156 protein-coding genes, 1 tRNA gene, 2 pseudogenes and 2 riboswitches are annotated in these 186,008 nt (G+C 66.8%); of the genes and pseudogenes, 81 read left to right on the plus strand and 78 right to left on the minus strand.

The window, feature by feature from the left end:
* The first annotated feature begins 15 nt into the window (after positions 1 to 15).
* Positions 16 to 645 (plus strand): AmiS/UreI family transporter, encoded by a 630-nt coding sequence (locus MRBLMD1_RS17720; protein WP_275180670.1) that lies wholly within the window; start codon positions 16 to 18, stop codon positions 643 to 645.
* Here the strand turns inward: MRBLMD1_RS17720 and MRBLMD1_RS17725 are convergent.
* The 3 genes from MRBLMD1_RS17725 to MRBLMD1_RS17735 all read right to left on the minus strand — a co-directional run bounded on the left by MRBLMD1_RS17725 (position 638) and on the right by MRBLMD1_RS17735 (position 3,945).
* A complete protein-coding gene (locus MRBLMD1_RS17725; protein WP_364402013.1) occupies positions 638 to 2,113 on the minus strand; it encodes an APC family permease in 1,476 nt (491 codons plus the stop codon). The genes MRBLMD1_RS17720 and MRBLMD1_RS17725 overlap by 8 nt on opposite strands.
* 103 nt (positions 2,114 to 2,216) lie before the next feature.
* A complete protein-coding gene (locus MRBLMD1_RS17730) occupies positions 2,217 to 3,590 on the minus strand; it encodes a flavin monoamine oxidase family protein (RefSeq protein WP_364402016.1) in 1,374 nt (457 codons plus the stop codon).
* 10 nt (positions 3,591 to 3,600) lie between these two features.
* Entirely contained in the window at positions 3,601 to 3,945 is a 345-nt protein-coding gene (locus tag MRBLMD1_RS17735; RefSeq protein ID WP_159630254.1) for a cupin domain-containing protein, read from the minus strand.
* Positions 3,946 to 4,112: 167 nt separating this feature from the next.
* Between MRBLMD1_RS17735 and MRBLMD1_RS17740 the strand changes: the two genes are divergently transcribed.
* Positions 4,113 to 4,703, plus strand: coding sequence for a TetR/AcrR family transcriptional regulator (locus MRBLMD1_RS17740; RefSeq protein ID WP_307491817.1), 591 nt, complete (start codon positions 4,113 to 4,115; stop codon positions 4,701 to 4,703).
* 78 nt (positions 4,704 to 4,781) lie between these two features.
* Here the strand turns inward: MRBLMD1_RS17740 and purU are convergent, their stop codons facing one another.
* Genes purU through glyA form a run of 7 tightly spaced genes read right to left on the minus strand, consistent with a single transcriptional unit; the run spans position 4,782 to position 13,670 of the window.
* Positions 4,782 to 5,678: a formyltetrahydrofolate deformylase gene (purU, locus tag MRBLMD1_RS17745; protein WP_224023388.1), complete on the minus strand. Its 897-nt coding sequence runs from the start codon at positions 5,676 to 5,678 to the stop codon at positions 4,782 to 4,784.
* A 3-nt stretch (positions 5,679 to 5,681) separates the two neighbouring features.
* A complete protein-coding gene (locus MRBLMD1_RS17750; protein WP_275180659.1) occupies positions 5,682 to 7,097 on the minus strand; it encodes an L-serine ammonia-lyase in 1,416 nt (471 codons plus the stop codon).
* A complete protein-coding gene (locus MRBLMD1_RS17755; RefSeq protein ID WP_364402021.1) occupies positions 7,097 to 7,747 on the minus strand; it encodes a sarcosine oxidase subunit gamma in 651 nt (216 codons plus the stop codon). Before MRBLMD1_RS17755 ends, MRBLMD1_RS17750 begins: the two co-directional genes overlap by 1 nt.
* On the minus strand, positions 7,740 to 10,682 hold the full coding sequence (locus MRBLMD1_RS17760) for a 2Fe-2S iron-sulfur cluster-binding protein (protein ID WP_364402024.1): 2,943 nt from the start codon (positions 10,680 to 10,682) through the stop codon (positions 7,740 to 7,742). The genes MRBLMD1_RS17755 and MRBLMD1_RS17760 overlap by 8 nt, the downstream gene beginning before the upstream one ends.
* Positions 10,679 to 11,083, minus strand: a complete 405-nt coding sequence (locus MRBLMD1_RS17765; RefSeq protein ID WP_224023396.1) for a sarcosine oxidase subunit delta — start codon at positions 11,081 to 11,083, stop codon at positions 10,679 to 10,681. The genes MRBLMD1_RS17760 and MRBLMD1_RS17765 overlap by 4 nt, the downstream gene beginning before the upstream one ends.
* A 29-nt stretch (positions 11,084 to 11,112) precedes the next feature.
* Entirely contained in the window at positions 11,113 to 12,333 is a 1,221-nt protein-coding gene (locus tag MRBLMD1_RS17770) for a sarcosine oxidase subunit beta family protein (RefSeq protein ID WP_159630241.1), read from the minus strand.
* Positions 12,330 to 13,670, minus strand: coding sequence for a serine hydroxymethyltransferase (gene glyA, locus MRBLMD1_RS17775; protein ID WP_364402028.1), 1,341 nt, complete (start codon positions 13,668 to 13,670; stop codon positions 12,330 to 12,332). Before glyA ends, MRBLMD1_RS17770 begins: the two co-directional genes overlap by 4 nt.
* A 125-nt stretch (positions 13,671 to 13,795) precedes the next feature.
* Here glyA and MRBLMD1_RS17780 point away from each other — a divergent pair, with 125 nt between their 5' ends.
* Complete coding sequence (locus MRBLMD1_RS17780; RefSeq protein WP_159630237.1) at positions 13,796 to 14,464, plus strand: GntR family transcriptional regulator; 669 nt, start codon at positions 13,796 to 13,798, stop codon at positions 14,462 to 14,464.
* 19 nt (positions 14,465 to 14,483) lie between these two features.
* On the opposite strand, the gene MRBLMD1_RS17785 is transcribed toward MRBLMD1_RS17780, so the two are convergent.
* Positions 14,484 to 15,536: a tartrate dehydrogenase gene (locus MRBLMD1_RS17785; RefSeq protein WP_364402030.1), complete on the minus strand. Its 1,053-nt coding sequence runs from the start codon at positions 15,534 to 15,536 to the stop codon at positions 14,484 to 14,486.
* A gap of 41 nt (positions 15,537 to 15,577) precedes the next feature.
* On the minus strand, positions 15,578 to 16,810 hold the full coding sequence (locus MRBLMD1_RS17790) for an ROK family transcriptional regulator (RefSeq protein ID WP_364402032.1): 1,233 nt from the start codon (positions 16,808 to 16,810) through the stop codon (positions 15,578 to 15,580).
* 89 nt (positions 16,811 to 16,899) lie between these two features.
* Here MRBLMD1_RS17790 and MRBLMD1_RS17795 point away from each other — a divergent pair, with 89 nt between their 5' ends.
* The 6 genes from MRBLMD1_RS17795 (at position 16,900) to MRBLMD1_RS17820 (ending at position 23,924) form a co-directional block, all read left to right on the plus strand.
* A complete protein-coding gene (locus MRBLMD1_RS17795) occupies positions 16,900 to 18,177 on the plus strand; it encodes an ABC transporter substrate-binding protein (protein WP_364402035.1) in 1,278 nt (425 codons plus the stop codon).
* A 49-nt stretch (positions 18,178 to 18,226) separates the two neighbouring features.
* Positions 18,227 to 19,153: a carbohydrate ABC transporter permease gene (locus MRBLMD1_RS17800; protein WP_364402038.1), complete on the plus strand. Its 927-nt coding sequence runs from the start codon at positions 18,227 to 18,229 to the stop codon at positions 19,151 to 19,153.
* Positions 19,150 to 20,082 (plus strand): carbohydrate ABC transporter permease, encoded by a 933-nt coding sequence (locus MRBLMD1_RS17805; RefSeq protein ID WP_364402040.1) that lies wholly within the window; start codon positions 19,150 to 19,152, stop codon positions 20,080 to 20,082. Before MRBLMD1_RS17800 ends, MRBLMD1_RS17805 begins: the two co-directional genes overlap by 4 nt.
* Before the next feature lie 106 nt (positions 20,083 to 20,188).
* Positions 20,189 to 20,986, plus strand: a complete 798-nt coding sequence (ppgK, locus tag MRBLMD1_RS17810) for a polyphosphate--glucose phosphotransferase (protein WP_364402353.1) — start codon at positions 20,189 to 20,191, stop codon at positions 20,984 to 20,986.
* A gap of 69 nt (positions 20,987 to 21,055) precedes the next feature.
* Positions 21,056 to 22,969 carry an amylosucrase gene (locus MRBLMD1_RS17815; RefSeq protein ID WP_364402043.1) on the plus strand — a complete coding sequence of 638 codons (1,914 nt, stop codon included), beginning with the start codon at positions 21,056 to 21,058 and terminating at the stop codon, positions 22,967 to 22,969.
* A 100-nt stretch (positions 22,970 to 23,069) separates the two neighbouring features.
* Complete coding sequence (locus tag MRBLMD1_RS17820) at positions 23,070 to 23,924, plus strand: prephenate dehydratase (RefSeq protein WP_275180654.1); 855 nt, start codon at positions 23,070 to 23,072, stop codon at positions 23,922 to 23,924.
* Here MRBLMD1_RS17820 and MRBLMD1_RS17825 read toward each other — a convergent pair.
* Entirely contained in the window at positions 23,897 to 25,819 is a 1,923-nt protein-coding gene (locus tag MRBLMD1_RS17825; RefSeq protein WP_364402046.1) for an FAD-binding monooxygenase, read from the minus strand. The two genes, MRBLMD1_RS17820 and MRBLMD1_RS17825, sit on opposite strands and share 28 nt — an antisense overlap.
* Positions 25,820 to 26,050: 231 nt before the next feature.
* On the opposite strand from MRBLMD1_RS17825, the gene MRBLMD1_RS17830 reads away from it, so the two are divergent.
* The 8 genes from MRBLMD1_RS17830 (at position 26,051) to MRBLMD1_RS17865 (ending at position 35,580) form a co-directional block, all read left to right on the plus strand.
* Positions 26,051 to 27,517 (plus strand): fumarylacetoacetate hydrolase family protein, encoded by a 1,467-nt coding sequence (locus tag MRBLMD1_RS17830; RefSeq protein ID WP_364402356.1) that lies wholly within the window; start codon positions 26,051 to 26,053, stop codon positions 27,515 to 27,517.
* Positions 27,510 to 28,175, plus strand: coding sequence for a GntR family transcriptional regulator (locus MRBLMD1_RS17835; protein ID WP_364402049.1), 666 nt, complete (start codon positions 27,510 to 27,512; stop codon positions 28,173 to 28,175). Before MRBLMD1_RS17830 ends, MRBLMD1_RS17835 begins: the two co-directional genes overlap by 8 nt.
* An 11-nt stretch (positions 28,176 to 28,186) precedes the next feature.
* Entirely contained in the window at positions 28,187 to 29,698 is a 1,512-nt protein-coding gene (gene hpaE / locus MRBLMD1_RS17840) for a 5-carboxymethyl-2-hydroxymuconate semialdehyde dehydrogenase (RefSeq protein WP_364402052.1), read from the plus strand.
* 55 nt (positions 29,699 to 29,753) lie between these two features.
* Complete coding sequence (hpaD, locus tag MRBLMD1_RS17845) at positions 29,754 to 30,833, plus strand: 3,4-dihydroxyphenylacetate 2,3-dioxygenase (protein WP_364402054.1); 1,080 nt, start codon at positions 29,754 to 29,756, stop codon at positions 30,831 to 30,833.
* 2 nt (positions 30,834 to 30,835) lie between these two features.
* Complete coding sequence (gene hpaH / locus MRBLMD1_RS17850) at positions 30,836 to 31,621, plus strand: 2-oxo-hept-4-ene-1,7-dioate hydratase (protein ID WP_364402057.1); 786 nt, start codon at positions 30,836 to 30,838, stop codon at positions 31,619 to 31,621.
* Positions 31,606 to 32,409: an HpcH/HpaI aldolase family protein gene (locus tag MRBLMD1_RS17855; protein ID WP_364402060.1), complete on the plus strand. Its 804-nt coding sequence runs from the start codon at positions 31,606 to 31,608 to the stop codon at positions 32,407 to 32,409. Before hpaH ends, MRBLMD1_RS17855 begins: the two co-directional genes overlap by 16 nt.
* A gap of 23 nt (positions 32,410 to 32,432) precedes the next feature.
* The gene (locus MRBLMD1_RS17860) at positions 32,433 to 33,941 is read left to right on the plus strand and encodes an NAD-dependent succinate-semialdehyde dehydrogenase (protein WP_364402064.1); all 1,509 of its coding nucleotides are present in this window, start codon (positions 32,433 to 32,435) and stop codon (positions 33,939 to 33,941) included.
* Positions 33,942 to 34,170: 229 nt separating this feature from the next.
* The gene (locus MRBLMD1_RS17865) at positions 34,171 to 35,580 is read left to right on the plus strand and encodes an aldehyde dehydrogenase family protein (protein WP_364402067.1); all 1,410 of its coding nucleotides are present in this window, start codon (positions 34,171 to 34,173) and stop codon (positions 35,578 to 35,580) included.
* 72 nt (positions 35,581 to 35,652) lie between these two features.
* Here the strand turns inward: MRBLMD1_RS17865 and MRBLMD1_RS17870 are convergent, their stop codons facing one another.
* The 6 genes from MRBLMD1_RS17870 to MRBLMD1_RS17895 form a co-directional block, all read right to left on the minus strand.
* Positions 35,653 to 36,039, minus strand: a complete 387-nt coding sequence (locus MRBLMD1_RS17870; protein WP_224027230.1) for a hypothetical protein — start codon at positions 36,037 to 36,039, stop codon at positions 35,653 to 35,655.
* 205 nt (positions 36,040 to 36,244) lie between these two features.
* Positions 36,245 to 36,670 carry a heat shock protein transcriptional repressor HspR gene (locus MRBLMD1_RS17875; protein WP_141159097.1) on the minus strand — a complete coding sequence of 142 codons (426 nt, stop codon included), beginning with the start codon at positions 36,668 to 36,670 and terminating at the stop codon, positions 36,245 to 36,247.
* A gap of 15 nt (positions 36,671 to 36,685) precedes the next feature.
* The gene (locus MRBLMD1_RS17880; RefSeq protein ID WP_201302379.1) at positions 36,686 to 37,657 is read right to left on the minus strand and encodes a DnaJ C-terminal domain-containing protein; all 972 of its coding nucleotides are present in this window, start codon (positions 37,655 to 37,657) and stop codon (positions 36,686 to 36,688) included.
* Positions 37,658 to 37,831: 174 nt separating this feature from the next.
* Positions 37,832 to 38,533 carry a nucleotide exchange factor GrpE gene (locus tag MRBLMD1_RS17885; RefSeq protein WP_364402071.1) on the minus strand — a complete coding sequence of 234 codons (702 nt, stop codon included), beginning with the start codon at positions 38,531 to 38,533 and terminating at the stop codon, positions 37,832 to 37,834.
* Positions 38,534 to 38,536: 3 nt separating this feature from the next.
* Positions 38,537 to 40,405, minus strand: coding sequence for a molecular chaperone DnaK (dnaK, locus tag MRBLMD1_RS17890; RefSeq protein ID WP_364402074.1), 1,869 nt, complete (start codon positions 40,403 to 40,405; stop codon positions 38,537 to 38,539).
* A 174-nt stretch (positions 40,406 to 40,579) separates the two neighbouring features.
* A complete protein-coding gene (locus tag MRBLMD1_RS17895; protein WP_364402077.1) occupies positions 40,580 to 40,903 on the minus strand; it encodes an ArsR/SmtB family transcription factor in 324 nt (107 codons plus the stop codon).
* A gap of 97 nt (positions 40,904 to 41,000) precedes the next feature.
* Here MRBLMD1_RS17895 and MRBLMD1_RS17900 point away from each other — a divergent pair, with 97 nt between their 5' ends.
* Positions 41,001 to 42,248, plus strand: a complete 1,248-nt coding sequence (locus MRBLMD1_RS17900) for an MFS transporter (protein ID WP_364402080.1) — start codon at positions 41,001 to 41,003, stop codon at positions 42,246 to 42,248.
* Between the two features lie 18 nt (positions 42,249 to 42,266).
* Here MRBLMD1_RS17900 and MRBLMD1_RS17905 read toward each other — a convergent pair whose 3' ends face one another.
* Both MRBLMD1_RS17905 and MRBLMD1_RS17910 read right to left on the minus strand, forming a co-directional pair.
* Entirely contained in the window at positions 42,267 to 42,563 is a 297-nt protein-coding gene (locus MRBLMD1_RS17905; protein ID WP_159630210.1) for a hypothetical protein, read from the minus strand.
* A gap of 92 nt (positions 42,564 to 42,655) precedes the next feature.
* Positions 42,656 to 43,402, minus strand: coding sequence for a TetR/AcrR family transcriptional regulator (locus MRBLMD1_RS17910; RefSeq protein WP_364402084.1), 747 nt, complete (start codon positions 43,400 to 43,402; stop codon positions 42,656 to 42,658).
* Positions 43,403 to 43,535: 133 nt separating this feature from the next.
* Between MRBLMD1_RS17910 and MRBLMD1_RS17915 the strand changes: the two genes are divergently transcribed.
* Positions 43,536 to 44,456 carry an NAD-dependent epimerase/dehydratase family protein gene (locus MRBLMD1_RS17915; RefSeq protein ID WP_414703717.1) on the plus strand — a complete coding sequence of 307 codons (921 nt, stop codon included), beginning with the start codon at positions 43,536 to 43,538 and terminating at the stop codon, positions 44,454 to 44,456.
* Positions 44,457 to 44,474: 18 nt separating this feature from the next.
* Here MRBLMD1_RS17915 and MRBLMD1_RS17920 read toward each other — a convergent pair whose 3' ends face one another.
* A complete protein-coding gene (locus MRBLMD1_RS17920; RefSeq protein ID WP_364402090.1) occupies positions 44,475 to 46,676 on the minus strand; it encodes an MMPL family transporter in 2,202 nt (733 codons plus the stop codon).
* Positions 46,677 to 46,879: 203 nt separating this feature from the next.
* Here MRBLMD1_RS17920 and MRBLMD1_RS17925 point away from each other — a divergent pair, with 203 nt between their 5' ends.
* The 7 genes from MRBLMD1_RS17925 (at position 46,880) to MRBLMD1_RS17955 (ending at position 53,797) form a co-directional block, all read left to right on the plus strand.
* On the plus strand, positions 46,880 to 47,380 hold the full coding sequence (locus MRBLMD1_RS17925) for a MarR family winged helix-turn-helix transcriptional regulator (RefSeq protein WP_275180628.1): 501 nt from the start codon (positions 46,880 to 46,882) through the stop codon (positions 47,378 to 47,380).
* Between the two features lie 29 nt (positions 47,381 to 47,409).
* Positions 47,410 to 48,228, plus strand: coding sequence for a methyltransferase domain-containing protein (locus tag MRBLMD1_RS17930; protein WP_364402093.1), 819 nt, complete (start codon positions 47,410 to 47,412; stop codon positions 48,226 to 48,228).
* A gap of 81 nt (positions 48,229 to 48,309) precedes the next feature.
* Complete coding sequence (locus MRBLMD1_RS17935) at positions 48,310 to 48,933, plus strand: LysE family transporter (RefSeq protein ID WP_364402095.1); 624 nt, start codon at positions 48,310 to 48,312, stop codon at positions 48,931 to 48,933.
* Positions 48,934 to 49,072: 139 nt separating this feature from the next.
* Positions 49,073 to 49,606, plus strand: a complete 534-nt coding sequence (locus tag MRBLMD1_RS17940) for a low molecular weight protein-tyrosine-phosphatase (protein ID WP_159630198.1) — start codon at positions 49,073 to 49,075, stop codon at positions 49,604 to 49,606.
* A gap of 91 nt (positions 49,607 to 49,697) precedes the next feature.
* Entirely contained in the window at positions 49,698 to 50,249 is a 552-nt protein-coding gene (locus MRBLMD1_RS17945) for a DUF2231 domain-containing protein (RefSeq protein WP_364402098.1), read from the plus strand.
* Positions 50,250 to 50,282: 33 nt separating this feature from the next.
* Complete coding sequence (pabB, locus tag MRBLMD1_RS17950) at positions 50,283 to 52,388, plus strand: aminodeoxychorismate synthase component I (protein WP_364402101.1); 2,106 nt, start codon at positions 50,283 to 50,285, stop codon at positions 52,386 to 52,388.
* A gap of 143 nt (positions 52,389 to 52,531) precedes the next feature.
* Positions 52,532 to 53,797, plus strand: coding sequence for a multidrug effflux MFS transporter (locus MRBLMD1_RS17955; protein ID WP_364402104.1), 1,266 nt, complete (start codon positions 52,532 to 52,534; stop codon positions 53,795 to 53,797).
* 18 nt (positions 53,798 to 53,815) lie between these two features.
* On the opposite strand, the gene cls is transcribed toward MRBLMD1_RS17955, so the two are convergent.
* Positions 53,816 to 55,291 (minus strand): cardiolipin synthase, encoded by a 1,476-nt coding sequence (gene cls, locus MRBLMD1_RS17960; RefSeq protein ID WP_370871809.1) that lies wholly within the window; start codon positions 55,289 to 55,291, stop codon positions 53,816 to 53,818.
* A 94-nt stretch (positions 55,292 to 55,385) separates the two neighbouring features.
* Here cls and MRBLMD1_RS17965 point away from each other — a divergent pair, with 94 nt between their 5' ends.
* Together MRBLMD1_RS17965 and MRBLMD1_RS17970 are read left to right on the plus strand one after the other, a co-directional pair.
* Entirely contained in the window at positions 55,386 to 56,312 is a 927-nt protein-coding gene (locus MRBLMD1_RS17965) for an aminodeoxychorismate lyase (RefSeq protein ID WP_364402107.1), read from the plus strand.
* A gap of 59 nt (positions 56,313 to 56,371) precedes the next feature.
* Positions 56,372 to 56,836, plus strand: coding sequence for a pyridoxamine 5'-phosphate oxidase family protein (locus MRBLMD1_RS17970; protein ID WP_364402111.1), 465 nt, complete (start codon positions 56,372 to 56,374; stop codon positions 56,834 to 56,836).
* A 37-nt stretch (positions 56,837 to 56,873) separates the two neighbouring features.
* On the opposite strand, the gene MRBLMD1_RS17975 is transcribed toward MRBLMD1_RS17970, so the two are convergent.
* Positions 56,874 to 57,578: a TetR/AcrR family transcriptional regulator C-terminal domain-containing protein gene (locus MRBLMD1_RS17975; protein ID WP_159630186.1), complete on the minus strand. Its 705-nt coding sequence runs from the start codon at positions 57,576 to 57,578 to the stop codon at positions 56,874 to 56,876.
* A gap of 222 nt (positions 57,579 to 57,800) precedes the next feature.
* Here MRBLMD1_RS17975 and MRBLMD1_RS17980 point away from each other — a divergent pair, with 222 nt between their 5' ends.
* On the plus strand, positions 57,801 to 58,055 hold the full coding sequence (locus MRBLMD1_RS17980; RefSeq protein WP_275180617.1) for a hypothetical protein: 255 nt from the start codon (positions 57,801 to 57,803) through the stop codon (positions 58,053 to 58,055).
* A 139-nt stretch (positions 58,056 to 58,194) separates the two neighbouring features.
* On the opposite strand, the gene opgC is transcribed toward MRBLMD1_RS17980, so the two are convergent.
* Positions 58,195 to 60,663, minus strand: coding sequence for an OpgC domain-containing protein (gene opgC / locus MRBLMD1_RS17985; RefSeq protein ID WP_364402114.1), 2,469 nt, complete (start codon positions 60,661 to 60,663; stop codon positions 58,195 to 58,197).
* 168 nt (positions 60,664 to 60,831) lie between these two features.
* A riboswitch (SAM riboswitch) is annotated at positions 60,832 to 60,947 on the plus strand.
* A gap of 13 nt (positions 60,948 to 60,960) precedes the next feature.
* On the opposite strand from opgC, the gene MRBLMD1_RS17990 reads away from it, so the two are divergent.
* From MRBLMD1_RS17990 to MRBLMD1_RS18005, 4 genes are all read left to right on the plus strand, one after another.
* The gene (locus MRBLMD1_RS17990; RefSeq protein WP_224023471.1) at positions 60,961 to 61,236 is read left to right on the plus strand and encodes a DUF1737 domain-containing protein; all 276 of its coding nucleotides are present in this window, start codon (positions 60,961 to 60,963) and stop codon (positions 61,234 to 61,236) included.
* The gene (locus MRBLMD1_RS17995; RefSeq protein WP_159630178.1) at positions 61,233 to 61,643 is read left to right on the plus strand and encodes a rhodanese-like domain-containing protein; all 411 of its coding nucleotides are present in this window, start codon (positions 61,233 to 61,235) and stop codon (positions 61,641 to 61,643) included. The genes MRBLMD1_RS17990 and MRBLMD1_RS17995 overlap by 4 nt, the downstream gene beginning before the upstream one ends.
* The gene (locus MRBLMD1_RS18000; RefSeq protein WP_307491895.1) at positions 61,644 to 62,852 is read left to right on the plus strand and encodes an O-succinylhomoserine sulfhydrylase; all 1,209 of its coding nucleotides are present in this window, start codon (positions 61,644 to 61,646) and stop codon (positions 62,850 to 62,852) included.
* Positions 62,853 to 62,916: 64 nt separating this feature from the next.
* Complete coding sequence (locus MRBLMD1_RS18005; RefSeq protein ID WP_364402119.1) at positions 62,917 to 64,374, plus strand: HNH endonuclease signature motif containing protein; 1,458 nt, start codon at positions 62,917 to 62,919, stop codon at positions 64,372 to 64,374.
* Positions 64,375 to 64,460: 86 nt separating this feature from the next.
* Here the strand turns inward: MRBLMD1_RS18005 and MRBLMD1_RS18010 are convergent, their stop codons facing one another.
* The 5 genes from MRBLMD1_RS18010 to MRBLMD1_RS18030 all read right to left on the minus strand — a co-directional run bounded on the left by MRBLMD1_RS18010 (position 64,461) and on the right by MRBLMD1_RS18030 (position 70,377).
* Positions 64,461 to 65,687: a glutamate--cysteine ligase 2 gene (locus MRBLMD1_RS18010; protein ID WP_364402121.1), complete on the minus strand. Its 1,227-nt coding sequence runs from the start codon at positions 65,685 to 65,687 to the stop codon at positions 64,461 to 64,463.
* Positions 65,688 to 65,756: 69 nt separating this feature from the next.
* The gene (locus tag MRBLMD1_RS18015; RefSeq protein WP_364402124.1) at positions 65,757 to 67,280 is read right to left on the minus strand and encodes a UDP-N-acetylglucosamine 1-carboxyvinyltransferase; all 1,524 of its coding nucleotides are present in this window, start codon (positions 67,278 to 67,280) and stop codon (positions 65,757 to 65,759) included.
* A 129-nt stretch (positions 67,281 to 67,409) separates the two neighbouring features.
* Positions 67,410 to 68,210, minus strand: coding sequence for an energy-coupling factor transporter transmembrane component T family protein (locus MRBLMD1_RS18020; RefSeq protein ID WP_275180611.1), 801 nt, complete (start codon positions 68,208 to 68,210; stop codon positions 67,410 to 67,412).
* Entirely contained in the window at positions 68,207 to 69,754 is a 1,548-nt protein-coding gene (locus MRBLMD1_RS18025; RefSeq protein ID WP_364402127.1) for an ABC transporter ATP-binding protein, read from the minus strand. Before MRBLMD1_RS18025 ends, MRBLMD1_RS18020 begins: the two co-directional genes overlap by 4 nt.
* A complete protein-coding gene (locus tag MRBLMD1_RS18030) occupies positions 69,754 to 70,377 on the minus strand; it encodes an ECF transporter S component (protein ID WP_018769981.1) in 624 nt (207 codons plus the stop codon). Before MRBLMD1_RS18030 ends, MRBLMD1_RS18025 begins: the two co-directional genes overlap by 1 nt.
* Before the next feature lie 67 nt (positions 70,378 to 70,444).
* A riboswitch (TPP riboswitch) is annotated at positions 70,445 to 70,585 on the minus strand.
* Between the two features lie 86 nt (positions 70,586 to 70,671).
* On the opposite strand from MRBLMD1_RS18030, the gene MRBLMD1_RS18035 reads away from it, so the two are divergent.
* From MRBLMD1_RS18035 to MRBLMD1_RS18050, 4 genes are all read left to right on the plus strand, one after another.
* Entirely contained in the window at positions 70,672 to 71,214 is a 543-nt protein-coding gene (locus MRBLMD1_RS18035) for a heme-degrading domain-containing protein (protein ID WP_364402131.1), read from the plus strand.
* 188 nt (positions 71,215 to 71,402) lie between these two features.
* On the plus strand, positions 71,403 to 72,458 hold the full coding sequence (locus MRBLMD1_RS18040; protein ID WP_364402134.1) for an iron-containing redox enzyme family protein: 1,056 nt from the start codon (positions 71,403 to 71,405) through the stop codon (positions 72,456 to 72,458).
* The gene (locus MRBLMD1_RS18045) at positions 72,455 to 72,808 is read left to right on the plus strand and encodes a CDGSH iron-sulfur domain-containing protein (protein ID WP_364402137.1); all 354 of its coding nucleotides are present in this window, start codon (positions 72,455 to 72,457) and stop codon (positions 72,806 to 72,808) included. The genes MRBLMD1_RS18040 and MRBLMD1_RS18045 overlap by 4 nt, the downstream gene beginning before the upstream one ends.
* 97 nt (positions 72,809 to 72,905) lie before the next feature.
* Positions 72,906 to 73,169 carry a DUF4235 domain-containing protein gene (locus tag MRBLMD1_RS18050; RefSeq protein WP_159630162.1) on the plus strand — a complete coding sequence of 88 codons (264 nt, stop codon included), beginning with the start codon at positions 72,906 to 72,908 and terminating at the stop codon, positions 73,167 to 73,169.
* 22 nt (positions 73,170 to 73,191) lie between these two features.
* On the opposite strand, the gene mnhG is transcribed toward MRBLMD1_RS18050, so the two are convergent.
* Genes mnhG through MRBLMD1_RS18080 form a run of 6 tightly spaced genes read right to left on the minus strand, consistent with a single transcriptional unit; the run spans position 73,192 to position 79,737 of the window.
* Positions 73,192 to 73,596 carry a monovalent cation/H(+) antiporter subunit G gene (gene mnhG, locus MRBLMD1_RS18055; protein ID WP_224023489.1) on the minus strand — a complete coding sequence of 135 codons (405 nt, stop codon included), beginning with the start codon at positions 73,594 to 73,596 and terminating at the stop codon, positions 73,192 to 73,194.
* Positions 73,586 to 73,864, minus strand: a complete 279-nt coding sequence (locus MRBLMD1_RS18060) for a monovalent cation/H+ antiporter complex subunit F (protein ID WP_159630158.1) — start codon at positions 73,862 to 73,864, stop codon at positions 73,586 to 73,588. Before MRBLMD1_RS18060 ends, mnhG begins: the two co-directional genes overlap by 11 nt.
* Complete coding sequence (locus MRBLMD1_RS18065; protein ID WP_224023493.1) at positions 73,861 to 74,406, minus strand: Na+/H+ antiporter subunit E; 546 nt, start codon at positions 74,404 to 74,406, stop codon at positions 73,861 to 73,863. Before MRBLMD1_RS18065 ends, MRBLMD1_RS18060 begins: the two co-directional genes overlap by 4 nt.
* Positions 74,403 to 76,010, minus strand: coding sequence for a Na+/H+ antiporter subunit D (locus MRBLMD1_RS18070; RefSeq protein ID WP_364402143.1), 1,608 nt, complete (start codon positions 76,008 to 76,010; stop codon positions 74,403 to 74,405). Before MRBLMD1_RS18070 ends, MRBLMD1_RS18065 begins: the two co-directional genes overlap by 4 nt.
* The gene (locus MRBLMD1_RS18075; protein WP_224023497.1) at positions 76,007 to 76,612 is read right to left on the minus strand and encodes a Na(+)/H(+) antiporter subunit C; all 606 of its coding nucleotides are present in this window, start codon (positions 76,610 to 76,612) and stop codon (positions 76,007 to 76,009) included. The genes MRBLMD1_RS18070 and MRBLMD1_RS18075 overlap by 4 nt, the downstream gene beginning before the upstream one ends.
* A complete protein-coding gene (locus MRBLMD1_RS18080) occupies positions 76,609 to 79,737 on the minus strand; it encodes a Na+/H+ antiporter subunit A (protein WP_364402146.1) in 3,129 nt (1,042 codons plus the stop codon). Before MRBLMD1_RS18080 ends, MRBLMD1_RS18075 begins: the two co-directional genes overlap by 4 nt.
* 195 nt (positions 79,738 to 79,932) lie before the next feature.
* Here MRBLMD1_RS18080 and MRBLMD1_RS18085 point away from each other — a divergent pair, with 195 nt between their 5' ends.
* The 3 genes from MRBLMD1_RS18085 (at position 79,933) to MRBLMD1_RS18095 (ending at position 83,069) form a co-directional block, all read left to right on the plus strand.
* Positions 79,933 to 81,336 (plus strand): MFS transporter, encoded by a 1,404-nt coding sequence (locus MRBLMD1_RS18085; RefSeq protein ID WP_364402149.1) that lies wholly within the window; start codon positions 79,933 to 79,935, stop codon positions 81,334 to 81,336.
* 63 nt (positions 81,337 to 81,399) lie between these two features.
* Positions 81,400 to 81,882: a cation:proton antiporter regulatory subunit gene (locus MRBLMD1_RS18090; protein WP_159630146.1), complete on the plus strand. Its 483-nt coding sequence runs from the start codon at positions 81,400 to 81,402 to the stop codon at positions 81,880 to 81,882.
* Between the two features lie 5 nt (positions 81,883 to 81,887).
* Positions 81,888 to 83,069 (plus strand): cation:proton antiporter, encoded by a 1,182-nt coding sequence (locus MRBLMD1_RS18095; protein WP_364402152.1) that lies wholly within the window; start codon positions 81,888 to 81,890, stop codon positions 83,067 to 83,069.
* 46 nt (positions 83,070 to 83,115) lie between these two features.
* On the opposite strand, the gene dcd is transcribed toward MRBLMD1_RS18095, so the two are convergent.
* Positions 83,116 to 83,691: a dCTP deaminase gene (dcd, locus tag MRBLMD1_RS18100; protein ID WP_159630142.1), complete on the minus strand. Its 576-nt coding sequence runs from the start codon at positions 83,689 to 83,691 to the stop codon at positions 83,116 to 83,118.
* Positions 83,692 to 83,974: 283 nt separating this feature from the next.
* On the opposite strand from dcd, the gene MRBLMD1_RS18105 reads away from it, so the two are divergent.
* Positions 83,975 to 85,543 (plus strand): CAP domain-containing protein, encoded by a 1,569-nt coding sequence (locus MRBLMD1_RS18105; RefSeq protein WP_414703718.1) that lies wholly within the window; start codon positions 83,975 to 83,977, stop codon positions 85,541 to 85,543.
* Between the two features lie 12 nt (positions 85,544 to 85,555).
* Here the strand turns inward: MRBLMD1_RS18105 and MRBLMD1_RS18110 are convergent, their stop codons facing one another.
* A complete protein-coding gene (locus MRBLMD1_RS18110; protein WP_159635075.1) occupies positions 85,556 to 86,017 on the minus strand; it encodes an SRPBCC family protein in 462 nt (153 codons plus the stop codon).
* Between the two features lie 239 nt (positions 86,018 to 86,256).
* Between MRBLMD1_RS18110 and MRBLMD1_RS18115 the strand changes: the two genes are divergently transcribed.
* Together MRBLMD1_RS18115 and MRBLMD1_RS18120 are read left to right on the plus strand one after the other, a co-directional pair.
* Positions 86,257 to 86,330, plus strand: a tRNA-Gly gene (locus MRBLMD1_RS18115).
* 92 nt (positions 86,331 to 86,422) lie between these two features.
* Positions 86,423 to 86,563 (plus strand): hypothetical protein, encoded by a 141-nt coding sequence (locus MRBLMD1_RS18120; RefSeq protein ID WP_201302376.1) that lies wholly within the window; start codon positions 86,423 to 86,425, stop codon positions 86,561 to 86,563.
* 99 nt (positions 86,564 to 86,662) lie between these two features.
* On the opposite strand, the gene MRBLMD1_RS18125 is transcribed toward MRBLMD1_RS18120, so the two are convergent.
* Positions 86,663 to 88,042 carry an MFS transporter gene (locus MRBLMD1_RS18125; RefSeq protein WP_364402160.1) on the minus strand — a complete coding sequence of 460 codons (1,380 nt, stop codon included), beginning with the start codon at positions 88,040 to 88,042 and terminating at the stop codon, positions 86,663 to 86,665.
* Between the two features lie 141 nt (positions 88,043 to 88,183).
* On the opposite strand from MRBLMD1_RS18125, the gene MRBLMD1_RS18130 reads away from it, so the two are divergent.
* Together MRBLMD1_RS18130 and MRBLMD1_RS18135 are read left to right on the plus strand one after the other, a co-directional pair.
* A complete protein-coding gene (locus tag MRBLMD1_RS18130) occupies positions 88,184 to 89,038 on the plus strand; it encodes a LysR substrate-binding domain-containing protein (RefSeq protein ID WP_224023508.1) in 855 nt (284 codons plus the stop codon).
* Positions 89,039 to 89,206: 168 nt separating this feature from the next.
* Positions 89,207 to 89,521 (plus strand): hypothetical protein, encoded by a 315-nt coding sequence (locus tag MRBLMD1_RS18135; protein ID WP_159630136.1) that lies wholly within the window; start codon positions 89,207 to 89,209, stop codon positions 89,519 to 89,521.
* 76 nt (positions 89,522 to 89,597) lie between these two features.
* Here MRBLMD1_RS18135 and MRBLMD1_RS18140 read toward each other — a convergent pair whose 3' ends face one another.
* A complete protein-coding gene (locus tag MRBLMD1_RS18140; RefSeq protein ID WP_364402164.1) occupies positions 89,598 to 93,104 on the minus strand; it encodes a bifunctional proline dehydrogenase/L-glutamate gamma-semialdehyde dehydrogenase in 3,507 nt (1,168 codons plus the stop codon).
* A 326-nt stretch (positions 93,105 to 93,430) separates the two neighbouring features.
* Positions 93,431 to 94,894 (minus strand): amino acid permease, encoded by a 1,464-nt coding sequence (locus tag MRBLMD1_RS18145; protein WP_364402167.1) that lies wholly within the window; start codon positions 94,892 to 94,894, stop codon positions 93,431 to 93,433.
* 155 nt (positions 94,895 to 95,049) lie between these two features.
* Here MRBLMD1_RS18145 and MRBLMD1_RS18150 point away from each other — a divergent pair, with 155 nt between their 5' ends.
* The 5 genes from MRBLMD1_RS18150 (at position 95,050) to MRBLMD1_RS18170 (ending at position 99,833) form a co-directional block, all read left to right on the plus strand.
* Positions 95,050 to 95,964, plus strand: a complete 915-nt coding sequence (locus MRBLMD1_RS18150; protein ID WP_159630129.1) for a LysR substrate-binding domain-containing protein — start codon at positions 95,050 to 95,052, stop codon at positions 95,962 to 95,964.
* 166 nt (positions 95,965 to 96,130) lie between these two features.
* A complete protein-coding gene (panD, locus tag MRBLMD1_RS18155; protein ID WP_324643377.1) occupies positions 96,131 to 96,556 on the plus strand; it encodes an aspartate 1-decarboxylase in 426 nt (141 codons plus the stop codon).
* Positions 96,557 to 96,607: 51 nt separating this feature from the next.
* On the plus strand, positions 96,608 to 97,534 hold the full coding sequence (locus MRBLMD1_RS18160; RefSeq protein WP_307491940.1) for an AEC family transporter: 927 nt from the start codon (positions 96,608 to 96,610) through the stop codon (positions 97,532 to 97,534).
* A gap of 38 nt (positions 97,535 to 97,572) precedes the next feature.
* Positions 97,573 to 98,706 (plus strand): FAD-dependent oxidoreductase, encoded by a 1,134-nt coding sequence (locus MRBLMD1_RS18165; RefSeq protein ID WP_364402172.1) that lies wholly within the window; start codon positions 97,573 to 97,575, stop codon positions 98,704 to 98,706.
* 26 nt (positions 98,707 to 98,732) lie between these two features.
* Entirely contained in the window at positions 98,733 to 99,833 is a 1,101-nt protein-coding gene (locus MRBLMD1_RS18170; protein WP_364402175.1) for a D-TA family PLP-dependent enzyme, read from the plus strand.
* 23 nt (positions 99,834 to 99,856) lie between these two features.
* Here MRBLMD1_RS18170 and MRBLMD1_RS18175 read toward each other — a convergent pair whose 3' ends face one another.
* The 3 genes from MRBLMD1_RS18175 to MRBLMD1_RS18185 form a co-directional block, all read right to left on the minus strand.
* A complete protein-coding gene (locus MRBLMD1_RS18175) occupies positions 99,857 to 101,362 on the minus strand; it encodes an MFS transporter (protein WP_364402178.1) in 1,506 nt (501 codons plus the stop codon).
* A 66-nt stretch (positions 101,363 to 101,428) separates the two neighbouring features.
* Positions 101,429 to 104,059 (minus strand): trehalase-like domain-containing protein, encoded by a 2,631-nt coding sequence (locus MRBLMD1_RS18180; RefSeq protein ID WP_364402181.1) that lies wholly within the window; start codon positions 104,057 to 104,059, stop codon positions 101,429 to 101,431.
* A 206-nt stretch (positions 104,060 to 104,265) separates the two neighbouring features.
* Positions 104,266 to 105,258 (minus strand): LLM class flavin-dependent oxidoreductase, encoded by a 993-nt coding sequence (locus MRBLMD1_RS18185; RefSeq protein WP_307491951.1) that lies wholly within the window; start codon positions 105,256 to 105,258, stop codon positions 104,266 to 104,268.
* Between the two features lie 139 nt (positions 105,259 to 105,397).
* Between MRBLMD1_RS18185 and MRBLMD1_RS18190 the strand changes: the two genes are divergently transcribed.
* Together MRBLMD1_RS18190 and MRBLMD1_RS18195 are read left to right on the plus strand one after the other, a co-directional pair.
* A complete protein-coding gene (locus tag MRBLMD1_RS18190; RefSeq protein ID WP_364402184.1) occupies positions 105,398 to 106,270 on the plus strand; it encodes an aldo/keto reductase in 873 nt (290 codons plus the stop codon).
* A 46-nt stretch (positions 106,271 to 106,316) separates the two neighbouring features.
* Positions 106,317 to 107,015 carry a type 1 glutamine amidotransferase domain-containing protein gene (locus MRBLMD1_RS18195; protein WP_364402187.1) on the plus strand — a complete coding sequence of 233 codons (699 nt, stop codon included), beginning with the start codon at positions 106,317 to 106,319 and terminating at the stop codon, positions 107,013 to 107,015.
* 107 nt (positions 107,016 to 107,122) lie between these two features.
* Here the strand turns inward: MRBLMD1_RS18195 and MRBLMD1_RS18200 are convergent, their stop codons facing one another.
* The gene (locus MRBLMD1_RS18200; RefSeq protein ID WP_364402189.1) at positions 107,123 to 109,456 is read right to left on the minus strand and encodes a chromosome segregation ATPase; all 2,334 of its coding nucleotides are present in this window, start codon (positions 109,454 to 109,456) and stop codon (positions 107,123 to 107,125) included.
* 319 nt (positions 109,457 to 109,775) lie between these two features.
* Between MRBLMD1_RS18200 and MRBLMD1_RS18205 the strand changes: the two genes are divergently transcribed.
* Positions 109,776 to 110,753: an ABC transporter substrate-binding protein gene (locus MRBLMD1_RS18205; RefSeq protein ID WP_364402192.1), complete on the plus strand. Its 978-nt coding sequence runs from the start codon at positions 109,776 to 109,778 to the stop codon at positions 110,751 to 110,753.
* 76 nt (positions 110,754 to 110,829) lie between these two features.
* Here the strand turns inward: MRBLMD1_RS18205 and MRBLMD1_RS18210 are convergent, their stop codons facing one another.
* Complete coding sequence (locus tag MRBLMD1_RS18210) at positions 110,830 to 111,528, minus strand: maleylpyruvate isomerase family mycothiol-dependent enzyme (RefSeq protein WP_364402195.1); 699 nt, start codon at positions 111,526 to 111,528, stop codon at positions 110,830 to 110,832.
* 328 nt (positions 111,529 to 111,856) lie between these two features.
* Between MRBLMD1_RS18210 and MRBLMD1_RS18215 the strand changes: the two genes are divergently transcribed.
* From MRBLMD1_RS18215 to catC, 4 genes are all read left to right on the plus strand, one after another.
* On the plus strand, positions 111,857 to 113,230 hold the full coding sequence (locus MRBLMD1_RS18215) for an MFS transporter (RefSeq protein WP_224023531.1): 1,374 nt from the start codon (positions 111,857 to 111,859) through the stop codon (positions 113,228 to 113,230).
* A 75-nt stretch (positions 113,231 to 113,305) separates the two neighbouring features.
* Positions 113,306 to 114,226, plus strand: coding sequence for a LysR substrate-binding domain-containing protein (locus tag MRBLMD1_RS18220; protein WP_224023533.1), 921 nt, complete (start codon positions 113,306 to 113,308; stop codon positions 114,224 to 114,226).
* On the plus strand, positions 114,223 to 115,323 hold the full coding sequence (locus MRBLMD1_RS18225; protein WP_224023534.1) for a mandelate racemase/muconate lactonizing enzyme family protein: 1,101 nt from the start codon (positions 114,223 to 114,225) through the stop codon (positions 115,321 to 115,323). Before MRBLMD1_RS18220 ends, MRBLMD1_RS18225 begins: the two co-directional genes overlap by 4 nt.
* Before the next feature lie 28 nt (positions 115,324 to 115,351).
* Positions 115,352 to 115,630, plus strand: coding sequence for a muconolactone Delta-isomerase (gene catC, locus MRBLMD1_RS18230; RefSeq protein WP_275180556.1), 279 nt, complete (start codon positions 115,352 to 115,354; stop codon positions 115,628 to 115,630).
* Between the two features lie 29 nt (positions 115,631 to 115,659).
* Here catC and MRBLMD1_RS18235 read toward each other — a convergent pair whose 3' ends face one another.
* The 5 genes from MRBLMD1_RS18235 to benA form a co-directional block, all read right to left on the minus strand.
* Positions 115,660 to 118,491 (minus strand): AAA family ATPase, encoded by a 2,832-nt coding sequence (locus MRBLMD1_RS18235; RefSeq protein ID WP_364402200.1) that lies wholly within the window; start codon positions 118,489 to 118,491, stop codon positions 115,660 to 115,662.
* Between the two features lie 60 nt (positions 118,492 to 118,551).
* Positions 118,552 to 119,379 (minus strand): 1,6-dihydroxycyclohexa-2,4-diene-1-carboxylate dehydrogenase, encoded by an 828-nt coding sequence (locus MRBLMD1_RS18240; protein ID WP_364402203.1) that lies wholly within the window; start codon positions 119,377 to 119,379, stop codon positions 118,552 to 118,554.
* Complete coding sequence (benC, locus tag MRBLMD1_RS18245) at positions 119,379 to 120,950, minus strand: benzoate 1,2-dioxygenase electron transfer component BenC (protein ID WP_364402206.1); 1,572 nt, start codon at positions 120,948 to 120,950, stop codon at positions 119,379 to 119,381. Before benC ends, MRBLMD1_RS18240 begins: the two co-directional genes overlap by 1 nt.
* A gap of 124 nt (positions 120,951 to 121,074) precedes the next feature.
* Positions 121,075 to 121,611 carry a benzoate 1,2-dioxygenase small subunit gene (benB, locus tag MRBLMD1_RS18250; RefSeq protein ID WP_364402209.1) on the minus strand — a complete coding sequence of 179 codons (537 nt, stop codon included), beginning with the start codon at positions 121,609 to 121,611 and terminating at the stop codon, positions 121,075 to 121,077.
* A 35-nt stretch (positions 121,612 to 121,646) separates the two neighbouring features.
* A complete protein-coding gene (gene benA, locus MRBLMD1_RS18255) occupies positions 121,647 to 123,032 on the minus strand; it encodes a benzoate 1,2-dioxygenase large subunit (protein WP_364402212.1) in 1,386 nt (461 codons plus the stop codon).
* Positions 123,033 to 123,361: 329 nt separating this feature from the next.
* Here benA and catA point away from each other — a divergent pair, with 329 nt between their 5' ends.
* The 8 genes from catA to MRBLMD1_RS18295 all read left to right on the plus strand — a co-directional run bounded on the left by catA (position 123,362) and on the right by MRBLMD1_RS18295 (position 135,216).
* Positions 123,362 to 124,243, plus strand: coding sequence for a catechol 1,2-dioxygenase (catA, locus tag MRBLMD1_RS18260; RefSeq protein WP_364402215.1), 882 nt, complete (start codon positions 123,362 to 123,364; stop codon positions 124,241 to 124,243).
* Between the two features lie 91 nt (positions 124,244 to 124,334).
* Positions 124,335 to 125,618 (plus strand): benzoate/H(+) symporter BenE family transporter, encoded by a 1,284-nt coding sequence (locus MRBLMD1_RS18265; protein WP_159630087.1) that lies wholly within the window; start codon positions 124,335 to 124,337, stop codon positions 125,616 to 125,618.
* 382 nt (positions 125,619 to 126,000) lie between these two features.
* Positions 126,001 to 126,627 (plus strand): TetR/AcrR family transcriptional regulator, encoded by a 627-nt coding sequence (locus tag MRBLMD1_RS18270; protein ID WP_159630083.1) that lies wholly within the window; start codon positions 126,001 to 126,003, stop codon positions 126,625 to 126,627.
* A 100-nt stretch (positions 126,628 to 126,727) separates the two neighbouring features.
* On the plus strand, positions 126,728 to 128,266 hold the full coding sequence (locus MRBLMD1_RS18275) for an aldehyde dehydrogenase family protein (protein ID WP_364402219.1): 1,539 nt from the start codon (positions 126,728 to 126,730) through the stop codon (positions 128,264 to 128,266).
* Positions 128,267 to 129,907, plus strand: coding sequence for a GMC family oxidoreductase (locus tag MRBLMD1_RS18280; protein WP_364402222.1), 1,641 nt, complete (start codon positions 128,267 to 128,269; stop codon positions 129,905 to 129,907).
* 148 nt (positions 129,908 to 130,055) lie between these two features.
* Positions 130,056 to 131,630: an APC family permease gene (locus MRBLMD1_RS18285; protein WP_364402225.1), complete on the plus strand. Its 1,575-nt coding sequence runs from the start codon at positions 130,056 to 130,058 to the stop codon at positions 131,628 to 131,630.
* 149 nt (positions 131,631 to 131,779) lie between these two features.
* Complete coding sequence (locus tag MRBLMD1_RS18290; RefSeq protein ID WP_364402228.1) at positions 131,780 to 132,349, plus strand: hypothetical protein; 570 nt, start codon at positions 131,780 to 131,782, stop codon at positions 132,347 to 132,349.
* A complete protein-coding gene (locus tag MRBLMD1_RS18295; protein ID WP_364402230.1) occupies positions 132,346 to 135,216 on the plus strand; it encodes an ATP-binding cassette domain-containing protein in 2,871 nt (956 codons plus the stop codon). The genes MRBLMD1_RS18290 and MRBLMD1_RS18295 overlap by 4 nt, the downstream gene beginning before the upstream one ends.
* On the opposite strand, the gene metH is transcribed toward MRBLMD1_RS18295, so the two are convergent.
* Positions 135,206 to 138,850 (minus strand): methionine synthase, encoded by a 3,645-nt coding sequence (gene metH / locus MRBLMD1_RS18300; protein ID WP_364402233.1) that lies wholly within the window; start codon positions 138,848 to 138,850, stop codon positions 135,206 to 135,208. The genes MRBLMD1_RS18295 and metH overlap by 11 nt on opposite strands.
* A gap of 671 nt (positions 138,851 to 139,521) precedes the next feature.
* On the opposite strand from metH, the pseudogene MRBLMD1_RS18305 reads away from it, so the two are divergent.
* From MRBLMD1_RS18305 to MRBLMD1_RS18315, 3 genes and pseudogenes are all read left to right on the plus strand, one after another.
* A pseudogene (locus tag MRBLMD1_RS18305) lies at positions 139,522 to 139,716 on the plus strand (AAA family ATPase); the annotation flags it as partial.
* A 240-nt stretch (positions 139,717 to 139,956) separates the two neighbouring features.
* Positions 139,957 to 140,877: an AAA family ATPase gene (locus tag MRBLMD1_RS18310; RefSeq protein ID WP_364402360.1), complete on the plus strand. Its 921-nt coding sequence runs from the start codon at positions 139,957 to 139,959 to the stop codon at positions 140,875 to 140,877.
* Positions 140,870 to 141,580, plus strand: a complete 711-nt coding sequence (locus MRBLMD1_RS18315; RefSeq protein WP_364402236.1) for an HNH endonuclease — start codon at positions 140,870 to 140,872, stop codon at positions 141,578 to 141,580. The genes MRBLMD1_RS18310 and MRBLMD1_RS18315 overlap by 8 nt, the downstream gene beginning before the upstream one ends.
* A gap of 279 nt (positions 141,581 to 141,859) precedes the next feature.
* Here the strand turns inward: MRBLMD1_RS18315 and MRBLMD1_RS18320 are convergent.
* Together MRBLMD1_RS18320 and MRBLMD1_RS18325 are read right to left on the minus strand one after the other, a co-directional pair.
* A pseudogene (locus tag MRBLMD1_RS18320) lies at positions 141,860 to 142,249 on the minus strand (ABC transporter ATP-binding protein); the annotation flags it as partial.
* A gap of 28 nt (positions 142,250 to 142,277) precedes the next feature.
* The gene (locus MRBLMD1_RS18325; RefSeq protein WP_364402239.1) at positions 142,278 to 143,345 is read right to left on the minus strand and encodes an LLM class flavin-dependent oxidoreductase; all 1,068 of its coding nucleotides are present in this window, start codon (positions 143,343 to 143,345) and stop codon (positions 142,278 to 142,280) included.
* Between the two features lie 170 nt (positions 143,346 to 143,515).
* Here MRBLMD1_RS18325 and MRBLMD1_RS18330 point away from each other — a divergent pair, with 170 nt between their 5' ends.
* The gene (locus MRBLMD1_RS18330) at positions 143,516 to 144,460 is read left to right on the plus strand and encodes an alpha/beta fold hydrolase (protein WP_364402242.1); all 945 of its coding nucleotides are present in this window, start codon (positions 143,516 to 143,518) and stop codon (positions 144,458 to 144,460) included.
* An 80-nt stretch (positions 144,461 to 144,540) separates the two neighbouring features.
* On the opposite strand, the gene MRBLMD1_RS18335 is transcribed toward MRBLMD1_RS18330, so the two are convergent.
* From MRBLMD1_RS18335 to MRBLMD1_RS18360, 6 genes are all read right to left on the minus strand, one after another.
* Entirely contained in the window at positions 144,541 to 145,047 is a 507-nt protein-coding gene (locus MRBLMD1_RS18335; RefSeq protein ID WP_364402245.1) for a gluconokinase, read from the minus strand.
* Positions 145,047 to 145,358, minus strand: coding sequence for a putative quinol monooxygenase (locus tag MRBLMD1_RS18340; protein WP_364402247.1), 312 nt, complete (start codon positions 145,356 to 145,358; stop codon positions 145,047 to 145,049). Before MRBLMD1_RS18340 ends, MRBLMD1_RS18335 begins: the two co-directional genes overlap by 1 nt.
* Complete coding sequence (locus MRBLMD1_RS18345; protein WP_364402250.1) at positions 145,355 to 146,278, minus strand: NAD(P)-dependent oxidoreductase; 924 nt, start codon at positions 146,276 to 146,278, stop codon at positions 145,355 to 145,357. Before MRBLMD1_RS18345 ends, MRBLMD1_RS18340 begins: the two co-directional genes overlap by 4 nt.
* 3 nt (positions 146,279 to 146,281) lie before the next feature.
* The gene (locus MRBLMD1_RS18350) at positions 146,282 to 148,201 is read right to left on the minus strand and encodes a TRAP transporter large permease subunit (RefSeq protein ID WP_364402253.1); all 1,920 of its coding nucleotides are present in this window, start codon (positions 148,199 to 148,201) and stop codon (positions 146,282 to 146,284) included.
* A gap of 94 nt (positions 148,202 to 148,295) precedes the next feature.
* A complete protein-coding gene (locus MRBLMD1_RS18355; RefSeq protein WP_364402256.1) occupies positions 148,296 to 149,327 on the minus strand; it encodes a DctP family TRAP transporter solute-binding subunit in 1,032 nt (343 codons plus the stop codon).
* Positions 149,328 to 149,420: 93 nt separating this feature from the next.
* Positions 149,421 to 150,773, minus strand: coding sequence for an NAD(P)H-dependent oxidoreductase (locus tag MRBLMD1_RS18360; RefSeq protein ID WP_364402259.1), 1,353 nt, complete (start codon positions 150,771 to 150,773; stop codon positions 149,421 to 149,423).
* A gap of 237 nt (positions 150,774 to 151,010) precedes the next feature.
* On the opposite strand from MRBLMD1_RS18360, the gene MRBLMD1_RS18365 reads away from it, so the two are divergent.
* Entirely contained in the window at positions 151,011 to 152,045 is a 1,035-nt protein-coding gene (locus MRBLMD1_RS18365) for a LacI family DNA-binding transcriptional regulator (protein ID WP_364402261.1), read from the plus strand.
* Here the strand turns inward: MRBLMD1_RS18365 and MRBLMD1_RS18370 are convergent.
* The 5 genes from MRBLMD1_RS18370 to MRBLMD1_RS18390 all read right to left on the minus strand — a co-directional run bounded on the left by MRBLMD1_RS18370 (position 152,031) and on the right by MRBLMD1_RS18390 (position 156,739).
* A complete protein-coding gene (locus MRBLMD1_RS18370; protein ID WP_364402263.1) occupies positions 152,031 to 152,471 on the minus strand; it encodes a hypothetical protein in 441 nt (146 codons plus the stop codon). The genes MRBLMD1_RS18365 and MRBLMD1_RS18370 overlap by 15 nt on opposite strands.
* 94 nt (positions 152,472 to 152,565) lie before the next feature.
* Positions 152,566 to 153,480: an intradiol ring-cleavage dioxygenase gene (locus MRBLMD1_RS18375; RefSeq protein WP_364402266.1), complete on the minus strand. Its 915-nt coding sequence runs from the start codon at positions 153,478 to 153,480 to the stop codon at positions 152,566 to 152,568.
* 330 nt (positions 153,481 to 153,810) lie between these two features.
* Positions 153,811 to 154,446, minus strand: a complete 636-nt coding sequence (locus MRBLMD1_RS18380) for a GntR family transcriptional regulator (protein ID WP_364402269.1) — start codon at positions 154,444 to 154,446, stop codon at positions 153,811 to 153,813.
* A gap of 40 nt (positions 154,447 to 154,486) precedes the next feature.
* Entirely contained in the window at positions 154,487 to 155,950 is a 1,464-nt protein-coding gene (gene tcuA, locus MRBLMD1_RS18385; RefSeq protein ID WP_224023584.1) for an FAD-dependent tricarballylate dehydrogenase TcuA, read from the minus strand.
* 120 nt (positions 155,951 to 156,070) lie between these two features.
* On the minus strand, positions 156,071 to 156,739 hold the full coding sequence (locus MRBLMD1_RS18390) for a GntR family transcriptional regulator (RefSeq protein WP_224023586.1): 669 nt from the start codon (positions 156,737 to 156,739) through the stop codon (positions 156,071 to 156,073).
* A gap of 319 nt (positions 156,740 to 157,058) precedes the next feature.
* On the opposite strand from MRBLMD1_RS18390, the gene MRBLMD1_RS18395 reads away from it, so the two are divergent.
* The 5 genes from MRBLMD1_RS18395 (at position 157,059) to MRBLMD1_RS18415 (ending at position 163,261) form a co-directional block, all read left to right on the plus strand.
* Positions 157,059 to 158,150 carry a PrpF domain-containing protein gene (locus tag MRBLMD1_RS18395; protein ID WP_364402273.1) on the plus strand — a complete coding sequence of 364 codons (1,092 nt, stop codon included), beginning with the start codon at positions 157,059 to 157,061 and terminating at the stop codon, positions 158,148 to 158,150.
* 39 nt (positions 158,151 to 158,189) lie between these two features.
* Entirely contained in the window at positions 158,190 to 159,287 is a 1,098-nt protein-coding gene (locus MRBLMD1_RS18400) for an ABC transporter ATP-binding protein (protein ID WP_364402276.1), read from the plus strand.
* On the plus strand, positions 159,284 to 161,068 hold the full coding sequence (locus MRBLMD1_RS18405) for an ABC transporter permease (protein ID WP_364402279.1): 1,785 nt from the start codon (positions 159,284 to 159,286) through the stop codon (positions 161,066 to 161,068). Before MRBLMD1_RS18400 ends, MRBLMD1_RS18405 begins: the two co-directional genes overlap by 4 nt.
* Before the next feature lie 32 nt (positions 161,069 to 161,100).
* Complete coding sequence (locus MRBLMD1_RS18410) at positions 161,101 to 162,219, plus strand: ABC transporter substrate-binding protein (RefSeq protein ID WP_324643429.1); 1,119 nt, start codon at positions 161,101 to 161,103, stop codon at positions 162,217 to 162,219.
* 79 nt (positions 162,220 to 162,298) lie between these two features.
* Entirely contained in the window at positions 162,299 to 163,261 is a 963-nt protein-coding gene (locus MRBLMD1_RS18415; RefSeq protein ID WP_364402282.1) for a serine hydrolase domain-containing protein, read from the plus strand.
* Between the two features lie 41 nt (positions 163,262 to 163,302).
* On the opposite strand, the gene MRBLMD1_RS18420 is transcribed toward MRBLMD1_RS18415, so the two are convergent.
* Positions 163,303 to 164,208 (minus strand): LysR family transcriptional regulator, encoded by a 906-nt coding sequence (locus tag MRBLMD1_RS18420; RefSeq protein WP_159629931.1) that lies wholly within the window; start codon positions 164,206 to 164,208, stop codon positions 163,303 to 163,305.
* 128 nt (positions 164,209 to 164,336) lie between these two features.
* Here MRBLMD1_RS18420 and MRBLMD1_RS18425 point away from each other — a divergent pair, with 128 nt between their 5' ends.
* On the plus strand, positions 164,337 to 165,479 hold the full coding sequence (locus MRBLMD1_RS18425; protein ID WP_364402286.1) for a PrpF domain-containing protein: 1,143 nt from the start codon (positions 164,337 to 164,339) through the stop codon (positions 165,477 to 165,479).
* 55 nt (positions 165,480 to 165,534) lie between these two features.
* Positions 165,535 to 166,845 carry a C4-dicarboxylate transporter DctA gene (gene dctA, locus MRBLMD1_RS18430; RefSeq protein ID WP_224023600.1) on the plus strand — a complete coding sequence of 437 codons (1,311 nt, stop codon included), beginning with the start codon at positions 165,535 to 165,537 and terminating at the stop codon, positions 166,843 to 166,845.
* Between the two features lie 233 nt (positions 166,846 to 167,078).
* Here the strand turns inward: dctA and MRBLMD1_RS18435 are convergent, their stop codons facing one another.
* From MRBLMD1_RS18435 to MRBLMD1_RS18465, 7 genes are read right to left on the minus strand one after another with little or no spacing between them, the layout of a single operon-like run.
* Positions 167,079 to 167,225 carry a hypothetical protein gene (locus tag MRBLMD1_RS18435; protein WP_364402289.1) on the minus strand — a complete coding sequence of 49 codons (147 nt, stop codon included), beginning with the start codon at positions 167,223 to 167,225 and terminating at the stop codon, positions 167,079 to 167,081.
* Positions 167,225 to 168,613 carry an NtaA/DmoA family FMN-dependent monooxygenase gene (locus MRBLMD1_RS18440; protein WP_364402292.1) on the minus strand — a complete coding sequence of 463 codons (1,389 nt, stop codon included), beginning with the start codon at positions 168,611 to 168,613 and terminating at the stop codon, positions 167,225 to 167,227. Before MRBLMD1_RS18440 ends, MRBLMD1_RS18435 begins: the two co-directional genes overlap by 1 nt.
* A gap of 10 nt (positions 168,614 to 168,623) precedes the next feature.
* The gene (locus MRBLMD1_RS18445) at positions 168,624 to 169,682 is read right to left on the minus strand and encodes an LLM class flavin-dependent oxidoreductase (RefSeq protein ID WP_364402295.1); all 1,059 of its coding nucleotides are present in this window, start codon (positions 169,680 to 169,682) and stop codon (positions 168,624 to 168,626) included.
* Complete coding sequence (locus MRBLMD1_RS18450) at positions 169,679 to 170,515, minus strand: DUF1684 domain-containing protein (RefSeq protein WP_364402298.1); 837 nt, start codon at positions 170,513 to 170,515, stop codon at positions 169,679 to 169,681. Before MRBLMD1_RS18450 ends, MRBLMD1_RS18445 begins: the two co-directional genes overlap by 4 nt.
* Positions 170,512 to 171,573 carry a transporter substrate-binding domain-containing protein gene (locus MRBLMD1_RS18455; protein WP_364402301.1) on the minus strand — a complete coding sequence of 354 codons (1,062 nt, stop codon included), beginning with the start codon at positions 171,571 to 171,573 and terminating at the stop codon, positions 170,512 to 170,514. The genes MRBLMD1_RS18450 and MRBLMD1_RS18455 overlap by 4 nt, the downstream gene beginning before the upstream one ends.
* A 9-nt stretch (positions 171,574 to 171,582) precedes the next feature.
* Positions 171,583 to 172,407 carry an amino acid ABC transporter ATP-binding protein gene (locus MRBLMD1_RS18460; protein WP_364402304.1) on the minus strand — a complete coding sequence of 275 codons (825 nt, stop codon included), beginning with the start codon at positions 172,405 to 172,407 and terminating at the stop codon, positions 171,583 to 171,585.
* Positions 172,407 to 173,435: an amino acid ABC transporter permease gene (locus MRBLMD1_RS18465; RefSeq protein WP_364402306.1), complete on the minus strand. Its 1,029-nt coding sequence runs from the start codon at positions 173,433 to 173,435 to the stop codon at positions 172,407 to 172,409. The genes MRBLMD1_RS18460 and MRBLMD1_RS18465 overlap by 1 nt, the downstream gene beginning before the upstream one ends.
* Before the next feature lie 280 nt (positions 173,436 to 173,715).
* Between MRBLMD1_RS18465 and MRBLMD1_RS18470 the strand changes: the two genes are divergently transcribed.
* From MRBLMD1_RS18470 to MRBLMD1_RS18485, 4 genes are all read left to right on the plus strand, one after another.
* The gene (locus tag MRBLMD1_RS18470; protein WP_364402308.1) at positions 173,716 to 175,677 is read left to right on the plus strand and encodes an FAD/NAD(P)-binding protein; all 1,962 of its coding nucleotides are present in this window, start codon (positions 173,716 to 173,718) and stop codon (positions 175,675 to 175,677) included.
* 4 nt (positions 175,678 to 175,681) lie between these two features.
* Positions 175,682 to 176,233, plus strand: a complete 552-nt coding sequence (locus MRBLMD1_RS18475) for a GNAT family N-acetyltransferase (protein ID WP_364402310.1) — start codon at positions 175,682 to 175,684, stop codon at positions 176,231 to 176,233.
* A 48-nt stretch (positions 176,234 to 176,281) separates the two neighbouring features.
* Positions 176,282 to 178,078, plus strand: a complete 1,797-nt coding sequence (locus MRBLMD1_RS18480; RefSeq protein ID WP_364402313.1) for a helicase HerA-like domain-containing protein — start codon at positions 176,282 to 176,284, stop codon at positions 178,076 to 178,078.
* A 153-nt stretch (positions 178,079 to 178,231) separates the two neighbouring features.
* Entirely contained in the window at positions 178,232 to 179,224 is a 993-nt protein-coding gene (locus MRBLMD1_RS18485) for a hypothetical protein (protein ID WP_201302372.1), read from the plus strand.
* Between the two features lie 131 nt (positions 179,225 to 179,355).
* Here the strand turns inward: MRBLMD1_RS18485 and MRBLMD1_RS18490 are convergent, their stop codons facing one another.
* The 5 genes from MRBLMD1_RS18490 to MRBLMD1_RS18510 form a co-directional block, all read right to left on the minus strand.
* Positions 179,356 to 180,174: an endonuclease domain-containing protein gene (locus tag MRBLMD1_RS18490; RefSeq protein WP_364402316.1), complete on the minus strand. Its 819-nt coding sequence runs from the start codon at positions 180,172 to 180,174 to the stop codon at positions 179,356 to 179,358.
* A 219-nt stretch (positions 180,175 to 180,393) separates the two neighbouring features.
* Positions 180,394 to 182,412 (minus strand): NHL domain-containing thioredoxin family protein, encoded by a 2,019-nt coding sequence (locus tag MRBLMD1_RS18495; protein ID WP_364402319.1) that lies wholly within the window; start codon positions 182,410 to 182,412, stop codon positions 180,394 to 180,396.
* Positions 182,412 to 184,583, minus strand: a complete 2,172-nt coding sequence (locus MRBLMD1_RS18500; protein ID WP_364402322.1) for a cytochrome c oxidase assembly protein — start codon at positions 184,581 to 184,583, stop codon at positions 182,412 to 182,414. Before MRBLMD1_RS18500 ends, MRBLMD1_RS18495 begins: the two co-directional genes overlap by 1 nt.
* A 115-nt stretch (positions 184,584 to 184,698) precedes the next feature.
* Positions 184,699 to 184,983, minus strand: coding sequence for an HU family DNA-binding protein (locus MRBLMD1_RS18505; protein ID WP_011693739.1), 285 nt, complete (start codon positions 184,981 to 184,983; stop codon positions 184,699 to 184,701).
* Between the two features lie 286 nt (positions 184,984 to 185,269).
* Positions 185,270 to 186,008: IS481 family transposase (locus MRBLMD1_RS18510; protein WP_364402325.1), on the minus strand; the 739-nt coding region annotated here is incomplete at its 5' end.

Consider the following 186,008-nt stretch of genomic DNA (forward strand, 5'->3'; position numbering starts at 1 on the left):
ACCGGAGACGCGCTGATGCCCTTCATTTGCCTGCTTCTCTCCGGTGCCGCGCTGCTGGTCAATGGGCTGGCGACGCTGGGGCGTCTCCCCCGCCGCGACGCCGCCACCTTCAGCCTGCTGCTCGGCGGCACCCAGCTGGTGCTCGGCGTCGTCCATCTTTCCACCGGCAGTACCGGCACTGAACACCTCCTGACGGCCGCCGGCATGTTCCTGTTCGGGCTGACGTACGCCTATGCCGGGCTGGATGTTTTGTTGGCCCTGGGTTCGAAGGGCCTGGGCTGGTTCTGCGGCATGGTGGCGTTTTTCGGCTTGCTGCTGGCGGGCGCGTGGATCGGGACGGATCCGCTGCTCGCGGTGCTCTGGGTGTGCTGGTCAGTGCTGTGGGGGCTGTTGTTCGCCTCGGCCGCATTCGGCGCGGTGCGGTTGGAGCCGTTCACCGGCTGGGCCCTGGTCCTGGCCAGCCAGGTCACGGCAACCTTTCCGGCGTTCCTGGGCCTGTCCGGCGCGTGGCCCCGCAGCGACTGGGCGGCATGGCTGGCAGCCGCCTTCCTGGCCGGACTGTTTATTGCGGCACGCGTGCTGGCCCGGCGCGGACCTGCCAGTCCGCGCCGGGCCAGTGAAGGGGAAGCCGTGAGCGCTAGGTAAGCGCGTGTCCCAGGGTGGCGGCGTGGTGCCGGCGCTCGATGGCGGTTTCCACCAGCACCCCTGCCACGAAGACCACGGGGACCGCGGCGAGAAGGGCGATGGCTGTTTCCGCGCTGCCGCCGATCAGGGCCGTGAAATTGCTGACCACCAGGAACAGGACCCAGGCGAGCAGCACCGTTGCCAGGACGGGGGCGATCCGGGTCTGCCACAGCTGCGCCCCCGCACGTTCGCGGCGGAAGAAGCTGACCACCGCCACCGAGCACAGCATGTAGAGCACCAGCAGTGCCGCCACGGCCAGGCCGCTGAACCAGGAGAAGAGGGTCAGGACCGGGTCCAGGGCCAGGATGGCGAAGGGAAGCACCAGGACGACGGCGGTGGCGGTCTGGATCCAGGCGGCAAAGGCAGGGGCACGGTGCCGGTTGGTCCGGGCCAGCACGGCGGGCATGGAACCACGCAGGGCCAGCGAGTGCAGGTAGCGGTTGATGCCGTTATGGAAGGCGATGATGCCGGCGAGCAGCGAGGTGACCAGCAGGATGCCTGCCACCACGCCCGCCCATGGTCCGAACAGCTCCACCATGGGACCGAGCACGAAGGACGTGGCGTCGCCTGATTCGAGGGCTGCCCCGGCGGCGTCCATGACCTGGGACGGGCCGTAGTAGCTGACCAGCATCCAGGAGATGAAGGAGAAGAAGACTGAGATGACGCCCACGGACAGGTAGGTGGCCCGGGCCACCGTGCGGTGCGGGTCCTTGGCCTCGGCCGAATAGATGGCCGTGGATTCGAAACCGAACATGGAAGCCACGGCGAACATGATGGCTACGCCCGGCGCTCCGGCCCCAATGGCCTCGGGCGAGAAGGACGCGGCCACGCTGATGCCTTCCGGGCCGCCGCCGTGGAGCAGGACGGTGAAGCCGAACAGCAGCAGGATGGCCACCTCGAGGCCCACCAGCAGGGCCAGCACGCGCGCACCGAGTTCGATGTTCAGGGAGCCCAGCACCTGGACGCCGGCCATGGTGGCCAGGGCGAGCAGCCACCACGGAACCTCCAGCCCAATCGAGGCGAGCAGGCCCGAGAACGCCGCACCATAGAGCCCGTACATTGCGGCCTGGACGGTGTTGTAGGCCAGGAGGGCCAGCCAGGCGGCGCCGGCGCCGGTTTTCCTGCCGAACGCTGCAGTGACGTAGGCGTAGAAAGCGCCGTTGGCCTGGATTTTGCGGCTCATCGCCACAAATCCGACGGCGAAGATCACGATGACGATGCCCACGATCAGGTAGGCGCCGGGTGCGCCGGCACCGTTGCCGAGCGCTGCGGCCAGCGGCGAGGCGCCCACGATCCCGGTGAGGGGTGCCTGTGCCGACAGGACGAAGAAGAGGATGCCCAGGACGCCGACGCTGCCGGCGCGCAGTGCCGTTGAATGCTCCTTGGCCGGAGCGTCAGTGGTCCGGGGCTCGGAATTCGAAATACTCATTTGATCCTTCTTAACGGTCATGAGTTCGGGAAAATTGCTGTGGAATCCAGCTTGGCAGCGGGGCACCGAACCCCTTTGTCCACCAGCGACGAGTTGTTGTTTGTCAGCGCAGTGCAGGATTTTGCGGCACTGGTTCCTGGGCGGCCGGGCGGGCGGCGGAGCGGGGGCCAAGCAGCGACGCGGCGGCCTGCGCCGCTTCCATGCCGCTCTCAATGGCACCGTCGATGAAGCCGCCCCAGCCGTTGGCAATATCGGAGCCGGCAAAAAGGACGTTGCCGTGCCCGGACTGCATCGCGGCCAGGTGGTCGCCCAGGAAACCCGTCCGGTGCATCGGCCAGGTCTCTCCCGCCAGCGGGTCCGCCACCCAGTCATGGGTGGCCACGTCCAGCACGTCAACGCCGGGCACCAGCCGGGCCAGCTGCTCCTGGACTGCCGCTGCGTCTGACGCATCGATTCGTCTTGCGTCGGGGCCGAAGCCGACGACGATCGTGTCGCCGTCGAGCGTGTACTCCACCTGGAAGAAGTTCAACGGCCAGTCCGCCTTGCCCAACGCCACGAACGGCGCGTGCTCACCCCGCAGCCGGATCCACACCTTGACGCCCTTGGACACCTGTCCGCGCTTCGCGGCTTCCGTCTTGGCCGGCGGCAGCGGCGGCTGGAAGTCGATGGTTCCCAGGACGGGAAGGGGGACCGTGACAATGGCGGCCCTGGCGCTGATGGTCCGGCCGTCCGCGCTCCGCAGGGTGACGCTCCCGCCGTCGTCCGTCATGCCTGCGACAGTTAAGCCGTAGTCGACGGCGGCACGGGAGTCCTCAAGGATGGCCTCGGCGAGCGCGGCGGTTCCGCCCTGGATCTTGTACGTGGCGCAGGCTTCGAAGTTGACGGCCCAGTCACCGTTGGTCAGGGCCACCCAGCGGAGGGCCTGGGTCAGTGCCGCGTCCTCCAGGGGGCCGTTGAAGTTCAAGGTCCAGAAGGATTCGAGGATGGCCCGGGCGTCGCCGGCGGGAAACTGTTCCCGGATCCGGTCCTGCACGGAGATCTGGTCGATGCCCTTGAAGGCATCCGTCGCCAACGGCCTGAACGGTTCGGGGAAGTAGGTCCGGGACTCTTTGGTGAATTCGCCGTTGTGCCGGCCGATCACGTCAAGCAAGGCTCCGGGGTCGCCTTCCCGGCGGCCGCCGTCGGCCCACCAGAAAGCCCGCTGCGGCTCAGGGCTGGCGACGGTTCCGATGCCGTACCGCTTCAACTCCGCCCAAATGTACGGCTGGGTCCAGTGGACCCACGTGCCGCCGATCTCCAGGTCGCGGCCCAGCCGGTGGTCCAGCCAGGTCCGGCCGCCGATGCGGTCCCGCGCTTCAACGAGGCGGACCGCCAGCCCACGACGGGTGAGTTCGCGGGCGGCGGTGAGGCCGGCAAACCCGGCACCCACGATGACGACGTCCAGGTCCTGCTCCACGGCGCTGTTGTGCTGTGCCATCCCCGGACCCCTAGGAGTAGACGAAGAATTCGACGGTGGGGGCCAGCACAGCCCACCTGGTGCGGGCGCCCTTATTGAAGGAGGCGGCGCCGCCGGCGGTGAGGTCATAGCTGACGCCGCCCTCCACCTCGATCCGGAGGTGGCCTTCGATGATGTGGATGGTCTCATCGGCTTCCATGACGAGATTGAAGGGTTCGGGGGCTTCTGTGGGATTGACGTGCCAGTAGCCGCAGGCCAGCGCAGGCCTGTCACCTTCGCCGAAGCGGCGCACCCACTGTACTTTGCCGAGTTCGAAGGGCTCATTCCTGCCGGGGTCAAGGGAAGCGGACGCGGTGAAGGACGGGGTGGTGGTCATGGGTACTCCAGAGGGGAAGGCGCGGCAGGGGAACGGTCACGCCGCGGGATGTGTGAAATGGCGGCGGTCCTGTGACGGGCATCACCGCGTGGAAGCAATCTAAGCAATTGCTTAGTTTTAAGTCAAGGGCTGCTTTTTGCCTGGCGGCGGATGGCTAGAATCGGGCTATGACCGCTTCCGCCGCCCGCACCGCCACGCCCAAATATGGCAAGGGCCGCGAAGCCCTGCTTCGGGCGGCGGTGGATGTGGTGGCGCAGAAGGGCCTGCGCGGACTCACGTACCGTGCGGTGGCCGAGGCGGCGGGCGTCAACAACAGCCTGGTCGCCCACCATTTCGGGACCCGGGACGCCCTGATCGAGGCAGCGCTCCTGTGGTCCTCGGAGCAGTCCATCGGCGCGTCACGGCTGCGGGAAGCAGCCGAAAACGGCGGGACTTTCACGGAGGCGCTGCTGGAGCTGCTGCTTGAAGATCCGGGGCTGCAGGTGTTCCAGTACGAGATGATCCTCGAGGCCCGGCGCCGCCCGGAGCTGGCGGGACCGGTGGCCGCGCTGTATGAAAGCTATGTTGGTGCGCTGTCGGAGGGGCTTGAGGCTTTCGGCTTCCAGGGTGACGTCCGCGTGGTGGCCCGCTCGCTGTTCGCCGCGCTGGATGGACTGGTGCTGCAGTACCTGGCGGGCGTGGGGCGGGAGGAGATCGCTGCCGCCCTGGAGGAGGTGCACCAGGCGGTTCTCCTGCGGAGGGGAGCACAGAGCGGCTAGAAACCTCCGGGAACAACAAAGCGCGGCCGGCCACCCTGGGGGCAGTCGGCCGCGCTGACAGTATTCAGTTGGGTCGGCTTACCGGAGCACCACGGTGCGGTTGCCCTGCAGGATGACCCGGCCTTCGCAGTGCCACTTCACGGCGTTGGACAGGGCCTTGCATTCGGTGTCGCGGCCGGCGGCCACCAGGTCCTCGGGCCCGTAGGTGTGGTCCACGTCCACCACTTGCTGGGAGATGATGGGCCCTTCGTCCAGCTCGGCGTTGACGTAGTGCGCGGTCGCACCGACCGTCTTGACGCCGCGGGCGTAGGCCTGGTGGTACGGCTTGGCACCCTTGAAGCTGGGCAGGAACGAGTGGTGGATGTTGATGGCCCGGCCGTCCAGCTTGCGGGTCAGGTCGTCGCTGAGCACCTGCATGTAGCGGGCCAGCACCACCAGTTCGACGTCGAGCCCGTCCACGAGTGCCATCAGCGCGGCTTCCGCTGCGGGTTTGGTGTCGGCAGTGACCGGGATGTGGTGGAACGGGATGCCGTGCCACTGCACCAGTGCCTCGTGGTCCCGGTGGTTGGATACCACCGCAACGATTTCCACCGGCAGTTCTCCGATGCGGGCCCGGAACAGCAGGTCGTTGAGGCAGTGCCCGAACTTGGACACCATGATCAGCACCTTGCGCTTGGACCCGTGGCGTTCCAGCTGCCAGCGCATGCCGAATTTTTCGGCCACCGGGGCGAAGGAGGTCCGCATCTCCTCCAGCGTGGAATCGTCACCTTCGGAGACGAAGTGCACGCGCATGAAGAAGTGGCCTTCGGAGCGCTCACCGAACTGCTTGTTATCGATGATGTCGCAGCCGTGCTCCAGCAGGAACCCGGAGACGGCGTGCACAATGCCGGGCCCCTCGGGGCAGTCCAGGGTCAGGACGTGTTCCACGGTGGTGGGCGCTTTTGATGCGGGGATATGGGTTTCAGTAACAGTCATGGCTCAGCACTCGATCACATTCACGGCGAGGCCTCCTCGGGAGGTTTCCTTGTACTTGGTTTTCATGTCGGCTCCGGTGTCACGCATGGTCTTGATCGCCTTGTCCAGCGAGACCTTGTGGCTGCCGTCCCCGTGCAGGGCCAGCCGGGCCGCGTTGATCGCCTTCACGCTGGCGATCGCATTCCGCTCGATGCAAGGGATCTGCACCAGCCCGCCCACGGGATCGCAGGTCAGGCCCAGGTTGTGCTCGATCCCTACCTCGGCGGCGTTTTCCACCTGCGCCGGCGTTCCGCCAAGCACTTCGCAGAGCCCGGCCGCAGCCATCGAGCAGGCGGAGCCCACCTCGCCCTGGCAGCCCACTTCGGCGCCGGAGATGGAGGCGTTGGTTTTGAACAGGATTCCGACGGCGGCCGCCGCCAGCAGGAAGCGGACCACACCGTCGTCGTCGGCTCCCGGAACAAACTTCACGTAGTAGTGCAGGACGGCCGGCACGATGCCCGCGGCCCCGTTGGTGGGGGCGGTGACGATCCGGCCGCCGGCGGCGTTCTCCTCATTCACGGCCAGCGCGAAGAGGTTCACCCATTCCATCGCGAGCAGCGGGTCCGCCGGTGCCTGGACGGGCGACGGCGACGCTGCCGCGGCTTCGGCGGTGGCGGCCGAGGCCGTCAGGGTCCGGAACAGGGCGGGCGCCCGCCGGGTGACGTTCAGGCCGCCGGGCAGGATGCCTTCGGCGTTGCAGCCGTTCTCCACGCATTCGCGCATGACGGCCCACAGCCCCAGCAGCTGCTCGCGGAGTTCCGCTTCGCTGCGCCAGGTGAGCTCGTTGGCCAGCATGACGTCGGAGATGGACATGCCTTCGCGGCTGCAGATCTGCAGGAGTTCGTCGGCCGTGGAGAACGGGTAGGGCAGCACGGTGTCATCCGGCACCACCTTGTCCCCGCCTTCGGCATCGCCGTCCACTACGAAGCCGCCGCCGATCGAGTAGAAGCTCCGCTCGCTCAGGACGGCACCCGTGTGGTCCAGGGCCCGGAAGGTCATGCCGTTGGGGTGCGCGGGAAGGGACTTGCGCCGGTGGAGCACCACGTCCTCTTCCCAGTTGAAGTCCACCCGGTGCGCCCCGGCGATGTGGAGTTCGGCGTCCAGCGCGGCGGCTGCCACCTGGTCGTCGGCGGTGGTGGTGTCCACGGTTTCCGGGTCCAGGCCCTTGAGCCCCAGGACCACTGCCTTGTCCGAGCCGTGGCCGCGGCCGGTGGCGCCGAGGGAGCCGAACAGTTCGGTCTGGACCCGGGCGGTGGCGGCCAGCTGGCCGTCACCCTTGAGTCCGTCGGCGAACAGCTTGGCCGCCCGCATCGGGCCCACCGTGTGTGACGACGAGGGCCCGATGCCGACGGAAAAGAGGTCAAGGACGCTGAGCGCCATCAGGGGACCTCTGGCGAGGCGTACTCCCGCATGGCGTCCAGCAGCCACCGGCCCAGGAACTCGGCGAAGGAAGCGCGGGGGAAGATCCGGAAGGACTCGTCACCGGTCTTCCACAGGATGGCAGGGATGTTCGCGATTTCCGTGGAGAAGGCGGTGCCGGCCTTGAAGACCCGCGGGTGCAGGTCCAGCGAGCAGCCCTTTTCCAGGACGGCGCGGGCCCGGGGGCCCGTCAGTTCGAACGTGGTCCGGTTGGCGGACAGGTCCACCACCTGGCCCGCGTCGCCACCCAGCGCGTCCCGGAGCGCGGGGATGAGGTCCCCGCCCAGGGATTCGTGCGCCTCGGTGGGTGCAACCACCAGGTACTCGGCGGGGCCGAGCCACAGGACGGACACGTCGCCGTTTCCCGCCACGGCACCGGAGCCGGCGGGGAGGCCGCCGGTGACACCGGCCAGGCGCTCCGCCGCGGCGGATCCTGCGAGGGCCCGGAGGCCCACCATGGTCAGGAAGGGCACCTCGGAGATTTCAACGGTGCCGGCCAGGGAGCCGGCCGCGAACTCGTCCGCCAGCTGGCGCGCCGGGCTGACGCGGGCGGCGAGGTTCTTCTCGGCGTTGGTCTTGGCGGAGGTCGGGGATGCTGCTGTTTCAGCCATCTTTACGGGTCCCTTCAGAGTCAAAAAGCACTGTTTCTGCGACAACCACGTCCACCAGCTGGTCGCCGGCGGCTGCCACCAGCGTTTCGCCGATGCGGTTGCGTCCGTTCTTGATCAGGGCCAGGCCGAACGACCGGCCCAGCGCTGCGCTGTGGTAGCTGGAGGTGACGAACCCTTCCATCGGCACGGGGCCGTAGGCGGGGTTGGTGGAGCGTCCCTTCTCCACCAGCTGGGTGCCTTCCGGCAGGCGCAGCGTGCCGTCCACGGGAAGGACGCTGACCAGGTGCTTGCGGTCCTCACGCTGCGCGTCCGACCGGGTGTAGGAGCGCTTGCCGATGAAGTCCTTGGCCTTGGAAACGATCCACTCCATGCCCGCGTCCTGCGGGGTGACGGTGCCGTCGGTGTCCTGCCCGACGATCGGGTAGCCCTTTTCGGCGCGCAGCACGTGCATGGTTTCGGTGCCGTAGGGGGTGATGTTGAACTCGGCCCCGGCGGCGGCCACGGATTCCCAGGTGTTCAGCCCGTACCAGGCCGGGACGTTGATCTCGTAGGCAAGTTCACCGGAGAACGAAATCCGGCAGATCCGGGCGCGTACGCCGGAGGCGAGGGTGGTTTCGCGGAAGGTCATGAACGGGAAGGCTTCCGCGTCCAGGCCGCCGTTGGCAGCCAGTTCGGGCGCCACCTTGGCGATGACCTCACGGGACTTGGGCCCGACGACGGCGATGGTGCTCCACTGTTCGGTGACGGAGGTGCACTGCACGTCCAGTTCCGGCCACTCGGTCTGCAGCCATTCCTCCAGCCAGTCCAGTACCTTGGCGGCACCGCCGGTGGTGGTGGTCATGAAGTAGGTGTCGTCGTCCACGCGGAGGGTCACGCCGTCGTCGAAGATCATGCCGTCCGGGGTGCACATGACGCCGTAGCGTGCCGAGCCCGGGGCGAGCTTCTTGAACGCGTTGGTGTACATCCAGTTCAGGAACTCCCCCGCGTCCTTGCCGCGGATTTCGATCTTGCCCAGCGTGGTGGCGTCCATGAAGCCCACGGATTCGCGGACGGCGGCGCATTCGCGCAGCACGGCAGCGTCCATGTCCTCCCCGGCCTGCGGGTAATACCAGGGCCGCTTCCACTGTCCAACGTCCTCGAACAGCGCGCCCTTGGCCACGTGCCAGGGGTGGATGGACGTGACGCGGGCGGGGTCGAACAGTTCGCCGCGCTGGCGTCCGGCCAGTGCCGCGAAGGCCACCGGGGTGAAGGGGGCGCGGTAGGTGGTGGTGCCGATGTCTCCGATGCCGCGGGAGGCTTCGCCGGCGGTGCGCAGGGCCGCGGCGATGACGCCGATGGCGTTGACGCCGGAGGTCTTGCCCTGGTCGTTGGCCGTGCTGATGGAGGTGTACCGCTTGATGTGTTCCACCGAGCGCATGCCGGCACCGGTGGAGCGGAGGACGTCCGCCACGGACTGGTCGCGCTGGAAGTCCACGAAGTGGTGGTGCCAGTCATCCGGGGTGCCGTTCTCGCCCGGTACCAGCCACAGCTGGCGGGTGGGGGCGGAGGCCTTCGGGTCGCCGAACACGGAGGGTTCGACGGCGGATTCGAAGCCCGTGGCGATGGCCGCCCTGGCGCCGGCGGAGATGCCCTCCGCGACGCAGTCTTCGGTGGCGAAGGAGCCGCGGCCGGCGCCAATGGTCTGCTGGGCGGGGACCTCGGTGCTGGGCACGAAGGCTGCCAGCTCCTCGTCCCAGCGCAGCTTGCCCTGGCGCTGGGAGTGCAGGTGGACCAGCGGGCTCCAGCCGCCGGACACAGCCAGCAGGTCTGCCGCGATCTGCTCGACGCCGGAGGTGAGCTCGCCGTCGTCGTTAATGCTGCGGACGGTCACGCCGTCCAGCCGGCCGTCGGCACCGGCGGAGGTGTTGGCCACCGCGCTGCCGATCAGCACCCGGAGCCCGGATTCGACGGCGGCAGTCGCCGCTGCGGTCAGGGCCGGGCGGGCGTCCACCACGGCGGCGACCTTGACGCCTGCGGCGGCGAGGTCGGCGGCGACGGCGTAGGCGCTGTCATTGGTGGTGCTGATGACCACGCGCTTGCCGGCGGCCACGCCGTAGCGGTTCAGGTAGCTTCGCACGGCGGAGGCGAGCATGATGCCGGGGCGGTCGTTGTTCTCGAACACCAGGGGGCGTTCGTGGGCGCCCGGGGCGACGACCACCTGGCTGGCACGGATGTGCCAAATCCGCTGGCGGGACACCCCTGCGGCTGCGGGGCTGGTGAGGTGGTCGGTGCGGTTCTGGACGGCGATGACGTAGTTGGCGTCGTAGGCGCCGAACGCGGTGGTGCGGTTCAGGACAGTGGACTCAGCACCGGATACCAGCTCGGCTTCGACGTCGGCCACCCATTCCAGGGCGGGCTTTCCTTCGATGGTCTCGGCAAGGCCGGGAGCGGTGGAACCGGAGAGCAGCGAGCCGCCGAGTTCGGGCTGGTCATCGAGGAGCATGACCCTGGCGCCGGTGCGGACAGCCTCGCGGGCTGCGGCGAGCCCGGCGGGGCCGCCACCGATGACCAGGACGTCGGTGTGGACGTACTTCTTGTCGTATTCGGCGCGGTCGTCCTCCGGGTCCAGCTTGCCCAGGCCGTTGAGCAGGGTGGCCTGGAGTCCGTCCACCAGGGAAACGGTGGTGGCGGGGAGCATGGATTCGGCCACGTGGCCGGGGAAGCGGGCTTCCACGCGGACCAGGGCGTTGGCCTCCTCCACCCCGGCGGACATGATGCCGCGGGGGCGGTCCTCGTAGAGGGAGTTGCCGGCGGCGATGCGGCCGTTGGCCAGCAGCGCGGAGGCCAGGGTGTCACCGGGGTGGCCGGTGAACTCCTCGCCGTCCACGGTGAAGCGCCAGGAGATGGTGCGGTCGATGCGGCCGCCGGTAGCCAGGCGGGCGTTCTGGGAAGTCACTTGGTCGCTCCTTCCGGGGCGGTGGTGCTGAGGATGCTCGTGGTGGAGGTGCTGGGTGCGGCACTTCCCGTGGTGGTGCTGTCAGGGCCGGTGCTGGCGGTCCCGGTTTCGGGCGCGCCGTCCGGGGAGCGGTCAGGCCGCTTCGCCCCCATCGGGTAGATGGCCTTGATGTCGTAGCTCACGGTGTCGCGGAGCATGTTGAACCACTGGCGGCAGCCGGTGCTGTGGACCCAGCGCTCGGCGAAGATGCCTTTGGGGTTCTCGCGGTAGAAGAGGTAGCGGGACCACTCCGTGTCGCTCAGCTCGTTGGGGTTCTCGGGGTACGGGACGTGGGCCTGTCCCCCGTAGTGGAATTCGGTTTCGTCCCGCGGGCCGCAGTTGGGGCATGGGATCAGCAGCATGTGCGTTAGTCCTTTTCTGGTGGCGGCGGCTAGTGGGCCACGGCGGCGGCGCCGTGTTCGTCGATGAGGGCGCCGGTTTCGAAGCGTTCCAGCGAGAACGGCGCATTCAGCTTGTGCGGGGCGCCGGTGGCGATGGTGTGCGCGAAGGTCATGCCGGCAGCAGGGGTGCCCTTGAATCCGCCGGTTCCCCAGCCGCAGTTCACGAACATGTTCTCCACGGGAGTGGTGCCCACGATCGGCGAGGCGTCCAGGGTGGTGTCGACGATGCCGCCCCAGGTCCGGAGCACGTGGGCCCTGGCGAAGATGGGGAAGAGTTCGACGGCGGCCGCCATCTGCTGCTCGATCACGTGGAAGGAGCCGCGCTGGCCGTAGCCGTTGTAGGAGTCCACGCCGGCGCCCATGACCAGTTCGCCCTTGTGCGCCTGGGAGACGTAGACGTGCACGTGGTTGGACATAACTACTGTGGGGTGGACGGGCTCGTGCAGTTCGGAGACCAGGGCCTGCAGGGGGTGGGACTGGATGGGAAGCTGGAATCCGGCCATTTCGGCCAGGACCGAGCTGTGGCCTGCGGCGCAGAGGCCCACCTTTTCGGTGTTGATGGTGCCGCGGTTGGTCTTGACGCCCACCACGCGGTCACCGTCCTTGAGGAAGCCGGTCACCTCGCAGTTCTGGATGATGTCAACGCCCATTTCGTCGCACTTGCGGGCGAAGGCCCAGGCCACGTGGTCGTGCTTGGCGATGCCGGCGCGGGGCTGGTAGGTGGCGCCCATGACGGGGTAGCGGATGTTGTCGCGGATGTTCAGGATGGGGCAGAGTTCCTTGACCTGCTGCGGGTCCAGCCATTCGGCGTCCACGCCGTTGAGCTTGTTGGCACCGACGCGGCGCATGCTTTCGCGCACATCGCCCAGCGTGTGGGCGAGGTTCATGACTCCGCGCTGGCTGAAGAGGAAGTCGTACTCCAGTTCCTCGGGCAGGATTTCCCAGAGCTTGAGGGCCTGCTCATAGATGGCCGCGCTCTCGTCCCAGAGGTAGTTGGAGCGGATGATGGTGGTGTTGCGGGCCATGTTGCCACCGGCGAGCCAGCCCTTTTCGAGGACGGCGATGTTGGTCATCCCGTGGTTCTTGGCCAGGAAGTATGCGGTGGCCAGGCCGTGCCCGCCGCCGCCGACGATCACGGCGTCGTAGGAGGACTTGGGTTCCGGGTTCCGCCAGAGGAAGTCCGGGTGCTCCGGAAGGTGCTGGGTGCTCACTTGGCGGCTCCAATCAGGTCTGCCTCGATGCCGGCCAGGTTGGCGTCGGCGGAAAGGTGCGGGTAGAGGGGGAACTTGCCGGCCAGGGCCGTCACGCGTTCCCGGAGTTCGACGGCGGTGTCCCCGGGGAGGGTGCCCGTGCCGGCGGAGGCAATCAGCGCCGTCGCGATGATGTCGGCAACCTCGGTGAACTCGGCGGCGCCGAAGCCACGGGCGGCCAGGGCGGGGGTGCCGATCCGGAGGCCGGAGGAGACCATCGGCGGGCGGGGGTCGAAGGGGACGGCGTTGCGGTTGACCGTGATGCCGATCTGGTGGAGTGCGTCCTCACCCTGCTGGCCGTCCAGTTCGGAGTTGCGGAGGTCCACCAGGACCAGGTGGACGTCGGTGCCGCCGTTGACCACGGAAATGCCTGCGGCTGCGACGTCGTCCTGGAGGAGTCGCTCGGCCAGCAGCTTGGCGCCCTGCAGCACCCGCTCCTGGCGCTCCTTGAATTCGGGGGCGGCAGCGAGCTTGAACGCCACGGCCTTGGCTGCCACAACGTGCTCCAGCGGACCACCCTGCTGGCCCGGGAACACAGCGCTGTTGATCTTCTTGGCGTATTCCTCCTTGGCCAGGATGACGCCGCCTCGCGGACCGCCCAGGGTCTTGTGCGTGGTGGTGGTGACCACGTCCGCGTACGGGACGGGGTTGGGGTGCAGGCCGGCGGCGACGAGTCCGGCGAAGTGCGCCATGTCCACCATGAGGTAGGCGCCCACGAGGTCGGCGATGCGGCGGAATTCGGCGAAGTCCAGCTGGCGGGAGTAGGCGGACCAGCCGGCCACGATCAGCTTGGGCTTGTGTTCCAGGGCCAGGGCTTCCACCTCGGCCATATCGATCCGGAGGTCTTCCTCGCGGACGTGGTAGGGAACCACGTTGTAGAGCTTGCCGGAGAAGTTGATCTTCATGCCGTGCGTGAGGTGTCCGCCGTGCGCCAGGGAGAGCCCCAGGATGGTGTCGCCCGGGTTCAGCAGGGCGAACATAGCGGCGGCGTTGGCCTGCGCACCGGAGTGCGGCTGCACGTTGGCGAACTCGGCGCCGAAGAGTGCCTTCACGCGGTCGATGGCCAGCTGCTCGATGACGTCCACGTGCTCGCAGCCGCCGTAGTAGCGCTTGCCCGGGTATCCCTCGGCGTACTTGTTGGTGAGCACCGAGCCCTGGGCCTCCATGACGGAGGACGGAGCGAAATTCTCCGACGCAATCATTTCCAGGGTGGACTGCTGGCGGTGCAGTTCCTGTGCCACAGCGGCGGCGACGTCGGCGTCGACCGTGGCGAGCGAGGCGTTCAGTACGTCCTGCATTGTTCTCCTTCTGAGCCCTTCGGAGTTACTGACCTATAACTGATCTGTAACTGATATATTAGAACTGTCGTAATAGTATGTTCCAGATCACTTGGACGTCAATAGCACTCCTGGGAAGGCTCGAAATGAGCGTCACATTAGAGAACCACCTGGCCGGCGACGGGGACCTCTCACTCTCCGAACAGGCCTACCGGCACCTCCGCGACCGGCTCATCATGCTGGACATCCGGCCGGGCGAGGCAATCAACGACGGCAAACTGGCCGCCGAGCTCGGGATCGGCCGGACGCCGGTCCGGGAAGCCCTCAAGCGGCTGGAAAGTGACCACCTCGTGGTGTCCTATCCCCGCCGCGGAACGTTCGCCACCATCGTCGACATCACCGAACTCGCTGACGTTTCGGAGCTGCGCGAATCCTTGGAACCTTTGGCCGCACGCCGGGCCGCGAAGCTGGCAACGCCGGCGCTGCGGGCGGAAATCCGGGAAACCGCGGCCGCGATCTCCACCATGGGCGACGACGACGATCCCTACGACCTCATGCGGTACGACATCAAGGTCCACCGGCTGATCTACCGGGCCGCCGCGAACGCGCACCTCGAGGACGTCCTGATCCGTTACGACAACCTGGCCACGCGCATCTGGTGCATGGTGCTGGAAAAGGTACCGTCCGTCGCGTCCCACATTGCCGAGCACGTTGAGCTGCTGGAGGCAGTGGCCGACGGCGACGCGGACCGGGCGGGCAAGCTCGCCCTGGAGCACGTCACCAGTTTCGAGCAGGCCATCCGGAACGTGCTCTAGCCGTCGCGTCCAACCGCGGCTAGCCCAGCCGGGCCCGTACCTCCTGCGCGAATTCCAGCGTGGTGGCCGAGCCTCCCAGGTCCGGTGTGGCGATGCCGTCTGCCAGCGCCGACTCGAAAGCGCCGGTAAGGGACTGCGCGGCCGCCGCCTCGCCCAGATGGTCCAGCATCATGGCGGCAGCCCAGAGGGCGCCGACGGGGTTGGCGATGCCCTTGCCGGCGATGTCCGGGGCGGAACCGTGGACTGGCTCGAACATCGACGGGTGCCGGCGCTCGGGGTTCAGGTTGGCACTCGGGGCGATGCCGATGGAACCGGCCACTCCGGCCACGAGGTCGGACAGGATATCCCCGAACAGGTTGGATGCGACGATGGTGCGGACGCTGGTGGGCTTCATGACCAGCCGGGCCGCGAGCGCATCGATGAGCACCTTGTCCACCGTGACGCCGGGGAACTGTTCCACCGTCCGGGCCACCACTTCGTCCCAGAACGGCATGGTGTGGATGATGCCGTTGGATTTGGTGGCCGAGACCAGGATGCCGCCGCGTTTCGTTGCGGCCTCTGCCGCGTAGCGGGCCACCCTGCTGATGCCGGCTTTGGTGAAGACGCTCTCCTGGACGGCGAATTCAGCGTCCGTCCCCGCACCGAAGCGGCCGCCGATCTGCGAGTACTCGCCTTCAACGTTTTCCCGGACCACCACGATGTCCAGGTCCTCGAGGCCCGGCATCGCTCCCTTGACCCCAGGCAGCAGCTTCATGGGGCGAAGGTTGACGTACTGGTCGAACTCCCGGCGGATGGGAATCAGCAGTCCCCACAACGTCACGTCGTCGGGGACGTCGGGGGTGCCCACCGCTCCCAGGTAGATCCCGTCACCGCTGCCGAGCTGCTCGATGCCGTCAACGGGCATCATCCGGCCGGTTTTGACGTAGAGGTCGCTGTTCCAGTCACGGACACGCCAGTTGACGGTGAAGCCATGCAGCCCGGCCACAGCATCCACGCACCCCATGGCTACCTCGGTGACGTCCACGCCGATGCCATCACCGGGAATCGAATCGATGGTGTAGGTGCGGGTCATGTTTTTCCTGTCTTTCCGGCGTTCGTGGGTGTGGGTAAAGCCTAAGCCGGGGTCGGCGACGCCGAGGCTCCAGTACGGGCGGCACGCGGCAGAAATCCCGCCGGTTCGCTTTTGATCCTGATGAGCGCAGATTCGACGGCACCCTGGACTACTGCTTCGGCCCCGAGGGTACTCGCAACGATGCGCGGGAGCGGCAGTCCGGAGTCTGTGGGCAGCAAGCCGCGCGCGCGTTCCAGGACGGGCTCTATGGCACCGGAGATGCCGCCGGCAATGACGACCCGCTCAATATCGAGAAGGCTGGCGAGCGCCACCGTGATGCGGGCCAGCCGTTCACCCAGCCGCCCGATAATGTCCCGCGCAAACGGATCCCCCTCACGGGCCGCCCGGAACACATCCTCCGCACTGATGTCCCCCTCGGTTATCTGCCGCAGAGAGGTAGCGCCGCCGTAGGCATGCACTCCCGCACGCGCCCACGTCCGGGCCAGCGCTCCGAGCCCGTCGGAGCCTCCCTCGTCGGACACGAGCTTATTGTCGAAGACGTCCAGGAACCGCATCTCGCCGGCACCGCCCTGCCGCCCCCGCAGAAGGCGTCCATCGACGATGAGGCCGGCTCCAAAGCGCTCCCCCGACAGCAAGGTGGCCACATTGGCTGACGGCTCGTGTGCCTGTTCCGCAAGGGCAGCGAGGTTGGCGTCATTCTCCACCATCACCTCACCGGGAAGCCCGGCGGTGAATCCGGAATTCATCAACTGCCAGAACTCGCCGCCCGCGGGAGACATGCCGGCGGCGTCAACCGGCGCGGGAACCCCGACGACCGTCAGCAGGACGTCTCCGGCATCGCACCCTGCGTCCTCCAGCGTCCGGCCAATCAATTCGGCCGCAGCGGCAAGGCGTCCGGCCCGTCCCAGCATGTGTGAATCAATGCGCTGGCACCGCTTGCCGAGCTCACGTCCACGCAGGTCAGCAACGAGGGTTGTCAGGCGGCTCTCGCCGGCGTCCAGCCCCACCACTACGCCGGCAGCTTCCCGCAGCCGGTACCGGCGGGCCGGCCGGCCCTTGTTCGAGCGGCCGGCATCGCTTTCGTCGCCCACTTCTTCCAGCCAGCCCGCGTGGACAAGCCCGTCGCATACGCCGAGCACCGTGGCCCGGGTCAGGCCGGTGGCCGCCATTGCTTCACCCGCCGTGAACACCTGCTCCTGAAGGGCAAAGCGCAGCAGTGCTTCCGAGTTGATCTGCCGTAACAGTTGGGTCGAGCTCGCCGTAGTTCCGTCCACCCCTTGACGATATCCCCTGCGTCCCCCATCCTCGTATAGGACCTAAATATAATATCCAAATAAACTGTCTCAACCGCCCCCAGGAGCCGATGTTGCCACCTTTGTCGTCCGCAGGGACGCACGTTTCCCGACGTACTTTCCTTGCCGCTGCGGGAGGTGCGCTGGCTGCCTTTGGCCTGGCCGGCTGCGCCCCGGCGGGTACGCGGCCCACCATCACATTCCACCAGTCCAAGCCCGAAGCCGTTCCGTACTTCCGTGACCTGGCTGCGAAGTTCACCGGATCGCAGGACCAGTTCCGGGTGCTGCATGACATGGCCACGAATCTGTCTGCCAGCTTTGTCCGCAGCAGTCCCCCGGATCTTGGCTGCCTGAACTACAACCTGGAGATGGCGCGGTTCATGGAGCGCGGTGCGCTCTCCGATCTTTCCGATCTCCCCGAGGCGGCATCCATCCGGAATGACGTGCTGGACCTTACCAACTGGTACCCCAGCTACCCCGGCCGCACCAGCGTGATCCCCTACTCGGTCATGGCCGCGTCCGTCATCTACAACCGCCGGATCTTCCAGGAGCACGGCCTGGCCGTTCCCACCACCTGGGACGAGTTGATCGACGTGTGCGAACGGCTGAAGTCAGCCGGGGTCACTCCCATCTACGGCACTTTCCGGGATCCGTGGACCGTGGCGCAGGGCCTCTTCGATTACACGGTGGGCGGCATGGTGGACGTGCGCGCTTTCTACGCCAAGATGCACGGGATCGGCGAGGATGTGGGGCCGGACTCCGAGGTGTCATTCCAAAAGACCTTGCTGGAGCCGGTGCAGCGAATGGTCCAGCTGACCAAGTACGTCAATCCCGATGCGGCAAGCCGGGGCTACGGTGACGGCAACACCGCCATGGCGCAGGGCCAGGCGGCAATGTACTTCCAGGGCCCGTGGGCCTTCGGAGAAATCGAAAAGGCGGCCACCGGCCTGGACCTTGGCACCTTTCCCCTGCCAATGACCGCCGACCCCGCCGACCTCAAAGTCCGGGTGAACATCGACCTCTCACTATGGGTCCCCGAGGTCGCGAACGGAAAAGAAGGCGCGCGCGCCTTCCTCCAATACCTTCTGCAGCCGGAAATCCAGAACCCCTACAACGCCAAGTTCCTGGGATTCGGCACGGCCAAGGACGCTCCCCCTGTCACCGATCCGCGCATCGTCGAAATGCAGAAGTACTACGACGAAGGCCGCTTCTACATGGGCGCATCGCAATTCATCCCGAACACGATTCCCGCGGCCAACTACCTCCAGTCGATCATTGGTGGCGCCGATCCCGAAGCCACCCTGCGCCGGATGGACGCCGACTGGGCGCGCCTGGCTTTCCGGGCCTAGCCGCACTTCCGCCCCGACGCATGAAACGAGGATTCCCCCCATGTCATCAATGACCAGAACTTCCACCAGGGCGGCTCCGGCTCCCGCGGCGGCGCCGAAGGTGAAAAGTGCCCGGAAGAGCCGGGTTGACCCGCTTTATTACTTCTTTCTCTTCCCCTCGCTCGCAATCTTCACGCTCGCTGTCACGCTCCCCGCCGTGCTCGGCTTCGTCTACAGCTTCACCAATTCGGTCGGCTTCGGGGACTTCGAGTTCATCGGCATTCGGAATTTCATCGCGGTTTTCCGCGATGAAGGAGTCCTGGGTGCTTACGGATTCACCCTCGCCTTTTCGCTCCTGACCGTCATCGTCGTCAACATCCTGGCGTTCCTCCTGGCCCTGGGACTGACATCCCGGGTCCGTTTCCGGACGGCGCTGCGCACGGTGTTCGTGATCCCCATGGTGATCTCCGGCATCGTCATCGCCTTTGTCTTCCAGTACCTCTTCTCCAATTCGCTTCCACTGGCGGGCAGGAACCTGGGAATTGAGCCGCTGGCCACGAGCATCCTCGCCAACCCGGACCTTGCCTGGCTGGGGATCGTTTTCGTCACTGCCTGGCAGTCGATTCCAAGCGCCATGCTGATCTACATCGCGGGGCTCCTCACGGTCCCGCCGGAGGTCTATGAAGCCAGTTCCATCGACGGCGCGACCCCCTGGCACAACCTGCGGCACATCACGTTGCCGCTGGTTGCCGGGTACGCGGTGATCAACACGGTGCTTGGTTTCAAGAACTACCTCAACGCCTACGACATCATCGTGGGCCTCACCGACGGCGGCCCCGGGGTGTCCACCCGCAGCGTTGCCATGGCCATCTTCCGGGGCTTTGAAGGCGGCGACTACGCCTACCAGATGGCCAACGCGGTGATCTTCTTCCTCATCAGCATCACCATCGCACTCATACAGCTTCGCTTCACACGTGGCAAAGGAGGGATCGCATGACCAACGCGACCCGCACCACCCCCGCAGGACCGGCCAATGCAGGACCAGCCAACGCCGGAACAATCAACGCAGGACCAGCAAGCGCCGGGAAGGGACGGATCCGCAGCGGCCACGAACGCACCAACTGGACCGCCACCGTCATCCTCATCGTGTGCACGCTCGGTGTGCTCGTCCCGCTGTACGTAACGGTCAGCATGGCGTTCAAAACCACCGGGCAGGCCGTCGACGGCAACGCCTTCTCACTGCCGGCGCCCCTGAGCCTCGAAGGCTTCAGCCAGGCATGGACGCTGACGAACTTTCCCCGGGGCTTCGCGATATCCGTTTTCGTATCCGCCACGGCAGTCGTTGGCGAGATGGTCGTATCAGCGCTGGCCGCCTATGCCATAGTCCGCAACTGGGACCGCCGGATCTTCCGCTGGTCATTCTTTTACCTGCTCGCAGCCATGTTCATCCCGTTCCCCGTCGTGGCACTGCCGCAAATCCAACTGACGGGCATGGTGGGGCTGGACAATCCACTCGGCGTTGCGATCCTGCACATCGTTTTTGCCCTGGCCTTCAACACGATGCTGTTCACCGCGTTCCTGCGCTCCATCCCCCTGGAACTGGAGGAAAGCATGCGGATGGATGGCGCCGGGACGTGGCAGGTGTTTTGGCGGCTCATTTTCCCGCTGCTCGGACCAATGAGCGCAACAGTGGGGATCTTCGCCTTTATCGCGTCCTGGAATGACTTCATGATGCCCTCACTCATCATTTCCGACCCCGAACTGCAGACCATCCCCGTGCTGCAAAAGATCTTCCAGACGCAGTTCAGCAATAGCTACAACGTGGCCTTCGCTTCCTACCTGATGGCAATGGCGCCGGCCATCATCGTCTACCTCTTTACCCAGCGGTGGGTCATGTCCGGCCTCACCCAGGGCGCCGTTAAGTAAGGCCCCTCGCGCCACCTGCCCCCCCCCGGCATGACACCCACTGAACAACCTGAAGGAATGCATCGTGCCCATCACGGCGACCTCACACCCGGCGCCCGGCGCAGCCGTGGAATCCAGCACAACCGCGGATTTTCGCATCGGAATCGACGTCGGCGGGACCTGGATCAAGGGTGCCGTGGTCAACGTGGCCAACGGGAGGATGGGCAGCGGCGTCCACCGGCTCCCGACGCCGTCCGGCGGCAGGGTGCATGACGTCGCGGACACCGTTGCCCGGCTCATCGCGGATCTTGAGCTGGAAAGCCCGGGGACTGGTACCCGGGCAGTCGGGGTGGCTGTCCCCTCGATAGTCCATCGAGGGGTTGCCAGGTCGGCGGCCAACATGGACAGCAGCTGGGTCGGGCTTGATGTCCAGTCCTACCTGGAATCCCACCTGGGCCGGCCTGTAGGGGTCGTGAATGACGCCGATGCCGCCGGGGAAGCGGAAGCCCGCTACGGTGCCGGCGCAGCCACCCAGGGCGTCGTCCTGGTCCTGACCCTGGGAACAGGCATCGGATCGGCACTCATCGTGGACGGCAGGCTGGTGCCAAACTTCGAATTGGGCCACCTGGAAATCGGCGGCTTCAAGGCAGAATCCCGGGCCTCCGCCGTCGTCCGCGAAAACGAAGGCCTCGACTGGGTGGAGTACGCCGGCCGGCTGCAGCGGTACCTGGCCCATGTTGAGTTCCTGTTCTCGCCGGACCTCATCATCATCGGCGGGGGAATCTCGGCGTGCAGCCACGAATACCTGCCCCGCCTGTCACTGCGCACCCCGGTCATCCCGGCAAGGCTGGAAAACTCGGCGGGCGTGGTGGGCGCTGCCCTGCAGGCAACAGCTGCCGGCAAAGAGATCATCCAAAATACCTGAAGTGTGACGTGGAATACTTCAGTACAAATGCCGCCGGACGTCCCGGCGTCGGCCGGAAGGGGCAGTGGCATGCAGGGAACCGTTAACGAGGACGAAGAAGCGCGCCAGCATGTGCTGTCCGCGTTGGCACGGGAACGTGGCCTCGGCCTCGCAGCGGACCCGGACTTCGACCGGAGGATGGCCCGGCACTTTCCCACCCTCCGCAGCCTCTTCCATTCCCTGTACGGCGACCGGACGGACTGGCTGGAGCAGCTCTCCGCGCTGGTGGTGCAGAGCGCAGCCTCCTGGCAGGAACGCCCGCAGGAGCTGAAAACCCTGGACGCCGAACGGGAAGCGGACCCGGACTGGTTCCAGTCCAACCGGATGCTGGGCGGCGTCTGCTACGTGGACCGCTACGCCGAAAGCCTCGAAGGGGTCCGCGCCCGCATTCCGTACTTCAAGGAACTGGGCCTCACCTACCTGCACCTCATGCCTTTGTTCCTGGCGCCGGAACCACATTCGGATGGCGGGTATGCGGTCTCAAGCTACCGTGAGGTCAACCCAAGGCTGGGCACCATGGAGCAGCTGCGCTCCCTGGCAGCGGAACTGAGGGACAACGGCATCAGCCTGGTGGTGGACTTCATCTTCAACCACACCTCGGACGAGCACGACTGGGCCCGGAAGGCAGCCGCCGGGGACCCGGAATACAGCGGCTACTACTGGATCTTCCCGGACCGGACGCTCCCGGACGCCTTCGAGGCGGACGTGCGGGAGATCTTTCCCGAGAACCACCCCGGGTCCTTCATCCAGATGGCGGACGGCCGGTGGGTCTGGGCCACGTTCCACACCTACCAATGGGACCTGAACTACTCCAATCCCGACGTCTTCCGGGCCATGGCGGGCGAGATGCTGTTCCTGGCCAACCAGGGCGTGGACATCCTGCGCATGGACGCGGTGGCGTTCATCTGGAAGCAGCTGGGCACCCCCTGCGAGAACCTGCCGCAGGCGCACACGCTGCTGCGGGCGTTCAACGCGGTGTGCCGGCTGGCGGCGCCGGCCCTGCTGTTCAAGTCCGAGGCCATCGTGCACCCGGACGAGGTGGCGCTCTACATCGACCGCAGGGAATGCCAGCTCTCCTACAACCCGCTGCAGATGGCCCTCATCTGGGAATCGCTGGCCACCAGGGATGTCTCGCTCCTGGCCCAGGCACTGCACCGGCGGCACAACATCCCGCAGGGCACGGCGTGGGTGAACTACGTCCGCAGCCATGACGACATCGGCTGGACCTTCGCCGATGAGGACGCCGCCGAACTGGGCATCAACGGCTTCGACCACCGCCGCTTCCTGAACTCCTTCTACGTCAACCGTTTCCCGGGCAGCTTTGCCCGGGGCGTCCCGTTCCAGGACAACCCCAAGACCGGCGACTGCCGGATTTCAGGCACGACGGCGTCCCTGTGCGGCATGGAGGTGCACCCGGCTGAGGCGGTGGAACGGATCCTCCTGGCCCATTCGGTGCCCTTCAGCACCGGCGGCGTCCCGCTGCTGTACCTGGGCGACGAGGTGGGGCAGGTCAACGACTATGGGTACGCGTCCGAGCCCGGCCACGAGGAGGACAGCCGCTGGGTGCACCGCCCGCATTTCCCCGCGGAGCAGTACGCCCGCCGCCTGGACCCGGCCACGTCGGAAGGAGCCGTGTACGCCGGGCTGAAGCGGATGATCGAGGTCCGGACCAGCACCCCCGAACTGGCGGGGACCACGCTGATCGATTTCGGCACCAACAACCGCGCAGTGCTCGGCTACCAGCGGCCGGGCGCGACGGAGGACGATGCCACCATCCTGGCCCTGGCCAACTTCAGCGACTCCGCCCAGACCCTCCCGGCTGAAACGTTCGGCGGCTTCTCCCCTGCCGCCGTCGACCTTCTCTCCGAAGCAGCCATGCAGCTGGACGACGGCGTCACCCTCCTCCCCCGGCAATACCTCTGGCTGCGCGTCACGCCCCTCTAGCCCCAACTGGGTAGCGCGAAGTGTCGTTTTCGCGCCCCAAAGTGACACTTGGCGCTACTCAGTTGGGCGGGCGGGGGCGCCGCGTGAAACCATACGGATCATGGCCTCCAAGATTGCGTACCAGGGTGAGCCCGGCGCCAACTCCAATATCGCGTGTCAGCAGATGTTCCCGGACATGGAAAGCGTGCCGTGCGCCAGTTTTGAGGATGCCTTTGAGCTGGTGACCAGCGGCGAGGCGGAGCTGGCCATGATCCCCATCGAGAACTCGATCGCCGGCCGGGTGGCAGACATCCACATCCTGCTGCCGCAGTCCAACCTGCAGATCGTGGGCGAGTACTTCCTGCCCATCCATTTCGACCTGCTGGGCATCCCGGGCAGCACCATTGAAGGCGCCACGGAGGTCCACAGCCACATCCACGCACTGGGCCAGTGCCGGAAGCTGATCCGCGAGCACGGCCTCAAGCCCGTCATCGCCGGCGACACTGCCGGTTCGGCCAGGGAGGTGGCGGAATGGAACGATCCCCGCAAGCTCTCCCTCGCTCCCCCGCTGGCCGCCGACATCTACGGCCTGAAGGTCCTGGCCTCCCGGGTGGAGGACGACCCCTCCAACACCACCCGCTTCGTGGTCCTGGCCCGCGAAAAGGCACTGCCGGCCCGGGATGAACTTCCCGGACCGGCAGTCACCAGCTTTGTGTTCCGCGTGCGCAACGTCCCGTCCGCCCTGTACAAGGCACTGGGCGGCTTCGCCACCAACGGCGTGAACATGACCCGGCTGGAAAGCTACATGGTGGGCAACGAGTTCGCCGCCACCATGTTCATGGCTGACGTCGAAGGCCACCCCGAGGACCTGCCGCTGAAGCTGGCCCTCGAGGAACTGGACTTCTTCACCACCGAGGTGCGGATCCTCGGCGTGTACGCCGCGGCCGACTACCGGGCCGCGGCCGCAACCGCCTGACGCGGTGCCGCGGGGGCGGCCTTCAGCAGCGGCGTGAAGAACGCGCCCAGCTCCGCGGTTGCCGTCAGCGGCAGGACATTGGCCACGTACTGGTCCGGGCGGACCACCACCACAACGCCGCTGCGGTCCAGGCCGCGGAGGTCGAAAATGTCCGCCTTGGGATCCGTGGCGTACACCTTCTCGTAGTCGGTCAGCTTGAACGGGCCTACCAGCGGCTTGAAGACGGCGGGCACGGCATTGATGTCGACGGCGGTGTGCGGCTGCTGGTAGATGACCTTCAGGTCGAACCACGCGTCCGGGTCGGCGCCGGCAGGGGTGGCGGCCAGCGGGGACTCCGGCGAGGTCGCGAACCACTCTGCGAGCATGTCCGTTGCCGAGTTGGTGCCCGGCAGGGCGGGGTCCGCGAAGACGTAGATGCGCCAGCGGCCGTCGGCGGTGGCGTGGTGGCCCAGATGGAGGGGGTTGGTGTCCCCCACCCGGACCACGGGTGCCGACTTGAATCGTTTGCCAACGGGGAATCCGGTGGCCAGGTCCTGGTGGTCGGTGCTCCCAACGATCAGGGACGGCGTGTACTGCGTCATGAAGCCGGCAGGGAATTCGGCGGTCTGCACGTAGAAGTCCTCAAGGTCGGAAGGGTGTTCGAACTCCTCCGGCTTCTTGGCCATCATGGTGGACCATTCCTTGTCGAAGTCGATGAGGTTCTTCGCCACCACCTGGCGTTCCTCGGAGTACGTGGTGAGCAGGCTCTCCGGGCTGCGGCCCTCCAGGACATGCCCCAGCTTCCAGGCGATGTTGAAGCCGTCCTGCATGGAGACGTTCATCCCCTGGCCGGCCTTGGCGCTGTGGGTGTGGCAGGCGTCCCCGGTGATGAACACCCGCGGGGTGCGGGTGCCGCGCTCGGCCGGCAGGACGTCGTCGAACCTGTCCGTGAGCCGGTGGCCCACCTCGTAGACGCTATGCCACGCGACGTTCCGGACGTCCAGCGTGTAGGGGTGCAGGATCGCGTTGGCCTTGGCGATGATCTCCTCGATGGTGGTGTTGCGGACCGAGTGCTGGCTGTTCGGATCCACTTCGCCCAGGTCTACGTACATGCGGAACAGGTGGCCGCCCTCGCGCGGGATCAGCAGGATGCTGCCCTCGGCACCCTGGATGGCGCACTTGGTCCGGATGTCCGGGAAGTCGGTGACGGCCAGCGTGTCCATGACGCCCCAGGCGTGGTTGGCCTGGTCGCCGGCAAGGGTGCAGCCGATGGCCTGGCGCACCTTGCTGCGCGCACCATCCGCGCCCACCACATACTTGGCGCGGACAATCCGCTCCTGGCCTTCGTTGGGTCCGGCGGTGTGGCGGAGGGTCACGGTGACGGGGTAGTCGCCCTCGCCGGCCACCGTCAGGCCCTCGAAGTCGTAGCCGTAATCAGGCTTAAGGCGGGTGGGCGAGTTCGCGGCAAATTCCGCGAAGTAGTCCAGCACGCGGGCCTGGTTGACGATCAGGTGGGGGAACTCGCTGATGCCCATCTCGTCATCCACGGCCCGGGCAGTCCGGATGATGTTCGCATGGTTGGCGGGATCCGGCTTCCAGAACGCCATTTCGGTGATGCGGTACGCCTCGGCGATGATCCGCTCCGCGAAACCGAAGGCCTGGAACGTCTCCACGCTGCGCGCCTGGATGCCGTCGGCCTGCCCGATAGCGAGCCTGCCGGGGCGGCGTTCGATGATCCGGGTGGTCACGTTGGGGAACATGGACAGCTGGGCCGCGGCGAGCATGCCGGCAGGTCCGGTGCCCACGATGAGGACGTCCACTTCGTCAGGAAGTTCCTCGGGGCGGTTAAGGCCGACGCCGGCCGCCGGCTGGATTCGCGGGTCACCGGATACGTATCCGTGGTGGTGGAACTGCACGGGCTTTCCTCACTTCGTTGTGGATGACTATCGGGTGCGGTGTTCTATATCAGAACACATGATTCGATAATCGAAACTCTAAATCTGACTTCCACTGTACGCCCCATGTGATCCGGGCTACAAGTGCCATCGGGCAACTCGTCAAAAGCCCGGAAAACCAAGGGGTTGACGACCCGCACCGGATGGGTGATAGTGATCGTATACGATTTCGTACCTGATGAGGAGAAGGCTTTGGAGCAGGTCAACGGCGACACCCTGGCGGCAGCACGCAAGGTGATCGCAGTGCACATCAACTACCCCAGCCGGGCCGCCCAGCGCGGCCGTACCCCGGCCCAGCCGTCCTACTTCCTCAAGCCTTCCAGCTCTCTGGCCCTGGGCGGAAGCCCCGTTGAGCGGCCCGCCGGCTGCGAACTGCTCGGCTACGAGGGCGAGATCGCCCTGGTGATCGGCAAGGCCGCCCGCCGTGTTTCCATCGAGGACGCCTGGAACCACGTCGCGGCCGTCACCGCCAGCAACGACCTCGGCGTGTACGACCTCCGCTACGCGGACAAGGGCTCCAACCTCCGGTCCAAGGGCGGCGACGGGTTCACCCCCATGGGACCGGCACTGCTCCCGGCAGACGCCGTCGACCCCGCCAAACTGCGGATCCGCACCTGGCACAACGGGGTCCTGGTCCAGGACGACACCACCGGGGACCTGCTCTTCCCGTTCGCCCGGCTCGTCGCGGACCTCTCCCAGCTCCTCACGCTCGAGGAAGGCGACATCATCCTCACCGGCACGCCGGCCGGCGCCTCGGTCGCGAAGCCGGGCGACGTGCTGGAAGTGGAAGTGGAGACGGTGGACGGCCGCCTGTCCACCGGCCGGCTGGTCACCACCGTTGAGGAAGGCACGACGGCGTTCGCGGACTTTGGTGCCCGGCCCAAGGTCGATGACCTGCAGCGGGAGGAAGCCTACGGTTCCCGTGAAGCCGCGGGGCTTGCCGCCGTCGCGCCTGCCCTCACTCCGGAGCTGAAAGCCAAGCTGGAGTCCGTCGCCACCGCCACCCTGTCCTCCCAGATGCGCAAGCGCGGCCTTAACAACGTCAGCATCGACGGACTGCAGGCCACCCGCCCGGACCGCCGCGTGGTGGGACTGGCCCGCACCCTGCGCTACGTCCCCAACCGCGAGGACCTGTTCAAGACCCACGGCGGCGGCTTCAACGCCCAAAAGAAGGCCATCGACTCCGTGAACGAAGGCGAAATCCTGGTCATGGAAGCCCGCGGCGAAAAGGGAACCGGCACCGTGGGCGACATCCTGGCCCTCCGCGCCCAGGTCCGCGGCGCCGCTGCCATCATCACCGACGGCGGCGTCCGCGACTACTCCGCCGTGGCGGACCTGGAAATGCCCACCTACTTCGCCAATCCGCATCCGGCTGTGCTGGGCCGCCGCCACATCCCGTGGGACACGGACATCACCATCGCCTGCGGCGGCGCCACCGTCCAGCCCGGCGACATCATCGTGGCCGATTCCGACGGCATCCTGGTGATCCCGCCGGCCATCGCCGAAGAACTGGTGGCGGACTGCATCCAGCAGGAGAAGGAAGAAACCTTCATCTTCGAGATGGTCAAGCAGGGCAACAGCGTGGACGGCCTCTACCCCATGAACTCCGAATGGCAGGCCCGGTTCCAGGAGTGGGAAGCAGGAAACCACAATGACTGAGGCCACCATGGTTACCGGCAGCAAGTCCGAGCAGGCCTACCAGGCCGTCAAGGCCCGGATCGTCGAAGGCACCTACACCCCCGGCTACCGGCTGGTCCTCGGCTCTATCGCCAAGGACCTCGGGTTCAGCGTGGTCCCCGTCCGCGAAGCCATCCGCCGGCTCGAAGCCGAAGGCCTGGTGACCTTCGAACGCAACGTGGGCGCCACCGTGGCCGGCATCGACCCCACCGAGTACCTCTACACCATGCAGACCCTCAGCATCGTGGAAGGCGCAGCCACCGCGCTGTCCGCCCCGCTGATCGACCCCGCGGCCGTGGCCCGGGCCCGCGCCGTGAACGAAGAGATGCGCACGTGCCTGGACCACTTCGACCCCGTCCGGTTCACGCAGCTCAACCAGGACTTCCACAGCGTCCTGTTCGAGCACTGCCCCAATCCGCACATCCTGGACCTGGTGCACCGCGGCTGGAATCGGCTCGCAGCCATCCGGTCCTCCACGTTCCGCTTCGTCCCGGGCCGCGCCCGCGATTCCGTGGACGAGCACGAAAACCTGCTGAAGCTCATCGAAAACGGAGCCGACGCAGAGCAGATCGAAAAAGCCGCCCGGCTCCACCGCTCGGCAACCCTTGACGCATATCTCGCCCAAGCAAAGCACCAGTAAGGACTTCAACGATGACGACCTCAGTAGAAACCGCCAAGCACTACGTCCCTGAGGACCTGCCCACCCACATCCAGCACTACATCAACGGCCAATTCGTTGATTCCGTGGGCGGAAAGACCTTCGACGTCCTGGACCCGGTCTCCAACCGGAACTACGCCACCGCAGCCGCCGGCCAGAAGGAAGACATCGACCTCGCCGTCGCCGCAGCCCGCGAAGCGTTCGTGAATGGCCCCTGGCCGAAGATGAAACCGCGGGAGCGTGCCCGCGTCCTGAACAAGATCGCCGACGCCGTCGAAGCCCAGGAAGCACGCCTGGCAGAACTGGAAACCTTCGATACCGGCCTGCCGATCACCCAGGCCAAGGGCCAAGCCCTCCGCGCCGCCGAGAACTTCCGCTTCTTCGCGGACCTCATCGTTGCCCAGTTCGACGACGCCATGAAGGTCCCCGGCTCGCAGATCAACTACGTGAACCGCAAGCCGATCGGCGTGGCCGGCCTGATCACCCCGTGGAACACCCCGTTCATGCTCGAATCCTGGAAGCTGGCCCCGGCCCTGGCCACCGGCAACACCGTGGTCCTCAAGCCGGCCGAGTTCACCCCGCTCTCCGCTTCCCTGTGGGCCACCATCTTCAAGGACGCCGGCCTGCCCGATGGCGTCTTCAACCTGGTCAACGGCCTGGGCGAGGAAGCCGGCGACGCCCTGGTCAAGCACCCGGACGTCCCGCTGATCTCCTTCACCGGCGAGACCACCACCGGCCAGACGATCTTCCGCAACGCCGCCGCCAACCTCAAGGGCCTCTCCATGGAACTCGGCGGCAAGTCCCCCTGCGTCGTATTTGCCGACGCGGACCTGGACGCCGCCATCGATTCCGCCCTGTTCGGCGTCTTCTCCCTCAACGGCGAACGGTGCACCGCCGGCTCCCGCATCCTTGTTGAGCGCGCCATCTACGACGAATTCTGCGAAAAGTACGCCGCCCGGGCCAAGAACATCGTGGTCGGCGATCCCCACGATCCCAAGACCCAGGTGGGCGCCCTGGTCCACCCCGAGCACTACGAGAAGGTTGCCTCCTACGTGGAGATCGGCAAGTCCGAGGGCCGGCTCCTGGCCGGCGGCGGCCGCCCCGGCCACCTGCCCGAAGGCAACTACATCGCCCCCACGGTGTTTGCCGACGTCGCACCCGACGCCCGGATCTTCCAGGAGGAGATCTTCGGACCGGTCGTGGCCATCACCCCGTTCGAGAACGACGACGAGGCCCTCGCCCTGGCGAACAACACCAAGTACGGCCTGGCCGCCTACATCTGGACCCAGAACCTCACCCGGGCCCACAACTTCTCCCAGAACGTCGAGGCCGGCATGGTGTGGCTGAACAGCCACAACGTCCGCGACCTGCGCACCCCGTTCGGCGGCGTCAAGGCCTCGGGCCTGGGCCACGAGGGCGGCTACCGCTCCATCGACTTCTACACCGACCAGCAGGCCGTGCACATCACGCTCGGCACCGTCCACACCCCCAAATTCGGCGCCTAAGCCAGCCGGCCGCCGTCGTACTTTCCACGCCCCCTTTCAAAGAAGAGAGAATCCAATGACCAACTTCGTCCCCACCCCCACCGTCCCGGCACCGGACATCGTCCGCTGCGCCTACATGGAAATCGTGGTCACGGACCTCGCCAAGTCCCGCGAGTTCTACGTGGACGTCCTGGGCCTGCACGTCACCGAAGAAGACGAAAACAACATCTACCTGCGCTCCCTGGAGGAGTTCATCCACCACAACCTGGTGCTGCGCAAGGGACCGGTGGCCGCCGTCGCCGCTTTCGCCTACCGGGTGAAGTCCCCCGCCGAGGTGGACGCCGCAGAGGCCTACTACAAGGAACTCGGCTGCCGGGTGGAACGCCGCAAGGAAGGCTTCACCAAGGGCGTCGGCGACTCGGTCCGCGTGGAGGACCCGTTGGGCTTCCCTTACGAGTTCTTCTACGAGGTGGAGCACGTGGAACGCCTCACCCAGCGCTACGACCTCTACTCCGCCGGCGAGCTGGTCCGCCTTGACCACTTCAACCAGGTCACCCCGGACGTCCCCAAGGGCCGCAAGTACCTGGAGGATCTGGGCTTCCGCGTCTCCGAGGACATCAAGGATTCCGACGGCGTCACGTACGCCGCGTGGATGCACCGCAAGCAGACCGTGCACGACACCGCCCTCACCGGCGGCAACGGCCCGCGCATGCACCACGTCGCGTTCGCCACGCACGAGAAGCACAACATCATCCAGATCTGCGACAAGATGGGCGCCCTGCGCATCAGCGACCGGATCGAACGCGGCCCCGGCCGGCACGGCGTCTCCAACGCTTTCTACCTCTACATCCTGGACCCGGACGGGCACCGCATTGAGATCTACACCCAGGACTACTACACCGGCGACCCGGACAACCCCACCATCACCTGGGACGTCCACGACAACCAGCGCCGCGACTGGTGGGGCAACCCCGTGGTCCCGTCCTGGTACACCGAAGCCTCCCTGGTCCTGGACTTGGACGGCAACCCGCAGCCGGTCATCGTCCGCGAGGAAAAGTCGGAGATGGCCGTGACCGTGGGCGCCGACGGCTTCTCCTACACCCGCAAGCCGGAAGGTGAAGCCGCTGAGGGCTTCAAGCTGGGAGTCCAGGTCTAACCATGCTGGAGCCAAAGACGATTGAGGCCATCGCGGACGAGCTGGTGGAAGCCGGCCGGACCCGCACCCCTGTTCCCCGTTTGACGGCCCGCTACCCGGAAATGACGGTGGAGGACTCCTACGCCGTGCAGCAGCTGTGGCGCCGCCGCAACGAGGACGCCGGCCGGACCCTGGTGGGGCGCAAGATCGGCCTCACGTCAAAGGCCATGCAGGCCGCCACGGGCATCACCGAGCCGGACTACGGCGCCATCTTCGACGACATGGTGCTGGACACCGGCTGCTCCGTGGCGTGGGACAAGTACACGCACCCGCGGGTGGAGGTGGAGCTGGCGTTCGTCCTGAAGGACGGGCTGAAGGGCCCGGGCGTCACCATCTTCGATGTCCTGAAGGCCACCGACTACGTGGTTCCGGCCCTCGAAATCCTGGACTCCAGGATCGAGATGGAGGGCCGGACCATCGTGGACACCATCTCCGACAACGCCGCGATGGGCGCCATGGTGATCGGCGGCAACCCGGTCAAGCCGGACGCCGTGGACCTCCGTTGGGTCTCCGCCATCCTGTACAAGAACCAGACTGTGGAGGAAACCGGTGTGGCCGCCGGGGTCCTGGACCACCCTGCCAACGGGGTCCACTGGCTGGCCAACAAGATCGCCGCCCACGGCGACGCCCTGAAGGCCGGCGACATCATCCTGGCCGGGTCCTTTACCCGGCCCATGTGGGTCTACAAGGGCGATACCGTCCACGCCGACTATGGCCCCCTGGGGAGCGTGACATGCCGTTTCGAGTAGAGGACACCTTCCGGGACGCCTTGGCCCAGGCGGACCGCCCTCTCGCCGGGATGTGGGTCTGCTCCGGCAGCCCGCTGGTCGCCGAACTGTGCGCGGGATCGGGCCTGGACTGGCTGCTGGTGGACGCCGAACACAGCCCCAACGGGCTCGAGTCCATCCTCGCCCAGCTCCAGGCAATCCACGGCTACCCGGTCCACACCATGGTCCGGCCGCCGGTCAATGACACCGTGGTGATCAAGCAGTACCTGGACCTCGGCGTGCAGAACCTGCTGATCCCCATGGTCAACTCCGTGGCTGAAGCCGCGGCCGCGGTGGCCGCCACCCGCTACCCGCCCCAGGGCGTCCGCGGCGTGGGTTCGGCCCTGGCCCGTGCCGCCCGCTGGAACCGGGTCCCCGACTACCTCGCCCGCGCCAACGAGACCATCAGCGTCACCGTCCAGATCGAATCCACCGCCGCCGTGGCGGCGGTGAAGGACATCCTCAAGGTGGACGGCGTGGATGCTGTCTTCATCGGCCCGTCAGACCTCGCCGCCTCCATGGGCCTGCTGGGACAGCAGGAACACCCCGAGGTGCGCGCCGCCGTCGACCATTGCCTGTCAGCTGCCGCAGCGGCCGGGAAGCCCGCCGGGGTGAACGCCTTCCACCCGGACACCGCCAAGCACTACCTCGCGAACGGCGCCGGCTTCATCCTGGTGGGCGCCGACGTCGCCATCCTGGCCCGCGGCTCCGAAGCCCTCGCCGCAAAGTACATCAAACCCGCTGGCGGCGGCACCCCCGCCAGCTACTGACCTTCCCTTCCTAAGGACTTCCCATGACAGTTACTTCCGAGCTGCCCCCTGCCCTCACACCGGAGCGCGAAGCCACGCTCCTTGCCTCCGTGCCCACTGGTCTTTTGATCGATGGTGAGTGGGTGGACGCGTCCGACGGCGGCACGTTCGACGTGCACGATCCGGCCACCGGGGAGGTGCTCGCCACCCTCGCCTCCGCCACCAGCGCCGATGCAGTCGCGGCTTTGGACGCGGCCGACGCGGCCCAGGCGTCGTGGGCACGGACTGCGCCGCGGGTGCGGTCGGAGATCCTGCGCCGCGCCTTCGACCTGGTCACCGAACGGTCGGAGGACTTCGCCCTGCTGATGACCCTGGAGATGGGTAAACCCCTGGCCGAGGCCCGCGGGGAAGTGACCTACGGGGCGGAGTTCCTGCGCTGGTTCGCCGAGGAAACCGTCCGCGACTACGGCCGCTACCTCACCACGCCCGAGGGCAAGAACAAGATCCTGGTCCAGCACAAGCCCGTCGGACCCTGCCTGCTCATCACCCCCTGGAACTTCCCGCTCGCGATGGCCACCCGCAAGGTCGCCCCGGCCGTCGCCGCCGGCTGCACCATGGTCCTCAAACCCGCCAAACTCACCCCGCTCACGGCGCAGTACTTCGCGCAGACCATGCTCGACGCCAGCCTCCCCGCCGGAGTGCTAAATGTGGTTTCGTCCTCCTCTGCGTCCGGGATTTCCGGGCCGCTGCTCAAAGACTCCCGGCTCCGGAAGGTCTCCTTCACCGGCTCCACCCCGGTCGGCAAACGCCTCATGGCCGACGCCGCCCAGAACGTCCTCCGCACCTCCATGGAACTCGGCGGGAACGCCCCCTTCATCGTCTTCGAGGACGCCGACCTCGACGCCGCGGTCGACGGGGCGATGGCGGCGAAGATGCGGAACATGGGCGAGGCCTGCACCGCCGCCAACCGCTTCCTCGTCCACGAAACCGTGGCGCAGGAATTCACCCGCAAGTTCGCCGCCGCCATGGGCGCCCTGACCACCGGCCGCGGCACCGACCCGGACAGTAAAGTCGGTCCGCTGATCGACGCCGGCGCCCGCGACGACGTCCACACCCTGGTATCAGCGGCCGTGGAGGCCGGGGCGGTGGCCGTCACCGGCGGCGCGCCCGTGGACGGGCCCGGCTACTTCTACCAGCCCACCGTCCTGGCCAACGTGCCCAACAACGCCGCGATCCTGGGCCAGGAAATCTTCGGACCCGTCGCCCCCATCACCACCTTTAAAACCGAGCAAGAAGCCATCGAACTCGCCAATAACACCGAGTACGGCCTGGCTTCCTACCTCTACAGCAAGGACTTCAACCGGCTCCTCCACGTCGCCGAACAGATCGAGTTCGGCATGGTCGGGTTCAACGCCGGCGTCATCTCCAACGCCGCAGCACCCTTCGGCGGCGTCAAACAATCAGGCCTCGGCCGCGAAGGCGGCTCCGAAGGCATCGCCGAATACACCACCACCCAATACATCGGCATCGCCGACCCCTACGCGGCCCAATAGGACTGCCCAAACTGGCCCAGTTAACGATTGCGGGACTCCGGAAACCCGGGGTCCCGCCATCGTTAACCGTTCAAAAGTGGGCCAGCGTGACACACACCCGCCGGCGTTCGCTCCAGCACAACAGTCCTGCGCACAAAGACAAGAGCCTGGAGCAGGGTCCAGCCCACACTGGGAGTAACCCGCTACGCCGACCGGCTGGCGTCCTTGCCTACTCGAAGTGGAGTATCCCTTGGAAACCTATGATGCGCTTCTCGCGTCCATTGCCCCCGCCGCCGGCACCGGCCGGACCATCTTTGACCCTGCCACCGGTGAAGCCGTGGGCGAAGCCCCCATCCACGATCTCGACTACCTTGAAGGCGCCGTGTCCGCCGCCGTCGCCGCCCAGCCCACCTGGGCTGCCCTGGGCCACGACGCAAGGTCCGCCGCGCTCCTCAAAGCAGCCGACGCCGTCGAGCGCTCCGCCGAGGAACTCGCCCAACTGCTCTCCCGCGAGCAGGGCAAACCCCTCAACGGCCCCAACGCCCGCTTCGAAGTCGGCGCCTGCGTCGCGTGGCTCCGCGCCACCGCCGGCCTGCCGCTGGAGCCGGAAACCATCGTGGACGACGGCGAGACCCGAGCCGAGCTGCACTACCGGCCCATCGGCGTCGTCGGCGCGATCGGCCCCTGGAACTGGCCCATGATGATCGCCGTCTGGCAGCTCGCCCCCGCCCTGCGGATGGGCAACGCCGTGGTGGTCAAGCCCTCCGGCAACACCCCGCTCTCCGTCCTGGCCCTGGTCAGGGTCCTCAACGAGGAGCTCCCGGAGGGCATCTTGTCAGTGGTGTCCTGCGGCCGCGAGGTCGGCGCCCGCCTCACCGACCACCCGGCGATCGGCAAGATCATGTTCACCGGTTCCACCGCCGGCGGCCGCGCCATCATCAAGTCCTCCGCGGACACCGTCAAGCGGCTCACCCTGGAACTGGGCGGCAACGACGCCGGCATCGTCCTGCCGGACGCCGACCCCAAGGCCATCGCCCAGGACGTTTTCTGGGGTGCGTTCCTCAACACTGGCCAGACCTGCGCCGCGCTCAAGCGCCTCTACGTCCACGACAGCATCTACAACGCCGTGTGCGAAGAACTTGTAGCGGTTGCGAAGGCGATGCCAATGGGCAACGGTCTGGACGAGAACAACGTGCTGGGCCCGCTGCAGAACAAGGCCCAGTACGACGTCGTGGCGAACCTGGTCGAGGCAGCGAAGGCTTCGGGCGCACGCGTCCTGCTCGGCGGTAACCCGGACACTGACCAGCCCGGCTACTTTTACCCCACCACCCTCGTGGCGGACATCGACAACGACAACCCGCTGGTGGCAGAGGAACAGTTCGGCCCGGCCCTGCCGATCATCCGCTACAGCACCATCGATGAAGCAGTGGAGAAGGCAAACGGCCTCGATGTCGGACTCGGCGCCTCCGTCTGGTCCCCGGACCTGAAGGCCGCCCGCGAGGTCGCAGCCCGGATCCAGGCTGGAACGGTGTGGATCAACCGGCACGGCGCCGTTGACCCCCGCATCCCGTTCGGCGGAGCCAAGCAGTCCGGTTACGGCGTGGAGTTCGGCGTCGAAGGCCTCAAAGCGCTCGGCGTCCCCCAGGTCATCAACGGCTGATCGAGACTTCAACGGCGGGGGTCCCGCATGCAACCCGCATGCAGGACCCCGCTGTACTGTTTGCCGGTGTTGCTAGCCCATGGCCGGTGCGGTGGACGTCCGGCCGGCGAACTGCCGGCGGGCCCAGCGGGCGAGCTTCTTGCCCTTGCCCTTCCACCAGTTGTCCTCGTCCTTGTTGTGGTGGAAGCGGAAGACGATGGCCACCAGCACGAACATGCCCATCACCACATCGACCCAGGACGACCTCACCAGGGCGATGAAGACGGTCAGGGCGTTGGCCATGACCGAGGGAATGGCCAAGGTCCGGAAGACGGTGCTGGCCACGAAGCGCCGGTGTGACCTCGGGACGGACAACTCGCGGACCATGTCGAAGCAGACGCAGACCACCACGATGGTTTGGCCGATGGCCAGCAGGACCTGGCCCGGCATGGAGCCGCTGAAGGCAGCCACGGCTTCCATTCCCGGGCTCACGGCCGGGCCTTGCTGTTAAGAGCTTTGCTGAGAACTTCAAACACGGAAAACCCCCAGAACTTGCGGAACCATCGCCGCTGATCCGGCGATGGTTCCATTCAAGTTTCAGGGGGCTTTTCCGTCACGAGTAGTGGGTACTCTAATTTCGCGGAACGCCGGAAGGCGGTACCTGCCGGGCCCTGCTGGCCGGCTTCTACTGCCCGATGGCCCGCGGCCGCCAGACCACCATGGCCTGGGACCTCGGCCGGGGCCGCTGCCCCCGCGCCAGGCTCACCACGTCACCGGCGGCGCCGGCGGCGAAGATCCGTGAATCCACCGCCCGCGGACGGCGGCCCAGTTCCTCGGTGAGTTCCGAGATCCGGCTTTGCAGCGCGGCCACCTGGTTTTCGAGTTCCAGGATGCGCTTGATCCCCTCCAGCGACACACCCTCGTGGGACAGCCGCTGCACTTCGCGCAGCATGTTCACGTCACGCTGCGAGTAGCGCCGGGACTTGCCAGGGGCACGGCTGGGCTTGACGATGCCGAGCCTGTCGTACTGCCGCAGGGTCTGCGGGTGCATGTCCGCCAGTTCGGCAGCCACGGAGATCACGAAGATCGGCTGGTCAGCACTGATGTCCACGGCTCACCTCCGCTCCTAGAGCCGGGCCTTGGCTGCCAGGCCCTCACGGACATCCGCCGACGACGTGGCCTCGGCGAACGCCTTGACCGCAGCTTCGGCATCCTTGTTGAGATTCTTGGGAACCGCGACGTCGATGGTCACCAGGAGGTCGCCCGTGGCCTTGGACGTCTTCACGCCTTTGCCCTTGACCCGCAGGGTACGGCCCGACGGCGTGCCCGCCGGAACGCGCACCTTGACCTTCTCGCCGTCGATGGTGGGAACCTCGATGTCCGCTCCCAACGCAGCCTCCGGGAAGGTGACGGGTACGTGGATGCGGAGGTTGTCGCCGTCGCGCGTGTAAAAGGCGTGGGGCTGGACGGAAACGGACACCACCAGATCGCCGTTGCCGGCCGCACCGGGCTGGCCCTTGCCGCGGACACGGACCTTCTGCCCGTCCTTGATGCCTGCCGGGACACGGACGTCGATGACCTCCCCGCTGGGCTCGCGCAGGCCAATGGTGGTGCCGCGGATGGACCCGGCGAAGGAAATGCTGGTGGAGGCCGTACGGTCGGCACCCTTTTGCGGGGTGCGCTGGAAGCCGGGTGCGCCGCCGAAGCCGCCGAAGAGGTCAGCGAACTCGGGCGGGATCCCGCCGCCTGCGGGGTTGAATCCGCCCGCATGGCGTCCGGTGTTGCCGGTGAACAGGCCGCCGAACATGTCCTCGAACCCGCCGTTGCCGCCCGCGGCACCGCCCGGAGCAAAGCGGGCACCGCTGCCCATGGCCCGGATGGCGTCGTACTGCTGGCGTTCGTCGGGATCCGAGAGCACCGAATAAGCCTCGGAGATGTCCTTGAACTTCTTCTCGGAAGCAGCGTTCCCCGCATTCGTATCAGGGTGGTGCTGCCGCGCAAGCTTCCGGTAGGCCTTCTTGATATCGGCTTCGGAAGCGTCCTTGGCAACACCAAGGATCTTGTAAAAGTCCTTGTCCACCCAATCCTGGCTAGCCAATGGCGTTTCCTTTCAAAGTACAAAAGCGTAAGGCGAGATTACCGCTAAGCCGGAGCGGATGAGGGGGCCCGGGAGTGGCATCGGGCCTGCCGAAGCGTGGCGGCTTAGGTCCGCAGGACCAAGCCGCCACGCGTAGGGGCGGGGCCCCCTCATCCGCGGAGGCGTTGGGGTGAACTACGCAGGGACCGCGACGATGACCTGGGCTGCGCGGAGGACGCGTTCTCCTGATTTGTAGCCTGAGCGGAGGACCTGGCTGACGGTGTCAACCTCGATGTCCTCGCCAGGCTGCTGGATCAGGGCCTCGTGGATCGTGGGATCGAACTCCACGCCGGTCTCGTTGATGCGGACCAGGCCGTAGGTCTTCAGCGCGTTCTCCAGTTTGTTGGCGATCGCGGCGAAGGGACCATCGGTCAGGTCACCGTGCTGCCGGGCGGCGTCGACGTCGTCCAGGACCGGAAGCAGGGAGTTCAGGACGCCGATGACGGCCATTTCCCCTGCCACGGCGCGGTCGCGTTCAACCCGCTTGCGGTAGTTGACGTACTCAGCCTGGAGGCGGAGCAGGTCGTTGCGCAGTTCGGCTGCCTCGGCGTTGCCGGTGGACCCTGCCGGAGCCCCCTGGGCCACGGATTCCTCGGCCGGCACGTCCACGCCGTTGAGAATCTCCTCGGCCTGGGCCAGCGCGTCGCCGTCGGAATCCGCTACTCCGGCCTGGGCCCCGGCCCCGGGGGCGGACTGGCCGCCCTCGGGGTGCCGGGCCTGCCCGGTCACCGGGTCCACCTTGCGGTGGTCCCGGATGACCGGCTCCTGGCCGTTGCCCTGCGTGTTCTGCTGGCCGGCGGATGCGTTGTGCTCTTCCTCGTTACCGTGGTGCGGCATGGTTTACTTCTTCGCTTCGTCTTCGTCGATGATCTCGGCGTCGACGATGTCTTCGTCGGAGGAACCTGCCGAAGCTCCGGCGGCACCCTCAGCGCCGGGAGCGCCTGCGCCGTCCGGGGAACCTGCCTGGGAGTAGATGGCCTCGCCGAGCTTGGTCTGGGAAGCCTGCAGCTTCTCGAACGCGGTCTTCACGGCGGCATCGTCGGTGCCTTCGAGGGCCTTCTTGAGGCTGTCGACGTCGGCCTGGACCTCGGTCTTGACCTCTTCGGGCAGCTTGTCCGCGTTGTCGGCGATCAGCTTGTCCACGGAGTAGGCCAGCTGCTCGGCGGTGTTGCGGGTGTCGGTCGCCTCGCGGCGGGCCTTGTCCTCGGCTGCGTGCTCCTCGGCGTCACGGACCATGCGGTCGATGTCTTCCTTGGAGAGGCTGGAGCCGCCGGTGATGGTCATGGACTGTTCCTTGCCGGTGCCCTTGTCCTTCGCGGAGACGTGGACGATGCCGTTGGCGTCGATGTCGAAGGTGACCTCAACCTGGGGAACGCCGCGCGGCGCTGGCGCGATGCCGGTCAGCTCGAACGTGCCCAGCGGTTTGTTGTCCCGGGTGAACTCGCGCTCGCCCTGGAAGACCTGGATGGCCACGGACGGCTGGTTGTCGTCGGCCGTGGTGAAGGTCTCGGACCGCTTGGTGGGGATGGCGGTGTTGCGCTCGATCAGGTGCGTCATCACGCCACCCTTGGTCTCGATGCCGAGGGACAGCGGGGTGACGTCGATCAGGAGGACGTCCTTGCGCTCACCCTTCAGCACACCGGCCTGCAGGGCTGCGCCGACTGCCACGACCTCGTCCGGGTTGACGCCCTTGTTGGGCTCCTTGCCGCCGGCCAGTTCCTTCACCAGCTCGGACACGGCGGGCATACGGGTTGAACCGCCCACCAGCACGATGTGGTTGATGTCGGAAAGCTTGATGCCGGCTTCCTTGATGACGTCGTGGAACGGCTTCTTGGTGCGCTCCAGCAGGTCCTTGGTGAGGTCCTGGAACTTGGCGCGGGTCAGCTGCTCGTCCAGGTGGACCGGGCCGTCGGGGGTGACGGACAGGTACTGGAGGGAGACGTTGGTGCTGGACGAGGAGGAGAGTTCCTTCTTGGCCTGCTCGGCTGCTTCACGGAGGCGCTGCAGGGCGATCTTGTCCTTGGACAGGTCGATACCCTTGACCTTGAGCTGGTTCAGCAGGTAGTCAACGACGCGCTGGTCCCAGTCGTCGCCGCCCAGGCGGTTGTCACCGGCGGTGGCGCGGACCTGGATGGTGGAGAAGTTGTCTTCGTCCTTGCCGACTTCCAGCAGGGAGACGTCGAAGGTACCGCCACCGAGGTCGAAGACCAGGATGAGTTCGTCTTCCTTGCCCTTGTCCAGGCCGTAGGCCAGTGCTGCGGCGGTGGGCTCGTTGACGATGCGCAGGACGTTCAGGCCTGCGATCTCGCCGGCTTCCTTGGTGGCCTGGCGCTCGGCGTCGTTGAAGTAGGCCGGGACGGTGATGACGGCGTCGGTGACCTTTTCACCCAGGTAGGACTCGGCGTCGTTCTTCAGCTTCATGAGGATACGGGCGGAGATTTCCTGCGGGGTGTACTTCTTGCCGTCGATGTCCACCTTCCAGTCGGTGCCCATGTGGCGCTTGACCGAAGCGATGGTGCGCTCGATGTTGTTGACGGCCTGGCGCTTGGCGATCTCGCCAACCAGGACCTCTCCGGACTTGGAGAATGCAACGACCGACGGCGTGGTGCGGCCACCCTCGGCGTTGGCAATAACGGTGGGCTCGCCACCTTCGAGAACGGAGACGACGGAGTTGGTGGTTCCGAGGTCGATACCTACTGCACGTGACATGTGTTGCTTCCTTCTTTCCTTGGAAACTGGTTGGCGCCCTAAGCATTGAGCGTTCTGCACTCAACTCTACTCAGCCACCAAAGGATGTCAACACAAGTTGAGTGAACTACGCTCAACTTTGCTCAGGGCGTACAACAGCGCACGACGGCGGCACGCGCCGGCGGGGCGGAGGCGTCAGTCCGCGCCGGGCGCGTCCAGGACTGCGGCGAGCAATCCGGGGAACCGGGCATCAAGGTCCTCGGCGCGCAGGGTCAGCCTGCGGCCGCGCCCGTTGGCCTCGTTCCGGATGATGCCTGCCTCGCGGAGCACCTTCATCAGGTGGGACTTGGTGGACTTGGGCATCTCCGGATTGCCGAGGGTGCATTCGGCCATATCGAGGGGGCCGGCGCGGAGCTGGCGTGCGATTTCCAGCCGGTCGGGATCGCTCAGGGCGAAGAGCACACTGGGCAAGTTGAGGTCCGCGCGTTCGGGATGGGTGAGGTTCGCCGGTGTAGCCACGGTTCGACTTTAGTTGAACCATCGCGGACATGCCAGTAGTCTGAGATTTCGATTATTTTCGAACCAACCACACCCCCAATGCAGAAGGCGGCATGTTGTGACGTACCCACCCGCAGTCCGGCCCAGAGAGTCGCACCGGCGGCTGGGTTTCGTCCTCATCGCGGCTGCCACGGCAGCGATGATGGCCGGAGCCAGCGCGCCGTCCCCGTTCTACCCCACCCTGCAGGAGCAGTTGCACCTGCTGCCGGTGGCCACCACCGGGATCTTCGCCGTCTACGCCGTGGCCCTCCTGGCGGCCCTGCTGGTCTTCGGTTCCATCTCCGACCACCTCGGCCGCCGGCCGGTCATCAGCGTGGCATTCCTCCTGCTGGCCGGCAGCGTCGTGACCTTCCTGGCAGCCGATTCGCTGGCGATGCTGCTGGCGGCCCGCGTCCTCCAGGGGGTGGCCAGCGGCATCCTCCTCACCACGCTCTCCGCGGCCATCGCCGATCTGGAACCGGAGGATGACCCGGGCTCCAGCGCCGCCTGGAACACGGTGGCACCCCTGGGCGGCCTGGCCCTGGGCGCGCTGGCATCGGGCCTGCTGCTGGACCTCCTCGCGGAGCCCCGCGTGCTGGTGTTCGTCTCGCTCTCGGTCCTGTACGTGGTGTTCGCCGCACTGGTGTGGGCCTGCCCGGAAACCTCACCCCGCACGCCCGGGGCGGCGGCTTCACTCAAGCCGCACCTGACCCTGCCGCCGGCCGCACGCCGCGCATTCCTCACCGGCGCCCCGGCCGTTTTTGCCGGCTGGGCCACGGGCGGGCTGTACCTCTCCCTTGGCGCCGCGATCGTGCACACCACCTTCGGCATCCGGGAGCATCTGTGGCAGGGCATGGTAATCACCATCCTGGCGGGGACAGGAGCCGCGTCGGCGGCCTTCCTGCACCGCTTTGGAGCCCGCACCATCACCATTTTCGGCACCACGGCGCTGGCCGTGGGGACCGCACTGTCGCTGCTGGCCCTCGGCCTGGATTCGTTTGGCCTGTTCCTGGCCGCTGTGGTGGTGGCAGGCGCCGGTTTCGGCACTGCCTTCATGGGCGTCATCCGGTCCATCAGCCCCCTGGTGGAGGATCATGAACGCGCCGGGACTTTTGCCTCGCTCTTCGTCGTGGCCTACACAGCCTTCGGCGTTCCGGCGGTACTGGCAGGCCTGCTGGCCCCCATCCTGTCCCTCCCGGTCACCACCTACGCCTATGGCGGCCTGGTGACCGTCCTGGCTGCGGTGGCAGCTATCAGCCGCGCCCGCAGCAAGGACGCCCAACCCGCCAAGGAGGACGGCCTGGTAGCGGCGGACGCCGTCGCGTAAGGGGACCCCCGCGGGTGCCTACCGGCCGGAGTCGGGGCGCCCATGGAGCGGTCCGCGCTCCTCATCGGTCGCCTGGACCTGGCCGTCGGTGAGGCCCTCGCGGACGGCACGCTCCGTCCGGGCGCCTCCGGTGGTGCCGGCGTCGCCGTAGTCGCCTTCCTCGTATTCGCCATCCGAAACGTCCCGGTCGGGCTCGTTGAGGGTCCCGGCGTCGCCGTAATCCCCGTCGACATACTGGCCGCCTTCCCCCTCCAGGCCGGGTGCGCTGCTGCCCTTGCGGGGCTCCTCGGCTGCAACTTCAGGATTCTCAGTCATGGTGCATCTCTCCTTTGAGGCTCCGCGTCCGTCCGGGCGCACTGGCAGTCTATCGACGGGGCGGGCGCACCAACAGGCCTTGAACCGCCCCGTCAGGAGGACTGCGCCGGCAGGCCCGCGGTCCCCGCCAGGACGGCGAGGTGATGGTCGAAGAGTTCATGCGGCGCCCGGAAGGTGTCCGGCCCGTACTGGTTGAACACTTCGAAGCTGACGGCACCGAAAAGGGAGCTCCACACCAAAACGCCCCGCGCCACCAGCTCGTCCGGGATAGCCAGCCCGAATTCCCGGCGGATGGCCTCCAGGTCGGCGGCCAGCGTGGGCGGAAGCTGCGGGGATGGTCCCACAACCGCCAATTGCCCCGCCCGGGAGGCGGCGTCCAGGATGCCGATGAGGCTGATGATGACGCGCGTGCCGGGACCCGTGGTGCGTTCGGCCGGGGCGTTGTAGCCGGGAACCGGACTGCCGAACAGGAGCGCATAGCTGGCAGGCTCGCGCAGGGCCCACGTCCTGACGGCTCCGCCCAGGGCCAGGAACCGGCCAAGATGGTCACCCTCCGGGGCCGCCGCAACGGCCGCGTCCACCTCGTCCCCCAGTTCACCGAAGGCGTCGATAAGCAGCAAGGTGAGCAGCTCGTCCCGGCTCTCAACGTAGCGGTAGACGGCGGAGGACACCACTCCCAGATCCCTTGCCACGGCCCTCAGGGAGAGGGCGGCCGCACCGTCGGTGGCCAGGTGCTGCCGACCCAGCCGGACAATGTCCGCCACCGTCTGCGACCGCGCGCGCTGCCGGGGCGTCAGGAGCCGGGGCTGGTCAGCGGTTGATCCGCGGGCGTCATCCATGACCCCAGCATGCCATAAACGAGAGCGTGGGAAGCTAAAGAGAGCACTGCTCTTGACTTTGCCACCCTGTATGCGCATCCTTGTTTTCGAGAGCACTGCTCTCAACTACTGAAAGGGAGACAAAGTGCCTGACATATATGTGGTGACCGGGGCGGGACCGGTGGGGTGGACGGTAGCGGAACAATTGGCGGACCGGGGACGGCAGGTGCGCATCCTGACCCGGTCGGGCAGCGGACCGGACCACCCGCTCATCGAGCGCATCAGCGGGGACGCGAAGGACCCGGCGGTTCTTCGCACTGCCCTTGCCGGCGCCAAAGCCGTCTTCCACTGCATCCACGGCTCGGCATACACCGCGGCCGCGTGGCGGGCAGAGCTGCCTGCCGCCGAACAGGCAGTCCTCAGCGCCGCGCAGGAGGTGGGCGCCGTCGTCGTCTTCCCTGAAAGCCTCTATTCCTACAGCGAGGCGGACCGCGTGATCACTGAGGCCGGCCCGCGCAGGGCCACCGGAGGCAAGCGCGGTGTGCGGACGGACCTGCTGCAGGCGCGCGAGGCCTCGGCCACGCCCACGGTAAGCGTGGTGGCCGGCGACTTCTTTGGACCGCGCGTCCGGATGGCGCACGCCGGCGAGCGCATGGTGGCCCCGGTCCTTGCGGGAAAGAACGTCAGCGTGATGGGAAGCGCCCGCCAGCCGCACTCGTTCACCTACGTACCCGACCTGGCCGGCGCCATGATCGCGGCCGCGGACCAGCCGTCCGCCTGGAATGCCGTGTGGCATGCCCCGACGGGGCCGGCGCGCACGCAGAAGGAACTTGCAGCGGCCTTCGCTACGGCGGCGGGACGGCCCACCCCGAAGGTGCGCGTCCTTCCCGGCTGGACCATCCGGACGGCGGCACTGGTTTCAGCCGGCGCCCGCGAGCTGGCGGAGATGCTGTACCAGTTTGAGCGGCCCTTCGTCATGGACTCCGCAGCTTCCGAGGCAGCGCTTGGAGTCAGCCACACGCCGCTGGAAACGGCTGCTGCCGCCACCGTGGAATGGTGGCGGCAGCAGCGGTAGTCCGGCGGAACGCAGGGGCTAACGGGCGGGAACCTCTTCCCGGGGCTCGACGCCGGGCTCCCGCGGCTGCACGGCATCCCGGCCATCCGTCCGTCCAAGCTTGCTGGGCCACCAGATCTTCGGCCCGATGTCGTAGGCCAGGGCCGGCACCAGCAGCGAGCGCACCAGCACGGTATCGAGCAGGACGCCGAATGCCACGATGAAGGCCAGCTGCACCAGGAACATGATGGGGATGACGCCGAGGGCGGCGAAGGTCGCGGCCAGCACCACGCCGGCCGAGGTAATGACGCCGCCGGTCACCACCAGGCCACGCAGGATGCCGGGCCGGGTGCCGTGCTTAAGCGATTCCTCGCGGACCCGGCTCATCAGGAAGATGTTGTAGTCCACGCCCAGGGCCACCAGGAAGACGAAGCCGAACAGCGGAACGGTGGCGTCGGCTCCCGGGAAACCAAAGAGGTTGTTGAACACGAAGGCCGAGACTCCCAGTGCGGCCGCGTAGGAGAGCACCACGGAGAGCACCAGCAGGACCGGGGCCACGATGGAGCGCAGCAGCAGCATCAGGATGAAGAGGATGACCACCAGGACCACCGGGATGATGACCAGCAGGTCGCGCTGGGCGGTGGTGTTGGTATCCAGGGCGGTGGCAGTCACGCCACCCACCAGGGCGCCGGGATCAACGGCCTTCACCCCGGTGCGCAGGGCCTTGATGGTCTCCTCCGCTTCCAGCGAGTCCGCGGCGTTCTTCAGCGTGGCGTTGATGAGCACCTTCCCGTCCCGGACGTCCGGTCCGGTGGGAGCGCCCGGGGCTCCGGTGACGGGCACGCTGCCGCGGCCCAGCAGGTACGCCTCGCCCACGCCGTCGTCGGCTTTCACTTTGTCCAGCACCTCCGCGGCTTTGCCCTGGTCGGCAACCACGACGGCGGGGCTGCCGCTGCCGGCGTCGAAGTGGCGGGCCAGCGCATCCTGGCCGTCCACGGCGTTGGATGCGGTGAGGATGACGTCCGTCTGCGGCACGCCGTTGGCTTTCAGCTGGAACAGGCCGCCCGCGGCCACGAGGAGCAGGAGGACCGAGGCGACCCAGACGGTCCTTGGCCGCCGCGAGACGAGCGAGCCGGTCGCCCGCCACAGGCCCTTCTGGCCCTCCAGGCCGGTGACCAGTTCAGGTTCGCGTTCGTCAGCGGGGAGGAGCTTGGGACGGAAAGGCCAGAACGCGGCCCGGCCCAGCAGAGCCATCAGGGCAGGCAGCAGGGTCAGCGCAGCGAACAGGGCACAAAGGATGCCCGCGGCGGCCACCGGGCCCAGGGCCTTGTTGGAGTTCAGGTCGGAGAAGAGCAGGCACAGGAGCGCGATGATCACGGTGGCGCCGGAAGCCAGGATGGGCTCAAAGGACGCTTTCCAGGCGGTCAGGACGGCGGCCGTGCGGTTGGTGGTGTGGGTAAGGGCCTCGCGGAAGCGGGCCACGAAGAGCAGGGCGTAGTCCGTGGCGGCACCGATCACCAGGATGGAAAGGATGCCCTGGCTCTGCCCGTTGAGCTGGATCCAGCCGGCCTTGGCCATGCCGAACACCAGCAGGATGGCCGCGCAGAGCGCGAACACCGAGGTGAGCAGGACCATGACGGGCAGCAGCAGGGACCGATAGACGACCAGGAGGATCACGAACACGGCGGACAAAGCCACAAGCAGGAGGATGCCGTCAATGCCGCCGAACGCTGCGGTGAGGTCCGCCGCGAGGCCGGCCGGGCCGGTCACGAAGGTCCGGGCACCGTCCGGCGCCGCCTCTTCCACCGCGGCCCGGAGTTCCTTGACCGCGTCCTTCAGTTCCGCAGAGGATCCGATGGGGACCACGAACTGGACGGCCTTGGCGTCCTTGGACGGAATCGGGCCAATCACCGTGCTGCCCAGCTTGAGGCTCTCCAGGCCGGACTTCAGGGTGGCCAGTCCGCCCAGCTGCTGCGGCGTGAAGGCCTGGTCCTGCTCGATGACGACGATGCCGGGAACCTCATCGGAGTCCCGGAACTTCGCCTGCCAGTCCTGGGCCTCGGTGGCCTCGGCGTTGGCAGGAAGGAAGGATGCCTGGTCATTGGAGGAGACCTCTTCCAGGCGGCCAAAGGTGGGACCGCCTACCCCGGCCAGCCCCAGCCAGGTCAGCACCAGGACAACGGGGACCAGCCAGCGCAGCCAGAACGGAACGCGTTCCCTGCCAACTTTTGAGCGTTTCATGATGCCTTCCATGGTGAGCGTGGGGAGTAGTATTTGTTCCAGCATAGATTATCTCCATAACAGAGATAAGTGCCAGTCAAGCTTTTTCGGGATCGGCCCCCTGCCCGACAGCTGCGACAGCCGGGGATGCCCGGCGCTGGAGTAATATCCGTCAGGACGCCGGCGCAGGAAATGGGCCGTGAACAAAGACAAGGGAGGTGGAGATGGCAGAGACGAACACTCCCCAGCCATCCCCCTTCGAGCAGGCGGGGCCGCAGTTCGGCCATCCGCTGCTCCGGATCCTCCAGGAGTTCACCATCGAGGCGAACCGGTACGTGGATGCCGCCGGGGACCGCAAGGACATGCACCGCACGGACATGAACGCACTCGCCGTGATCATGCGCCACACCGCCAGGGGCAACGTGGTGACGCCCGGGCTGCTGCGGAAAGAACTGAACCTTAGCTCCCCCGCCACCACGGCACTGATCGACAGGCTGGACAACTCCGGGCACGTGGTCAGGGAGCGGCACAGCACTGACCGGCGGCAGGTCCAGCTGAAGATGACCCCCAAGGCCTTCCAGGAGGGCGGCGCCATCTTCGCCCCGCTGGCGCAGCACATGGGCAGTGCCATGGCCGGGTTCACGGAAGAGGAACTGGATACCGTCACCCGCTTCATGACGGCGATGATCGACGCCACCGTGGCGGCAAGGACAGAATCCGGGTAGCTCCCGCTCCCAAGGGGTAGCGTTTGGTTATGAGCGACCAGCAGCCTGAAGACGACGTCTACACGCATGGCCACCACGAGTCCGTAGTCCGCGCCCACGCCGCCAGGACTGCCGAAAATTCGGCCGCGTTCGTCCTCCCCTACCTCACACCGGGATCCACCCTGCTCGACGTCGGGTGCGGGCCGGGCACCATCACCTGCGACTTCGCAGCCCTGGTCAACCCCGGCAAGGTCACCGGCCTGGACCGCTCGCCGGACATCGTGGCACAGGCCCAGGCACTCGCCGTCGAGCGGGAAGTGCCCAACATCGAATTCGTGGCAGGCAACATCTACGACCTGGACTTCGCCGACGAAACGTTCGACGTCGTCCACGCCCACCAGGTGCTCCAGCACCTGACCGACCCCGTCGAGGCACTGCGCGAGATGCGCCGCGTCGCCAAGCCCGGCGGCATCGTGGCCGTCCGGGACGCAGACTTCCACGGCATGAGCTGGTACCCGGAGATCCCGGAGTTGGACGAGTGGATGGACCTTTACCAGCAGATTGCCCGGCGCAACGGAGCAGAGCCCGACGCCGGGCGGCGGCTGGTCAGCTGGGCCCAGTCTGCGGGATTCACCGACGTCGCCCCCACCAGCAGCAACTGGCTTTACGCCACGGCGCAGCAGCGCCGCTGGCAGGCACGTGTCTGGGGTGAGCGGGTGCTGCATTCCGCCTTCGCCGAGCAGGCACTGGAGTACGGATTCGCCAACGCGGCCGACCTCGCCCGGATCTCGGCGGGCTGGCACCGCTGGGGCTCCACGGACGACGGCTGGTTCCTGATCCCCAACGGTGAGGTCATCGCGCGGGCCTAGGTTGCGGTGTCCGCCCAGCCCTGGCCCACTGTCCCCGGCGGCTGACGGAAAGACGGGCTTTTGGCCCCGTAAGATTGTGTAGTGCAATTTTCCCTGTGGCTGGCCCTTGCGGGTGCCGGCGCCCTGATCAGCTTCACCCCGGGCGCCGGGGCCATCAACACCATGAGCAACTCGCTGAATGCAGGGTTCCGTCGGTCAATGTGGGGAATTTTGGGCCAGCAGGCGGCGCTGGTGGTGCACGTCCTGATTGTCGCCCTCGGCGTAGGCGTGCTGGTGGCCAGCTCACCCGTTGCCTTCAACGTCATCCGCTACGCGGGCGCGGCCTACCTGGTGTACCTGGGCATCCGCCAGTTCCTCAGCAAGCCAGCGGTGGCCCAGGAGCAGGCCGCCACCCTCCGGAACGAACCCGCCTGGTCCATCTTCAGGCGCGGCTTCTGGGTCAACCTGCTGAACCCGAAGGCCATCGTGTTCTTCCTTGCCTTCACCCCCCAGTTCATCCGCCCGGAACAGCCCTTGTTCACCCAGTACGCCGTGCTGACGGCCACCATTGTGGTCATCGATATTTTGGTGATGTGGTTCTTCTTTGCCGCCGCCGCCAGGTCATTCCAGCGCTTAACCAGCACGGAACGGGGCCAACTGGTCCTCAGCAGGGTGTTCGGCGCCCTGTTCGTGGGGGTGGGTATCCTGCTGGCCCTGATCCACTGACGGGACTGGTTCATGACAGGGCTTTCCGCCACAGGTGCAGGTACCCTTTTCACGCGGAGTAATGCTTCTTTACAAGCCCGTAAAACTTTGTGAACAGGCGGCTAGCCAAAGGTGATGGGAAGCGCGCATGCTTAGTTCCATGACCTCAACGTCGAGCGCATACCGCGTCATCACTGTCTGCACGGGCAACATTTGCCGGTCCCCCATGGCCGAGCTCATGCTCCAGGCAGCGCTCGAACGCGAGGGCCTGGACGGGCTGGTGGAAGTGGATTCCGCGGGCACCACCGGGTACGAGGCCGGCCGGCCCATCGATCCCCGCGCCGCACGCCGCCTCGCAGTGACGCAACTGGCATCGGAACACCACGTGGCCCGGGAGTGGGAGCCGGAGTGGTTCCGCGAGCGCGACCTGATCCTGGCCCTGGACATTGACCACTACGCGTGGCTTAGCGAAGCCGCCCCGGACCAGGAGTCCCTGGACAAGATCCGGATGCTCCGCAGCTTCGATCCCGCCATGGCCGGGCGGGACCGGCTGGAGCAGGGCATCGAGGACCCCTGGTACGGCGGGCATGCGGATTTCGACGCCGTCTGGCACCAGATCCACACGGCGCTGCCGGGCCTGGTCCAGCACATCAGGGCAGCGGTCCTGCAGAACACGCAGCTCCAGCCGCACTAGCAGTGTCCGGGCGCGACAGCAGTGTCCGGGCGCGATAGCGGGGCAGGAAAACATGGTGCAATCCGGCAGCAGCTGGAGTATTTTGTGCTGCATGCACGCCGCACCCAGCACCGGCAGGTACACCCGTCTCCTTGGCAGCCTTGAGGAGGCGAAACCCCTGGACGCTGCGGTCAAGGCCGCAGAACCGCTGGCGTCGCGCCTCATGGCGCAGCCCAACGTCCGCAGCCTGGTCCGTGGCGACACCACGGGCATTCCGCTGCACACCATCCTTACCGACGCACCCTTTGGCGCCTGGTGGTCGGCGGTTTTCCTGGATTTCTTTGACGACCAGGCTTCCCGCCGCTCCGCCCAGCGGCTGGTGGCCCTCGGCGTCATCACCGCCGTTCCCACCGCGCTGTCCGGCTGGGCAACCTGGTCCGGCAAGGACCGCGGCCTGAAGCGCGTGGGGATTGTGCACGCCGCCGCCAACGCCGCAGCCACCCTGGTGTACCTCGCCTCCTGGCGGGCCCGGTCCCGCGGAAACCACCGGCTGGGCGTGCGGCTGGCGCGGGCGGGGGCCGTCCTGCTGCTGGTAAGCGGGTTCCTGGGCGCCCACCTCAGCAGCGGCCGCCATGCCTCACGGCACGGTGTCATACATGGATGAAAGCGGCCAACGGAAAACGGTACGCTCTAGTCCATGATCCCAGCCCCCGTCATCGTCGCCGTCGACGGGCGCTCCGGCGCAGGAAAGACAACGCTCGCCGTCGAACTCGCGGCCCGGCTCCGCGTCCACCACAAGGTGTCCCTGTTCCATCTTGAGGACATCTACCCGGGGTGGGATGGGCTGGCGGCAGGCGTGGAGCGCTATGTCAGCACGGTCCTCGCGCCGCTGAGCCGTGGCGAGGCGGCCACCTGGACCAGCTGGGACTGGGAGAACCATTACGACGGCGAGTCCCGGGTCACGCTGCCCGCGGAGATCGTCATCGTGGAGGGAGTGGGGGCCGCCGCCGAGGCAGCCCGGCCCATGCTTGGCGCCGTCATCTGGGCCGAGTCTCCGGACGACGTCCGCCGGACGCGGGCTCTGGGCCGCGACGGCGAAACCTTTGAGCCGTACTGGGACCAGTGGGCCGCCCAGGAAGAAGAGTGGCTGGGCCGCGACAACGTCCCCGCCCACGCAGACCTTCGCGTCCAGAACCTCGCTGACGGATCAGCCCCGGCGGACCTCCTGAAGCTCCTCCCCTGCCTGCCGGCCCTGGCGCCTGTCCTGGCCCCGGAACTGTCCGCACGACGCGGACTTCGGCTCCATGCCGAGCGCCTGGACGCCCTCCCGGACGCACCGGCACTGTTCCAGTCGCTGTACGGACGGTCGGCCAATGCCGTCTGGCTCGATTCCTCCAACGCTGACGCCGTCCCGGGCAGCGCCGGAGAAGACAGCGCAGACCCGGCGGCCCGGACTGCTGCGGAGCGCAGCAGGTTCAGCATCATGGCGGACGACGCCGGCACCTTCGGACAGTTCGTGACGCACCGTTCGGGAGTGAGCCTGATCAGCACGGGCTCCTCCACTGCCAGGGTCCCCGGCCCCTTCTTCCGCTGGCTGGACACCGTCTGGGGCCGCCGGGCCGTACGCACCCCGGACGGCTATCCCTGCGATTTCACCCTGGGCTGGCTCGGCTGCCTGGGCTACGAGCTGAAGCGCGAAACGGGCGGCAGTGACCTGTCCGCGCCCACCCCGGACGCTGCCCTGATCTTCGCCGGCCGGGCCGTGGTCCTGGACCATGCCGAAGGCGCCGCCTGGCTCCTGGCCCTTGACGCCCCCGACGCCGGCGAGTGGCTGGCGCAGGCCAGGGCAGCAGTGGAAGCCGCCGGCGGCGGCGCACGGCCGCCGGCGGATGGCCCGGCAGCGCAGGCCGGCGGCAGCACCGGCGTCGCGCCTTCCACAGCGCCGGCCTTCCGCAGCCGGGACACGGGTGCGCGGTACCGGGAGAAGATCACCGCCGCCCAGCACCAGATCGCCCAGGGAAACACGTATGAGGTTTGCCTGACCACCACGCTCGAAGCCAGGGTGCAGGCAGCGTCGCTGGATGCGTGGACCACCTACCTGGCGCTGCGCCGGAGGAACCCGGCCCCGTTCGCCAGCTACCTCCGGCTGGGAAACCTTGCCGTGGCCAGTACCTCGCCCGAGCGGTTCCTGAGGATCGCGTCCGACGGCGGCATGCGCGCCGAACCGATCAAGGGCACCCGGCGCCGGGCTGCGGACCCGCAGGAGGACAGCCGGCTGCGCGCGGACCTGGCCACATCCCTGAAGGACAGGGCCGAGAACATCATGATCGTGGACCTGCTGCGCAACGACCTCAGCCATTTCGCGGAGCCCGGTTCCGTGACGGTCAGCCGGCTCTGCGCGATCGAGAGCTATGCCACGGTCCACCAGATGGTCAGCACCATTGACGCCCGCCTCCTCCCGGGCGCACCGCGGGCCGAGGCAGTCGCTGCGTGCTTCCCTGCGGGCTCCATGACCGGCGCCCCCAAGATCAGCACCATGGCCATCCTGGACCACCTGGAGGCAGGTCCGCGCGGACTGTACTCGGGGGCCATCGGCTACTTCTCACTCAACGCGGCGGCCGACCTCGCCGTCGCCATCAGGACACTGGTGATCAGCACGGCCGGCGACGGGACGGCTGAACTCTCGCTCGGCGTCGGCGGTGCCATCACCTCGGACTCCGTCCCGGACGACGAATACGACGAAATACGCACCAAGGCCTACGGGGTCCTCTCCACCCTTGGCGCCGCATTCCCCGGCGACTGACGCCATCGGCTCCCTGGGGCATCCACTCCGCGGACGCCCGTTTAGGAAGACGCCCCCGGGGGTACGCCCCTGACCTAGCTGAACCGCCCAAGCCAGGCGGCGGACCCATCCCTGGGTGCTTCCACACAAGTTAGGTATGCCGCGTGACGGAACCGTCCCCTCCCCAGACCAGCAAGGCACCGCGCAGCGTCAAGTACGTTCTCATGCTTGGCGCCCTGGCCGCGCTCCCCGCCCTCACCACGGACATGTACCTGCCCTCACTGCCCGCCGTCGAGGCCGACCTCCACACCACCCAGACCGCTGTCCAGCTGACGTTGTCCGGAACCCTGGTGGGCGGCGGAATCGGGCAACTGGTGATCGGTCCGTTCTCGGACCGGTTCGGCCGGCGGCTTCCGCTGCTCATCGGCATCTCGCTGCACGTAGCCATCTCGCTGCTGTGTTCCCTGACGCCCAACATCGAAACGCTGACAGGGCTGCGCGTCCTGCAGGGCTTCTTCAACGCCGCCGCTGCCGTGGTGGCACTCGCGGTGATCCGCGACCGCTTCGTCGGCTCCGACGCCGCCCAGCTGCTGTCGCGGCTGATGCTGGTCATCGGCGTGGCTCCGCTCCTGGCCCCCACCGTTGGCCAGGGCATCGCCGGGCTCTGGAACTGGCGCGCCGTCTTCTATGCACTGGCACTCATCGGGCTGGTCCTGGTGGCAATTGTCTGGAAGTTCATGCCGGAAACGCTGCCGGGGGACAGCCGGAGCCCGGGCCACCCCCGGCACGTGGCGGGCGCCTACTGGGTGCTGCTGCGGGACAGGCACTTCATGGCGCTGGCCGTCATCCCCGGACTGGGGCTGGCCCTGATCATGAGTTACGTGGTGGGTTCGCCCTTCGTCTTCCAGAACGAATACGGCCTCACCGCCCAGCAGTTCGCCCTCGTCTTCGCCCTCAACGGCGCCGCACTTGTCCTCTCGGCCCAGCTCAACGCCGCCCTGGTCCGGAAGTTCCCGCCCGTCCGCATCCTGCGCACCGCCCTCCTGGTCCAGTTGAGCCTGGCCCTGGTGCTGCTCGGTGTGGTGGCCACGGGTGCCGGCGGCGCGGCCGGCCTGGTGGCCGGCCTGTGGCTGGTCCTGTCAGCCCAGGGCATGATCCCGGCGAACGCCTCCGTGCTCGCGCTGCACAACTACGGCCACATGGCGGGAACGGCGGCGGCTGTCATCGGGGCCCTGCAGTCCGGGGTCGCCGGACTGGTGAGCCCCCTGGTTGGGCTCCTGGGCGGGAATTCCCTGTCGATGGCCAGCGTCATGATCGGCAGCTGCACCGTGGCGGTGCTGGTGCTTGCCCTGGGAACCCCCGCCTACCGCAACGGCGGCTGGCCCGAGCACGCCGGGCACGACGACGGGCAGCGGGTCAGTGCCGACTAACTGCCTACGGGACGGCGCTTACTGGACAGTGGCCGTCAGCCGGGCCACGTTGTCCACGTACCGGGCGGCGAGCGGCCGGTTGAGCCAGTCCGCGAGCTTGAGCTCGTGGGAGATGTCCCGGTAGGTATCCTCCACTGCCCGCATCTTGTTCACGATGTCCTCACCCAGCAGCATCACTGACACCTCCAGGTTCAGCGAGAAGGACCGCATGTCCATGTTGCTGGACCCCAGGACCGCTACCTCGTCATCGATGGTGAAGTGCTTGGCATGCAGCACGAACGGGGCTTTATAGAGGTAGATCCGTACCCCGGCTTCGAGGAGTGCCTCGTAATAGGACCGCTGGGCGTGGTGGACCAGGAACTGGTCCCCCTTCTCCGAGACGAACAGTTCAACATCCACGCCGCGCTGGGCCGCGGTGGTGATGGCGTAGAGCAGCGAGTCGTCCGGCACGAAGTAGGGGCTGCAGATGGAGATCCGGTGCTGGGCCGAATAGATGAGGGTGTTGAAGAGCCGGAGGTTGTTCTCCGTAATGAACCCCGGACCGCTGGGAACCACCTGGGCCGTGACGGTGCCGGGTTCCGGGTTCGCCGGGAGCTGCAGCTGGTGTTCCAGCGACTCGTCAGTCTCGCTCAGCCAGTCGGTGGCGAAGACGACGTTCAGGGTGGTCACGATGGGGCCGCGCAGGCACGCCATCAGTTCCACCCATTCACGGCCGGCCTTGCGGTGCCGCGGGTTGTTGTAGGAGGGCTCGATCAGGTTCTGCGAACCCGTGAAGGCGATCTCGCCGTCGATCACCATGATCTTGCGGTGGTTCCGCAGGTCAGGGCGGCGCCACTGTCCGTGGATGGGCAGGAGCGGCAGCATCCGCTTCCACTGGATCTTGCCCGCGCGGAGGCGGTTGAGCAGCTTCCGGTACCCCTTGATGCGCAGCGTCCCGATGTGGTCGAACAGGAGCCGCACCTCCACGCCCCGTTCGGCGGCTTCCTCCATGGCGGTGAGCAGGTCGTTGGTGACGTGGTCCGAACTCATGATGTAGAACTCGGCGTTGACGAACTTTTTCGCCTTCCGCACAGCCTTGGTCATTTCCAGGATGGAATCCGGATAGCCGGGGATCAGGTCCACGGAGTTTCCGTCCACCATGGGCAGCGAGCCCAGGGTGCGGTTGAGCTCAGCAGCGGACTTCACCCACTCCGGGCCGGGGTAGTCGCTTTCCGCATCCGAAAGTGCGGTGATGCCCGCCTGCACGCGTTCGTTGACCAGCTGCTGCTGTGCCCGCCGGCGGCTGGACAAGCGGAAATTGCCGAACAGCAGGAACAGGACGATGCCCACGAACGGAATGAAGAAGATACCCAGCAGCCAGGCCATGGCGGTGGTAGGGCGCCGGTTGCCGGGAATGATGCCCAGCGCCAGGATCCTGATGGCCAGGTCGGCGAAGCCCAGGAGCACCACCACCCATGTGGGCGCGGTGCCGGCAAGCGAAAAAGGCCACAACACGTCTAAAACCCCCGGGGAGATTGGGCCCCGGAGGACGGCTTCCGGCCGGTGCACTCTGCCCAGCTTATCCGCGGTACAGCACTAAGCTGGTGCCATGACCTCTCCAGCCCCCGTGGTTCTTGCCTTCCTCGATCCTGCTTTCCCCGACGGCAGGGTGGCCGATGCCACCAAACCCCAGCTGCTGGTCACGGATTTGGGGGTCACGCGCGGCGACGGCGTCTTCGAAACCATGCTGGCCGTGGGTGGAACGGTGCGGAAGATGCAGGCGCACCTGGACCGGCTTGGGGGCTCCGCCGCGGCACTGGACCTGGCCATCCCGGGCCAGGAGGCATGGCGGCGCGTTATTGCGGCTGCGGTGGCCCGGCACCGGTCCGAGAACCCGCCGGCAGACCCCGCCGCCGATGAACTGGTGGTCAAACTGGTGGTCACCCGCGGCGTCGAAGGCGAGGCGCCCACGGCCTGGGTGCAGGCGTCGCCGGCCGGGGCTGCCGGCCGCAGGCAGCGCGAAACGGGCATCGACGTCATCCTCCTTGACCGGGGCTACGACAGTGATGTGGCCGAACGGGCGCCCTGGCTGCTCCTCGGCGCCAAAACCCTTTCCTACGCCGTCAACATGGCAGCGCTGCGCCATGCCCACAAACAGGGCGCCGACGACGTCATCTTCCTGTCCTCCGATGGCCGCGTGCTGGAAGGCCCCACGTCCACGGTGCTGCTTGCGCATGTGGAGAAGTCCGACGACGGCACAACAGTGAAGCGCCTCATCACGCCCCAGCTGGACAGCGGCATCCTGGCCGGCACCTCCCAGGGCGCCCTCTTCGCGGCCGCCAAGGCGGCGGGGTGGGAACTGGGCTACGGTCCCCTGGAGCCCCGGGACCTCATGGACGCGGATGCGGTCTGGCTGATCTCCAGCGTCCGCCTGCTGGCGCCCGTAAACCGGATCGACGGCAAGGAAATCGGCACCCCGTCCGTCCAGAAGGAACTGACCGCCGAGTTGAGCGAACTTTTCGCCGGCATCCACTAGGCCGCAACAAGCGGCGCAATCCCTTTTCCCACTCCCGCATCACCCGTAAGGTGTGGACCATGGACTCGCGAAACCTGCCGATTGAAAACCTGTCCTTCGACGACTGCTGGGAACTCCTCGACAATGACGCGGTGGGCAGGCTGGCCATCGTGGTGGACGAGCATCCCGAGATCTTCCCCGTGAACTACGCCGTCCACCTGCGCAGCATCGTCTTCCGCACCGCACCCGGGTCAAAGCTCTGGGGCGCCAGGATGGAACGGCCGGCAGCACTGGAAATAGATGGCTACCACCCCGCCTCGGAACAGGCCTGGAGCGTAGTGGTTCGCGGCGAAACGGAAATCATCGAGGACCAGGGCGTGAAGGATGCCGTGGACGCACTCGGCCTGGAACCGTGGCAGCCGGGCGAAAAAGCCCACTACATCCGGCTGAACGCCAAAGCACTGACGGGGCGCCGGTTCCGCGTGAACCGGCCGGACATCTGGAACACCCGCCTGCAGGACCGGCGCCGCGCGTCCTTCGAATAGCGCCGCCCGGGCAATCCGCCGTCAGCGGGCCCCGGGGTCAGGCGGCGGGGCCTGCCGCCTGCCGTGACAGCTGTGCTTCCAGCCCCGACAGCAGGATGCCAAGTCCCTGGTCAAGTTCCGCCTCGCCGTCGTACTCTGCCAGGGCGGGAGCAAGGGCACGCAGCTTGGGGAATTCCTTCGCCGGCAAACGGTGGAGCCCCAGGCGCAACAGCACCTCGTTCTCTTCCGGATCCACCACGTACTCCTGCAGCTCGTTCAGGATGTGCCCGTAGAGGAAGCCGTAGTAGGCGCGGTAGACGTGGAGGGCATCGGCCGGCGCGAATCCTGCCGAGCCCAGCAGGGACAGGATCTGTTCCAGCGGCCGCAGCGTGCCCAGGGGGCGAAGGCCCAGGGGCGTGGAAAGGGGCCGCGTGACCAACAGGGGAACCACATTGGGATGCTGCAGGGCGAGCGCCCGCAAGCTGTGGGCGATCTTCCGCAGCTGGGCTTTCCAGTCCGGGTCCGATGGATGGATGCTTAGCTGGTTGAGTACCAGCTCGGTAACCCCGTCCAGCAGTGCGGCGCGGTTCTCGGCGTAGCGGTAGAGGCTCATCGGATCCCGGCCGAGTTCCTGCCCCAGCCGGCGCATGGTCAGGGCCTCCAGGCTTTCGGCGTCCACCAACTCCAGGGCCTTGGCCAGCACAATGTCCCTGCTCAGCCTCGTTTTGGCCTGCCCGGGCTGGGAAGTGTTGGCGGAAGTCATCACAAAGGTCCTCACTGGCGGCCCTCGTCCCGAAGTAACTGGGACGGTTGCCTCATATCTGGTCTACAGGTAAAGTCTACATCGTAGACAAGATGAACTCTTGAGCTTTTCGGGACCTCTCAAGGAAAGCGGCTACACAATCCTTTGCCACCTTGTGCAGGGCATCGAGGTTCGCCGCTGGAGCCTACCGGCGGCACCACGCACCGAGCGAAGGGACGCCTCATGGCCAATTCGCAGTTTGATCTTTTCCTCCACGAAGCCACCTACGCAGACAATGCCTCGGAATCCAGCCTGGACCGCGACCGCCTCTACGGGCTGTACACCAGCTGGTGCTTCGTCAACGAGCAGCCCACCGGCACCGAGTCCAGTTTCTGGGCTGCCATGAAACACAAAGTCTCGGTTCGCCGCAACGGACTGCGCATGAAGGGGCCGGCCGCTGCGGACTACATCCTCAGCAGCTACCCGCGGCTTGTTTAAGGCCCCACCGGGCTGCCAACAGGCCGCAGGGTAACCAGCAGCGCACGATGAAATGCTGTGGCACTTTTGTGCCGCAGCATTTTCATGCCCGGATGCACCCTGGAACCAGGCAAAGGGGCCGTCCCCCAGGCGGGAATCCCTAGGTGGGAATGATCCGGAAAAGGAACCTGGTGCGGACCATCACCCACAACAGGCCCAGGACCACGGCGTAGGCCGCGGTGTTGAGGAAGATGCTCTGCTGCTGGAGCGCCGGGATGTTTGTGACGACGGCGATCAGCACCACATGCATGATGAAGACATACAGCGTGGCGCGGCCCAGCGGAATCAGGAACCAGCCCAGGGCACGCTCCACCGGTTTCCAGTAAGCGCTGAGGAACGCGTAGGCGGCTACCACCAGGACCAGGACGTTGAACAGCCGGCCGGGCGCCAGGTAGGTCCGGCCGAAGAGTGCGTCATACATGGCGCGGTAGGAGGCGTCCGGCATGAGCGCCAGGCGGACGTCGTAGTTGTTGGCCAGGTACGGATTCCCCCAGGACAGGAAGGCCAGCGCAAACGCTGCCGCAGTGCAGGCCGCCACCACCCACGTGTGCGCCGACAACCACGCAACGATGCTGCGGCGGTAGTAGCCAACAACCAGGCCGAGGACGAAAAGCACCTGCCACACCAGTAGGGGAAACGAGTCCTCAAACTGGGATGGCAGGATCCTGAACCGGGTCACGGCGCCTACCGCGTACACGGCGAGCGTCGCCAGCAATACCCAGACGGCCTTGCCGCGGTTCAGCGCCGCAAGGATCAGCGGGCTGGCCAGCAGGAGCACCACGTACAGGCCCATGACGTTGAACTGCCAGGGACCGAACTGCAGCAGCACGATGGCCGGCAGCACCTGCGGCGGCACGGGGAACTGGAACAGCGACGACATGCCGGCGTAGAGGTCGTAGGTCCGGCCGGCACCGCCGTGTCCTGCGCCGCCGGTCCCCTGGTCCACGAACGTGGTCAGGGCCTCAGTGTGGAAGAACGGGAGCAGGGAAAGAAGGAAGACGCCGATCAGCACGGCCAGGGCGGTCACGTAGAGCTTCCCGGCCCGGCGGGAGGTCAGGTCCACCACCCGGCCGAAGTCCTCCTTGGCCTTGGGCCCGTACACCATGCCCACCACCAGGCCGGAGAACAGGACGAACAGCTCCGCGCCTGACACGAAGCCCACCGCCTCCTGGGTGAGCAGCTGGAACAGTGAGGCCATGCCCAGGTGGTTGACCACCACAAAGACAATGGCCAGTCCGCGCAGCAGGTCCACCCGCGAATCCCTGGTGGAAGGGTCCTGGTAGCTCCAGGACGTGGCGGTGCTGATCCGGCGGGGAACCTGCCACAGGGCCACCAGGAGGATGACCATGGCGGCACCAACGGTCCAGGGGGCGGCGCCGGAAAGCGTGTTGGCCCGCACGTAGGTGCCTGTGGACGCCACATCCGTGACAGGGCCGGTGACCATCGGCGATGCCTTCAGCCTGTCCAGGGCGGCCTTGGCAATATCCGGGCTTCCCGTGAGCAGCCAGCTGATGCTTGCCACGCCGGTATCCCGCGTGCTGGTCCGTTCGTCCCACACCACGGCGGCCGTCCCGGCGAAAGCGGGTGACGTGGCAGTGGCCACCACCTGGTCCCACCAGCCCGTCTTGATGTCCGCCTCGGGCGCCCCACCGGACGCAGGGCTGTAGAAGGCCGAAGTCTGGAGGAGGAAAGGCTTTTTGCGTCCCTCCACGTAGGTGCCGTAGAAGTTTTCGCCGCCGGAGGCCGTCAGCATCTCCTGGAGTTCGCCCGGACGCGGCGTCGTGTTGACGGCGGCCCCGCCGGCAGTGTCGTCGTGATAGGCGGTCAGGCCCACCCAGTCCACGGCGTCATCGCCCGGGTAGTAGGGGGCATAGGCGCTGTCGCTTCCGTTCCAGGTCCCGTCCCCGTTCGTATCCAGGAGGGAAAACCCGTCGCTTCCCGGCTCCGGGGCATTCCGGTTCCGTTCAAAGGGGTAGTCCTTGCCCAGGTAAGGCGCCCACACCATGGCGGCCCGGCCGCCGTCGTCCTTCTTGAAGGCTGCCGCCACGGCCTGGAAAGCCTGCCGGTACGTGGCCGGCTGCTGGCCCCAGGCCACCCAGCTGGCATTCATATCGGGGGCGAACCGGACCAGCAGTTGGCCCTTGAACCCCGATGTCAGGTCGCGGACCTGGGCTGCGAACGCTTCCGCCTCCGCGGGGCCGAGCTGGTCCAGGGGCACCGACGGCTTCACCGTGAGCAGGGCGTGGGCGCCTTTGGCTGCAGTTTGCTGCAGGAAGCCGTCGATGTCATTCCGCTCCGATTCGCGGTACGGAATGGTGATGTCGTGGCCGAAGACGGCGGGGCCGGCGCCCAGCCTGTCGCTGAAGCCCGCGGCCGTATCCTCACCCCACTCGAGGACCGCCCCCAGCCACGGCTTGCCCTTGTCCGGTGCAGCAGGCGCCGCGTGTGCCGGGCCTGCCGGGACCACCAGGGCCAGTAGGACGATGAACACCGCGGCGAAAAAGGCTGCGCTGGAACGCGGACGGTTCCGCGGGATGGCGGCGTGGTGGTGCGATACGTGTGCCCGCATGCTGACAAGGACCCCCCGGTACTCATTGCTCTGGATACGGGGCGGCGCCCCCGGTAAGAACTTTATCGGCCCATGGGCATAACCCGTGCCGTGACGCGGACGGCTCAATTACGGAACATGACGACGGCGGCGATGCGGCCGGGCGCGGCAGGTGTTACGTTTTTGGGGAGTAATGAGTACCGGCGCCAAGCCCTGACTTGCCGGTCGGCAACCCTCCCTTTCGCGGCGGGGTGCCTCAGGTGAATACTCGGCATATCGACCGATTCGAGCTGCAAGCGTGAGAGAAGGAGATCCGTCGTGTCCGACGCACCCGCCCCTGACGAAAGACTGTCCTACCGCCTGATTACGGGCGCGGACAACCGTGAATTCTGTGAGCGGATCTCCGCTGCACTCGCCGATGGCTACGTCCTGCACGGCAGCCCGGCGGCAACCTTCAACGGCACCACCGTCATCGTGGCGCAGGCAATCGTCCTTCCGGCCGCGATCGCTTCCGCCGACGCCGCCGTGGCCACCGCCGTGGACCAGCTCGATGCCGAATTTGAGGGCGAGTTCGACGGCGAGGGCCACGCATGAGCTACGCGGGAGACCTGACGCCGCAGGAAGCCTGGGCCAAGCTGGAGCAGGGCGCCATCCTGGTGGACGTCCGCACCGAGGGCGAATGGGCCCACATCGGCATCCCGGACACCAAGGCCACGGACAACGATCCCCTGTTCATCCAGTGGACCTTCCCCGGCGGCATCCCCAACCCGGACTTCGTCAAGGACCTCCAGGAGCAGGCGCCGGAGGATCCCCACGCGGAACTGCTGTTCCTGTGCCGGTCCGGCCAACGGTCCATCGCGGCCGCAACTGCCGCCACCCAGGCCGGCTTCACCGCCTACAGCGTGCTGGAGGGCTTCGAAGGCGAGCCCGACCGCTACGGCGAGCGGACCATCAATGGCTGGAAGAACCGCGGCCTCCCCACCAACCTCGGAAAGAACTAAGTGACCTTCAACCCAGACGCCCCCGGCTGGAACCCCGACACCCAGGCAGTCCGCGGAGGCCTGGACCGCTCCAACTTCCAGGAAACATCTGAGGCCATCTTCCTGAACTCAGGGTTCGTCTACGAATCCGCCGCGGCAGCTGAACGGGCCTTCACCGGCGAGGACGAGCGCTTTGTCTACTCCCGCTACGGCAACCCGTCCGTGGCCACCTTCCAGGAACGGCTCAGGCTCCTCGAAGGCACCGAAGCATGCTTCGCGACGGCGTCGGGCATGTCCGCCGTGTTCACCGCGCTGGGTGCCCTGCTGGCTGCGGGCGACCGGGTTGTGGCCGCCCGGTCACTGTTCGGTTCGTGCTTTGTGATCCTGAACGAGATCCTGCCACGTTGGGGTGTGGAGACGGTCTTCGTGGACGGCCCAGACCTGGACCAGTGGCGCGAAGCCCTGTCCAAGCCCACCACCGCCGTCTTCTTCGAGTCCCCGTCGAACCCCATGCAGGAGATCGTGGACATCGCGGCCGTCAGCGAACTGGCGCACGCGGCCGGGGCCACCGTGGTGGCGGACAACGTGTTCGCCACTCCCCTGCTGCAGCGCTGCGGGGACCTTGGCGCCGACGTGATCGTCTACTCCGGCACCAAGCACATCGACGGGCAGGGCCGGGTGATGGGCGGCGCCATCCTGGGCACCAAGGAATTCATCGACGGACCGGTGAAGCAGCTGATGCGGCACACCGGCCCCGCGCTTTCCGCTTTCAACGCCTGGGTCCTGACCAAGGGCCTGGAGACCATGGGCCTGCGCGTCAACCACTCCTCGGCGACCGCACTCCGGCTCGCAGAATGGCTGGAGGAACAGCCGGCGGTGAGCTGGGTGAAGTACCCGCTCCTGAAGTCGCACCCGCAGTACGGGCTGGCGGCAAAGCAGATGAGTGCAGGCGGCACTGTCCTTACCTTCGAGCTCGCTCCTTCCGGCGGACGCACGGGCAAGGAAGCGGCGTTCGCACTGCTGGACGGGCTGCGGATCATCGATATCTCCAATAACCTCGGTGATGCAAAGTCACTGATCACGCACCCCGCCACCACTACCCACCGCGCCATGGGCCCGGAGGGGCGGGCCGCCATCGGCCTGAGTGACGGCGTGGTCCGGCTCTCGGTGGGGCTTGAGGACCCGGAGGACCTCCTCCGCGACCTGGAACAGGCGCTGAAGCAGATCTAGCGGGGACGGGACCAGGTCCGCCTGGCCAAATACAGATGTCAGTGCCTCCTTGGATGATGTCGGTATGGGAACCAGCGGTGGTGTCGGGGTGGTGCTGGCGTCAATCGATGCCTCTGTTGCCGCCCTTGATTCGCTGAACCGTGAGGACTCTTTCCTTGCTGCCGGGGCGGGTGCTGGTGCCGGTATGGATATTGGTGCCGGTACGGATGTTTTGCAGCGGCGTTATGAGATCCGGCTGGAACGGCTAGAGCTTATGGCTCGGCTGGAGGCGCAGCTCGCTGCGACGAAAGCACGCGACGCTGCTGAGGCAGTGGAGTTCCAGCAAGCGATGACGCCGCCGGACGCCTCCGTCCAGGACCGCACTTACGCTGACATGTCGGTGGTGGAGGAAATCGCCGGAGTCCTGACCATCAGCTCCACAGCCGCGGGCGCCCTTGTGGAGCAGTCACGGCGCATCTGTTCCCTGCCGCCGGTGTTCGATGCACTGTCCGCCGGGGACATGTCCTGGCAGCACGCCCGCATCATTGCCGACGAAACCGAAGGCCTCACCACTGAGGGCGCGCTGAAGCTGGTGGCGCATTTCTTCGACCCGGCCGCACCCCAGCCCGCCCGCGGCGCCGCCCCCGGCGAGCTCGCACCGTCACGGTTCCGAGCCAAGGTCCGTGGCTGGCGGGAACGCCACCATCCGGAATCAATCGAGAAGCGCCATGTAAAAGGGGTAGCTGACCGGCGGATGGAATACACCCCCGACAAGGACGGCATGGCCTGGATCTCCCTCTACCTCCCCGCGGACACCGCCTGCGCCATCTGGAACCGGACCACCGCCACCGCCCGCGGACTCCACGTCCCCGACGAAGAGCGCACCCTCACCCAACTCCGCCCCGACATCGCCGCATCCCTGCTTCTCGGCGCCGGGAACACCACACAGACCGGGAAACCCTCCGAGGCCGGGAAGGTGCCCACCCCGCGGGCCGACGTCCTGGTCACTGTGCCGGTGTTCTCCCTCCTCGGAGCGACCGACGAACCGGCAATGCTGGACGGCTTCGGACCAATCCCGGCGTCCATGGCGCGGAAACTTGTCGCCGACGGGGCGGAATCGTTCTACCGGATCCTGATCGACCCCCGCGACGGCGCACCACTGGAGATCGGCCGGAAAAACTACCGGCTCACCGAAACCATCAAACGCTGGATCAGGATGCGCGATACCAAGTGCACCTTCCGGGGCTGCACCAACCGCACCCCCGACAACGAAACCGACCACCTACAAGCCTGGCAACACGGCGGTACCACCGGAACCAGTAACTTGGCCCAACTCTGCCCCAAACACCACCGGCTCAAACACCACAGCCAATGGACACCGGACCCGGCCAACAAGAATGAACCACCCGGCTGGACCTCACCAACAGGCAGGCACTACAACCCAGAACACCAGGACTCAGAACCAACCCACTGGCCCGAGGGCATCCTGCCAACACAACGAAGCCCGCTGGAACAGGTCCTTCTACAGCGCCTCGCTACCTAGCACCTGCTTCGCTGCGGGTCTCTACACCTGCCGTTCTACAAGACACCTGAGGTTCTACAAGTCTGCTCCTGGCGGCTCTTGCCCCGTCAGGCCTGCCGGACGCGCAGCAGCTCGGGCGTGGCCGCCACGTCCGCAAGGTCCAGCGCATCACGCATGGTCAGGTGGACGGCCTGCCGGACCACCGCGCCGAACCCCATGTCCTCCGGCGGCTGCCCCGCCAGGGCCTTGTCACGGGCGCGGCGCTGTTCAGCGGACCCTGTCCCGCGGGCGATGATGTCCTCCACACCCTGGCGGGCCAATGCGAGCTCGCCCTGTTCGTCAAGGACGGGGGCCAGGTAATCCACCAGGGAACGCACCACATCCGCAGCCGGCGCCGGCCGGAAGTTGCCAAAGTCCAGCAGTTCGCCGCTCAACCCGGCGCTGCTGGCCTGCCAGGACGCCATCCGCAGCAGGACGGTGGGAACGGGCGCAGGGTCCACGTCGTCCCGCCACTCCCGGCTGGCGGATTCCACCAGTGCCCGGACCAGCACGGCGATGAGTGCGGCGTCCCCGGCACGGAGGCATACGTCCGCCACCCGCACCTCCACCGTGGGGTGGTTGCGGGAGAGCCGCGCGTCGAAATAGAGCATGCCCTCGTCGAGCATGACACCGCTGTCCAGCAGCCGGGTCACCACCCGGCGGTAGGCAGGGTACGTTCCGTAGATGCCGGCCGGGCCGGCTGTGGGCCAGCGGTTCCAGGCCTGGGTGCGGTAGCTTTCGAAGCCGGTGGGGACGCCGTTCCAGAACGGCGAGTTCGCGCTCAGCGCCGTGAGGACAGCCAGCTTGTCGCGGATGCGGTCCAGAACCGCCACCCCTTCCTCCGGCGATTCGATGAAGGTGTGGACGTGGAAACCGCAGGTGAGCTGTTCCTGGGCGGTGAGGCCGAAGCGCTCCAGCATCCTGGCATAGCGCGGGTCAGGTGTGGTGTGGCTGGGCGATGCCACGGGTGAGGTGGCCAGCGCCGCCACCCTGGCTCCGTGCTTCCGGGCTGCCTGGTCGGCCAGCGCCCGGCCTGCCCGGATCTGCTCCAGCAGGCCGCCGTACTCCCGGCACGGCCGGGTCTGCGTCTCGATCTGCTCAAGCTTGAGCTCGGCACTCAGGCCCATCTCGTCGTCGTAATCCGCCTGGCTGCCGGCATGGCGGCCATCCAGGTCCACGGGAAGATCGTCTGCTGCCACGCGGTGGCTGGCGAGGAGGGCGTCGGCCAGGGCAAGCGGCTCCCCGGACTCCGGATCAACGATCAGGAGTTCTTCCTCTACGCCAAATGTACGCATACGAATATTCTGCGGCAGCGGGCGGGCATTGGAACCGTGGCCCGCCGTTCATGACGAAGCGTGAATGGGTCAGTCCTGGAAGTACTCCACCTTGGCGCCGATGGTGTTCAGCCGCTCCGCGAGGTCCTCGTAACCACGCTCGATCACATAGATGTTCCGCAGCTCGGACACACCCCGCGCTGCGAGCATGGCCAGCAGGAGGCAGGCGGCAGGCCGGAGCGCGGGCGGGCAGCCCACCTCGGCGGCACGCCACTTGGTGGGTCCGTTGACGTAGATCCGGTGCGGGTCCAGGAGCTGCACCTGCGCGCCGAGCCGGTTCAGCTCCGTCAGGTAGATGGCGCGGTTCTCGTACACCCAGTCGTGGATCATGGTCTGGCCGTGGGCGTTCGCAGCAATGACGGCGAAAAAAGGCAGGTTGTCGATATTCAGCCCGGGGAACGGCATGGGGTGGATCTTGTCCTCGGGGGCACGCAGCTCGGAGGGTTTGGTGGTCACGTCCACCAGGCGGGTGCGGCCGTTGCGGGCCATGTACTCGCCCGAAATTTCCAGCTTCTGCCCCATCTGTCCCAGGGTGGCCAGTTCGATCTCCATGAATTCGATGGGCACCCGGCGCACCGTGACCTCGGAGTTGGTGACGATGCCGGCCGTGATGAGGCTCATCGCCTCGATGGGATCCTCGGAGGGGAAGTACTCGATCTCGGCGTCGATTTCCGGCTGCCCGGTGATCTTCAACGTGGTGGTGCCCACGCCTTCAATGGTGACGCCGAGCATCTGCAGGTAGAAGCACAGGTCCTGCACCATGTAGTTGGGGCTGGCGTTGCGGATCACGGTTGTTCCGGCGCGGTGCGCCGCGGCCATGATCGCATTTTCGGTGACGGTGTCCCCGCGTTCGGTGAGGACGAAGGAGCGGTCCCTGGTATCGGCGGGCGGCGCCTGCACGGTGTAGAAACCTGCGGTGGCCTCCACTGACAGGTCGAACTCGCGCAGTGCCTGCATGTGGGGCTCCACGGTCCGGGTGCCCAGGTCGCAGCCGCCGGCGTAGGGAAGCCGGTACTCACGGGACTCATCCAGCAGGGGGCCCAGCAGCATGATGACACTGCGGGTCCGGCGTGCCGCGTCCACGTCCATGGCATCCAGGTCCAGGACGGCAGGCCGGCGCAGGCGGAGATCCGTGTCATTGAGCCAGGTGCACTCGACACCGATGCTGCTAAGGACCTCGACGATGCGGTTGACTTCCTCGATCCGGGCCAGGCGCCGGAGCACGGTGGTGCCCCTGTTGATCAGGCTGGCGCACAGCAGGGCGACGCCGGCGTTCTTGCTGCTGTTGACGTCGACGGCTCCGGAGAGGGTGCGGCCGCCTTCCACCCGCAGGTGGGTCATCTGCGGCTTGGCCACGTTCACGATGCTGCGGTCAAAGATGTTTTCCAGCCGCTGGATCATTTTCAGGCTCAGGTTCTGCTTGCCCTGTTCCATCCGGGCCACGGCGCTCTGGCTGGTGCCAAGTTCGGCGGCCAGCTGCCCCTGGGTCCACCCTTTCTCGCTCCGGGCGTCCCTCAGCATGGCGGCAACGTGTTCAGCGGTCTCCTGGGTCATACCGCGAATATATCATAAATGAGTTATCTAGCCTTTGCGGTAGCTACCCACGGGCGCAGAAGGGGGCTCCAGGAGGGCGGTACCCATTCGGTGCGATAGGGAGCCCCGCCTGTCCCCCGAGCGGGTGGCTTAACTCCCCAGCCACACCATATTCCAGGTACCGGCCGTAACAGCTGCGAAAAGGGCGAGTCCGGCCACCAGGACGCCGCCTGCCACCACCCAGAGGTCCAGCGGGCTGAAGGTGGACACCCGGGCCCAGGTCCGCCGGCCGCCGCCGAAACCCCTCGCCTCCATGGTGACGGCGAGCCTCGATGCACGGCGGATGGCCTGGACCAGCAGCCCGAAACTTTGCCCCAGCGTCGCCGTCACCCGCTGCCCCAGGCTGCCCCGGGCCCCTACGCCGCGGGCACGCCGCGCCATCCCGATGGTCTGCCATTCCTCGGCCATGAGCCCCACCAAACGCATCGCAGCCAGGGTTCCCAGGACGAACCGGTGCGGCAGGCGCGCCTTCTGCGCGAGCGCATCGGCGAGGTCGGTGGGATCGGTGCAGCTCATCAGGAGCACCGCCGGGAGGGCGATCGCAAAACCGCGCAGCAGGAATCCGATGCCGAGCTGGAGGGAACCCTCGCTCATGGTCCAGATGCCGGCGTCGAGCAGGATCCTGCCGCTGTCCGGTGCCAGGATGGCGGTGCTCCAGCCCCCGACGGCAGCGGCGAGGATCAGCGGCCAGCCACGCTGCCACAGCAGGGACAAAGTGAGGCCGGCCAGGGGAAACAACAGAAGTTCGAACACCAGGGCCACGGACGCGGACACCCAGTCGATGGACAGCGCCAGGACGGCCGTGATGAGCAGGACGGCCGCGAACTTGCTCAAAGGGTTGGCGCGGGCAAGAAGGGCGTGGTTGCCGCTCAAGGTGAGTTGCTGCCTCATGGCGCCACCGCTTCCGCCACGGCCATCCGCAGTTCCGCCCCGCCCAGCGCCTCCGTGAATTCGGCATCATGGGTCACGGCTACGACCGCGGTGCCGCCATCAAGGAGCTCGGACAGGAACGATGCCAGCTCGGCCCAGGTATTGGCATCCTGGCCGAACGTGGGCTCGTCCAGGATCAGCACCTGGGGGCTGGCGGCCAGGACGGTGGCCACGGACAACCGGCGCTTCTCACCGCCGGAGAGCGTATAGGGGTTGGCGTCCACCAGCTGGGTAAGGCGCAGCCGCTCCAGCAGTTCCTCAACCCGGTCCTCGCCGTGCCCCAGGTGCCGCGGGCCGAAGAGCAGCTCGTCAAGGACCTTTCCGGTGACGAACTGGTGCTCCGGCTCCTGGAACACCGTGCCCACCCGCGAAATCAGCTGCTCGGCCTTCCACTTGTACGGATCGATGCCGGCGCCGCGGCTGAGGTCCAGCGTGGCGGACACCTTTCCGGCCACCGGCTCAAGCAGCCCTGCGAGGGTCAGCGCGAACGTGGACTTGCCGGCACCGTTGGCGCCGGTGATGGCAAGGGCCTGCCCGGCACGGACCTGCGCGGCCACGCCCTCCTGAACCGGGACCGGCGGGATCTTCCGGAAGCCTTTGCGGCGGGGGCGTTCGCGGGAGACGCCCAGCTGCTCTGCGGCCAGCAGGAGGCTGCCTGCACCGGGAGCCGGGACGGCGGCGCGGGCGCGTGTGGCCGGCACATACCCGGGCACCCACACGCCGGCAGCGGCCAGCATGGTCCGCGCCTCCGTAAGGACGCGGTCCGGCGGCCCGTCCAGGAGCACTGCAGGATCCGCGGCGGAGCCGGGCTGCAGGACCACGATCCGGTCCACGAGGTCCTTCCAGACGGACACCCGGTGCTCCACCACCACCAGCGTCGCCCCGGTTTTGTCCAGGGAGCGGGCCACGGCGTCGCGGACCTCCAGCACGCCGTCCGGGTCCAGGTTGGCGGTGGGCTCGTCCAGCAGGATCAGTCCGGGACGCATTGCCAGGATGCCCGCCAGCGCCAGGCGCTGCTTTTGGCCGCCGGAGAGGGCCGACGTCGGGTGGTCCAGCGGGAGGTGGGCGAGCCCGACGTCGGCAAGGGCCTCGTGAACGCGCGGCCAGATGGCGTCGCGGGGCACCGCAAGGTTTTCGGCGCCGAAGGCGACGTCGTCCCCCACCCGCGACAGGACCACCTGGGTCTCCGGGTCCTGCTGCATGAGACCGGCGCGGCCGCGCCGTGCCCGTGGCGGGGCTCCGTCCACCAGCAGCGAACCGGACTCGTCGGCGTCGCCTGCCTCGCCGTCGTCGTTGATGTCTCCCAGGACGCCGGCCAGGGCGTGCAGCAGCGTGGACTTCCCGGCGCCGGAAGGCCCCAGCAGGAGCACCCGCTCCCCGGGGGCGATGTCCAGGTCAAGGCCGTGGACGGCGGGCTTGGCCCTTCCGGCGTGCCGCCATCCCCAGCCGCGGGCGGCGATGGCGGCAGGCCGGACCGTGCCGGAGGCGTCCTGGGAGGGTGCCATCAGGAGAAGACGGGCTCCGTGGCAGCCTTGCGGGACGCGAAGGAGCTCAGCACGCCGGTGCGGGCCAGGCCGCGGGTGGCAAGCCAGGACAAAGCGCCCGCAAGGATGGCCCCGGAAAGGGTGGTCAGCACGATGTAGGCGAGCTTGTCCGCGCCGGAGTAGGCAATGTTCCAGCCCCACGGGGCAAACGAGTCATTCAGGCCGCAGAAGAACCCTGCCGCGGCGCCGGCCAGCAGCGATACAGGCAGGTTGAACTTGCGGTAGACGAAGATCGCGAAAATGATTTCCGCGCCCAGGCCCTGGATGAAACCCGAGAACAGGACCGAGGCGCCGTACTGGGAACCCATCAGCAGTTCGCCGGTGGCGGCTACGGTCTCGCAGAACAGGGCGGCTCCGGGCTTGCGGATGATGAGCATGCCCAGCACCCCGGGAATCATCCAGCCGCCCGCCAGCAGTCCGGTCAGGGGCGGGTAGGCGGCGTTCATGGGGGCGGACAGTGCGGCGGCCCCCTGATCCCATGCCCAGAAGATGACGCCGCCCGCGATGGCCACCAGGGCGGCGACGACGATGTCCACGACGCGCCAGGACTTACTGGTGGTCTTCTTGATTGCTGCAGTACTCATGTGATCCTCCTGGGAAACAGGAGGGGAAAGTGGACCCGGCTGCCGGCCTGTGGCCGTGCATCCGCGACACTTTGAGAACTCGACTCCCTTGCGCCGGTACTAACCGGATCAGGTTCGAGGGTCTGCGGCTGTCCGCACTCTCAGCGCCCACCTGCGGTGCCCGGCCTGTGCCAGGATGCCCGACGGCGGCGCTCCCCTGTCGTTTTTAGTGTTGCTTTGTGGTTGGGTAACGCTGTTTATTTCGCCCAGTTGGGCGTGGTCAAGTTTACACCTGGCAGGAGTAGATTGAGGGCCATGACCGCCAATCCACCGGATGTGACCGGGTTCGATCCTGATTCTGGCGACGCCCAGCCGGAGGGCTCACTGGAGGCTCAGATTGCCCGGATTGAGGCGGAGGTCCGGGAGCTCCAGTTTCCCGGCTTCTCGCTGGACGATGCGTTGAACCTTGGCCTGCTCCTCGTTGAACTGGGCAAGGAGCGGTCGTTGCCCATCGCCATCGACATCGCCAAGGGTGAGCAGGTGCTGTTCCATGTCGCGCTTCCGGGCGCCACGCCTGACAACGGCCACTGGATCCGGGCCAAGCAGCGCACTGCCCTCCGGTACGAGGCGCCCTCCCTCCTGGTGGGACTGCGTGGCCGGCTGGGCGGCGGCCGGATCGAGGACAACGCCTGGTTCGACCAGTCCCGCTACGCGGCACACGGGGGCGCGTTTCCGATCCACGTCACGGGCGTTGGGGTGGTGGCTTCCGTGGCGGTGTCCGGACTGCCGCAGCTGCAGGACCACGAACTGGTGGTTGAGGCACTGCGCGACATCCTGGGGTCGGCGCTGGACGAGTAGCGCCGGCCAACCAGCCCTGGCTGACCAGGCGCAGCGGGACAAGCACCCGTACATGCCAGGCGGCAGCAGGCTGCTTAGCTTTCATTAGTAATCATGCTTACTATGTTGTCCCCGGGGTACGACACCAAAGGGAATGGGGGCACCATCGGCGCCCCTTCCCGGAACCGGCGCGGCAATCAAGGAGCACCATGAGAATCCCGGACACCAGAGGCCCCATCAGCAGCGCCCTCTTTGCGGCCCTGTCCAAGGCCCCTGATGCAGCCACGCCCGAGCTGGACGGGCTGTACCGGCTGGTAGCGGGGCAGGTGGCCGGAACCGGTGACATCATCGCCGACGAAGACATCCAGCTGTCCCTCTTTTGCCTCTACGAACTGCATTATTCGGGCCTGGACGGGGTCAGCGACGCCTGGGAGTGGGAACCGGCCCTGATCAGGGTCCGGCGCCTGATCGAGGAACCCTTCGAAGCCGCCCTTCGTGCCGCCGCACGCCAGGCCGCCGGTGACGCCGACCTGGCCGCCGGGATTGCCATGACCAGCGATGCCGTTGCCGACGTCCTTTTTGGCCTCGCCTCTATGGACACCGGTCCCAGCGTTTCCCGCTTTGTCGCACGGAAGGCAAGCCTGGAGCAGCTCAAAGAGTTCCTGATCCACAAGTCCGTGTACCAGTTGAAGGAAGCCGATCCACACACCTGGGCCATTCCGCGGCTCACCGGCCGGGCCAAGGCTGCCCTCGTGGAAATCCAGGCCGACGAATACGGCGGCGGCAGGCCGGAACGGATGCACAGCGCGCTGTTTGCCCGGACCATGCGCGGGCTGGGCCTGGATGACAGGTACGGCGCCTACGTCGACACCATCCCGGCCGTCTCCCTCGCATCCGTGAACCTCATGTCGCTGTGCGGCCTGAACCGGCGGCTCCGCGGGGCCATCACCGGCCACCTGGCCATCTACGAAATGACCTCATCCCAGCCCAACCGCTTCTACGGCAACGGATTCCGCCGGCACGGTTTCGCCGCGGACGTCACCCACTACTTCGATGAGCATGTGGAGGCGGACGCCGTGCATGAACAGATTGCCGGGCGGGACCTCGCCGGCGGCCTGGTTGAAGCAGAGCCAAAGCTCCTTGCGGACGTCCTGTTCGGCGCCACCGCCGTCATGGCGATCGACGGCCGCGTCTCCGCCCACCTCCTGTCCTCCTGGGAAGCCGGGGAAACATCGCTCCGGGCGGCCGTGCCGGCGGCAGCGTGACAAGCTCGCGGCAGGCCTACGACGATTCTGCGAAGCCGCAGCGGCTGGGCGCCGAGGAAACCGGAAACAACAATGAATGTGGTGCAGGCATGAACTTCGAACAGCATGGAACACGGCCGGACGTGGAGCAGGAACCCGCCCCCGGCTCGATCGTGGTGTGCCCCGATGGTCCCCTCATTGTCAGGGGTGACTTCGAGATCGTTACCCCTTCCGGCGACGCCGTGCCCAGGGAGCGGAGGACCGTCGCCCTGTGCCGGTGCGGGGCGTCCGCCATCAAGCCCTATTGCGACGGCACCCACAAGATGATCAAGTTCCGCACCGAACCCAAGGGCGGCCAGCCCCCGGCCTGACCACAGAGCCGCCCGCCGGCCACGCCCTGCCCGGACCAGCCCGGGTGTGAGGCTAGGCTGGGACCAGTCCGTTTTCCGCCCGCAAGGAGTACCAGCAATGAACCTTCTCATCAAACTGCTCGGGACCGCCGTGAGCCTAGGCGCAGGCCTGGCCGGCACCAAGCTGGTCAACACCATCTGGGAAAAGACCACGGGGCAGAAAGCCCCCACCGGCAAGAACGAGGACGTCCCCACCAGCCTCCGGTCTGCTTTGACCTTCGCGCTGATCTCGGCGTCTGTCAGTGCCATCATCCAGGTCCTGGCCAACCGCGGCACCCAGCGCGCCATCACCCGGTTCGCCAAGACGCAGGACATCGTCTAGCTGCCCAAAGCTTCGCTTAGCGTTACCGGCCGTCGTCGGAACTGTCCTCCAGGGCGGTCTCGGCGGCGGCTTTTTGCACCACGGCTTCCAGCTCGTCGGCTGTGAGCAGCTCCCGGTGCAGGTGCTTGGTGCGGTAGCCGGCCCGGCCCACCATGTGGGCGGATACGGGCACCGTGAGCAGCTGGAAGATCCATGCCACAGCCAGGACCGGCCACACCCACCAGGTCCGCATCTGCAGCCCAATGGCGGCCAGCAGCAGGAACAGGCCCAGGACCTGGGGCTTGGTGGCGGCATGCATGCGGCTCAGCAGGTCCGGGAAGCGCAGCAGGCCAATCGCCGCGCCCAGGGACATGAGCGCGCCCACCACCATGAACACTGCCGAGACAGCGTCGATCCAGGCATCCGGCCCGGAAAAGTCAGGATTCATTGGGCTTCACCCTCCGGTCCGCCACGAACCGGGCCACCGTCACGGACCCGATGAACCCGATGATGGAGATGGCCACCACCAGCATCAGGTTGTTCAAGTGCCGGTTCACTGCCATATCGATGCACAGCGCCCCGCCCAGGATGGCGAGCAGGACGTCGGCGGCCAGGACCCGGTCCAGCAGCGACGGGCCTCGGGCGATCCGAAGGATGGCACCCGCCGCGGCCAGCGAGAAAATGACGGCCGTAACGGCCAGGACAACGTTCATCATGCGGTGGCCTCCATTCGCACTTCTTCGAGTTCCTCGCGGCTGCCCATGATGCGGATCAGGCCGGCTTCAATGGAACGGACTTCGTTCCGCAGGCCCTCCACGTCCTGTTTTGAGGTGATGTTAAGGGCGTGCAGGTAGAGGGTGGACGTGGAACGGTCCACCTCCACCACCAGCGAGCCCGGGATCAGGGAGATCACATGGCCGGTGGCGGTGACGATCAGGTCCTGGTGGCTCCTCAGCTTCACCGCGACGACGGCGTTGGTCACCTTGGGTCCGCGGGCCGTTGCCAGGTACAGTACCTGGGCGCTGGCCACCACCACCTTGCCGACGAAGGCCAGCGCAAAGGGCACGGCGTAGAGGATATTGAAGCGGCCGCTGAGCTCCACCGGCGGAAGGTAGAAGAGCCGGGCCACGCCCACGGCCAGGAGGGCACCGAACAACAGGTTTCCGGGGCTGAAATCCTGCCACAGGGCGCCCCAGACGATCACCAGCCAGACCAGCAGCGGCAGCTCCTGGCGCAGCGAAATACGTTTGCGGCTCATCGCCCTCCTCCCCCGGCGGTTGTGCCCGGGACGGAAGTACCGTCGCCCAGCACCGCCTCGATGTACGGCGTCCGGTCAAGCATGTCCCGGGCGGCCCGGTCCGAGAGAGCGAACAGCGGTCCGGCAAAGACGGTCAGGGCAATGCCGAGCACCACCAGGCCCGCTGTCGAACCCACCATGGTGCGCGGCAGGAGCGTCACGGTGTTGTTGACCTTGGCGCCTGGACCGGAGAGCCTCGCCACGGGAGGGGCCAGGAGCACCGGGTCCGGATGTTCGGCATCGGTGGGGCGGCGCCAGAACGCGCGGTTCCAAACCCTGGCGATGGCCAGCAGCGTCAGGAGGCTGGTCACCACACCGCCGATCACCAGCGCATAGGCCAGTGGTGTGCCCAGCTGGACACCGGCCTGCAGCAGCCCCACCTTGCCCAGGAACCCGGAGAACGGCGGGATGCCGGCCAGGTTCATTCCGGGAATGAAGAACAGCAGGGCCAGCATGGGCGAGAGCTTTGCGAGGCCGCCCAGCCGGTCCACGGACGAGCTGCCGCCGCGGCGCTCGATCAGGCCGGTCACCATGAAAAGGCTGGTTTGGATGGTGATGTGGTGCGCCACGTAGAAGACCGCCGCTGCCAGTCCCACTGCGGAGGACATGGCCAGCCCGAACACCATGTAGCCGATGTGGCTGACCAGGGTGAACGAGAGGAGCCTCTTGATGTCGCTTTGGGCCAGCGCACCCAGGATCCCCACCACCATCGTCAGCAGCGCCACCACCATCAGGGGCGTGTTCAACGTGTCGCCGGGGAACAGCAGCGTCTCGGTCCGGACCATCGCGTAGACGCCCACCTTGGTCAGCAGGCCGGCGAACACGGCGGTGACCGGCGCGGGCGCCGTGGGGTAGGAGTCGGGGAGCCAGAAGGAGAGGGGGAAAACGGCGGCCTTGATGCCGAAGGCCACCAGGAGCATCACATGCAGCAGGGTTTTGGTGCCCTGGTCCAGTTCGCCCAGCTTGATGGCCAGGTCCGCCATGTTCACCGTTCCCGTGGCTCCGTAGACCATGGCGATGGCAATCAGGAACAACACCGAGGACACCACGGACACCACCACGTAGGTGACGCCGGCGCGGATGCGCGGCCCGGTCCCGCCCAGGGTCATCAGCACGTAGCTTGCAGTCAGCAGGATCTCGAAGCCCACGTAGAGGTTGAACAAGTCACCGGACAGGAACGCGTTGGACACCCCTGCCACCAGGATCAGGTACGTGGGGTGGAAGATCGAGACCGGTGCGTCGCGGTCGCCGTCGGCCATGCCCTGCCCTGTGGCGTAGACCAGCACGGCCAAGCTCACGGCGGAGGACACCACCAGCATCAGGGAGGAGAACTGGTCCACCACCATGACGATGCCAAACGGAGGGATCCAGCCTCCGATGGTCACCGCGGCGGTGCCGTCATTCCACGCCGAGGCCAGCAGGAGGCATTCGAGCGCCAGGGTCAGCGACAGCAAGGCGATGCTCACCGCGCGCTGGGCCCTGGAATGCCGGATCAGCAGGAAGGTCAGGGCGGCGCCCAGGATGGGAAGTACGACGGCGAGCGGGGCAAAGCTTGCGATGTTCACTTTCCGCCTCCTTCCGGGCTGGGGTCAACGTTGAGTGAGCCGGGCTTTTCCTCCGCGGCAGCGTGTTCTGCGGGCATCTCCCGGCCGCCGGCCACCAGCGTGGCCACCGGCTGGTCCGTTTCCTGGCCGGCATCCGCTCCGGACGGTCCGTGGTCTGACACATTCCGGCCGTCGGAACCGAGCATGGTGAGCGGGAATTCGGACGTTTCCGCGGGCACCTCGGCGTCGTCCTCCGCATCGAAGCTGGGGGTCTCCGCCACCCTGAGGTCCTCCACGTCATCCTGGATGTCGTCCTGGCGGGCCAGCACCCACGTGCGGTAGATGATGCCCAGCATGAATGCCGTGACGGCGAAGGAAATCACGATAGACGTCAGGATCAGGGCCTGCGGCAGTGGATCGTTGTAGTCCTGGGCAGGTGTGTCCTTGGAGAACAGCGGCGCCAGGCCTGCATATCCCCCGGTGGCGAGGATCAGGAGGTTGGTGGCGTTGGCCAGCAGCATCAGCCCCAGCAGTACCCGCGTCAAGCTGCGTTCCAGGATCAGGTAGATGCCGCAGGCGTACAGCGCTCCCATGACGATCAGCAGTGTCAGGTTGACGCTCATGCGTGGCCCTTCGCAGTGGTTTCGGCAGGAACCCCGTCCCGTTCCTGGTCCAGGCGGCCGGATCCTTGCTCTTCCCCGGCCCGGTCCGGCTCCCGGCCCTGGCCGTGGTCCGGTTCCTGGTCCTGGTCCTGGTCCGGCTCCTGCTCCTGCTCCTGGTCCTGTTCCTCGCTCCCGGGCGCGGACTGGTCCTCCAGGTGTTCATCGATCTCGGCTCCGAGGCTGCGCAGCACGTCAAGCACCAGGCCCACCACCACGATGTAGACGCCGATATCGAAGATGGTGGAGGTGACGAACTTGATGTCCCCGAAAACGGGCAGCCACACCTCGATGATGGCGGACTGGAAGACCTGGCCGCCCAGCAGCAGGGGCATCACTCCGGAGGCGGCCGCCAGGGCCAGGCCAATGCCCAGCAGCGCGCCGGCACTCAGGGGCGCCGCCTCCCGCAGCTCGAACCGGCCACCCGCCAGGTAGCGGATGGTCAGGGCCAGTCCCGCGGTGAGACCGCCGGCGAATCCTCCGCCGGGCAGGTTGTGGCCGGCCAGCAACAGGTACAGCGAGAAGATGATCATGGAGTGGAAGATCAGCCGGGTGACCACCTCGAAGATGATGGAGCGGCGTTCCGGAGCCAGGGTCCGCCCTGCCACAATCCAAACGTCCCGGGTGGAGGCCGCGAACTTCCGGCTGATGGCCAGGGCCGCAGCGTCGCGGGAGCCGGGGTCGGCACCGGGATGGCGTCCCACCGTGCCCGCTGCCACGGTGGCGGACGCCTGCAGCCTGTCGCCCCGGCCCCGGACGAAGATCAGGCTTGCCACGCCGGTGGCGGCCAGCGCCAGGACGCTGATCTCGCCGAACGTGTCCCAGGCGCGGATGTCCACCAGGGTCACGTTGACCACGTTCAGGCCCCCGCCGCCTTCATAGGCGAGCTGCGGAAACTGCAGGGACACGGGGATGGCGGTCCGGGCGCCCATGGCGAAAATCGCGGCGAACACCATGGTCACGCCGAAGCCCAACCCGATGATCACCCGCAGGACCCGGTATTTCCCGCCGGTGCGGTCCCGCAGTTCGGGCGGCAGCCTGCGCATGGCCAGGACAAAGGCCACCAGGATGATGGTTTCCACCAGCATCTGGGTCAGGGCCAGATCCGGGGCACCCTGCAGGGCGAACACCAGCGCGATGCCGTACCCGGTGACGGACACCATGAGCACGGCAAGGAAACGTTTGTTGGCCTTGACGGCAGCCAGGGCGCCGATGACGATGCCCACCCCGGCCACCAGCTGCAGCGGCGAGTTGGGGTCCACAAGGTAGATGTCCTGCGGCAGGGCGTTGCCGCCAAGCAGGATCGCGGCCAGCGGCAGGACGAACGCCACGCTCAGGATGACCGCGAGGTAGAAGTACAGTGAGCCGCGCTGGGTCCGGCCGGTGATCCAGACGGCCGCGTCGTCCAGCGCGCCGATGGTCAGTTGGTAGGCGCGGTCGGCGTCCACCCAGGCCGGGACCAGGGACTGGGCCCGGGCCACTGCACTGCGGCCAAAATACATGGCCAGGCCCAGTGCGAAGGTGACGGCCGTCAGCCCCAGTGCCGGTGTGACGCCATGCCACAGCGCAAGGTGGCCCGCCTGCGCTGCCGCGGTGCCGGCGTCGGGCGCTGTGGAAGCGAACAGCGCGGCGTACGGCTGGATCCAGGCGTCCACCGGCACCGGCCAAAGCCCGTAGGCGATCGTCAGGAGGCTGAGGACCGCGGGGGCGGCCAGGAAGGAGGGCCTGATGGCCTTGAACGGGGTGGGGTCCACGCCGGGCTTGACGGCGAATGCGCCCCACATAAAGCGGGCGCTGTAGGCGAAAGTGAGGATCGAGCCCACCACTATTCCCACCAGCACCACCATGCCCCACGGCCCGGCGTGCGGGTTTGTGGCGTGGTGCACGAATGCTTCCAGCACCGATTCCTTGGCCACAAAGCCGGCCAGCAGCGGAACGCCCGCCATGGACGCGGCCCCGATGCCGGCCACGATGCCAAGGGCCCGGGAGGAGCGGAAGACGCCGGACAGTTTACGGACGTCGCGGGTCCCGGACTGGTGGTCGATGATGCCCACCACCAGGAACAGCGTGGCCTTGAACAGGCCGTGCGCCAGCAGCATGGCCAGGCCCGCCAGGGCGGCGTCCGGCGTTCCCAGGCCCACCACCATGGTGAGGAAGCCCAGCTGGCTGACGGTGCCGTAGGCCAGAATCAGCTTAATGTCGGTCTGCCGCAGCGCCCGGTAGCCGCCCACCAGCATGGTGGCCAGGCCCAGCCCCAGGACCACGGGCTGCCAGAACGCCGTCTCCGAGAATCCCGGGGCAAGCCGCGCCACCAGGTAGATGCCCGCCTTCACCATCGCCGCGGCGTGCAGGTAGGCGCTCACGGGGGTGGGGGCCGCCATCGCGCCCGGCAGCCAGAAGTGGAACGGAACCAGTGCGGATTTGGTGATGGCACCCACCAGGATGAGGACGACGGCGGCGCTCACCATGGTGCCGGCCGTCCCGCCGGCCAGCGCCGGGGCCTGCTCCAGGATGGCGGAGATGCTGTAGGTTCCGGCGGCATTGCCCAGCATGATCAGGCCCACCAGCATGGCAAGGCCGCCGGCGGTGGTGACCATCAGCGCCTGCAGTGCGGAGCGGCGGGCCGCAAGCCGGGTCCGGGCAAAGCCGATCAGCAGGTAGGACAGGATGGTGGTCAGTTCCCAGAAGATGAACAGCAGCAGGAGGTCGTCCGCGGTGACCAGGCCGAACATGGCACCGGCGAACGCCAGCAGCTGGGCACCAAAGGCGCCCAGGTCCTGGTCCTTCCGCTTGAAGTAGCGCGCGCAGTAGACCAGCACCAGGGACCCGACGCCGAGCACCAGCAGGGACATCACCCAGGCCAGCGCGTCCATGCGGAACGACAGCGAAAGGTGGAGGCTGGGGATCCATTCGAGGACCTCAGTGACGGCACCGGGTCCGGAGTAGACGGGGTTGTGCTGGAACATCAGCCAGCCAAAGGAAACCGCCGGGACGGCAGCCAACGCGTAGAAGGCGTTGCGGCCCCAGACCCTGAAGAGGAAGGGCGCGAGGACAGCCACCGAAAAGTGCACGGCAAGGACTGTGATCACTGTATTCTCCGCAACGTCAGGGATTCGATTGTCAAAAGTTGGAGCAGGCGGCAAAAAGTAAGGTTCGGGAGGGTTCAGTTTACCAAGGCCGGTCCGGTAACCTTGGCGGTTTTACCTGCACCCAAAGCCGGAATCCCCGGCGACAAGGGCCCGCGCTCCCGTGGGTGTTCGCCACGGGCGGATACGATGCATCCTATGAACAGCGCCAGCGCTCCAGGGGCGATGCAGCCCGCCTCGGATCTTGTTGCCGGAACCGGGTCCTCCACCAAAGGGCAGGTCCTGGCCTGGGCCTCCTGGGACTGGGGCTCGGCGGCCTTCAACGCCGTCATGACCACCTTCGTCTTCACCGTCTACCTGACGTCCAACGCCTTCGGTGGCGAGGACAGTGCCTCCGCAGTGCTGGGCGGCGCATTGGCGGTTGCCGGGTTCGCCATCGCGCTGCTGGCACCGGTCACCGGCCAGCGCTCGGACGCAGGGGGCCGGCGCAAGCTGTGGCTGGGAGTCAACTCGGCCGTCGTCGCCGTCCTCACCGCTCTGTGCTTCTTCGTGTTCCCGCACCCGGAATTCCTGTTCCTCGGCGTATCCCTGATCGCGCTGGGCAATGTCTTCTTCGAATTCGCCGGCGTCAACTACAACGCCATGCTCGCGCAGGTGTCCACCCCGCGGAACATCGGAAAGGTCAGCGGTTTCGGCTGGGGCGCCGGCTACCTGGGCGGCATCGTGGCACTCCTGATCGTCCTGCAGCTGTTCGTCCAGCCTGCTTTCGCATGGTTCGGCGCCTCCACGCAGGACAGCCTCAACATCAGGCTGGTGGCGGTTTTCTCCGCCCTGTGGTTCTTCGTCTTCGCGCTCCCCGTCCTGTTTGCCGTCCCTGAACTGCCCCGCTCCGGGCAGGCGGCGCGCCTGGGGTTCCTGGCCAGCTATGGGCTGCTGTTCCGGCGGATCAAGGCCATCTACGCCACCAGCCCGCATACCATCTACTTCCTCCTGGCCAGCGCCGTGTTCCGGGACGGCCTCGCCGCCGTCTTCACTTTCGGCGGCATCATCGCTGCCGGCACTTTCGGCTTTGCCCTCTCCCAGGTCATCTTCTTCGCCATCTTCGGGAACGTCGTGGCAGCCATTGGCGCGGTGATCGGCGGGTTCCTGGACGACAAGGTAGGACCCAAGACGGTCATCACCGGTTCCTTGGTGGGCCTCCTGGTTGCCGGGAGCGCAATCCTGGTCCTGGGAAACGGCAGCTATTCCGTCTTCGGCATGGAGTGGGCGGGCAGCACCACGTTCTGGGTCTTCGGGCTCTTCCTCGGCCTGTTCGTCGGTCCCGCCCAGTCCTCCTCCCGCGCCTACCTGGCACGGCTGGCACCGCATGGCGAATCCGGTGAGCTGTTCGGCCTCTACGCCACCACCGGACGGGCCGTCAGCTTCCTGGCGCCCGCTCTCTTCACGCTCTGCATCACCGTGGCCACCCCGCTGGTGCCCGCGGGGCAGGCGCAGCGGTGGGGCATCCTGGGCATCATGGTGGTCCTGCTCGCCGGACTGCTGGTCCTGCTGCCGGTAAAGGCGCCGGAACGGGCACCCATCGCCGTGGTCCCCGCCAGCTGAAACCACCGTCCGGCCCTGTTCCGGACCCCGGCGGGATGTTGCCAGGCAGACTAGGCTGGAGTCATGAACGTGGATGAAACGAACCTCCCCGGACTGGGCCGCCGGAAGGATTTCATGACCGCCTCCGGACGCCGCATCGGCGTGGTGGAACTCCGGGAAGGCCAGACGGAACTCATCGTTTCCACCTGGGACGACCCCGATACCTGCCAGGCCTCGATTCCGCTTACCAGCGATGAAGCAGCCACCCTGGGCAACCTCCTGGGCGGCATGCACCTGGCCATGAAGCTCGCGGAGGAGCACAAGGACGTTCCGGGGATCGTCACCCGGCAGTTCTCCATTGCAGCGGACTCCCCGTTCCAGAACCAGCCCATGGGCAAGGCGTCCATCCGCACCCGGTGCGGGGTGTCGATCGTGGCCATCATGCGCGAGGGTGAGGTGCTGCCTTCGCCCGGACCCGACGTCGTCCTCCACCCCGGCGACCTGCTGGTGGCAGTGGGCACCCAGGAAGGCCTCGACTCAGCGGCCGACATCCTGCGCCACGGCTAGTTCCCATGGACCCGTTGGCCCAGACCCTCGTTGAACTGGGGGCCGTTGTGTTCTGCCTCGGCCTCCTGGCCAGGCTGGCCGGACGGATCGGCATGTCCCCTATACCCTTTTACCTGCTGGGCGGGCTGGCGTTTGGTGCCGGCGGCATCATCAAGCTTGAAGGCATGCACGAGTTCGCACATCTCTCCGGGGAGATCGGCGTCATCCTCCTGCTGCTTATGCTCGGGCTGGAATATACGGCCGCAGAGCTCTTCACCGGCCTGCGCCGCTCCTGGCAGGCCGGCGTCCTCGACCTCGTCCTGAACTTCCTGCCCGGCGCCGCGCTTACCCTGCTCCTGGGGTGGGGTGGCGTGGGGGCCATGGTCATGGGCGGCGTCACCTATATTTCCTCATCGGGCATCGCCGCCAAGGTCATCACGGATCTCGGCCGGCTGGGCAACCGGGAAACCCCCGTGGTGCTGTCCATCCTGGTCTTCGAGGACCTGGCCATGGCCGTGTACCTGCCCATCCTCACGGCCACGCTGGCGGGCGTGAGTTTCCTCGGCGGCCTCACCACGGTGGGGATCGCCCTGGCCGTGGTCAGCGTGGTCCTCATGGTGGCCCTGCGGCACGGGCACCATGTCTCCAAGGCAGTGCACAGCGAGAACTCCGAGGTCTTCCTGCTGAATGTCCTCGGGGCAGCCCTGCTGGTGGCGGGCGCAGCGTCCGCCATGCAGGTTTCCGCCGCGGTGGGTGCCTTCATGCTGGGGATTGCCATCTCGGGTTCCACCGCCCACAACGCCACCCGCATCCTCGAACCGCTCCGGGACCTGTTCGCCGCCATCTTTTTTGTGGCGTTCGGGCTCAACACGGACCCCTCATCCATCCCGCCGGTCCTGGGGTGGGCCCTGGTCCTGGCTGTCGCCACCGCGGCAACCAAGATGCTGACCGGGATCTGGGCGGCCAAGCAGGCCGGGATTGCCCGGCCCGGGCGCTTCCGCGCCGGAGCTGCCCTGGTGGCCCGCGGCGAATTTTCCATCGTGATTGCGGGGCTGGCTGTCGCGTCGGGAGCGGTCCCGCATCAGCTCGCTGCCCTCGCCACCGCCTACGTGCTGCTGATGGCGGTGTTGGGGCCGCTGGCCGCACGCTACGTGGAACCGCTGGCCAAGCCGTTCATCCGGAGGCCGGCGGTCGCACCACAGCTCTAGCGTTCCTGCGGCCGGGCTGGTGGCCGGCGGCCGGCCACAGGTGCTGCTAGATACTGGTGCGGTGGAAATTCAGGTGGCTGCGGCTGGCGGTGGGACCGCGCTGGCCCTGGTACCGGTTGCCGTACTCCCCCTGGCCGTACGGGAACTCCGCGGCCGAGCTCAGCCGGAAGAAGCAGAGCTGGCCGATCTTCATGCCCGGCCACAGCTTGATGGGCAGGGTGGCCATGTTGGACAGTTCGAGGGTGACGTGGCCGGAAAAACCGGGGTCGATGAAGCCTGCGGTGGAGTGCGTCAGCAGGCCAAGCCGGCCCAGGGATGACTTGCCTTCCAGCCGGGCCGCAATGTCATCGGGCAGGGTCACGGTCTCGTAGGTCGACCCCAGGACGAACTCACCCGGGTGCAGGATAAAGGCCTCGTCCTGCTCCACTTCCACCAGCCGGGTCAGCTCGGGCTGCTCCTGCGCGGGATCGATGTGCGCGTACTTGTGGTTGTCGAACAACCGGAAGAACTTGTCGATCCGGACATCCACGGACGACGGCTGGACCATCGCCGGATCGAACGGTTCCAGCACGATCCGCTGGGAATCAATTTCGGCACGAATGTCGCGGTCAGAGATCAGCACCGTCCCAAATTACCGTATCGGTTATCCACACCAGCACTTTCCCGTTGTTGCTGTGGCCTCGTGGGGCTAATGTTGCGAATGAAAGCCGCCGGAATGGTCTCCCGGATGGCATAACAGAGCTGGGGATGTTGTGAATAAATTAGTGGCACCGTCTTTTCTTGGCGTGCTCTGTGCGTTGGCGCTGGTCTCGTCGTCCGCGTCCGCACCTCCTGCGCCCGTGCCCCTTCACCAGGCGGGAGCAGCGAGCATCTCACTGGCAGCGCCCCTGGTGCGCGGCGCCGGCATGACCAGTAAGGACGACGGCTCCGCCGGCAGCCTCACCCCTGCCGTCGACCCGGATATCCGGGCTGCCTCGCCCGTGCCGGAGGCCACCCCTGCACTCGCCTCCACGCCCACACCCGCGGCAGCTCCTTCCACAGTGACTGTCCAACCCGCAACGGAAACGGCGCCACCACCGGCCCCGGCTTCACCATCCCCTGAAGCCGCACCCCAGACCGTTTCCATCCCGCCGCTCTGGGCACCGGACCAGGAACTGGCATCGCCGTCCACCCCACCCGCGGCGGCCGACCCTGCCGCCACACGTACGTCCACACAAGCCCTGGTCCCGGACAGCAACTCCTCCGCCATCCTTACCCTCTTCACCAAGATCAACGAGTACCGCGTGGCCAACGGCCTGAACAAGGTGAAGTACCACCCCACCGTGGCCGGGTTGTCGCAGGAATGGTCGGACAACATTGCCACCCGTGAGGTGATCGAGCACCGGGCCAGTTTCTGGACTGACCCCCGCGCAATGAGCCCCAACAACGGCGCCGGTGAGATCATCGCCATCCGCACCGACCGGGACGCAGCCCAGCTCGTGGAATGGTGGAAGGGATCACCCGGCCACAACGCCATGCTCCTGGACCCGCGCTTCAACGTGATGGGCGCGGGGGTCTCCTACACCAACTCCACCTACCAGATCTGGGGTGTGGTGAACTTCTTCGGCTACACCACACTGCCGGCGGGCACCCTCGATTCACCCGGCGGTGCCTCATCGGGAGGATCGCTCCCGGCACCGCCGCCAAGCCTGTGCGACGCACCCGTCAAGCACATGCCGCCCACCCTCAACCTCGCCGCTGCGGCAATCACCGGTCCGGCCGACCTCGTGTCCGTCGACTCCGCGGGACAGCTGCTGGACCGCGCCTCCACCGGGCCCCGCACCTACGCCGCGGCCAGGGTAATCGGCGCAGGCTTCAGCGGAGCCAAGGAAGTCTTCGTCACCGACTGGGACCGCGATGGCACTTTCGACGTCCTGACCCAGTGGGCCAGTGGCAACCTGACCCTGCACCGGGGCATCGCCAGCGGCGGGTTCCAGGCGCCCATCACCCTCGGCGTGGGCGGTTGGGACACCTTGACCCTGGCGGTGGGAGGCTGGTGCGTCCACAACCGGATGCCGCAGATCCTGGCCTTGGATGGTGCCGGAAACCTGTACCTATACGGCAACAAGGGCACCGGTGATATTGCTGAGCGCGTCACGGTTGCCACGGGTGTCTACGCATCCAGGCTGTCCATGGTGGACTACGACGGCGACGGCTTCCAGGACATCCTGGGGCTGAGGGCCGACGGCACCGTCCAGCTCTACCGCGGACTGGGCAGCACCGCGCTCCGCGCAGAAACGCGGGCCACCATCGCCACCGGCTGGACGGACGTCACGGGAATCCGGGCGCTGCTGAACGCCACCGGACTGAACTCCAGGGGTGTTGCGATCCGACGGGCCAACGACACCGTGCAGTACTGGGACCTGGGCTCCGGAAGCCTCGCGTCGCCGTCGACCATTGCCGGACCATGGACCGGGCAGCGGCTGGCGCAGTGATCCGGAACTGATTCAGAGGGCCGGCTGGAGCTCCAGCACGTTCTTCAGCCGGTCCAGCTGGGCCACATCGGAACTGACCCGGCGCTGGAGCATCCCGTTAAAGAAGGTCCACCTGCTGAGGAACCCGAACCGTCCCTCGCGTTTGGCTTCCACGGCAAACCGGACCCTGGTGCCGGCGTCTTCGCTGCTGAGGTAATAGCCGCCCCAGCGGGTGGCAGGGCCGGACACCACGTGGAACTGGATTTCGGCTCCGGGCCGCACATTGGTGATCTCCAGCTCCGCGGGGATGCTCAGTCCGGAGCGTCCGGCGACCATCTTCCGGTATACGGCGCCCTTGGCTTCGGCCGGGCCCTGCACGAGCTTCACGCTGCGGACGTCGCTGCGCCAGGCGGGAAGATTGGTGGCATCAAGGAGGTACTGGTACACGGCCATGGCGTCGCGTTCGATGAGGACCTCGTGCTCTGCGATTGCCATGAAGAAATTCCTGTGGTTGACGTCGGCTGCCGCAATAACTGCCTCCCCCAAAGCGGCCGCTACCCGGATCAGGTTAGCCACCGCCCGGCACCCTGACCTAGCCGGCACCGCCGACGTTATTGAAGAGTTACTGGATGACGTCCACGGTTGCAGGACACGCAGCGGCCGCCGGCCCGGGTGGGCGGGGAGTCGGCCGATCTGCGCTAAGCTAAGTTTTGCCCCGCGCGAGCGGCGGCACTGCGGCTGTAGCTCAATGGTAGAGCGCTAGCTTCCCAAGCTTGATACGCGGGTTCGATTCCCGTCAGCCGCTCCAATTTCCCCGCCGGCTACGCGCGCTCCGAAGCATCCCCCAAGGTGTATGGTCTGCAGTAAGGAACCTTTTGCGGTTCCGCTACAGGAGCAATCATGGCTGATAAGTCACCGCGTCAAACGGCATCAAAGAAGTCCGGAAAGTCCATCAAGGAAAAGCGCGCAGACAAGAGGGCCGCATCCGCCCCTGCCGGCTCCCTGGACGTCACGCCCACCAAAGCGGCGAAGAAGAAGTAAACCAGCACCAACCTGCTGGGCCAAAGCACAAGACCCCGTCATCGACACAGATGGCGGGGTCTTGTTTTGCGCCCGGGAGGATCCCAGCGGGCACGCCTCCTAGGCTCTTGCCTGCCTGCTGACGATTCTCAATGGCAGGCGGTCCTTCATGTCCATCCTGACCGTCAGGCCACCTTTCCGTGCCAGGATGGCGGCCACGCTCAGTGCCGCCAGTGCCGGGACTCCCCCGGATACCAGGAGGGCCGCACGCGGATCGGCGTGTTCGGCGATCCACCCCAGCATGGGCCCGCCCAGTGCCTGGCCGCCGATGAGCACCATGATGTACAGGCTCATCACCCGGCCGCGGATCCCCATGTTGGAGCTGACCTGCACCAGCTGGTTGGACCCGGTGAGGAACATGAGGCACCAGAAGCCGGACAGCACCATGACCACCCCAAACCAGACCATGGAGGGGGCGAGGACGGCCAGACAGAGCATCAGGCCATACATTCCGGCGCAGAACACCACTGACCGCAGCCGCAGTTGCCGGCGGCGGGTGGACGCCACGGCGCCGGACAACGCGCCCAGTGCCACCAGCGCGTTCAGGAGCCCGTAGCCGCCGGCGCCTACCTTGAATACGTGGTCCGCGAACGCGGCCAGGAGCACCGGCAGGCTCATGGCAAAAACAGAGATGAAACCGGCCATCAGCCACGGCCAATAGATGGTGGGCTTGCTCAAGGCATAGCGGAGCCCCTCCCGGAGCATTCCCTTGGCCTTGGGGGTGGGAGCGTTGACGTACAGCTGGTCTTTCCGCAGGATCAGCAGCATCACCACCGTGGAGCAGCAGGCAACGGCGTTGGCCGCGAAAGCCCAGCCGGCACCGACCGCCGTCAGGAGCAGGCCGGCAATGGCGGGACCGATCAGGCCGCCCAACTGGAACGTCGTGGAGTTCACGCTGATGGCGTTCCGCAGGTACCGGGGACCAACCAGCTCATTGACGAACACCTGGCGTGCGGGCTGGTCAAGGACCGTCACCAGGCCCAGGACCAGGGCGATGGCGTAGACGTGCCACACCATGATGACGCCGGTGAGGGCAAGCGTGGCCAGCGTTGCAGCCAGGACCGCAGCCATGCTTTGGCACAGGATGAGGATCTTCCGCTTGGCGAACCTGTCGGCGATCATGCCGCCCCAGGGACCCAGCAGCAGGGACGGCAGGAACTGCAGTGCCACGGTCACGCCGACGGCCGTCACGGAGCCGGAGAGCTGGAGCACCAGCCAGTCCTGCGCAATCCGCTGCATCCAGATGGCAATGACCGCGATGAAGTGGCCGGCCGCGAAGATCCGGAAATTGGGTACCTTCAGCGAGATGAAGGTGTGCTTCCAGGGGAGCCGCTCCGCCACGACGGGCAGCGGCTGGGTCTGGTTGTTAGGCGGCGCTGAACCCGCCGCGTCGATGACTGGTTGGGAGACGGAAGCCGACGAAGGCGGAGGCGGTGCCACAGGAGTGTCCTCAAAATTGCGGGCGGTCTGGGATGTCCTTAACGCTAGGCTGGCCGAGCAGATTATGGAGGGGTATGGTCCCTATAACTCGTATTGCAAAACGCAATAAGCAACCCAGCCGGAAGGACACCGGAGTCCCTCATGTTCGAACCAGCACAGTTGCGCTCCTTCCTGGCGGTGGCGGACACCCTGAGCTTCACCAAGGCCGCTGAACGCCTGGGGCTGGCCCAGCCCACCATCAGCCAGCACATCCGCAAACTGGAGGCAGCCGCCAAGCGCACCCTGATCACCAGGGACACCCGCGACGTCAGGCTCACGGACAACGGCGATGCGATGGCCGGTTTCGCACGGAGCATCCTGTCCGCGCACGACGCCGCTGCCCGCTATTTCTCGGGGTCGGCCATGCGCGGACGGCTGCGGTTCGGCACCGCTGACGATCTCGCCATCACCGGGCTCCCCCGGATCCTGCGCGAGTTCCGGCAGATCTATCCGCAGATCAACCTCGAACTCACGGTGGGCCAAAGCGACCAGCTGTACCGAAAGCTCAACGCCGGCCAACTGGACCTGGTCTTCGTGAAATGGGTGGCCGGCGCCAAAGACGGCACCGTGGTCCAGCACGATTCGTTTTCCTGGGTGGGCCTGGAACAGACGGTGATGGAACCGGGAACCCCCGTGCCCCTGATCGCCTATCCGGCCCCCAGCCTCAGCCGAAAATTGGCCATCGATGCGCTGGAGGCCAACGGCAGGACGTGGCGGATCACCTGCACCACCCGGCAGATCAGCGGGGTCCTGGCGGCGGTCAGGGCGGGCATCGGGGTGGCCGTCATGCCCACGTCGCTGGTGCCCGAAGACCTGAAGATCATCACCCGGCGCTTCGACCTTCCCGCCGTGGGGGACGTGGACTTCACCCTGATCCGCAATCCGCTGGCCAATGCTGAGGTGATCGACGCCCTTACCCAGTCGATTGTCGGCAGGACCATTAACCGCCAAACTTAACTCTCCTGCGGCCCAATTTCCAGCATTTCGGCGAGTTAGGGGGACCGTGTCCATTGATAGGGGAAGTGGCTTCCCCTATGCTGGTTTTCCAAGGTCAAGCAGCAGGCCAGTTCACCGAAACAAGCGCGTATCCGCATGCCGGAAACCACCGCTTGGGACAGGCAGCCAATGACGACAGCTAGGAACATCCACCCAGGTTCTGCGCACGCACGCCCGTACTCCAACGCACGGCCGTCCACCCGCCAGAACACCCTCGGAACCGGACACGCCTCCGTTGACTCCGGATACGTGGGGAAACCCACCTGCGACAAATGCCGTACGGACGAGTTCGTCTATCTCGAGTCGTACATTCCGCCCACCTACCGGCGTGACGGAACGGTGGCCACCCTTGGCGAGGTGGCTTACACCTGCACCCGTTGCGAGGATTTCTCCGCCCACAGCGTCCCGGCCACCTGGACGCCGCCGGGCTGGTACCTGGGCTAGCGGGCATACAAAAAGGTCCGGCGGTTGGGCTTGTGAGAACAAACCCAACCGCCGGACTTTTTTGTGCCCGCAGGCGCTAGATCAGGGCATCCGACAGATGGTTCGGGGTTCCGAACCGGTGGGCGGTGATGCTGACGGCCTGCTCGTGCAGGAAGGGCAGCAGCTCCACGCGGCCGGCCTCCGTGACGGGGTGGGCGTAGATGGCCAGGTCGGGACGGCCGCCGGTGGCTTCGGCCAGTGCCGAGGCGTCGCCCCCGATCAGGCGGATGCGGGCGCCGGAGAGCTTGCCCGCTGCGGCGAGGTGTCCGGCGGAAGCCAGCCAGCCGGCGTCGGACTCCACCGTCACGTCGATGTCCTGTGCGGTGAGCACGGAGCGCAGCTGGGCGGGAAGTTCGACGGCGGTGGACACCGTGACGGCCGAACCCGCCAGCACACCGGCCGCCACAGTCCGGACCAGGTGCGCCAGCGGCGCACCTTCGGAGAGGCGGATGGTGACCGGCAGGCTGCGGTAGCGGAAGATGTTCCGCTCCGCGCCCAGCCCGGAGACGTCCTTGGCGGCGCCGAACTCGTCAGCCCAGGCTTCGGCGTCGGATGCCAGGGCCCGCTGGACGGACTCAAAGCCCGCCGGTTCCAGGGCGGGGCCGGCTGCGTTGAGGATGCGGCGGACGGCCGCGTTGGCTACCGGAGCCGTGGCGGATGCCTCCGCGGGGAACCAGTCGCCCAGGCCAGCCAGGTAGTTGGGGCCGCCGGCCTTGGTGCCGGCGCCGACCGCCGACTTCTTCCAGCCGCCGAACGGCTGGCGCTGGACGATGGCGCCTGTGATGCCGCGGTTGATGTAGAGGTTGCCGGCCTGGATGGTGTCCAGCCAGATGCCCAGTTCCTCGGAGTTGAGGGAGTGCAGGCCTGCCGTGAGGCCGTATTCAATCTGGTTCTGGATGGCGATGGCTTCTTCCAGGGTGTCCGCGGTCATCACGCCCAGGACCGGGCCGAAGAACTCAGTCAGGTGGAAGTAGGATCCGCGCTTGACGCCGTAGCGCACGCCCGGGCTCCACAGCCGGCCGGTCTCGTCCAGCTTCGCGGGCTCGACGGCCCAGCTCTCGCCCTCGCCCAGAGTGGTGAGGGCGTTGAGGAGCTTGCCGTTGGCGGGTTCGATGATGGGACCCATCTGGCTGGTGGGATCCTGCGGGTAGCCCACCTTCAGGGAGGTGACGGCGTCGATCAGCTGGTTGTGGAACCGCTTGGACGTGGCCACGGAGCCCACCAGGATCACCAGCGAGGCAGCGGAGCACTTCTGGCCGGCGTGGCCGAACGCGGAGTAGGCCACGTCCTTGGCGGCGAGGTCCAGGTCGGCGCTGGGGGTGACGATGATGGCGTTCTTGCCGCTGGTTTCGGCCAGCAGCGGCAGGTCCTTGCGGAAGGACCGGAAGAGCTCGGCGGTTTCGTAGCCGCCGGTGAGGATCACGCGGTCCACGGCAGGGTGGCTGATGAGCTGGGTGCCGAGCTCCCGCTCCCCCAGCTGGACCATGGTCAGTACGCCCTTGGGCACGCCGGCCTCCCACAGCGCCTCGACCATGACGGCGCCGCTGCGGGCGGCCTGTTTGGCGGGCTTGATGACGACGGCGGAGCCGGCGGCGAGTGCCGCAAGGGTGGACCCTGCCGGGATGGCGACCGGGAAGTTCCAGGGCGGCGTGACAACGGTGAGCTTGGCTGGGACGAATGTGGCGCCGTCGACCGTGTCCAGCTTGCGCGCCGATTCGGCGTAGTAGTGGGCGAAGTCCACGGCCTCGCTGACCTCGGGGTCGCCCTGGTCGATGGTCTTGCCGGTCTCGCTGGCCATGACCTCGAGCAGATCGGCGCGGCGGGCTTCCAGGATCTCCCCGGCGCGGTGCAGGATGTCTGCGCGCTCGTTGCCGGACAGCTCGCCCCAGGCCTTGCCCTTCTCCACGGCGTTGGCAATGGCCGAGTTGAGGGTGTCCTCGTCATTGATGAAGGCAGCCTTCACCGATGCGTCGCCCAGCGTGGAGGACGGGACGCGTTCAAGGATGGCCCGGCCCCAGGTGCGGTTGGCCGGCAGTGCGGGATCGGTGTCCGGGGTGTTCCGGAACCCGGTGTGCGGCATGGCCTCCGGGGGTAGGTTCCGGTCCTGCCGCCGGTTGGGCAGGGGAACGGTGTTGTCCAGTGCCTCCAGCGAGGAGAGGAAACGCTGCTTCTCGCGCTCGAACAGTCCTTCGTTTTCACTGAGCTCGAAGACCGCCGACATGAAGTTTTCCTGGCTGGCGCCCTCTTCCAGGCGGCGGATCAGGTAGGCGATGGCGACGTCGAACTCGGACGGGTGCACCACCGGCGTGTAGAGCAGCAGGGAGCCGACGTCCTTCTTGACGGCCTCGGCCTGGCCCTGCGCCATGCCCAGCAGCATCTCGAATTCGATGCCGGACTCCACACCGCGCTGCTTGGCCAGGAGCCAGGCGAAGGCAATGTCGAACAGGTTGTGCCCTGCGACGCCGATGCGGATGTTCTTGATCCGTTCGGGGTGCAGCGCGTAGTTGATAACGCTCTTGTAGCTGGTGTCCGAGTCCTGCTTGGAACCCCAGGTGGCCAGCGGCCAGTCGTGCAGCGAGGCTTCCACCTGCTCCATGGGCAGGTTGGCCCCCTTGACCACGCGGACCTTGATGCCGGCGCCGCCGTTGGCGCGGCGCTCTGCGGCCCAGTCCTGCAGCCGGATCATGGCAGACAGCGCATCCGGAAGGTAGGCCTGGAGCACGATGCCGGCCTCGAGGTCCTGGAACTCAGGCTTGTCCAGGATCCGGGTGAAGACCGCGATGGTCATGTCCAGGTCCTTGTATTCCTCCATGTCCAGGTTGATGAACTTGTTCTTCTGCCCGCTGGCGGAATAGGAAGCGGCACGCTGGAAGAGCGGCGTGAGCTTTTCGACGACGTGTTCCACGGCTTCATCGAAGGCCCAGGCGGAGTGCGGGGCCACGGTGGAGGAGACCTTGATGGAGACGTAGTCGACGTCGGGGCGGGCCAGCAGCGTATGCGTGCCTTCGAGGCGGCGGGAGGCTTCGTGCTCGCCGAGGACTGCCTCGCCCAGGAGGTTGACGTTGAGCTTGATGCCGTCCTTCTTGATCTTGGCGATGGCCGGGCCCAGCTTGGCGTCGGTGGCATCAACGATCAGGTGGCCCACCATTTCGCGCAGGACCTTGCGGGCCACGGGGATGACCACCTGCGGCAGGACGGGGGCCACGGTGCCGCCCAGTGCCACGGCACTGCGCATGTACCAGGGCAGGAAGGCGGGAACCTTGGGGGCCAGTTTCGCGAGGTTGCGGGCGGCGACGTTGAGGTCCTCGGGACGGACCACGCCGTCCACGAAGCCCACCGTGAAGTCCAGGCCGTTGGGGTCCTTGAGGACGCCGGCCAACTGCTCGGCGGAGGCGTCCACCGGAACCTTGGCGGCCTCGGTGAGCCAGCGCCGGACCAGGGCGACCGCTTCATTGGCGAGGGCCTTGGCCTGGGGGACGTCGACGTCGACGGTCTGCGGGGTGGCCGCCTTGGCGACTGCCGGTTCCATTGCAACGTGGGTCATTGTTTTTCCCGATCTTTCTGGTGTTCTGGGAGGTCTTTCCACCAGTATGAGCTTCAACTCACATAAGATAAAGCGATCTTTTCCAACCAGTACAGGTTAGGAAAACCAATGTTTTATCCCCCTCCCAACGCCCCATCATCTTCCGCCCCGGAATGACCAACGCCCCATCACCTCCCGCCCCCAAACCACCAACGCCCCATCACCTTCCACCGAAACCAACGAACCCTCCCCCACGGAATGTGGGAGAGGGTTCGGCTGGACGCCGCATTATCTGATGGGGCGTTGGGAGAAAGCGGTCAGAAGGTGATGGCGCGTCCGGGGAGAGGTCAGGAAAGCGGGCGGTGCAGCTCTGCGAGTTCCTCGTGGCGGGGGCTGTTGGGGTTCATCAGCGAGTGCTTGCGGCCGTAGCCGAAGTAGATGACCAGACCGATGATCAGCCACACCACGAACCGCAGCCAGGTTTCCCAGTGCAGCTGCAGCATCAGGAAGGCGGAGGCCAGGACACCGAAGGCCGGGATCACGGGCATCAGGGGCAGGCGGAACGTACGGGGAGCATCAGGGCGCTTGTAACGGAAGATGATCACGGACAGGCACACGACGACGAACGCGGCCAGGATGCCGATGTTGGTGAGGTCCGCGACTGCCTTGATGGGGAAGACGCCGGCCAGGAAGGCGGAGGCGATGCCGCCGATCCAGGTGACGCGCTGCGGGGTGCCGTGCCGGTCGGTCTTGGCGAACCAGCCCGGGAGCAGGCCGTCACGGCTCATGGAGAACCAGACGCGGGTGACGCCGAGCAGGAAGGTGAGCATCACGGTAAGGATGGAGAGGACCGCGAACACCGAAATGATGGTAGCGATGACGGGCAGGCCCACCGACGTGAAGGCGGAGGCGAACCCGGCCTTGGGGTCGATGTCCTTGTAGTTCTGCATGCCGGTGAGGACCAGGGTGGCGGCAACATAGAGGAGCATGGCGATAATGAGCGAGAGGACGATGGCCTTGGGCATGTGCTTCTTGCCGTCCTTGGCTTCCTCGGCCGCGGTACTCATGGCGTCGTAGCCGAACACTGCGAAGAACACCGTGGCGGAGCCGGCCACAACGGGCCCGAAGCCGCTGGGCATGAACGGGTTGTAGTTGTTGGTGTCGATGTAGAAGACGCCCAGCCCGATGATGAACAGGATCAGGACCACCTTGATGGCCACAGCGACGAGTTCGAACCTGCCGAAGGCCTTGGTGCCGCGGGACAGGATCCAGGTCACCAGGAGGCAGACCAGGATGGCGGGGACATTGATGATGCCACCCTTGCCTTCGTCGAAGGTGGAGGTCATCCAGGCCGGCAGATGGATGCCGATGCCGGCCAGGAAGGCGTCCAGGTAGCCGGAGATGCCGATGGCCACCACTGCCACGATGGCGATGTATTCCAGCAGCAGGTCCCAGCCGATGAACCAGCCGATCACCTCGCCAAGGGCCACGTAGCCGTAGGTGTAGGCGGAGCCTGCCCGCGGGATCATCCCGGCGAACTCCGCGTAGGAGAGGGCAGCGGCCGCGGAGGCGAGGCCTGCAATCAGGAAGGAGATCAGCACCGCGGGCCCCACTCCCGGGTTGCCTTCACTGCCGGCGGCCACCAGTCCCGCGAGGGAGAAGATGCCGACGCCGATAATCCCGCCAACGCCAATGGCGGTGAGCTGCCACAGCCCGAGGGACTTGAACAGTCCGCTGTGCTTGCTCTCTTCTTCGATGTCATCGATGGGCTTCCGCCGCATGATCGATTGGCTCAAATCTTTGCTGCTCATCAGGAACTCCTGGTTGGGGTGCGACCCCGCCGCGGCACGCCAAGAAACCTGGCTGTGACGGGGGTAACTCGGTTTCAACAGTATGCGTGCGCAATTGCGTTAGATAAAGTGGCTACTTCTAACCTATATTCGTTAGTTTCAGTTAGGAATCCATCATGCTTGACGTGCGCAGGCTGCGGCTGCTTCGCGAATTAAGCATCCGTGGGACGCTGGCGGAGGTAGCCGAGGCGCTTCAGTACAGCCCGTCGTCGGTATCGCAGCAGCTGGCCCTCCTGGAGAAGGAAGTGGGCGTCGAGCTGCTCCGAAAAACGGGCCGGCGCGTACAGCTGACGCCCCAGGCGGAAGTGCTGGTGGCGCACACCGCGCAGCTGCTGGAAACCATGGAGCAGGCTGAGGCGGACCTGGCCGCATCCCTGACTACCGTGACCGGCACCGTAAGGATCGCGGTGTTCCAGTCCGCGGCGCTCGCCCTGATGCCGGACACCCTGACGCGCATGGCCGCAAAGTACCCCGAGGTCCGGATCGAGATGATCCAGCGGGAGCCGGAGACGGCACTGCACGAAACCTGGGCCCGGGACTTCGACCTGGTGATCGCCGAGCAGTATCCGGGACATGCGGCCCCGCGCTACCCCGAACTGGACAAGGTGAAGCTGACCACCGACGCCATTCGGCTGGCCGTTCCCCCGGCATCCGGCGGCGGACCCGCGATCCGTACCCTGGAGGACACGGCAGACCTGGCTTGGGTCATGGAACCGCGCGGGGCCGCCTCGCGGCACTGGGCAGAACAGGCGTGCCGCAGCGCGGGCTTCGAGCCCGACGTCCGGTTTGAAACCGCCGACCTGCAGGCGCAGGCCCGCCTGATCGAGTCCGGAAATGCCGTGGCCCTGATGCCGGACCTGGTGTGGACCGGCCGCGGCACCACCGCCCAGCTGCTGGAGCTGCCGGGCAAGCCCCACCGCACCATCTTCACCTCGGTGCGCCGCTCCAGCACGCAGCGCCCGGCCATCCTGGCAGCGAGGGAGACCCTGGCTGCGGCTGCCGCGGCGGTGGCAACGGACGACGCCGGGTGACCGGCCGCCGTCGTCCGTGTCCTTACGTGCGCAGCCAGGCCGTCCGTCGCTGCGCAGGTGCGTCCCCTGCGCAGTGAGCACCCGCGTCACCGCGCAGGTCCGTGCAGGTCCGTATGTTTCGTGCGTCACTGCGGGTAAAGGGCCGCAGGTCTAGACTGGAGCCGTTATGAATCGAACAATGTTCAAGTCCAAAATCCACCGGGCCACCGTCACGCACGCCGACCTGCACTACGTCGGCTCCGTCACCGTTGACCTCGACCTGCTCGAGGCCGCCGACATCCTGCCGGGCGAGCTGGTGTCCATCGTGGACGTCACCAACGGCGCGCGGCTTGAAACCTATACGATCGCCGGCGAGCGCGGTTCCGGCGTTATCGGGATCAACGGTGCAGCGGCGCACCTCATGCACGAGAACGATATCGTCATCCTCATTACCTACGCGGAAATGACCACGGAAGAGGCCGGGGCCTACGAGCCCAAGGTGGTCCACGTGGACCGGGACAACCGGATCATCCAGCTGGGCAACGATCCCGCCGAGGGCCTCACCCCCGGCATGATGCGCCCCCCTTTCGCGCTTAACAACGCCACCCTGTAACCGGAGCGTGCGTCCCGGTCCCTGCCTCCGCCGTGCCCGAACGGCTGATCCTTGCTAGGGGTGCTGGCAGGGTTCTTCGTGGTCTGGTGCATCATCCTGGTGGGGTGGTTCGTGGGCCGGCAGCGGATCCTCGGCGATAACGCCCGCCCCGTACTGAGCGGCCTGACGTTCTTCGTCGCCAGCCCGGCACTCCTCTTTGAAACCCTCAGCAAGGCCCGGCTGCAGGAAGTCTTCGCCGAACCGCTGCTGGTCACGGCGGTGGCTGCGATCACCACCGCCGCCATCTTCTTCGCCCTGGCCAGGTTCTGGCTCAAGCGGGCCCTCCCGGAATCGCTGATGTCCGCGATGTCCGCGTCCCTTGCCAACTCGGCGAACCTGGGTATTCCCATCGCCGTATATGTCCTGGGTGATGCCAGCTATGTGGCGCCGCTGCTGATTTTCCAGCTGGCCTTCTTCACCCCGATGTTCTTGATGATTTTGGACTCGAGCACCAGCACGCACCGCACCACGCCCCTGGGCTTTTTCCTGATGATCCTGCGCAACCCCATGATCGTGGGCTCCGGCCTGGGGCTGCTGGTGGCCGGCACCGGCTTCCAGGTTCCGGCGCTGGTCATGGAGCCGATCCACCTGATTGGCGGGGCCGCGATCCCGGCCATGCTGATCGCGTTCGGGATGAGCCTGAACGGCACCCGGCCCCTGCAGGCCTCGTCCGGCCGCCGGGTGGACACCCTGTTGGCAAGTGGCTTCAAGCTCGTTGTCCAGCCGGCCCTGGCTTATGTTTTTGCCCGCTTCGCGCTCGGGATGGAGGGGCATGCCCTGTTCGCGGTGGTGGTGACGTCCTCGCTGCCCACCGCGCAGAATGTGTTTGTGGCTGCCAGCCGCTACCAGACGGGGCTGACCGTCGCCAAGGACACCGTGCTGATCACCACCGTGGTGGCAGTGCCCGCCATGATCGGTGTGGCACTGCTCCTGGCGTGAGCACTGGCCACGAGTCGTAACTGCAGCTTGGAGGGCTGATGAATACTGTGCTGGATACCGTCGTGATCGGCGGTGGCGCCATGGGCTCGGCCGCCGCGTGGGCACTGTCCCGCCGCGGCCGGCAGGTGACGCTGGTGGAGCAGTTCGGCCCCGGGCACAGGATCGGCGCGTCCCACGGCGCCACCCGGAACCTCAACCCGGGCTACCACCAGCCCGACTACGTGGCCATGCTGGCAGAGGGGCTGGCCCTGTGGGACGAGCTGGAGCAGGACAGCGGCGTGCAGCTGCTGGCGCGCACCGGCGTCGTAACCCACGGTCCTGGCGGCGACCTCCCGAAAGTTGCCGCAGCCCTCACCGAGGCCGGCATCAGCGCCGAATTCCTGTCCCCCGGCGTGGCCGGCGAACGCTGGCGCGGCATCCGGTTCGACCAGCAGGTCCTGCACATGCCCGACGGCGGCCAGCTCAACCCGGAGGCGGCGCTGCCCGCCTTCCAGCGGCTGGCCTCCGCCCGCGGCGCCGAGATCAGGCACCACACCAAGGTGGTGGACTTCGAGGTGTTCGACGACGGCGTGCGGCTGGTGCTGGAATCGGCTGCGGGCACGGAGGTGGTCACCGCAGCCCAGGCCGTGGTGACGGCGGGCGGCTGGACGGAGAAGCTGCTGGCCAAGGTGGCGGGCACGGCTGGCGCAGCGTTGCGGATCCCGAAGCTCAGGGTGACCCAGGAGCAGCCGGCGCATTTCCGCGTGGCGGACCCCGGCGCGGTGTGGCCCGGCTTCAACCACTATCCCGGCCCGGATTACCAGGGCTGGTACTCCCCCGTGTACGGGATGCAGACCCCCGGCGAAGGCATCAAGGCCGGCTGGCACGGGGTTGGCCCGGTGGTGGACCCGGACCAGCGGGATTTCCTGCCGGAACCGAAACAGCTCGCCGCCCTGCAGGACTACGCACGGCAGTGGCTGCCCGGCGTGGACCCTGATTCGTTCGAGGCCATCAGCTGCACGTACACCACCACCCCGGACGAGGACTTTGTCCTGGACCGGATAGGGCCGGTGGTGATCGGCGCGGGCTTCTCCGGCCACGGCTTCAAGTTCACGCCGGTGATCGGGCGCATCCTTGCCGACCTTGCCACCGGAAACCGGCCCGCGCCGTCGATCTTCCGGGCGTCCCGCTAGCTACCTGACCTAGAGAAAGAGAACCAGTGATGACAATCCCAGAAGAAGTCGACACTCCAGAGATCCTGGTCGACCGGGATGTGCTCCAGCGGAACATCGACCGCATGGCCGCTGCCGTCCATGCGAAAGGCTTGACCCTCCGACCCCACGTGAAAACCCACAAGGTGCCCGAAATCGCGCAACTGCAGCTGGCAGCCGGTGCAGTCGGCATCACCGTAGCGACCCTCGGCGAGGCTGAATTCTTTGCAGGACACGGAGCGACCGACATCTTCATCGCTTACCCCCTCTGGGTCGGTCCCCGTCAAGCCGAACGCCTGCGCCGGCTTGCTGTCACCACAAAGATCTCAGTAGGACTGGATTCACGGGAGGCCGCCCAAGCCATGGGAGCGTCCTTGGGTGACGCATCCAGCGACTTTGACGTGCTGCTGGAAATCGACAGCGGCCATCACCGAAGCGGAATCGCCCCGGGTGCGGTCGTTGACGTGGCCCACGCCGCGGCACGCGCCGGCCTGAGGGTCAGCGGCGTCTTCACCTTCCCGGGCCACAGCTACGCCCCCGGGATGCCCCTGAAAGCAGCCGAAGAAGAACGGTCGGCCCTCAGGCAGGCCTCGGACCTGCTCACACAGGCAGGATTTGAAATCCTGCATCGCAGCGGCGGTTCAACTCCCACTGCCACTCTCACCGGTGATTCCGCAGCCACCGAGGTCCGGCCTGGAGTTTATGTCTTCAATGACGCCCAGCAACTGGAACTGGAACGATGCGCCCCTGAAGACATCGCCCTGACCGTCGTCGCAACAGTGGTAAGCCGGCATGAGGGCGACGACGTCATACCGCGAAGGATCGTCCTGGACTCCGGCAGCAAAATCCTGGGCGGCGACCGACCTGCGTGGGCCACCGGCTTTGGACGGCTGCTCGACTATCCCGAAGCACGCATCACCGCGCTCTCGGAACATCACGCGACCGTGGTCTGGCCAGCAGATGCAGGGCTCCCGCCTCTCGGAGAGCGGTTACGGGTCATACCGAACCACGTATGCGTGGCCGTGAACCTCGTTGACGACGTCACTGTCGTCGCCAGCGGCAAGATCGTGGACCGTTGGCGCGTAGCCGCACGCGGAAAGAACAAATAGCGGGGAAGAAAACACATTCGCCCTCAGGACTTGCCTGTAGGAACATCTCCGCCGGCGGCAGCCTGGCTGGAGCTGCCTTCCGCCTGGGTGGGCACGGGCTCCGCATCGGAGTTGCCGCTGTCTTCGGCCTTGACCGCAGGCATGGACAGCACCGCTGCCACCGTGAGCAGGCCGGCCACGAGCGCAGCTAGGAACACGGCCCCCGAAGCGCTGATTACTGTGGCCTGATCGGAGTCGCCGCCGCTGCTGCCGCCGTAGATGGAGTTGGCCACGGCACCAAACACGGCCACGCCCAGGGCACTGCCGATGGACCGGGCGAACATGTTGGTGCTGGTCACCACGCCGCGCTCATGCCAGGGAACGCTGGACTGGGCGGAGATCAGCGTGGGGGTGGCCAGCAGGCCCAGGCCAAGCCCGACGACGAAGCAGCTGACCGCGATCAGCGCCACGTTGGGCGTTGAGGCCGTCAGCGACAGGATCAGCAGCCCCGCCACGGCGATGGCAATGCCAATCAGGGCGGTGGACTTGAACCCGATCCGCAGGTAGAACTTCCCGGCCTGCGACGCACTGAGCGGCCAGCCGAGGGTCAGCGCCGCAAGGGCCAGGCCGGCCACCAGCGGCGAGGAGGACAGGGCGCCTTCAAGGAAGGTGGGCACGTAGGGGGTCAGTCCGATCATCATCGCGCCAACGCCGAAGGACACCAGCGCCGTGGTGGCCAACAGGCGCCGGGACACCACCCACGCCGGGAGGATGGGCTCCGCCGCCCGCCGCTCCACCAGCAGGAAGGCCACCAGCAGCACCGCCCCGACAACGAAGACGCCGATGCTGATGGAGGAGTTCCATGCCCACGCCTGGCCGCCCTGGAGCGCACCGAGGATGAGCAGGCCCAGCGATCCGGCCAGGAGGACGGCGCCGGCGTAGTCCACCTTGTGGGTGGCCCGTTCGACGTTTTCGTGCAGGGTGCGGATCAGCATCCAGCCGGCCAGCAGGCAGAGCGGCACGTTCACCAGGAAGATGCCGCGCCAGATGCCGAGGGCTGAAAAGACGCCGCCCAGGCTGGGGCCCACCACGGAGGAGACGGCCCAGACGCTGGCCAGGTAGCCCTGGACCTTGGCGCGCTCCTGCAGGGTATAGATGTCCCCGGCAATGGTGACGGACACCGGCAGCACCGCGCCGGCGCCGAGTCCCTGCAGGGCCCGGAACGCGATCAGCGAGGGCATGCTCCATGCCACCCCGCAGAGGACCGAGCCCAGCAGGAACAGGCCGATGCCGGCGAGGATGATCGGCTTGCGCCCTGCCATGTCGGAGAGCTTGCCGTAGATGGGAACAGACACCGCCTGCGCCAGCAGGTACGCGGAGAAGAGCCAGGGGAAGGAAGCGAAGCCGCCCACGTCGCGGACGATCGACGGAACCGCGGTGGCCACGATGGTGGAATCGATGGCCACAAGTCCAGTGGAAAGCATTAAAGCGATGAGAATTGGGCCCCGCTCGGAACGGAACCCCACTCCCTGGGCGCGCGCGGTCATCATCAGTCTCGTTTCAGTCTTTTTCGGGTCCCTGTTACCTCCACTCTAGGTACCCACGACGGACACCGCCTACCGCCTGTCCTGGTGCCGGTCCAGGAGCCGCGCGCAGCGGATGAATCCCAAGTGTGAGTAGGCCTGCGGGTGGTTTCCCAAATGGGTCTCCGTGCCGGGGTCGTATTCCTCCGGGAGCAGCCCTGTGGGGCCGAAAAGGTTCACCAGCTGGTCGAACAGGTCCCAAGCTTCATCAATGCGGCCCACGGCCACGTAGGCCTCGATCAGCCACGTGGTGCAGATATGGAACCCGCCCTCCAGGCCCGGCAGGCCGTCGTCGTACCGGTACCGGAAGACGGTGGGACCTACCCGCAGCTCGCGTTCAACGGCGGTGACGGTGTCCAGGAAGCGCCGGTCCGAGACATCCAGCAGGCCCGAGAGCCCGATGTGCAGGACGGCGGCATCCAGGTCCGGGCTGTCGTAGGCCACGGTGTAGGACTTTGCGGTATCGTCCCAGCCCTCGCGCAGCACCTCCTCCCGAATGGTTTCCGCCGTCGGCGCCCAGGAAGGATCAGGTTCGCGGCCATGCCGTGCCGCGGTGCGCAGTGCCCGGTCAAGGGTCACCCAGCACATCACCTTCGAATAGACGTGATGGCGCGCCGCCCGCCGGGCCTCCCAAATGCCGTGGTCCGGTTCGTGCCAGCGGGCCAGGACTGCGGAGGCCATCTGGACCATCAACTCCCAGCTGTCATCGGCGAGGGCGCCTTCCCGTTCGCTCAGGTTATGGATCAGTTCGGCAACGGGCCCAAAAACGTCAAGCTGGACCTGGTGGTCGGCTGCGTTCCCGATCCTCACGGGACGGGAACCCGCATATCCGGGAAGGCTGTCGACGACGGCTTCCGTAGAGAGCGGGGCGCCAGTCACCGAATACAGGGGGTGCAGCCATTCGGGACCGGGAGCGTGTTCGAGGATCCGGCTCAACCAGGCAAGGAAGCCAGCCGCCTCCGAGGTGGAGCCAAGGTCCACCAGTGCGTTGACCGTCATGGAGCCGTCGCGAAGCCAGCAGTACCGGTAGTCCCAGTTCCTGGTGCCGCCGATTCCCTCGGGCAGGGAGGTGGTGGGGGCGGCGAGGACGGCGCCGGTTGGTTCATGCACGAGGGCGCGGAGCACCAAGGCCGAGCGCCTCACCAGGGAAGGTTTCACGGAGGGCAGGACGAGTTGCTGGACCCACTGGCGCGCGTGCAGGGCCACTTCGGCCCGCCGGTCCCTCTCCCCTTCAGGATCCGCAGGCTGGGGTTCCGTGTCGCCGCAGCGGAGGTTGAGCACCACCGGGCCGTCCTGCAGGTTGACCGACGCCGTGGCCGTCGCGTGGCGTCCGTCGGACGTGATGCTGAACGCGACGCCCGGCGCGAACAGGATGATGGGTTCGGACGTGCCCACCACATGCAGTTCGCCGCCGCGGGCCTCCATGCTGAACGGGGCATTGGCGTAATCCGGCCGCGGAGCGAAAGTGATCCTGGCAGCGCCGTGGCCTGTCAGCACCCGGACCAGGCTGGTAATTCCGTCCGGCGCGGGTTCCAGGTAGTCGGTGACCGTGACGTCAGCCCAGCGGGTTTCAACAATCATGGTGCTGTCCACGTACCGCTGGCCCAGCACCTGGGAGACCTTGACCGGCTCCACGGAGAAGTGGCCGGCGGCATCCCCGCCCAGGATATGTGCGAACAGTGAACCCGAGTCCGGGAGTGGGTGGCTCATCCAGCAGATCTTCGCGTCCGGGGTCAGCAGGGCGGTGGACGAGCCGTTGCCAATCATGGTGTGCCGTTCGAGCCCCACAGCATCCTCACCGAACAGCCAGGCGCGCCGCAGTTCGAAGAGGAGGGCAAGTACCCTGGCGAAGGCTTCCGGGTCGCGGAGTCGATGCGCGGCCGAGGTCTCCCCTGGCCCTACCCGGAGCCCCAGGTCAGGTCCGCGCAGGGTGGCGATGGCCAGTTCGTCGCTGTAAGCGTCCCCTGCGAACAGGGCTGCGCTGGCGCCGAGCCGGGACCGGAGGATTTCCAGCGCCTCGGCTTTGGCCGGCTCCAGGACGGACAGGTCAAGCACGGAACCGTCCACGATGAAGAACAGCCCGTGGATCCTTGCGATCTCCCGCGCAGTTTCGGTCACCGCATCCACGACGTGCGCCGGCGCGTGCCGGGTATGCACGGAAACGGCGACTGGTTTGCGTTCGATCCAGATGCCTTCCTGGAAGCCCACGGACTCGTTGAGCTCGGCGTTCACCTTTTGCAGGACCGATTCGGTGGCCAGGGTCTGGCCGTGGGCAAAGCCCATGTCCGCTTCGGCCCCGTGGGACCCGATCAGGTGCACCTCGGCCGGCAGCCGCGAAACCGCCGCCAGGTCACGGAGCGAGCGTCCCGAAATGATGGCGGCGTGCGTATTGGGCAGGGCCGCCAAAGCACGTAGGGCTATGGCTGCATTGCCCAGCGGGAGGGTCTCGGTGGAGATGCCCTCGGCGTCGCACAGCGTACCCCCGTAGTTGCAGGCAACCAGCAACCCCGGGACACGCGCCAACACTTTGAGCTCGGCCAGCAGCGCTGGGGTCAGCCCGCTGTCCGCGGCGTCCGACTGGATGAAGGCGCGCAGCATGTCCAGCGGAAGGGACCGGGTGAGCAGAGCGGAATCCGCCACGCTTTGGTTCAACGGCGTCGGCATCCAGATAACCCCTTTGAGGCTGGACCAGTCCGGGACTGCAGCCGCTGGATTGCCTGCGGGCTACCGGTTGGTGCCCCGCTCGTGAATCCCAGCGTTTCCCGAGGGGGCAGTTCCCATGTTCAGCCTCACCGGTTTCCCGCGAAAGTCCCCTGCATTGCGTATGTGTAAAAGTCCGCTGCCGGGACGCGGTCCGGGCTTTCCGAAGGCTAGACCCGCACCAGCCCGGCGGCCTCCGCCAGCAGTTCGATGGACCGCAGCCGGTCCCGGGTGCCGGGGCTTTGGTGGGCCACGATGAGTTCGTCGGCATCGGCGTGCTTGCCGAAGCTGTCCAGGTAGTCGATGACGACGTCGGGTGTCCCCACGGCGGAGTACGTCATCATCTGTGCCATGTGCCGTCCCTGCGGCGAGTCCAGGATCATGTCCGCCTCGTCGTCGGTGAATTCGCGGGTGCCGCCGCCGAAGAACAGGGAGACGCGCGCCCGCTTGGTGGCCTGGAACATGGCCTGCGCTTCGGACGCGGAGTCAGCGGCGATCACGTTGACGCCGGCAATCACGTGCGGCGCATCCAGCTGGGCGGACGGCTTGAACTCGCTCCGGTAAATGGCCACCGCCTCCTGCAGGGCAGCCGGGGCGAAGTGCGAGGCGAAGGCATACGGCAGGCCAAGCTGGGCGGCCAGGCGCGCGCCGAACAGGGACGAGCCCAGGATGTACAGCGGAACGTTGGTGCCCTTGCCGGGGGTGGCCTCCACGCCCTGGATGCGGGTCGGTCCGGTGAGGTAGCCCTGCAGTTCCAGGACGTCCTGCGGGAAGCTGTCCGCGGACATGGGGTCCCGGCGCAGGGCGCGCATGGTGTTCTGGTCGCTGCCCGGGGCACGGCCCAGGCCCAGGTCGATCCGGCCCGGGTGGAGGGTTTCCAGGGTGCCGAACTGTTCGGCGATGGTCAGCGGTGAGTGGTTGGGCAGCATGATGCCGCCGGCGCCCAGCCGGATGCTTTCGGTGTGCGCGGCCACATGGGCGATCAGCACGCTGGTGGCGGAGGAGGCAATGGAGGACATGTTGTGGTGCTCGGCGTACCAGACGCGCCGGTAGCCCAGCTTCTCGGCGCTTTGCGCCATGGCCACGCTGCCCGCCAGGCTCTCCGCCGCCGTCTGGCCTTTGCCGATGGTTGCCAGGTCAAGGATGGAGAGGGGAAGAGTCACGTCAGGTGCGGCCTTTCAGGAACGTTTCGTAAGAGTCGCCGGCCGGATCGCGGCGGGCACTTGAGGCATAACCACGGCGGGGCCCGGGTTATTTCGTCTTTCCCGGAATACTCAGCACACTGATGATGTTGCCGCCCCTATGAGCCATGATTCAACGAACCAGCTTGAACTGTCCGAAATGATCGACCTCAAGGACCTGGGAACCGTGCACCGCCTCGGTTTCGGTGCCATGCGCATCGTTGGCGACGGTGTCTGGGGCGAGCCCGCAGACCGCCAGGCGGCCGTGGCCGTGGTGCGCCGCGCCGTCGAACTCGGCGTCGACTTCATCGATACCGCCGATTCCTACGGACCCAACATCAGCGAAGAAATCATCGCCGAGGCCCTGCACCCGTACAAGGAGGGGCTGAAGATCGCCACCAAGGTGGGCTTCACCCGGACCGGGCCCAACAAGTGGATCCCCGTCGGCCGGCCCGAATACCTGCGCCAGCAGACCGAGCTGAGCCTGCGCAAGCTGAAGGTGGACACCCTGGACCTGCTGCAGCTGCACAGGATCGATCCGAAGGTGGACGCCGAGGAGCAGTTCGGCGTGCTGCGCGAACTCCAGGACGAAGGAAAGGTCCGCGCCCTGGGCCTGTCCCAGGTCAGCGTCGAGGAGCTGGAGGCGGCCGGAAAGCACTTCACGGTGTCCACGGTCCAGAACCGCTACAACCTGACCGACCGCAGCTCCGAGGACGTACTCCGCTACTCCGAAGATAACGGCATCGGCTTCATCCCCTGGGCTCCGATTTCCGCCGGCGAACTCGCCCAGCCGGGCGGCCCGCTGGATGAGGCGGCCAAGCGCCTGGGCGCCACCACATCCCAGGTGGCCCTGGCCTGGCTGCTGCGCCGCTCCCCCGTGATGATGCCGATCCCCGGCACGGGCTCGGTGCAGCACCTCGAAGAGAACATGGCCGCCGCCGGCATAACGCTCGACGACGCCACGTACGCTGAGCTGGAAGCAGCAGGCAAGTAGCAAGCGGCTTCCAGCCACTCACGTCAGCTAAGACAGGAGAAACACCATGGCAAACATTTTGATGGTTGTATCGGCCGCAGATTCCCTCACCATGAAGGACGGCAGCGAACACCCCACCGGCTACTGGGCAGAGGAACTGGTGGTGTCACACCAGACCCTGACCGACGCCGGCAACACGGTCCACATCGCCACCCCCGGCGGCAGGAAGCCCACCGTGGACCAGGTAAGCCTGGCTCCCGAGTCGGCCGGCGGCGAGGAACGCGCCCAGGGCTTCCGGGACTACATCGCGAAGATCGACGGCGAGCTGGCGCACCCGCTGGTCCTCGCCGACGTCGACATTGCCGGCTACGACGCCGTGGTGATGCCCGGCGGTCACGGTCCCATGGCAGACATGCACAAGGACGCCGACCTGGGCCGGCTGCTGGTCGCAGCGAACAAGGACGGCAAGATCATTGCACCGTTCTGCCACGGTCCCGCGGGGCTGCTGAGCGCAACGGACGACGACGGCGGGTTCACTTTCAAGGGCCGCCGCCTGACGGTCTTCACCAACGAGGAAGAACTGGGCGGCGGAACCGGGGAGAATACGCCGTGGCTGGTGGAGGACGCGCTCAAGGAGAAGGGTGCCGTCGTCGAAAACGGTGCGGCCTGGTCCTCCAACGTGGTGCGCGACGGCAATCTCATCACCGGGCAGAACCCGCAGTCCAGCGAGGACGTGGCCAAGGAAGTCCTCGCGGCGCTGTCGTAATCAGCCGGCTCTGACCGCTACGAATCAGAGGAGGGGACCAGTTCGCGCTGAACTGGTCCCCTCTTTGCGGCGCACGTCGCTGGGCGCCGGCCTTCATTCCCCGTGCATCAGGCGGCGCAGCCTCCATTCGCGATGCTGGGATCGATTGCCGCGATCTGCTTCTGGATGTCCGCCAGCTGGGTTTGCAGGCTGGCCAGCAGCAGCTTCTGCGTCTTGATTGCGTCGGTGTTGGGCTTCTTTTGCGCCTGAAGCCCTGCCAGCTTCTGCTGCGCAGCCGTCACCTGCGAGTCGACAGCGTTCAGCTGCAACTGCAGATCCGCCAATTTTGCTTCCGTGGCGCTGATGTCGTCGGTGAGTTGGTTGAGCTGAGCCAGCAGCGGCGTTACCCGTCCCTGCAGGTCAAGGACGTTGGCTTCAGCGATGGCGATCTGGGCATTGAGCAACGAAATCCGGGCGACGAGGCCGTCGCCCAGCTTGTTGAGCGAATCGATCTCCGCCGTCTTCGATATGACGGCAGTGTTGGCCGCATCCAGGGTGGCCTGCAGAGCCGGAAGCTGGGCCTGCAGCGCGGAAATCTCGGCGTTCTTGCCGTCCACCGCGCTGTTGGCCGCCGCCAGCGCATCCTTTGCTTGGGCCAGGGCGCCATTTAAACCGTCGAGGACTGCCCGCTGGTCGGTAATGGCCTGCTGGGCCTGCGCAACGTTTTCGGTGAGTGCGGGCAGGGCCGCTTCGAGGCCCGCCACCACCTGCTGCTGGGCCGTCACCGCGTCAGCAGCATCCCTCGCTGCCTGCTCCAGGGCCGGAAGTTGGCCCTGCAGGGTGGTGAGCTCCCCCTGTTTGGTGGTGACAGCCGCATTGGCCTGGTTCACGGCATCCTGGAGTGCCGGCACCTGAGCCTTAAGGGTGGCAATGTCGTTCTGTTTTGCGGCCACCGCTGCATTGGCTGCGTCCAGTGCTGCCTGCAGCGGCGCAGCGTTCTGCTGCAGGGTGCTGCTTTCCTGCTGTTTGGCCAGCAGCTGGGAGTTTAGGCCATCCACCTGTTTCTGGAGGGTAGCCAGGTCGCCCTGAAGGCCGGAGATGGTGGCGCTCTTATCGGCGATCTGGCTGTTCACGCCATTCAACTGGGTTTGGAGGCCGTCGCGCTGGGCGATCAGGTCGCGCTTCGCTTTCGAGTTGCCGTTGATTGCATCAATTTGTTTGGTCAGGTCGGCGATCTGCGCAGTCAACGCGTCCTTCTGGGCGTTCAGTGCTGCAAGGTCGCTCTGGGCCTGGGTCAGCGCGGCCTGCTTCGAGGCAATCTGGCTGTTCACCGTTGTGATCTGGGTCTGGAGACTGGTGATGTCGGCGTTCACGGCTGCAATCTTGGCGTTGTTGTCGCTGACAGCATTTGCTGCGGCCGCCGCGTTGGTCTGGAGCGTCCTTAGGTCCGCTTGGGCTGTGGCGATCTCGGCGTTTTTGGCGTCCAGCGCCGCCTTGGCAGCTGCGGCCAAGGACTGCAGGGTGCCGAGCTCAGCCTGTGCAGTGGCGATCTGGGCCTTCTTGGTGCTGACAGCAGCGTCCGCGGCTGCAGCGGTTTCCTGAAGCCCGGCCAAGGTCGCTTTGGCCGCGTCCACCTTGGCCTGCTGGGCCTGAAGCTCTGAAGTCGCGGTGGCACCTGCCGCCTCAAGCACCTTCAGCTGGGCCTCGGCATCCGTAACCTCCTGCTGAGCAGCATTGACGGCGTCAGCTGCCTGCTGTGCTTGGGCGGTCAGAGCTGTGAGCTGGTCCTGGGCCTGCTGGATCTCGCCTTCCTTGGCAGTAAGCTCGGACGCCGCCTGTTCGGTAGCCCCTTGCAGCGCCGAAAGCTGTGTCTGGGCGGCCGCAATCGCTGCACTGTTGGCTACAAGATCTGCTGCCAGCTGGTCGGCCTGTGCCTGGAGGTCCGCGGAGGCGGCCTTTGCAGTTGCCAGTTCCTCCTGTAGCGGCGCCAGCCGGGCCTCCACGCCTGCCTGCTGGCCCTGAAGATCAGTGAGGGCGGCTTCCGCTTCCGCCACCTGGGATGCCAGGCTCGTCTGCTCGGCGGTCAGCTTGTCGAGCGATGCCTGTGCTGATTCTTCCTCGGTGTTCAGCTGCGTCTCCTGCGCAACGAGGTCTGCCAGCGCCTTATCAGCCTCGGCCTTTTGCGCGGCCAACGCATCCGCCTGGGCCTGGAGCTTTGCCTTGTCGGCCTGCAGGGCAGCAATGGCGTCAGCGTTCTTCTTGGCCGCGGCCTTCAGGAGGTTCTCCTGGACGGCACCGCGGTGCGCCAGCTGATTGACTACGCCGTTGCACATGCCGGTGGTGGAGGTTGTAGCGGCAACGGCGGGCTGGACCAGCACCATGCTGGTAGTGAGCAGCCCGGGAAGGACAACTGCCGCCGCAAGGCGGCGCGAAAGAGGGGATTTGGATGGGGAAGTGCGCATGCGAGCTCCTGATAAGACCATTCAGGCGGCCCACGTTGGCCGCCTCAGAGCCAACGGTAGGTTCCGGCGTGGCTGGAGAGCACGCGTAATCACCACTTGTCTTTCTTGCCCGAGTACTCGCTTTCTGCTGGATGCGTGACAGGTATGTGGCCGGCGGAATTGTGGCCGGGGAATATGACCGCCGCGGTCCTCCGGTGAACTGCCGTTACTCCTTGTATCCCCGGGTTTCATGTCCTTTGATTCCGCCTCCGCAGCTGCCGGATAGTGGCTGCAACGCGCTCACACCGTTGCATCTTCCACCCCGTTCCAAGGAGGAACCATGGCCATCACCACCAAGCCGGCCGCCGTCGTGGCCCTTACCGTCTCAGCGCTGCTGGGACTGGCTGCCTGCTCCGATCCCGGCGCTTCGGCGGCGACAGCACCGTCGTCGTCCGCCACCAACTCCGCCGGCAAGACCTTCAACCTGTCCCCGGAACAGGACCGCTTCAACGTCGCGGCCGACCCCGCCGCGGCTGCACTGGTGCCGGAGGCCATCAAGGCCGATGGCAAGCTCACCGTGGTGACCACGGGCGGGGCGGCGCCGCTCAGCATGTTCGCCACGGACAACAAGACCCTGATCGGCAGCGAAGTGGACATCGCGTACGCCGTGGGCGAGTCGCTCGGCCTGCAGGTGGAGGTCCTGCCCGTGGCGTGGGCTGACTGGCCGCTGGGCATCGAATCGTCCAAGTACGAGGCCGTGCTCTCCAACGTCACCGTCACCGAGGCGCGCAAGGAAAAGTTCGACTTCGCCACCTACCGCAACGACCTCCTGGGCTTCTACGCCAAGAGTGATTCGGGCATCGGGGAGATCACGGAAGCCAAGGACGTGGCCGGCAAGAGGATCATCGTGGGATCCGGCACCAACCAGGAAGCCATCCTGGTGCGCTGGGACGAGGAGAACCGGAAGAACGGCCTGGCGCCTGTCCAGTTCCAGTATTACGACGACGACTCGGCCTCAAGCCTGGCCCTTCAGTCAGGCCGTGCGGACCTGACGTTCGGGCCCAACGCGGCCGCCGCGTACAAGGCGGCGCAGGACGGCAAGACGAAGCAGGTGGGCACGCTGGAGGGCGGCTGGCCGTTGAAGGCCGAGATCGCGTTTACCACCAAGAAGGGCAACGGACTGGCGGCCGCCGCGCAGGCTGCGCTGAACCACCTGATTGACGACGGCACCTACGCCAGGATCCTGGACCGCTGGGGCCTCTCCTCCGAGGCCATCCAGAAGTCCGAACTGAACCCGGCGGGCCTGCCGAAGAAGTAGGCGTCCCGCCGACGAAGGAATCCCCGCCGGGGACGCCAGCGATTCGCTGGTGCCCGGCGGGGATTCTTCTTTGGCTTTACCAGGCCGGCAGCACGGGGACCGGGCCTGCCGCCTCAACATCTTCGGCGTCGCCGCGTGCCAGCCATTTCAGGAGGCCCTCCCGGTCCGACTCGACGCGCAGGCCGCCGTCACCAATGACCCATTCGTCGCGTTCCTCGGTCACCAGCGTCATCCCGGGCGCACCCTTGGCACGCATGGCACGCACCACGGCCTCGATGGCGTTCAGCAGCGAATCGGGGTCGGCCTCCTCGATGGTCCAGGAGGTGTCCAAGTCATGGTGATGCACCACCACCTCGGCAATCCGCAGCGCCACAATGGAGGTTGCCGGCAGCTCCCGGCCACCCACCTTTACTTCCGGCGCCACAAGCTCCCCGGTCAACCGCTGGGCTTCATCGGCGAAAGCGGCGGCCGAGTCCCGCACTTCAGCCAGGAGTTCCTCCCGCGGCAGGGCCGCAAGGGCGGCAATGGCCTGCGAGCGCGCTTCAGGGGACGCGTACAGCTGGCGTTCCTCCCCGGACGTCGCCCAGTCGATCAGCCCAACCAGTGCGCGCCCGCTGGATGCGACGTGCGCGATGACGTGGGCGCGGGTCCACCCTTCACACAGCGAAGGAGCGGCCAGCTCTTCATCGGACAAGGAGGAGACCGTGGCAAGGAACATGTCCGTCTCCCGGCCCAGGCGGGACAGGTCTGAGTGCAGCCGTGCTGGATTGATCATTCCGCCAGCCTAACCGCGGCGCCATGACCCCGGCCATGGTTACGGGCCGCCTGGTTCATACCGGCCGCGTATGGACTAAGACCTGTCCTCCCATCGGCGCCGTGATGCCCGTGCTGCCGCGCGCGTTTGGCCTGTTCCTGCCGGATCCATCGCAAAAGCCGCCTCTTTGATATGCGGAAACGGCACAATGCACCCCCGGCGGGAAACCGGGTATTCCCCCATATGCCGTGCGTCACATTGCCTGTCAGGCTGGGTTGCCAAGGCCCCGGTACGGATTCATCCGAATGCCGCGACGCCTCCCCACCCGCCCCCTGAAAGGACATGCGCCATGACGCTGCCGCACCCCCCATCCACGATCTCCGGAAACCCGGGAAAGGAGACCCGGACAGCCAACTGGGTGGCTTTCGTCATCTGCGCCGCTCTCCTTTTTGATGGCTACGACCTGGTGGTCTACGGCACCGTCCTTCCGGGCCTGCTCGCAGACGCGGGCCAGATCGGTCATTTTGATGCGGCCACCGCCGGGCTCCTGGGATCCTGGGCCCTTATCGGCGTGCTGGTGGGGTCGCTGGCATGCGGGGCCGTCGGGGACTTCTTCGGCCGCCGCCGGCTGATGCTCGCGGGCATCGCGTGGTTCTCCCTGGGCATGTTCGCCACTGCCCTGGCCACGGATGTCACCGCCTTCGGCGCCCTCCGGTTTGCCACCGGGCTGGGCCTGGGCGTCGTTATCGCCAGCGCCGGCGCCACGATGGCCGAGTTCGCACCCGCGGGCCGGCGGCAGTTCTACAATGCGATCGTCTACTCCGGGGTCCCCGCGGGCGGCGTGCTGGCATCCATCCTTGGCATCGCCTTCCTGGACAGCATTGGCTGGCGCGGCCTCTTCATCATTGGATCCCTGCCCCTCCTGGTCATCCTGCCCATTGCCTGGCGGAAGCTTCCGGAATCCCCGCGGTGGCTGCTGGCCCGGGGCCGGGAAGAGGAAGCCCTGGCCGCTGCCTGGCGCACCGGGGTGCCGCTCGCCGAAGAGCAGGTGATCCGGGAGGCCGGCGCCGCCCCACGCAAGTCCGGGTTTGCCGCCGTCTTCTCCCGCCAGTTTGCCGCGGCATCCATCCTGCTGGGCCTGATGTCCTTCTGCGGCCTCCTCCTGACCTACGGGCTCAACACCTGGCTGCCCAAGATCATGGAGGGCTACGGCTACGGCCGCACCTACGCCCTGTTCTTCCCGCTGGCCCTGAACCTCGGCGCCGTGGTGGGCGGCCTGGTTGCCTCCCGGATGGCCGACCGGAAGGGACCGCAGCGGGTCATCGCTGCCACGTTTGCCCTCGCCACCATTTCCCTGGGATTGATGACGTTCAGCTTCCCGCTGCCGCTGCTCTTCACCTTCATCGCCACCGCTGGGGTGGGAACCCTGGGCACCCAGGTGCTGGTCTACGGTTTCCAGTCCAACTACTTCACCACCAACGCCCGGGCCGCCGGCGTCGCCTGGTGCGCCAGCGTGGGCCGGCTGGGCGGGGTCCTGGGGCCGATCATCGGCGGCTGGCTGGCAGCGGCGGGCATCGGCGGGGCAACAGCCTTCTACATCTACGGCGCGGTGGCCCTGCTCGGCGGCGCCGTCACCATCCTGGTGCCGCGCCAGCACCGGCTCGAGGAAGCACTGCCCACGGTTGAAGAGCCGCAAGATTACGTCGAAAAAGTATCTAAGTAAGGCTTTTTATGGTTATTCTATGAATCAATGAGGCTGCGCCGCGCCTCTCCCGGCCCGTTGGAAAGGTGGCACCGGATGGAAATCCGCCAGCTGAACTACTTCATCGCGGTCGCGGAGGAGCGGCACTTCGGCAGGGCGGCCAAGCGCCTGCACATGGCGCAGCCGCCGCTGTCCCAGCAGATCCGCCAGCTGGAAGACCAGCTGGGCGTCCAGCTCCTCAACCGCACCACCCGGCGGGTGGACCTGACGGCGGCGGGCCAGCTCCTGCTGGACCGCGGCCGCCAGATCGTCAACGACGTCGAAACGCTCCGCGCGGATGTCTACCAGGTGGGCAAGGGCGCCACGGGCGTCCTCCGGGTGGGGTTCTCCGGCTCGGCAACCTACGGCGTCATGCCGCGGATCGCGCGGCTCACCAAACAGGTCCTTCCCGGCCTGTCGCTGGCGCTGAACGGGGAGATGCTGACGCCGTCAATGGAGGCGGGGCTGCGGAACGGGACCCTGGACGCGGCGCTGCTGCGTCCCCCCGTTACGTCCGAGGAGATCGACTACCGCGTGGTCACCCAGGAGCCACTCGTCGTCGCGCTTCCCTCCTTCAGCGCCCTGGCGGTGGACCGTCCCGTGGCCATGCACGAACTGCAGGACCAGGACTTCATCGCCTACGCTCCGGAGTCCGTGCTGAACCGCATTACCTCGGACCTTTGCCGCCAGGCAGGCTTCCAGCCGCGAATCACGCAAGTTGTGGGTGAGACCTCCACAATGCTGGCGTTCGTGGCAGCGGGCGGCGGCATCGCCGTCATGCCGTCCAGCGTGCGTGCTTTCCAGCTTGAAGGCGTCGCGTACAGGGAAATCGACAATGCTCCCCCGGTGGAACTCGCCGTCGCCTGGCTACGCGGCCACCGCTCCGCGCTGTTGCAAAACTTCCTGGACATCGTGGCCACGGCAACCGCTGACGCCGCCACCCCCGCTCCCGCTGATGAAAGGCACCTCCCATCATGAAGATCGCAGCCATCGAGGCGATCCCCTACTCGATCCCGTACCGCCACCCGCTCCACTTCGCCTCCGGCTCCGTGCACGAGGCCGACCATGTCCTGGTCCGTGTCCACACCGATGACGGCGTAGTGGGGACCGCAGACACTCCGCCCCGCCCGTATACCTACGGTGAGACGCAGAAGTCCATCGTCGCGGTGGTGCAGGATGTCTTCGCCCCGCAACTGGTAGGCATCGACGTCTTTGACCGGGAAAAGATCCAGGCCGTCCTGGCCCGCACCATCCACAACCAGACCGCCAAGGGCGCGGTGGACATTGCCGTGTGGGACGTCATCGGCAAGACCCTGGGGCAGCCCGTGACCAAACTGCTGGGCGGCTACACCGATTCGCTGCGCGTCTCCCACATGCTCGGCTTCAAGCCCGCCCAGGAACTCCTGGCCTTGGCACTGGAGTTCCGGGAAACCTACGGCATCACCACCTTCAAGCTGAAGACCGGCCGCCGTCCGCTGAACCTGGACATCGAGGCCGCCAGGGTGCTGCGGGACGGCCTGGGCGAGGACGCCGAGCTGTACATGGACGCCAACCGCGGCTGGACAGCCAACGAGGCCGCCGAGGTGCTGCGCCGCACCGCCGACCTCGGCCTGCAGTTCCTTGAGGAGCCGGACGACGCCCGCGAAGTCCTGGGCCGCCGGCGCCTGGTCACCAACTCACCCATCCCCATTGCCGCCGACGAATCCGCCGCCAACCTCGGCGAGGCTGCCCGCGAAATACTCACCGGCGGGGCCAACCTCCTGTCCGTCAAGACCGCCCGGTCCGGCTTCACCGAAGCCGCCAAGATCGTTGGCATGGCCGAGGGCATGGGCATCGACGTCTACATCGGCAACCAGATCGACACCCAGGTGGGCACGGTTGCCTCGGTGGTGTTCGGCGCAGCCTTCGCCCACACGGCCAAGCGCGCGGCGGAGCTGTCCAACTACCTCGACATGACCGATGACCTGCTGGCCCGGCCGCTGGCGATCACCGGCGGCCGGATCCGCGTTCCTGAAGGTGCCGGCGCGGGCACTGACGTGGATGACGACAAGCTCGCCCACTACCGCACCGACTGACACCCACCCCTTCCACCGAAAGGTCACCATGAAGTACCTGGTCCATATGGACGTCAACCTGCCCGCCGGCATGCCCGCCGAAGAAGCCGCCGCAATCAAGGCCACGGAGAAGGCCTACTCCCAGGAACTGCAGCGCTCCGGCAAATGGCCCGAGATCTGGCGTGTGGTGGGCGAATACGCCAACTACTCCATCTTCGACGTCGAGTCCAACGACGAACTGCACGGCATCCTGCAGGGCCTTCCCCTGTTCCCGTACATGGACATCACGGTGGTTCCGCTGGCCAAGCACCCGTCGGACGTCAAGTAACCACGGGTTAGCACCGGGGCGTTGCCGGGTCAGTCCTTGGCCCGGAACGCCGCCGCGAGTTCGCTGCGTGACCGGATTCCCATCTTCCGGTACAGCCGCGTCAAGTGGTACTGCACCGTCTTTTCAGCCAGGAACAGGGCCCGGGCTGCCTCCTTGTTGGTTGCCCCCGCAGCCACCAGCTCGGCCACGGCCTGTTCCTGGGCGGTGAGCTGTTGATGGTGGGCGCCCACCGAAGAAAGCACCGGGTCCGCCGGGTCCGGCAGGTTCCCCACGTCCAGGCCGGTGGCCTTCAGCTCACGGTCGCACCGTTCCACGTACGTTGCCGCGCCGAGGGTGTCATACAGGTCCCGGGCCGCCCGCAGCACCGATGAGGCCAGGCGCCGCTTTCCGGCCCGGCGCATGCTTTGCCCGAACGCGAAACTGATCCGTGCCCGCAGGTAGGGGCGGTTGAGCCCGCGGAGGTGTCCCAGCGCCGCCTCGAAGTACTCCCTTGCCGTGTCCGGGTCCCCCTGCGCGGCCAGCAGCCGGCCCCTGGCCCACGCCACGCGGGCCAGGTCGGAGGGGACTTCCCGCTCGCGGTGCACTCCTTCGAATGCGGTGAGGAACGTCTCTGCGGCGTCGAGCTTGTCGGTCATGACCAGCGCATTGACGTAGGTGTCCTGCCACGGCCAGAAGGACACCCGCTGATCGGTCCAGGGGTCCAGTTCGGCCAGCGGCTGCAGGGCGGCCAGGGCACTTTCGTAGTCGGCCCGCGCCTCGTGGAAGCGGGCGCGCGCCAGGCTGGCCGGGACCTGCATGGCCCGGTAGGTTCCCGGCTGCACCGCGGCCTGTGACACGTAGTAGCGTGCCCGGTCCCAGTCGCCCCGCATGGACCACAGCTCGGCGGCCGTCCAGTACAGCAGCGGCCGGATCAGCGGCATCCGCGAGGTCTCCAGCCGGACGCTTGCCCGGGAGATGGTGGCGGCGGCCGCGTCCCAGTTGCCCAGCACAAGGTGGGTGCGGGCCAGCCAGGCCTCGGCCCACAGGGAGATCCGCAGCGATCCCCCGCGGTACTCGGTAGGGGCGGCCGACTCAAAATTCACCAGCGCGGACTCGGCGTTGTCCAGGCGCAGGGCCAGCCAGCCGGCGCCCATCTGCACCCGCTGCTTCTGGGCATTCTCGGCGGCCTGGGCGGAGGCCCGCTGGTAGGAGGCCTCGGCGTCCGCTATCCGGCCCTGGGCGTACAGGCCCAGGCCATAGATGGCCTCCGACTCGATGTGCGCCGGAGTTCCGGGCTCCGTAAGCGCCATGGCGCGTTCAGCCCAGCCGGTAATCATCGGACCGTCCCAGGAGGCCACCCCGTGGAGGACGAACCGCTGGGCCACCTGCGCGGCCGCGGCGGGTTCATGCTGCGGATTGCTGGTGCGCCAGGCCATCTCCAGCTGGCTTTGGGCGCTGTCATTCTGGCCGGACACCGTGGACAGGTACCCCAGAACCGAGGAGCGCAGGGGCGACGGCGGCAGGGCATCCACTGCCCCGGCCCAGGCCTGCGCCTGGGCCACGTTGCCGGAGCCCACCAGGGCGTCGACGGCTTTCAGGAGCCGGAGGTTCCGGGCGCGGATATCGGGGGACAGCCGCGAGGCGGAGAACAGCGCGGTGGAGGCATCCTGCCACGCCCCGACCGTGGCCTGCCGCCGCGCGAATTCCTCCAGTTCGGCGGCCAGGGTTTCGTCGGCTGCCGGGGTGGCCGCAACGCGGTGGCCCAGCTGTTCGCCCTCGGACTGGACAACCTCGGCGGCCTTCCAATGCAGGGCAATGCGCCGGCTCGGGACGATCTGTTCGTAAACGGCCTCCGCGGTGCCGGGTTCGAGGAAGGCGACGGCGGAGCGGGACTGGTCCACGGACAGTCCCAGCAGCCCCACGCGGTGCCCCTCATCGAGGGCCGGCATGACGGATTCCAGGCCACCCACCCTGGCCACCTCAGCCAGTCCCGCGCCGGGGCCGAGCACCGCTGCGGCTTCCGCGGCGGCCACCAGGGCGGGGGACGCGGCAGCCAGGACACTGCGGACCCTGGCACGCACCCGGGAAGTAGGCGGCAGGGAAGGGAACCACGACTGCCAGGTCTCCGGGGGCAGTTCACGGAGCAGTTCCACGATGGACTGGGCTATCCCGCCGGTGTGCGTCACCAGGCCGTGGGCCGCCGTCGCACTGAGGTCCAGGCCGAACAGGCTCCGGGCCACGTCCTGGACCTGCTGCGGCGAGAGGGGCTCCAGCGGAATGCGGACCACCTGGTGGCCGGTGAGGAAGTCGAGCACGCCGGCGGGGACACGGGGCGCGTCTACAGGATTGAGGGTCAGCAGGAACAGGACCCGCTTGTCGTGCAGCCTGCGCATGACGAAGGTGAGGATGCGCAGGCTCTCCTCATCGAGCTTGTGGACGTCGTCGACGGCGACCACCACGCTGCCGTGCGTCTGCAGGCCTTCGAGATGGGTGCTGAGGGTGGAGGCGTAGTTGACCACCTGGTCGGGGGTCAGGGAGGTAACGGGCCCCGGCGCCAGGGCCGGGCCGCCGTCGTAATCCTTTGCCGTCCGGAGCGGCAGGGTCCGCATCAGCTGGGAGTAACCGGCCAGGGCGAACTGGGCCTCCCAGTCGTCCCCCATGGCGGACAGCACGCGGACGCCGCGGGCGGCCGTCCGGCAGTGGTCAAGGAAGAGTTCCAGGAGCGCGGTTTTGCCGGACCCGGACGGACCGGAGAGGACCACGGTTCCCACCTTGCCCTTGCGGACGGTGCGGAGGATTTCCAGCAGCTGCTCGAACGCCGCGGCCCGTCCCGCCAGCGGGAAGTCCTCCGCCATCTCGCCCTGGGTGGAGCCCGCTGTCATGGCCGCAATCCTACCGGAGCGGCCCGGGCGCCCCTGGTGCCGCGCGTCCAGCACCGGCCCCTACCCCAGGTCGCCGCCGGCCACCGGGAGGATGCTGCCGGTCAGGTAGGACGCCTCGTCCGAGGCAAGGAACACGATGGGCGCGGCCTGCTCGTCCAGGGTGCCGTAGCGCTTCATGAACGAGGACTCCACCGTCTGGTCAACGATGGTCTGGTACCAGTCCTTCTCGGTGGCGGATTCGGCGTCCGGCCCGCGCTTGACCTTCCGCGGCGGGGCTTCCGTGCCGCCCGGGGCGGTGGCCACCACGCGGATGCCACGCCCGGCCACCTCCATCGCAAGCGACTGGGTCAGGGCGTTCACGCCACCTTTCGCCGCGGCATAGGGCACCCGGTGCATTCCGCGGGTGGCTACCGAGGAGACGTTCACGATCGTGCCGGAGCCCTGCTCGATCATGGCCGGCAGGACTGCCCGGCAGGTCCAGAGCGTGGGGAAGAGCGAGCGGCGGATTTCCTTCTCGATCTTGTCCTCGTCGTACTCCTCGTAGGGGCGGGCCCAGATGGTCCCGCCCACGTTGTTGACCAGGACGTCCACCCGCCCGTGGGCCGCGAGCGCGGCCTTGATGGCCTGGGTGGCGCCGGCGAAGGTCTCCAGGTCTGCGGTGACGGCCGTGGCCGAGCCCCCCGAACCAGACGCCCTGGCGGCCTCGCCGATGCCGCGGGCAACGTCGTGGACCAGGTCCGCGCGGTCCACCAGGACCACGGCGCCGCCTTCGGCGCCGATGCGTTCGGCCACTTTCTGGCCGATCCCCTGGGCTGCGCCGGTGACGACGGCGACCTTGCCGCCGAACCGGCCAGTGGTCACGTATTGCCCGGCGTACGGCGCAGCCATCAGCGGGCGGCCTTGGCGTCGATGGCCCCGGCCATGGTGTCCTTCGCGTCCTGGGCATGGGCGGTGATGACGGCGCGCAGGTGGTCCTTGTCGCCGCGTTCGAAGGCATTCACGATCTCAAGGTGGTCCTGGGTGACGCGTTCGAAGATCGGCGTGCCGGCCTCGAAGGCCGCGGCCATCTGGGCGTGGACGTCCAGGCGCCGGTAGGACTCCAGGAGCATCGGGTTGTCGCAGACCATGAAGAGGTACTCGTGGAATTCCTCGTTGGTGCGCGCGAACTCCTCGGGGTCGGTGATGTTCCCGCCCTGCACCGAGCCGGCGGTGGCTTCCGCGAGCCGGCGGAACTGGCGCAGCTGCTGTTCGCTGAGCCTTCCCAGCAGCAGTTCGCTAACCGCAAGCTCCAGGCCCATGCGGGCGTCCAGCTGGGCGAAGCTGTCCTCCTTGCGGAAATCCAGCCGGCCCGTCTCCAGTGAGGACACGGCCTCGCCGCGGCTCATGGTGTCGCCTTCGTCCTGGATCTTCTTGGCCGGTGCGGGGGCGCCGGTTTCGGCGTCGCCCCCGGTGGTCTCCTTCGGCGCGAAACGTTCGAAGTAGAAGTTGGCGGGCTTGATGCCTTCGATGTCCAGCCACTTGGAGACGGCGTTGACCATGGGCGGCGGCCCGCAGAGGTAGATGTCCACGTCGCCGTCGTTGAGGTGCTTCGGTTCGATGATCTGGGTGACGTAGCCGGTGTGCGGGGCGGAGGTGCCGGGCTCGGAGGCGATGTAGTCCCAGGTGAAGCCGGGCAGCTTCGCCTCGTAGGCGCGGAGCCAGTCCAGGCCCACGATGTCCGCCTCGCGGGTGAGCCCGTAGATGAGGTGGACCGGGGTGGACGGTGGGTTCTCGGAAAGCTTCTCCAGGATGGACAGCAGCGGGGCCAGGCCGGTGCCGCCGGCCAGGAGCAGCAGGGGCCGCTTCGGCTCGCGCAGGAAGAAGGATCCGTAGGGGCCGGTGAAGTCGATGGCGTCGCCTACCGCGGCGCGGTCGCGCAGGTACTCGGACATGGCGCCCTGCGGGGTCACGCGGACCATGAAGGACGCGTCCTGGACCTCGGGGCCGCTGCTGAAGGAGTAGGAGCGCTCGGCGTCGGTGCCGGGAACCTTGAGGTTGACGTACTGCCCGGGGAGGAAGGCGAGCGCGTCGCGGTTGTCCACATCAAGGGTGAAAGAGACCGTGGTGTCCGTGTGCCGGTTGAGCTCCTTGATGGTGGAGCTGAAGGTGGCGGCCGCCGTCTTGGCCGACTCGGACGTAGCCGGGATCTGGATGGCCAGGTCGGACTCCGGGACGGCCTGGCAGGTGAGCAGGTAGCCCTTTTCGAGCTCCTCCTCGGTCATGGCGTCGTCGATGAAGTCGCCCGGGTCGAAGGAGCCGGAATCGCAGAACGCCTTGCAGGTGCCGCAGGCGCCGTCGCGGCAGTCCGAGGGAATGTTGATGCGCGCCTTGTAGGCCGCGTCCATGACGGTCTCATAGTCGCCGACCTTGATGACTTTGGTGACGCCGTCTTCGAAGCTGAGGGCTACTTTGTGGCCCATGGGGTCCTCCTGACTGGGCGGGCGCGTCGTCGCGTCCGGGGAAAAGTTGGGGCGTGCCCGGCGGGCACAGGGGTGGGACCTGCCGTGCGGCGCCCGTACATACCGGGCGCCGGCTTGGGGCAGGTCAGATCATGTAGACGTCCACCACGTGGTGGATGTAGTCGTTCTTCAGGACCACTTTCTTCTTCAGGATCACCGGCTGCGGGCCGGAGAGGTCCAGGGTGTAGTAGCTGGTGCCGAAGTAGGTGTCCGTGGTGTTGTAGCGGAAGTAGAGGGTGAACCAGTTGAAGCGCACCTCCACCGTGCCGCCGTCGTTCGACAGCACCTCGACGTCCGTGATGTTGTGGCCGGTGCGCGGCTCCGGGAGGGAGGTGGCCGATGACCTGTCGGTCTTGATCCGGAACACCCGGTCCTCGATGCCGCCGCGGTTGTCGTAGTAGATCAGGGAGATCTCGTTCTGGGGGTCCTGCGTCAGCTGGTCGTCCACGTCCCAGGCCGGCATCCAGAATTCGGAGTCCGGGTGGTAGCACTCCAGCCATTCGTCGAACTGGCGGTCATCCAGCAGGCGGGCTTCCCGGTAGAGGAACGCCCGGACGGTTTCGAGGGTTGCGATTTCCTCCGCGGTCTTCAGGACCGGGGCGGTGTGGGTCAGGTTGGTCATGGGTTCTGCGCTCTCTGTGGTTCCGGCGGGCTCTCTCAGGCGGTGACGGGAACGGATTCCAGGGCGGAACGCTCCTCTTCCTCCGCCAGCGCCCGGTCCATGACTTCCTTCCAGTACCCGTGCTGGATGGGGTAGAGCCCCTCATCTTCGGTGCGCACGCCGGAGGCGATCACCCGGTTCATGCCCAGGGCCTGCGCCTGCTCATCCGGTCCGGCGATCTCGTGGGTGGAGCCGCGGGTCATGTCGTTCCACGGTGCGCTGGTGGCCCAGTAGGTCTTGTTGCAGGAGCGGAATTCCTCCAGGTCGTCCGGCGTGGCCATGCCCGTGGCGTTGAAGAAGTCCTCGTACTGGCGGATGCGCTTTGAACGGTTCTCCTGGGACTCGCCCTTGGGGGCGATGCAGTAGATGGTCACCTCGGTCTGGTCCGCGGAGATCGGCCGGAAGTGGCGGATCTGCGAGGAGAACTGGTCCATGATGTAGACGTTCGGGTACAGGCAGAGGTTGCGGGAGATGTTGATCATGAAGTTGGCCATCTCCTCGCCGTACTTGGCCACGAGCTCGTCGCGGCGGTCCCAGAGCGGACGGTCCTGCGGGTTGGTCCATTCCTGCCACAGCAGCAGGTGGCCGTGGTCGTAGGAGTAGAAGCCGCCCTTGACCTTGCCCCACTTGCCGGCGTCCATGGCCTTGGTCTTGTTGGCGGAGTCTCCGGCGCTGCGGCGGGCGGTGGTGGCCGCGTAGTTCCAGTGCACGGCCGTGACGTGGTAGCCGTCGGCGCCGTTCTCGGCCTGGACCTTCCAGTTGCCGTCATAGGTGTAGGTGGAGGAGCCGCGCAGCACTTCCAGGCCTTCGGGTGACTGGTCAACGATGGAGTCGATGACCTTGGTGGCGTCCCCGAGGTGTTCCTCGAGCGGGAGCACGTCGGCCTTCAGCGAGCCGAACAGGAAGCCGCGGTAGGACTCAAAGCGGGCCACCTTGGTGAGGTCGTGTGAGCCTTCCTTGTTGAAGGTCTCGGGGTAGCCGGCGTTCCGGGAGTCCTTGACCTTCAGCAGCTCGCCGGAGTTCTTGAAGGTCCAGCCGTGGAACGGGCAGGTGAAGGTGGTGCGGTTGTCCGTCTTGCGGCGGCACAGCATGGCGCCGCGGTGCGAACAGGCGTTGACCAGGCAGTTCAGCTTCCCGTCCTTGTCCCGGGTGATCATCACGGGGGTGCGGCCGATATAGGTGGTGAAGTAGTCCCCCACGTTTGGGATCTGCGACTCGTGGGCGAGGTACACCCAGTTGCCTTCGAAGATGTGCTTCATCTCGAGTTCGAAGATCTCCTGGTCGGTGAAGATCTCGCGCTTGGCCCGAATGACGCCGTTCTCGCGGTCGTCGATCACGGCGTCGGCAAGGACCTCGCGGGCATGGATCAGGTTCTCGGTCATGGCGTGCTCCTTCATTGGAGATTGCTGGACGGATGGGCGGAGGTCCACTCGGGAAGAGGCTTCGGCGGCGGACGTTGTCCAGCAATTCTTGCCGCTCGTGATTGGCCTCACATCAGGTAAATACCTAGGTTCTACCAAGGGTGTCTTTATGTACTGATAATGACTCAAAAGACGCCTAGTTGATATTTGTAACGTCCTTATCTCCGGGCCTACGCTTGAGACCAAGATCACGCGATGCCGAGCAGGGCAGGTGGAACGTCCCGCCCCGCAGGACGCGTGGGGAGCAGGAGCCCTTCCTGTCCCATTCAATGAAGAAGGTGGACATCGTCATGACCCAAACCCCAACGGACAGCCGCACGGAAAACGAAGGCACCGCCGTCGAAGCAGGCTCCAAGGCAACCGAACGGTTCGCCGCGTCAGGCAAGCTCTCGCGGGTGGATGTATCCAAGGAACGGGTGAGCCTGCTGGCCGGCGCACTGATCAAGGCCGCCAACGACATCGTCGTCGAGCACCAGGTCACCTACGAGGAATACAACGCCCTCAAAGCCTGGCTGATCAAGGTGGGCACGGACGGTGAATGGCCGCTGTTCCTCGACGTCTGGCTGGAACACACCGTTGAGGACGTGAACTCCCAGGACCGTCCCGGCACCGTCGGCACCATCGAGGGTCCCTACTACGTTCCCGGCTCTCCGGAACTCCAGACGCCCGCCACCGTGGAAATGCGCGACGACGAAGAGGGCACCCCGCTGCGGTGCACCGGCCAGTTCACCGACACCGACGGCAACCCCATCCAGGGTGCCCAGGTGGAGATCTGGCACGCGGACGCCGCCGGCTTCTACTCCCAGTACGCCCCGGGCATGCCCGAGTGGCTCTTCCGGGCAACCGTCAAGGCCTCAGACGCCGGCCGGTTCGAGATCAACACCATGCGTCCGGCGCCCTACCAGATCCCTACGGACGGCGCCTGCGGGCAGCTGATCAACGCCGCGGGCTGGCACGCCTGGCGTCCCGCGCACATCCACATCAAGGTGTCCGCGCCGGGCTACGAGCCGGTCACGCAGCAGCTGTACTTCCCCGGCGATCCCCACAACTCGGACGACATCGCCTCGGCAGTGAAGCCTGAACTGATGCTGGACCCGCGCCCCCGTACCGACGGCAAGGGCGAGGAAGTAGTTTATGACTACGTCCTGGCAAAGCAGGGCCAGAAGAAGTAGCACGCAAACTGGGAGACACCCCCGCACGGAGGCGCTCCGGAGCTGATGCTTCGGAGCGCCTCCGGTTTTTCCGCGCCAGCCAGGAGTTCCGATGAGCCATCCCCGCCCCGACCCGGCCGCCACATCCGTCGGGTCAGCCCCGCCGGCGCCGGCGCCGGAACCCCTGCTGGAACGCCCGGGGGTCCGGCCCGCGGGTCCCCGCCGGATTCTTCGCGACCTGGAACTGTCCTATGTCTCCAACGGGGCCATCGGGCTCATTTTCGCGGCGTCCGGACCCATCGCCGTCACCCTGGCCGTGGGGACGGCCGGCGGCCTGACCCAGGGCCAGCTGTCGTCCTGGGTTTTTGGCATCCTCTTTTCCGGCGGGGCGGCCACGCTGCTGATGTCGCTCATTTACCGGCAGCCCCTGGGCTTCGCCTGGTCCATCCCCGGCACGGTGCTCCTGGGACCGTCCCTTCAGCACCTGGCCTTCCCCGAAGTCGTCGGGGCCTTCTTCACCTCGGGCGTGCTGATCCTCGCCCTGGGTGCCACCGGGGTGGTGCGTAAAGCCATGGCACTGGTGCCCATGCCGCTGGTGATGGCCATGGTGGCCGCGGTGTTCCTGAAGTTCGGCACAGACATCGTTGCCTCCACCCAGGACAACCCGGCCGTGGCTGCTCCGATGGTGGCCGCGTTCCTGGTCCTCACCGCAGTTCCCGGGCTTGGCAGGTTCCTGCCGCCGGTCCTGGGCACCCTGGTGGCAGGCTGCATCGCCGTGGCGGCCAGCGGGCAGTTCAGGCTGTCCCCCGGCGGGCAGCTCCTGGCCACCCCGGTGTTCACCGCCCCTGAATTCACGTGGGCTGCCCAGCTGGAACTGGTGGTTCCCCTGGCCCTCACCGTGCTGTTTGTCCAAAACGGCCAGGGCATCGCCGTCCTCCGCGCCGCCGGGCACCGTCCGCCCGTGAACGCCTTCGCCATTGCCTCCGGCGCTTTTTCAGTGCTCAATGCCGGTTTCGGCGCCGTTTCGGCCTGCGTCACAGGCCCCACCAACGCCCTGCTGACCTCGTCCGGGAAGAGGGAGCGCCAATACACGGCTGCCGTGGCGTACGGTCTCCTGGCCCTGGTGTTCGCAGCGTTTGCCCCCACCCTGACCCGGCTGATGCTGGCCGCGCCCAAGGAGTTCGTCCTGGCACTGGGCGGCATCGCAATGCTGCGGGCCCTACAGCAGGCCTTCGTCACGGCCTTTGCCACCAGCTTCACCATGGGTTCGCTGGTGACGTTCGTGGTGACCATTTCCGGCATGAACCTCTTCAACATCCACGCAGCGTTCTGGGGCTTGGTCATCGGCTACGGGGTGTCCCGCCTGCTGGAGCGCGCCGACCACGCCCAGCCCTGAGCCGGGCCGGCCATGTTACGGCGCCCGGCAGGGCTTCTTCTGCGTCAGCGCGGGTCCGGTTCCAGCGCCCAGGCCAGCCGGTGCAGGAAAGTCGCCGTCCTGCTCCTGAACGCCAGCCACGCGGCCCGCTTCCACCCGGGCTTCGCGCTGAGTTGCGGCGCGTGGGGCTGCGCACTTTCGCCCGCGCGGACGGCGCCGGCAAACAAGAGGGCAATAAGGCTTGCGCTTTCCATCGTTCTCCAAGCTGTACTGGTCAATCCCGGTGTACAACCACCGTGCCCTGCGGAAGAAGGCTTCAAACATCATCAGCCCCATCGGGCTGCGGGGAGGGCGTGGCGGTACCGCGTTATGCACGTGCAGTGTTAGGCAATAGTCTGGCCAGATGGGGACCAGTGCCGTGACTTCCGGCGAACAAGTGGACAGGCAGACCCGCATCCTCGAAGCGGCAATGGACCTGCTGTCCCGCCACGGGATTTCGGGCGTGAGCATGCGCGCCGTGGCGCGGGAAGCCGGCGTGGCGCTGGGCCTGGTCAACTACTACTACGACGACAAGACCACCCTGATCCGCGCTGCCCTACGCCGCGTGGATGAGCATGACCTTTTACTGGTCGCCCCAGACCCGTCGGTTACCCCCGATGAACAGCTGCGCCGCGCGCTCCGGCGCGTTGCCGGCGCTGACCTGCTGACCACCCGCTACCTGTCCCTGCGCCTGCACCTGTGGGCCCTGGCCCAGGCGGACGAGGACTACGCACAGATCAACGCCGCCGCCTTCGACCGGTACATCGACGGGCTCGCGGCGCTGGTGTCCAGCGCCAGGCCCGGACTGTCCTGGGAAGCGTGCAGGGAGCGGGCGTCGGACATCGTGGTCATCCAGAACGGCGTGTGGCTGACGGCGCTGCTCGGGGTGGACAAGGCCTCCATCCAGCGGAGCATTGCGCGCACGGAGCAGATCGCGCTCGCACCGGTCCCGGACGACAACCGCGACGCCCAGGGCCCCTCACAGCCCTGAAACACCCACTCCAGGGGCAACAGTAGCCGCGCGATGAGCATTGAACAAGTGTTCAAGAAAAGTATTGAACACTTGTTCAACGTGCATTACTGTCCTTCCTATGACTTACGCCACACCGGCCCAGGAAGCCGCCCCCAGCACTGAAACCAAGCCCGCCTCCTCCCTGTTCATCAACGGCAGGTGGGAGCCGGCGGCGTCCGGCGCGGTGCGTGAAATCCGCAACCCCGCAGACGGGGAGCTGGTGGCCACCGTGTCCGAGGCAGGCCGGGAAGATGCCGAACGTGCCATCGCGGCGGCCCGCGCCGCCTTCGACTCCGGCGCCTGGTCCAGCGTCCCGGCACCGGAGCGTGGCGCCTTCCTCCTGAAAGTCGCCGCCGGACTGCGGGAACGCCGGGAAAAGTTTGCCCGCGCGGAATCGCTGGACACCGGCAAGCGGATGGTGGAAAGCCGCATCGACATGGACGACATCGCCGCCTGCTTCGAGTACTTCGGCAGGCTCGCCGGGCAGCAGGCGGGCCGGGTGGTGGACGCCGGGGACGCCGCCGTCGTCAGCAGGATCGTCTACGAACCCGTGGGCGTCTGCGGACTCATCACGCCGTGGAACTATCCCCTGCTCCAGGCGGCGTGGAAGATCGCCCCCGCACTGGCCGCCGGCTGCACGTTCGTCCTCAAGCCCTCCGAGCTGACCCCGTCCACCAGCATCCTGGCCATGCAGCTGCTGCAGGACCTCGGCCTCCCGGACGGCGTGGCCAACCTCGTCACCGGTGCCGGCGCCCAGGCTGGCGCCCCGCTCTCGGAACACCCCGACGTCGACCTTGTCTCCTTCACCGGCGGCCTGGAAACCGGCAAGCGCATCGCCGCTTCCGCTGCGGCCACCGTCAAGAAGGTGGCGCTGGAGCTCGGCGGCAAGAACCCCAACGTGGTGTTCGCCGACGCGGACTTCGACGCCGCCGTGGACAACGCCCTGAACGGCGCGTTCGTCCACTCCGGCCAGGTTTGCTCCGCAGGCGCCCGGCTGCTGGTGGAGGAATCCATCGCGGACCGCTTCGTGGACGAACTGGTCCGCCGCGCAGAGGGCATCCGGCTGGGTGGCCCCTTCGACGACGAGGCCGAGACCGGCCCGCTGATCTCCGCCGCCCACCGGGACAAGGTCCATGCCTACGTCCAGCGCGGCATTCAGGAGGGCGCGCGGCTCCGCACGGGCGGCGCGGCACCGTCCGGGGAGAAGTACGACGCCGGGTTCTACTACCAGCCCACCATTCTGGACCGCGTCTCCCGCGGCATGTCCGTGGTCACCGACGAGGCGTTCGGCCCGGTGGTCACGGTGGAAACCTTCCGCACCGAGGACGAGGCCGTGGCCACTGCGAACGACACCATCTACGGCCTGGCCGGCGCGGTGTGGACCCAGGACGCCGGCAAGGCGCAGCGCGTCGCGTCCCGGCTGCGGCACGGCACCATCTGGATCAACGACTACCACCCTTACCTCCCCCAGGCCGAGTGGGGCGGCTTCGGCCAGTCCGGCGTCGGCCGCGAGCTGGGCCCTACGGGCCTGGCCGAGTACCAGGAAGCCAAGCACATCTACCAGAACACCAGCCCCCAGGTCACCGGCTGGTTTGCTGACCACGGCAAGGAGAACTAGATGCACTACGACAACATCGAGGACGTGACCGAACGCGGGTTCGACTACGTCGTCATCGGCGGCGGGTCCGCGGGGGCGGCGGTGGCCGCACGGCTGAGCGAGGATCCGGACGTCACCGTGGCCCTCGTCGAGGCGGGCCCGGACGACCGGAACATCCCCGAGATCCTGCAGCTGGACCGCTGGATGGAACTGCTGGAATCCGGGTACGACTGGGATTACCCCATCGAGCCGCAGGAAAACGGCAACTCCTTCATGCGCCACGCCCGTGCCAAAGTCATGGGCGGCTGCTCCAGCCACAACTCCTGCATCGCCTTCTGGGCCCCGCGCGAGGACCTGGACGAATGGGAGTCCAAGTACGGCGCCACCGGCTGGAACGCCGATGCCGCCTGGCCGCTGTACAAGCGGCTGGAAACCAACCAGGACGCCGGCCCCGACGCTCCGCACCACGGGGACTCCGGCCCCGTGCACCTGATGAACGTGCCCCCGGCGGACCCTGCCGGCGTCGCCCTTTTGGACGCCTGTGAACAGGCGGGCATCCCCCGCGCGAAGTTCAACACCGGCACCACCGTGGTGAACGGCGCGAACTTCTTCCAGATCAACCGCCGCGCAGACGGTACCCGTTCCTCCAGTTCCGTGTCCTACATCCACCCCATCGTGGACCGCCCCAACTTCACCCTGCTGACCGGCCTGCGGGCCCGCCAGCTGGTGATCGACGCGGACAAGCGCTGCACCGGCGTGGACGTGGTGGACGGGGCGTTCGGCCGGACCCACCGGCTTACCGCCCGCCGTGAGGTCATCGTGTCCACCGGCGCCATCGACTCCCCCAAGCTGCTCATGCTCTCCGGCATCGGCCCGGCGGAACACCTGGCCCAGCACGGCATCGAGGTGCTGGTGGACTCGCCCGGCGTCGGTGAGAACCTGCAGGACCACCCGGAAGGCGTGGTGCAGTTCGAGGCCAAACAGCCCATGGTGCAGACCTCCACCCAGTGGTGGGAGATCGGCATCTTCACCCCCACGGAGGACGGCCTGGACCGCCCTGACCTGATGATGCACTACGGCTCGGTCCCGTTCGACATGAACACGCTGCGTCACGGCTACCCCACCACGGAGAACGGGTTCAGCCTCACCCCGAACGTCACCCATGCCCGCTCCCGCGGCACCGTTCGGCTGCGCAGCCGCGACTTCCGCGACAAGCCCATGGTGGACCCCCGCTACTTCACGGACCCGGACGGCCACGACATGCGCGTCATGATGGCCGGGATCCGCAAGGCCCGCGAGATCGCCGCCCAGCCCGCCCTGGCGGAGTGGACCGGCCGGGAGCTCTCGCCGGGCATCGGAGCGCAGACCGATGAGGAACTGCAGGACTACATCCGCAAGACCCACAACACCGTCTACCACCCCGTGGGCACCGTCCGCCTGGGCCCGGCCGACGACGACATGTCGCCGCTGGATCCCCAGCTGCGGGTCAAGGGCGTCACCGGCCTCCGCGTGGCCGATGCGTCCGTCATGCCCGAGCACGTCACCGTCAACCCCAACATCACCGTCATGATGATCGGCGAGCGCTGTGCCGATCTCATCAAGGCGGACTATGCCGGCGCCGACGCCCTGGAAGAAAAGGAGCTCACCACGTCCCTCGCCTGAGCGGCGGGTCATCAAGGGGGCCGCATTCCCAACAATGGCGGCCCCCGCAGAACGTTATCTCGCCGCACCCCAGGGCGGCCGGTCCCATCGTGCTTTTCTGATCTAGGAGTCCATATTGGAACCCAGCAAGAGTATTGATTCAAGTGGCATGGATGAATTTGGCTACACCCAGACCCTCGACCGGAGCATCGGCAAGTTCGCCAGCTTCGCCGCCGGTGTCAGCTACATCTCCATCCTCACCGGTGTCTTCCAACTGTTCTACTTCGGCTTTTCCATGGCCGGCCCGGCGTACGCCTGGTCGTGGCCCATTGTGTTCGTTGGCCAGCTGATGGTGGCCCTCTGTTTCGCCGAGCTGGCCGGCCGCTACCCCGTTGCGGGCTCGGTCTACAACTGGGCCAAGCGGCTGTCCTCCGGGACCTCGTCCTGGCTGGCCGGCTGGCTGCTGCTGCTGTCCTCCATCATGGCGCTGGGCTCGGTGGCACTGGCCCTGCAGATCACCCTCCCCCAGCTGTGGTCCGGCTTCCAGTTCGTTGGTGACGGTACCGGCCCTTACGACTTCGCCATGAACGGCGTGGTGCTGGCCACCATCATGATCACCATCTCCACGCTCATCAACGCGTTCGGCGTGAAGCTGATGACTCGGATCAACAGCGTCGGCGTTTTCGTGGAGCTCATCGCCGCCGTCCTGCTGATCCTGGCACTGGCCTGGCATGTGGTCCGCGGCCCGGAGGTCTTCTTTGATACGGCCGGTTTCGGGGAAGGCAAGGACCTGGGCTTCTTCGGCGTCTTCCTGATCGGTGCCATGGCCTCCGGGTACGTCATGTACGGCTTCGACACCGCCAGCTCGCTGGGCGAGGAAACCAAGGACCCCAAGAAGACCGCTCCCAAGGCCATCCTGCGCGCCGTCACGGCGTCCTTCCTGCTGGGCGGGGGAATCCTGCTGTTCGGCATCCTGGCCGCACCGGACCTCAGTGACCCGCAGATCGGCTCCCCCGACGGCGGCCTGCAGCACATCGTCCTTTCCGTCCTGGGCGGCCCGTTCGGCAAGGCCTTCCTGGCCTGCATCGTGGTGGCTGTGGTGGTCTGCACCCTGGCCGTCCACGCCGCCGCCATCCGGATGATGTTCGCCATGGCCCGCGACAACAACCTGCCCTTCAGCCGGCAGCTCAGCAAGGTGGATCCGGTCCGCAGGACGCCCACGGTCGCGGCCATCGTCATCGGCGTCATCGCCGTCATCCCGCTGCTGGTCAACGTGATGCAGCCGGCCATCTTCACCATCCTGTCCAGCATCAGCATCGTGCTGATCTACCTGTCCTACCTCCTGGTCACGGTCCCCCTGCTCCGCAAGCGGTTGCAGAAGAAGTGGCCGCTCGTCGCAGACGGATCCGAGCCCGGGTTCACCATGGGCAGGTGGGGCCTTCCGGTGAACATCCTCGCCGTCCTGTGGGGCGCCGCGATGACGGTGAACCTGGTCTGGCCCCGCCCGGAAATCTACAACTCGGTGCCGCCGTTCGAGTGGTACCTGCAGTGGGGCGGCGTCTTCTTCGTGGCCGCCGTGGTGATTGGCGGGGCACTGCTCTACCGCCTGAAGATCCGCCATCAGACCGGGGTGCTGGCCGAGCACGCCGCGGCAGTCGCCGCCCACCCGTCATCGAACGACCCCAGGTTCGATCCCGCGGAGGACGCGGTGCCGGCCAACGCGGCGATGGCAACCGAGGGCTAGCAACACCACAGCAGAAGGGGCCGACGTCGGCACTCACTTGAGTGCCGGTGTCGGCCCTTTTGCGTTGGCGGGGACGGCGGGCGGCGAGGGCCGCGTCACACAACGGAACGCCCATCCGCTCCGGAGCGCCAACGCCCTACCCTTGACTGGTGACATTGACTAAACTCCGCACCGCGTCCGCGGGCTCCCTCGCCGCCGCCGGCCTCCTGCTTACCCTCGCCGCCTGTTCCACGCCGGCCTCCACCCAGCCAAGCTCCCCGGCCCCTGCCTCATCTGCAGCGGCTTCGTCGAATGCCAGCGCCGCTTCAACCTCTGCCGGCCCCTGCGCGGGCGTGAAGGTCATCGTCGATTCGGGCGCCCTGAAGCAGTCCGCCGCCGACACCTCCGCCTGCGTGTCTGTGGATGGCCCCACCGTGGCCGCCAAGGTCCTCGAACAGGCCAAGATCAAGACCGAGGGCACCGCCAAGTACCCCACGAGCTTCGCGTGCCGCGTCAACGGAGTGCCCGCCGCGGACTTCGACATCAAGCACAAGGGTGGCACCACCCGTGAAGCGTGCGATGACAAAAACACGGTCTCGTATTGGGCGCTCTGGGTGAAGCCCGCCGCCGGCGCGTGGGCTTACGCGCAGGAAGGCCTGGACAGCCTGAAGCTCAACCCCGGCGAGAGCCTTGAACTGCTCTACACGGTGGACAACGAACCGGCAGCACCCGCGTCATGACCTTCCGGCCCGCGCCGTTGCGCGCAGCGGCGGTTCTCGCTGCTGTGTTCATCGCGGCGCGGGTCGCCTACCGGGCCCTTTTCAACGGGGCGGCCACGGGTACCCCGGTCCTGCTGGACCTTCCGCCGCTGAGGCTCCCCGCCCCGTACGCCCACGTGGTGTTCCTGGGCCCGATCACGGCCCCGGGGCTGTGGGCGGCGGCGCTGTCCGCGATGCCGATCGCCGCAACGATCCTCGGCTTCGGCCTGCTCAATGCCTGGGTGGATGTGTCCCGTGGCTTCGTCCGCCTGGCCCGCGGTGGCCCCATGCAGGGCGTGGCCCGGATGCTGGTGGTGGCCTGGGCCGCGCTCCCCGCGCTGGCCGCCGCCGTGGCCTCCGTCCGCCTGGCCTTCCGGCTCCGCGGCGAACGCTTCGGCCCCCGGGCCCTGGTGCCCGTCCTCGAGCGCACCCTGGAGCACGCCGGCCGCATCGCCGCGGCCCTGGAGCTGCGCGGCTTCGGCAGCCGGGCATCCCGCCAAGGACATCACGACGACGGCGCGCCGCTCCTGGTGCGCGACGCGCAGTTCCGCATCGCTGACACGGGCATCAGGGTTGATTCGTTTGCACCGCCGGCCGGGTCCGTCGCGGTGATCACCGGGCCCACCGGCTCCGGCAAGTCCACCATCCTGCGGGGCCTCGCGGGCCTCCTTTCGCACGTGGACGGTGGCGCGCTGTCCGGCACGGTGCAGATAGCCGGGACGGACCGCGCCAGCGCTCCCCCGCGTGATACTGCGGGGTTGATGGGCGTCGTCCTGCAGAATCCGCGCGCCGCGTTTGCCACCACACGCGTACGGGACGACATTGCCCTGGCCCTCGAACTTCGTGGCGTGCCCTCCGCCGCCGCAAAGGCCCGGGTGCTGGAGGTGGCGGATCGGGTCGGAGTGTCCGCGCTGCTGGACCGGGACGTCAGCACCCTCTCGGCAGGTGAGGCAACGCTGGTGGCCATTGCCGCCGCCGTCGTGGACCAGCCCCGGCTATTGCTGGTGGACGAGCCCCTGGCCGACCTCGACGCCACGGCACGCAGCCGCGTCATCGCCGTCCTCGACGCCCTGGCCCGCGAACACGGTGTATGCGTCATCGTGGCCGAACACCGGGCGGCGGCGCTGGTTCCAGTGGCTGACTCCTGGTGGACCATCGAGGGCGGCGTACTTGTCCCCGGCACCGCACCCTCCCCCTCGGCTCCGGCCGTTGTCTTGCCGGCGGCCGGTCCGGATCACGGCCGCGCCCCCGTGTTGACGGCGACCCACCTCGAGGTACACCGGAAAGGCGCGACGACGGTCCGCGACGCCTCGCTCGCCCTGCACCGCGGCGAGATCGTGGCGCTGGTGGGGCCCAACGGGGCCGGGAAGTCGTCCCTCCTGGTGGCGCTGGCCCTGGGTGAGGGCACGGGGACAACGTCCGACGGGGGCCGGGTCGCCCTGGTGCCGGACGCGTCGGACGACCTCTTCACCAGGGACACGGTCACGGGCGAGCTGCGGTCGGCGGAGCGGCGGCTGGCGCGCCGGAAGAACGGCACGGCGGTTGCTGCCGGGACCGCGACGGCCCGCCTTACCCGGCTGCGGGGAGGCGTCCATATTCCCATCGGGAACGGGCATCCGCGGGACCTCTCCGCCGGCGAGCGCAGGATCCTGGCCATCGCCCTGCAGACCGTGGATGACCCCGACGTGCTGCTGATTGATGAGCCCACCCGCGGACTCGATCCGGCCGCACGCGCAGCGGTTGCGGCAGCCCTGCGCACCGCGGCAGAGGACGGCGCGGCGGTCCTGATCGCCACGCACGACCTCGACTTCGCCCAGAGCCTGGGCGCCCGGATCCTCCCGATGCGCGATGGCGTGGCACCATCCCTGGAACCTGTCGCTGCTCCGGACCCGTACGTCCCGGCACCCCGTCCTACTCTTGCCGGAGCGCAGGCGGGGACGTCACCCGCTGAACAGGCATACGTACCCGCCACCCATAAACCCCACCGGGTCCGGATGCCGCGGAGCGCCGAGCTTGCTGTCCTGGCTCTGGCCAACCTGGCTGCCCTCGCGGCGTTCTGCTGGCCGCTGCTGGCCGCGGCCCTCCCGCAGGACGCTGCCGCGGCAACCCCCTACATTGCCCTGGCCATCGCACCCGTGGCCGCGGTCGCCGTCGTGCTTTCGCTGGACGGGTCCGTCCGCTCCGCCCACACGGTGGCGCTGCTCGGGGTGCTCACTGCCGTCGGTTCCGCCGTGCGGGTGGCGAGCACCGGCGTCGGCGGCGTGGAAGCGGTGTTTATCCTGCTGATCCTGGCGGGCCGGGCGTTCGGCGCCCGGTTCGGGCTGCTGCTCGGGGCCGCCACGATTGCCGTCTCCAGCGCACTGTGGGGCGGGATCGGGCCGTGGACGCCATTCCAGGTCTTCGCCTGCGCGTGGGTGGGCGCCGGGGCTGGGCTGCTTCCCCGCCGGGTGCGGGGAAGGGCCGAACTGTGGATGCTGGCGGCTTACGGCGTGGTGTCGTCGTACGTGTTCGGGCTGCTGCTGAACCTGTGGTTCTGGCCCTTCGCGGTGGGCGGCGGCACTGGGATTTCCTACGTTCCGGGCGCGCCGCTGGGCACCAACCTCAGCAGCTTCCTGCTGTATTCGCTGTTGACGTCGACGGCTGGCTGGGACACCCTGCGCGCCGTCACCACGGTGGTCGGCATCGCCGTGGTGGGCCGGGCAGTGCTGGCCTCGCTGCGGCGGGTGAAGCCGGTGACGGGCGGTGTTCGGGGCCCCGACGGACAGGGCTCACAGGGGCCCGCCGGGGACGGCGGATCCGCTCACGCCGCAGCCGCCCACTCCAGGAAACGGCGCCAGCTCACACCTTGAAGTACTTGGCTTCCGGGTGGTGGAAGACGAACGCGTCGGTGGACTGTTCCGGGTGCAGCATGAGCTCGTCGCTCAAAATCACGCCCATGCGCTCGGGCTTCAGCAGCTCGGTGACCTTGCGGCGGTCCTCCATGTCCGGGCAGGCGGGGTAGCCCAGCGAGAACCGGGCGCCGCGGTAGTCCAGCTTGAAGTACCCTGCGGTATCCTTCGGCTCCTCGGACGCGAAGCCGAGCTCCTTGCGGATCCGGGCGTGCCAGAACTCGGCCAGCGCCTCGGTGAGCTGCATGACCAGGCCGTTGAGCTCGTAGTAGTCGCGGTACTGGTTGGCCGCGAACATCTTGGAAGTGAACTCTTCGATCCTGGAGCCGGCGGTGACCAGCTGCACGGGCAGCACGTCGATCTGGCCGGACTCGCGGGACTTCACGAAGTCTGCCAGGCACAGGTGCCGGTCGCGGCGCTGGCGCGGGAAATCGAACCGCAGCCGGTCGGTGCCGATCGGGCCGCCTGAACCACCGTCCGGGGCGAGCAGACCCGCCTGGCCCAGGACGCCGTCGGGATCCTCGCCGTGGTGCAGCACCACCACCTGTTCGCCCTCGGAGACCACGGGGAAGTAGCCGTACGCCACGGAGGCGTCCAGCATGCCTTCGCCGAGGATGCGGTCCAGCCAGTAGCGCAGGCGCGGGCGGCCTTCGCGTTCCACGAGTTCCTCGTAGGAGGCGCCGTCCTCGCCGCGGCCGGGCTTGAGGCCCCACTGGCCCATGAAGGTGGCGCGCTCGTCGAGGAACGCGGAGTAGTCGTGCAGCGAGACGCCGCGGACAATCCGGGTGCCCCAGAACGGGGGCACGGGCACGGGGTTGTCGCTGGCGACGTCGGACCGGCCCGGCATGGCCTCCGGCTCGGTGATAGTGAACTTCGCCCCGCCCTTGTGGATCCGCTTCTTCAAGGGCGGCAGGCCGACGTCGTCCGGTGATTCGCCGCGGGCCACGCGCACCAGCGGTTCCATGAGGGACAGGCCCTCGAAGGCGTCCTTGGCGTAGCGGACCACGCCGTCGAACTGCTCGGCGAGGTCCTGCTCCACGTAGGCGCGGGTGAGGGCGGCGCCGCCCAGAATGACCGGCCACTTCTTGGCCAGGCCGCGGGACTGCATCTCGGCGAGGTTTTCCTTCATCACCACGGTGGACTTCACCAGCAGCCCGGACATGCCGATCACGTCGGCGTTGTGTTCCTCCGCGGCGGCGATGATCTCGGCGATGCCCTGCTTGATGCCGATGTTGATGACCTTGTAGCCGTTGTTGGTGAGGATGATGTCCACCAGGTTCTTGCCGATGTCGTGCACGTCGCCGCGCACGGTGGCGATCACCATGGTGCCCTTGCCGGAGGAGTCAGACTTCTCCATGTGCGGCTCCAGCAGGGCCACGGCGTTCTTCATGACCTCGGCGGACTGGAGCACGAACGGCAGCTGCATTTCGCCGGCGCCGAAGCGTTCACCCACCACCTTCATGCCCTCAAGCAGGTGGTCGTTGATGATGCCCAGCGGGGTCATCCCTTCGCTGCGGGCCAGGTCCAGGTCCGCTTCGAGGCCCTTGCCTTCGCCGTCGATGATGCGCCGTTCCAGGCGGCCGCCCGTGGGGAGGGCGGCGAGTTCGGCGGCGCGCTGGTCCTTCAGCGCTGCGGTGTCGACGCCGGCGAACATGTCGAGCATGCGGGCCAGGGGGTCGTAGGTGGTGTTGCCGTCGGCGTCGTATTCGCGGCGGTCCCAGACCAGGTCCAGGGCCACCTTGCGCTGTTCCTCCGGGAGGGAAGCGAGCGGGACGATCTTGGCGGCGTCGATGATGCCGCTGGTCAGGCCGGCCTGGACGGCTTCGTGCAGGAACACGGAGTTCAGGACGATGCGCGCGGCCGGGTTGAGGCCGAAGGAGACGTTGGAGACGCCGAGGGTGGTGTTGATGCCCGGGTACTTCGTGGTGATCTGGCGGATGGCTTCGATGGTTTCGATGCCGTCGCGGCGGGTTTCCTCCTGGCCGGTGGCGACGGGGAAGGTGAGGCAGTCGACGATGATGTCCTCGACGCGCATGCCCCATTCGCCCACCAGGGAGTCGACCAGGCGGGAGGCGATGGCCACCTTGCCCTCGGTAGTGCGGGCCTGGCCTTCCTCGTTGATGGTCAGGGCGATGACGGCGGTGCCGTGTTCCTTGACCAGCGGCATGATGCGGGCGAAGCGGCTATTGGGGCCGTCGCCGTCCTCGTAGTTGACCGAGTTGACCACGGGGCGGCCGCCGATGAGTTCCAGGCCGGCCTTGAGGACGGGAGGTTCGGTGGAGTCGATGACGAGCGGGAGGGTGGAGGCGGACGCGAACCGGGAGACGATCTCCTTCACGTCTGCCACGCCGTCGCGGCCCACGTAGTCCACGCAGACGTCCAGCAGGTGGGCGCCGACGCGGATCTGTTCGCGGGCGATGTCCACGCAGTCGTCCCAGCGTTCTTCGAGCATGGCCTGGCGGAAGGCCTTGGAACCGTTGGCGTTGGTGCGTTCACCGATGGCCAGGTAGGCGGACTCCTGGTCGAAGTTCACGTGCTGGTAGAGGGAGGCGACGCCGGCTTCACGCTCTTCGGGGATGCGTCCCGGCGCTGTTTTGTCCTCGGTGGCCACGGCTTTGGCGCGGAAGGGCGCCAGACGTTCGACGACGGCGGCCATGTGTTCCGGCGTCGTACCGCAGCAGCCGCCCACCAGGCCCAGGCCGAATTCGCGCACGAACTGTTCGTGCGCCGTGGCGAGTTCGGCGGGTGAGAGCGGGTAGTGCGCGCCGTTGGCGCCGAGGACGGGCAGGCCGGCGTTGGGCATGCAGGCGATGGCGACGGAGGACTGCTTGGAGAGGTGGCGGAGGTGCTCGCTCATCTCGTCCGGGCCGGTGGCGCAGTTCAGGCCGATGGCGTCGACGCCGAGCGGTTCAAGGGCGGTGAGCGCGGCGCCGATTTCGGAGCCCATGAGCATGGTGCCGGTGGTCTCGACCGTCACCTCCACGAAGATGGGGAGGCGGACGCCCTTGGCGACGATGGCCTGCTTGCAGCCGTTGACGGCGGCCTTGGTCTGCAGGAGGTCCTGGCTGGTTTCGATGAGGAACGCGTCCGCGCCGCCATCGATCAGGCCCTCAGCCTGCAGGGCGAAGGTCTGCTTGAGCCAGTCGTAGCTGGTGTGGCCCAGGCTGGGAAGCTTGGTGCCGGGGCCCATGGAGCCGAGGACCCAGCGCATGCGGCCGTCCGTTTCCTCTGCCGCTTCGGCGCGTTCCCGGGCGATTTTGGCACCCTTGAGGGCGAGTTCCTCGATCCGGTCGTCGATGCCGTAGTCGGAGAGGTTGGACCAGTTGGCGCCGAAGGTGTTGGTTTCCACGGCGTCGATGCCGGTGGCGAAGTACGCGTCGTGGATGTCGGCGATGACGTCCGGGCGGGTGTCGTTGAGGATCTCGTTGCAGCCCTCCAGGTTCTGGAAGTCCGCGTCCAGCTGCAGGTCCCGGCCCTGCAGCATGGTGCCCATAGCGCCGTCGGCGATGACCACCCGGTGGTTCACGGCGTCCAGGAGTTCCTGGGAACGGGCGGGGCGGGGGACGGACTCGATGTCCAGTGCGAAACGAGGCATTTAAACAGGTTACGGGCGGGGCCGCCTGCGTTGCGCTGTGTGTCCGGATGCTACGGGGGCCGGCGCGTTCGGGTACCGACCCGCCCGGCAGCACCATCCTTTGATACTTCTCAGCTGCTGCGGGCACCGCAGGCCGTATCTTCGTCCCACAGTCCGACACCCCATCGCCTCCGACAACTCAGAGAGAATTTAGCTCAGTTTGTCAGCATCGTTACGAAGCATAGTCAGCGTTGCCGCGACTACTAGTAGACCATCGGGACTATATCTCGCCTCCATTGGGCCGCTAGCGCCAAGCATCTTCCTTCCGGGGATCGATGCCATTGTCACATTGACAGCGAAGACAGGCGCATACGAGGTTACGGCTCTTCGAAACCGCCAGAGGAAATCGAACGACTTGCCGCCGGCACACTGAGTGTCGACGACAGAATTGCAAGAACGACGCCTCAGCGGCCTGCAATCAGCGATGCCGCGGAAACCAAAGCAAGGTCTTGGGGTGCCGAATTGAGGTACCAGCTCCTTCAGATCGCAGCTCATCCAAACCCGCTCTCACACCGAGAATTGGCGGGTGCGAATGTTTCCCCACCAAACGCTTATTATGGCTATAACAACTGCTGGCTGGATGGGCCAGGGTTGCTTTTCACTGCCCATTAGCAGCCCGAAGGATTAATAACGTGTACCTTCAGCAGTTGGTTTTTTCGAATATAAGAGGATACGGAACGGGCACAGACGCGGCTCGCCTAGACTTTGCACGGCCTGACGGTAGTTATGCAGGTTGGACTGTGATTGCTGGAAGAAATGGGAGCGGAAAGACCACCCTCCTCCGAGCTATCGCACTGGCACTGGCTGGCCCTAGCACCGCAAAATCCCTGTCCCCCAGCTTCAGGGGATGGATCTCGGAGGGCTTTAACGAGGCCAGCGTGCAGGCGGCTTTTTCGACCGGCCCTAATGATAACTTCGCCTCGGGAGGGCGACTCCCCAAAAAACAAGCTTGGGCCGGGTTGGGCTGGGAAAACGCAGAATTTGGGCCAGAGCCAACCCTCAAAGAGAAGATGCCTCACAATGCTCCTGTACTAACGCCTCGCCGAGGCCCTTGGTATGAGAACCCGGTGGGATGGTTTGTGGCAGGATATGGGCCATTTCGCCGTCTCTCGGGCGCAGCAAGCGATGCCCAACGGTTAATGCTGGGTCCTCAGCGCGTTGCGTCGCTCGTCACGTTGTTTGACGAGTCAGCGTCGTTGGCCGAAGCCATGTGGTGGCTCCAGGATCTCTATCCAAAAGTTCTCGAAGGTGATTCGTCCTCCAAGGAACTCATGGACGGCCTCATGGCCATGATCGGGGACGGCCTTCTGCCTGACGAGCATCATGTTGCACGCTACGACTCCCAGGGGCTCTGGGTCGAGCGGGCCGGCAAAAAGTTTCTGCTCGAGGATTTGAGCGACGGCTATCGGACTATTGCAGCGTTGGTTCTGGACATTTGCCGGAGGCTGCATGCGGCAAACCGTGAGTTTAGCGTCACGGTAAACGATGATGGCTCAGTTCAGTGCGATTACGAAGGCATTGTGCTGATCGACGAGGTTGATGTGCATCTTCATGTGTCTTGGCAACAAGCGCTGGGCCCTTGGCTAAAATCTCACTTTCCAAAGATTCAGTTTATCGTCTCTTCACACAGCCCCTTTATATGTCAGGCCGCCAGCCCAAATGGCCTGATTCGACTACCAGCTCCCGGAGAAGCGGACCGACGTCCTCGTTTTGTGGAAGATGAACTTTACAAAGCCATCGTTCATGGCGGATCTGACGTCGCCGTCGAAAGCGACTTATTTGGTTTGGACAGTGCGCGCAGCTCGGAAACGATGGCATTAAATGCCCAGCTTGTCGAATTCGAAAGGCGAATAGTATTAAATGAAGCTACCGAAAAAGACATAGAAGAGATGCGGCAACTCAGGGACACAATAAGTCCATCCGCGAAATCGGAGGCTCTCAACACGCTAGCCGCACTGCGCCTTTCCATGGAGTCCGGACTTGCTTAAGATCGATCGAACCGACTTGGCTGCAGGTTCTCTTAAGTATCTAGCCAAACTCACACAGGTGGTCACTTCGTCAGACGACCCAAAGGCTACGGCGGCCAGCCGATGGGACACAAAGAGTTCAAAAGAGTTTAGCGTGGTCAAAGATGCACTTCGAAAGATGTGCAGCGGTATTGAACGATGCATGTACTGCGAAGACAGCCTCGGCACTGATATCGAGCACTTTTGGCCGAAAAGCAAATATCCACATCATGCCTTTTCTTGGGAAAACTACCTTTTAGCCTGCAGCCATTGCAACTCAAATGAAAAACGCGAGGATTTGCCTCTCGATGAAGCGCAGGAGCCCTTGGCAATCAATCCATCTTTGGATGACCCGCTGGAACACTTGGCTCTGCTTCCCTCTGGTGAATATGTTTGTCGCACAGTCCAAGGGATAGCATCAGTCGAGTTGTTCGGGCTGAACCGGCCACAGCTTGTAAGCGCCAGGAGAGTGGCATGGTCCGGGTTTGCCGCGTTAGCTAAAGAAGTTTGGATGGCGCACCAAAAAGGCCGGAAGAGTGAAGCAGAATTGCTAAATGCAGCCTATAAATTGCCGCATGGGAGTGTTCTTGTGACAATGATCCAGTATGCACATATGGGAACTCCGATCATGGATGATGAGTTAACCACCGCCCTTTGCTATGTATCTGAAATGAATTGCCAATAGCCCGTACACCCGTTGCTTAAGTTGTTGCAACCCTGACGGTGGATTTCGGCCTCTTCAGCCAGGGAGAGACCGCACATATGTCCCCCTCAAACATCGGCTGCTAACTTGCCCTCTTACAGCCGCGCAAAGCCCCGACCGCGGGGGAGCAGTGATGCGCGCATTCCCTGTTCGACGACCTGCCCGGCCTCCGTCGCATCGCGGATCGTGAAAAGGCGGTGGGCAATTAGAAATGGCGTCCGGTCGGACCGCAGTGCGCCATAGCCGTTTGCACCAGCACCTAATTGCCACCGGCTGCCCAAGCTCCACCGCCCGGGAAAGACCGGAAATCGGCGGCTTGTCCGGCGAATACGCAAAGGACAACCCCTCAAAGGCTAGCCGCCCACGGACCGCACGGCCGCCGTCGGACGCCCTATCCAAAGCAGAAGGATCCGCCGACTGCTCCTCCGTACCAGCAGCTGGAACCCGCGCTCGGCAGAGGCAACCCCGGACTCCAGCAGGTTGGCCATGGATCCCAGCTGCGCCAGCGGCTGCGTGAACTGCCGCGAGTACTGGGTGAACGCCTGCACGTCGCCCCGCTTTGTCGCCCCGGACGCCACCTGCAGGCTGCCCCCGGCGATCCCCACGTGCCACCAGGTTCCCGATGAACGTCATGGGCGGCATGATCAGCCCAAGCGGAGATACTAACGGCTCGACTTATTTAGCTCAGCTGCGCTTTTTCGGCAGCGCCAAACCCCTCCTCTGGCGCCCACCCCAACGCCGGACCCAGCCTCCCCGCGATGTCGGTCAGGATCTGCACATAGTCCTCGTGGTCGAAGCTGAAGGGCAGAGCGAACGCCACCTCATCCACCTCCTGGAAGCCGGCATGCGCGTACAACTGCTCGGCGATCTCCTCACTGGTACCAATGAGATCAGCCGCGAACATCATGCCCCTCGGTCCCTGCGGAGCAGCTGTGCGCGGAGTGCGTTCGTCCACATACCGCTGGTACTTCTCCCGTTGGGCAGGAGTCGCCGAGTCAGTGGGAATCACCACCAGGCCCTGCGACACCCGCGCGCCAGCATGCCCCGCCAAAGCTGCCGCCTCGCGAAACGCCCGGATCTGCGACTGCTGGACCAGGGCAAAGTCCGGCTCCTGGTCCTTGTCCGGAAAGATCACGCTGCTGGAGAGCAGGTTGAAGCCGTTCGCACCGGCCCAAACAGCCGACTTCCTGCTGCCAGCCCCGTACCAGAGGCGGTCCCGCAGCCCCGGCGAGTGCGGCTCCACCCGGTTGGAGAACTCCTCCACCACGCCCTGCTTGCCGGAGAACTCCCGGACCGGCTCCCCCGCCACCAGGCGCGCGAACCGCTCCACCCGGGCGTAGCTGAAGTCCTCCATGTCCGCGGTATCGGGATACAACTCGTGCTTCACGGTGTCGTACTGCATCGGCTCCCCCACGCTCACGCCAGGGTTAATGCGTCCGCCAGCCAGCAGGTCCACCGTGGCCAGGTCCTCGGCCAGGCGCAGCGGGTTCTCCCAGCCCAGCGGCGTCACCGCTGTGCCCAGCTCAATCCGCGAGGTGCGCTGGCTCGCGGCAGCCATCACCGCCACAGGGGAAGAGATGCCAAACTGCAGGTGCCGGTGCCGCAGCCAGGCGCTGTCGAACCCCAGCCGCTCCCCCAGTTCAATGATCTGCAGCGTCGACTCATGCCCCGCAGCTGGATCAAGCGGATCGAAAAGCCCAATGGTGAGGAAGCCCAGCTTGCGTAAAGGACGGTCGGGCTGCGGCATGGCTTCCTCCAGGATCCGGGGACGTGGCTGGTGTTCACACTAGGCGCTAGGACAGAGCATGAACCAACATGTCCCGATCGTCCCAGACCATGGCAAAGCCTTGACGGCGCCGTCCACCAAGACGTTAGGCTCACCACGAGCCAGCGACGGCGCAGGCACGGGAGGAACACATGTCACTGCAGGAAATCGAGTTCACGTCCGCCAACGGCCGGGACATCATCCAGGCCTGGGTCTATGAGCCCATCGGGCAGCCCACGGCCATCGTGCAGCTGATCCACGGGCTCGGCGAGCACTCCCGCCGCTACCTCCACCTCATCTCCACCCTGGTGGACGCAGGCTTCACCGTGGTGGCGGGCGACCACTCCGGCCACGGGCGCACCGCGATGCAGCAGGGCACCTGGGGCGACGCGGGCGACGACGCCGCCAGCGTGGTGGTCGCGGACGAGGTCACTCTCCAGGCCAAGGCCAGGGAGGCGCTCCCCCAGCTTCCCTACGTGGTGTTCGGCCACAGCTGGGGCTCCATGATTGCCCGCGGGATGGCCGTGGACCCGCGGACCGAGCTCTCCGGCCTGATCCTCTGCGGCATCGCCGCGCAGATGCGCGGCATCGAGAAATTGGTTGACCGGCCCGAACTGGCGCGGCTTGCTTCCGGCGAGCGCGCCGCGGAACCCGCACCCCAGGAACTGGTGGCCCAGCTGTTCGACGGTTTCCTGGGCCGCTTCGGCGAAGGCGCCGGACCCACGGCCTGGGTGGCACTGGACGCCGACGTGGTTGCCGACCACGGCAGGGACCCCTTCAACAACTTCGGCGCACCGCTCAGCGCCCGCTTCCTGCAAGGCTTCGTGGACCTCTACGACCAGGTCACCTCCGACGACTGGTACAAACAACTCCCCGCCGAACTCCCCGTCCTGATCCTCGCCGGCGACCAGGACCCCGTGACCAACTACGGCGAAGGCGCCTACCACGTGGCCAACCGCCTGGCTGATTCGGGCCACGCGGACGTCCGCACCCGCGTCTTCCCCGGCGTCCGGCACGAGGTGCACAACGAACCCACTACCCGGGCCGAGACGGAGCGCGAAACGGTCGAGTTCGTACAGCGGGTAGCCCGCAGCTGACGGTCCCCGAAGCACCTCCCGCTGAAGGTACGACGCCGGCACACGCCCGCCGCCGTCGTCGTACCTTCAGCAGGTCGAACTCAGTGCACTGCCGACAGCTCCAGCAGTTTCCGGATCCGGTCGACGGTTGCGTCAATGCCTCCCGCCGACTCGATCATCAGGCCGGATTCATCGTTCTGCAGCTCCTCCAGGGTTTCCAGCTGGGAGTCGAGCAGCGAGGCCGGCATGAAGTGTCCGGGGCGTTGGGTGAGGCGGTCCTGCAGGGCTGCCCGGTCGGCTTGGAGCAGGATGAATGTGGTGTCCGGCGCGGCCGTTCGGATGGCGTCCCGGTAGCTCCGCTTCAAGGCTGAGCAGGCAACAATGGTTCCGCCGTGGGGGCTGGTAGACAGCTTTGTCCCGACGAGGTGCAGCCAGGGCCAGCGGTCGTCATCGGTGAGGGGAACACCTGAGGCCATCTTCCTGACGTTTGCTTCGGGGTGCAGGGTGTCGCCGTCAATGAAGCTGGCCCCGAGCTGGGTTGCGAGCGCCTGGCTCACGGATGATTTCCCTGCACCGGAGACGCCCATCACCACGATGCCTTGGGGCATTACAGGGCGCCTTGTTGGGCAGTTCCGGCGTGGATGGGGGCCAGGCGGGTGACCTGCACGGGTTCTGCAAGGAGTCCTTCGAGTGAAGCGTTGAGCCGCTTCACGGCGTCACCATCGCCGTGTGCGTCGAGCAGCTCTGCCGTCTCCCACTTCTCGATCATCACAATCTGGCCGTTGGGCGCGTCATGGATGGCGTACAGGATGCATCCGGGTTCTTTGTGGACCTCGGCGATGGCGGGCTCAAGGGCTGCGACAACCTGGTCCCGGGCGCCGTCGTTGGGTGTGAATACTGCGGTGACGACGATGGTCATGATGGTTCCTTTACTCGATTGCTGGTGATGCTGAGGTAGATGCCGGTGTGGTCAAGATCCCCGAGGCCCTCGGTGACCATAGTTTGGAATTCCGTTTTAAGAGTGGTGGCGAGGGGCAGTGAGAGCCCGGCGTCCGCCGCGGCCTCCGTGATGAAACGCAGGTCTTTGAGCTGGTTCTTTGCCGAACCGCCGCCATGGAAGTCCCCTGTGATCCAGCGGGCACCTTTTTGTTGGAGGACTTCGGAATTGGCCAGGCCGCCTTTAAGGATTGCCTGGACCTTTTCCAGGTCCAGACCCGACGCCTTCGCCAACGCCATCGACTCCGACAGGGCGGTGACCGTTGCCGCCACCACGATCTGGTTGCAGGCCTTCACTGTTGCCCCTGCCCCAGCCTCCCCGAACCACAGGACGGTGGAGCTGTAGAGCTCGAAAAGCGGGGTAAGCCGTTGGACGACGCCGGCCGGCCCGCCCGCCATGATGCTCAGGCGGCCCTGTTCTGCCCCGATGGTCCCGCCGCTGAGCGGGGCATCGATGACCGTTACACCGAAATGGGACTTGCAGTGGGCGGCGAAAGCGGCGACCTCCGTGGGTGACACGGTGCCGTGGACGACCAGGATCGGTTCAAGCACACCTGCCTGGGCCCACCCTGTGAGCAGGCCGTTGTCCCCTTCCAGGAGTGCTTCGACCTGGGGCAGGTCAGGCAGGACAGTGAGGACAACGTCTGCCGCTGCATCGGCCGGCCGCGGGGCTACCGTCCCGCCTTGGATGGCTTGGGCTTTGTGGAGGGTCCGGTTCCAGACGGTCAGGGGCACGCCGGCACCGATGATGTTTCTGGCGATTGGGGCGCCCATGGGGCCGGTACCCAGCAGTGAAACTGAGACACCAGGGTCAAGGGGAGACACGGGTTTGCTGTCTGTCATGGATTAGAACGGGATCAGGCCGGCGAGGGCGGGCAGGAAGGTGCTGAACCATGGCACGGCGGCGAGGACCAGGAGGCCGGCGAACACTGCCAGCAGGTACGGCCAGAAATGCTTGAGGCTGTTTTCCACGGTTTCCCGGGCGGTGGCGCAGGCGACGTAGAAGCCAACCCCGGCCGGCGGGGCGAAGGAGCCGATGCCCATGGAGATGATGAGGACCATGGCGTACTGAACGGGGTTGACGCCGAACTCGGTGGCGATCGGGAGCAGCAGCGGGGCGAAGATCAGCACTGCGGGCAGGCCTTCGAGCAACTGGCCCATGATGACCAGCAGCAGCACGGTGAAGAGCATGAACAGGATCGGTGAATCGCCCAGTCCGGACATCAGGTCGTGGATCTGCTGCGAGACTCCGGCCAGGGCGAGGGTCTGGGCGAGGGGCGATGCTGCCGCGATGATGAACAGCACCATGCCCGCCGTCGTGGTTGTTTCACGCAGGGTGTCACCCAGAAGGCGCCTGCTGCCGCGGCGGTAGGCTGCCGCGAGCACGAAGGCGTAGGCGACGGCGACGGAGGAAACTTCGGTGGGGGTAGCGAACCCGCTGAGGATGCCCACCACCATGCCCACGGGGAGCAAAAGCGTCGGCAGGGCGAAGAAGGTAGCGGAGCCCCGGGCCCGCCACGTGGCCTTGGCGCTTGGCACCCCTCCCTGCTTGCGCGCCCTCAGGAACACCAGCGCCATGACCACCAGGGCAAGGAAAGCTGCCGGCACGAAGCCTGCAAGGAACAGCGTGGTGGTTGAGATGGTGGTGATGGAGCCCAGGATGAGCAGGACGATGCTGGGCGGGATGGTTTCGCCCATGATGGCCGACGCCGATAGGACGGCAACTACCTCGCCCCTGGGGTATTTACGTTCTTCGAGCATGCCGCGCATGGTGGTGCCAACCGCTGCCACGTCCGCCACTTTGGAGCCGGAGATGCCGGAGAAGATGTACATGGTGACCACCACCACCTGCAGCAGGCCGCCGCGGAGATGGCCGATCAGTGCGTCGACGAGCTTGGCCAGCGGCAGGGTCAGGCCCGCCGAGTTCATGACCGTGCCGGCCAGGATGAAGAACGGGATGGCCAGCAGGACGAAGCCCTTGGCTCCGGATGCCATGCCGATCGGGATGGCGCTCACGTCGGAAATACCGCCGAGGTACAGGTAGATCCCGGAGGCGAGGGCCAGCACAAACGCAATGGGCAGTCCCAGGAACAACAGGGCGAACAGCGCTACGAGGACCACGACGAGCAGGACGTTCGGGGAGGCGTAGTAGAACAGGGGCGGCGAGACCAGGACGACGGCGACCAGGGCGGCCGCGATCCCGGCACCGACGAGGGCCGGGCGCCAGGGCTGCCGCCGCAGTTTGACCAAGGCAAACCAGGCGATGAGGACCATGCCCACCGAGAAGGGCATGTTGACCCAGAACACCGGCAGCTGAAGGATGGGCGTCTTCTCCTCGAGCTGCTGGACGAGGGTCGGAACGAACAGCGCCAGCGCACCGGCGCTCATCACAAAGACGAGCCAGTCCACGAGGGCCGCCAGGTATGGCTTCCAGGTTGCGGGCAGCCGCATGATAAGGGCCTGGACGGACATGTGCGCGCCCTTCGGGTAAGCAATGGCCCCACCGATAAAGGCAATGGTCAGCAGGGCAATCTCGGACACTTCCTGTGTCCACAGCACTGAGTCCCCGGTGATGACGCGGACGGTGATGTTCAGGAGGATCACCACGAGCTCCGCGAGAATCGCCGCTCCCACTATCCATTCGAGCGTCTTGTCGAGCCATGCTGCGCCGCTCCAGCGCTCTGGCACGTGGTCGTGGTGAAGGATTTCCTCCGCTTCGAGGGGAAGGACTTCCTCGTAGTCCTGGGGAGCAACGGTGGGTTTCATAGTTTTCCAGACTGTCGACATTGAGAGCGGGAGTTCGGTGGGGAGTGGAGTGTTGGCACGGGTGGGAGCCTAGGCGGGCTCCCACCCGTCCTGGCTACTTCTTGCCGGCGAAGGCGATGGCCTGGTCGAAGAATTCCTTGCCAATCAGCTTGGAAAACTCCGGGTAAAGGCTTTCGGAGGCGGCCTTGAACTCGGCGAGTCCGGATGCACTGAGCTCGTTGGCCTTCATGCCCTTGGCTGTCAGTTCATCCAGCTGCTTCTTGGACTGTTCGTCGTCATAGCCGGTCTTGAAGGTTGCCGTCTCCTCGGAGGCCGCGTTGAGCGCCTTCTTCTGATCATCCGTCAGTGAATCCCACTTCTTCGATGACAGGGCCAGCACCCATGCGTCGTTGATGTGGTTGGTCATGGAGACGTACTTCTGCACCTCGGAGAACTTGTTCGTCCAAGGAACCTCAATCGGGTTTTCCTGGCCGTCGATGGTTCCGGTCTGCAGGCCGGTGAAGACTTCCGAGAAGGCCATGGTGGTGGGGCTCGCGCCCAGCTTTCCGAAGAAGTCGGTCCAGAGGGTGTTGCCCGGTACGCGAATCTTCAGCCCTTTCAGGTCGGCCGGCTGTTCAATCGGTCGCACCGAGTTGGTGATCTCGCGGCCGGTCCGGGTCAGGAAGGAGAGGGCCACAGTGTCCTTGGCGGCCAGCTTGTCCTTGAGGACCTTTCCCGGGTCTCCGGCGAGGAACTTCGCCTCTTCCTTCGTGTCCGCGAAGAGGTAGGGAATGCTGATGCCGTTCATTTCGGGGACCACCGAGGCGTAGACGGAAGTGGACAGGATGAGCCCGTCGAGCGACCCGCCTTGAAGCCGGGTGACGGCCGCATTCTGGTCTCCGCTGAAGCTCGTGCCGTTGGGCACGACGGTGACCTGGACCGAACCATTCGAGGTCTTCTTGACCTGGTCGGCAAAGTGCTGGGCGGTCACACCGACGGAGGAGGTCAGCGGATCCGGGATGGAGAGCTGGATCTTGGCCACCGGGCCGGTCTGGCCGGCTTGGGTTCCGCCTGCACAGCCGGACAGCAGGGCGGCAGCCAGGCTGGTTGCCAGTACCCCGGTGATGGCGCGGGTCTTGAGGTTCATTCGATGCCTTTCTTCATTGGAAGGATGCGGTGCTGCGGCAGATGCGGCGGGCGGCCGACGGCAGCGGTCCAGCTTGACGACAGGGGCCCTGGCTCAGGAGACGCTGACGGGGGTGGCGATGAGCGCCTCGGTTTCGCGGCGGAGTTCCAGCGCCTGGGAAAGGGAGTCATCAATGATGACGTCGTCCCAACCGACGATCGCTCCCTTGGGCACATCGTTACGCAGCTCCACGTGGTGGGCCAGGGCGACGGGCAGTGCGCCGGTGGCAACCGAGTGCTTGGCGGAGACAAGCTTGCCCCAGACCGTGAAGCCGCCTTCGCCGTCAAGGAACTCGCCAGCCTTAAGGTCTTTCTTGGCGGTGGCGACCACGTCCCCGTAGAAGCCGACCGGGCCCCCGGTGGGGATACCGCGGAGGGCTGCATTGGCAATGGACATGTTCAGTTCGAGCCCGACGTAGTGGTAGGGGCGGTACAGGGCGGCGTACTGGCCGGTGGGGTCCGGGTGCCACGGGTATTCGTTGAAGCAGCCGGAGACGTAGTTGTTGGTTGCCTTGACGACGACGAAGACGCCTTCTTGGGTGTTGTGGCTGATCCAGCTGCCGTCGCGGTTGACGCTGGACATGACGTCGACGCTTCCTTCGTGGGCCAGCGAGCCACCAACGGCGGCCGGGCGGCAGATCGTCGCGATTTCTTCAACGTTGCCGGGCGTGAAGCTGAGGCCGGCATCGGAAGGAGCCAGCCCTGCGCCGTTGGCGACGGCCGCCATTTCGATGGCAGCCTTGGTTCCGTCGCGGAATGAGGTGTGCATATAGGGGTTGAGCTGGCCGGAGTCCGTCAGTTCCTTGGAGAATTCCCAGTTTTCCCAGACATTGTCCGGATTCATCTCGTGGTAGTGCTCCAGGTACTTGGCGCCCTTGCCTGCACAGACCACGTCGAAACCGCTGGTGCGTGCCCAGTCCACCAGTTCCATGATCAGGGCCGGCTGGTCCCCGTAAGCCATGGAGTAGACAACGCCTGCTTCCTCAGCCCGCTTGGCGAGCGCGGGTCCGGCCAGGGCATCAGCTTCGACCGTGACCATGATGATGTGCTTCTTGGTTTCGATTGCCTTCAAGGCGTGCTTGATGCCGACAATCGGGTTGCCGGTCGCTTCGACGATGACATCGATGTCGACGTCGAACAGCTCGTCAGCGTTGGCGACGATGGCCGTGGATCGGTCCTCCAAGGCTGTGGCGATGTCAGGAGCCACCTGGCCGGCTGGCCAGTCCACCAGTTCGAAGGCGCCCTGGGCCCGCTTGACGTTGATGTCTGCGATGGCAACGACGTGGATACCGGGGATGTTGTTCGCCTGGGCCAGGTACATGGTTCCGTAGCGGCCGGCGCCAATCAGTCCAACGCGGATGGGGCGGGACTGCTGCTCGCGCTCGCTGAGGAGTTTATGAAGGTTCACGGGAATCTCTCTAAGGGGTGCTTGGCGATAGAAAGCACCTCCGGCGGGCCGGATGGCACAACTTCTTTGTCGCATTTTTGGTGGAAAACTGTCCGGAGTGGAACCGGTTCCACTTTTGTACCAGCCACTGATAAGCTGTGTCAACGATCACCCTCCGGCCCTTCGTAATGAAGCGACAGGGCAAGGAAGGATGGCGTGGTTATTGACGACGAAGGTCTTATCCCTCAAGGAGGAGCGGTGCGCAAAGCGCCTACTATTCGCGACGTGGCGGCGGCTGCAGGAGTGTCCGTCTCCGTAGTCTCGCGGGTGCTGAACCCTGAATCGGGACCGGTCGCACCTGCGAAAAGGCAGGAAGTCCTTCGGATCATTGAGGAACTCGGGTACCGGCCCCGGGCGGCCGCGCGGGAACTGAGCGCCGGCCACGCACTCACCATCGGTTTGGTGGTGACGGATCTGTCCAACCCGTTTTTCGCCCGCTTGGCGGACAGGATCGTGTGGGAGGCGCGCAGCCATGGCGTCCAGGTGGTGTTGATGACCACGCAGGAGGATCCGCACCTGGAGGCAGACTCCCTGGACACCTTGTACGACCGGTCCGTGAGCGGCGTGATTGCCACTCCCACCGGGGGCAACATCGAAAAATGGAGGCGCCTGCGGGACCTTGGCGTCAACGTGGTCTTCATCGACCGCGCCATCGAGGAACTCGAGGACGTCGACGTCGTCAGCATTGAGAACTTTGACTCGGCCCAACGCTCAACAGAGCACCTCATTGGCCTCGGCCACACCCGCATCGGCCTGATTACGGGGCCGCTCACCACCTCCACCGGAAGTGCCAGGTTGAATGGCTATAAGGCCGCGCATCAGAACGCTTCCCTGCCCGTGGACCCCACGCTGATCCGCGACGTGCCCTTCCGTGGCGACGCGGGCGGAGACGCAGTGGGATCCCTGCTTGCGCTGCGTCAGCGACCCACAGCGCTGATCGTTGCCAACACGGCGCAGGTGCAAAGTTCAGTCCGCAGAATCGTCCAGACGGGCATCGAAATTCCCGACGAGCTTTCCCTCATCGTCTTTGACGACAATCCCTGGACGGAACTGACCACTCCCCCGCTGAGCGTCATCCGCCAGCCGCTCGACATGCTTGCCGTCCATGCCATCGAGCTGGTGCTTGGGCGGATGCACGGGAAGCTCCCGGACGGAGCCCGCCGCATCGAGGTCAAAGCCGACTATCTGCCCCGAAACAGCTGCGCACCCCTCATCCTGTCAAGCGCCCACTGAGGGCCGACTTACGGAGGAGCCCTTAGTACGGTTCCGGTCCAGGATCAGCGCGAGGGCGATCCCGAACATCCAGACGTCCTTGGCCAATACTGTGCCTTGCTGGCTGGGCCGGATCCCGTCCTCAAGGGTCATCTCCGGAATCCTGCGGTACATGGTCAGAAGCGATCCGGAGAAGAGGCCAAGGCCCAGCCCCGCCAGCCGGCTCGGCACGAACGGTGCCAGGAGTGCCGCGCCCAAGGTCATCTCGGCGTAGCTGAGCAGCTTTCCAAACGTTTCCGGCTCCATCCGGGCCACCTGCGGGTACACCTTGGCTCCCATGCCCTGCATACGGGCTGCGCTGTCCTTGTCCAGGTTCCGCTTGCTGTAGCCGGCGTTCAATATGAAGGCTCCGGTGGCCAGGCGGAGGGGAATGTGGCTCAGTTTCATCATTGTTCCCTTCACGATGTGCGGGGTGATGCGTGAGAGCATAGTTCGCCCGGCTATGCACCGCCAGAGCCGGGAGGCTGTTGATCGTTTCGTCCTAGATGGTCACGTTGAGCCCGGCCGTGTAGCCGGCAGCCGCGGACCCTGTCATCGTCGCCAGCTGGTAGATGCCGCCGTCATTCCCGAACACGTTGTCCGATTTGAGCGTGGTGCGGGTCATGTTCGTGACGCTGCGCTCGTACCCGGGGGTGGCGTAGACGTCGTCGCAGGCGGCCTGCGGCAGCGCGATCTGGGAGACGGCCAATACCTGCCCGGCAGCGGTGGCATTGTTCATGGACTCGAACACCTCGAAGTGGATGTGCGGCCAGCGCCCGGAGTACGCGGCGGGGAAGATCGACGTGAACGTGACCTGCCCGTTGGCGTCGGCTTCCTGCACGCCGCGCAGGTAGTTCTCGTTCTTCAGGCTCGAGTCGTACATCGAGTATTTTCCGTCCCGGTCGCAGTGCCAGGCGTACACTGCGGCACCGGCCATCGGGGCGCAGCCGTTGGCGTTGTCCAGGAGGGTCAGGGTGAAGGTCAGGGGTACGCCCTCGGCCTTTGCGGAGGCAGACCCGAAGCTCGACGTGATGTCCTTCCGCACCACCCCGGAGGCTTCCAGGACGTTCGGACCGTTGGAGCCATCCCCCGGATAGGGACCGGCGGTTTCCTGCGGGATTTCCACGCCGCACTCGGCGATGGCCCGGGTCAGCGTGGGGGTGGCGGTGCCGGCGTCCGTGGCCGTGGCCGACGCGGAGGACGTGGCGGCCGTCGCCGTGGTTGTTGCCGTCGCGGTGGAGCCCGTGGTTGCGGCGGGTGTGCAGGCGGCGAGCGCGGCCACCGCACCGCCCGCGCCGAGGAACAGTCCCAGGGACCTGCGGCTCACCAGGGTGTTCAGGTCGAACTCCAGCCCCCGGTCGTGGTCGGGGTGCGGCTGGTCAAGGTCGGGTTGGCGGGGTGTGCGTGAAGTGGTCATGATGCAAGGAAACCTCACGGGGCTATGCCCTGGGCCGGTTGCTGCTGTGCCGTAGCTGTGTGTCCGGACGGGCGCTTCCCCATAGGAAGCCAGCCCCCGCAGAACGTACGACGGCGGCACGCGCCCGCCGCCGTCGTCGTCCGTTCCAGCGAAGGCGGCCCGGCGCATAAGGCGCCGGAAAAGCGAGGAGGGGCAGGCCCATTGGAGCCTGCCCCTCCTCTTTGCACCGGCTGATGCCCTGCGCCCGACTTTCGGGTTTCCTGTTGCGATGGAGTATGCAGGAACATCTGCCGGCGGGCTTGTAAAGGAACGCCTCCGGCCGTCAGCGGCCTAGAGGGTCCTGGGATCTTCGGCGTACATCTTCAGCCTGATGTCCAAGGCGTCCGACATGTGGCGGGCGGCGATCTCCCCCGCCCGTTTGGAGTCCCCGTCCCCGATGGCGGCCAACAGGCTGGCGTATTCCGCCAGGACCACCGGCCACCGTCCCGGGTAGGTCAGCGTGGTGAGGGTGTACCGGCGCACCTGCTGGTCCAGGCGTTCCAGCAGTCCGATCAGCGACGGGCTGTGCGTGGCGTGCCACAGCTGGGCGTGGAAGGCGCGGTTGGTTTCGGCGAGCGCCCGGCCGTCACTGGGATCCAGCTGCTGCATCTGCGTCAGCAGCCCCGTGAGCAACTGGCGGTCCAGGGCGGTTGCCTTGACGGCGGCCTTGGCAGCCGCGGCCTGCTCCAGGATGATCCTCGACTCGTAGATGTCGATGATCTCTTCGGCCGAATGCGTTCGGACCACCACCGCCTTGCCGCGCCGTTCCACCAGCCCGTCCTGCTCCAGCCGCTGCAGCGCCTCCCGCACGGGCGTCCGGGAAGCCCCGTAGCGCTCCGTGAGTTTGGCCTCCGTGAGCGGCTCGTCAGGGGCAAAGACGCTCGCGAGAACGTCCTCGCGGAGCCGCTGATGGATGGGACTGGCCACTTTTTCCTCTTTTCCGTTGCTGGTGGGGCTGCTGGGTTGCTTAGGCGATGGAGCCGGCGCGGCGGCCGAAGACGGCGCCCGCCGCAAGCCCGGAGCCGCCGGGGTAGTTTCCGCTGAACAGTCCGCCCAGCGCTTCCCCGCAGGCATACAGCCCTTCGAGCGGCTCCGCGTCTTCGGTGAGCACGCGTCCCCAGGTGTCCGTCTTGAGGCCACCAAAGGTGAAGGTGATGCCGCAGGTCACCGGGAAAGCGTAGAACGGGCCGGTGGAGATGCTGCGGGCCCAGTTGCTCTTCGGCGGCCGGGTATCGGCACGGCGTCCATCCTTGACGTTGGGGTCAAACGGGGCGTCCTCCGTGATCGAAGCATTGAAGCCCTGCACCGTTTCCTCCAGGCCCTCGGGACTGATGCCGGCCTTCTGGGCCAGCTCGGCGAGGGTCGGCGCGGTGACCACCGAGACGCCCGGCATGTCGTACTCCTCGGCCCGCAGCATGGCGCGGGAGGAGGCGTCGAAGATCTGGAAGGCAACCGATCCCGGCTGGGCAAGGATGTCCCGGCCGTACTTCGCGTAGGTGTAGTTGCGGTAGTCGGCGCCCTCGTCCACGAACCGCTTGCCCTCGCTGTTCACCACAATGCCCAGCGGGTACCCGCCGCGGGTGAGCTGGTTGGTGAGCTCCAGGTTGCTTTCGTTCTCCGGGTGCCAGGCGTCCCAGGCCACGCTGTGGCAGGTGGACCAGTCGCCGCCCCTGGCCGCCCCGGCGTCGAGGGCGGCGAGGATCATCTCCCCCGTGTTGCCCGGCGTGCCGCGTACTTTCGCGTTCTGCCAGCCCTCCCCCAGGTGCTGGCGGCGCAGTTCTGGGGAGGCTTCAAAACCTCCCGAGGCGAGGATGACCGACTCGGCCCGGAGCTCACCTTCTCCGGTTGAGGTGCGGTACCGGACGCCGCGCACGCGGCCGTCCTCCTGGATGAGCCCGGTGGCTGCGCAGTCGTAGATGACCTCAACGCCCATGCGCTCCGCGGCGGCGCGGTGGTCGGCCATGAGCCCCTTGCCGCCGCCCACGTTGCCCACGTGCAGGCCGCCCCAGAACAGATAGCCGCCGTCCTCGGTCCGGTACGCCTGGCGCTCATACATCAGGCGGTATTTGAGTCCCATCCCCTGGAGCCACCGCAGGGTCGGGTTGCTTTCACTGACCAGGACCGCGGACAGTTCGGGGTCGTTGCGCCCTTCAGAGACCTTGGACAGATCGGCGAGGTATTCGGCGGCGGTGTAGGCGGGGACTTCGCTGGCGGCGTGCCGCTCATCAGGTTCCACGAATTCGATCAGCTCCTGGAGCCCGTCATGGGAGATGCGCGTGGCACCGGCGGTGTAGAAGCTGTTGCCGCCCGATGCGGCTTCCCGGGCCTTTTCGAGCAGGACCACTTTGCGTCCACGCTCGGCGGCTGCAAGTGCTGCCGCAAATCCGGCGTTGCCGCCGCCCACTACCAAAACGTCGCTCTCGATCATCATCAATCTCCTCAGCTCCATCGCTGTACACGATTGTATACATAGGTATGCCGTCGCATGCAATAGCGTCTTGGTGCAGGCTTTAGGGGTTCGGCGGGAGAGGTTTAATGCCGGAGCGTGCGGCTATCCCAGGCGCGGGCTGCTGATTTCCTGGGCGTCGATGTACATCTGGATGCGGATGTTCTTGGCCTCGTCCATGTGGGCGCTGGCGATGCGGCCGGCCTCCTCCGCGTTCCGCGCGCGGATGGCCACCAGCAGCTCCTCGTGCTCCTTCAGTACGCGGTCCCAGCGCTCCTTGGTGGAGAGCGTGGTGCCGGGGTAGCGGATGAAGTGGACCAGGATCCGGTCGAGCAGGTCGAGGAGGGCGGCGCTGTGGCTGGCGGCCCAGATGCGCTCATGGAAGGTGCGGTTGGCGGCGGCCAGTTCAGCCGGAGTGGCAGCATCAAAATCAAGGGTGACCATGGCCTGGTGCGCGCGGTCGATCAGCATCAGGTCCATGTCCGTATGCCGGAGAGCAGCTGTTTTTGCGGCCGCCTCCTCCAGGAAGGTCCGCACCTCATAGAGGTCCAGCATCTCTTCCGGGCGGTACTCCCGCACCTGCATGCGTGAACCGTAGCGCTCCACGAGCCCTTCGGTTTCAAGGCGCCGCAATGCTTCCCTGATGGGCGTCCGGGAGACGTTGTATTTCTTGGCCAGGGCGCTTTCGACGAGCTGGGCACGGGGAGGCAGCTCCTGCGAGATGATGGCGTTCCTGATCATCAGGTAGGGGCTTGTCTCTGGTTGCGACGCCACGGGCGGCCTCCGGTCTTCATGGAAACAAGCGGCAGGGCGCGCCGGCGCCATACCTTTAGCCGCAATTCTAACGCACTGCATACCGTTTGGGCGCGCTGTGGACACCGTGCCGATTTTCCGCACACCCACCGAAGCAGGCACGCGCCCAAACGGCCTTGTCGGTATTCATATTTAAAGGACTGTTGCTTAAGTCATATCAACGGTATACCGTTTGTGACCAACGCCATACAGCAGGCCAAATGCCGGATTCCGGTTGGTCCCGCTTTGAACATTTACCCGGTGACTGCACACGGCAGGACGGGGTATTTCAGGAGAACCAATGACGCTTCTATTCAGGGAAGAGCCGCAGGCCGGCACCCTCCCGGTCACCCCGGTACCGGCCACCCTCGTCCGTGGCGGCACCAGCAAGTGCTGGATATTCCAGGATGAGGACCTTCCGGCCGACGCCCTGGAGACGGACCGTCTCCTCATCCGCACCTTCGGTTCGCCGGACCTCCGCCAGATCGACGGCGTAGGCGGCGCCTCCTCCACCACCAGCAAAGCCATCACCGTGGCCGGCACCGACCCTGCCGGAACGGTCCGCTACCGGTTCGCCCAGGTGGCCATCGACAAGCCGGCCGTCGAGTGGGCCAGCAACTGCGGCAACTGTGCAACAGCGCTGGGTCTGTACGCGCTCCACGCCGGACTGGTCGCTCCCACCGGGGAAGTCACCCGGGTCCCCATCCTGAACACGGTGACCGGGCTGCGCCTGGTCTGCGAGATCCCCACGCCGGGGGCGCAGGTGCCGGCCTACGGCGGGCGGCGCCTCGACGGCCAGCACTACCCCGGCGTCCCCATCGACGTCATCTTCCAAAAAGCCTCCTGGTCCAGCTACGGTGCACAGTTCCCTACAGGCAGCGCCACGGATGAGCTTGAGGTCGACGGGAAGCGGTACCAGGCGACACTGATCGACGCCGGCGCCCCGGCTGCGCTCTTCGACGCACAGGACCTGGGTCTGGACGCAACCGGCAGCGAGGAAGCCTTGGAGGCGCTGGTCCGGCTTGCCCCGCAGCTGCGCGCAGCGGCTGCCCGCAGGATGGGCCTGCCGCAGGACCTCACATCCATTCCGAAGGTTGGCATCGTGGGGCCTCCGCCCGCGGGCGCAACCGGCGTCTCGGCCCGGATGATCTCGATGACCGCACTGCACCCCGCCATCGGCCTCACCAGCGCGGTCGCCGTCGCTGCCGCCTCGGGCACACCAGGCAGCGTGGTGCAGCGCAGCGTGGTTCCGGCGGCGGAGGCCGGACTCTTTATCCACTTACTGAAAGGCAAGACGGCGCTGGCATTGGATGCAGCCGATCCCGCTGAAGTCTCCTTTCAACGCTCGGCCCGCGTCATCAGCGAAAGCACCATCCTGGTGCCCAGTGACTGAAGAAACCCCTACCGGAAAAACCCAGCCAAGGAATCAGCCATGAAAATCAGCATTCAAAACCTGCAGCTGAAGTACGGAAGCTTCACTGCCATCGAAAACCTCAACCTCGACATCGAAGACGGCGAGGCCCTGGTCCTCCTGGGCCAGTCCGGTTGCGGCAAGACCAGCACCATGCGCTGCATCGCCGGCCTGGAGGAGCCCACCTCGGGGCGGATCATCATTGACGACGTTGTGGTCTTCGACTCCGAAAAAGGCATCAACCTGCCCCCGAACAAGCGCAACGTCGGCATGGTCTTCCAGTCCTACGCGGTGTGGCCGCACATGACGGTGGCCCAGAACGTTGCCTACTCCCTCAAGCAGAAGAAGCTTTCCAAGAGCGAAATCGATGAGCGCGTCATGGAGGCCCTCACGCTGGTGGGCCTGGAGCCTTACGCCGACCGCGGCGCCAGCCTGCTCAGCGGCGGCCAGATGCAGCGCGTCGCCCTGGCGCGCAGCCTGGTCATGCGGCCCAGCGTGCTCATGCTCGACGAACCGCTCTCCAACCTTGACGCCCGCCTGCGTGACCGGCTCCGGGTTGAACTGCGTGAAATCCAGCTCCAGCTGGGGCTCACCTGTGTGTACGTCACCCACGACCAGCACGAAGCCTTCGCCCTGGCAGACCGCATCGCCCTGCTCCAGGGCGGCCGGATTGTGCAGATGGGCGCCCCGCAGCACATGTACGAGGCACCCGCCAGCGCTTCAATCGCCCACTTCCTGGGCGTTTCCAACATCATGGACTGCACCCCGGAGGGCACCGCCACCGGGTCCACCACCGCACGCATCACCAACAGCGAGCTCACCATCCAGTCGGCGCAGCAGGCCAGCGACGCCGGCACAGCCCCCAAGGTCTGCATCCGGGCCGAGGACCTGCAGATCACCGCCATGCCCACCGAACACCCCAACTCATGGCCGGGAACGGTCCGCGTGGCGGGTTTCCAGGGCAACGACATCCGGTACGCCATCCAGCTGGAATCCGGGCCCGAACTGGACGCCCTGGGCGGCCTGCGCCGCGGCGAACAGCACAAAGTGGGGGACCGCGTGTGGGTCACCGTCAACCCCCGCGAAGTCCAGATCCTGCCGGCTGAGGTCCTCGCATGAGCCTCAAGACCACCGAAGCGGCCACCCGCGCCGAGGCACGCCTGGCACCGAAGCCCGAACCCCGGGACTACCGGGCTGCCCGGACCCTCTCGGGCCTCCGGAAGAACACACCGGGCCTGATCGTCCTGGTCATCCTTGGCGTCCTCATCGTCCTTCCGCTTGCCCTGGTGCTGCTCGCCGCGTTCTCGGACAGCGTTCCCCGGCCGGGCAGCATCTCCCTGGGCGGCCTGACGCTGTCCAACCTGGCGCTGCTGGCCACCCCGGAAGCACTCGGCGCGTTGGTCAATTCGCTCATGGTCGGCGCCGGCTCGGCGCTCATCGCCCTGCTGATCGGCGCCTTCCTGGCTTTCGTCTGCGCCCGCTCCGATGCGCCGTGGCGGAAGTTCATCTTCTTCATCGGCATGGCGCCGATGTTCATCCCGGCCCTGGTGGGCGCCCTGGCGTGGTCGCTGCTGTGCTCGCCGAGCGCCGGCTACATCAACATCTTCCTCCGCGACCTGGGCATTGATGCCGCCATCAACATCTACAGCCTGCCGGGCCTGGTGTTCGTGCTGGGAATCTTCTACGCCCCGTACGCCTTCCTGCTGCTGCACAGCTCGCTGTCGATGATGAACGCCGACCTCGAAGAGGCTGCCACCGTCCACGGGGCTCCGCTGCGCACCATGCTGCGGACCGTTACCCTGCCCCTGGCCCTGCCGGCCATCCTGGGCTCCGCCGTCCTGGTCTTCGCACTGACGATGGAGAACTTCCCGGTGGCCCAGGTCATCGGCAACCCCGCCGGCGTGGACACGCTGCCCACCTACATCTACCGCCTCATGAGCGCCACCCCGGCCAAGAGCAACCAGGCGGCCAGCGTCGCCCTCATCCTCACCGTTGCGCTGATGGCCGTGACCCTCATCCAGCAGCGCATCATCAACAAGCGCAAATTCACCACCATGACCGGCAAGGGCAACCGTCCCCGGCAGGTGCCGCTGCGCAAGATGCGCTGGCCCTTCACCATCATCGCCCTGGCCTACTTCGCAGTCTCCGTCGTCCTGCCCATGCTCGCCCTGCTCGCCGCGTCCATGCAGGCCACCCCGTTCGTGTCCTCGATGTCGCAGCTGCTGGAAGCGAATTCCCTCAGCTTCGCCAAGCTGATCGAAGTCCTCGGATCCAACGACTTCCAGCTCGCCCTCAAGAACAGCGTCCTGGTGGCCCTGATCGCAGCCTTCGCCGGCACCACGCTCAGCTTCATCGCCTCCTACATCCGGTACCGCACCAAGTCCAAGGTGGGGCGCCTGATCGAACTTGTCGCCATGACCCCCCTGGCCGTCCCCGCCATCGTCATGGGCATCGGACTGCTCTGGACCTGGCTGCTGCTGCCCCTGCCCATCTATGGCACCCTGGCGATCCTCGCCGTCGCCTGCGTTGCAGTGTTCATGCCCCAGGGCTACCGCGGCGTCTCCGCCTCCATGCTCCAGATGGACCAGGACCTCGAGGACAGCGCGGTGATGCTCGGCGCCGGCCGGACCAGGTCCGTCCTGGACGTCACCCTGCCCCTGATGCGCGTGGGCATCATGTCCTCGTTCCTGCTGTTCCTCATGCTCTCCATGCGTGAGCTCAGCGCCTCCATCTTCCTCTTCACCTCGAACACCCGGATCCTGTCCATCCTCGTGTTCGACAACTTCGACAACGGCCAGAGCCAGGCAGCTGCGGCCGTCAGCGTCCTGTACTGCCTCGTCATCGGAATCCTCGCCGTCATCGCCCAAAAAGTCGGCGGCGAACGCAAGACCAAGAACTGACCTTCCACCCACCTTTGAAAGGGACACCCACAATGAAGTTAGCGTCCAAACTCCCCGCTCTCACCGCCGCCGGAGTGCTCCTGGCCCTCAGCCTGACCGGCTGCGGAAGCGCCGCCCAGAGCGCCGGCGTCGTCACGGCCAGTGCGGCTGTGAAGACCGACGACGGGCTGGTCATCAACGGCGAGTCCATCGCGGACAAGGCCACCTACGAGAAGGCCAAGACCCAGACCCTGTCCCTCTACTCCGGCTACACCGATTCCTCTGAAAGCGCCCTGGTGGACGCCTTCACCAAGGACACCGGCATCAAGGTCAACGTTGTCCGGCTCACCCCGAACAAGCTCTCCGAACGAGTACTGTCCGAACAGGGTGCCGGCAAGCTCAGCGCCGACGTCATCCGCACGTCCGACTACCGGATTGCCAAGTCCATGGAGGATGCCAAGGTCTGGAAGGCCTACGACGTCCCCGGCGCCTCGGCACTCAAGGACGTTTCCGTGGACGGCGGCCAGTTCACCCGCATGTTCAACTCCGTGTACACCCTGGGCTACAACACCCAGCTCGTAAAGGAAGCCGATGCCCCCAAGTCCTGGGCGGATGCCGTCGGCGGCAAGTGGCAGGGCAAACTGGGCATCGTCCAGGGCGGTTCGGGCGGCAGCACCGCTGCGCTGAACCGCTTCATGGAAACCAAGATGGGCGGCGACTACTTCGCCAAGTACGCGGCGCAGAAGCCCAAGATCTACGACTCCCTGGGTGCTGAAGCCACGGCCTTGGCCCGCGGTGAAGTCGCCGTCGGCACGGTCACCATCAGCGGCACCAACATCTCGGCCGTCCAGGACAAGGCTCCGGTCAAGTTCATCGTCCCCGAGGAAGGGCTGGTCTCCTACGACTACTACCTGGGCATGACGGGCACCGCCACCAACGTGGAAGCCGCGAAGGTCTTCATGAACTACAACCTTTCCAAGCAGGGCCAGCAGGTCTTCGCGCAGATCGGTGAATACCCGGTCCGCACGGACGTGGCACCGCCCACCATCATGGGCGTGACCCTCCCCGCCGTCGACTCCGGCAAGGTCTTCCGCATGCAGAACACCGACGCCGTGACCTACGGCAAGGATGATCTTGCCAAGTGGAACCAGGTGTTCGGCTACACCAAGTAACCCCGAAATCCCATGCCTGGGGACCCGGCCTCCGCCGGGTCCCCAGGCTTTCTGGTTTCACCCACCACCAGGAGGCCCCGTGACCGCCGCCCCGGAACTTCCGCTGCCCCGGAACACCTCATCCCTGCTGGTCCTCCAGGACGGCAGGACCGTCGTCGAACATGGCGACACCACCCGCGCCAGCTACGTCGCCTCGGTCCGCAAAAGCCTGCTCTCGATCCTGTACGGAATCCAGGTGGACGCCGGCACGGTCAGCTTGGATGACACGTTGGGCGCGCTGGGGATCGATGACACCGGCGGCCTGCTGCCCCTCGAGAAGACGGCGCGGCTCCGCGACCTCCTGACCTCCCGGTCGGGGGTCTACCATCCACCCTCCAGCCCGGGCAGTGACGAGGATGCCTTCCCTCCCCGCGGCACCAAAGCGCCGGGTCAGTTCTTCGTCTACAACAACTGGGATTTCAACGCCGCCGGCGCGATTTTTGAAAAGGCCAGCGGCCTGACGGTCTTTGACGCGTTCGAGAAGTACCTGGCCGGTCCGCTGGGATTCGACGACTACGACCCCACACGCCAGCGCATGCTCGGGAACGCCCAGAAGTCCGTTTTCCCGGCCTACCACTTCTTCCTCTCCGCCCGGGACCTGGCAAAGATCGGGCTGCTGATGGCAGCCGGCGGGCAGTGGGAGGGCCGGCAGCTTGTCCCCCGGGAGTGGGCCAGGGACAGCGTGGCCACCCAGGTCAGGCGCGCAGACATGGCGCCGGCCACCGGTTTTGGCACCTGCGACTACGGCTACCTGTGGTGGCTGCCCCGGGAACCCGGCCCGCAGTGGGAGGGATCGTTCCTGGCTGCGGGCAACTACGGCCAGTTCCTGCTGGTCCTGCCGGCAATCCGCAGCGTCATTGTGCACCGGCGCTTCGTCAGCGACAGCTTCGCCATCGCCCGGAATACCCGTCCGGCGGGGTCGACGGCGTCCCCGGCTCCGGTGACCCACGCCGAATTCATGGACCTTGCCCGCGCGCTGGTTGCCGGCCCACTGGCCCGGTAGGCGTCAGGAAAGACAGTGCACGACGGCGGCACCCTCCTGTGTCAGGAAGCCGCGCCCTTGGCGATGGACCGGAACACCTTGGTTGCCTGCTGCGCCGCGGGGCTGAGCCGCCGGTTTTCCAGGTGGGCCAGGAGGATGCGGCGCTTCGGGGACCCGGCAAGCGGGACCGCCACGACGTCGGGACGCAGGGCTGTCAGGGCCAGCCTCGGCGCCAGGGCGATCCCGATACCGGCGGCCACCATGCCCTGTGTCTCCTGGTAATCGTTGGCGGCGAACGCGATCCGCGGCTCGAACCCGGCGTCACGGCATACCCGGCTCAGGACGTCGGCCACGGGGTGCTCGTCGCGCACCACCCATTCCTGGTCGCTCAAGGCGCCGATGCGGACCGAGCCGAGTTTCGCTATGGGGTGCTCCCGCGGTACCAGCAGCACGGTGGGATCGTTCGTCAGCCTGACCAGGGCAAGGTCGGGGTCCTCGATCTGCTGCCAGGGATAGTCCCACAGCAGCGTGAGCTCGATTTCCCGCCGCCGCAGCCGTTCCAGCAGGCCGTCCCGGCGGGCGCTGACCACCGTCACTGCCACCTCGGGGTGGCGGGCACGGAACGCCAGCACCACGTCCGGCATCAGGGAGGCCCCGCCGGTGGGGAAAGTTCCAAGCCGGAGCTGGCCCCGCCGAAGGCCCGCGAACTCCCCCATCTCGGCGCGGGCGGCCTCCACGGTCCTGTCGATGTCGTCCGCGTAGTGCAGCAGGGCGTGCCCCGCTTCGGTCAGGACCACGCCCCGGGGATGGCGCTCGATGAGGACCACGCCCATCTCCTGCTCGAGTTTCGCGATCTGCTGCGAGACCGCCGAGGTGGTGAAGGAAAGGGCGGCCGCGGCGGACGTCAGGGAGCCGGAACGGCCCACCTCGCGGAGCACGTGGAGCCGGTGGAGATCGAGGATTGCCATGTACTGAGTTTAGCAAAAGTAGATAGTCGTCCATTTATTTGCGATTGTGCTGAAGGCTCGGATCCCGGATCGTAGAAGTACAAGGTGCTGTGAAGTAGAGCACCTGCAAGTTACGAGGGAGAAATACAGTGGGACTCAAAGGACATTGGTACCGGGGCGGCACCAGCAAGTGCTGGCTCTTCGATGCCAGGGACGTGGCCCTCCACGCCCCCACCCGCGAGGAAATCCCCGCACTGCTGTCAGCCGCTTTCGGCGCAGCGGATGCGCGGCAGCTGGACGGCGTCGGCGGCGGAACGTCCACCACGTCCAAGGCTGCAGTCATCTGGGCAACCCCGGGCGCCGAGGCAGACCTCGACTACCTTTTCGCCCAGGTGGGAATCGGTGACCCCACCGTTGAGCTCGGTTCCAACTGCGGCAACTGCGCCACCGCCATTGCCCTGTTCGCTGTCCAGACGGGCATCGTTCCCGCCCGGGACGGCATGACCAAGGTCCGCATGCGCCACGTCACCTCCGGCGCGGTGCTCAGCGGAGCGGTTCCCACTCCCGGCGGCCACATTCCCAAGTCTGGCCTGGCCCGGGTTCCCGGCAGCAGCGCCGCCGGTGTTCCCGTCAGCCTCTCGTTCCACGGCCCCTGGGGCCAGAACACCGGCGCACTGCTGCCTACCGGCAACACGGTGGACCAGCTCCAGGTCAACGGCCGGACCCTGGCCGCAACGATGGTGGACGCCGGCGCCCCTGCCGTGCTCCTCGCAGCCGACCAGGCCGGCGTCGACCTTTCCTCAATGACTGACAACCTGACCGCCCAGCTGCCGGACCTCATCGCGGCACGGGCATCGGCCGGCCTCATCATGGGGCTCCGGAAGCCTGAGGATCCGCCGCAGAACGCCGTCCCGAAAGTCGGGGTTGTGGCGCCTGCCGGCGACTACATCGCCGCGGACGGAACAACCATTACTGCCGGCAGCCACGACGTGCGGGTGCGGATGCTGTCCATGCTCGCACCCCACCCGGCCATCGGCCTGACCTCAGCCGTGGCAGTGGCCCTGGCATCCTCGCTGCAGTCATCGGTCGTAGCCACCGCAGCGGGCCAATCGCCCTCCACCGGCACCGGAACCCCCCGCTTGCTGCGGGTCGGAACGCCCGCCGGCGTGATCACCGCCGAAATCATCACCGATGACACGGGCGCCGTCAGCGAAGTGGCCCTCCACCGGGCAGCCCGCCACATCGCCACCGCAGATATCGACGTGGCCCCCGCCGCCGAACTGTCCGCCTAAACCCCCATCTCTTTGCCCCATCATTAAGGGGCCGCACCAAGCAGGAAGTTGTTCAATGAAGATCAAATCCATCCTCGGACACCTGTATGTCCAGGTACTCATCGGAGTCGCCCTCGGCGTCGTTGTCGGCGCACTGTGGCCGGACCTCGGTTCGTCCCTGAAGCCCATCGGCGACGGCTTCGTGAAACTCGTGAAGTTCATGATCGCCCCCATCGTGTTCTGCACCATCGTGGGAGGCATCACCTCCCTGCGGGACACCAAGAAGGTGGGCCCCACCCTGATCCGTTCGCTGGGCCTCTTCTACGCACTGACCGCACTCGCCCTGGCCCTGGGCCTGGCCGCGGTGACGCTGTTCCAGCCGGGCGCCGGCATGCACATCGATCCCACGCACCTGGACTCCTCGGTGGCGCAGAAGTACACCACCCAGCTGCCCAGCAGCAACCCCGTGGACTTCATCCTGAGCATCATCCCCACCACCTTTGTTGGCGCCTTCGCCGACGGTGAGGTCCTGCCCGTGCTGGTCATTGCCCTGCTCTGCGGCTTCGCCTTCAGCAAGCTCGGCGCACCGGGCAAGCTGGCACTGGACGTGGTCAACAGCTTCAACAAGCTGCTCTTCATCATGTTCGGCTACATCATGAAGGTAGCTCCGCTGGGAGCCTTCGGGGCCATGGCCTTCACCGTGGGCAAGTACGGCGCCCACTCCATCGGTAACCTCGGCATGCTGATCCTTGCCTTCTACGCAGCCTGCATCGTCTTCGTGGTGGTGGGCCTGGGCATCCTGGCCAAGGTGACCGGCTTCAGCCTGTGGCAGATCCTGCGCTACTTCAAGGACGAATTCCTGATCGTCCTGGCCACGTCCTCCAGCGAACCGGTCCTGCCGCGGCTGCTGTCCAAGCTCGAGCGGATCGGCTGCGACCGGAGCGTTGTGGGCCTCGTGGTCCCCACCGGCTACTCCTTCAACCTGACTGGCACGGCCATCTACCTGACCCTGGCCTCCATGTTCATCGCCCAGGCCTGCGACATCCACCTCAGCTGGGGCCAGATCCTGCTGATGCTCGGCATGATGCTGCTGACCTCCAAGGGCGCGGCGGGCGTCACCGGCAGTGGTTTCGTGGCCCTGGTGGCGACCCTGACGGTCATGCCCACCCTCCCCGTGGCCGGCGTGGCCCTCATCGTTGGCATCGACCGCTTCATGAGCGAGGCCCGCGCCCTGACCAGCACGGTCTGCAACATCGTCTCCTGCGTGGCCATCGCCAAGTGGCAGGGTGAGCTGGACATGGGCAAGCTCCGTTCCGAGCTCCAGGCGGGCTTCGTGCCCACCGAGGCGGAAAAGATCCAGCTGGCCGAACCGGCCCTGGCCCACTAACCGGCCTGCAGGCCACCACCCCCCGTGTTTGCCCGGGATCCCAGCAGGGGTCCCGGGCAAACCCTTGCAAGGGGTACTACTTCACAATCCCCACGGAAAGGACCCGGAATGAGTGAGCGCCAAACGGAACAGGAAACAGCGGAAGACTGCGACGCCGGCACGTGCTTCTACTGCCAAAGCCCGGAAACCGACTAGGGCCGAGCCCTCGGGCCGGGGCTGCGAGGCAACGAGCCCTACACCCACTGCTCCCACACCGTCAGCTGCAGGTTGACGGTCCCGGACGAGCCAGCCACAACAGCACCAGCCCCCGCGGAAGGGTCGACGGCGGCACCCGCCGTGCCGCCGTCGTCGTCCGTTCCAGCAAGCTCAGCCCAGCGCATCAGGCGCGGACCGCCGCAACAGCCTCATCAGCGGAACGCACCGGCGTCTCCAGCCCCAAGTGCCCGCGGAGCGTGGTGCCCCGGTACTCCGTGGGGTACACGCCACGTTCCTGCAGCTCCGGCACCAGGTGGTTCACGATGTCATCCAGCCCGGTCGGGACCAGCCACGGCGAAATGTTGAACCCGTCCACCGCACCCACCCGCGCATACTCGGCCAGCTGGTCCGCCACCGCGGTGTAGGAGCCGGTGAAGGTGGCATCGATCCGCGCGGTCTTCGAGGTGACGAACTGCCGGATGGACAGCCCCTTGTCCTTGGCCTCGGCCCGCCACTGGTCCGCCAGCTGCCGGGCCTTGGCGCCGTGGAAACCGCTGCCGCGGGTCTCGGACGTTTCCTCCACCACGGGATCGATCTCCGGCAGCGGGCCGTCCGGATCGTACGCCGACAGCTCGCGGCCCCAGAACTGCTCCAGGTAGGCGATGGCCTGCTGCGGGCCGATCTGCAGGCTCCGCACCCACTCCTTCTTTTCCGCCGCTTCGGCAGCGGTCGGCGCCAGGATGAACTCACTGGCCGGCATGATCTGCACGGCATTGGCCCCGCGCCCGGCGGCCAGGGACCGCTCCACCAGGTCCTTGCGGAACTCCACGGCGTCCTCGAACTTGGGGTGGGCGGAGAAGATCACGTCCGCCTGCCGGGCGGCGAAGTTACGGCCCTCCGGCGAGTCGCCGGCCTGGAACAGCACCGGCCGGTACTGCGCACTGCGCGGCAGCCGCGGCGTCACATCCACCGTGTAGTGCCGGCCCTCATGGAGCACCCGGCGGGCGGGACCGTCCGGCGTTTCCCACGAGTCCCAGATCCGCTTGGCCGTCTCCACGAACGCCTCGGCATGCTTGTACCGGTCCGCGTGGTCCAGGTAGCCTCCGCGGCGGAAGTTCGCCCCGGTCCAGGCGTTGTCCGTGGTCACGATGTTCCACGCCGCGCGGCCGCCGGAGACCAGGTCCAGCGACGCGAGCCGGTGGGCCAGGTCCGCAGGATCGTTGTACGTGGTGTTCTGGGTGGCCACCAGGCCAATGTTCTTTGTGACGGACGCCAGGGCGGCCAGCATGGTCTGCGCATCCGGGCGGCCCACTACGTCCAGCGTGTGCGGGCGTCCCAGGTGTTCCCGCAGGCGCAGCCCTTCCCCCAGGAAGAACGCGGCGAAGAGTCCGCGCTCGGCGGTCTGGGCGATGCGGCGGAAGGATTCGAAGTCCGTCTGCGACCCTGATTCGGGGGCCTTCCAGATGGTGCCGGAGTTGACGCCCTGGAAGAAGACGCCGAACTGGATCTGGCCGCTCGGCGTGAATTGGTCCGGCGTGGCGACCTCGGATTTAGCACGGGCGTGCTGTGTCATGATTTTCCCCTTACTTTCCGGCACCGGCAGGCGCAGCGGCGGCGGTTGCGTAGCGGCTGGCCGGACGCTCCAGGCCCAGCAGGTCGCGGAAGGTGCCGTCCTGCACCACCGGGCGGAGTGCCCCACGGCGGCGCAGTTCCGGCAATACCCGCCGGCCCAGTTCCTCCAGGTCAACAAAGAGCGACGCCGGGTTCAGCCGCACGCCGTCGGCCTCCTTTAATAGGTCGGCCAGGAAGTCGGTGAGGCCGGCTGCGGAACCTGCGAAAGCCGCCCGGCCGCCGTCGAATGATGCACCCCGCGCAGCCGCAGCCTGCCCACGAGCGTCCAGCACGACGTCGAGCTCGGCAACCACCGCAACGCCGGCTCCCACCCTGGCCCGCACATCACGGACCTCGGCAGCCAGCAGTTCCGGCGTCGGGGCGGACACCAGCACGGCGTCCACGGCCTCCACCGGAATCCCGCCAATCAGCGAAGCAGGGGCCAGCACGGGCAGTTGCCCCTGGAGCGGCCGCGGGATGATGGATGGCCCCTTGACGGAGTAGCCGGCGCCGGGAAAGCCGGCAGGCGTTTGGAAGTCCGCATAGTGCAGCTTGTCCACGTCGATGTACCGGCCGGTGGCAACGTCCCGGATCACGGCGTCGTCCTCCCAGGAATCCCAGAGGCGCCGGGATACCTCGATGGACGCCGCGGCTTCCTGGCCCAGCGCGGCACCGGTGACGGAAGGACGGCCGACGGCGGCGGCAGCCTCCGGCGATTCCGCCGCCGTCACGATCCACCCGGCCCGTGCCCCGGAGACGTAGTCCAGGCTGGCCAGCTGCGTGGAAACGTGGAACGGCTCCGTATATACAGTGTCAATTTCGGGGACCAGGACGATGGTCCGGGAAATGGGCCCTGCGAACGCGGCCCGCTGCAGGGCATTGGCACGCCCCGGTGCGGGCGCGTCGGTGAAGGTGGCGGCGTGGAAGCCCGCGGACTCGGCTGCCAGCACGGCCCGGGTGAGGTCCGCACCGTCCCAGCCGGCGCCGTCGAGCTCAATGGCCAGGAAGCCCGGGTTTTCAAAGGTACTCACTGCTGGTCCTGACGTTCGTAGGGAATCTTTTCGCCGGCCTCGATGGCCACGGGCAGCCGGTTTTCCGCCGGCGGGAGCGGGCAGGTGGCCAGGTCCGTGTAGGCGCACGGCAGGTTCACGGCCCTGTTGAAGTCCAGCAGGACGGACCCGTCCGCTGCCGGCACCACGGAGAGCGAGCGGTTGGCCGCGTACGTGGTCTTGCCGGAGGTCTGGTCCGTGAACAGCACCGACAGCGAGCCCGGGGCATGGCCGTTGAACGCGGTCAGCGCCAATTCCTGCCCGGCCAGTTTGAAGCGGATCTCGCCCGGGGCCTGGTACACGTGCTGGATGCCTTCGACGGCGGCGCCCACCGTGGTGGGCCGCGGCGCCTCGAACGGAACGAACGTCCCCCGCACCGCGTAGGCCGCATCGGGCGAGTAGGCGGGCGTGCCCTGGTAGTCCCGCAGCAGCGGATGGGAAGGGTTCCGCGGCCGGACGATGTACTCGCCGCCACGCTTGGCCAGCTCAATCACCGTCTCGCCGGACGCCAGGTTGATCCCGCTGCGCTCCTCGATGGGGCCAAACTCCAGCGAGGTTCCGGCGGCGGTATTCAACTCCCTGCCGTCCTGCTGCACGCTGTCACCCGGTTCCAAAACCACGCGGACGACGTCGGCTTCCACGCTCCAGGTGCCCGGGGCGCCGTCCAGCCGCGCGGGTTCGCTGCCCAGCCAGTGCAGGTGCGTCACCGCCAGGAACCCGTGGGGATGGGCCCGCTGCCGCTCGTGGTCCGCGTGCCATTCCTGCCAGTCGGCGTCGAAGGCCTCAAGGGCGGTGTCAGTGTGTACTGCGTTCATGATGCCTTTCCTGCCTGTGAGGGAGCGGCCGTGGCGGTTGCCGGCGTGGCCGCGAAGTTTTCCGCTGTGATGGTTTTGGATTCCGGCAGGGCTTCCTCGGACAGGCCCCAGCGTTCCAGGACCTTCCCGTAGGAGCCGTCCTGGATGACTTCGTTCAGCGCCTCGGAGATCACCGGTGCCAGCCCATTGCCGCGCAGCGTGGTGGCGGCCACCAGGGTTTCGGACGGCCAGCCGGCGTTGACCTTGCCCACCACTTTCAGGTCGTCCCGGGTGTTTTCCCGGTACACGGTGGACGGGTACGGGGCGATGTTCAGGTCCGTGCGGCCGGAGGACAGCGCGAGGATGGTGTCGGCGTCGGACGAGTAGTACTGCAGCGTGGCCGGCGCCTTGCCCTTGGCTTCCAGCTCCTTGTTCCAGGCCAGCAGGATCTTTTCCTGGTTGGTACCGGAGCCCACGGAAATCTTCAGTCCGGAAATATCGTCCGCGCCCTTGATGTCGTAGGTGGAGGACTTCTTCGCTTCGAACCCCATGTACGCGGCCCGGTAGCTGGCGAAGTCGAACAACTTCACCCGGTCCTTGTTCACGCCCACGTTGGAGAACACGGCCTCGAAGTCGCCGGACTGGGTCTTCAGCGGCCAGTTCTCCCAGGACGTGACCTGCACATCCAGCTCCAGGCCCAGCTTGTCCGCCACCAGCTGGGCGATATCCAGCTCGGAGCCGATCGGCGTCTTGTCGTCCGTGGCGTGGAAGGACAACGGGATGGAGCCGGCGGTGGTGGCGACGGTCAGCTTGCCGTCCCTGCCGATCAGTTCCGGGACTTTGGCGGCGAGCGCCGCATCCTTCTCCGCCCGGATCCGCTGCTGGTCCGGCGAGGTGTTGTACACGACGCCGTTGCGGGCCGCCGTCGTCTGCGCCCCTCCGCTGGGGTTGCCGGCGGCGGAGGCGCCGGGGTCAGCGCAGCCGGCGAGCGCGGCTGCGCCAAGGAGCGCGGTGCCAAGAAGGACGACGGCGGGACGCACCGCGGGTGCGCGGCGGCGGCCGCTGGTGGGGAAAGCCATGGGAGTTCCTTAGATGTTGAAGGCCGGTTCGAGCACCTTGGAGAAGAAGCTCCGGGTGCGCGGTTCCTGGGGGTTGCTGAAGATGTCCTGCGGGGTGCCCTGTTCCACGATCTGGCCCTGGTCCATGAACACCACGGTGTCCGCCACGTCGCGGGCGAAGCCCATCTCGTGGGTGACGATGATCAGCGTGGTGCCGGACGTGGCGAGCTCGCGGATGACGTCCAGGACCTCGTTGACCAGCTCCGGGTCGAGGGCGGAGGTGGGCTCGTCGAACAGCAGGATCTTGGGGTCCAGCGCCAGGGCGCGGGCAATCGCCACACGCTGCTGCTGGCCGCCGGAGAGCTGGCGCGGGTAGGCGTCAGCCCGGTCCTTGAGGCCCACCCGGTCCAGCAGTTCCAGGCCGCGGCGGCGGGCTTCGGCCTTGGAGCGGCGCGCCTTGCCGGGTTGGTGCGCGACGACGGGCGCTTCCGCCACGTTCTCCAGCGCGGTGAGGTGCGGGAACAGGTTGAAGTTCTGGAACACCATGCCGATTTCGGTGCGCTGTTTCAGGATGTCCTTTTCGCGGAGCTCGTGCAGCCGGTCGCCGCGGACCTCGTAGCCCACCAGCTGCCCGTCGATGGTGATGTGGCCGCCGTCCACCTTTTCCAGATGGTTGATGGTGCGCAGCAGGGTGGACTTGCCGGATCCGGAGGGGCCCACGATCACGGCCACTCCCCCGGGTTCCACCGTGAGGCTGACGCCTTTGAGGACTTCGGTGGCGCCGAACGATTTGCGGACGCCGGTGATCTCCACCAGGCCGCGCGTGGCGGCGGGGGCGGTAAGGGTCTCAGTCATCAGGAGTTCCTCCGGGTGGGGACTGCCGCGTGGGTGGCGAAAAGTTTGCGGGCCTTCTGCAGGGGCGTCAGCGGCAGGTTCCGCACCGCGCCCTTGGAGTAGTGACGTTCGATGTAGTACTGGAAGACGCTCAGCACGGAGGTGATCACGATGTACCAGAGGGTGGCCACCAGCAGCAGCGGCAGGACCTGCTGGGTGCGGTTGTAGATGACCTGCACCGTGTAGAACAGTTCGGAGTAGGCCAGGACGTAGACGATCGAAGTGCCCTTGACCAGGCCAATGATCTCGTTGAATGCGGTGGGCAGGATGGCGCGCATGGCCTGCGGCAGGACGATCCGGGTGGAGCGGCGCCAGGCCGGGATGCCCAGGGCGGCCGCGGCTTCCAGCTGCCCCTGGTCCACGGAAAGGATGCCGCCGCGGATGATCTCCGCCGAGTACGCTGCCTGGTTCAGGGTCAGCCCCAGCACTGCTGCCGCGAACTGGCTGATCAGTGTGGTGGTCTGGACCTCGAAGAAGCGGACATCGGTGAACGGGATTCCCAGGCTGATCTTTTCGTACAGGTAGCCCAGGTTGTACCAGAGGAGCATCTGCACCAGCAGCGGCGTGGATCGGAAGATCCAGGAGAACGTCCAGGACACCGAGACCAGCAGCGGCGACGCGGAGAGCCGCATGAGGGCCAGGATGAAGCCGAGCACGAACCCCAGGATGCCGGAGATGGCGGTCAGCTTGAGCGTTTCCACCAGGCCGTTGACCACGGACTGCGCGGTGAACCACTGCGCCACCACGCCCCACTCCCAGCGCGGGTTGGTGGCCAGGGACCAGGCCACCGCCAGGACACCGAGCGCGACGACGGCGGTCCCCACCCAGCGCCATGGATGCTTTGCTGCCACCACGCGGTAGGACGAGTAGTCCGGGGCCTGCCGGGGCGCCGCCCCGTCTTCCGGCCGTCCGGTTTTCGGTGGCGTTTCCGCCGGCGGTGCCGGCTGCGGCTGTTGTGACTGCGCCACCGTCGTTGCTGCTGAACTCATGTGCCACCTCGCTTCTGGTCGTGGGATCCGGTTGGGCCGTTGCCCCGGGTGGGACCGGGCGGCCCCTTGCTGGCTGCAAATCTAGGACCGGCCGGACGGGCCAGCAAGGCGGCAGGTTGCAATAGTTCACAGGGCTTCGTACGGCGTCATGAGTCGGTTTTTTGCGTCCCGTAACGTGCCGTGACGCGGAGTGAACGGCCGTGACCAGGCGCTCGACCGCCGTCGTCACGGCTGCCTAGCATGGGCACTCAATCCAGCCCCCCCGCCGTCAGGAGCACCCATGCCAGCCACCATCCCGGCCATCGTCTTCATTGGCGGCGGACCGCGCACGGCCGGCGTACTGGAACGGATCGCGGCCAACCGGCCAGAGGTCTTCGCGGGCCCGCTGCAGATCCATGTGGTGGAACCGCACGTCCCGGGCTCGGGCCGAATCTGGCGGTACGACCAGGACCCCGGCCTCCTGCTGAACTCGATGGCGGCGGACATCACCATGTTCACGGACGCGTCCGTGGACTGCGCCGGCCCGGCGGCACCGGGGCCCGGCCTCGCCGAATGGGCCGCCGGCGTCCTGGATGCTTCCATCATCGACGTGCCGGACTTCCCGCAGCAGCTGTGGGACCAGCTCCGCGCGCTGACCGGCACCACGTTTCCCACGCGCCAACTGCAGAGCCAGTACCTGGAGTGGTTCTTCCGCCGGACCGCCAAATCGCTGGGCCGCAGTGTGACGGTCCACCGGACCACCGCCCTCGGCATTGCCAGTGTGGATGGCGGCCACGAGGTGGAGCTGGCCAACGGCCGGACGCTGCACGCGGACATCGTCGTCACCGCCCTGGGGCATACGGACTCCCGGCCTGACGCCGTTTCCGCCGGGTTCTCGGACTTCGCCGCCCGGCACGGCGGCTACCACGCTGCACCCAGCTACACCACCGACGTCGACTACTCCCCCATCGCCCCCGGGCAGGACGTGATCGTCGCCGGGATGGGCCTGGCGTTCGTTGACCTGCTGGTCCTCCTCATGGAGGGGCGCGGCGGCAGGTTCCAGGAAACGGACGACGGCGGGCTGCGCTACCTTCCGTCAGGACGGGAACCACGGCTGTGGGCAGGGTCCCGCCGCGGGGTGCCGTACCACTCCAAGATTTCCGCCTCCCTGCGGGGCCAGGCTCCGGGGCCGCTGCGCTTCTTCACCGCGGATGTCGTCCAGGAGTTGCTGCAGCAGCACGGCGAGCTGGACTTCCGGCAGCACCTCTGGCCGCTCATCGCCAAGGAAGCCGGGTATTACTACTACCGCGAACTCCTCACCGGCAGCCCGGAGCGCGGGGCCATGGAATGGGAAGTGTTTGCCGCCCGTTATGCGGAGGTGGACTGGTACAGCGGCGAACGCGCGGACCTCGTGGCGGCTGCCGTGCCGGACCCGGGCCTGCACCTGGACCTGGAACGGCTGGACCGGCCTTTCGATGGTGTCCACTTTGCCGGCCACCAGGAACTGCAGGACGCGGTGGCCCGGTACATCGACGACGACCTGGCCCTGCGGGACAGCCCGGACCATCCGGAAACCCTGGCCCTGTTCCTTGCCCTGCTGCACGTGTACATGGAGGTGGGGCGCGTGGTTCCGGCGGAGCGCCTCAACGCGAAGTCCCAGCAGGTCATTCACGGCTGGTGGCATGGCTTCTTCAGCTTCGTGGACTCCGGTCCGCCGCCGCACCGCCTCCGCCAGATGCTGGCGCTGCACCGGGCCGGTCTGCTGCAGTTCCTCGGCCCGGGCCTGGAGATATCCACCGACGACGCCAGCGGCACCTTCCGCGCCACGTCCCCGCAGTCCGGTGTTTCGGTTTCCGCCACCGCGCTAATTGAGGCGCGGCTGCCGTCCACGTCGGTGGCCGGCTCCCTCAACCCAGTGCTTTCTTCGCTGTATGACGGCGGGCTGGGCAGCGAGCAGCAACTGCTGACCTCGGACGGCATCCACTCCACCGGTAAGCTGCTGGTCTCGTCCGGACACCACCTGGTGGACGCGGAAGGCCGGGCCCAGGCGACCCTCTTCGGCGTTGGGCCCGGAACCTCCGGCTGGGGTGCCGGCGCCTTTGCCAGGCCCAACACCAACGCGGCACCCTTCCGGGAAAACGACGCCCTGGCCCGGAGCCTCCTCGGCGTTGCCCGGGACATCGCCGCCCAGGGCCCGGCGGCCCATGCAGCCACCGCGCAGGACAAAATAACTCCAGAACCAGCCGCCATCGGAAAGGGCTAGCACCATGACCGCAGAACCCGGGCTCAAGCCCCGCCCCCTCGATCCCGCCAGGCTTTCGGTCCTCAGCCTGCCCATGCACGATCCGCGGGTCCGGCCGCTCCTGGACGAGCTCGCCGTCGAATATGACACCCGCTACGGGGACCTGTTTGGGCGCACCGCTGCCGCGGACGAGCTGAACCGCTACCCCGCGGCGGAATTCGAGGAGCCGCATGGCGCGCTGCTGGTGGTGCAGGAGGACGGCGAGTCGATCGCCGGCGGCGCGTTCCGCCGCTATGACGACGCCACCGCGGAACTGAAGCGGATCTGGACACACTCAGCCCACCGTCGTCGTGGTTTGGCCCGGCTGGTCCTGGCCGAGCTCGAAGCCCTCGCCGGTGCCCGCGGCTACACCGGGCTGTACCTGACCACCGGGCCGCGTCAGCCGGAGGCCAAGCACCTGTACCTCACCACGGGATACCAGGCACAGTTCGACCTGGAAGCAGACCCGGAAACCATCGGATCCCTGGCGTTCACCAAGGAGCTGCCCACCGTCCCACGGGACGCATGGGCGAACTGACCGGCCGGATGCCGCCCCAGGAGGGACACCCGCCGCTAAGCTAGCGCCATGGCCACCAAAACCACAGCAGAGAAGCTTGCCACCATCCAGCAGGGCTACACGCTGGAAGGCGCCACCATCGAACTGGGAGCCGCCATCATCGACGGCGAACTCCACAAGGACGCGCCGGTGCGGCTGCCGCTGGCCATGATGAACCGGCACGGGCTGGTGGCCGGGGCTACCGGTACCGGCAAGACCGTCACGCTGCACATGATGGCCGAGCAGCTGTCCACGGCAGGCGTGCCCGTGTTCCTGGCCGACATCAAAGGTGACCTTTCCGGCCTGGCGACGGCCGCCGTCGGCAGCGACAAACTCAGGGCCCGCACGGACAGCATCGGCCAGGCATGGTCAGACAAGACGTTCCCCGTGGAGTTCCTTGCCTTGGGCGGCGACGGCAACGGCGTCCCGGTCCGCGCCACGATCACCTCGTTCGGGCCCATCCTGCTCTCCCGGATCATGGAGCTGAATGACACCCAGGAGTCCAGCCTTCAGCTGGTGTTCTACTTCGCGGACAAGAACGGCCTGGAGCTGATCGACCTCAAGGACCTCCGCGCCGTCATCCAGTTCCTCACCTCGGACGAGGGCAAGGACAAGCTCGAGGAACTCGGCGGCCTGTCCAAGGCCACCGCCGGCGTGATCCTGCGCGAAATCGTGAACCTGGAAGCCCAGGGGCTGGAGAAGTTCTTCGGTGAACCGGAGTTCGACACCGCCGAACTCCTGCGGACCGCCCCCGACGGCCGCGGCGTGGTCACCTGCCTGGAACTGCCCACCCTGCAGACCAAGCCCATGCTGTTCTCCACCTTCCTGATGTGGCTGCTGGCGGACCTGTTCGAGGACCTCCCCGAGGCCGGCGACCTGGACAAGCCCAAGCTGGTGTTCTTCCTCGACGAAGCCCACCTGCTGTTCAACGGCGCCAGCAAAGCCTTCCTGGACGCCATCACCACCACGGTCCGGCTGATCCGGTCCAAGGGCGTGGGCATCTTCTTCGTCACCCAGACACCCAAGGACGTCCCCGCCGATGTCCTGGGCCAGCTCGCCAACCGGGTCCAGCACGCCCTGCGTGCCTTCACCCCCGAGGACGCCAAGGCCCTCAAGGCCACGGTGTCCACCTTCCCCCTCAGCGACTATGACCTCGAAGAGACGCTGACCTCGGCGGGCATCGGGGAGGCCGTCATCACCGTCATGAACGAAAAGGGCGCACCCACTCCGGTGGCGCTCACCCGGCTGCGCGCCCCGGAATCCGTCATGGGCCCCAGCGAGGACGCCCTGGTGCGCAGCACGGTGGCGGGTTCGGCGCTGCTGGGCAAGTACGGAACCGCGGTGGACAACCCGTCCGCCTACGAAAAACTCAACGGCAAGGCCGCGGCGCCCACAGGACCGGCGGCATCAGCACCTCCTGCCGACGCGCCTGACACCGGGGCAGCTTCCGCCGGTACCTCGGGTGCGCCTGGCGCGTACGACGTTGACGCCGAGGCCCGCCGGATCGAGGAGGAGATCCTGGGCAGGCCCAGCAGCAGGCCCGCGCAGGCACCCGAACCCCAATACACCGAGCCCCAATACGACGAACCGCGGACCTCCGAGTCCAAGCCGCGTGCGAAGGCGCCCCGGACACGCCAGTCCCAGCCCCGCCAGCCGGAGCCGCAGCCGCAGCCGCAGCCGGGCGGCATGATGGGTGACCTTGGCGGAGTCCTCGGCGGCGCCCTGGGCGGCGGGCTGAAGAGCATGGCGCGGTCCATGGGGACGCAGCTGGGACGCGAACTGCTCCGCGGAGTGTTCGGAACCTCGTCCCGGCGCCGCCGCCGCTGACCCTGCCCTTGGTGTCCCGGGCCTCAGCCGAGGCTCCTGTTGGCCCGGATCCTGGGCGCCGCCGTCGGGCGTTACGTAGGTGGTGTCCGCCGGATTAGGGGGACACCAACTTTAGAGTGCGTCCGCACTGACGTTACTGTGTAGAACGTGCAGATGAGTCAAGCGTTGGTGAGGATCGCGGCCGGATGGCTGCTGGGCCTCATGCTTGCCGTCGCCGCAGCCATTGTGGCCATCAACGTGGTGAACAATACCGTGGCCAGTCCGCAGCAGCCGGTCAGGGAATACCTGGACGCGCTCAAGAGCGGGGACGGCGGGCGTGCGTTGGGGATCCTGCGGGCCGCAGTTCCGCCCAGCAACGCCGCCATGCTGGATGGCAGTGGGTTGCAGACCGCGGCCTCCCGAGTCACCAATGTGTCCATCGGGGACCCGCAGGAACGCCCGGGGAACCAGGTCATGGTGCCCATGGAATACACCATTGACGGCAGCCGGCTGCACACTGAATTCCTGCTGCAGAAGACCGGTACCGAGTGGCTGTTCTTCAACACGTGGGCATTCGTCCCGTCGCGGCTGCCCACCGTTGATATCACCGTTGTCAACGGCAACGAGGCCGTGGTGAACGGTGTTCCGGTGAACATGCCCAACGGCCGCAATTCCTTCGCCGTGTTTTACCCCGGCGAGTATGAGGCCTCCCTGGATGGGCAGTACTTCTCGGCTCCCGCCACGCGTGCCACGGTCACCGCAAAGGACGCCCCGGTGGCGCCGCTGAACCTGCTGACCCAGGCCACGGACAAGCTGAAGAACGATGTTGCCGCCAAGGTCAGGGAATTCCTGGACGGCTGCGCGGCCGAGGCCGTGAAGGAACAGAAGCTCCAGCCGGACTGCCCCTTCTATTACGCCAGCAACAACCGGGTCCAGGACGGCACTATCCGCTGGACCGTCACCGAGTACCCGGGGGTATCGGTGGAGCCGTTCGACGGCCGGTGGGTAGTGTCGCCGCTGGACGGCAAAGCCAAGGTTGAGGCGCTCCAGCAGAACGCCTTCACCGGCGCCTGGTACCCGCTGGACGCCGAGGTGGACTTCAGCTTCACCACCCGCCTGGACGTCTCCGGTGACACGGTCAAGGTCACCCCGCAGCTGAGCTTCTAGCCTGCGGCCTGTGCCGTGCGCGTCACGCAGGGCACGCTTTCAGCAGAGTCTGGTGCCACAATCCTTGATTTCGCGGGGCCCGGCCGCTTCCGGCTGTCCGAAAGCGTGCTTCGCGTGACGCCACCCTTGGACTACCGTCGCCGCCTGAGAACGGCAAGCACCTGCTGGACCATCTCGTGGGGCCGGTGCACCACGTCTGCGTAGTAATACCGCAGGGCCGTGTACCCCTGGATGGCCGATTCATTGTTCCGGCGGTGATCCTTCTGGACCTGCTTCCACTCGGCATGATGCCGTCCATCCAGTTCCACCACGAGCCATCCGTCCAGCAGCAGATCAACATAACCAACCCTTTCCAGGTACACCTGCGCCTCCACGGAGATTCCGGCCTGCCGGAAATATGTCCGGGCCAGCGTCTCCAGGAGGGAGTCCGCCCCGGTATCCACCCAGTCGAGGACAGCCCTGGCTCTCCCGTTCCGCTTTCCAGGCAGCCGCTGGCGCAGGAAATCAACTGTCATCTCCCCGCGCGAAACCGCGGATTCCACCATGACCAAGGACTCCGCGAAGGACAGGCACCGCAGGGCATGGATCAGGACATCTGCGAGGGCGGCCACCGGCTGGAATCGGGAGGGCGGAAGCAGGAGCCCGGCGTGGTGGACCGAGCCACTAAGCACTGCCTCCTGCCGGCGGTGATGGACGTGGCGGCGTCCGTCGGAGGGCAGGGACCACAGATCGTAGGCAGCCGCAGCGCTTGAACAGGTCAGCAACTCGCGGTTTCGCAGCACGGCAACCAGGTCCGGAGGCGCCGTCGGAAGCGCGTAAAGCCCCCGGTCGGGCTGCAGCACTCCTGCCCGCATTGCCCGACGGAGGGCGGCGTCATCCACACCCAGCCGGGCAAGGGCAGGCCTCCGCGCCGCTCCGCCGCAAACTTCCAGGGCTTTGAGGACATCCATGCGGCAATGCTGGCCGCTACGGTGCCCGTGCTGACAGCGTGCTCCGGCGGCATGTGGATATCGGCGGTATTGGGGGCGTCACGCAGAGCACGCTTTCGGGGACGCCACGGGATCCGACGCCCGGTTTTCCGGGGTTGCCGGTAGCCAGCAGAGGCAAAAGGCTGCTTCCCGTGACGCGAGGCCATGGGAAGCAGCCAGTTAGGCAGGACCTTCGCCGGGTCAGTCCATCCCGCGCAGGTCCAGGACCAGTTCGGTGTCGCCGTCGGCCTGCAGGACCACGGGGATGCCCCAGTCCTGCTGGTACAGGTGGCACGCGGCGTGGTCCGGGATCTCGCCGTCCTCTGTTTCGGGGCCGTCGCAGGCCGCGGCGCGCGCGGTAATGTGCAGCACGCCCTCGGGAACGTCCGGGGACAGCTCCAGGGTGCGGAGGAGGCCCACGGAGGTCCCGCCACCGGACACCAGCAGCTCCGGCGGCGTGGAGGAGATCTTCAGCTGCGTGGGATCGCCCCAACGGTCGTCGAGCTTCTGCCCGGTGGGAGCCGTGAAGCGGACGGTCAGGTCCAGCGTACCGGGCGCAACGGGACTCTTGGGCCGGTGGGTCTGGGACGCACCCTCATCCACCTGCTGCGCTTCCTTGGGGATGGGCACGTACACCAGCTGGTGCTTGTTGGCCTCGACCACCACCAGGAGGGGCTCGGAGCCGGCGGACTGGGTGTGGTCCACAATCACGTCGGACGGCTCGGCAAGCCCGCGGGCCAGCGTGGACACGGTGCCGGTCGCGGGGTCGTAGCGGCGTACGGCTCCGTTGTAGGTGTCCGCGATCGCCACCGAGCCGTCGGGCAGGACGGTCACACCGAGGGGGTGCTGCAGGCGGGCTTCAGCGGCGGGGCCGTCGCGGAAGCCGAAGTCGAACAGGCCCTTGCCCACGGCGGACTCCACGGTGATGGACGTGTCGTCGGCAATGACCAGCTTGCGGAGCGCCGAGGTTTCGGAATCCGCCACCCAGATGTTGCCGTCCGCATCCTCGGCCAGGCCGGAGGACTGGGCGAACCAGGACTCGTGGGCGGGACCGTCGAGGAGCCCTTCCAGGCCGTTGCCGGCGATGATCGAGACGGCGCCGGTGACGGGGTCGAAGCTGAAGATCTGGTGCGTGCCGGCCATGGCCACCACCACCGCATTGAGCTTGCGCGACCACACAACATCCCACGGCGAGCTCAGCGCCACATCCAGCGGGTCAGTGCCCAGGGAGCCGCTAAAGCCTGCGCCGTCCTCGTCCACACGCGCCGGGCCGGTTTCCAGCAGTCGCTGGATACCGTTGCCGGCCAGGGTGGAGGCCTTGCCGTCCGTGAGGGACAGTCCACGCAGGCGGTGGTTGACCGAGTCGGCAATCACGACGTCGTAGCCCGCCTTGGCTGCCACGTCTTCCGGGAGAAGGACCAAGCCCTGGGGCTCGTTGAACTGTGCGCTGGCGGTGTCCCCGGCGGCGGGTCCGTCAGCGTAGCCCTTGGTGCCCGAGCCGAAGGTGGCCAGGACTGTTTCGAAGTCCGTGCCGAGTTCCACCAGGCGGTGGTGGCCGGTGTCGGTGACCAGCCAGGAACCCTTCTCCGCAGCAACGGAAGCCGCTGCACCTGCGGGCGTGCCGCCGTCGGCCGTTCCAGCCGTGGACCCGCGTCCCGGAGGGAGGAAGAGTGCCTTGCCGGGGAAGCGCAGGGTGCCGGACGTTGCCTCGGGTGCCACGTACGGGCCGGAGCCGCGGTGCAGGGTGCCCTTGGCCTCGTGCTCGGCGATCAGTTCGGGGATCAGCACCGCGAGTCCGTCCGCGTGGCCTTCGCCGGAAAGGTGCGCCACGATGTAGCCCTCAGGGTCGATGACCACCAGGGTGGGCCAGGCACGGGCGGTGTAGGCCTTCCAGGTGTCCAGCTCGGGGTCGTCCAGGACCGGGTGGTGGATCTCGTAGCGCTCCACGGCTGCCGCCAGCGCCACCGGGTCCGCCTCGTGCTCGAACTTGGGCGAGTGGACTCCCACGGTGACCAGCACGTCCGAGTACTGCTGCTCGAGTGGCCGCAGCTCATCAAGGACGTGCAGGCAGTTGATGCAGCAGAAGGTCCAGAAGTCGAGCAGCACGATCTTGCCGCGCAGGGCTTCGAGGTCCAGGGACTTGCCACCGGTGTTCAACCAGTTGCGGCCCACCAGTTCGGAGGCCCGGACCCGGGCATGGGTGCGTACGGTTTCGCTCATCAGCGTCCTTCCAGCTTGTTGCGTTCAGCCAGCTTGGCGTCGCGTTCGGCCAATTTGGCAAACATATCGTTGTAAGCGGTCAGATCGGCGTCGTTATTCCTGTCCGCCGCGCGGTCCACCCGTTTGGTCTCCCGCTGGTCCGACCTGGACCACATGACGGCGACGCCGATCGCCACCAGCAGCGTGGGCACCTCGCCGATGCCCCAGGCAACCGCGCCGCCGGCCTGCTGGTCCAACAGGGCCGACGGCCCCCAGGTACGGCCCAGGTTGCCGAAGTAGTCCGCTGCCATCAGGCCGGTGCCGCCCATGATGGACACACCGAAGAAGGCGTGGAAGCCCATGGTGGCCAGGAGGAGCAGCAGCCGCATGGGGTACGGGGCCCGGCGCGGCAGCGGGTCCGTACCGATCATGCTCAGCACGAAGATGTATCCGGTGAGCAGGAAGTGCAGGTTCATCAGTTCGTGGCCGACGTGCTCGCGCATGGCGAAGCCGAAAAGGTCCGAGTAGTAGAACAGGATGATGGAGCCGGCAAAGTTGGCAGCCGCGAACAGCGGGTGGGTGACCAGCTGCGAGAACTTCGAGTGGACGAAGACCAGCAGCCACTCGCGGGAGCCGCGGGAGCCGTCGCCGCGGGCGGGCAGGGCACGCAGGGCCAGGGTCACCGGCGCGCCCAGCACCAGGAAGATCGGGGCCACCATGGTCAGCGCCATATGGTCCACCATGTGCGCGGAGAACAGGATGCGGCCATAGACCGACGGCGGCCCGGACGTGATGTAGGTCAGCACCACCAGGCCGATGACCCAGTTCACGGACCGGAACCACTGCCAGGAGTCTCCGCGCCGGCGGACCTTGGCAACGCCCAGGAAGTAGGTGACCAGGCCGAAGAGGGCCACGCCCACCCAGATCCAGTCCAGGCGCCACTCAGTGAGCCAGCGTTCCGGGGTGAGCTCAGGCGGCAGCTCGTAGCCGCTGAGGATGAAGGCCGGTGAGGCGTTGGGCGCCAGTTCCGTTGGCTGTGGCGGGGCTGAACGGCCCAGGGCCACGGCGATGCCGGACGTGGCGCCCATGATCAGCAGCTCCGCGAGGACCAGTTGCCACAGCACCCGCCGTGAGGACATGGTGGCTCCCTTGCGGCCCAGCTGCGGGATGACCCACTGCCGGTGCATGAAGCCGATGCCGCCGAGGACCACTGCCGCTGCCGTCTTGGCCAGGATCAGCTGCCCGTAGGCGGAGCCGAAGAGATCCGGCCAGCTGGTCACGCGGATGCTGGCGTTGATGATTCCGGAAGCGAAGACCAGGACAAAAGCGAAGCCGGCCAAAGTGGAGAAGCGGCGCAGGGTGGGCTCGGTGATGTCTGCTGCGGCCCCGGCCTTGCTGCCTGTGAGGATGCCGGACAGCAGGGCCAGGATGATGATGCCGCCCACCCAGGTGCTGACACCCACCAGGTGCAGGCCGAGGGAGTTGATGGCGCCTTCATGGTCCGACGAGCTGGAGGAGTGGCCGATCAGGGCCGTGGGTACCAGGCCGATGAGAGCCAGGATGAGGGTCAGGGCCAGGCCGCCGAGGGACCGGACGCCGAACAGGGCGGTTGTCACCACTGCGGCAATGATGGTGACGGCGAGCCAGGCCCGGCCCGTATCGATGTCCGTCATGAAGTAGACCAGTGCCTGCGTAAAGGCGGGATCGCCGGACAGCCCCTGACCGGCGACGTCGGCGTAGGTGAGCACCAGGACGGCGATGGCGGACAAGGTCCACACCGCGCCCGCAGTGGCAGCCACAGCCAGCGCGCGGGTGAACGCGGGATGTTCGGGCGCCCCGCTGCCGGCGGGAGTCTCCCGGTCCCGGCCACGTGGGTTCGGGTTCTTGAGGTTCTTCGGGAGGATGCCGACGGCGAAGATCAGGCCGCCGACGACGGTCGCCAGGGACACGTTGTGGATGGCCTTGCTGATGGGCAGCCCCCAGCGGACCAGGGCTCCCGGATCGGCGACGCTGCGGGCCGCTGCTGCACCGGAGAAGATCAGTGCTGCTGCGAGGCCCAGGAAGAGCGCTGCCAGGCCTGCCAGCTGCCAGGGCAGCGGGATCCCGCGGTTTCCGGCGTCCCGGACCGCAGTTCCCTTGCCAGGATTGGTCTGGGGCGGGGTGGAACGTGGTTTTGCGGCAGAAGACACCATTCCATTGTCCGCTACGCCTGCCCGGGCGGCGAATCCGGGTTAAACGCCAAGGAGCGGCAACCTGTGGGGTTGCCGCTCCTGTTCCAGCCAGCTGCATGCCGGCCGGGAATAAGCTCTACTTCTTGGAGACTGCAGCCTTCAGCTTGGAGCCGGCGGTCAGCTTGACGCTGTGGCCTGCTGCGATCTGGATGGTTTCGCCGGTCTGCGGGTTGCGGCCGGTGCGGGCTGCACGGTCGGTGCGCTCGACGGCGAGCCAGCCCGGGATGGTGATCTTCTCGCCGGCGGCGACAGAAGTCTCGAAAACCTCGAACAGTGCGTCGAGGACGGAGTTGACGGCAGCCTGGCTGGTGCCGGCCTTGCCAGCTACCTCTGCAACAAGTTCACTACGGTTCTTAGCCATTGATGTCCTCCTGGACGGTTCTGATTCTGGAGCCTGCACACGGCATGCGCGCAGGCCACTGTTCGAAAACTTACCAGCTTGGGCGGTTCCGGGCCGCAAATTCCGCGTGTTTCCGCCATTTTTTGAGGTTAATCACCGATTCTTCGGCCGTTTTCACCCTCGTCAACGCATCACGGGCACCAGCAGCACCGCGGTCCACGCTCGGCTGGCAGGTAAGTACGACGGCGGCCGGCACCTCCCAGCCACCGCTCGCCAGGATGCACGGCCAGAAGGCCCCTAGTTGTACTCAGCCAGTAGGTTGGTTGCACCTGCTGATGGGTGGCTTGCCTCCGAGGCTGCCGTGGGGCCGGTGGTTGTTGTAGAAGTTTAGCCAGGGCTGCAGGGCGTCGACGCGGGCTTGGTTGGATGTGAAGGGTTGGCGGTAGGCCCAGCCTTCCTGGAGCGTGCGGTTGAAGCGTTCTGCTTTGCCGTTCTGCCAAGGGTGGCGGGGTTTGATCAGGATGTGTTTAGCGCCCAGGGCAGCGAGTGCGTCCTGGAAGTCGCGAGAGAGCCGGTAGGCGAAGGCGTTGTCGGTCATGACGCGTTTGACAGGCGCGCCGCCGTTCGCTGCCATGGCGGCTGCGGCCCTGGTGAGGAACCCGGCGCAGGTCGGGCCTTTCTCGTCGGGCAGAACCTCGGCGTAGGCGAAGCGGGTGTAGTCGTCCACGGCGACGTGGACGTAGTCAAAGCCCATCCTCTGATGCGACTTGCGGTGGTTTGCCGCGCTCTGGGAAGGGTCGGCCCGCCAACCGCCGCCGTCAGGGATCCGGCCAAGTTTCTTGACATCGATATGGATCATGTCCCCTGGGGCGTCTCGTTCGTAGCGGCGGTTGCTAGCCCGGGAAGCGCGGATCCGTTCCCCGGTCACCGGGTCCAGATCCCACAACCTGGGCATGCCCGCCCTGGCCAAAATCCGGGAGACCGTCCGGGCGCTCGTGCCGCAGCGCAAAGCCAGGTGCAGTGGCCCTTCGCGGTACTCCACGCGC

The organism is Pseudarthrobacter sp. LMD1-1-1.1 (assembly GCF_040676255.1).
In the GTDB taxonomy this organism is placed as follows: Bacteria; Actinomycetota; Actinomycetes; order Actinomycetales; family Micrococcaceae; genus Arthrobacter.

What these genes read in the sequence shown, in the direction of transcription:
- MRBLMD1_RS17720 (WP_275180670.1), top strand. Translation starts at nt 16, where the DNA reads ATGCCCTTCATTTGCCTGCTTCTCTCCGGTGCCGCGCTGCTGGTCAAT.
- MRBLMD1_RS17725 (WP_364402013.1), bottom strand. Translation starts at nt 2,113, where the DNA reads ATGAGTATTTCGAATTCCGAGCCCCGGACCACTGACGCTCCGGCCAAG.
- MRBLMD1_RS17730 (WP_364402016.1), bottom strand. Translation starts at nt 3,590, where the DNA reads ATGGCACAGCACAACAGCGCCGTGGAGCAGGACCTGGACGTCGTCATC.
- MRBLMD1_RS17735 (WP_159630254.1), bottom strand. Translation starts at nt 3,945, where the DNA reads ATGACCACCACCCCGTCCTTCACCGCGTCCGCTTCCCTTGACCCCGGC.
- MRBLMD1_RS17740 (WP_307491817.1), top strand. Translation starts at nt 4,113, where the DNA reads ATGACCGCTTCCGCCGCCCGCACCGCCACGCCCAAATATGGCAAGGGC.
- purU (WP_224023388.1), bottom strand. Translation starts at nt 5,678, where the DNA reads ATGACTGTTACTGAAACCCATATCCCCGCATCAAAAGCGCCCACCACC.
- MRBLMD1_RS17750 (WP_275180659.1), bottom strand. Translation starts at nt 7,097, where the DNA reads ATGGCGCTCAGCGTCCTTGACCTCTTTTCCGTCGGCATCGGGCCCTCG.
- MRBLMD1_RS17755 (WP_364402021.1), bottom strand. Translation starts at nt 7,747, where the DNA reads ATGGCTGAAACAGCAGCATCCCCGACCTCCGCCAAGACCAACGCCGAG.
- MRBLMD1_RS17765 (WP_224023396.1), bottom strand. Translation starts at nt 11,083, where the DNA reads ATGCTGCTGATCCCATGCCCCAACTGCGGCCCGCGGGACGAAACCGAA.
- glyA (WP_364402028.1), bottom strand. Translation starts at nt 13,670, where the DNA reads ATGCAGGACGTACTGAACGCCTCGCTCGCCACGGTCGACGCCGACGTC.
- MRBLMD1_RS17780 (WP_159630237.1), top strand. Translation starts at nt 13,796, where the DNA reads ATGAGCGTCACATTAGAGAACCACCTGGCCGGCGACGGGGACCTCTCA.
- MRBLMD1_RS17785 (WP_364402030.1), bottom strand. Translation starts at nt 15,536, where the DNA reads ATGACCCGCACCTACACCATCGATTCGATTCCCGGTGATGGCATCGGC.
- MRBLMD1_RS17795 (WP_364402035.1), top strand. Translation starts at nt 16,900, where the DNA reads ATGTTGCCACCTTTGTCGTCCGCAGGGACGCACGTTTCCCGACGTACT.
- MRBLMD1_RS17800 (WP_364402038.1), top strand. Translation starts at nt 18,227, where the DNA reads ATGACCAGAACTTCCACCAGGGCGGCTCCGGCTCCCGCGGCGGCGCCG.
- MRBLMD1_RS17805 (WP_364402040.1), top strand. Translation starts at nt 19,150, where the DNA reads ATGACCAACGCGACCCGCACCACCCCCGCAGGACCGGCCAATGCAGGA.
- MRBLMD1_RS17815 (WP_364402043.1), top strand. Translation starts at nt 21,056, where the DNA reads ATGCAGGGAACCGTTAACGAGGACGAAGAAGCGCGCCAGCATGTGCTG.
- MRBLMD1_RS17820 (WP_275180654.1), top strand. Translation starts at nt 23,070, where the DNA reads ATGGCCTCCAAGATTGCGTACCAGGGTGAGCCCGGCGCCAACTCCAAT.
- MRBLMD1_RS17835 (WP_364402049.1), top strand. Translation starts at nt 27,510, where the DNA reads ATGACTGAGGCCACCATGGTTACCGGCAGCAAGTCCGAGCAGGCCTAC.
- hpaE (WP_364402052.1), top strand. Translation starts at nt 28,187, where the DNA reads ATGACGACCTCAGTAGAAACCGCCAAGCACTACGTCCCTGAGGACCTG.
- hpaD (WP_364402054.1), top strand. Translation starts at nt 29,754, where the DNA reads ATGACCAACTTCGTCCCCACCCCCACCGTCCCGGCACCGGACATCGTC.
- hpaH (WP_364402057.1), top strand. Translation starts at nt 30,836, where the DNA reads ATGCTGGAGCCAAAGACGATTGAGGCCATCGCGGACGAGCTGGTGGAA.
- MRBLMD1_RS17855 (WP_364402060.1), top strand. Translation starts at nt 31,606, where the DNA reads ATGCCGTTTCGAGTAGAGGACACCTTCCGGGACGCCTTGGCCCAGGCG.
- MRBLMD1_RS17860 (WP_364402064.1), top strand. Translation starts at nt 32,433, where the DNA reads ATGACAGTTACTTCCGAGCTGCCCCCTGCCCTCACACCGGAGCGCGAA.
- MRBLMD1_RS17870 (WP_224027230.1), bottom strand. Translation starts at nt 36,039, where the DNA reads ATGGAAGCCGTGGCTGCCTTCAGCGGCTCCATGCCGGGCCAGGTCCTG.
- MRBLMD1_RS17885 (WP_364402071.1), bottom strand. Translation starts at nt 38,533, where the DNA reads ATGCCGCACCACGGTAACGAGGAAGAGCACAACGCATCCGCCGGCCAG.
- dnaK (WP_364402074.1), bottom strand. Translation starts at nt 40,405, where the DNA reads ATGTCACGTGCAGTAGGTATCGACCTCGGAACCACCAACTCCGTCGTC.
- MRBLMD1_RS17905 (WP_159630210.1), bottom strand. Translation starts at nt 42,563, where the DNA reads ATGACTGAGAATCCTGAAGTTGCAGCCGAGGAGCCCCGCAAGGGCAGC.
- MRBLMD1_RS17910 (WP_364402084.1), bottom strand. Translation starts at nt 43,402, where the DNA reads ATGGATGACGCCCGCGGATCAACCGCTGACCAGCCCCGGCTCCTGACG.
- MRBLMD1_RS17920 (WP_364402090.1), bottom strand. Translation starts at nt 46,676, where the DNA reads ATGAAACGCTCAAAAGTTGGCAGGGAACGCGTTCCGTTCTGGCTGCGC.
- MRBLMD1_RS17925 (WP_275180628.1), top strand. Translation starts at nt 46,880, where the DNA reads ATGGCAGAGACGAACACTCCCCAGCCATCCCCCTTCGAGCAGGCGGGG.
- MRBLMD1_RS17930 (WP_364402093.1), top strand. Translation starts at nt 47,410, where the DNA reads ATGAGCGACCAGCAGCCTGAAGACGACGTCTACACGCATGGCCACCAC.
- MRBLMD1_RS17940 (WP_159630198.1), top strand. Translation starts at nt 49,073, where the DNA reads ATGACCTCAACGTCGAGCGCATACCGCGTCATCACTGTCTGCACGGGC.
- MRBLMD1_RS17945 (WP_364402098.1), top strand. Translation starts at nt 49,698, where the DNA reads ATGCACGCCGCACCCAGCACCGGCAGGTACACCCGTCTCCTTGGCAGC.
- pabB (WP_364402101.1), top strand. Translation starts at nt 50,283, where the DNA reads ATGATCCCAGCCCCCGTCATCGTCGCCGTCGACGGGCGCTCCGGCGCA.
- MRBLMD1_RS17965 (WP_364402107.1), top strand. Translation starts at nt 55,386, where the DNA reads ATGACCTCTCCAGCCCCCGTGGTTCTTGCCTTCCTCGATCCTGCTTTC.
- MRBLMD1_RS17970 (WP_364402111.1), top strand. Translation starts at nt 56,372, where the DNA reads ATGGACTCGCGAAACCTGCCGATTGAAAACCTGTCCTTCGACGACTGC.
- MRBLMD1_RS17975 (WP_159630186.1), bottom strand. Translation starts at nt 57,578, where the DNA reads ATGACTTCCGCCAACACTTCCCAGCCCGGGCAGGCCAAAACGAGGCTG.
- MRBLMD1_RS17980 (WP_275180617.1), top strand. Translation starts at nt 57,801, where the DNA reads ATGGCCAATTCGCAGTTTGATCTTTTCCTCCACGAAGCCACCTACGCA.
- opgC (WP_364402114.1), bottom strand. Translation starts at nt 60,663, where the DNA reads ATGCGGGCACACGTATCGCACCACCACGCCGCCATCCCGCGGAACCGT.
- MRBLMD1_RS17995 (WP_159630178.1), top strand. Translation starts at nt 61,233, where the DNA reads ATGAGCTACGCGGGAGACCTGACGCCGCAGGAAGCCTGGGCCAAGCTG.
- MRBLMD1_RS18005 (WP_364402119.1), top strand. Translation starts at nt 62,917, where the DNA reads ATGGGAACCAGCGGTGGTGTCGGGGTGGTGCTGGCGTCAATCGATGCC.
- MRBLMD1_RS18010 (WP_364402121.1), bottom strand. Translation starts at nt 65,687, where the DNA reads ATGCGTACATTTGGCGTAGAGGAAGAACTCCTGATCGTTGATCCGGAG.
- MRBLMD1_RS18015 (WP_364402124.1), bottom strand. Translation starts at nt 67,280, where the DNA reads ATGACCCAGGAGACCGCTGAACACGTTGCCGCCATGCTGAGGGACGCC.
- MRBLMD1_RS18020 (WP_275180611.1), bottom strand. Translation starts at nt 68,210, where the DNA reads ATGAGGCAGCAACTCACCTTGAGCGGCAACCACGCCCTTCTTGCCCGC.
- MRBLMD1_RS18025 (WP_364402127.1), bottom strand. Translation starts at nt 69,754, where the DNA reads ATGGCACCCTCCCAGGACGCCTCCGGCACGGTCCGGCCTGCCGCCATC.
- MRBLMD1_RS18030 (WP_018769981.1), bottom strand. Translation starts at nt 70,377, where the DNA reads ATGAGTACTGCAGCAATCAAGAAGACCACCAGTAAGTCCTGGCGCGTC.
- MRBLMD1_RS18035 (WP_364402131.1), top strand. Translation starts at nt 70,672, where the DNA reads ATGACCGCCAATCCACCGGATGTGACCGGGTTCGATCCTGATTCTGGC.
- MRBLMD1_RS18040 (WP_364402134.1), top strand. Translation starts at nt 71,403, where the DNA reads ATGAGAATCCCGGACACCAGAGGCCCCATCAGCAGCGCCCTCTTTGCG.
- MRBLMD1_RS18050 (WP_159630162.1), top strand. Translation starts at nt 72,906, where the DNA reads ATGAACCTTCTCATCAAACTGCTCGGGACCGCCGTGAGCCTAGGCGCA.
- mnhG (WP_224023489.1), bottom strand. Translation starts at nt 73,596, where the DNA reads ATGAATCCTGACTTTTCCGGGCCGGATGCCTGGATCGACGCTGTCTCG.
- MRBLMD1_RS18060 (WP_159630158.1), bottom strand. Translation starts at nt 73,864, where the DNA reads ATGATGAACGTTGTCCTGGCCGTTACGGCCGTCATTTTCTCGCTGGCC.
- MRBLMD1_RS18065 (WP_224023493.1), bottom strand. Translation starts at nt 74,406, where the DNA reads ATGAGCCGCAAACGTATTTCGCTGCGCCAGGAGCTGCCGCTGCTGGTC.
- MRBLMD1_RS18075 (WP_224023497.1), bottom strand. Translation starts at nt 76,612, where the DNA reads ATGAGCGTCAACCTGACACTGCTGATCGTCATGGGAGCGCTGTACGCC.
- MRBLMD1_RS18085 (WP_364402149.1), top strand. Translation starts at nt 79,933, where the DNA reads ATGAACAGCGCCAGCGCTCCAGGGGCGATGCAGCCCGCCTCGGATCTT.
- MRBLMD1_RS18090 (WP_159630146.1), top strand. Translation starts at nt 81,400, where the DNA reads ATGAACGTGGATGAAACGAACCTCCCCGGACTGGGCCGCCGGAAGGAT.
- MRBLMD1_RS18095 (WP_364402152.1), top strand. Translation starts at nt 81,888, where the DNA reads ATGGACCCGTTGGCCCAGACCCTCGTTGAACTGGGGGCCGTTGTGTTC.
- MRBLMD1_RS18105 (WP_414703718.1), top strand. Translation starts at nt 83,975, where the DNA reads ATGACCAGTAAGGACGACGGCTCCGCCGGCAGCCTCACCCCTGCCGTC.
- MRBLMD1_RS18110 (WP_159635075.1), bottom strand. Translation starts at nt 86,017, where the DNA reads ATGGCAATCGCAGAGCACGAGGTCCTCATCGAACGCGACGCCATGGCC.
- MRBLMD1_RS18120 (WP_201302376.1), top strand. Translation starts at nt 86,423, where the DNA reads ATGGCTGATAAGTCACCGCGTCAAACGGCATCAAAGAAGTCCGGAAAG.
- MRBLMD1_RS18130 (WP_224023508.1), top strand. Translation starts at nt 88,184, where the DNA reads ATGTTCGAACCAGCACAGTTGCGCTCCTTCCTGGCGGTGGCGGACACC.
- MRBLMD1_RS18135 (WP_159630136.1), top strand. Translation starts at nt 89,207, where the DNA reads ATGACGACAGCTAGGAACATCCACCCAGGTTCTGCGCACGCACGCCCG.
- MRBLMD1_RS18140 (WP_364402164.1), bottom strand. Translation starts at nt 93,104, where the DNA reads ATGACCCACGTTGCAATGGAACCGGCAGTCGCCAAGGCGGCCACCCCG.
- MRBLMD1_RS18145 (WP_364402167.1), bottom strand. Translation starts at nt 94,894, where the DNA reads ATGAGCAGCAAAGATTTGAGCCAATCGATCATGCGGCGGAAGCCCATC.
- MRBLMD1_RS18150 (WP_159630129.1), top strand. Translation starts at nt 95,050, where the DNA reads ATGCTTGACGTGCGCAGGCTGCGGCTGCTTCGCGAATTAAGCATCCGT.
- panD (WP_324643377.1), top strand. Translation starts at nt 96,131, where the DNA reads ATGAATCGAACAATGTTCAAGTCCAAAATCCACCGGGCCACCGTCACG.
- MRBLMD1_RS18165 (WP_364402172.1), top strand. Translation starts at nt 97,573, where the DNA reads ATGAATACTGTGCTGGATACCGTCGTGATCGGCGGTGGCGCCATGGGC.
- MRBLMD1_RS18175 (WP_364402178.1), bottom strand. Translation starts at nt 101,362, where the DNA reads ATGATGACCGCGCGCGCCCAGGGAGTGGGGTTCCGTTCCGAGCGGGGC.
- MRBLMD1_RS18180 (WP_364402181.1), bottom strand. Translation starts at nt 104,059, where the DNA reads ATGCCGACGCCGTTGAACCAAAGCGTGGCGGATTCCGCTCTGCTCACC.
- MRBLMD1_RS18190 (WP_364402184.1), top strand. Translation starts at nt 105,398, where the DNA reads ATGAGCCATGATTCAACGAACCAGCTTGAACTGTCCGAAATGATCGAC.
- MRBLMD1_RS18195 (WP_364402187.1), top strand. Translation starts at nt 106,317, where the DNA reads ATGGCAAACATTTTGATGGTTGTATCGGCCGCAGATTCCCTCACCATG.
- MRBLMD1_RS18200 (WP_364402189.1), bottom strand. Translation starts at nt 109,456, where the DNA reads ATGCGCACTTCCCCATCCAAATCCCCTCTTTCGCGCCGCCTTGCGGCG.
- MRBLMD1_RS18205 (WP_364402192.1), top strand. Translation starts at nt 109,776, where the DNA reads ATGGCCATCACCACCAAGCCGGCCGCCGTCGTGGCCCTTACCGTCTCA.
- MRBLMD1_RS18210 (WP_364402195.1), bottom strand. Translation starts at nt 111,528, where the DNA reads ATGATCAATCCAGCACGGCTGCACTCAGACCTGTCCCGCCTGGGCCGG.
- MRBLMD1_RS18215 (WP_224023531.1), top strand. Translation starts at nt 111,857, where the DNA reads ATGACGCTGCCGCACCCCCCATCCACGATCTCCGGAAACCCGGGAAAG.
- MRBLMD1_RS18220 (WP_224023533.1), top strand. Translation starts at nt 113,306, where the DNA reads ATGGAAATCCGCCAGCTGAACTACTTCATCGCGGTCGCGGAGGAGCGG.
- MRBLMD1_RS18225 (WP_224023534.1), top strand. Translation starts at nt 114,223, where the DNA reads ATGAAGATCGCAGCCATCGAGGCGATCCCCTACTCGATCCCGTACCGC.
- catC (WP_275180556.1), top strand. Translation starts at nt 115,352, where the DNA reads ATGAAGTACCTGGTCCATATGGACGTCAACCTGCCCGCCGGCATGCCC.
- MRBLMD1_RS18235 (WP_364402200.1), bottom strand. Translation starts at nt 118,491, where the DNA reads ATGACAGCGGGCTCCACCCAGGGCGAGATGGCGGAGGACTTCCCGCTG.
- MRBLMD1_RS18240 (WP_364402203.1), bottom strand. Translation starts at nt 119,379, where the DNA reads ATGGCTGCGCCGTACGCCGGGCAATACGTGACCACTGGCCGGTTCGGC.
- benC (WP_364402206.1), bottom strand. Translation starts at nt 120,950, where the DNA reads ATGGGCCACAAAGTAGCCCTCAGCTTCGAAGACGGCGTCACCAAAGTC.
- benB (WP_364402209.1), bottom strand. Translation starts at nt 121,611, where the DNA reads ATGACCAACCTGACCCACACCGCCCCGGTCCTGAAGACCGCGGAGGAA.
- benA (WP_364402212.1), bottom strand. Translation starts at nt 123,032, where the DNA reads ATGACCGAGAACCTGATCCATGCCCGCGAGGTCCTTGCCGACGCCGTG.
- catA (WP_364402215.1), top strand. Translation starts at nt 123,362, where the DNA reads ATGACCCAAACCCCAACGGACAGCCGCACGGAAAACGAAGGCACCGCC.
- MRBLMD1_RS18265 (WP_159630087.1), top strand. Translation starts at nt 124,335, where the DNA reads ATGAGCCATCCCCGCCCCGACCCGGCCGCCACATCCGTCGGGTCAGCC.
- MRBLMD1_RS18270 (WP_159630083.1), top strand. Translation starts at nt 126,001, where the DNA reads ATGGGGACCAGTGCCGTGACTTCCGGCGAACAAGTGGACAGGCAGACC.
- MRBLMD1_RS18275 (WP_364402219.1), top strand. Translation starts at nt 126,728, where the DNA reads ATGACTTACGCCACACCGGCCCAGGAAGCCGCCCCCAGCACTGAAACC.
- MRBLMD1_RS18280 (WP_364402222.1), top strand. Translation starts at nt 128,267, where the DNA reads ATGCACTACGACAACATCGAGGACGTGACCGAACGCGGGTTCGACTAC.
- MRBLMD1_RS18285 (WP_364402225.1), top strand. Translation starts at nt 130,056, where the DNA reads ATGGATGAATTTGGCTACACCCAGACCCTCGACCGGAGCATCGGCAAG.
- MRBLMD1_RS18295 (WP_364402230.1), top strand. Translation starts at nt 132,346, where the DNA reads ATGACCTTCCGGCCCGCGCCGTTGCGCGCAGCGGCGGTTCTCGCTGCT.
- metH (WP_364402233.1), bottom strand. Translation starts at nt 138,850, where the DNA reads ATGCCTCGTTTCGCACTGGACATCGAGTCCGTCCCCCGCCCCGCCCGT.
- MRBLMD1_RS18325 (WP_364402239.1), bottom strand. Translation starts at nt 143,345, where the DNA reads ATGCCGCAGCCCGACCGTCCTTTACGCAAGCTGGGCTTCCTCACCATT.
- MRBLMD1_RS18330 (WP_364402242.1), top strand. Translation starts at nt 143,516, where the DNA reads ATGTCACTGCAGGAAATCGAGTTCACGTCCGCCAACGGCCGGGACATC.
- MRBLMD1_RS18335 (WP_364402245.1), bottom strand. Translation starts at nt 145,047, where the DNA reads ATGCCCCAAGGCATCGTGGTGATGGGCGTCTCCGGTGCAGGGAAATCA.
- MRBLMD1_RS18340 (WP_364402247.1), bottom strand. Translation starts at nt 145,358, where the DNA reads ATGACCATCGTCGTCACCGCAGTATTCACACCCAACGACGGCGCCCGG.
- MRBLMD1_RS18345 (WP_364402250.1), bottom strand. Translation starts at nt 146,278, where the DNA reads ATGACAGACAGCAAACCCGTGTCTCCCCTTGACCCTGGTGTCTCAGTT.
- MRBLMD1_RS18350 (WP_364402253.1), bottom strand. Translation starts at nt 148,201, where the DNA reads ATGAAACCCACCGTTGCTCCCCAGGACTACGAGGAAGTCCTTCCCCTC.
- MRBLMD1_RS18355 (WP_364402256.1), bottom strand. Translation starts at nt 149,327, where the DNA reads ATGAACCTCAAGACCCGCGCCATCACCGGGGTACTGGCAACCAGCCTG.
- MRBLMD1_RS18370 (WP_364402263.1), bottom strand. Translation starts at nt 152,471, where the DNA reads ATGAAACTGAGCCACATTCCCCTCCGCCTGGCCACCGGAGCCTTCATA.
- MRBLMD1_RS18375 (WP_364402266.1), bottom strand. Translation starts at nt 153,480, where the DNA reads ATGACCACTTCACGCACACCCCGCCAACCCGACCTTGACCAGCCGCAC.
- tcuA (WP_224023584.1), bottom strand. Translation starts at nt 155,950, where the DNA reads ATGATGATCGAGAGCGACGTTTTGGTAGTGGGCGGCGGCAACGCCGGA.
- MRBLMD1_RS18395 (WP_364402273.1), top strand. Translation starts at nt 157,059, where the DNA reads ATGACGCTTCTATTCAGGGAAGAGCCGCAGGCCGGCACCCTCCCGGTC.
- MRBLMD1_RS18400 (WP_364402276.1), top strand. Translation starts at nt 158,190, where the DNA reads ATGAAAATCAGCATTCAAAACCTGCAGCTGAAGTACGGAAGCTTCACT.
- MRBLMD1_RS18405 (WP_364402279.1), top strand. Translation starts at nt 159,284, where the DNA reads ATGAGCCTCAAGACCACCGAAGCGGCCACCCGCGCCGAGGCACGCCTG.
- MRBLMD1_RS18410 (WP_324643429.1), top strand. Translation starts at nt 161,101, where the DNA reads ATGAAGTTAGCGTCCAAACTCCCCGCTCTCACCGCCGCCGGAGTGCTC.
- MRBLMD1_RS18420 (WP_159629931.1), bottom strand. Translation starts at nt 164,208, where the DNA reads ATGGCAATCCTCGATCTCCACCGGCTCCACGTGCTCCGCGAGGTGGGC.
- dctA (WP_224023600.1), top strand. Translation starts at nt 165,535, where the DNA reads ATGAAGATCAAATCCATCCTCGGACACCTGTATGTCCAGGTACTCATC.
- MRBLMD1_RS18435 (WP_364402289.1), bottom strand. Translation starts at nt 167,225, where the DNA reads ATGCGCTGGGCTGAGCTTGCTGGAACGGACGACGACGGCGGCACGGCG.
- MRBLMD1_RS18440 (WP_364402292.1), bottom strand. Translation starts at nt 168,613, where the DNA reads ATGACACAGCACGCCCGTGCTAAATCCGAGGTCGCCACGCCGGACCAA.
- MRBLMD1_RS18450 (WP_364402298.1), bottom strand. Translation starts at nt 170,515, where the DNA reads ATGAACGCAGTACACACTGACACCGCCCTTGAGGCCTTCGACGCCGAC.
- MRBLMD1_RS18455 (WP_364402301.1), bottom strand. Translation starts at nt 171,573, where the DNA reads ATGGCTTTCCCCACCAGCGGCCGCCGCCGCGCACCCGCGGTGCGTCCC.
- MRBLMD1_RS18460 (WP_364402304.1), bottom strand. Translation starts at nt 172,407, where the DNA reads ATGACTGAGACCCTTACCGCCCCCGCCGCCACGCGCGGCCTGGTGGAG.
- MRBLMD1_RS18465 (WP_364402306.1), bottom strand. Translation starts at nt 173,435, where the DNA reads ATGAGTTCAGCAGCAACGACGGTGGCGCAGTCACAACAGCCGCAGCCG.
- MRBLMD1_RS18470 (WP_364402308.1), top strand. Translation starts at nt 173,716, where the DNA reads ATGCCAGCCACCATCCCGGCCATCGTCTTCATTGGCGGCGGACCGCGC.
- MRBLMD1_RS18475 (WP_364402310.1), top strand. Translation starts at nt 175,682, where the DNA reads ATGACCGCAGAACCCGGGCTCAAGCCCCGCCCCCTCGATCCCGCCAGG.
- MRBLMD1_RS18480 (WP_364402313.1), top strand. Translation starts at nt 176,282, where the DNA reads ATGGCCACCAAAACCACAGCAGAGAAGCTTGCCACCATCCAGCAGGGC.
- MRBLMD1_RS18485 (WP_201302372.1), top strand. Translation starts at nt 178,232, where the DNA reads ATGAGTCAAGCGTTGGTGAGGATCGCGGCCGGATGGCTGCTGGGCCTC.
- MRBLMD1_RS18490 (WP_364402316.1), bottom strand. Translation starts at nt 180,174, where the DNA reads ATGGATGTCCTCAAAGCCCTGGAAGTTTGCGGCGGAGCGGCGCGGAGG.
- MRBLMD1_RS18495 (WP_364402319.1), bottom strand. Translation starts at nt 182,412, where the DNA reads ATGAGCGAAACCGTACGCACCCATGCCCGGGTCCGGGCCTCCGAACTG.
- MRBLMD1_RS18500 (WP_364402322.1), bottom strand. Translation starts at nt 184,583, where the DNA reads ATGGTGTCTTCTGCCGCAAAACCACGTTCCACCCCGCCCCAGACCAAT.
- MRBLMD1_RS18505 (WP_011693739.1), bottom strand. Translation starts at nt 184,983, where the DNA reads ATGGCTAAGAACCGTAGTGAACTTGTTGCAGAGGTAGCTGGCAAGGCC.